This window comes from Solitalea lacus (genome assembly GCF_022014595.1).
GTDB classification, from domain to species: Bacteria; Bacteroidota; Bacteroidia; order Sphingobacteriales; family Sphingobacteriaceae; genus Solitalea; species Solitalea lacus.
This window is the reverse complement of sequence record NZ_CP091740.1, coordinates 4,092,587-4,323,272: the sequence shown is the minus strand read 5'-3', so window position 1 is coordinate 4,323,272 and position 230,686 is coordinate 4,092,587. Positions and strand designations below refer to the sequence as shown.

Here is a 230,686-nt window from a genome sequence, read left to right as displayed (position 1 = left end):
CAGGATGAAGAACCTGTTGACAAGCCTTTGCTTACTGTACTGCCTGAAAACAAAAGCATTGTAATAAAAAATCTTAGCTATAAATATCCGGGATATGATAATGAATATGTGCTGAAGGATATTAACATGTACATACCAGAAGGGAAAACAACGGCTATTGTGGGTATGAGTGGTAGTGGTAAAACCACCCTGTTAAAGCTCTTATTAAAGTTTTATAACCCCGAAAGCGGTGAGATAAAAGTTGGAGAAGCTCGATTAAGCAATATCAGCCACCGTCACTGGCGAAGAAACTGTGGTGTGGTGATGCAGGATGGTTATATTTTTTCAGATACAATAGCCAATAATATTGCGGTTGGAGAGGAGCACCTCAATATGAAACGTTTGATGCATGCAGTTAAAGTTGCCAATATTCAGGAGTTTATCGAAGCACTTCCATTGGGTTACAATACAAAAATAGGAGCTGAAGGAAACGGTATTAGTCAAGGGCAACGACAACGGATATTAATTGCCCGCGCTGTATACAAAGATCCTGAATTCCTCTTTTTTGATGAAGCAACCAATGCTTTGGATGCCAATAATGAAAAAGCAATTATGGAAAATATGGATGAGTTTTTTAAGGGAAGAACAGTTGTTGTGGTTGCCCACCGGCTAAGTACCGTTAAAAATGCCGATCAAATCATTGTGCTCGATAAAGGGATGATTACCGAAATAGGGTCACATGAAGAACTTACTTCTGCAGGTGGTGATTATTATAAATTGGTGAAAAACCAGTTGGAATTGGGAAATTAACAGAGAACAAAGACAAAGGCACAAAGACCAATAACTGGCTCCTCCCTTAATGTACACCTATTTTAAACTAACAACTGACAACGGACAACGGACAACTAGAATATGCCACAAACACTACAACGCGAAGAACTACACGAAATATATAGTGAAGAAATGTGATTCGTATTAATAAATGGGAAAAACTAATTGAGCATGATCCCGCTCAATATAAGCAGTTAGGAGAGTTGCAATCTGCCTACCAAACATTTAGCGCCGCATTTATCCAATTAAAGTCGTATTTGCATAATGGAACTTACGTGCAGAAGAAATTTTTATTGCAAAAAGAATTAAATAGTCTGCATGAACTACGCAAAAGCCTGTTAGCACAACAAAATGTGCTAAACAGCGACTATGAAATCGCTTCAAAGGACTTTTCAGTTAAAGAGCAATTGTTTAATGAAAAAGTAATACCCTTGCTTGAATATAAGCAAGAGCAAAGTAAATATTTAAATAAGCGTTTACCACTTGAAAATCTGCGAACTTCCCTGATTAATAATAATACGAGCATTGTAGCCAAGCAGCAAGAAATTCTAGCACTAGATCAACAATTTACCGATCAAAAAAGCAACTTCCTTCAAGCCCTTAACACCCTGATAAGCAGCACTGATGCCTGGAAGAAACAATACTTATTAATTGCTTCAATAGCCGGCAGCGTAACATTTCCTACTGTACTACATGAAAACCAGGATGTGAAAACAGGACAGGAGATTTTTTATATCACTCCCAAAAATGCCGGGTATTATGGCGAACTGCAACTGGCTCAAGACAACTTTGGGAAGATTCAAATTGGCCAGGATGTATTAATCAGTTTGGCCAGTTATCCTTATGAAGAATATGGAAAATTAAAGGGTCGTATTGCATTCATTTCAAAAACACCCAATAAAGAAGGGCTATATCAGGCCACAGTTAAATTAACTACTGGTTTAAAAACAGGTAATAACATCGACTTAAACTTTAAAAACGGTATGGCAGGTAGTGCTGAAATCATTACTAAGAAAATCAGGCTCATTAATAAATTGCTATTCACCATTAACAAATTATTGAATAAACCGGGCACAAACCCTACAAATCCCAAATAAATAATAAGAAACCGATAACCAAGAAAACAGTAATCTATCCCAATGGCAATCATAAAATATTTTAAAAAACTGCAATCAATTGATTCATTAATTAGAAGAAAGGCAACCGGTAATCAGGAAGAATTTGCTCTGAAGCTAAATATGAGCCGTAGTATGCTTAATGAATACTTACGGGAGATGAAAGAACTGGGGTTTCCAATTTCCTATTGCAAAAGCCGTAACAGCTATTATTATGCAAGGAATGGTAAGCTGGTTAATACCCTGTTTGATAATGAAGTTGAAAAAGAAGAGTTAAGGCACTACAAAGGAGGGCTGGGAACTTTTTTTTTCACTTTTGATTTCAGTCCGAAAATATTGGACTGAGTGATTTTACCTTCGCAACCACATTAAACGAACATTATTACAAAGTATAACATATATGCTTTCAGTCATTAAAAATTTTACCGGATCGAGAGAGAATTGTGTAACCGCTACTGATAGTCTGCTGCAATTATTAAAAGTAAAGGTGACGGGTATAACTTTAGAAAAAACCTTACAGGAACATCCTAACTATCCCAGTCTATTGAGCGTTACCGATGCTTTAACAAGCTGGAAAATTGAAACGCTGGCGATAAAGGTTGCTCCCGAAAAAATGCAGGAACTCCCGCTTCCTTTTATGACCCAAGTAAAAGGAGATCGTCATAATTATTTTGCGGTAGTAAACAAACTGGATGAAGGCAAAATAACTTGGCAAGATCCTGCATCAGCTAAATGGAAAACCATACCTTTTGATGAGTTTAATAAAAAATCGACAGGCATCGTATTATTGGCTGAACCTTTGGAACAGGCAGGCGAAAAAGATTATAAAAGCGCTTATAAAAGCCAATTGGTAAAATCCATTGCTCCAGCTCTCCTCTTAATACTTCTTACTGTTTACAGTTTTGGCTTGGTAATTAATTCCTTTTATACTACCGGAGCCAATGCCCTATTTCCGGCGCTCTTATTCACCACAAAACTTGTTGGAGTATTAATTACTTCACTTTTGCTATGGTATGAATTCGATAAAAACAATCCCTTATTGCAAAAAATATGTACAGGTGGAAGCAAAACAAACTGTAATGCAATTCTGCAATCTAAAGCGGCTAAAGCATGGGGCGAGATTACCTGGAGTGATCTCGGATTTATCTATTTTACAGGAGGAGTTGTTGTATTGGCATTAAGCAATCTTAACAAGAGCATGCTTTCATCTTTAGCATGGTTTAATTTATTGGCACTGCCTTATATAGTTTACTCACTTTATTATCAGGGGAAAATTGCCAAACAATGGTGCAGGTTGTGCCTTGGAGTGCAAGCTTTACTGGCATTGGAATTTATAATTGCATCAGGTGGCAGATTTCTTTTTTTCGAAGCGGCATTGCTTAATTGGTCCAATGTTGCAGCCATTGTTTTTTCGTTTTTAGGTACTGCAGCCGCATGGTTTACCTTGAAGTCATATATAGTAAAGGCAAAAAACTATAAGCGAACTCAGCTCGAATTCAAGCGTTTAAAGTACAATCCTCAACTATTTGAAGCTTTGTTGCACAAACAAAAAGCCATTACTCATGACCCAACTGGATTAGGGATAGTATTAGGCAATCCAAATGCTAAAATGAAAATTATAAAAGTTTGTAATCCTTACTGTGGGCCCTGCGCTAGTGCACATCCAATAATAGATGAACTCATACATTTAAATGAGGATGTTCAAGTGCAGATAATATTTACGGCATCTGAGGATGAAAATGATAGAAGATCTCAACCTGTAAAACATCTGTTGGCATTAAATGAAAAACAGGATGCCCAATTAATTCAGCAAGCAATGGATGATTGGTACAATAACCCCAAAAAGGATTACGAGACTTTTGCTAAAAAGTACCTCATGAATGGCGAATTGCAAAAACAAGGAACAAGATTGCAGGCTATGCATGAATGGAGTAACAAAATGGAAATTGCTTTCACTCCAACTTTTTTCATCAATGGTTATCAACTGCCGGAATTTTACTCCATTCAGGATCTAAAAAATATTTTGGCCCATTAGCCAATAAAGAGCTTTGCGCAAAGAAAAAGGGATGAAGTAGTAGAGTGTGCACCTTTATTACTGAAAACCCAAAGCCAATACTATCTCACGGGCTTTGTACGAGAGCATTTATCTATTAACATTTTAACAAAAACTAAAAAATGAAAAAGTTAACATTGAAAAAATTGAACGTAGAAAGTTCAGAAGTTCTTACCAGAGAGCAATTGAAGGCAGTTATGGGCGGAGGCGGAAGCGGAAGCGGAACCACCGGTAGCGGTAGCAGTTGCGGAGGAACATGTAAAGTTGATGGGAACTGTGCAACGGGTTGTGTGTGTAGCCAAGGTACCTGCGTTTAGCACCCCTTTATAAAGATCGGATCCCAAAACAAATCAGCTTTTGGGTATCCACGAACAAATGACCCAAATTAAATCTTTCTAAATTAAAGGAAAAATTGGCTGTCTCTGAGTCAGGAGATAGCCTTTTTCCACATAGTTTTAACGTTTAAGAATTCTGTTTGTATTTGAACAATGACATTAAATAGTAAATCTATTAAGTTTGATAAAATTTCCGTGTATGCCTTTAATAGTGAGAATGCCGATGGAGAATATGTTGGGCTTGTGGAACGATTTGCTAAATACTCAGTATTTTCTTTAAAACTTGTTAATGCTGAGGGAGGAAGAGGACCAGAGATAGATTTGTTACAAGCTATCAAAAGCGCTGTTCTCTCTGCACAACAGGAAGAACGCCAATTTTTCTTGTTGTGCAATACGTCCCATTATTTTACTAACGACTTTTCATATGACAACTTTCTTTCCATCATTAGCGAGGCCGATAAAAAGAACGCAGATTATTTGTTAGGAGGGTTGACGCGGTTTAGGTCACCGTTTCAAGTATCTGAAAACCTCTATTGGGTTGAAAAATTTTTAGGAATACATTTCATGGTAATCTTTCAGCGGAGCTATGAAAAGATTTTAGGTGCGGAATTAGGTAGAGCTCAATCAGTTCACGAATTGCTATCCTCAATATCTGAAAGTAAATTTATAATTAATCCCCTTATTTCCATACAAGAGGATATTCAATATGATTTCGAAGATGACAATGGGAAGCAAAGCAACATAGTTCAGGCCTATTTAAATTCCAAACAACTATTGAATAACCTGAACAATATCCGTACCTTTTACAGAGAACATCAAAGTATTTGGGATCCAGTCATTCTGGAAGAGCCGGTAGCTATCCCAACCTATATCCTCAATTTACCTGAACGTACAGATCGGTTGGCTCATATCAAAGGACAGTTTGAGGGACGGACTGAATTTGATATAACGTTTGTTGAGGCATGCCGACACGAAATAGGTGCTGTTGGTCTTTGGCAAAGTATCAGGAAAATAGTCAGAATGGCTATCGATAATGATGATGATGTAATTGTTATCTGTGAAGATGATCATCAATTCACACCGTATTACAACAGAGATTATTTCTTGAAAAATGTTTTGGAAGCCCACAGCCAAAGAACCGATTATTTAAACGGAGGTATAGCTATATTTAATAATGCGGTAATGGTTGCTGAAAACAGGTTTTGGGTGGATATTGCAAGATGTACACAGTTTATAATACTATACCGTTCTTTTTTCCAAAAAGTTTTAGACTCACCTTACAACGATGACGTGCTAGCAGACGTTAAACTTTCTGAACTAACAGCAAATAAGTTGGCGCTTCACCCTTTTATTTCTATTCAAAAAGATTTTGGTTATTCCGATGTTACGGCAGTTTTTAATAATAAAGAAGGTTTGTCAACCAAAATGTTTAACGAATGTAGCAAGATGCTCCAAAATATTAGTATGGCCTATTCTTGTTATTGTAAATAATTCTTATTTCTACGCTTGACTTATGAACCTAACCACAAAATGATATGTTTAACAATCTTCTATTCACAGGAAGCAAAAAAGTTGATAAACTGCGAGGACCGATAAACATACCACAAAAAAAGAAAGGATTTATGAATCTGTTTAATCGACAAACAATTTGAATGAAGAAATACCTTTCAAAGCTTCTTGAACCCAAAAATAACGGGCCTAAAGCAACCATTATGTTTCTTTCGCTATTGAATGTAAAGGTGTCAGATACGAAACAATGCAAAAGAAATCAGTGAACACCCGACTATCCCATAATCAACTAACTTAAATTATTTCATGAGCAATCTACTAAAAGTGGTCGTGCTGGCATGCTCGCTGAGCCTTCTTGTGATTGCGGTAAACGCACAATCAAAAATTCAGGGATCATTAAAAGGAAAAATAACAACTGCCCAAACAAATCATGGCCTTGAATCGGCGATGGTAATGGTATATAGCCTAAAAGATTCCACCTTTCACCGCGGTGCACTTACCACTAAAAATGGTTCGTACGAAATCAAATCACTATCACTGGGGAATTACAAGCTTTTTGTGAATTACATTGGCTATAAAGATGCGGTGAAGTACTTTTCCATCACTAAAGAGCTATTAAATCAGCAGCTTGATATTAAACTGGATTCGGCGGCGGCAATTGGCCTCAATGAAGTGGTAATTGTTGGCGAGGCACCTCCTGTCAAACTAAAACAGGATACTGTTGAATTTAATGCCGGTTCCTTTAAAACCAAAGATGGAGCGGTTGTAGAGGACCTGCTGAAAAAATTGCCCGGCGTTGAAGTTGAAAAAGACGGCTCAGTAAATGCCCATGGACAAAAAATATTGAAAGTATTGGTTGACGGGAAACCTTACTTTGGCAATGATCCCAAGATTGCGACAAAGAACCTACCAGCCAATATAATTGATAAGATACAGGTAATTGATAAAAAATCAGACCAGGCACAACTCTCAAAAGTAGATGATGGGGAGCGAGAGAAGGTTATGAACGTTACCATCAAAAAGGATAAAAAGAAGGGCACTTTTGGCAATGCCACGCTGGGCAATGGCAGCGATAATAGTTTTAGCAGCAATAATCGCTACGAAGGCGGTTTAAACGTTAATCACTTTAACAACCAGCAGCAGTTCTCCATTTTGGCAATGACCAATAACACCAACAAAGCAGGATTCTCCTCTAGTGATGTTTTAGACTTTGCCGGTTCAAATCCGAGGGGAGGAGCTACTAGTTTTAAGGTAATGTCAAGAGGACGCAGCGGGGACACGTATGATCTGGACAATATCTTTGGTGGCTTTGGTCGCTCAGGTCTCAGTCGTTCAAATGCAGGAGGTTTAAATTTCATCGACTCCTTTGGCAAAAGGCTGGATATGGCTGGAAGTTATTTCTTTGGAAACGTAAATAATGGCCGCGACGATAAGCTGAGAAGAAACACCATTGTTCAAAATCAATCATTGTATTACGCTGATAATAACACCGGCAACAGTGAATCATTAAATCATACGCTGAACCTTAATCTGGAGTACCGCATTGACTCGATGCATACCATCAAGTTTACACCCAATCTTGGCCTACGGAAAAATAGTTCTTCGGGATTAAGCAACTATGAATCATTAAACGCCAATCAGCAAAAGATCAATGATGGTTCTCAGCGCACCCGTTCAAACTCGCTTTCGCCAAACCTGAACAGCAACTTTTTCTTTGGCAAACGGTTTAAGAAAAAAGGCCGCTCATTTTCGGCAACCATCAGCAATCACTGGAAGGATACAGAAACTCACTCATTAAATAATTCATTGAGCAATTATTATTCGAACGGCTCCCAAAGCATCATTAACCAAAACCTTGAGCAGGACAATAAAAACGGCAATAATTCCATTCTCCTGGCTTATACGGAGCCTCTTATCAAAGATTATTACCTCAATTTAAGTTATGAGTTTAACAACAGCATTGAAAACAGTGATCGAGCTACTTACGACTTTAACTCCGCAAGCAATGATTACGACTTATTGAATCCGGAGTTAAGCATTGCCTATAGAACCCGGACCAATTACAACAAATATGGCCTAAACATCAGCACTACAAAGAAAAAATACGGCTATACCCTGGGGCTTGTCTGGCAACAAAATGATTTAAAAGGACATTCGCTCACTAAGGACAGCGTTTACCGTCAGCGCAGTTTTAGCCTTATGCCGAATGCTAACTTTAAATACACTTTCTCGAAAAACAAACGCTTAGAGGCTAGATATAGGGGCAATGTTTACCAGCCAAGTGTTTATGATTTACAACCAGTAACCGATAATAGTAATCCTTTATATTTACGCTTGGGTAATCCCAACCTAAAGCCCGAGCTATATAATTTCGTTCATATTTATTATAGCTATTACGATGCGGCCTCTTACAGCAGCTTCTGGGCCAGCTTTAACATAAGCAATACCTTCAATAAAATTACCTATAACAGTATTTTAGACCTCGAAAGTGGCAAACAGACCAGCAAGCCTGAAAATGTTTCGGGCAATTATAATATGTTTGGCTACATTATGTATGGCATACCGCTAAAGCGCTTAAAAACTTCGCTCAAGGCCAATCTTTCATCGAGTTATTCTACGGAAATCAAATTTGTAAATGGTGAAAAAGTTTCGCCCAATACTCTTAGCTGCAGCGGAGGATTAAGCTTTAACTATCGTTATAAAGAATTGTTAGAATTTGATATTTCAAGCGGAGCAGATGTTAACAAAACCAGGTATGGCCAATCAACGTTAAAAGATGTTGAATTTGTTAAGCTGAATGCTTCATCGGGCTTTAGCTACTATTTTCCTAAAGGATTTGCACTGAGTACCGATGTAACTTATTTCAACAACAACAGCAATGTCCCCGGTACCAACAGAAACGTTACCATGTTAAATGCAAGCTTTTATAAAGAGTTTCTGAAAGATAAACGCGCCCGCATTACATTACAGGGGCTTGACTTATTGAATCAAAATCAATCGGCCTACCGTAATGTGCTCGAGAACCAGATTGAAGACCGTCAAACCAATGTATTACAACGGTATTTTATGTTAAGCTTTACGTATAAGGTGAGCAAATTTGGAGGTTCGCAATCAAAGCATTAAAATCCAAACTGATAAGTAAATCAAAACATGAATAAATTATTCGTTTTTACAATGGGCTCATCATTACTATTAATGGCCACCCTCAATACGGTTTAAGACAAGAGTTTCAACAATTGATGCTGGAAAATAAATATGCTTCCAATCGCTTAAGTAAAGTTAACTCAAAAGGCCGTCCATTTTTAAGAAGGCCTTTGGTTTTTTATTAGTAGTATGGGTTTAATTGTACTGAAATTAATTCCACTAACAAGGAAATCAATAGCGGTAAACATACAATAGTTCTGCTCTTAAATCGCTTCTTCTTCCTTTGCATCTTATTAATTGCAAATTACACAATCGGTTGCATTTGAAAATAAAGCGGATTTGGTCAAAATGCGTGTTAAGGCAGTTTGATTAGTTTGTGACTTTTTTATTAATTGGACTTTGATTAAAGCAATCAACCCAAATTCACTTCAACCTAATTTTAAAACTGTGAAAACCGAAAAAGACTTATTGCCATCTATCTAGATATGTGGATGAATATCTAAAACAATTCAAGAATAAACATCTAATCCTAACCAAATTATTTAGTGTCATTTCCCTTTTTTAAACAATTGGATGCAATGGACTGTGGTCCTACTTGCATCCGGATCATTGCAAAATATTACGGAAGAAATTATCCCCTGCAGTATTTAAGAGAAAAATGTTGCATAAATCGTGAAGGTGTTTCGTTATTAGGCATCAGTGAAGCATCGGAACAAATAGGTTTTAGAACCATTGCCGTAAAAATCAACTATGAGCAATTACTTGGTGAAGCCACCCTTCCCTGCATTGTGCATTGGAAGCAGAATCATTTCATAGTCGTTTATAAAATCAAAGGAAACAAAGTATTTGTAAGCGATCCGGCTAAAGGGTTAATGCAGTACACCAAGCAGGAGTTTTTGCAAGGATGGCAAGGCACTTCTAAAGATGATTTAGGTATTGTCTTATTAATGGAGCCAACTAACCGTTTTAATGAAGAGCATGAAGAGCTGTCGCAAAGTTTAAATTTTAAAAGTATATCCGGGTACTTTTTAAAATACAGAAAACTGTTTGGGCAATTAATGCTGGGCTTATTGGCAGGCACGATTCTTCAGTTGGTCTTACCTTTTTTAACGCAAGCTGTAGTTGACGTTGGGATTGCCACCAAAGACATGCAGTTCATCTATCTGATTTTGGCAGGGCAGTTAATGATGTTTGTGGGTTCTACATTAGTAGATTTTGTGCGTAGCTGGATATTATTGCATATAAGTACTCGGATAAATCTTGCATTACTATCGGATTTTTTGATCAAACTAATGAGATTGCCGCTTTCTTATTTTGATACCAAAATGATCGGTGATATTATGCAACGATTGGGTGATCATAGCAGGATAGAATCTTTCTTAATAGGATCCACCATCAACATCATTTTTTCAATATTCAATTTTGTCATTTTCACCTTTTTAATGGTTGCCTATGATGTGAATATATTCTTGATTTTCTTGCTTGGTAGTATTTTCTATTTCTCTTGGGGTTTTCTTTTCCTACGGGCCCGAAGGAATTTAGATTTCAAACGCTTTGAAATTTCAGCGAGGAATCAAAGTACGACTATACAATTAGTACAGGGCATGCAGGAAATAAAGATGAACAATTGTGAGACTTTGAAACGTTGGGAGTGGGAGCGGATACAAGCAAAGCTATTTAAATTGAATGTAAGATCATTAAGCATCAATCAGCTTCAACAAGGCGGAGCTTTCTTTATTAATCAATCAAAAAATATACTCATTACATTTTTATCGGCTCAGGCTGTTGTAAATGGTCATTTGACCCTTGGAGGAATGTTGGCGGTACAATATATCATTGGGCAATTAAATGCGCCTGTGCAACAGTTTATTCAGTTTATTCAATCCATGCAAGATGCCAAGATCAGTTTGGAACGGATAAACGAAATACATCAAATGCAGGATGAAGAACCTGTTGACAAGCCTTTGCTTACTGTACTGCCTGAAAACAAAAGCATTGTAATAAAAAATCTTAGCTATAAATATCCGGGATATGATAATGAATATGTGCTGAAGGATATTAACATGTACATACCAGAAGGGAAAACAACGGCTATTGTGGGTATGAGTGGTAGTGGTAAAACCACCCTGTTAAAGCTCTTATTAAAGTTTTATAACCCCGAAAGCGGTGAGATAAAAGTTGGAGAAGCTCGATTAAGCAATATCAGCCACCGTCACTGGCGAAGAAACTGTGGTGTGGTGATGCAGGATGGTTATATTTTTTCAGATACAATAGCCAATAATATTGCGGTTGGAGAGGAGCACCTCAATATGAAACGTTTGATGCATGCAGTTAAAGTTGCCAATATTCAGGAGTTTATCGAAGCACTTCCATTGGGTTACAATACAAAAATAGGAGCTGAAGGAAACGGTATTAGTCAAGGGCAACGACAACGGATATTAATTGCCCGCGCTGTATACAAAGATCCTGAATTCCTCTTTTTTGATGAAGCAACCAATGCTTTGGATGCCAATAATGAAAAAGCAATTATGGAAAATATGGATGAGTTTTTTAAGGGAAGAACAGTTGTTGTGGTTGCCCACCGGCTAAGTACCGTTAAAAATGCCGATCAAATCATTGTGCTCGATAAAGGGATGATTACCGAAATAGGGTCACATGAAGAACTTACTTCTGCAGGTGGTGATTATTATAAATTGGTGAAAAACCAGTTGGAATTGGGAAATTAACAGAGAACAAAGACAAAGGCACAAAGACCAATAACTGGCTCCTCCCTTAATGTACACCTATTTTAAACTAACAACTGACAACGGACAACGGACAACTAGAATATGCCACAAACACTACAACGCGAAGAACTACACGAAATATATAGTGAAGAAATGCAGGAAATTGTCGGACAGGCACCTAAAGGCATTGTTCGCTGGGGTTCAATGGTATTTCTTATTGTTTTGCTATTTATTTTTTCAGTAAGCTGGTTTGTAAAGTACGCCGATGTTATTAATGCAACAGTAACCATCAATGCTAATAATACTCCGAAGTCAGTTTTAGTGAAGACCGATGCTAAACTTATCCGATTATTTACAGTCGAAAATAGACAGGTTAAAAGTGGAGAGATACTAGCCTATATGGAAAGTACAGCAAGCCATCAAGATGTAATAAGACTTTCATCAGAGTTAGAGCATATATGGTTAGCGATTCGTATTAATAAATGGGAAAAACTAATTGAGCATGATCCCGCTCAATATAAACAGTTAGGTGAGTTGCAATCTGCCTATCAAACTTTTAGCGCAGCATTTATCCAATTAAAGTCGTATTTACATAATGGAACTTACGTTCAGAAGAAATTTTTATTGCAAAAAGAATTAAATAGTCTGCATGAACTGCGCAAAAGTCTGTTAACGCAACAAAATGTGCTAAAGAGCGATTATGAGATCGCATCAAAAGACTTTTCAGCTAAAGAGCAATTGTTTAATGAAAAAGTGATGCCCTTGCTGGAATATAAGCAAGAACAAAGCAAATATTTAAATAAGCGTTTGCCACTCGAAAATCTGCGAACCTCCCTGATCAACAGTAATACAAGCATTGCTACCAAACAGCAAGAAATTCTTGCATTAGACCAACAATTTACCGATCAAAAAAGCAACTTCCTTCAAGCCCTTAACACCCTGATAAGCAGCACTGATGCCTGGAAGAAACAATACTTATTAATTGCTTCAATAGCCGGCAGCGTAACATTTCCTACTGTACTACATGAAAACCAGGATGTGAAAACAGGACAGGAGATTTTTTATATCACTCCCAAAAATGCCGGGTATTATGGCGAACTGCAACTGGCTCAAGACAACTTTGGGAAGATTCAAATTGGCCAGGATGTATTAATCAGTTTGGCCAGTTATCCTTATGAAGAATATGGAAAATTAAAGGGTCGTATTGCATTCATTTCAAAAACACCCAATAAAGAAGGGCTATATCAGGCCACAGTTAAATTAAGTACTGGTTTAAAAACAGGTAATAACATCGACTTAAACTTTAAAAACGGTATGGCAGGTAGTGCTGAAATCATTACTAAGAAAATCAGGCTCATTAATAAATTGCTATTCACCATTAACAAATTATTGAATAAACCGGGCACAAACCCTACAAATCCCAAATAAATAATAAGAAACCGATAACCAAGAAAACAGTAATCTATCCCAATGGCAATCATAAAATATTTTAAAAAACTGCAATCAATTGATTCATTAATTAGAAGAAAGGCAACCGGTAATCAGGAAGAATTTGCTCTGAAGCTAAATATGAGCCGTAGTATGCTTAATGAATACTTACGGGAGATGAAAGAACTGGGGTTTCCAATTTCCTATTGCAAAAGCCGTAACAGCTATTATTATGCAAGGAATGGTAAGCTGGTTAATACCCTGTTTGATAATGAAGTTGAAAAAGAAGAGTTAAGGCACTACAAAGGAGGGCTGGGAACTTTTTTTTTCACTTTTGATTTCAGTCCGAAAATATTGGACTGAGCAATTTTACTTTAGCAGTCTAAGATTTAAACATTAACCATACTATTTGAGCGCACAAGTATATGCTTTCAGTTATTAAAAATTTTACCAGTTCAAGAGATAATTGTGTGACAGCCGCCGATAGCTTACTTAAATTATTAAATGTAAAAGTTACAAGTGGCACCTTAGAAAAAACCTTACAGGAGCACCCTGACTATCCCAGTCTGTTGAGCGTTGCTGATGCTTTAACAAGCTGGAAAGTAGAAACACTGGCCATACAAGTTGGTCCTGAAAAAATGCAGGAACTTCCGCTTCCTTTCATCACCCAAGTAAGAGGCGAGCGTCACAATTATTTTGCTGTAGTAAAAAAGCTGGATGCTGCCCACGTAACCTGGCAAGACCCCGAATCGGCTAAATGGAAAACCGTTTCAATTGATGAGTTTAATGAAAAATCAACCAGTATCGTTTTACTGGCTGAACCCTTGGAACAGGCTGGCGAAAAGGATTATAAAAATGCCTACAAAGAACAATTGGTAAAATCCATTGCGCCGACTCTCTTATTAACGCTTTTTTTCGTTGCCAGTTTTGGTCTCGTTATCAATTCCATTTATGCTAATGGAACCAATGCTTTATTTGCAATACTCTTATTCACATCCAAACTTATAGGTGTTATTATTACTTCACTTTTGCTATGGTATGAGTTTGATAAGAATAATCCTTTATTACAAAAAATATGTACAGGTGGAAGAAAGACAAACTGTAATGCAATTCTTCAATCTAAGGCAGCTAAAGCTTGGGGCGATATCACCTGGAGTGATCTTGGCTTTATCTATTTTTACGGGAGGAGCAGTTGTATTAGCTTTAAGTAGCTTTAACCCCTGCATGATTTCGCTTTTAGCTTGGTTGAATGTGTTAGCACTGCCCTACATTGTTTATTCACTATACTATCAAGGGAGGGTCGCCAAACAGTGGTGCAGGTTATGCCTGGGCGTACAGGCTTTATTAGCATTAGGATTTATCATAGCACTAGTAGGCAGGTTTCATATTCTCAATATTTCATCACTCAATTGGATCAATATCATCCTATTTGTTTTTTCATATTTAGGCATTGGGACAGCATGGTTTATTTTGAAGTCATATATAGAAAAGGCCAAAAATTATAAACGTACTAAAATTGAATTACAGCGATTAAAACATAACCCGCTTGTTTTTGAGGCCTTACTGCATAAACAAAAAGCCATTACGCATGATCCAAACAGGCTTGGGTATTGTATTAGGTAACCCAAATGCTAAAAATAAAATTGTAAAGGTTTGCAATCCTTACTGTGGGCCATGTGCAACAGCTCATCCGCTTATTGATGAAATAATTGATCAATACGAGGATGTACAAGTTCAAATGATTTTTATGTTTACGCATGAAGCTATCGTAAAACACCTTGTAGCTATTTATAAAAAGGACAACACCCTAATACGACAAGCATTGGATGATTGGTATAATGCCCCGATAAAGGTCTACGAAACATTTGCCGCAAAGTATCCGCTTAACGGAGAGCTACAGCAACAAAAAGAAGGGATGGAAGCAATGTATAAATGGACAAAAGATATTGAAATTGCTTTTACTCCAACTTTTTTCATTAATGGCCATCAATTGCCTGAACTATATTCTATAAGCGATATAAAAAATATTTTGGCGAATTAGCCACTAAAAATTTTAGCTAAAAACTGGACGGTAAATGATAAGAGTGCACCTTGTTATTGAAACTCCAAAGCCGATACCACCTCACGGGCTAAAACGAGAGTATCTATTTATTAATATTTAAAAACAAAAACAAATGAAAAAATTATCATTAAAAAAACTGAACCTAGAGAATTCGGAAGTACTTACCAGAGAACAATTAAAAACTGTTTTAGGGGGAGATGGCAGCGGCGGCGGCAGCGGCAGCGGCAACACTGATTGTATTTCTTCCTATTTTTATTCAGGGACTGATGGATGCGGGATTACGACATGTACTGGCTGGACATCAGTTCCGGGCCGTTGTTTATGTTCAACAACGATAACTACACCACAACCATGCGGTCATGCATAAATCATAAATAAATAATAAGCAGGTGTCTCAAAAGTTATTTTATAAATTACATTTCGTACGCGGGAGATGATTAAAGAACAAAATTGAATCAAATGTGACTAAGTGTATTTTGAGACAGCCCTTGTACGGGATGATAATAGCGCAAAACCGATTGAAGCGCGAAGACGAATCCCAAGGGAGCTTATGCAAACGACCCGAAAATAAATTTGACTAGCCATTATGAAAACAAATCTTTTTACAATAATATTCTTTTTTATTGGGGTAAATGGATGGGCACAAATTAACCAACCGCCTCAATCCAACATACTGATTAACTTCAAAGTAAATGATACTTCGTATTTGCGAATTTTTAATGGAATAATTATTAAGAATAATTATTCCATTAAAAATTTTGAGAGGATAAAATGCATTACAGATAAAGAAGAAATAGTTCGTTTAGGAATTTATACAGATAAGCCCGTAATGATAATAGAGAGTGACAAATCAAATATGGAATCTAAAATTGATAGTATATTATATTCTCGTCCAGATTTTATTGCTAGTTATAAATACAATTTGGATATACGGCTTCCAATTTCAATCAACGGACAACTATTGACCAATAAGGAGAAAGAGGCAACATTAGCTAAGTTAGAAATGAGTCAAATTAAGAATATTGAATATATAGACAATAAACGGGCTATGAAAAAACATGGAGTTACTCCTTTTGGGGTAATTAATTTAGCATTGAAGTAAGTGTAAAGTTTTTAATTCATTGCATAATTAGCAACCTCTTTCATGAACCCTAACTAAATTCCTCTTTCCAAAAGAATGTAATGAATAAAATATAGAAGGTGCACCTCTGTTGCTGAAACCAAAGCAGTTGCCGCTTCACGGCTAAAACGAGAGCATTAATCTATTTTGAATTTTAACAAGAAATAAAAATGAAAAAGTTAACATTAAAAAAACTGAACTTAGAAACTTCAGAAGTGTTCACCAGAGAGCAATTGAAAAATGTATTGGGCGGGGCAGGAAGCGGGAGTTATGATCCGTATGTATGTTATTCTGGTTGTTATGATAGTAGAATGTCAACATGCATGGCGTTTGGAGGTAGTGGACCAGGTTGTGTGGCTGAGGCAAGTAATTTTTGTGAAAATGCTTGCTTTTCTTGATTAAAAGTGAGCTCTCACTTTTTAGGGACTAGAATCTGGTCTGCTCGGAAGATTAAATTTTCCTGACAATTAAAGACTCAGTTACATAATTAACTTGAAATTCATTTATGGCAAAGCCAAACTTCCCAATATTCGCAATCAATTTAAAACGTCGAGTTGATCGAAGAGTTCATTTGTTAAACGAATTTAAAAAACGAGAAGAATTTGATTTAAATATAGTTGAGGCCTGCGAACATAAAGTGGGAGCTATAGGTTTGTGGAATACAATAAAGCATATTCTACAAAATTTATTGCACGGAGATGAAGAGTATATCATTATTTGCGAAGATGATCACCAGTTTACAAACCATTATACAAAAGAATCCTTGTTCAAAAATATTAAGGAGGCTAAAGACAAAGGTGCTGATATATTATTAGGAGGGGCAAGTTGGTTTAATTCTGCTCTTCAAATTTCTCATGATCTGTTTTGGGTAGAGAAATTTTCAGGTCTGCAGTTTACGGTGATCTACAAGAAGTTTTTTAGCATCATTTTGGAAGTTGAATTTGTGCATGGCGATGCTGCAGATTATAAAATATCGTCTTTAACCACTAACAAGATGTTAATACATCCCTATATTTCTATACAGAAAGAATTTGGTTATTCGGATGTTACCCGCAAAAATGATGAAAATGAAGGCTACGTCACCCAGATATTTAAAGATTCTTCAGAAAAACTTTCACAGCTGAAAGAAGTAGCATTTTTTTATGATTTAAAAATATAGCGAATGAGCCAAATTGATACTTATGATGATATAACTATACCTACTTATATTATAAATCTAAAAGAAAGAGTAGACCGTTTAACCCATATAAAAAAGCAATTTGATGGAAAGAGAGAGTTTGATGTCACGCTAGTGGAAGCCTGTAAACATGAGATAGGAGCAGTGGGGCTTTGGCAGAGCATCGTTAAAATTGTGAAACTGGCCATGGCGAATGACGAGGACGTGATTATTATCTGTGAAGACGATCATGAGTTTACAGCAAGTTATTCCAAACAATTTTTGTTGGAGAATATTATCGATGCTCACGATCAGGGCATTAATATTTTATCAGGAGGTGTAAGCGGCTTTAACCTTGCAGTTCCTATCACAGAAAACAGATATTGGATTAATTCATTCTGGGGAACACAGTTTCTAGTAATTTATAAAAAGTTCTTTCAAACTATTTTAGATGAAAAATTTACCAATGAAGATACCGCCGATGGAAAGTTTTCTGAAATGACTAGTAACAAAATGACTCTGTATCCTTTTATTTCTATCCAAAAAGACTTCGGTTATTCAGATGTAACAAAAAGCAATCAAGCATTTGGCAATGTAGCCAAGCTTTTTGAAGATACAGCAAAACGCTTTGAGATAATCATGACTGTTTATCATAGGTACAGATCTGGATTTTAAAGTTTTCGACATTCTTAAATTTGTAAGTAATGGAGGAGGGTCAAAACTTATGTTTTTGCAGAAAAAATTTACTTGCAAGTATATTCACTTTTGCAATACAAACAATCCTTTCTTGTTTCTGAAATATTTGATAGATTAATTGTAAACAGAATGTTGGGGTGAGAAGTCTGCAATTAAATATGGGGTTTTTGAGATCAGTCCTTCAATTAACGACACTCTTGAAATCACCATTCAAAATTTGCCAATATTGTTTTAAAATATCGGATAAATAACTCTGCTTTACCATTATAATTGAATGCTGAGGGCTTAGATTGGCTTGTAAATAATTTGAGTTGCTTGGAACCCGGTAACAAAATTGATGAGTTGAGATATATAAAAGACAAACCTAAGAAAACTGGGTCGTCAACTTAAAAAACAGCTAGACAAGCCCAAGTTCTGGGATGATTCTTAATTTCATGAATTTCGGAAAAGTGAGAGGTTTTTTAGCGTTAAAGCAGAGAATTAACTGCATGGCTTTAAAGTATCAATATAACCCTTATATAATTCTTTAGTTCTCTTTAAAAATTCTTGTTTCTAATTCTTGAATAACATCGGCATCAAATAAGTGGTCAAATTTTCTTGCAAAGTGACAATTGCTTGATAAAAGTGATTGAATATCGGACATCCCTAATGTTTTTGGATGAGGGCCAGTTCCCCAGTCAATATAACGGAGATTATTGTTTATAACATTCCTTTTAAATTCAGAATTTAAAACAATTGTTGGAATTAATATCTCGTCTGATATTAAAGTATATTGAAAGAAATCAACAACTTCTTCATGATCGGTTAAATAAGTGTAAATATATTGAGCACATGCTTGAGTAATAGTAAACCATTGAGAACCACCATAAGGTTTTAAGTTAAATGGCAGATTTCGTTTTTGATTTTCATTACGTTGAATTTCCACAAAAATTTGACTAGCTTGTATTCCAATTTCATCTACAAGCCAATAATATTCATAACGATCTCTTCCTCCGTTTCCAACCCAGCGAGGATCTGGTATTGCCCAGTGTTCAATAAATTCTTTTCCTGAATTATCTTCTAAAAATTGTAAGATCTCATGGGTTGATTTTAAAGGAAAATCCTGACCACTCAAAAGACTGAAATAATCATATTGACCGTGTTGTAAACTTGCCCATAATAGCTCTAAACATGCATAAGTTAAACTAAATCCACCCCAGGAAACATTAATTCGTTCCTCAATAAAAAAGAAATTTGCATTTTGAGGCATTCTTTGAGAGAGATTATCCACATCGAATTCGATCTTTTTATCTACATGGATAAAAAAAGTAACATTAGGATGAACCAAGCTATTCACGATCCTTATTAAATGATCAAAATCACGATGAACTAAAATTAAATAGGCTGCTTTCATACTATGAATTAATATTTAATAATAAAAGTTAAAAATACTTAATAAATATTATCTTAAGAATTAATAAGGTTTAGATTTTTTTATTAGAGTGTTCACAAGTTACTGGAAAGATGTTCTTGATTCCTTACAACTCAGATTGTCCCTACAAGAATAAATAGACATCCGTCAATCGTCGCCATAATAAGGCTGCGCCAACCAAGTCACACATAAGCTTTATCCACACAACTGGTCTTAAATCGTCCATCTCCCGTCATCTGCATCTAATTAATTGAATATTACACAATCGGTTGCGTGGTTTTAAAAGGTGACTTTTTTGTTAATTGCACAAGAAAGACCACCAAGTACTTTTCAGAAAAATTGTTCAACATTTTATTAGATAAGTTTATCGCATTCATAAAAGGAAAAATGAAAAGATTCTCCATCAGTATTGTCTTATTGATCATTACACAAATTGCATTTTCGCAAACCGAACCAAGAACTGTTCTTAGTTTTAACCATTCTTGGGAAATGTTTCCTATTGAAAAGACAACTGAAATAAAAATTAAAAATGCCAGAGTCGGGACTTCGTTTCAGGCTCAATTTAATCAGGAAGTTGTCGACCTTAAAAATGAGTCACAAGATTCGATTGCACGAAAAGAAATAGGAGATGCGGTTAAAGGTTTTGCCGATGAATATTCAATAATAAAAGCGTTGCCTTGGGAGAAAGTTTCATTACCACATCCTGTGCGGTACGAAAAAAATCTTAATCCTGCAGGAAATCAATTTACAGGCATTTGTTATTACAGAAAGCAATTTACTGTTCCGGTTAATTTCCGGAACTGTAAATTGTCTATTCAATTTGAGGGAGCAATGCAAACGGCTTCGATATGGATAAACGGAAAGTTTGTAATGCAGCACCGAGGAGGGTATACTCCATTTATGATTCCTTTAAATGGATATATCGATCCAAATGCGACAAATGAAATCATCGTTCGATTAGATAATACCGATGATAAAAATACCCCGCCAGGAAAACCGCTGGCTTCTTTAGGATTTTTGTATTGGAGCGGGATTTACCGTGATACCTGGCTAATTGCGACTAATCCGGTTTATATAACCGATCCTGTAGAAGCAAACACCGTTGCCGGTGGTGGTGTTTTTGTGCGTTATGAAAATGTTTCTGTTAATGCTGCTGATATCCTGATTAAAACCCAGGTTAAGAACGACGGAATTAGTGATCATTCATTTGTAATAAAACAAATCATTTCCAATCCTAAAGAAAAGCAGCAATGGCAAGTAAGTTCTGAACGTTTTGACATTGAACAAGGAGTCCAAAAAGAGGTCGAACAGAAAATAACGATTGCTAAACCGAAGTTATGGTCACCTGATGCGCCCAATCGTTATTTGCTCATTACTGAAGTATGGAATAAAGGGCAGTTGGTTGATCGCCTTACGCAGCGTATTGGTATCCGTAAATTATCGTTTAGCAGAAAAGAAGGTTTTAAATTAAATGATCAGCCATTGTGGATTGTTGGCACCAACCGGCATCAGGATCACCCTTTTATAGGCAATGCTTTATCGGATGCTGCTCAATACCGCGACCTGAAGCGAATAAAAGAGGCTGGATTTAATTTTGTTCGCCTGGCGCATTATCCACATGATCCTTCTGTATATGATATCTGCGACTCACTGGGCATAATGGTTGGTAATCCGATTCCGGGTTGGCAATTCTTCAATAAAAACAAGGTGTTTACCGATCGTGTGTTCAGAGACATCAGAGACATGATAAGAAGGGACCGGAATCACCCTTCTGTAATTATGTGGGAAGCCAGTTTAAATGAGAGCTATCCTTATGACGAGTTCAGAATAAAATCGGCTGAAGTGGCGCATGAAGAATACCCAGGTGACAATTTCTTTACCTGTGGGGATACCTACGCTGCGAAAAAAACGAACTGGGATGTGCCCTTTTGTGGATGGGGAGATCCGTTCGGAAGACCTCAAAATGTGCAACCGGAAGCGCCAAGTTTTGTACGTGAATACGGCGATTACGAATTTGGTGGAGCTGAGTCCACCACCCGGGTAAACAGAAGTCATGGTGAAAAAGCACTGTTGCAAAACGCGTGGAACTTTCAATGGGAACATAATTTATTAAGAGGCCCTGAATACCAACCCTGGACGATAGGGGATGCTACTTGGGCATTTTTTGATGGCTTTGAAGTGTTTGATAAAAATACATCAGATTGGGGCGTGATGGATGTGTACCGCTTGCCTAAGTTTGGTTTTTATTTTTTCAGAAGCCAGCTAAGTCCTACTCGTCCTAGTGCTGCTGCAGAAAATACTCCAATGGCCTATATAGCTAACTGGTGGACCTCTGCTAACTCGGCCGACAAAGTGGTTGTGTTCTCAAATTGCGATGAAATCGCTTTATATCTCAATGGAAAACTGATTAGTAAGCAAAAGCCCGACAGCGGAAAAGATACCCCTTATGGCGATTTTTACAAAGGAGGGAACCCTTTTGATGGGGGTAACTGCATTCATTTAGATCATCCGCCATTTACCTTTAACAAGGTTAACTGGCAACCGGGAGAGTTGAAGGCAGTTGGGTACATTAAGGGTAAAAAAGTAACAAGTAGTAAGGTAATTACTCCATCGGCGCCTAATAAACTTTCATTGACTGCAGATACGAAAGGCTTAGGCTTAGTAGCTGATGGGGCTGACGCCATCTTTATTCATGCCGAAATTCAGGATGTTAGTGGTTCAATCGTTCTCTTGGATAATGAAACCGAAGTAGACTTTACAGTTGAAGGCAATGGAGTTATAGTGAGCCCTAAAATTGTTAAGGTACGAGGGGGCATTGCTTCAATTTTAATAAGATCAACGGAACAAACAGGACCAATAGTGATTAAAGCAACAGCTAAAGGTTTAAAGACAGCCGCTCTTACTATTACAAGTAAAACGGATACAAGAAACTATTAGTAGAAGTAAACTCTACTTTCAATGGTCAAGCCTAATATACATTCAGGTAAGATTAAAGAATATAAACGAAAAGACCGTCTTAAAAGGACGGTCTTTTTGGCTTTTATAGTTACTATCGGCATCTATTTTAATTGAAAAATACGCAATCGGTTGGATTTGGTCAAAATGCGTGTTAAGGCAGTTTGATTAGTTTGTGACTTTTTTAGTAATTGGATTTTGATTAAAGCAATCAATCCAAATTCAACCTATTTTTAATAGTTACTATGCATTTAAAGATAAACAAGATAAAATGTATTTGCCTGATCATTGCAATTACATTTTTCTTAAATCGACCGGCTTTTTCCCAATCATCAGACTGGATGTCTCAAGATCAAATTGACGCTTTAACATCCATGAAACTAACTTATAAGAAACCGGATTTATTTAAGGAAGTCCCCGGCTTCGATTGAAAACAACGTGAAGCTTCGAAATATGATTTGGTGTGGCAACAATCAACTCCGGTCAACAGATGGACGTTTTATAGCTTTTATTATGGTTTCTGAATTATTTAATCTGGGTGGTTCCCAACAACTTTACCTTGTCGATCCTCCGGGAACGGATGCCTTTGCGGCCATGGCTAAAAAACATATCCGGCATATACAAAATGATATTAAACAATCATTAGGAGAAGCTGCGGCCTTAAACCGGACAAAGTACGTTACTTATTAACCCTCACATCAGGCAAAAAAGAAATTTAATGCAGATACGACGATTAATTATAACGTTCGCCTTGCCCAGCGCAATTACTATCAGGGGAAATATAACAATCTATGGGTCTTAGTCATTCAGAAAAAAGGAGGAGCTTTTGTCCGGACTTATTGTTTTTATAATGATTTGTCTCAAAAAAAATTGATTAAGTATAAGGCTGCAATAGAAAGCGCATTTCGTTACCAGGACGAATGGCTTTCATGCGTTGAAATGGATCAGTTGATAAATGCTGTCATAAGTTTCATCTAACGGTGAGGTAGAATGGGTTTGAGTCAGTCGTAAGATTTATTTAAAAATTACGCAATCGGTTGCATTGCATAATAAAGCTATTTTAAACACAGCTTAGGTTAATGCCACTTGAAATCTTTGTTACTTTTTTATTATTTGGATTCAGATTCTTCATGAAATTTTGAACATGAAATCAAATCTATCTAAACGATAAAGCTGTGAATACTAACAAAGACTTGATTCTACTGCTTAAGGAAGGTAACGAAAAAGCGTTTAGCGAATTATATAATCGCTATTGGGAGATTGTATACAATATATCCTATAGAAAACTAAGAGATGAAGATAAGGCAAAAGACTTTGTACAAGAAGTATTTGTGGGTATATGGATTAAACGAGAACAGCTAAACGAAGAAAAAGAAATCTTACCTTACCTCTATACCATACTAAAAAATGGTATAATTGATCAAGCTCGAAAAGATGTTTGCAGAAATAACCATATAGAAGATTTGCAACGTAGTCTTTCCGTGTATGAAGAATCTACCCACGATCAGTTAGCGTTCAAAGAACTAAAGTTGCAGATTTCTGCGGAGGTAGAAAATTTGCCTCAAAAGATGAAGGAAGTGTATAGACTTAGCAGAGAAGAAGGACTGACTATCAATGAAATTTCCGAACGGTTATCCTTGTCTGATCAAACCGTTAAGAATCAAATTACCACTGCTTTAAAGCGCATCAGGGCAGCTGTTTATACATTGTTTTTTTAGTTTATACCTGGTTTCTATTCATCTAATTATCCTCGTATAACTTCAAGGCGGCGAACTTTAATTTTGCTTTATCCTTCTTTTTTAAAATTTATTTCTAAAAAAATGAAAATGATCTAGTACTGAAAGCATGCCTGTACGTAATACCATTAAAAGGCGTACAACAAGAATGCAATTAAAGGACTTATATAGATTATTAGGATTAACAGGAAACGAACCTTCTCCATTTAGTAGTGAAGGACATAAAGCGCAAGTAAAAGCAGAGATCTGGTCTAAGATAAATGATGCTCGTCAACAACTTGGAGAATTTCCTTCTCCAAAAGTAGTTTCGATTAATAGAAAACAACTGATTCTTGTTGCGGCTTCTATCACTTTCTTCTCAGTATTGGGCCTGCTGGTCCATCGTAAACTTACCAAGCGAAATGCAATAATTGAATATGTAACCTATAAAACACCAAAAGGGCAGACCCAAATGCTTGAGCTGCCTGATAAATCTGTGATTTGGTTAAATGCAGCAACCGAAGTAAGAATTCCCCAAAAATTTACTCAGCAACGTGATGTATACCTGATAGATGGGGAAGCTTTTTTTGAAGTTACTCCAAATAAAGAAAAACCATTCGTAGTGCATTCAAACGGGATTGAAACGAAGGTATTGGGCACCGGATTTAACGTGAAATCAATGAAAAATCTGGCGGAAATCAAAGTTGCAGTATTGCATGGTCGTGTTGCTGTAGGCAATGCCCAACAAACATTTGATGTAATTACCAAAAATCAGTCGGTGACTTATAACAAACAAACCGGTACAGCTCAAACAAAAGAAGTTAATACCGATGAAGTAGTTGCATGGCGAAATGGTGATGTGGTTTTACGTATGGTTTCGTTTGATGAAATCATAACAGCCATTGAAGATGTGTACAATGTAGATATCGAATATAATGCAACACAATTTACTTATTGTAGAAACTATATCCGCTTTAGTTATAAGCAGCCTTTAGCGCAAGTGCTTGATATGCTAAAGGCTATTCAAGGAATTGATTATTCAGTTAATGGTAAAACGATCAAAATTACAGGAGGGGCTAAATGTAAATAAGAGGAGTATTAATTAAAATCAATCTGTGAGTAATAAAAAAACCGATTGACGCGACAACGCAATCGGTTATAGGCAGCGCCAAGACAGAGTTTAATAATCACGGCAATGATTGTTAACCGTTGACGCTGAATTAAGCAATAAAACTTAAACAAATAAATATATGAAAAAAAAGACTACACTATTAATTATGAGGGTAAGTGTTCTTGTCTTTGGTTCTATAATGACTCTTGGCGGTGCAATATTTGCGAATTCGACCAATGGTCAGGATTTAACCAAAGTGAAAATTTCTTTAGACTTAAAGTCTGAGTCCATGAGTGAATCCGTGGAACGAATCAGTAAAGCCAGCCAGATTGACTTTACCTATAACTATAATGAACTTAAAAAGTATCGTGTTGCAGCGGCAAGCTTTAAGAATACGAGTGTTAGCTCTGTTTTAGATAAAATGTTGGCTAATACCGAATTTGACTATAAAGAAACGGGTAACAGCGTAACTATTTTCCGCAAATCAGAGGAAGAGTTAGTCAAAGAACGCCGTGAAAAGGAAGCTCAAAAGATTATTTCTATTCCGGTTAAAGGAAAAGTAGTTGATGAGAAAGGTCTTCCATTACCAGGTGTTAGTGTATCAGTAAAAGGGTCTACAAATGGAGTAGTTACTGATGTTGAAGGTAATTTTCAAGTTACTGTTTCATCTGAGAAGGATGTTTTAGTATTCAGCATGGTTGGTTTTGAACAACGCGTAATTACAGTTGGAAATAACCAATCGTTTAATATTGTGCTGAAGGAGTCCATTACTTCTCTGAATGAGGTTGCAGTAGTGGGTTACTCTTCTAAAAAGGTAGTGGAATTATCAAGCTCGGTGGTTACAGTATCGGGAGAGAAGTTAAGAGATGTGACATCTAATGATATCGCCAGCCTTTTGCAAGGTAAGGCGCCAGGTGTTGTAGCATCATCAGATTCAGGAGACCCTACTTCAGGTTCCAATATTATGATACGAGGTGCTGGGACTATTACAGCCAGCTCTGCACCATTGGTTGTTGTGGATGGTATGATTGGCGGTACCTATAGTCCTGCTGATGTTGAATCAATTACACTCCTAAAGGATGCCGCGGCTACCGGTTTGTATGGATCAAGAGCTTCAAACGGGGTATTGATTATTACCACTAAAACAGGAAAGGCAGGCAAAACTAAAATAGACTTCAATAGCAGTACCGGATTTGCCGAAGCTACTACCGGTAAGTTTAAATTGATGAATTCGCAGCAATTATTTGATTATCAGAAACTTTATTATACTCCTGATCCTGCAGCGTTAAATGCAAATACCAATTGGTGGAATGAGGCGTTTAGAACAGGTATGGTAAATAATTATACACTTTCCGCTTCAGGTGGAAATGAGAAAACCCTGTTTTATATTTCTGGAAATTACTTTAAGGAAGAAGGTACTTTAATTTCTAATGACAAAACGGCTTATAATTTCCGTACGAATATTTCGCATAAGCTAAATGATAAATTAAAATTGAGCGCTTTATTCAATGGTATTTTTACAAAGGATGACTATAACACAACAGGTGCTTTATATCAGGCTTATAATAATATGCCTTTTGATGCAGCATATAATGCCAACGGTGAGCCAATAGATTCAAGGTATGGAACATGGTTTGGAAGAGATAGAGGTAATTTTACTTATGATCAACAATATAACACTTCTAATGCCAGAAGCCAGAATTTATCTGTAGATCTGAATTTAGATTACGCCATCACTAAGCACTTTAGTTTTGCTACTTACAACAGGGTAAAATTCTTTAATTACCAGGATAGCTGGTTTAATGACAAAAGATCTCAAGCCGGGGGAGCAAGTGGAGGAGCAATGGGTAACTCTGCTTCTTATACAAACAATATGATTACCTCAAACAGGTTGAAATATGAAAACACCTTTGGTAATCATAACCTGGCGTTTTTAGCTGTGGGAGAGGCTGAAAAAGAATATTCCGACAATCTTGGGTTTAGTGGGAAAACTTTACCGGCAGGCAGACCTTTTGCTTCGACAGCTGCAAGCCAGGAAAATCCTATCTATGGTTCAAAGTATGAATTTAGCTTTAGCAAATACCTCGGTCAGGCAGATTATAACTATGCTAATAAATATTTTGCAGTTGCCTCATTGGTACGTGAATATGGTTCACGATTTGGTGAAAATAACCCTTGGGGTACCTTTTATCAATTAGGGTCTTCTTGGATTATCAGTAATGAATCATTCATGCAAGACCTAAAGGCAATTAATTTCTTAAAGCTTCGCGCCAGCCATGGAACTACAGGAAATGCATATGGAATAGACCTTTATGCTTCCAGGGGGTTGTACTCTATATCTGAAGAGGCGAGTTATGCAGGTGTACCGGGTGCGGCGCCTTATCAGCAAGCAAACCCGGATTTAACTTGGGAAAAAGCAAGAACTAATAATATTGGTTTGGATCTTGGTTTGTTTAAAAGAATAGACTTAAGCATTGATGCTTACGACAGATTAACATCCGACCTTTTGTTCAGGATAGATTTACCTGGTACTTCTACATATAAACATGTTTATAAAAACGTAGGGTCAGTAAGAAACCGAGGATTGGAATTTAATCTGACCACCAAAAATTTTGTGAAGAAATTTACCTGGGAGACTAATTTCAATATGGCCTTTAACCGCAATAAAGTACTAGCGTTAAATGAAGGCAGAAATGAAGTATATTCCGGTGCCCGCCAGCCAATTGCTATTGGTCATGATATGGATGAATGGTACATGCCTGTTTGGGCTGGTGTTAATCCAGCAAATGGTGATCCATTATGGGAACAGATCTCTTCTGATGCTGATGGTAAGAACTATCTAAGTTATACCAACAATTATAACCTGGTTGCTACACCCACATCCAGACAGTTTCTTGGAAAATCTTCAGCTCCTAAATTTACCGGTGGTATTACCAATACATTTGGCTATAAAGGCCTAACGCTTTCAGCATTTTTCAATTTTGTTTATGGTAACTATGTATATAATGCCAGCCGTTTCTTGTTCGACAATGATGGTGTTTATGAAAGTTACAATGCCATGGTATTGGCTAATGGCTGGAGCAGGTGGCAAAAACCGGGTGATTTAGCAACTCATCCTAAGCCCATACACGGAGGAAACAGAAATGCTAATTCCTCTTCATCAAGATACCTGGAAGATGGAAGTTATATTCGCTTACGTAACATTACCTTAGGCTACCAATTGCCAGCTTCCCTGATCAATAAGGCGAAGATAGGCAGCGCCCGTATTTTTGTAAGCGGCGATAACTTGTGGACCGGTACTAATTTTTCAGGACCTGATCCGGAAGTTATTTTGCAAGGAGATATAAGAGACGCTTACGGTAATAAACTTACAGGTCAGTCAAATATTAAATACCCTGTCAGCAAGAAAATCATCTTTGGTATTAACGTTGGATTCTAATTTTGAAATAATGAGAGCAAAAAATATAAAATATTTAGTGACTATCGGCGCCATTGTCTTTAGTTTAAGCGCCTGCGAGAAAACTTTTGATCCCTCAACAGCAATAGATGAAAATTCAGCCTTAACAACTGCGGCGGATATTGAAACAGCTACTATTGGCACTTATGCTGTATTAAGAAATCCTCTATATGTACGAAGTTTGCATTTCCTGATGGAATTACCAGGGGATGAGCTTGCTCAGGGACAAAACTCTAGTGATGATTTGAGCCGTTGCTATCGGTATACTCACCTTACTACCGGCAGACATGCTGCTGATTTTTGGGGTCAGGCTTATAAGGTTGCCGCCGCAGCCAATAAAGTCATTGCGGCTATACCTGACAATGCCACTGCTGATCTTAAGCAATTAAAAGGAGAAAATCTTTACCTGAGGGCAATGGTGCATTTTAACTTGGTGCGCGTATTCGGTAGGCCCTATACACAAGGAGAAACGAATCTGGGTGTTCCCATTCTGAAGGATGGGCTAACCGAGGAAGAAACGCTTACCTTGGCAAGAAGTACAGTAAAAGAAGTGTATGATTTTGTAATTGCAGATTTGGAAAAAGCTGCAAACTTTATGAATGGGGGAGAAGCAGGAAAAGCCAATCCTTTTGCCTCTAAAGAAGTAGCGCAAGCCTTATTATCACGTGTTTATTTGTATAAAGGTGATAATCAAAATGCTATAAAATATGCTGATCTGGTAATTAACTCTGGGCGATACGAACTTCTACAGGGCAGTGAGTATCAAAATTATTTCAAAGGCGCTCCTGAGGGTAATAAAGAAACTATTTTCTGTATCAGGCACATGAAAACACAGGATCAGGGTTGGTCTGGTCTTGGATCTATGTACTATAGTGGAGATGCCAATGGAAATGCACAAAACCAGGCATTTAGCGGATGGGGAGAAATCTATGCCTCGAAAAAGTATGTGAATAAACTGGCTGAAAATCCCGGAGACAGGCGAAATAGCTTCATTGTTCCATACACAGTTAATGGAGTTTTGCAAACTAATAAGAAAGTTACTCCTAATGTTCCAATGAACTATATGATCAAGTATAACCTACAAGAAAATTTAGTTAATTTAAGCTCGCCGGTATATTTGCGCCTGGCAGAAATCTACCTGAACCGGGCAGAAGCCAATGCCAAATTAGGAAATGCTCAAGCAGCGCTTGATGACGTTAATATAATTCGCACAAGAGCAGGCATTCCGGGTCATACTCTTGCGAGTGTGGCCACAAGTGGTAAAACTATTTTAGATGTTGTTTTGGATGAACGCTGGTTAGAGCTTGCATTTGAAGGACACCGTCATTATGATTTGTTCAGAAATAATCTTCCAATGATAAGAAATTATCCAGGGACTCACTCATTGGATGCCGGTGGTAATATTAATCAAACGGTTGAACCATCAGCAAACAGAGTAGTCTTCTTTATCCCTCAAACTGAAATAGATAAAAATAAAAAACTTATACAAAATCCTTAAAAAAGGATAAAACAGATGTTTCAAAAACCGGTGGGTTAAACTGCCGGTTAATGAATGTGTTCAAATGTTTTTTTAAAATTACAATAAAATGAAAAAACTCTATATATCAATGCTTGTTGCAGCGATGGCCTTTACTGCTGCATGTGAAAAAGATACAGCCGTGATTTTTCAGGATAAATCAACCGCTGAGCAAGCGAATAAAACAGGGTGGACAGCCACTGCTGATAGTGAAACACCTGAGGGATGGGAAGATACAGGGTTTGCCTCAGCGCTGCTTGACGGTAATGTAAATACCATTTGGCATACCAATTATGATGACGGCGACTATCCTGGGTATCCGCATTGGGTTAATATCGACATGAAAAAGGATTTACATTTAATTTCTGTTAATGTTACTGCCCGCCAAAATAACGGGAGTGGTATGACTAAATTTAAACTTGAAGGTAGTAACGATGGCACAAAATGGTTTGTTTTAGGTGAGAATTTAGTTTTTAACCCAGCAACAAAAACACCTCAGACCTATCCTGTTTCATCTTCTAAAGCTACGAGATATTTAAAACTTACTGCTTTAGAGGGAAAAGCCAAACATACACACCTGGCCGAAATAGATGTGGTTGTAGCAAAATAACCCAAAATCATTTTTTTTTATTGAACAAAGGGGGGATTCTTTTAAGAATCCCCCCTTTGTTCAATAAAAAATTTTTAATGAAAAAGGCACTTTCAAGAGTCATACTTATTTTCCTTGATAGGATTTTCAGCATGTAAAAAGAATGACATTGTTAATCCAAGCAATTCCCCAAATCCACCTACGCCTATTGGCCCTAAGATTACGATTCCATTGGCAGGTAATGCTTACATTACTACAATGGCCTCAGGTAGCCATGAAGTAATTGTAGAAAATGGCTTAGCCGATTGGACTAACGCAGGAAGTATTGCCAGTGCATATTTCAGGCTTGGGCAAATAGGCCAGCTTACATTACAGCTAAAAGTCAAAGTAGCTCCTGTAGGTAATAGCAGTGCCATTAAAGTAAGCGTAAACGGTACGGCCTTTACAGTAAATCTGGCAATTTATGGCTACCTGGAAAAGACCTAATACAAATACCTATTTAAAGGAACTTCATTCATTTCTTGAAAACTTCATCCCAACGCAGGTTATTTAGGTCGAAAAGTAAGTTTTAATAATCAATGGGCCAGAAGTTCAACCGGAACCTGGGCGGAATTAACCAGCGGCAGATTTACCTGTGACGCAACTGCCTCAAATAAACAGCGATTGGATTTTTTCGGCGGGGTTGAGAATGGCCATTTCTTCTTGAAAAACGGTGGTTTCTTTGCTGATTTTGTTAATGCAAATGTAAATTACACCAGAACGGATACAGGGCAGCAACCAATAGTTGATCTTACAACTTTACGTCAATAACTAAAGAGATGTAGCGACCTGATTTAAGTGCTTTTAACCTACACAATAAAGGCTTACATCCACTCCATTGTTTGATTATTCGCTCTAATAATCAAAGACGATTACCCTATTTTATATGCTTACAGTGAAGGCTGTAAAATATTTCAGATTGCAAATTTTCGACTAGAAAATCAGTCAATATAGTTGATTTTCAATCGGTAGTATTGTTTATAATGTAGCCTACAATTAATTTAACAATGCTGCCGTAAGATCCAATTTTTTAAAAGTTTATAACTTCTGCCAAGGGCCATTACAAAAGTGATGGCCTTTAATGTTTGTAGACTAGGCTGCTTAATAATTGGTGAAATTTAGTAATAGGCACTTATTTTACTTTTTGTTAATAAAAAATTAACATTTTTTTCATTTTCATTAGGGGATGCTACCTTTTTTTGGTACATACATATATACGCAATCTTATATTGGCTATATGCCGTTTGGTGAAATAATTGATAAGCCATTTAGGGGAAATAGGAATTATAAATGCTTTTGCTTTCCAAATATTATTCTGCATTTATTTCCTAATTATTAATTATATATTATATACAATGTACAATATTGACAATGTTGGAATATTATTTTATGGCCTTGAACTATTTGCGTCATTTTCAATAAGCGCGTAAGGCTGTTGTGTTATATAATTAAAGGTTAACATTCATTTTAAAATTTATGAACAGAGCAATTCTTAAAAACATCGCACTAAGTATGATGCTGCTGGTGTTACTGTTAACAGGTGGCTGCCAAACACCGAAAGGGCAGCAACGGCTTTCTAAAGAAGAAAAATCAAAATTGAAATTGTACAGAAAAGAGCCGAAGTGGATAGATATGATGAACGATCCGAATGCTAATTATTTTGAAACGATTAAAGCATTTGAGGCTTTCTGGGCTGGCAGAAAGTTGCCAGAAGAGGAGGGTGAAGAAAAAGGTGAAAATGGGGACGAGTCTATTCGACGTGAAAAGGATGCAAAGGAAGGTCAACAGTATGCTTTTGAATATAAGAAATTTAAGAATTGGCGACGTGTTAGTGAGCCTTTTGTGCAGCCAGACGGCAGTATATTAAATGCTGACCAACGTCTCGAAATCTGGAAACAGCAGCAACAGCAAAAGAAGCAGTAATAAATTAACTGCTCACTTATCTTGAATCCTACTAAAAACAATTTATATGAAAAAACTCTACACTTTGCTTGCGGTGGCATTTTGGGCCACCAGTGCAATTGCTCAAACTGCCAATTGGAGCCCAATTGGGCCAATTGCCTTTCCAACCAATATAAGTGGCCAAATTCATGGAATTGGCCGTGCCACCCAACTGAAGTTTCACGCTTCAAATGCCCAAAAAATGTATGCCACAACTGCCTCCGCAGGTTTGTGGACAAGCAGCGATGGCGGAAATAATTGGGTAAAAACAGGTACTGACATTTTTCCCACAGGTACCAATTGTGCATCTGTTTGTATTGATTACACTAATGATCAAATTATTTATCTGGGAACCGGAGACCCGAATTTTTATAGACGAAGCTTCGGGATTTGGAAGAGTACTGATGGTGGGGCTACCTGGGCGCAGTCAAATAATGGAGTGGGTGGCCGCTTAACAGTGGAACTATTGATGAGTCCAACAGATCATAATGTATTAGTAGCTGCAACTGATGATGGTATCTGGAAAACCACAGATGGAGGAGCTACCTGGACTGTTAAGAAAACGGGTGGTGCTTTCTACAATATGTACTTGAAGCCGGAGGCTGGTTCAACAACATTGTATGCAGTCACGAATACGGATTTTTGGCGATCTACCGACTTTGGCGATACCTGGACCCAAACTACCCTTCCGGGCACTACCGGAACTGGAGGGAGAATTGGGGTGACTAAAGCCGATCCCAATGTGGTGTATTTAACGTTTGTTGGTGACTTTAATGCTGGAACCGCAACGCCGGTATACAAATCCACCGATAGCGGTGTTTCATTTACAACGGTAAAAGCTGCAGGTGGTACCAACTTTAACGGATACGATGGAACTTCAAGTGGCCAAGGGGACTATAATTACGGCATGACGGTTGATCCACTAAATGCAAACACAGTTTATATTGTAGGCCATGTGGTATGGAAATCAACAAATGGTGGAACTACATGGACGCAATTGACCAATTGGTGGTCAGAGCTGCACTCGGATATGCATCAGGCTGTCTTTTCTCCATACGATGACAGCAAACAATATAATATTAATGATGGAGGGATTTGGCTTTCAACCAATGGCGGAGTTAATTGGACTCCTAAGAGTGATGGGCTAAATGCTACAGAGTGCTATCATGCCGCGCAAAGCCCCATTAACAAAAATCTGCTTAGTATTGGTACACAAGATAACGGCGAATTGTACTTCTCAAACGGTACCTGGTACACTAACAGGGGAGGTGATTGGATTGAACAAATGGCCTTTGATTACAGACCTACTAATAATGCAGTTTATTATATAAATCAAGACGATAACCGCCGGATTATAGCAACAGGCGCTACGCAAAGCTTTGGATCATTGTTTACGACGGGTGCCGGGGGGTGGAATTATAATGCTCAAATGGCATTTTTCCCGTCAAACACGAGCCTGGGCTTTGGAGCACAAACAGATGTTTATATCTGTTCAAATATTTCTGCTGCATCGCCAATGTGGAAAAAAATTAGTACAATAAATAAAACGATGAAGGCGTTGGCAGTATCTCCAACTGATGCCAATGTAGTTTATGCTATTGCAGATGATGCAACAGTATACCGTTCTGATAATGCCTTGGCCTCCAGGCCTAATTTTACCCTGGTAAGTACTGCTCCCAGTGCAGCCAATGTGAGAGCAAGCATTGCTGTATGTAAAAATAATACCAATATTGTATACCTCACCTGCAATAGTAAAGTTTACCGGTCAGCAGATAAAGGGGTGACATGGGCTAATGTTACAGGTGGACTTCCTGCTGTAAACATCATTAAAATCATCAATGATGAATATACTACAAATGAATCGATGTACCTGGCATCGGCTGTCGGTATTTATTATAAAAACAATGCCATGTCTGACTGGACCCTGTTTAATCAAAACATGGCATCAATACCTCAAATTGTTGACCTGATGACTTTTAACGACGGTACATCCAACAGCGTGCTGCGGGTAGGTACCTATGGACGGGGAGTTTGGGAAACCCCTTTGTGGAATGCCAGTACAAATCCTATTACAGTTACCCTTACTGCGCCGGCTAATGGGACTTCGTTTAACTACCCTAGTACCATCAACCTTACTGCAACAGCCTCTACTACGGCAGGTTCAATTACCAAAGTGGAGTTTTATGATGGGGTAACCTTGTTAGGTACAGATACTTCTGCTCCTTACTCATTTAGTTTGACAAATGCCGGCTTAGGTAATCATGCATTAACAGCCAGAGCCTACAATAGCACTACGTTTAATGCCTCGCCAACAGCATTTGTTAGCGTTAATCTCAATTGTAGTCCTCAAACAGGTACGACATTTGGTACCAGTCCTGCTTATGCAGCCGGATATGAATATGACAAAGCGTTTGATGGTAATACAAGTACATTCTTTGATTATGCTAATGCCAATGGCGGATATACAGGTTTGGACTTAGGTACGGCTACTGTAATTGGTGGAGTTCGCTTCTATCCTAGATCCGGTTCTTACGGCCCCAGCCGTATGGTAGGTGGTGTCTTCCAGGGTTCAAATGTAGCCGATTTCAGCAGCGGAGTGGTGGATTTATATACAATAGTCTCAACTCCCGCAGACGGCTGGAACGACGCCCCGGTTAATAATTCCAATACGTTTAGATACGTACGTTATTTATCGCCTAGTAATGGGTTTTGTAATGTGGCCGAGATCCAGTTCTGTGGTACAGCCGGTTCAAATATGCCGCCAACAACCAGCATTACTTCTCCGGCAAACAATGCAACCTTCGTACAGCCGGCCAACATAACGATTAATGCAAATGCAGCAGATGCAGACGGCACCATTGCCAAAGTGGAATTTTACCAAGGTAGTACTAAATTGGGTGAGGACACAACCGCCCCTTATTCCTATACCTGGTCCAATGTTTCTGTCGGAAACTATGCACTTACTACAAAAGCATTTGACAATTTAGGAGCTTCAACTACTTCTGCTACGATAAATGTAATTGTCAATCTTCCTACTTGTAATACGTTAACAGGAACTACATTCGGTACCAGCCCTGCTTACGCGGCCGGAAGCGAATATGATAAAGCGTTTGATGGCAATATCAGTACGTTCTTTGACTATGCGAATGCGAATGGAGGATACACAGGGTTAAATTTAGGAACTGCAAAAGTGGTAAACACCATCAGGTTCTATCCTCGTGCGGGCTGGACAAGCCGTATGACTGGTGGAAAGTTCCAAGGAAGTAACGTTGCTAACTTTAATACTGGCGTAGTTGATTTATATGTAATTGCAACCGAACCTGCAGTGGGATGGAACGAAGTGTCATCAACGAGTAGCAATTCATTCAAGTATGTACGTTACCTTTCACCTAATAATGGTTTTTGTAACGTTGCCGAGATTGAGTTCTGTGGAGTAAGCACACCATCAAACAATTCATTCCCATCAGTAAATATTACAGCTCCTGAAACAGGCGCAAATTTAGCAGATTCTACTACTTTTGCAATTAAAGCTAATGCGGGTGATAGTGACGGATATGTGACCAAAGTTGAGTTTTTCAATGGCCAAACTAAGTTAGGAGAAGATGTAAGTACTCCTTATACCTATAAATGGGCAAATGCTCCGGCAGGAACTTACGTGCTTACCGCTAAGGCTACTGATGAAAGGGGCGCAACGGTAACTTCTTCTCCGGTAAACGTAACCATTGGTAAGGGAGGAGAAAGTCTAATTTCCAGTGTTTATCCAAATCCATTGTCGGGATCAACCCTAACAGTGAAAGTAAAGGAGCATAAAGGAGAGCGGATTGAACTAGTGTTGTTTGATGCCAATTCAGTTGTTGAATACACTCATAAAACCTTTACTGGTTCTGTAAACGGAATTGGAGAGTATAGGTTGAATGTTGGTAATGTACCTAATGGTACGTTAATCTTAAAGGTTACCACTGAACATGGTACTTCTAGTCAGACTTTAATTAAACAATAGCCTAACCAGCCAATAGTGTTAAGCCGGGGTTTAATAACCCTGGCTTAATTTTAAACCTAAACCTTAATCTTTGAAAAGAATAGTTCCCATATTGCTATTGATCATTCTGCTTTTTCAGTTTGAGGGGGCTTCTCTTTTATTTTTTTTAAGACACCGGCAGATAAAGAGTGAAGTTTATACCCAAATTTCTCAGAACTTAACTTCCGATCTTTCCATTGTAAAAATTTCTAAGCATTCACAACGAGATCTTGATTTTCAGTGGGTGGAAGAGGATGAAGTTCGCTATAAAGGCAAAATGTATGATGTGGTTGCAAAGGAAGAAAAAGGAGATACTATTATACTGAAGTGCATTGCAGATCATAAAGATGATTTGGCCTATTCTTCGTATAAAAAAAGTCAAAAGCGAACCGATTTAGAAGTTGAGCTTAGTCACAAAAAGGCATTTGCTAAATTAATTAAAAGTAATTATTTGGTTGAAGACCATCCATGTCTATGGGTTGAATGTAAAGTATTTCCTCATAAATTCTTTTTACCTGTTCCCGTTTTAAAAAGATCTATTATCCCCCCTTGTCCTCCTCCAGAGGTTTAACTTTTTTTCTTTTTAATTATTAAAGATTAATTCCAGCCGAGAAATCAATGGTAAAGGCCATATAATGCTCGGAAGGGAAGAGAATTGTTATTTAAAATTCAAAAATGAAATTAAGTATGAAATTTAAATTATACCCTTATGCTTTTTTGGCAGGTTGTGTGATGCCTGCATTATTCTCAGGAAATTTATACGCTCAAAAACCTGTTGATACAGTAAAATCAAAAGTTACTCGCCAATTAGATGAAGTTGTAGTTGCCGAATCATTAAAAAAGCCTCAGTCAATCGTTCGCTTAGGTGCAACGGAGATAAACAGAGGACAAGGTGTATTTATGGATGATGCAATTAATACTAACGTACCGGGTGTATTAATGATACGTCGTTCAATGTCTGGGGGACAACAATTTAATATTCGCGGATATGGTAACGGTTTAGGGCCAAGAGGGGCTAATAACAATTTTGACAGCCAGGGCCTAAAAATGTACTTGAATGGAATTCCAGTGACTGACGCAGAAGGGGTGACCATTATGGATGATATTGATTTCGGTTCAATGTCTAGTGTGGAGGTGCTGAAAGGTCCTTCAGGTAGTGCTTATGGTTTTGCCATTGCCGGAGTTGTGAATATGCAAACATTGCAGGCTGAGCGCAACAAGGTATCTATTGGCCAAAATGTAACCATTGGTGATTTTGGTTTGAAGCGCTATTCTACTAGTTTGCATGTTGGTGGTCAGCATTCATCACTTTTAATCAATTATGGCAAACAATTGTCGAATGGATTTATGCCGCATAATGAATCAAAAAAGGATTTCGTTAGCATAGTAGGCGATGTTCAATTGAATGACAAACAAAAGCTTACCTCTTATTTCGGTTATGCAAATAGTTATGATGAGCGTGCCGGAGAGTTAACCATTGATCAGTATAACAATAAGGATTATTCAGGTAATCCAGCTTATATTAAGAACAATGCACACTCTGAATTAATTGGTTACAGATTTGGATTAGGACATACCTATGCCTTCAATAAATTTTTATCGAACAGCACTTCTGTCTTCGGTTCTTCAAATAAAAACACTGCTAGCTCTGCAGGTGGTTGGACAGACAAATCACCGGTGAATGTGGGTGTCCGTTCTGCATTTGACTTTAACTTAAATCTGTTGGGTCGCAATTTAAATGGTACTGCCGGAATTGAAGCACAGCAACAAACCTATGAGAGCATTGGTTATAACATGGTGACTGACAATTTAAATCCAAATGGATACAATATTGTTGGTTCGATGAAGAGCAACATGGCAATCACAAATAAAACGTATAATGTATTTACTCAGTGGAATTTGAAATTGCCAATGATGTTTGACTTTACTGCCGGGTTAAGTTTAGGTACCATGGACGCTAGATTGCAAGACAGGTTCTATAATGCAGCAAATAATACTTCATCACCAGAAACGAATAAACCTACTTCATACGGTGCAAAATATGGTAATTTGTTCTCGCCACGCCTCGCTTTAAATAAAGCATTTGGCAAAAATATGCTGGCTTATGTTTCATATAGTGTAGGATATAGAGCACCTGTAAGCTCGAACCTGTTTATTCCTTACACAGGTAAAGTAAATACTGAACTGAAACCAGAGAAAGGTTCTCAGATTGAAATCGGAACAAAAGGTTTTTTGTTGAATGATCGTTTAAACTATCAGGTAGCTTTGTTTGATGCAGTTTTCTCTAATAAGATGACTTCTGTATCGGTTGCCAATGCAGGTAATACCGCCACGTTATATTCTTACATCATAAATGGTGGAAACCAAAAAAATAAAGGGGCAGAAGTATTAGTGAAATACCTCGCTTATCAATCGGCCACTAGTTTTATCCAAACCATTCGTCCGTTTGCTAATTTAACTTATAACGATTTTAAATACGACGATTATAAGTACCAGTCGAGTTCAACCCGAGTTGTGTCTGATTATTCGGGCTTAGCAGTTGCCGGAGTAGCTCCTTGGACTTTCAATGCTGGCGTTGATATGGTGAGCAATAAAGGTGTTTATGCGAATGTGAGCTATAACTATAGAGATGCAATGCCAATTACTTCTGATGGGGTATACAAGACAAAATCGTTCAATTTATTTAATGCTAAAGTTGGCTATGAGTATACTTTTATAAAGTGTTTAGGAGTAGATGTTTTTGGTGGTGTTAATAACATCTTTGAAAAACAAAACTATAACATGGTGTTTATTAATCAAATGCCTGATGCTTATATCCCTGGTCCAACAAAAGCTAATTTCTATGGCGGTGCCAATTTGAAATACACTTTCTAATGGAGCAGATTTAATGTTTTTATTTCATAAGCTGGTAGTTGTAAAATACTATCAGCTTATGTTCTTTTAACTATAACAGATGAAAAAAGTAACTCTTACTATAGTGACATTCCTGGTAGTTTGCGGATTAAATTCATGTAAAAACTCAGGAACTACGAGTCATAATTACATCCTTAGCTATAGGCTTTCAACATGAGTTTCTAAAGATGGCGAAAGAATTAGCTGGTGAAAATACTGTTGTGGTTGCAATTGTTCATGATTTGAATCTTGCATTGCAGTATGCTGATTATTTGGTGGCATTGAAAGATGGGGAAATGATCGCAGAAGGATTGCCTGATTACGCCTTGACCGAGCAATTGATGCTTGAGCTTTACGGCGTTAAAGCGCGCATTGTACAACTGGAAGATGTCGATTATCCCATTGTGACAATTTAGGTGTCACGATAGTTTTAGTATGAAGAACTTGACTGTGCTTAAGTAACTTAAATTCAACAATCCCACGAGTTCATTCTAAATTCTGCCACGTAAAATAGTATCTTTGGCCGTTTTTAATTTCAATAAACCATGCTTGTATCTAATTTAGCAGAGAACCTTATCGGTTCAGAAATATTAAAAATTGCGGCACAGGTAAACGCTATGAAAGCGGGAGGGGCGCAAGTGAGTAACCTTACTGTTGGGGACTTTGATCCGTCTATTTTTCCAATTCCTGAAGCATTACAAGAAGAAATTGCAATAGCTTATGCTGCAAAACATACCAACTACCCTCCAGCAGATGGTGTAATGGCTTTACGCCAATCAGTTTCAGCGTTTTTAAAAGAGCATTTAGGTTTAAGCTATTCTGCAGATAAGGAAATTATGATTGCCGGAGGTTCTCGTCCGTTAATCTATTCAACTTATTTAGCAATTGTTGATCCGGGAGATAAAATAATTTTCCCAACTCCATCATGGAACAATAATCACTACGCGTACTTAACGCAGGCTAATGCTGTAATGCTTGAAACCAAGCCTGAGCACAATTATATGCCAAGTGCCGCTGATATTGCCCCACATGTAAAGGGTGCTGTGTTATTGGCTCTATGTTCTCCACTAAATCCAACCGGAACAATGTTCTCTAAACAAGATTTAGAGGAAATTTGCGATTTAGTAATTGCTGAAAATAAATCACGTAAAGAAGGTGAAAAGCCACTATACATTATGTTTGACCAAATGTACTGGATGCTAACCTTTGGTGATCACAAACATTATGATCCGGTTTCATTACGCCCGGAGTTGAAAGATTATGTTATTTATATTGATGGAAGTTCGAAAGCTTTTGCTGCTACCGGAGTGCGTGTAGGATGGGGCTTTGGGCCAGAGTCAGTAATCTCAAAAATGAAACCTATTGTTGGTCACATGGGTGCGTGGGCTCCTAAAGCGGAACAGGTGGCTACCTCTGTATTTTTACAACAAAAAGAAGAGGTTGCAACCTATATGTCAAACTTTAAAGAAAAGGTTCAAAAGAGTCTTTCGGCCCTGCATACCGGATTTCAGCATTTAAAGAACGAAGGCTTTGATGTGGATTCCATTGAGCCGATGGGGGCTATTTATCTTACTGTAAAAGTTAACATGAAAGGAAAAACTACTCCTGAGGGTAAAGTGTTAAGTACGGCTTCAGATGTTAACTTCTATTTAATTAAAGAGGCAGGTATGGCTTTTGTTCCATTCTCTGCATTTGGTACTACAGAAGATGAGTTTTGGTTCCGCGCCTCAATCGGTGCAGCATCGTTGGCCGATATTGAAGCAGGAATTCCTCGTTTAAAAGCAGCTTTACAAAAATTATCGTAAGGTAAATTTAAAACCGAATATTAATAAGTCAAAAGCGAGAGGGCTCTTAGTTCTCTCGCTTTAATATTTGAGTGATAAATTATTTCTTTGATAGTCAGATGGTTAGTTTTTTTGTAAATAAAATGCAAGCATAGTATTTTTATAATAAGGAAAAATTTTTCTAACATTACACCATTATTGTAATACAAAATAATGTAGTACAGTCTATGAAGAAAGGAGCGTCCAACTTGATTTTAAGTTGGGCGTTTTTTTTGTGTGAAATGATTTTAGGCTGCAGTACTGATGTACTTTACCAAGCTTCTTTTGGCTATTGGCAACAGCGTCTCTTCCACAGGGAAATTCAATTCGGTTTCAACCGCATAAACCGCCGGAATTGGTAACCAGGTTCTGTTTTTAATCAAATCAACTTTTATGTTTTCAAGTGTGTTGAAAAATGTTTTAGCATACGAAACCAGGTAGGTGGTATTAATGCCTCTCAGACGTTCTTGTGCATTTTCAATTAGGGTAATCCTATATTCATATACTTTAATTTCACTGTAGTTGCCATCACAAATAAATAAATAGCCTTGGTCGTTATGAATTGGCACTAAACCTACCGGCTCAATGTTTATCTGCCGTTCTACAAATTCATAAATTTCTTTTCCTTCTGATAATGTATCGTTCATTTTGTATAATGAATAGGAGATAATGGCTTCTATCTCTTGCATCAATTTATCATCATTAATGATTTTTTCATAGGTAACCTTTAATTCTTCCCAATTGAAATCCTTGAGTCGTTCAGGAAATAATTTGCTGATCGCATTCTTACTTTCTTTGAACTCCACAAGTTTACGATAATGGTAAATAAGATCAGAAAAAGGAGGATATAGCTTATTGTTTCTGAAGTGGCTATTTATTTCCTGCAAATAGGAGAGTAAGGTGTATTTCTTCAACTCAAAATCAATTCTGCCTTCTGCAAACCAATTGTCATTTAACGTTTTCATAAACTTTGATCTTAAACTGAATATGCTCCAATAAAAAAACACAAATTTTAAGGCTGTGTTTAATTGAATTAGGGCGAAAACATTGATTATTTTTGCGCAAACTCAAATTGAACGATCAAACTTCAATTACTAAAATTTACTAAAAATTAAGTAGTTAATCAATTATGCAGAAAGGTACTTTGTTCCTGCTTCCTTGTTCATTAGGTGAAAATGTGATAGAACGGTCGATTGTTCCCGCTTTAAAGGACACAATTAATCGATTGGATGAGTTTATTGTTGAAAATGAAAAGTCGGCACGTAAATTTTTAAAAGAAGTTGGAATCAATAAGCCACAAAGTGAGTTGATTATGCACGACTATGGAAAGCACTCAAGAGATGGAGATCAGAGTCGGTTTTTGAAAGCCTTAGAGCAGGGAAAGGATGTTGGATTATTGTCGGAAGCGGGTTGTCCTGCTATAGCTGATCCGGGTAGCGATATTGTGGCTTTGGCACATCAAAAAGGGATTAAAGTAGTGCCTTTTGTGGGGCCAAGTTCGCTTTTATTAGCTTTAATGGGTTCAGGATTTAATGGGCAAGGATTTGCATTCCAAGGGTACTTGCCTATTGATAAAGGGGAGCGTTTAAGAAAACTGAAGGAACTTGAAAGTCTCTCGCAGCGACTTAAACAAACGCAGCTGTTTATTGAAACCCCATTTCGCAATAACCAATTGCTTGATGATATTTTTAAAAGCTGTCAGCCTAATACAGAGCTATGCATTGCTTGCGATTTAACACTCGATACGGAGTTTTTAAAAACTAAAACCGTTGCCCAATGGAAAGTCGAAAAGCCAGATTTACATAAACGCCCTACAGTGTTTGTTTTGTATAAAAGATAATTGAAAAAGATGAATCCCCCGGCAAATCTCTTTAGAGGAAGGGATTTGATGGGGGATTTGTCAATATTCAAATAAGATTTAGCTACTCAACTTCGTTGTCTTGATCTTCTACATAATCCATGTTATATAGCAAGCCATCATAAGGGTAACGGCTTAAATGAATGGCCTTAGCACGTTCGTAAATTTCTTTACGCAAACTGTCAATGTTGGTTCGCTCTTGCGCTGAAATAAAGATGGCGGGCGAATTGTGTTTGGCCATCCAGGTGCTTTTAAATTCTTCCAGAGACAAAGTCGTGTCACCTTCTCCTTTATAAGCATCAATTTTGTTGAATACCGTTATCATGTCCTTGTCGCGAGCGCCAAGTTCTTTTAAGGTTTCATTAACAGTGATAATGTGATCTTCAAAATTAGGGTGAGAAATATCCACCACATGAATCAGAATATCAGCCTCACGTACTTCTGCCAAAGTTGATTTAAAACACTCAACTAAATGGTGCGGAAGTTTACGAATAAATCCAACCGTATCTGAAAGCAAAAACGGCAGGTTCTGAATCACCATTTTTCGCACCGTAGTGTCGAGCGTAGCAAATAGTTTGTTTTCAGCAAAAACTTCTGATTTACTCATGAGATTCATCAGCGTTGATTTGCCTACGTTGGTATACCCCACTAAAGCAACCCGCACTAATTCGCCACGGTTTTTACGTTGTTGAGCATTTTGTTTGTCAATTTTCTCAAGTTTTTCTTTTAGCAATGAAATTTTATCGAGAATGATCCGGCGGTCAGTTTCAATCTGTGATTCACCTGGTCCGCGCATACCAATACCTCCACGTTGACGCTCCAAGTGGGTCCACATACGAGTCAAACGGGGTAATAGGTATTGATATTGAGCAAGTTCTACCTGTGTTTTTGCCTGTGCCGTTTGTGCTCGATTGGCAAAAATGTCTAAAATCATATTGCTACGGTCCAGGATTTTTACATCCTTAAACTCGCGGCCAAGGTTACGTAGTTGCGAAGGCGATAATTCATCGTCAAAGATGACTATGTCAGCCTCTTCGGCTTGTACGTACTCTACAATTTCCTGCAACTTACCACTGCCCACAAATGTTTTGGTGTCGGGGCGTTGTAATTTTTGCATAAATGACTTAATCGTTTGTGCACCGGCAGTTTCGGCTAAAAACGCTAATTCGTCAAGATATTCTCTTTCCTGCTCTTCGGTTTCATCAGGAGTAACAACTCCCACCAAAACCGCTCGTTCTATTTTCTTTGCAGTGCTATAATTTCCCATCAATCAAATTCAAGGGTGCAAATTTACGGAAAATTTATAGTTGATGGTTCATGATATATAGTTAGCAGAATGAAGCAGTGCGGCTTACCTTCTATAAGCCAAATGATTGAGGCCACAGTATTTAGGATCGTCAACTATTATCTATCTTAATGCTTTTACCGCTTCTACAAAGTTTCTGCAGGTCTCCCCTGGATTCCCTGTTTTCATAAATGTTTCTCCAATTAAAAATCCATTATAACCAACATTCTTTAAGTCAATGATGGTTTGAGGAGATGACAGAGCACTTTCTGATACCTTTAAAAACTCATTTGGAATTAGCTCTGCTAGTTCAAAAGAGGTTTGGATGTCTACGTTAAAAGTAGCCAGGTTACGGTTGTTTACGCCAATGGCATCAATATATGGGCTAATACTGCACAATAACTCGTTTTTATCATGTACTTCCAATAATACGCTCATGCCTAAGCTTTGAGCAAATGCACCCAACGATTTGAGCTCTTCAGGTTGTAGACAAGCTGCAATCAATAGAATCACATCGGATCCAATCGCTTTTGCTTCCAAAATCTGATATTCATCAACGATGAAATCTTTTCTGAGAATGGGAACTTCATTAACTCTACGGGCTTTAATCAGATTTTCGTTTGAACCGTTGAAAAAATCAACGTCGGTTAAAACTGAAAGGACTGATGCGCCAGAATTAACATAGCTTTTAGTTGTTTCAGTTACATCTGCCTCTGCATTTAAAATACCTTTTGATGGGGATTTGCGTTTAAATTCAGCTATTAACCCAATCTTTTCAGGATTGGTTAATGCGTCTTTCATCGAGTAGCAGCTACGTTCAAAAAACTCACTTTGCTCAAGTTGTTTAACAGGATTTTTTGCTTTGTTCTCAAGTATTTCTTCCCGCTTACGGGCAACTATTTTATCTAAAATGGTCATGTTTATTCAAATTACTTTCTTATCCAGTTTTCCAACATTGTTCTGCCATGTTCTGTTAACACAGATTCTGGGTGGAATTGTACCCCGCGGATGTCAAAATGACGATGACGCATGGCCATAATTGTCCCATCATCAGAAACTGCAGTCACAACTAAATCTTGAGGAAGGTTCTCATTGTCAACTGCCCATGAGTGGTAATGGCCGATGTTTACTCCTTGCGGCACATTTTTAAATATAACCTCATCAGTGTCAACAATAGTTATAGGTGATGCAATACCATGCAGTACTCTTGAAAGGTTAAAGAGCTTGGCGCCAAAAGCTTCCCCAATGGCTTGATGGCCTAAGCAAACCCCTAAAATTGGCTTTTTGCCTGCATAAGTTTTGATTAATTGGGGCATAATGCCAGCTTCTTCCGGTAAACCCGGTCCTGGAGAAAGGATGATTTTGTCGTAGTTATCAACGTCTTCCAAAGAAATTTTATCATTCCTATAAACCTCAACCTGCACCCCGCCAATTTCTTCAACCAAATGCACAAGGTTGTAAGTAAACGAATCGTAATTATCTAGAATAAGGATTTTCATACAGTGATTTACTTTGATTTAAAAGTTTAACAGATTTAAAGAGCCATTATTAGATTTCTTCTGCAAGTTCAATGGCTTTTTTCAATGCAGCCAGTTTATTGTTTACTTCCTGGCGTTCGTTAACCAAAATGGAATCAGCAACTAAGCCGGCCCCGGCTTGATAATTCAATGTATTATTCTTGCTTAAAAATGTACGGATCATAATTGCATGGTTGAAGTCGCCGTTAAAGCCTAAAAACCCAATTGCGCCACTATAAAAACCTCTGCGGCCTTTTTCATACTCATCAATTAGTTGCATGGCCCTGTATTTCGGAGCGCCCGATAATGTTCCTGCAGGAAAAGTATCGGCAACAACTTTTAATCCTGGAGTTCCATCTTTTAATTTGCCGGTAACTTCTGATACCATGTGAATTACATGCGAGTAATATTGAATTTCACAGAACTTGTCAACCTTGACATGGTCGCAGTGGCGACTTAAATCATTGCGGGCTAAATCTACCAGCATCACATGTTCTGCATTTTCCTTTGGGTCTTTTTTTAGCTCCTCTGCCAGTTCTGCATCTGCAGTGTCGTTTCCTGTGCGACGGAAAGTGCCGGCAATAGGGTGAATTGTGGCTTTCCCTTTTTTAATGCCAAGCTGTATTTCAGGAGAAGATCCGAATAGCTTGAAATTGCCGTAGTCAAAGTAAAATAAATATGGCGAAGGGTTAATGGAGCGCAAAGCCCTATACACATTAAATTCATCACCCTGAAATTGTTGCGAAAAACAGCGCGAAATAACGATCTGAAACACATCACCCCTAAATATGTTCTTTTGTGCTTTTTCCAGAACTTCCAAAAACTCTTCATCGCTGAAGTTGGATGTTTCATTATTCTTCGAGCTGAATTTATATTGAGGGAAATCCTTGTGGCGAATTAAATATTCAATCCGATCGATGCTGATATTTGTTTCTAGTTCTTTAAAACGATGGTTAAAAATGTATAACTCATTTTTGAAATGGTTAATGGCAATAACCGTTTGATAAACATGGTACAGCAAGTCGGGAGTTTGCTTTTCGTGAGCGTGAGTGTTTTTTAGTTTTATGTCCTCAAAATATTCAACTGCATCGTAATTGAAGTAGCCAAATAAACCATTGGTAATAAAATTGAACTGGCTTTGTTCGTATTCAAAGCAGTTACAAAACTGTGTTATACGTTCAACAATGTTTTCATTAGCAGAAGTAAATTTTCTTGAACTACCATCTGGATAGGTCTCCGAATAGATTCCGTTCTCAATTTTTACTTCTGACACCGGATTACAACAAATAAACGACATACTGTTCTCGCGTGTATGGTAATCGGAACTCTCGAGTAATAAGCTGTTAGGAAACTCGTCACGTAGGCGCAGGTAAATGCTAACTGGTGTAGCCGTATCAGCCAGTAGTTTTTTAAAGGTTGTGTCTGATTTGAATGTTTTCATTGCTCTTTTTCAATAGTTTAACTTTTAAAGCTATGTTCGGGTATTTGCGGATAGAGCATAAAAAAAGCTTGCCGCAGTGCGACAAGCTTAATAAAATCCTTTTTAAATGGTTATATCGTTAACTCAATAGTAAGCCTTGTCGCAATTAATTATTGCAACGCCACCAGGCAAACTTATTTGAGTTGATTTTGTTCATGTGGCCAAAAATGAAAAACGAAGTTGACGATTCCAAATAAAATTTAAAATAACTTGGTGATAATGTTGTAAGGAGCAGCAGCCAAGCTCACTAAAATCAACAATAATCCTAAGCCGTAAAACACTGCAATTTTTTTATGCTTTTCAAAACCAAGTTCAATACGCTTTGCTTTGGAGTAACCAATGGTGATTAAAGCAATGGCAATAATCATCATTAAAACGTGCTCAACCGTGAAATAACGAATAATCGGATTTTTCATGGTATCGGCTCCGAACTCAACTTTTTCACTTACAAAGTATAAAACAATACCGATTACTAATTGAAGGTGAACCGAGATCAAAGTAAATAAATTTAGTTTACGATTGCCTTCGGTGTATGGTTTGCTACTGTTATTCCAAGCGCTAACAGCCTTAACTACCGCGATAACAAGTAATATAAGCGCTATCCAGCGCATAAATGAGTGAAGATGTAATAGTCCGTTATACATAAATGTTGGATTTTTTCAGCCAAATATACGGTTATGGAATGATAGAAGTGTAGAATGATCTAACAATAGAGTTATAGCGTAAGCGAATATGAACGCTTATAGTTTCTTCGTATCTAAAAAGTGACAGATTGAATTTCGAAATTATATTTGGTTATTAATTACTTTAGGTAAAAAAAATACTGTTTTATGAAGAAAAGTTTACTCATTGCATTGTTTATAGCGAGTGTTACCGGGGCTTTGGCTCAGGAAACCTTTCCGGTAAATGGTGTTAACGACAAGCGGCCGGAGTTGTATGCTTTTACCCATGCCACCATTGTTGTAAACTCCGAAACTGTTTTGCAGAATGCAACCCTTATAATCCGTGATAAAAAGATTGAAGCGGTTGGTGCTTCAGTTCAGATACCCAAAGGAGCTGTAGTTGCTGATTTAAAGGGTCGATATATTTACCCTGCATTGGTTGAGGCTTATTCAGGTTATGGTTTGCCCGAAATAAAAGCCGACTCACGTAATTTCAGGTCTGCTCCACAGTTTTTATCCAATAAAAAGGGTGCTTATAACTGGAATGAAGCCATAGTGCCTGAGTATGCAGCTAAGAATAATTTCCAAGTTGATGAAAAAAAGGCTGCCGAATTACGCAAGCTTGGTTTTGGAGCCGCCAATGTTGTAAATCGTGATGGGATTATCCGGGGAACAGCAACATTTGTGAATCTGGCGACAGGTAAAGAAAATGAAGTAATTATAAGTGAACGAACTTCTTCAAACTATTCATTTAATAAAGGAACTTCAACTCAAGATTATCCTAGTTCTTTAATGGGAAGTATCGCCTTACTGCGTCAAACATATTATGATGCCCGATGGTATAAAGCCAACAATGGCAAGGTTGAGTATAATATCTCATTGGACGAATTGAATAAACAGCAAGACCTTACTCAGATTTTTGAAGTTGACAATTACCAGGATATTCTTCGAGCTGATAAAATTGGGGACGAGTTTGGGGTGCAATATATTTTTAAGTCGGCAGGTGATGAGTATAAGCGGATTGACAAAGTAAAGGAAGCCAAGGGAGCGCTGATTGTTCCAGTAAACTTCCCAAAAGCATTTGATGTTGAAGATCCTTTTGATGCACAACAAATTGCTCTTTCGCAATTGAAGCATTGGGAGTTAGCGCCTGGTAATCCGGCACAGCTGGAAAAAGCCGGAGTTAAATTTGCGATTACTGCTGGCGAAGGGAAGGATTTTTGGGAAAACATTCGTCAGGCTATTCAATATGGACTAAGCGAAAAGCAAGCCTTGAGAGCTTTAACTGAAGCTCCTGCTCAGTTGCTAAACGTTGCGGATAAAGTGGGGAGTCTTAAAGTTGGTATGTACGCTAATTTTCTGATCACTACTTCTGACTTATTCAAAAAAGATAACCTTATTCTGGAGAGTTGGGTTCAAGGGCAGCGGTTAATTGTTAATGACGCTTCTTTAGTTGATTTGCGAGGTGTATACGATTTGAAAATACCATCACTGCCAACATTAAAGCTAATTGCTAATGGTTCAAATCAGTTTGCCAATGAATGGACTGTTCAGTTAGATAGTGTCAAAGCTAGATTATCAGTTTCTAGGTTGAATGACATGTTCAGTCTTAATTTCTCCCTAAAAAATGCGGCTAAAGGGAATATTGCATTAACAGGTTATGTTGCACAACAATCCCCATTGCAATTAAAAGGCACTGCGGTTTTACCTAATGGCAATTCGGTTGTTTGGGTAGCTGACTGGAAAGAAGCCGGCAAAGAGTCGGCAAAGAAAGATGAACTGAAACCTGATCTCAATCTTGGGAAAATAACCTATCCGTTATTGGCATTTGGAAATACCGAACAGCCAAAAGCTGAAAAAGTACTGATTAAGAATGTCACTGTTTGGACAAATGAAAAAGAGGGTAAGCTGGAGAATACTGATGTGCTGATTGACGGAGGTAAGATTGTTCAAATTGGGAAAAACTTAAATGTTGCAGGAGTAAAGCAGGTGGATGGTACGGGAAAGCATTTAACGCCAGGTATTATTGATGAACATTCACACATTGCTATTTCACGAGGAGTAAATGAAGGTACTCAAGCCGTAACTTCTGAAGTCCGGATAGGTGATGTATTAAATGCAGATGATATCAATATTTATCGTCAGTTGGCTGGTGGGGTTACCAGTTCTCATTTATTGCATGGATCAGCTAATCCAATTGGTGGTCAAAGTCAATTGATTAAACTCCGCTGGGGTAAATCGGCAGAAGAATTGAAGTTTGAAGGATCTGATAACTTTATAAAGTTTGCATTAGGTGAAAACGTAAAACAGGCTAACTGGGGAGAGAACCAACGTTCCCGTTATCCACAAACCCGTATGGGTGTTGAACAGGTGATGACTGATGCTTTTCAGCGTGCCAAGGAATATCAGAATAAATGGGCCTCATGGAATAAAGCCAAATCTGGATTAATGCCAAGGAAGGACTTGGAATTAGATGCTTTAGTAGAAATTCTGAATCAGAAACGCCATATTACTTGTCACTCATATGTTCAGTCAGAAATTAACATGCTGATGCATGTGGCCGATTCAATGGGCTTTAAGGTAAATACCTTTACCCATATTTTGGAAGGCTACAAAGTGGCTGATAAGATGAAAGCACATGGTGCAGCGGGTTCAACCTTTTCTGATTGGTGGGCTTATAAGATGGAAGTCAGAGATGCTATTCCGTATAATGGAGCTATTATGCACAATATGGGCTTGTTGACCTCTTTCAATTCAGATGATGCAGAGATGGCCCGTCGTTTAAATCAGGAAGCAGCTAAAGCAATTAAATATGGCAATGTTTCGGAAGAAGATGCTTTGAAGTTTGTTACACTAAATCCGGCTAAGATGCTTCATGTTGATGGGAAAGTAGGAAGTATTAAAGCTGGAAAAGATGCAGACTTAGTATTATGGACCGATCATCCGCTTTCTATTTATGCTAAAGCTGAAAAAACTTTTGTTGACGGAATTGTCTATTTCGACTTAGAAAAAGATAAACAGTTGCAAACAGAAGTAAAAGCTGAGCGAGCTCGATTGATTCAAAAAATGTTGGATGCGAAATCTAAAGGCGCTAAAACTCAAAAGCCAATTCAGGAGTTTGCCTTGGAATATCACTGCGATTCAGATTTCCATTTAGGAGGTGGAGAAGGTGACGGAGAATATAATTATCACTATCAATTAGAGCATAAAGAAAACAAGCATTAATTAAAATCAAACCTGATTTTATCATGAAAAGAAAGTATTTATCAATTATATGTTGTTTTGCATCCTTAGTTGCAAATGCGCAAACACCGGCTCCGGCTCCTGTCCAAAGTAAACCAGTGGCCATTGTTGGGGCAACGGTGCATATTGGCAATGGGGAGGTTATCAATAATGCATCAGTTGTGTTTGAAAATGGAAAGATTGTTTCAGTAGGTAACGCTGCTTCTGTGACAAATGAGGCTACAATTATTGATGCTAAAGGCAAGCATGTATACCCTGGATTAATTGCTCCAAATACAACCCTGGGTTTGGTGGAAGTTGAATCTGTAAGAGCAACTATTGACGAAGCTGAAGTTGGCTATATCAATCCCAATGTCAGATCGTTAATTTCATATAATACTGATTCAGATGTACCGGCAACAGTCCGATCTAATGGGGTTTTATTGGCGCAAGTAGTGCCTCAAGGCGGACTGATTACAGGAGCATCATCGGTTGTTCAACTAGATGCGTGGAACTGGGAAGATGCAGCTTATGCTTCTGACAATGCTATTCATTTAAACTGGCCCTCAATGGCTTCAACAGGAGGGCGTCCAAATGGGCCGACCGAAGAACAGCAAAAAGAGCAACGCGAGAAAGGCCTGCAATTACTTGTTGCGTACTTTACACAAGCCAAAGCTTATGCCGAATCGAATGCTTCAAGTGTAAGAAATCCGAAGTTTGAAGCAATGAAAGGTTTGTTTAACGGTACGAAAAAACTGTTCGTTAATGCAAATTCAGCAAAGGAAATCCTGGCGGCAGTCAGTTTTAGTCGTTCCTTCGGTTTTACTCCGGTGATTGTTGGGGCGGCTGATGCATATATGCTTATTCCTTTCTTAAAAGAAAATAATGTACAGGTACTAATTGAACGTGTACATTCATTGCCAGGTCGAGAGGATGTCGATATTGACCAACCCTATAAACTTGCAAAGCAATTGGAAGATGCAGGTGTTCTTTATGGATTAAGTATGGATGGTTTCTGGCAGCAGCGTAATTTGCCATTTATGGCCGGTACCACAGTGGCTTATGGAGTGGAAAAAGAAAAGGCGTTGGCTTCAGTAACACTTAATACTGCAAAAATTTTGGGTATTGATAAAAAAACAGGAAGTATTGAAGTTGGAAAGGATGCTAACTTGTTATTGGTTAATGGTGATTTGCTTGATATGAAGAGCAGTAACATAGAGCAAGCATTTATACAGGGTCGTCAAATTGATTTGAATAACAAACAAAAACAATTAATGCGTAAATTTTCTGATAAGTATAATTTGAAATAATTGCCTATAAGTTTATAATGAGAACGTCGTGTCTAATGGTGCGACGTTATTTTTTTATATCAGTTATTCAGGAAGTGTTAATAGAGGCGCAGTTTTAAGGCCTTTTTTTAAGAAAATGATAATTTTTGTTGCATAAATCAAATAAAAATTGCTACAATAGTAGATTATTTGCAATAAGGCTTATTAAACCAAAAACCCTGTCGGGGAGACAGGGTGTTTTAGTACCAATCAATAAACCTTATGAAGTTTGCTGTAGGGGAAGGAGTCGAACCTTCACGGAGCGGTTAGCCAAGCCAAGGCTTGATTTTCCGGACTCTCCGCCACCGAGACAAGGAGGTGTGTCTGCCAATTTCACCACCCTACATTATGTTTAAGAACCTTCGGCTTAAGTTTGGTTTAAACTTCTTTGCCGTTGTTGTTGATACAAATATAGAGTAAACATTAATTTGTTGCAAATATTTTATAAAAAAACTTTAAAATTTACTATATTTATAAATAAGAATTAGAATCGGTATTAAAATAAAAATTTATGTTTGAAAAGAAGCTCCAAATTTTACAAGTTGATAAACTCGATTTACAGATCTTGTCAATGTTGATGAATGACGCCACAATTCCCTATACCGACATTGCAAAAGAGTTGATCATTTCAGGAGGTACCGTACACGTACGTATGAAAAAGTTGCAGGAAATGGGCATTGTTACAGGCTCTAATTTAATTGTTAATCCGCAGCGTATCGGCTTTGATGTGTGTGCTTTCTTGGGTATTTATCTTGAGAAAGGCTCACAGTATCATGAAGCAGTTAAAATTTTGGAAAGTGTGAAAGAAGTTGTTGAATTGCACTATACAACAGGCTTGTGGAGTATGTTTGCCAAAATCATTTGTCGTGATACGGCTCATTTACGCGAAGTGTTGAATGAAAAAATTCAGGTTATTCCTGGTATTCAACGTACAGAGACATTTATCTCATTGGAAGAGAGCATTAAGCGCCAAATAACTTTACTTGATAACTAGGCGTTCACAACAATTATGAATAGACTTTTTGTATTCGGAGCATTAGCTCTGCTAGTGATTTCATGTACTGCAAATTCGGATGATAAAAAAGACTTTTCATCCATAAAGCAAGGGATGAAAAAGGATGAAGTTGTTAAACTGGTTGGTAAGCCTGAAAAGGAGACCAATTTAGTGATGGTTGAAATGTGGAAATATCCAAATCACGGTAAAATTGTAGTGCTCAATAGTGATACTGTGGTTCAGGTTTTAGCCGACTCTGTAAATGCCAATTCTGCTAAACAATAGGTAGGTAGAAGAAATTTATAATAAGAAAGGAGCCTTTATGAAGGTTCCTTTCCTTTTTATATGAATTTGCTTGAAAATCTTGCCTTTAGGGGCTCCTAATAGCGTTATTTCAATAGTTGTTGATAGAGGTTAAAGTTTTCGTCATCAAAGCAAACAAATAATATTTTGTTCAAATTCGATTCTTCTTTTATGAATGTTTTTACCGTTGAAACTGCAATTTCTGCAGCTTTATCTTTGGGAAAGCCGTAAACTCCGGTGCTGATGCTCGGAAATGCAATACTTGTAAGTTTATTATTTATAGCCAGCAATAAGGAGTTCCGATAACACTCAGCTAACAGTTCCATTTCACTCTTGCTCCCTCCCTGCCAAATCGGGCCAACCGTATGAATAACATAATTGGCAATAAGATTATAGCCGGATGTGATTTTTGCCTGTCCGGTTTTGCACCCGTTCAAAGTTCTGCATTCTTCCAGTAATTGAGGTCCGGCCGCACGATGTATGGCGCCATCAACTCCACCTCCTCCCAACAGTGAGCTGTTGGCAGCGTTTACAATTGCATCAACTTGCAATTTTGTGATGTCTCCTTTAATAAGTTCAATTTCGGTCATAGTGCAGTTACTGGGTTTGATGCCAAATTATTTGACAAACGGAACAACTTATTTAGTGAAATTAATCCTCCAATAAATAACAATAAGGTTGTAAGCTCGATGCTGAAGTATAAGGTATTATTATTAAGTATGCTGTAGAGTGTGTCAAAGTCTTTTAACGATGTAATTTGAAACAATGAAAAACTTAAAGCATTGTTGATAAAGTGCACTAAAATACAAAGACTCAAATCGCCGGTACGGTAATAAATCCAGCCTATAAGTAGGGCTAGTAAAAATGCCTGAATAGATTGAGGAGGATTAAAATGAATGATTCCGAATAATAAAGCTGATATAACAATTGCTTTCACAGGAGAGTTACTTTGCAATAATCCTTTTAAAACTATACCTCTGAAAATGATCTCTTCAAGTACAGGAGCAGCTATGCAGGCTAATAGAAAGCCCCATAGAGGTTTACTAAGCAGCTCTTTGGTTTCTTCACGTCCCCAGTCGTTTAGAGGTAGAAATGCTTGTACGGGATCCAGTAAAACAATGCAACAAAGAGTAACTAAAAGTATCAAGCCAACATTAGCTGCCGAATAATTAATGCTGTTTGAGGCAAATGCACCTGAAAAGGCACTTGAGAATCTGTTCCGAGTGTAATAGAAAATAACAATTAAGTTAGCAGGAATAGAGGCAAGGGCCAACAAAACTATATTGTCGAAGTCAAAAATAAAAGACAACGCAATAATGGGAGCTGCTGTAATAATGGATGCACTGATGTACACCAAAAAAAACAGCCATAAGCTTGCTATTCTTTGAGGGAGTTTTTGATTCATGTTTTTAGTTTGATGTTTAATTGTAAAGATAGAATTTGCCAGTAAAAATCAAACTGGTAATAGGGATGTAAAAAGAAAGCCCCCGAATTGCTCCGGAGGCTTTTTATGATAAAAGATAAATTGGTGCTTATTTGTTGATATATAGCACGTCTTTAACTGCCTTAATGGTTTTTGCTATGTTAGGCAATGCCTCAGCAATTAAAGTAGGAGCATACGGAAGAGGTACATCTGCACTTACAACACGTAAAATAGGAGCATCTAAATAGTCAAAGGCATCTTTCTGGATTTTGAAAGCAATGTCAGTTGAGATAGAGGCTAAAGGCCATGCTTCTTCAACAATTACCATGCGATTGGTTTTCTTAACTGAATTAATTAGGGTTGGGTAATCAATAGGACGAACGGTTCGTAAATCGATAACTTCAACATTGATTCCTTCTCTTGAGTTTGACAGCACTATTTTCTAAAACCTCATTTTTAGGTATGCAGGGCCCATTTTTGGATTGATTTTTCAAAAAAGTGTAGTGTGCCAACTTTTTGTTTTTTCCCTATAGGGACTTTAGATTTGGCCCATGGCCTTTCTAAGGGTAGAAAACAAGAAGTCAGGAAAATATTTACGCATCGTTGAAAGCTATCGCGATGAGAGCGGAATAAGCCGTCATCGTATTTTATATACCCTTGGTAAACTGGAAGACTATACACCAGAAGAGCTAAAACGTATCGGCTCAAAACTTTACGAACTTGGCGGAGGCGACCTGAAAGATCTTCTGGAAATTACCACGGGCGAAAAAGCCCGTTTCAATTATGGTTACTTTCAGGTTTTCTCCAAAGCCCTGTCCCATTATAAACTCCCCCGTTTATTCGGGCAGATCGGCAGCAAGCATAAACTTGGCTTTGACCTGCAGAATGCTGTGCTGTTAATGATTCTTGAGCGCTTGCAGGATCCCTGCAGCAAACGAAGCTCCTATTTCAACCAAAACGAATACCTGGGCATTGAGAAAGTAGAGCTGCAACATCTTTACCGTTCTTTAGATAAGCTGGCCGATTATAACAAAGCGATCCAAAAGCAGATCTATCAAACGGGCCGGGATTTATTCAATCAGCAACTGGATGTTGTTTTCTATGATGTCACCACACTTTATTTTGAAAGTGAACTAGAACAAGAGGGGGCTTTACGACAAAAGGGCTTTAGTAAAGATGGTAAGATTGGTACTACCCAGATCTTGTTTTGCCTGCTGATTGACCGGGATAAACAGCCTATAGGGTATCAGGTATTCAAAGGCGACACGTTCGAAGGTCATACGTTTGAAAAAGCGGTAAAAGACCTGAAGAAAGACTATCAGATCAATCAGGTGATTGTAGTGGCAGACCGGGGGATGCTTTCCAAAAACAATCTTGATGTTACCACCGAAAGCGGGTATGAATTTATTGTAGGCGAAAGGTTAAAGAAGCTTCCCGGTTCCCTCCAGGATTTCCTGCTGGACTTGAAGAACTACCATGGAGAATGGAGCTATAGCGATCATGAAGATCAGCTTGTTATGGTTCGCTATGCAACGATCGAATATCAGGGAAGGGTGATTATTGGGACCTATTCGGCTAAAAGGGCAAAAAAAGATGCCCACGACCGGGCAGAAAAGCTGCAGACAGCCGAAACTTTATTATCCCGCCCCGAACTCCTCAGTAAAAAGGCGGGTCGTTTCTATTTGAAAAAACAAGGTTCACAAACCTATCAGCTGGACCAGGAAAAAATAAAACGCGATGAACGTTTTGACGGCTTTCTGGCTATTGCCACTAACAATAAGAGTCTCTCGGTAAGTGAAACGCTGGAGCAGTATAAACACCTTTACAAAATTGAACATACCTTCCGCACATTTAAATCCCATCTGGAAACCCGTCCAATGTTTCATTGGACAGATAAGCGGATAGAAGGTCATATCTGCCTTTGTTACCTGTCCTATACCTTACTGAACTTCACCTTGCTAAAACTGGAAAAAGCCGGGTTCAAGACGACCGAAGGAAAACTGCGGAAACTTCTCGATAAAATGCAGGTGAGTTTAGTGGAGCAACAGGACAAAAACTATTTCCTACGATCTGCAGCCTCTGAGGAAGAAACTGACTTTCAGCAGAAACTTGGCCTAAAATCGCTCCCTTCAGTATTGAATGTAGCCTCCTTGAATCAATATCTTTAAAATCAACCACTTAGCTATTTCTTGTAGTGTGCCTGATTTTTCGTATCTATTTGGTTATAAATATTTTATGTTATTTTGCTGTCAAACTCAAGAAAAAGAAAGCCCCCGAATTGCTCCGGAGGCTTTTTATGATAAAAGATAAATTGGTGCTTATTTGTTGATATATAGCACGTCTTTAACTGCCTTAATGGTTTTTGCTATGTTAGGCAATGCCTCAGCAATTAAAGTAGGAGCATACGGAAGAGGTACATCTGCACTTACAACACGTAAAATAGGAGCATCTAAATAGTCAAAGGCATCTTTCTGGATTTTGAAAGCAATGTCAGTTGAGATAGAGGCTAAAGGCCATGCTTCTTCAACAATTACCATGCGATTGGTTTTCTTAACTGAATTAATTAGGGTTGGGTAATCAATAGGACGAACGGTTCGTAAATCGATAACTTCAACATTGATTCCTTCTTTTTCAAGCTCTGCTACGGCACCATGAACCACTTTCATCATTTTTCCAAAAGAAACCAGCGTTACATCTGTACCTTCTTTTACAACGTGTGCTTTGCCGATAGGTAAGTAATATTCCTCTTCAGGAACTTCACCTTTATCGCCATACATTACTTCCGACTCCATAAAGATTACTGGGTCAGGATCTATAATTGATGATTTTAATAAACCTTTAGCATCATACGGGTTAGAAGGAACAACCACTTTTAAGCCCGGACAGTTGGCATACCAGTTTTCGAAATTTTGAGAGTGTTGTGCTCCTAATTGACCCGCATTACCGGTAGGGCCACGAAATACCATTGGGATGGAATACTGGCCACCGCTCATTGAGTACATTTTGGCTGCGGCGTTAATTACCTGGTCAATTGCAACCAATGAGAAGTTGAAGGTCATGAACTCAATAATAGGCTTAAGACCGTTCATTGCAGCACCTACACCAATACCGGCAAAGCCAAGTTCAGCAATTGGGGTGTCGATAACGCGTTTAGCACCAAACTCGGCTAACATACCCTGGCTCACTTTATAAGCACCATTGTATTCAGCTACTTCTTCACCCATGATGAATATGTTTTCGTCTTTGCGCATTTCTTCGCTCATGGCTTCACGAAGTGCTTCACGGAATTGAATTTCTCTCATTTGTTTTGTGTTTGTTAAAACTAAACCGGAGGTTATAGTAAAAGCGAGGCAAATATATTAATTGATTGCTAAATTTTGGTATAAGCTGGTGAATTTAACGTAAGCTATTTAATGTTTTATTAATCAGTTTATTGATTCTCCAAAATGGATCAGGTTGCCATTATTGTCAATTATGCTGAATTGCCGCATTTGCCATGGCATATCTCTCGGGTGACTTCGGAATGAATAATGTTGTGAACTTTATACTCTTCATGCAGTTTGTTAATTCCGGATACATTAATAGCGCAACCAGTATTTTCTGCTAATGGCATTAGTAAAGGAGTTGTTTAATTAATACTTAATTAAGAATTAAAAATATTTAAATTTAGGCACTTTAAACAGCTGTTATTTGAGAGGATGGAAGGTAAAAAATGAAAAAAATATTATTATTAATTCCATTTTTATTTTTGTGCATTAATGTATGTGCACAAGATTCGCTTTCAATAAGTGAGGCTAAAGATTGGTATGTAAAATATACAAATAAAGATTTTAGATTTTTAAAAGCAATTAATACAGGTTCCTGGACGCCGGTAATAAAATGGGAGGATTCTCAAATTATTAAATCTGAAAATGTTCCAATTGTAAAGATTCCATTTACTTCCGTTTATCCGGTTTCATCAGTAAATATTCTAAAAGACGAAGAGTTTTTATTAATTATAAAAAACAATGAAATTTTTGATTGTCTTTTTGCAAGCATTCACAAAAATGAAAAGTTTAAGGTTAATACAATTAAGGTTACAGATTTAAGGAAAGGACTTTTCTATTATAAATCATTTCCTGACACTTTGGATTTGCCTAGTTGGAAATGGTATTTCAATCTAAAAAGAGAACGAGGCGCAAATTAATTTAAAGAACCAGAACCTCCTGTTATCATAAAACCAAATGGCGATCGGAAAGGAATCTCTACAATAAAAAGACAATAACCACTATTGATTCAACTGCATAAAGTGTTTTTAGCTTTATGCAGTTGCAAGTAGCTACAGCAATTTGGGTAAATTAAATTTCCTCCTCAATTAAAATATCTTGCTGCTCAAAGTTACTCCGGACAAAATTACACCAATGGCAATCTTCCTTACCGCAACCTTGCGAAAACTCATGGTTCATAATTTTAGCATATGTTGAAATGATCTGCTCGCGTACAATTTCAATATCGTCAGGAGTAATAACCACTTTTTCTTTATGGTACTCATTATCGCTAATAGGTTCGACAAAATCAAACTCTGTACTCACCACTTCCCAATCATTTGTTTTGTCATTGTCAACTAAAATCTTATAAAATACCGCTTGCCTCCAGTAGTCTCCGCCATTAGGGTTTTTCTCATCCGGGCGTTTGAATTTATCCTTGGCATTATTGTATTTTCCTGTTTTGTAATCTACTACGTTGGCCTGTTTTCCATTAAATTCAATTTTATCCAGATTACCCTTAATCGGAACATTGTCAATAGTTACATTTTTAATGCTACGTTCGGTAACTGCCACCTTATTCCAGGAGTTTACATATTTATTATAATACGGCGTAATGATCTTTTGCCCGTATTCCATCCTTAGTTTAAACTGGTCTTTAGTGAATGATTCTCGGTTGCGAAACATAAACCATGAAAATTGATCGAATAGGTAATTTTCATCAGGGAAAGCATCCTGTTCACGCATTTTGAGGTATAACTTGTTCAGGGCCCAGTGTATCGCTAAACCGAAAGTGGCACTAGGACTTTTGCCTGCCGGAACACGAATCAGGTTTTGGAAATAGAAGCGCAGCGGACAATCCAGGTAACTGCTAAGGTGAGTAACGCTGAGCGTGTACTTTTGTAAAAGCAGATCCAGGTAATTCTTATCAATAAGTTCAATATTAGGTTTATCGTCTTCATTAAATTGAGTAACAATAAAATCGAACATTGCTTCGTCAGAAAGCTGTTTTCGTTCAATCTTCAAATTGCTCTCTTGTCGCATTTCATAAAGAAACTGTGAATGCTCTTGTTCCTTTCCTTTTTTATTTTCGGCTGCAAAAGAAACGAATAAGGAGTGTTTAGCACGAGTAAGTGCAACATAAAACAACCTTCTCGACTCCTCCAGCTCTGAACCTTCACCAACTTTTGTAGTTAATGTATCAGGATATTTGTAATTTTTGGTTCCTCCGCCTTTTTTGGTTACGTCCCAAATCTTTTTGGTACAACCCATCACAAACACATACTCAAACTCCAATCCTTTGGAACCATGAGCCGTCATAAAGTTAACTCCCTTTTCAGCAAACAGGGTTTTGTTTAAGTCGATGGAAATACCATTTAGCTTCATCAGATCAATTAGGTCGATGAATTGCTGCAGGGTTAAATCGGTTTTCTTCCGGTTTTCTTCTTTTAGGAAATCAAATAAACTGGTTAGCACTTCCATGAACCAATTTCGTTCTTTTGATTTCATTATATATTTAAGGATACCGGCGCGAAGAATGATTTTTTCAAATAACTCCTGTAGCGTAAGGTTCTGAGATTCTTTAATCCAGAATTCCAGATCGTTACTGAGTTGCTTTATTTCTGCGGATGTATATTGATCAAATAATGTAAGTTTTTTTGGATTAGCCATGTCCGAGATCCACCTGCGAATTGACGTTTTGCCAAAAACAGCATCATTATCGCGGTTATTAACCGAGTAGTTCTTTCTGAAAACTTCAATACTGATTTTGGCGGTTTCAATTGGAGGAATGTTGAAGAAATCATAATGCATTATTTCAAACAACAAATCATCGCCACTGTATGGTGTATTAATTTCCATTGCCAAATAGCGCAAAATATTGATGATATTCTCAACAAACGGAAGGGATAGTAAATCTATTTTGCGTTTAGTGTTAACTGCAATATTCTTTGCTGAAAGATATTTTATTAGTTCATCAACCTGACTATGGTTACGGTAAATAACTGCAATTTCTTCAGGTTCAATACCTTTAGCTAATAAGTCAACTATTTGGGAGGCAATGCCAACAACCTCATGCTCTACATTTGCATATTCAATAAGCTCAGGCACTACCGTAAGTTGATTAAGCTTTTGGTTTGAAGCTTGAAGGTTTTTGTCAAGTTTGAGCGCTTTGGTTAGTCGCTCCTGGTTATTGTTGATCAGTGCTCTGGAGGCATCTAAAATAGCTTGGGTCGAACGGTAATTTTCCGTTAGAACGATGGTTGTAAGGTCGTTTTGATAAGCAAAAGCAAAATCAAGGATATTGCTCATGTTGGCTCCCTGAAAACGGAAAATTGACTGGTCATCGTCTCCAACAACAAAAATGTCGGGCTTTTCACGATCGGCAATAAGCAATTGAATCAATTCATTTTGAGCACCACTCGTATCCTGATATTCATCTACCAGCAAGTATTGAAATTGCTCTTGGTATCTGGCAAGCAGGTTAGGATCATTTTTAAAGGCATTAAGCACCCAAACAATCATGTCGTCAAAATCATACCGATTGCGTGCACGCATTTTAGCCTGATACTTTGGATAATCTGCAACTGCTGCTCTGAAAAGGTGCATTTTCTCAATCTCCTCGGCAATCTTCTCCTCTTTTACATCGCCGGCATTATGATGTTTATGTTTTCGTTTGTACACAAACTCTTCACGGTTCGGCAAATCGTCAATATAATCGTTAATGGCTTTATTAACGAAATCGAGCTTCCAGTCTTCTTTTTTAATCAGACTGAAAAGATTACGCAGGCGATCACGTTCAAAATAAACCTCGCCTGTATAACGCTTCAATGGATTGTCATTGCTGAATTCATCGATCAATTCCTTTAATAATTCAGCTTCTTCCAAATCAGAAATCGGATCGAGGTTGATTTTGCCAAAATACTCCAGGTTTTCCTGAATCACTTCATTACAAAACGAGTGGAAAGTGTAAATATTCACGCGGTAAGCATCAGGCCCGATAAATTCGACCAAACGCTTACGCATGTTGATGGCGCCAGCATCGGTAAACGTTAAGCACAAAATATTATTAGCATCTGTATCGGTATCTTTCAAAATTTTACCAATTCGGGCAGCCAAAATTTGTGTTTTACCAGTTCCCGGCCCTGCAACAACCAGAACTGGTCCGTCTATGGTTTCAACAGCTTCACGCTGCTGGGAGTTCAGTCTTTCAAGGGCTTCTTGAAATTGTAAAGTATATGGAGACGACATTTGTGAATCAAACTTTTTGATCGGTAAATATCAATAATTAAACCGATAAAGTATGATTTGCAGTTAGGTGAACTGTTAACTTAAAATTGAAGAATTGGAAAACAATTGGCACTTTTTAACTTTGTTATGTTATAATTAGAAGAAAAATGAAGAAAAGTTTAGTATTGATAGGTTTTGTATTATTCACCACATTAATTACAAAAGCCCAAGAAACTCCAAAAGTTTACAATCCTAACGCAGATGCAAAAGCTGATATTAAAACAACAGTTGCAAAAGCGGCAAAAGAAGGTAAGCATGTAATGCTTCAAATTGGTGGAAATTGGTGCAGTTGGTGTTTGCGCTTTAATAAAACGGTTACAGAAGATAAGCAGTTGGATTCGGCTTTGAATGCCAATTACGTAATTTATCACCTTAACTATAGCAAGGAGAATAAAAATGAAGCTGTGTTAGCTTGGTTAGGCTATCCTCAACGTTTTGGATTTCCTGTTTTTGTAGTTTTGGATGCTAAAGGAAATCGAATTCACACTCAGAATAGTGCTTACTTAGAGCAAGACAAAGGTTACAACAAAGAAAAAGTGTTGGAATTCTTTAAACAGTGGGGGCCTAAAGCAATTGACCCTGATCAATACAAATCGAAATAGATAGTTTTATAGTCCGATTCCGGCTTTAAAAGTTGTGTTTACTGTAACAGGAAGTTTTCCGGATGTGCTAAGTTCGCCTAAGATAACTTTAGCGGCGGCTTGCTCAGTATATTTAGAGTTTTCATACAGCACCCACAAGCCTTTAGCTTTATCAAGAGTTTTCAAACTAGCCATAGTGTAGGCATTTGCCATTAAGCAAACATAAGCTTTATTGGTTTGAATTAATTCTGAAATAAAATCGATTACACCGGAGTTATAATCAAGAGTGGCACGTGGACGAGCGCGGAAGTCATGTACGCCAATAATAATTTTAGAGTAATTGTTTAATTGTTTTCGAACTGATTCAAGCTTAGTCGCATCAGCATCTTTGGGAATAGTTAAAGTAGCTGCGGATACAGAAGCACTTATTGTTTTCTGGAACAGTGTTGTTTCTCCAGTGCCAATGGATATTATCAATATTTTATCGCTTAGCTTAAGTACACTGTCACCTGGCTTTATTATGGTAGTGGCTGCTGCTTCAGCCAGTTGAGTGTTTAAGAGTGTTGCATCCTCCGGGTTAAGGTCTTGCGTTAGGTTTGGAAGGTAGACAGGTTGATAGTTGTTTAAACCTATCCAGTATTTGGCTGCCAATATTTTTTTACAACGAGCGTCAACTTCTTTCCTGCTAATTTGCTTTTTCCTGATGGCCTTGCGAACAGCTTTGATCGATGCTGGCAAGTTTTCCACCATTTCCAACATATCATTTCCTGCTGTCATTGCTAATACAGCAGCTTCACCTTTAGGATGATATTTAACGACACCCTTCATATTCATGGCATCGGTAAAAACTAAACCTTTAAACTGAAGGTCTTTTTGCAATAAATCACTTACTATAGGTCGTGAAAGAGTTGAAGGTAAGTTCGGAGTGTTATCCAAAGTCGGAATATTCATATGAGCGACCATTACCCCACCAATACCTGCATTGATAATCTGCTTAAAAGGATACATTTCCAATGAATCTAGACGTTCACGGCTGAATTTTAGCTGGGGTAAATCATAATGAGAATCCACATCAGTATCACCATGACCGGGAAAATGCTTTGCAGTTGCCAATAACCCGCCATCCTGCATTCCTTTCATAATAGCGATGCCTTTTTGTGCTACATTGTACTTGTTTTCGCCAAAAGAACGGAAATTTATAACCGGATTATTAATATTGTTATTTACGTCAACTACCGGAGCAAAATTCATTTGTATGCCGGCTCGTTTAAACTGCGCTGCCATCTGTTGACCAACCTTGTAAATAAGGTCGTTGTTTTGAATGGCACCTAAAGTCATTTGAAAGGGATAGGAAACAGTACTGTCAAGGCGCATTGCCAGTCCCCATTCTCCGTCAGTTGCTACTAAAGCAGGCACTTTTAGCTTTTTTTGAATCTCATTCAATAATAAAGCATTTCTAACTGGTCCCCCTTGAAAAGTAATTATACCACCTGCCTGATACCTTTTAATAAGTGCTGTTACAGAATCTCTTTTTTCTTTAGGATGATTAGAATAAACAGGAACCATAAACAATTGGGCAATCCGTTCTTTTCTCTTCATCTTTTTAAAAACGGAGTCTACCCAAGCGTTAGGGTGTTGAATCGAGGAAACTAGATCGCTTTTTGTGGAATTTGTTGCTATCTGGGCTTGCAATGATGGAGCAATGGAGATAAGCGTAAGTATTGAACCGATCAATTTTATCTTCAAATTCATGTTGTAAGTATTTGTAAGTGAGCTAATAGTGTTAGGTCTGTTTGCTCAAAAGGCAAATATACTGCTTAATATGGCATGCTTTTGTCCTTTTAGCTAATTTAATAAATGTATTTTTGAACATGAGGAAATCAATAATAACACTCGTTTTAATTGTAATGGCAGGAATTGCTGCCCACGCGCAAAATGTGAAATTTGGGATTAAAGGTGGGTTGAACATGGCCAAAGTAAGTTCGTTTAAATATTATGGCAGTAATGGAACTTACCAGGAAGAGGTAGCCACTGATTATAAGCCGGGGTTTCATGCCGGCATTTTTGTTGATGTTGGATTCAGCAGATATTTCTCCTTCCAACCTGAGTTAATGTATTCTCAAAAAGGATATAAAAGCAGATATATGGTTATGGGCAATGAAAGAACCACAACGGTTTCTTACAACTATTTAGATCTGCCTTTGCTTGCTAAAATAAAAACCGGAACCGGCCTTAATTTCTATGCTGGTCCATCAGTGTCTTTCCTGCTCAGTAGTAGATACAAAGATTCGGGAAGTAATGTTATAATTGAGTCTGAAAATAATGCTATTGATGAAGATAACTTCCGTAAGGCAGACATTGGAGGATTAATTGGGGTAGGGTATGACTTTGGTAAAGCTAACTTAGGATTGAATTATAATTTTGGCTTGCAGACCCTTGATAAGTATGATTCAGGTGTAAAGGCTCGTAATAACAATATCCAATTATCCATTGGGTTTAACTTTTAGGGCAAAGTGCGAGAAAATTGAATCTTTGTGTTATTGTCAATAATTGTTTACAAAAACTATTAAATAACTGAAATACGTTTTTGTTAGTTTAGCCACTTCAAAATAATATATAATAACAGTATGAAAAAAATGCTTTTGGCTGCTGTTGCAGTATTTATAACTCTTTCTGCTTCAGCGCAAAAACTTAACTTTGGAGTTAAGGGTGGCGTGAATTTCACTAGCGTAAGTGATATTAAATTTACGGGGAATTTAAGTCAATCTTATCAGCAAACTGCTGATGGTGTAACAGGTTATCACCTTGGTGTTTGGACAGAAATTGGTATTCCGGTTATTTCTATTCAACCGGAGTTATTATATTTTCATAAGGGTTTTAAGGCAATAGATGCGCAAGGGGCCAGATCAGAGGTAAAGTTGAATTATCTGGATATACCGGTACTTGCTAAATTTAACCTTTTGCCAGTTTTGCATGTTGTGGCTGGTCCGCAATTGTCGCTAAAACTTTCAGATAAAATCACAGGAGCCTCTACTTTCACTGATGTTTTAAATAAAGAGAGTTTTAAGAGTGGTGACTGGGGTGCAGTATTGGGAGCAGGAGTTACAGTGTCAAAAATTCAACTTCAAGGGCGTTATGTATGGGGATTAAGCAAGGTAACAAGCAATAACGTTGAGTTTAAAAACCAAATGTTCCAACTTTCATTAGCATATAAGCTGTTTTAGTTAAATTGATAAATCTTATGAAATAAAAACATCCGGGAGTTAGACCTTCCGGATGTTTTTGTATTAACCTTTTTTACTAACTGCACCCAAGTGAATTACCACAGTTTAAACACTTGTAGCACGTGCCTGATCGAACTGTAATATGTCCGCACAAATTACAAGCCGGAGCATCAGATTGAACTCCTCCACTTATATCAAATGCTTTAAATTTTACTTCATGATTTTGTTGGGTTGAGTTTGTGACCACTGCCTCCGGAAACATATTGCTACTGTCAGGGTTTACATCCTCATCATGCATTTCAGGGTTGCTCAAATGTGCATTTTGCTGGGTAACCACATGTACTAAATCTGTACGATTGAGATACTCATAGCCAAGTAAACGGAAAATATAGTCAATTATTGAGGTTGCACTTTTGATATTTTCATGTCCACCAACCATTCCTGAAGGCTCAAATCTGGTGAAAGTGAATTTGTCTACAAATTCTTCCAATGGAACACCATATTGAAGACCAATTGAAACTGCAATGGCGAAACAGTTCATTAGCGAACGGAAGGATGCTCCTTCTTTATGCATATCAACGAAGATTTCACCAACAGTTCCATCTTGATATTCTCCTGTACGTACAAATACAGTTTGGCCACCAACATGAGCTTTCTGAGTGAACCCTCTTCTTTTTTGAGGCAAGCGCTTACGCTCAACAATACTAGATAGTTGACGTTTGAAAACTGTATCTTCTGATTTGTTAAGAATATGTATAGCTGCTTCCAATACCTGTTCAGGAGATAGTTCCTGTATTTTTAATTCTGCAGCCTTACCTAAAGCCTCTTCAACGGCTTCTATCTTATCGTCCTCTTTATCAGATTTTGTTGATAGAGGTTGAGATAATTTACAGCCATCACGATACAAGGCATTTGCTTTCAATCCTAATTCCCAGCTTAACTTATAGCAATCTTGAATTTGTTCTACAGTAGCCTCATTAGGAAGGTTAATGGTTTTAGAGATAGCTCCTGATAAGAAAGGCTGTGCTGAAGCCATCATGCGAATATGACCATGAGCATGAATATATCGTTGACCAATAGAACCGCAACGATTAGCACAGTCAAAAATAGGGTAGTGCTCAGATTTAAGATATGGTGCTCCTTCAATGGTCATTGTTCCACACACATGATCATTTGCAAGTGTAATTTGCTGGTTGCTAAAACCTAGGGATTTTAATAAGTTAAAGGAAGGATCACTATACTGTTCAGGTTTGAAACCAAGACGTTGAATACATTCTTCCCCCAATGTCCAAACATTAAAAGCAAAGCTAATTTCAAAAGCCGATAGAATTGCTTTGTCCAGTCGTTCCAAGTCGGATGAAGTAAAGCCTTTGGCTGCCAATGTTTCAAAGTTGATATGTGGAGCTTCTTTTATAGATCCATAGCCTTTTGCATAATTAACTATTGCATCAATTTGATGCGGATGGTACCCAAGATTTTTTAGGGCGGCAGGGATAGCCTGATTAATTATTTTGAAATAGCCACCTCCTGATAATTTTTTAAATTTTACCAAAGCAAAATCTGGTTCAATACCAGTGGTATCGCAATCCATTACCAACCCAATTGTGCCAGTAGGAGCAATAACAGTAGTTTGAGCATTTCTATAACCATAGCTTTCTCCTAACTTGACAGCCTTATCCCAGGCGTTACATGCGGCAGAAAGTAGATAATCAGGGCAGAATTTGGGGTCGATACCTGAAGGGTGAATTTGCAAACCTTCGTAGGCGTCAGCGGCGTTGTATGCAGCATAGCGATGATTACGTATAACACGCATCATGTGCTCTTTATTTTTAGTGTACTCTTTGAACGGGCCCAAATGTTGAGCCATTTCTGCTGAAGTAGCATAGGCAGTGCCCGTCATAATAGCCGTTATTGCTCCTCCAATAGCTCGTGCTTTCTCACTGTCGTAAGGAATGCCTGCTACCATGAGCATTGAGCCCAGGTTAGCATATCCTAGTCCCAATGTGCGATAGTCATAGGATAATTTAGCTACTTCTTTTGATGGAAATTGGGCCATTAAGACTGAAATCTCCAACACAATTGTCCATAAACGACAAATATGTTCAAAGCCTTTCACATCAAAAGTTAAGGTATCTGGATTGAAGAAATGCTGCAGGTTGATAGAGGCCAGATTACAAGCAGTGTTGTCCAAGAACATATATTCTGAACATGGGTTGGAAGCGTTGATTCGTCCTCCTTCAGGGCAGGTATGCCATTCGTTAATAGTTGAGTCATATTGTACTCCAGGATCTGCGCATGCCCATGCTGCAAAACCTATTTTGTTCCAGAGTTTCTCTGCTGAAATAGTGCCAACGGTTTTTCCCGTCGTTCTGGCTTTCATTTCCCAATCTTTGCCTTCTTTTAAATCCTTAAAAAAGGAGTTAGGGATGCGAACTGAGTTATTAGAATTTTGTCCCGAAACGGTTCGATATGCTTCCCCTTCGTAATCAGAGGCGTAACCGGCAGCAATTAACGCCGCAACCTTTTTTTCTTCCTCAACTTTCCAATCAATAAATTGGACAATTTCAGGATGGTCTAAATCTAAGCAAACCATTTTCGCCGCACGGCGTGTGGTACCGCCCGATTTTATCGCTCCTGCAGCACGATCTCCGACTTTAAGAAATGACATTAGTCCGGATGAAGTGCCACCACCTCCTAATTTTTCATTTTCACCACGGATTTTTGAATAATTGGTGCCTACACCCGAGCCATACTTGAAGATGCGCGCTTCGCGTACCCAAAGGTCCATTATACCCCCATCGTTAACAAGGTCGTCGTCAACTGAGAGAATAAAGCAGGCATGCGGCTGCGGACGCTCATAAGCAGAAGTTGATTTTGTCAGCTCTTCGGTTTTGGGATCAACGTAATAGTGCCCTTGCGGGCCGCCTGAGATGCCATAGGAAGAATATAAACCTGTATTAAACCATTGAGGTGAGTTGGGGGCAGCCATTTGCGCTGTAATGGTGTAAACCAATTCTTCATAAAATACTTGTGCGTCAGTGTCTGAGGCAAAGTAGTTATACCGTTTGCCCCAATCCATCCAACAATTGGCCATACGATGTGCTACTTGTTTTATTGAATTTTCTGACCCCAAAGTGCCATCGGGTTGAGGCACTCCTGCGCGTCGAAAATATTTCTGAGCCAAAATATCGGTAGCCACTTGAGACCAATTTTCTGGCACTTCAACATTGTTCATCTCAAAAACTGCATCTCCTGACGGATTTCTGATAACGGAGGCACGTTTTTCATACTTGAACATATCAAACGGATTAACATCTTCTCGGGTGAAGTGTCGTTCTACCTTCATCCCTGTAGTTAGGGTGGCGTTTTTCTTCATAAGAGCAATTTAAAAAGTTAGTAAAGTAGGTTTAAACAGTATCCTGTTTGAATAACAGGCAATCATAAATAAGGAGTAACGATATCAATAAGCTAACATGATTAATATCGAAGAGCTGGAATAAATTTAAGGCAGAAAGAGAAAATTAGGGGGCTACAGTTTTCCACAAGATCAGATTAGTGCTCTGTTTGCTCGCTTGAAAACTGATTGTTTTTGCATTTTATGTTGTGCAGCCTTGTGGAAAACTTACTTAAATTAAAAAAGCACGACTTTAAATGGTCGTGCTTTGATTTAATATGTTAAATATTTTTGATGTTTAGGCAACACTTACTTTAATAGTGTTAGTTCTGCCTTTTTCAGCAATTGGGGTTGAAGCAGTGTTGATAATTACGTCACCCTCAGTTACATATCCGTTAGCTTTTAAAATGTTGTTAACCTCTTTAATGGTGTTGTCAGTGGTTTCAAACCTATCATAATAGAAAGCTTTAACACCCCAAATCAAACTCAAACTGTTCATCAAGTCACGGTTGCCCGTAAAAACATATGTATGCGCTTTTGGGCGTTGGCTGGCAATCTGATAAGCTGAATAACCCGACCAAGTCATCGAAATAATTGCTTTAGCATTGGTTTTTTCGGCAAGATAAACTGCAGAGTTGCAAATCGACTCAGCTAGGAATGTTTCAGGGTGTTCCTCGATGTTAGAATCATTGTAGTAAGGATACATGCCTTCCTCTACATTTCGGATGATTTTGCTCATCGACTCAATTACCACGACAGGATAAGCACCTACTGAAGTTTCGTTACTTAACATTACAGCATCGGCTCCATCTAATACAGAGTTGGCTACGTCATTTGCCTCTGCACGAGTAGGACGAGGACTGGTAACCATTGAATCCATCATCTGTGTAGCAATAATTACCGGTTTAGCTAATGCATTACACTTCTGAACAATTTGTTTTTGTAAAATAGGAACAACTTCCATAGGCATTTCAACGCCTAAGTCACCACGAGCAACCATTACACCGTCGGTTACATCAATGATAGAGTCGATATTGTCAATGGCTTCAGGCTTTTCAATCTTGGCAATTACTTTTGCAATGCTGCCGTTTTTGGCAATAATTTTTTTCAAATCGATAATATCTTGAGCTTCACGAACAAAAGATAAACCAATCCATTCAATATTGTTCTTCAGCGCAAAATCTAAATCTTCGCGATCTTTATCTGTTAAGCTTGGGGTACTGGTTTTAGTATAGGGTAGATTTACTCCCTTTTTTGATGAAAGAACACCACTATATAACACTTCTGCCTTTACAGTGTCAATCTTATTGGTTTCTAAAACGCGCATCTGCATTTTTCCATCATCCAATAAAAATACTTCCCCAGGGTTAACATCTTTTGGGAAAGGTGTATAAGTAATATAGATGGAATTTTTGTCACCGGTTTTAGGTGTGGTAACAATATTAACCACATCACCCGTTTCAAATGCAACGCCGTTATTTTCCATATCTCCGATACGAATTTTTGGACCCTGCAAATCGGCTAGAATGCCTACATTATAATTAAACTCTTTATTGATTTCTCTGATTAGGTTGATGGTTTGCTGATGTTCTTCGTGTTTACCGTGAGAGAAGTTAATTCGGCAAACATTGAGGCCTACTTGAATCATCTGCAGCAATACTTCCTTTTGGGAGGAAGCAGGCCCAAGTGTAGCCACAATCTTTGTTCTGTTGTGTAATTCGTTCATATACGTTTCGAGTTTGCGGTGGCAAAAATACAATTTGTTTCCAATACTGCACGTCTTTGCGTTAAGTAGCGCTAACATGCCAATTGGTAGCCAAATAACTGAAAATGATCAGAACAAGAAGTTCTCTTTAGATTTTAGTTTATTGGCATCAATAAAAAAAGCCGTTTGGGTAATGCTCATTTTGTTGATCTGCTGAAGCAAAGCATCCCTTTCCGATTGGTAGTTAAGGTTATGTATCAATAGGAAAAAATCGATTTCTTTGCGCTCGGGTATGAGGTAGCCACTTATTCCTTTATTGCCAATTAAAAAGTAATCTTGTTCGCTTTCTTCAAAAAACTGATGATACCTTGAAAAATAAATTTCTTCATTTGCTTTGTTCAATAGTATAATGTCATCAGTTTTTATTAAATTAAACGACAGTTCCTTATTGAGAAACCAGCAAAAACGATAATCGCGGGTTGGTGCCGAAATACCAATCAGCGTAAAATCATAGTCAAATGATATCTTTAATACTTTTTTATTCAAGAGGAGCTAAACTTGGTGCAAAACTATACAAATGACTGGTTACATGCCACAACGAAAAAAAGTTTGAATAGTTCCTGTAATTTACTTTTATTTGCAGAAAATTTTAAAAAAATAACCTTTTAAACACAAAAAACTATGTCAGATATTGCATCAAGAGTAAAAGCGATTATCGTTGAGAAATTAGGTGTTGACGAGAACGAAGTAACACCTGAAGCTAGCTTTACTAACGATTTAGGTGCCGATTCGCTTGATACAGTTGAGCTTATCATGGAATTCGAGAAAGAATTTAACGTGGCTATTCCTGACGAGCAAGCTGAGCAAATTGCTACAGTAGGTCAGGCGATTGCTTACCTTGAAAAAAACGTTAAATAAGAAAATTCATCTTAAAAGTATTTAATGCAACTTAAACGTGTTGTTGTAACAGGGCTCGGGGCACTTACACCATTGGGTAATACAGTTCCAGAATATTGGAACGGATTGATCAATGGTGTGAGTGGCGCAGCCATGATTACTAAATTCGATACCGAAAAGTTTAAGACGAAGTTCGCCTGCGAGGTAAAGAATTTCAACCCGGAAGATTTTATGGATAAAAAGGAAGCCCGTAAAGTGGATCCTTTTGTTCAATACGCCATTGCTTCTACTCATGAGGCAGTAATTGATGCTGGTGTTAACTTTGAAGAGCTTGATACTAACCGTATCGGGGTTATTTGGGGTGCTGGTATCGGTGGTTTAAAAACCTTCCTTGATGAAATTTCAGCTTTTGCAAAAGGTGATGGAACTCCGCGTTACAATCCATTCTTCATCCCTAAAATGATTGTGGATATCGCTGCGGGTCATATTTCAATTAAGTATGGCTTAAGAGGTCCAAACTTCGCAACTGTTTCGGCTTGTGCTTCATCAAACAATGCTATTATTGATGCCTTTAACTATATTCGTTTAGGCAAAGCAAATATGTTCATCACTGGTGGTTCTGAAGCGATTATTAATGAAGCCGGTATAGGTGGATTTAACGCTATGCATGCACTTTCAACCAGGAATGATTCGCCTGAAACGGCATCTCGTCCGTTTGACCTTGACCGCGATGGTTTCGTTGCTGGTGAAGGAGCAGGGACAATTATTCTGGAAGAATTAGAGCATGCAAAGAAACGCGGTGCTAAAATTTATGCTGAAATTGTAGGAGGCGGAATGAGTGCTGATGCCAATCACATTACAGCTCCACACCCAGAAGGTTTGGGCGCGCGTAACGTAATGATTGCTGCACTGGAAGATGCTGGAATGACTGTTGATGATATTGATTATATCAACGTTCACGGAACTTCAACTCCACTAGGTGATATCAGTGAAACCACGGCTATTGTAAATTTATTTGGAGAGAATGCTTATAAATTGAACATCAGTTCAACTAAGTCAATGACCGGTCACTTATTGGGAGCTGCTGGAGCTATTGAAGCTATTGCTTCTATCTTAGCAGTTGTTAATGATACTGTTCCTCCAACTATTAATCACTTTACCGATGATCCGGCAATTGACTCTAAGTTAAATCTTACGTTTAACAAGCCTCAAAAGCGGGTTATTCGTGCTGCCTTGTCGAATACCTTCGGATTTGGCGGACACAACACCTCGGTAATTTTCAAAAAATTTGAAGAATAATACCCATAATAAGTTACAGGTTCATCTGCAAGAAATTACTTTGCTTGCTCCTGTAACTTATTTCTTTTTTCCCTTATATTCATTTAACAATTAGTACAAGGAATGCCCGCATTGCGTTTATACAGGCTTTATTTTTCGCGTGAAAAAAATTATGTAAAAGCTTTAAATAATATGCTTGGGTTTGTTCCGCGAAATTTAACCGTGTACAAACTGGCCTTCCGCCACAAGTCTGTTGCTCCGCAATTAAAAGAAGGGTTGAAGAACAGCAATGAGCGGTTAGAGTTTTTAGGTGATGCTGTCCTTGGCGCTGTTGTAGGTGAAATGCTCTTCAAAAAATACCCTTTCAGGGATGAAGGCTTTCTGACCGAAATGCGTTCGAAAATTGTAAACCGAAATCACTTAAATCAATTGGCAAAAAAAATTGGAATAGGTGATATGATGGATTACGATACCCGTATGATTAACAACCCTGCAAAACAGGGCTCTTTAATGGGTGATGCCTTTGAAGCGCTTATCGGGGCCATTTATTTAGATAAGGGTTACACATTTACCAAGGCCTTCATTTTAAATCGCATTCTAAAAGCACATGTTGATGTTGATGCACTAGAGCAAACAGAAACCAACTTCAAAAGTAAACTGATTGAATGGTGTCAGCGCCACGGAAAAGAAGTGCTGTTTGAGTTAATGCCTAACGAAGAAGGTGCAAAATCAAAGTTATTTACTGTAAAAGTATTTGTGGATAACGAAGAATGTGGCATTGGGCAGGATTTTACCAAGAAAAATGCTGAAAAGGTAGCCGCTGAACGCGCTTGTGGTTTATTAGGCATTTAATTCTTACGATTCGGTTTTAAGTTATAAATCGATTAAAATCATTCCTGATATAACTCTATTTTACAAATGTCTTTGTAAATCTAAAATCAATTTATATTCTTGCAACTCTGCGCTCTGCTGTGTTAGAACTATTTTAGATTGTATGCGTAAGGTTTTTGCTGTTGTCCAGTTGGTGGTAGGTTTGATAGCATTTATTGCTGCAATGCTGCTTGTTTTACCTTTCATTATAGTCGCATTTTTACTTTTCCCTGGCAAAACTGGAAGTGATATTTCTTTTATTTTTTTGCGTATCTGGTCCACAATTATATCCATCTTCACCTTAATATTTTATAAATCATATCATAAAGAGAAGGCTCCAACTGGCCGTTCCTATGTTTATGTTGTAAACCATGGGTCATATCTCGACTCAATAGCTGTGGTTTTAGGAATTCATCAATCGTTTAAACCGCTAGGGAAGGTGGAAATGACTAAGATTCCAATTTTTGGAATAATTTATAAACGCTTGGTAGTATTGATAGACAGAAGCAGTCATGAAAGTCGAAGGAAATGTGTGGAAGATTTGAAGGTGGAACTTGCCAAAGGAATGTCTGTGCTGATCTTTCCGGAAGGAACTATGAATAAGACTGAAAAACCACTTTCTGATTTTTATGACGGAGCCTTTCGTATTGCTATTGAAACACAAACGCCTATAGCCCCAATTGTACTGCTTAATTCTAAAGAGTTATTACCCCGCACCAACCCATTGGCAATTAAACCAGGACTTGTTAAAGTCGTATATGCTGATGTGATTGAAACTGCCGGAATGACTATAGATGATCTTCCCCAGCTTAAAGAACGGGCTTATCAATCGATGGAACGTCTGATTATGGATGAACGCCGGTATTTTGAAAGAAAGGCATCGGGTAACTTTTGTTAATCCGTTTTTTGAGTTTATAAACTATAAAACTATACTTAAGTTTTTGCATTAAACTTTCCAGGTTTGTCCGCAAGACTCCTTTAACGTACACCTGGAAAGTTTCTGAAAGGTTTACCTTCCCATCCAGCCTCCATCCACTGTTAAAATGGTTCCGTGAATATAATTGGCAGCACCTGAACATAAAAACACGACAGGTCCTTTAAAATCTTCTGGTTCACCCCATCGATTAGCAGGAATACGCTCAAGAATTGAGCGACTGCGCTTCTCGTCGGCACGCAAAGCTGTAGTGTTATCGGTTGAAATGTAGCCTGGCGCAATTGCATTTACATTTACTCCTTTGCTTGCCCATTCGTTGGCAAAAGCTTTCACCAACGAGCCAACTGCGCCTTTACTCGCCGCATATCCCGGCACATTGATTCCTCCCTGAAAGGTTAAAAGGGAAGCTGTAAAGATGATTTTTCCACTCCCTTTTGCAATCATTTCTTTCCCGATCTCACGAGTTAATATAAACTGAGCCGTTTGGTTGATGGCAACAATCTCATCCCAATACTCATCCGGATGTTCGGCTATCGGTTTGCGCAGAATATTTCCTGCATTATTTATCAAAATATCGATTGAAGGAAAATCATTTTTCACCTGAGCGATAAATGCATATAATTGATCACGATTAGAAAAATCACATTGGTAAGTATAGAACTTTCTTCCCAAAGCCTCTACTGATCTTTGCACTTCACTGTTTGGCTCAAGAGAAGCTGACACGCCAATTATATCAGCTCCTGCTTCGGCCAGGCCTTCTGCCATAGCTTTTCCTATCCCTCGTTTACAGCCTGTTACAAGCGCTATTTTTCCCTTAAGGCTAAATTGATTAAATACGTTCATTTTAGTTTTTGGGTGTTTTTGGTTAAAGCAACACTGCTTATTTCTAAAGGGTGCTCCAGCTTGGTGGCAAAATCTTGCAAATATTGAAACCAGTCATTGCTGGTGGTAATTTTTCCCGCTTTATTCCAAGCCGCACCTGTATAGTAGATATAAGGTTGATTGGCACTTGCTTTACCAATGGAAAGTAATTGCTGCTTATCTACCTTCATAACCTGAACAGAGGCAGGGATCACACTTCCAACGCCTATTATACCATCGTTTCCATGCTGTGGCTCCCAGTAGCCCATAATGGCCTTCTTTTCATCAAGTAAGATAGTTCCTGGTTCCGGGCGTTTAATGATGCCAACAGCCACAGGCAAATTATCACCATTAAAATCATAGCTGATTTCCATTCGGTTTAATTGCGAGCCCGCATCAAGACTGATGGTTTTAATAACTTTTACAGGTTTTCCTGCTACAGACCATTCATCGTAATACAAACGAAATGTACTACGCAACGGACCATTATCCAATATTTCAAAACGACGGTAATTTTTTGAATACCATAGTGTGTCGTTCACAAAAGGAACAATATTGCCGGCGCCTAAAGAAAAACCAACATGATAATAATCCAAACCGTCGCCATGGTCAGTGTGATAGGTTCCGTTTTTATAACGCTCATTAAGTACAAGTCGGTCAGTGCTCTTGGTCCAAACGTCTAAACCATAGGCATTTTCCTTGGTGTCCTCCAGTGCTTTCCCATACATTCGGAATGCCCCACGATCGTTTTCCCAAGCAAAATCATCTTTTCTTTCGGGAACATACCTCGCATAAGTGAGATAATTAATCTTTTCAGCCTTTCCTTTTTGCAAAGAGATAAGAAGATTGCTATTGGCAGGAATACTGACCCTGACCAATAATTTTTTGATTTGTTTTTCCCCTCTATGCTCAAGTTGAAACGGAAGTTCTTTCTTCTGATTAACGGCAATAACTTTAAAATTTGAAGTATCTATTTTGGGCCATTTTTGTACTATCAATCCCCAAGGGATTTCAACAATAGCTTCCTCAAAAGCAAGATTACTTTTGTTGCTGATCTTTATTTCATTTAATGTGTTAACCTGAGCATTCACTTTTTGTATTGTCAACAGGCCGACTATCAACAGTAATGGTTTAACTAATTTTATCATAGCTTATCTTAAATCAGTGATTGAACAGTGATCCATATCCCCATAATCTAAATTTTCGCCGGCCATACCCCAAATGAAAGTATAATTAGAAGTGCCTGCGCCTGAATGAATTGACCAATTCGGAGAAATTACAGCTTGTTCATTTTGCATCCAAATGTGTCTGGTTTCATCAGTCTGTCCCATAAAGTGACATACGGACTGATTTTCAGGAACTTCAAAATAAAAATACACCTCCATACGACGATCGTGTACATGTGCAGGCATGGTGTTCCACACGCTACCCGATTTTAACTCCGTCATGCCCATTTGCAACTGACAGGTAGGTAATACACTGTTAACAATCAGCTTGTTAATAACACGATGATTAGAAGTTGCCGTACTTCCTAATTCAACTACTTCTGCATCCTTTCGCGAAACTTTTTTAGTTGGAAAGGTTTGGTGCGCCGGAGCTGAATTGATATAAAACTTTGCAGGTTGTTGAGGGTTGGACGACGAGAAAATAACTTCTTTAGTGCCTTGTCCGATGTACAAAGCCTCTTTATATTCTAATTCATAGGCTACACCATCAGCCACAACAGTACCTTTTCCTCCAACGTTAATAATTCCCAACTCTCTCCTTTCAAGAAAATACCCTGCTTTTAAACTATCCGGATTAGATAGAGTTACCGATTGATTAACTGGCATTACGCCACCGGCAATGTAACGATCGTAATGTGAGAGCGTCATTCGTATGCTGTCAATTTCAAAAATATTTTCAATCAAAAACTTATCGCGCAACTGCGTTGTGTTCATTTCTTTTACTTCTTCCGGCCCCAGCGCATAGCGACTTTCAAAATAATTCTGCATCTTTTCTTTTTAGTTAATATTCTACTTTATAATCTTTCTTCAAATTTTGTCCACTCCAGACCTTTTTACTTGTCCAATCTTCTGGTTGTGCAGACCAAAAGGTGTTGTCTGCGGGTAAGCCCAGCGTCAGAAAACTTTTATGGATGATCTTTTCATTTTAATTTTTAGTAGTTAATGTATCTGCCAGATACCATTTTTTATAACGAAGCAGCGCTTCAATGAAATAATAGTCTGCATAGGTTAAAGGAACATCCACTTCACTTTTAAATGGAAGAGCCCCAGTGCTGTGCATTAATATGAATCCACCATTTGTACCAGGTTTTGCTCTGTAAGTATCACTAGAAAGGGATAGCAGCATTTTCTCAGCAGCGCCAACAAACTGTTTTCTTTCTTTATTACTTACATATTGACCTAATTCTAATAAGGCAGAAGCTATAAGTGCACCTGCTGAGGCATCTCTGTAGGTATTAGGTATACCAGGTGCATTAAAATCCCAGTAAGGAATCATATCGGCCGGAAGATTTGGATGCTTCAGGATAAATTGTGCAATGCGTCTTGCCTGATTAAGATAAGCTTGATCTTTGGTGAAGCGATACATCAAGGTATATCCGTATAATCCCCATCCTTGTCCGCGGCTCCATGGAGATGAATCTGCAGCGCCTTGCCAGGTCACTTTCTTTAGCACTTTGCCGGTATTTAAATCATAATCCAACACATGGTAAGAACTGTAATCAGGTCTAAAGTGATTCTTCAGCGTGGTATTGGCATGTGTTATGGCTATATTTTTATACTTCGGATCTCCGCCGTTATCACTTACCCAGCACAATAATTCGAGGTTCATCATATTGTCAATGATAACCGGACAGTTAAAGTTTTTGCTTTTATCCCATGATTGAATGGCTGAAATAGAAGGACGGAAACGTGTAGAGAGTGAAGCAGCTGAAGTATCAAGAATAGTTTTATATTCCGGAACACCAAACAATCGATAAGCATTGCCGAAACTGCAAAACATCATAAAACCCAGGTCATGATTGCCCGTAAAATGCTTTTCTTTTTCCAGAATTGCTAAACGTTGTTTAGCTTCCTGCAGAATAGAAGGATCTTTTGTGTATTCATAAATATAAAGAAGTGTTCCAGGGTAAAAACCACTGCACCACCATTGAGTATCACTAGTAATCACTTTATTATCTTTCGCATTATACGTTTTAGGCATCACACTTGCCGGAACGTTTTGTGCCAAGACTTTATATTGCTGAGCTGCAAAGGTTAAGTTCGCATCAATTAATTTCTTCATTTGCTCTTTTGGAGCATTTTGTGCGTTCGCTGTGCCACTTAAAATTAAGCCTGCACACACTAAGCCTTTGAATAGTTGTTTGGATAGTTTCATGAGTTATAATAGTGTCATTAAAGCTGCGTGAAAATTATACTATGGTTACCTGATCTATTTTGATGTTTAACTTCGAGTGTAATTCGTTTCAATTGTGAACCCCAAACTTTGCTCAAGCGCGGATCGTCGAGCTCTTTTGAATCTTCTTTCAGATTGAACACTCCTGGATTATATTTCAATTTTAATTTGGCTTTTCCATTACTATCAACTAATATCAGCTCTCCATTTTTTGATGAAGAAGTTGCTAAACAGGTCATGAAATGCAGTTGCAACGGAGCTTTAACCGTTTTCATTGAATAAACTTCTTTTAACTCCAGTTTGTGTTTAGAAGGTTCGAAAATAAAACTGCGTTGATATTTATTCACCTCCGCATCCGAAGGATATGCTGAAGCGATGTCCATGCTCAATGTTTTTTGGAAGGAGGTTGATTGAAAATGAACTTCCGTGGCTTTGAACATTTTTCCTTCTTTCTGCATTACACCATTTATAGTTGGGCAGTTATGCCATTGTGACTGCATGTTCCAAAGTGTATACCGTTCGTCGCTGAAGGTTTTGGCGGTATAGGTTCCAACCCCGGCATCTACAATAGCGGGCTTTCCATCAACGTATAAAACGAAGTTTCCAACGTCGTTGTGGTTATGGCTCTCATTATTGTGTCCTCCTTGAGCAGCAAAAAATAATCCTTTGGAAGCCCCCTTTTTACTACGCAGGGCAAGTACCTGAAGGTTTGGCAGCCAGCTTTCTTGCGGAAAAGGAGCTTTTGGAGTAGTGGATAAGAGTTCCTGCCTGTATTCCAATTCATTCACAAATTCACTGAAAAATTCGTGTGTGTGTCTTTCTCCATCCGCATTTTGTAGTCGATATAGCCAGGCTCCAAACTGCATCAATGTTGAGTCGTTAAATAATTTCCCATAAGCATATACATTGTCTGGATGAGGAATATTGTAGGCTTTTGCATCAGCAAAATTCACCATCCGGTTACTATCGATATGCATTTTATAAATGTAAGATCCAATGTTATGGATCAATGACTTATCTGAAAAATTTATTTTTCCATAAGAAGCATCGGAAAGTAAGGTGATAAACTCAATGAGTTTCCCTCCAGCGTGTCCCCAATAAGTAGGTCCTTCATCGCAACCGCCATCATTAGGATAACCATTGATGAATTTATCGGCGCTTAGCAATAATTTTTCAAGCATTTTACTACGGTCTGAACTATCATCCACCATAAGCAAAGTTGTAAGCAAGAGATTCCTGTTGATCCAAATGTTCCAGTTGTTTACCATGCGTTTACCAAACCCCATCCACCAGAAATCATTATGTTGTAAATAAGGTTGAACGATCCGTCGATCCAACTCAAAGCGAATACGTTTGCACAGTTCAGGGGAAATTTGATTAAGTTGTGGCTGCAAGAGCAAATGGACCCAACTCACTAAAGCAGATGTTTCACCAGCTGTAAGATCTACAATGGGTTCTTGCGGATCGGCCAAGCCAACACCTGCCTTTTGCAGACTCATATGCGCCGGAAGCACCCAGGTGCTTTCTTCCAGTAACAGCCATAAGCCATTCGTTATTTGTGGTAAATATTTTCCTTTCCCTTCTACCAATTCAGCAGCTATTAACGTGCTTAGTTTATTTCTACGTTCAGAAAGAGAGGCCTCATAGTTTGATCGATTACCGATTGTTTTATATTCCAAAAACTGAATCGCTTTAAGAGAAGGCCAGTTATATTCCATCAATTTATCCGCAGCAGAAATAATCTGCTGCTTTTCAGAGTTTGATAATGATTGGAAAGCTGCAATAACTTCCTGTTTCTTTTGGGAACGCCATTTTCCCAAATCCTGAAAATAATATACTGCCGGTTGCCCTCGCAGAGCATTTGCCAGGTAATTCCTTTGCGGTATTTCTTGCCCTATGACAGGTTGCGTAGTGCAGGTAACAGCAATACAGCTACAAATACCCAAATAAAATGAGTTGATTAGCTTTTTCATTTATTTAACTATTTCTGTAGGGGTTAAGTCCTCATTAAATCTTACAGGTTGTAGCTTTGCTACAAGAAAGTGCATAATAATCCAAGCCAGCAAGTAGGCGCTACCGCAAATTGAGAAGATTATGTTGTATCCTGCCATTACATTCCCGATTGCTTTATAATGATCTAAAAGAAAACCGATAAATAAAGGAAAGAGGATGCCTCCTACTGCACCTGCCATCCCGCCAATACCTACTACAGAGCTTATAGCCTGTTTAGGGAACATATCGGATGCTGTGGTAAAAATATTTGCCGACCAAGCCTGGTGTGCTGCCGCAGCAAGGCTGATTAATCCAACTGCAATCCAAAGATTGTTTACGTATTGAATAAAGAAAATTGGCACAACCATAAAAGCAAAGCTTAACATTGCTGTTTTCCTGGCTTTAAAAACAGGCCACCCTTTTTTAATAAGGTGTCCCGATAACCAACCTCCTCCAATACTCCCTATGCATGCAGCTGTGTAGACCGCAATGCCTGGTAATCCGAGACTTTTTAAATTAAGGCTGAATTTGCTAACAAAGAAAGATGGAAGCCAGAAAAGGAAAAACCACCAAATTGGATCTGTTAAAAATTTACCGGTCACAAACGCCCAGGTTTGTCTTACTTTAAGCAATTGAAACCAAGATATCGAGGCGGATGAATCATGTTTAGTTTCAGAGACAAGATCTGCATCGCAATGGATGTAATCATATTCTGTTTGAGAGATCTTTTTATGTCGAGTAGGAATTTCGTAATATTTCCACCAAAGAATCAACCAAATAATACCAGTTGCTCCTGTCCAGACGAAGGCTTGCTGCCAACCGTAATGGAAAGTTATCAGAGGAACAAATGCTTGAGCCACGATTACGCCAATATTAGCTCCTGAATTGAAAATACCAGTTGCAAGTGCCCGTTCCTTTTTCGGGAACCATTCGGTAACGGATTTAATGGCGGCTGGAAAATTACCGGCCTCGGCCAAACCCAATGCAGCTCTGAAAAAACCGAAACCAAACGTTGTCTTTACAAATGCATGCCCAATAGCGGCTATGCTCCAAGCAGCAACTGAAATGAAGTAACCCAGCTTACTGCCGATTTTATCAACAAGCCTACCAAATCCAAGCAAGCCAATAGCATACATAGCAGTAAATGCCATTACAATATTTGCATAATTGGTTTCTGTCCACTGGAACTCCTTTTCCAATACAGGTTTCAATAGGCCAATTACCTGCCTATCCAGATAATTTATAGTTGTTGCAAAAAACAGTAAACCTGCAATTCGCCAACGATATTGATTAACAATTGATTGATTCATTAGCTATTTGGGTTAGGTGGTTGACTTTATAACATTATCATCTATTCGGTTATTGTTTCAATATTTCCAGTGCTTCTTTTACAGAATTGGTTATGTTAATGAATTGCTTATTATCAACCCATTCTGTTGCCATTAATTTTGAACCCATTCCAACAGCTTTCGCTCCGGCATTTATCCATCCACGTAAATTCTCTTTTTCTGTAGTTACTCCGCCAGTAACTATAAAAGAAAGGTCAGGAAATAATGGACGAATCGATATTATAAACTGATTACCCAAAAGCTCTCCAGGGAAAAGTTTTACAACCTTTGCGCCCAACTTTTCGGCTCTGGCAATTTCTGTTGGCGTCATACAGCCCGGAATCCAAAGGAGCTCATGTTCCGAACAAACGGATGAAGTATCCTCATCAACGATTGGACAAACGATAAAATCGGCGTCTGCATTTGCGTAAAATCTGGCCGTATCCGCGTTTTTCACTGTTCCAACTCCTAATAATAGTTCCGGCATTACCTCTCGAGTCCATAAACGCAAAGCAGCAAAATGTTCTTTAGCATTTACACCTCTATGTGTGAACTCAAACAACCGTGCTCCACCCTCATAACAGGCTTTAATTACTGATTTGCACACCTCTAAATCATCATGATAAAACAGAGGAAGCATGCCATCTTCAACCAGTAAACGAAGAATTTTATCTTGAGTATGTTTCATGAAATTTAGCTGAAGTATCCATAATCTGCTTTACGCTTGCAGTGGTATGGTCGCCCAAAATATGCCATTTGCAATAAGCTGAAGCCACTGCGAATTCCAAGATTTGTTGTTCCTCCCACTTATTTGAGAAGCCGTAAATTAGTCCAGCCATAAAAGCATCTCCACTACCAACCCGATCGATAACGTTGTGACTTATATAGGTGTTGGATAAATAATGATTCGTTTTTGTATTCAACGTTGCAAACAAACTTGTATGCTCAGCAGCATCAGAGAAGCGGAACGTAAAGGCCGTTTGGGTACAATTTGGAAAACATTTGAACACCTTATCTGCTGCTTCAACAGCAGCCTTATTGTACTCCATCTTGTTAGCGTTATTAAACTCTTCATTTATCAACGGAGTTCCTAGCATGGTATTAGCGGCCCAAATATTTCCCATGATTAAGTCGCAAAACTGAACGAGTTGGGGCATTACGTCGATAGGCTTTTTGCCATATTGCCATAATTTTGATCGATAATTAAGATCTACTGAAATAAATAAACCTAATTCTTTTGCTGCTTTTAATGCTTCATGGCATACCTGAGCCAATTCTGGATTTAATGCCGGTGTAATTGCACTCCAATGAAACCACGTACTCCCTTTCAATATTGTCAACCAATCGGTTTCTCCAGGCTTCCATTGACTAAAGGCCGAATGGTTTCGATCATAAATAACCGAAGAATGTTGTAAATCGGCCCCTTGCATCAAGAAGTAAATGCCAACCCTTTCACCTTCCTGATAAACATGATCAGTATTTACATTGTTATGAATTAAATAATCATGTATTGAATGTCCTAATTCATTACTGGGTAGTTTGCTGATGTACCCCACCTGATTTCCCCAAGTTCCCAAGGCAATGCAAACATTTGCCTCGCTACCTCCAACATATATTCCTGCCTCACCTTTTGAGATATGAGGAGACAGTCTGAGCAAAGGTTCACCAAAAGTTGTAATCATATTTTCTTATTGTAACTCAAGTCTAAATAGTCATTCAATTATTTACGAGCAGGAGCGTTCGATAACGTGAAGCACTCCTGTCGCTTCATGGGGCTAATCTAAATTTTTGTGCAAACATTTGCATAAAAAATTTTAAAAAAGTTTGTATTTAGTTAAAAATCTAAAAAATAAAGATTTTGATTTAATTTATTTGTGCAAACATTTGCATTTTTGATTTCTGCCCTATATTATTGTGTTCCAATAGACCTGTTAATATGTAATCAATCGAAATTATCCTTCCAATTCTATGAAAGTAAAAAAGTTTACACTATTAGGGCTTTTATGCCTGCTGCTCTTCGCCCCTCATCATAGTTGGGCACAACTCAAAAAAATCAAGGGCACGGTTAGTGACCCATCAGGTCTGCCACTGGCGGGTGTAACGGTAAGTATTAAAAACCAGACAAAAGCTACGGCTACTGATGGTTCAGGAGCTTATCAGTTAGAGGCCCAAGTAGGAGATCTACTTGAGTTTAGCATGTTAGGTTTTAATAACAAGGAAGTAACTGTTGGCCAAGCCGTAATGATCAATGTAATACTTACTGAAAGTGCGAAAGCACTTGAGGAGGTAATAGTAGTGGGTTATGGCGCCCAAAAGAAAGTTAATCTTACCGGATCCGTAGCAACTGTTTCCGCAAAACAAATTCAAAACAGACCATTGACTAACCTGGCTTCGGCACTTTCAGGAACTGCATCTGGCGTGTATGTAAACCAGTCTTCTGGTCAGCCGGGCAATGAAAGTGTATCCATACGGATTATGGGAACGGGTACCCTCAATAGTGCCTCTCCTTTAGTGTTGGTGGACGGAATTGAAGCGCCGATTAATAATATCAATCCTAACGATGTGGAAAACATAAGTGTTTTAAAAGACGCAGCGGCAGCTTCCATATATGGTTCAAGGGCGGCCAATGGGGTTATTTTGGTTACTACTAAGAAAGGGAAAACCGGAAAACCACGTCTGAGCTATAGTGTTTACAGCGGGATTCAGAAAATGCCCAATTCATTAAACATGATTACTGATTTTCCTACAGTAATGGGGTTGATTAATGAGTCACGAATTAATATGGGAGATGCTATTGTGTATAAACCTGAATTCATCCAAAGTTGGAGAGATAGCTCAGCAATTGATCCTATTCGATGGCCTAATACTGATTGGTTTAGTTTTCTTTTCAAGAATGGTTCTATGCAAGAACATAATCTTTCAGTAAACGGGGGTACAGAGAATATTACTTATAATGTTTCCCTCAATTACCTGCAAAACCAGGGGATGATAAGTAGTACTTCATACAAAAGGTACGGGCTGCGCATGAACATAGATGGAAAAATAAGCGATCGGATTAAAACAGGTACCAACTTTGCAATAAATACAGGCTTACAGAAAGGACCTGCTGATATCAGTAGCTTATTTACTTTTATGAGTAGTCCGGACATTTATCCTAAACATCCGGATGGTCGCTACGGAGCGGTTCAGGATGGGGCTAACGCACAAACCAATAATGCGCTTGCTCGCTTGGAACTGGAAAAAAGTCAGAATCAGAAACTCGATTTAACAGGTATCGGGTATGTTCAAGTTGAATTGTTAAAAGACCTCTTCTTGAAAGGTAATGCAGGTATTCGGTATGGACAAAACAATAGCTCAACCTTTCAAATGCAAGCCGATTTATGGAATTTCAGAACCGGTAAAAATATACAACCTGTTACTACCCCTGGAAATTCATTATTCAACAGTTTTGATAAAAACTACACATTAACCTTATTTCCAACGCTTAATTACAGTGTTACTCTGAAAAACGCACATGCTTTGAGTGCGTTAGCGGGATATAGTCAGGAGTTTTATAAAAGAGATTATTTTGGAGGTTCAGGGAGTAAGATTTTTAGCCCTGAAACACCGGTATTAGCTACTGCTCTGGATAATATTAAAACTGAGGGAGCTGCTACAGAATGGGCGATGAAATCATTTTTTGGAAGATTAAACTACGATTATAAAGGAAGATACCTGTTAGAAGCTAACCTTCGGGCCGATGGCTCTTCCCGCTTTGCACCTGGTAATCGTTGGGGATATTTCCCTTCTTTTTCTGCCGCTTGGAGAATTACAGAAGAAAAATTTGCTGCGGGTTTACGCAATTATGTGGATAATATAAAACTCAGAGGATCATGGGGTAAGCTGGGGAATAATAATACCAACCCAAATAATTATACAAACGGTAATGATTATGCTTATCAGTCATTATACAATGCTTCAGGGGTTAACTACAATTTTGGAGGTTCAGTAGCTGGCGGTATTGCTCCTACGGCCCTTGTAAATCAGGGTATCAGTTGGGAATCCACAACCATTAAAAACGTAGGAATGGATATGGACTTCTTTAAATCTAAACTACATGTTGAAGCAAACTATTTTAACAAAATAACAAATGGTATCCTTTATACTTTAGATGTTCCGGATTACATAGGTGGCTTAGGCGGGCCGGTAGTAAACCTGGCTGAAGTTACCAACAAAGGATGGGAATTGTCAACGCAATATTCGGATAAGATTGGCAAGGTGGAGCTTTCGATTGGTGGTAATATTACTCATGTTGATAATGAGGTTTCTAAGTTCCGTGGCGAGAATATCCGCGCAGGTAGTTTATTTATCATTCAGGAAGGATACCCAATCAGCTCTATTTTTGGGTATCAGGCGGCAGGTATTTTCAGATCAGCTGATGAAGTGATGGCTGCCCCTGTGCAAAAGGTGATCAGTGGTAACTCTAAAGTAAGTACTTCTCCCGGAGATATTCGCTATACGGATGTGAATGGGGATAATAAAATTACAAGTGATGACAGAAAGGTAATTGGAAACGTTCTTCCTAAATATACCTTTGGGTTAAATTTAAGTGTAAAAGCATACGGTTTTGAACTTTCTACAATCTTTAACGGAGTATATAAGCAGGATGCTTACCTGAATTCTAACTTCTACACCTGGCAGGCCGAAGGATCTACTGCCCGTCGTATAAATGCAAAATGGATGGATCGTTGGACTCCGGATAATGCCAACGCTGAATTACCTCGACTTACGACCAGTAAATTCACTGATAATAACATGAATTCAAGTTTTTGGGTCCAAGATGCATCCTTCCTGCGATTAAAGAATGTACAGTTGACTTATAATATACCTTCTAAATTCGTTCAAAAAATAAAACTGAGCGATTTAAAAGTATATATAAATGCACAAAATCTGTTTACCATTACCAATTTTGATGGATTTGACCCTGAACGTACTTCTACTAATACCAATATCGAACATCCGAATGTTAAAGTGTTTAGCATGGGAATTAATACCAGTTTTTAACGCAAACGAATTTTTTGATTATGAGATTATTCAATAAAATATCGACATATATATTCATTTCTTCAGTACTCGGACTGAGCGCCTGTAATAAGGATTTCTTAGATACCACGTCCTATTCGCAGGTGCAGGAAAGCAATTTCTGGAAAAATGGGGCGGATGCTACAGCCGGGGTAAATGCGGTTTATGATGCTTTACAAGGAGAAGATTCATTTGGACTTTATAACATGACAGATATCATCTCTCCAATAGCGGCTCCTTGTGACAATCCGGGGGGGATGGCAGAGTTTTGTATCCCGGGAACGAATGCTACCTCTGGCTTTGCGGCTATGCGTTGGAGAGGATTGTATCGAGGGGTATATCGCGCCAACTTGTGTCTTGAAAAAATTCCGGGTATTAATATGGATGAAGTCTCGAAAAAGCGCTTACTGGCTGAAGCCAAATTCCTTAGGGCATTCAATTATTTTTATCTGATAAATTTCTTTGGTGATGTTCCGTTGATCACTAAAACATTGGGACTGGAAGAAGCAACTACTCCAACGGTAGAACGAACTCCTGTTGCAGATGTTCGAGCACAGATATACAAAGACCTCGATGAAGCTTATGCCGATTTGCCGGTTTCCTATACAAAAAGCGATCTTGGTCGCGCTACCAAGTATGCTGCTCGTACTCTTAAAGGAAAGGTTCAGTTATATGAGGGTAATTTCGCTGCTGCTGCCGCAACTTTCAAAGAGGTTATCGATTCAAAAAACTACAAGTTATACGACCACTATTTTAACCTTTTTGATTATAAGTATGAGAATAACTCGGAAGTAATATTTGATATCCAGTTCAATAATGTAGTAGGAACCGGTGAGGGTAATAGATTTGAGAAATACTTGGGTAATAGGGAAAGTTCGAGCAATGGTTGGACGAATATTCAACCTACCGTTTATCTGGTAGATAATTATGAAATGAAAGATGGCCTTCCAGCAGCGCAATCACCTTTATTTAATGCTGCAAAGCCGTATGATAACCGAGATCCGCGCATGGATTTTACAATCATCCGGCCGGGTGCAAGTTACAGGAATATTCTTTTTAAAGATATTAGGTACGATTTCAAAACCAATAATATCCGCACGGGCTATTTGGTAAGAAAAGCTGTTACAGATGAGAATGTTGGACTTGCATATGACACTCCAACCAACCTTATTCTTATGCGTTATGGAGATGTTTTATTGATGTATGCAGAAGCCCAAAATGAAGTTGTGGGGGCTGATCAAACAGTATATGATGCCGTTAATGCCGTTCGTCAGCGACCAAGTGTTGCAATGCCTCCGATACTTCAAGGTAAAACTCAAGCAGAAATGAGAGCCATTATTCGCCATGAAAGAATGATTGAAATGGCTCTAGAAGGGCATTATTATTTTGATATTAAGCGTTGGCGTATTGCAGAAACTGCGCAGTGGGCTGTTTATCGTCCGAAGGATGACAACTTTTTGGACAGGGTAGCCGCCCAGCCTAATCGTGTTTTTTTGAATCAATATTACTTGTTGCCAATTCCACAAGGCGAAAGGGATAAAAATCCTAAGCTAGTTCAGAATCCGGGATATAACTAGGATATAACTAATAAAAATTATTAGAAAACATTACTTTCGATCATACTTGACTTTAAAGTAAGCTTCCCTGCCGTACAGGCAATTTGTTAGTTCGGCAGGGGTTCTTTTAAAGATATATAATAAATAATAGATACAATGAGTAGAAACAGAACCATAATTGATATAGCCACTTCACTGGGAATTTCCCCCTCTACTGTTTCGAGGGCGTTAAATGACAACCCTCGCATTAGCAATAAAACGAAGGAGAAGGTGAGGAAACTGGCTCTTGAGCTTGATTTTACGCTTAATCCGATGGCTTCTAATCTCAGAAGCAATCGAAGCCAAACCGTGGGGATCATTGTTCCCCGGATTTCGATGTACTTTCATGCGGCGGTATTAACGGTCGTGCAAAACTTGCTGCATAAAGAGGGATATAACCTTATTATCTGCCAATCGAATGATTCTCCTGAACTAGAAAAAGAATTGGTAAATACGCTGTATGCCTCAAGGGTAGATGGCGTAATTGTAGCCTCGACCTTGCAATCTACTGATTTCTCTCACTTTGATGTTCTAACTCGTAAACAAATCCCACTGGTGTTTTACGACCGTGTTCCGGTTGATTATTATCCTGCCCAAATTATAAAAGGAGATGATTACCGGGGAGGTTTTGAAGCAACTGAGCATCTTATAAATTCCGGTTGTAAATCAATTGCGCATATTTCAGGCCCGTTAACCTGCAATCTCTATAAAGATCGTTATGCGGGCTACATTGATGCGCTGCGTAAATATAAAATTCCTTATAAGCAGGAGTGGGTCTTTTTTCATGAGTTAACGTTAGAAAACGCTGTTGAATCTGTGCATAAACTCTTCAAGATGGAATCAATACCTGATGGGTTGTTTACTGCTAATGATACATCGGCTATCGCCGCTTTGCAGGTTGCCAGAGAATTTGGTATTAGTGTTCCAAATGATTTTAAAATTGTGGGGTATTCAAATGACCCGAGGTCAGGTATCGTATCTCCTGCAATAACTACAGTTGAACAACATCCCGATTTGGTAGGTGAAAAAATAGTTGAGGTAATTTTACAGCTAATGACTAAAAAAGGAGAAACGGTAGAGTATGTTACAGAGCCTATTATTACGCCTATTTCTTTAATGATCAGAGATTCGTCTCATTTATAAGAAAACTACCAACCTGAAAGTGTTCATAAAAAGCTATTATATAATTCGTCTCATAACCGGAAGATAATGATTAGTTGGGCTTAATCTTTTTATTGAAACCCAAAAAATCAACGCTTCAGTTTTCTCTCATAAATTCGGATATTCGGGCCCCAAACCGGCAGTATCCTTATGAGCAAAAACATACAAGTTCATTCAGCGCTTTTTCTGGTTTCCCTGATTTATGGGGCAACGTTTACCATTGCTAAAGAAGTAATGCCCGTGTACATTGCTCCTTACGGTTTAATCGTACTGAGGGTTTGGGGAGCTGCCTTGCTGTTTGTGTTGATGGGTAAAATTTCCGCAGGCTCAGCTACTCCCATCGAAAAAAAAGATTACCGACTGCTATTTCTATCGGCTCTAACTGGTACAGGGGCCAATATGCTGTTGTTCTTTCAGGGACTATCGCTTACAACACCCATTAAAGCGGCTGTTGAAATGGTTTGCACTCCATTGTTTGTGGCCTTGTTAGCGTTTTGGGTGCTAAAGGAAAAAGCTACAGTTTTAAAAATAGTTGGTTTAATTCTTGGACTTTCGGGTGCTGTTTTAATGATTTTGTGGCCCGGCTTTTCATTAATCGGAGGAACGGTTTTGGGTGATATTTGCGTGATCTTGAATGCCATTATCTATGCCTATTATCTCATTATTGCCAAGCCACTGATTCAAAAATACCAGGCTATCACAATCGTAAAATGGACGTTCATCATAGGGGCCATATTAGTGTTCCCTTTTGGATTTAAAGACCTTGTGCGTGTTGATTGGGTTCATATTCCGGTTATGATTTGGGGTGCCATCGTTTTTATTGTAGTGTGTACAACGTTTCTTACTTATTTACTAAATGGCTGGGCTTTGAAATTTGTAAATTCGTCTGTGGTAGGAGCGTATATTTATTTGCAACCTGTATTAGCTTCGGTAATTGCTGTGAGTTTAGGGAAAGACACACTTACTTTTCAGAAACTTATTTTTACCGCAATGATATTTGCAGGGGTTTACCTGGTTAGTTACAAGCCCAAAGCAATTTCTTAGTAAATTGACCGACAACCTTATTTATTTTCATAAGGGAGTTGATGCTCGTTTTTCTATCTTTACGCATCATTTTGTAAATTCAGTTTAAGGCATTTGAAATTGCCTATTATAAACATTAATTATGTTGAAATCCATGACCGGTTTTGGTATTGCCAGCCAAGAGACTGACAAGGCAAAAATTACCGTTGAAATAAAATCATTAAATAGTAAATTTTTAGAGCTTACCCTCAAACTTCCTAAATCACATTCGGATAAAGAATTGTTGATCAGGAACGATTGTAATAAGTTAATCGAGCGGGGGAAAGTGAATTTAGCTATCGCTATTGAATACAATGCAGGTGCTGAGCGCAAACCTGTTACTATTAATCAACAATTACTGAGAGCTTATTATGAGCAATTGGCAGAAGGTGCAACAATGTTAGATGCTCAAACTAACGACCTGTTTGCACTTGCATTGCAAATGCCTGAGGTGATTAAACAAGATGAGCAAGGGGCGGATGAAGAGGAATGGAAAGCAGTGTATACAACTTTTGCCTCTGCTGTAAAAGGATTTAATGATTTCAGGGTTACGGAAGGCAATGAGCTGGAAAAAGACCTTGTTCAACGCATTAAAAATATTCTTGATTGTTTGTCGAAGGTTGAAGCTATTGAGCCCAATAGAATGCCGGTAGTGCGTGATCGCATCAATAAATATTTAGAAGATGCGGTTGGGGTTGAGAACATTGATCAAAATAGGTTGGAACAAGAGCTTGTTTATTATATCGAGAAATTTGATATAACTGAAGAAAAGGTTCGCTTACGCAGCCATTGTGACTATTTTATCACCACACTTGCTGATAAAGATGCCGGAGGTAAAAAACTAGGGTTTATTAGTCAGGAAATTGGTCGTGAAATTAATACAATGGGTTCTAAGGCCAATGATGCCAATATTCAGAAGATTGTGGTGGAGATGAAAGATGAGCTGGAAAAAATAAAAGAACAGCTTCTAAATGTGCTGTAATAATTTCTGAATAGAATACAGGTAGTAATCTTCCTTAGTAATTTTTTATAAATAAAAATGTCAGGTAAACTTATCATATTTTCTGCTCCCTCAGGGGCAGGCAAAACAACTATTGTAAAGCATTTACTTACTAAATATCCCGATTTACAGTTTTCTATCTCGGCAACAACCCGAGCACCTCGTGGAGAAGAAAAAGATGGTAAAGATTATTACTTTATTTCTAAAGATGATTTTTTGCATCGAGTGGCTAAACACGAGTTTGTTGAATTTGAAGAAGTTTATAATGGGACTATATACGGAACACTGCGCTCAGAAATTGAACGTATTTGGGCCGAAGGCAAGCATGTGATTTTTGATGTTGATGTAGTCGGTGGGTTGCGTTTGAAGAGAAAGTATCCTGATCAGGCAATGGCCATTTTTGTACAGCCTCCTTCTTTAGAAATTCTTAAAGAGCGCTTGGCAGGGCGTGGGACAGATGGTGCTGAAAAGCTGGCAGAACGCTTTGCTAAGGCTGAAAAAGAGTTATCCTATGCTTCTCAGTTTGATGTTATCCTTGAGAACTATGAGCTTGAAACAGCTTGTGACGAAGCAGAGGTATTTGTTAAATACTTTCTGAAGGATAAAATGAAATTTGGGAAAAGGGAGGCTAAATAGCCGGTCCCTGATCTTGTAAAAAAAATGAAAATCGGTTTATTTTTCGGATCTTTTAATCCAATGCATATTGGTCATTTGGTAATAGCCAGTTACATGGCAAATTATACCGAATTAGACAAGGTGTGGATTGTTGTGTCACCACATAATCCATTAAAAGAACAGGCTGATTTAATTCATGCTCATGATAGATTAGAAATGGCCAAATTGGCTACAGAAGACTCTGAAAAAATTGAAGTTTCAGATGTTGAGCTAAAGCTGCCTAAACCTTCATACACTATTGATACATTGACTTATTTATCAGAGAAATATCCTCATCACGAATTTTGCTTGATAATGGGGGCCGATAATTTAAAGTCAATCAAAAAGTGGAAGAATTACGAAACGTTGCTGAAATATTATAAAATTTTTGTTTACCCCCGTCCCGGAGTGGATTTGAGTGAGTGGATAGAGCATCCATCTGTTTTTATAACTAACACTCCTCAAATGGAGATTTCGGCAACATTTGTGCGTAAATCAATTTCTGAGCAAAAAAGTATTCAATACTTTGTGCCTGAAAAGGTAATTGATTTTATTGAGAAAAAAGGCTTGTATAGAAAGTCAAATTAACAACTAAAAGCTAAATGAATTTGTGGAGTTATACAGGGCAGCGACTCCTGCATCAGTTAGTGAAAGCTCAAAAATCCATCCCTTTTGCTGTAAGTTGTTTAAATAATTGATGATCTGCAGGTCGCCAAGCCCATAAATGCTTTCATTTTCCCAGAAACGATGTAAGAGATCTATCTCTGAACTAACTCCGTTTTGTATTGCTTCCAGTAATCTTTTTTCAATTCTATTGGCTGTAAAATCATCCGTATTACGTTGAAGATGGGCTTCAAAGACTTCTTTAAAGAATCTGAAAACAGAGGGTGCTTTATCGATAAGTTGTGACAGGGTTTGATCGTCGTTAGCTGAGTATGCTTCCCATACTTGCACTGCAAACATTAAGTCAGAAACTTTTAACGGCACTTTTTGAGCATAAAAATCTTTAAGCTGTTGATTATTGATGTTTCCGAATCCTCCAAAGAATTCTTTCACAGAATTTTGCTCAGGCTGTACCCAATAAACAGTTGTATTTGAAAGGTTCGACTTTGCTAAACGATGAAGGATATAGAACATATTAGCCTGGCAAAATAAGTCAAATTCAAACCAAAGGTTTATTTCAGCATATTTTGCAGGGTTTTCAATTTTATATAGTTTTTCAACTACCTGATGTTGATATTCCGCACGCGGTACCTGGTAGGTATTGCTGATATATGCACAACGTTGCTGCCAAAACTCGACTTCAGTTTGTGCCATAAGCGGCCCTTCAATAAGACATTCTCTCCAAATCATTACGTCGCCGATGAAACTACAACGTTTAAAGTTAGGAAGCAATGCGTCGCCGTTAAGAACATGAAGAATCATAGTTGGATAGCTTTAATGTCGGTCTTGTTTTTAGGTTGTTTATTTCGAAACCTTTAATACTTGGCCAACTTCAATTGAATACGATTCCAGGTTATTCCAGGTTACAATATTTTCAACCTTGGTGTTAAATTTTTTTGCAATACCATAAAGAGTATCTCCGGCTTTTACCCTATACTGGCCAGCCGGTAATATTTCTTCCGCTGAAGCAAACACTGTTTGCTGTTTATCTCCTTCATTCGTTTGCTTCTGTTCAAAATATAAGCTTCCACGGTTCCCGGTTGTTGCAATTGCATCTTTAGCTCCATGCTTATCGAAACGATAAAGTTCATATCGTTCAATCAGTTCAATAAGTTTGGGGCCATATTGAGGATTGGTTGCATAGCCGGCAGTTTTTAATCCATTAGCCCATGAGGTGTAATCCGTTGGCTCGAGTTTAAATAAAGCAGCATAACGAGGACGTTTTAAAAACTCAGAATGGTCGTGAAAAGAGCCTTCGGCATGAGGGTACTTCCGAAAACATTCATTGGGTTTATCATCGTCTTTTTGATATCCCTCGCCTTGCCAATCACTGGTACATTTTATGCCAAAATGGTTATTAGCATTTATTGCCAAGTCGCTATTGCCGCTTGATGACTCAAAAATGCCTTGTGCTAGTGTAATACTGGCTGGAATGCCTGTCCTTCGCATCTCTTTAACAGCAATGTCTTTATACTTATTGATGTATTGTTGAGTGCTGTTTGACTTTGGATAATTTTTATCACCTGTAGGCCTAGTATTTCCTTTAGTTGTTTCAGGGCTAGTGCCCCCCAAAGATTTGGTAGTACTCGTCTTTTTATTAACAGAGCAGGCGGTAAAAAATAAAGTAAAAAAGCAAAGAGTAAAGGTTTTCCAACTATTCATTATTTAATACGTAAACTTTGTCCGGGTTTTATTTTATGTGAATGCAACGAATTTAATGATTTCAGTTTACTTACACTAGTTTTATGCTTTTTAGCAATGCCCGATAATGAGTCGCCTTTCTTTACCCGATAATAAACAGGATTTTTAACTGCAACTACAGGTTCTGTTACTTCAGTAATCCAATTTTCATTTGATGGCTCTGCCTGGGCCTTAAAGCTTGAATCTATGGTTTTATTGGCACAAACTTCTTGGTCCCATTTGTTTAAATCATTGCGTTCAATGCAACGAATCAGATCGGAAGCGTAATGCTTACTGGTGGCATATCCAGAGCGTTGCAATCCTCTGGCCCATGCCTTATAATCGCATTGTTCTAACTTAAATAAAAAAGCATAGTTTTTTTTGCTTGTCAGGAAGTTGGACCTGTCATTATAAGCTTCTTCTACGTTTTCGTACTTGCGAAAACTGCCATGACGCTCACCTTTCCAGGTTCTCCCGGCTTTTACGCCAAAATGATTGTTGGCTTTGCGGGCAAGTTTGGTAGATCCTGCGCCCGATTCAATTATGGCTTGAGCTAAAGTTATACTTGCTGGAATTCCGGTCCTTCTCATTTCTGCCACAGCCAGGTCGCCATATTTTTCAGCATAGGTCCTTGCTGTATTACTTTGTGCTATGGCACAATAGTTTAATAACAGCAAAAGCTGTAATATGAATAATTTACGCATCAGTTTGGTTAATTTGTTTGGTTTTAATTCGATTTAATTAATTATAAAGAACTATTTTTTACTTATAAAAAACAACTCTATTTTAAATCGTTACATTTAAACCAAATATTAAACAGATATAACGAATAAATTGACTTAATCTTATCTTTTACCATTGTTAATTGATTGATTATTAGATTTGAACAAAGTCATCCTTTATTTTTTTCTTATTAACAAAACCCCATCTCTGATTGGTAGTAATACATTTTCTACCCGAGAATCTTGTTGAACCTTTTCGTTAAAGGCTAAAATTACCTTTGTATCCTTATCAGGATTTTCATCAATAACTTTGCCACTCCAAAGCACGTTATCAACCAAAATGAAACCTCCAGGTTTTACTTTGTCGAATATTAGATCATAATATGTTCCATTGTTCTTCTTATCAGCATCAATGAATACCAGATCAAATTCGTCGGTTAAAGTTGGAATAATTTCAGTCCCATTGCCGATTAAGTACTCAATTTTATCGGTTACTCCTGCTTTGTCAAAGAATGAGCGTACAAACGGTTCTAATTCCTCGTTAATATCGATAGTGGTAAGTTTGCCATCAGGTTCAAGTCCTTCAGCAAGACAAATTGCGGAATAGCCCGTATAGGTGCCTAACTCAAGGATGCGCTTAGGTTGGATCATTTTGCTCAACATGCTAAGCGTTCTGCCCTGAAAATTCCCCGAAAGCATACGGGGTAATAAAACCTTTAAGTGCGTTTCTCTATTTAATAGTGCTAAAATTTCAGGTTCTATGTCGGTATGTGCTTCTATGTAAGCGTTTATTTTTTTATTTATGATATCCATATCTTAATTTCCTTCAAACTTAAACTTGGAATCGTTAGAAACTATTCAGTAGGAACAAAAGTCAGCATACTCAACTGCTGGGGAGAAAAATTCTCATTTGCAATTTCTAGCAAGTCTGCAGCGGAAACATTATCTATCTTGGCAAATAGCTCAGGCAGGCTATCTACACGGCCATAATCCAACAAACTTTTGGTCATGGCTATAATTACTGAGATCCGAGATTCTTCTGCCAAAGCAATTTGTCCTTTAAAACGTTGTTTAGCTTGTTGTAACAGAAGTGGAGTTAGAGCATGATCTCGTAGCTTCTTTAATTCTTTATGTATCAGCTTCACACAACGTTCTGCCTTTTCTTCATCTGTGCCGAAATAAATTGAAAACATACCTGTGTCGGTCATAGGCACAAAACTCGATTCAATGGTGTAACAAGCTCCAATGCGTTCACGAATCTCAAGGTTGAGACGGGAGCTCATGCCCGGGCCACCTAGTAAATTGTTTAATAGCAGCATTCCGTGTTTTTTATCATTGGTTAAATTATAGGAACGTCCCCCAATTATGCAATGCGTTTGGTTACAGCTTTTTTCTTTCTGTACAGTTTTTGCGGTATACCCATTGGCGGCAGTCCTTTCTTTAGACTGATTGTTTTCAAGTATTGGACTTAAATATTTATCAGCCAGTTTTTGAAGTTTCTTTTCCGAAATATTACCATAAACACCCAAAGCTATTTCGTGAGTGTTGTAGTTTTTTTGGATGAAATCAAAGATATTCTGCTGAGTGAAGGCCTTGATAGACTCAGGAGTACCTAAAATGTTATTTCCCAATAGGTGATCTGTAAAAATCAGCTCATCAAATTCATCCTGAATATGCTCTTCCGGGGTGTCTTTATATGAGTCAAGTTCATCTAAAACAACGCCTTTTTCCTTTTCAAGTTCATTTTGAGGAAATATAGAATGAAAGGTAATATCTGTAAGCAAGTCAAGTGCACGTTCTAAGTGTTCATTTAAAAACGACGCATGTATGCAAGTTTGTTCTTTAGTGGTATAGGCATTCAGATCACCGCCAACAACCTCTAATCTATTTAAAATTTGATAAGTATTGCGTTTTTGAGTTCCCTTAAACAGTAAATGTTCGATAAAATGGGCTAGACCAACGGTGCTGTTTGTTTCGTCACGAGAGCCGGTATTTATTATCAAGCACATATGAGTAATACCTGATTCTTGAGCCGGTTTATGTAAAATACGAATTCCGTTTTTTAGAGTTAATAAGTTGTATTCCATTTGAACCCGCAAAGATACTGATTTAGTTGGTTTTAACTGTAAAAGGGCTCCAGCTTGCGTTCTTGGAGTTTTTTTAAGTTGAACTTTATTATTTGAGAGTGGTACTCGTGCAGTTTTTTGTAATATATTGTTTATCTTAATAAATCATCTTATCAACTATGCAGATTACTCTACATGATAAAGTTTTTGAGCCCTATATTAAGGAGGGTGCAATCCAAAATCGAATAACTACCCTTGCTGAGCAATTGAGTGATGATTACAAAGGAAGATTGCCTGTTTTTATATCAATGCTCAATGGTGCATTTTGGTTTACTGCCGATCTTTTAAAGAGTTATACTGGTACCTGTGAAATAAGCTTTGTGAAATTTAAATCCTATCATGGGCTTCAAAGCAGTGGTGAGGTTGCTCAGCATATCGGGCTTGATGTTGACCTGAATGGCAGGGATATTATTATTGTGGAGGATATCATAGACACCGGCAAAACGTTGCATGTGTTTTTGGAGCTGATTGAAAAGCAAAGGCCAGCTTCAGTAAAGATTGTTACATTATTATTTAAGCCTTCGGCTGTAAAATATCCAATAAAGCCTGATTATCTTGGGTTTGAAATTCCTAATGATTTTATTGTAGGATATGGATTGGATTACAATGGTTTAGGTCGAAACTTGAATGACATCTATGTAATAAAACCTGAATAAGTAAAGTTCCCCAAACGAATTTTTTACATCGTTACAAAAAAAAATAGTTCCGACAGTTAAGCTGAAAAACTGTCGGAACTCCCCATATTAACAAGTCCATCCAAGAACAATCCAAAAGGTAAATAGTTTTAAGGTGTTTTGTGTAAAACAACCGTAACCTCAATTTTTATGTTGGCATCTTTGACCGCTTCTTTCCATTTTAACTTGCCATTTTCAAATTCAACTTGCACCTCACTCATATCAGTGCCAAAACCGTACCTAAATGAATTTGAACTGTCATAACTAACTATGTAATCATCCGACTCACCTTGCGAAGTGAAAATTAAAGCTTTTTCGGTAAATTCAATAACTAAAAAATTTTCATCATAGGCTTGGGTTCCACTATTATCCGGATCTAATACATTGTCAACATAGTACTTGTATTCAACAGTTTCAACTGACCATTTTCCATTGAGCTTAGCGAGTAAGTCTTTCCCTGTTTGTGGCACAGTGTCTTCGTCGTTTTTAGAACAGGAGTTAAGAAGTAGAGTGGGGGTAGAAATAAGAATAAAAAGCAGTATACGTACTGACTTTAATGTAGTAGCGTGAGTAACCATAGTAGAGAGCGTTTAATATTTACTATAAGTTAATCAAAAAAACGCTGAATATTAATCTTTTGTGAAAAATTTTACAGTTTCTTATGCTGCCTTAATTTGTGGTTTTAAAAAGTTAATAATTAACAGAATTAAAAAAGGAGATCTTCTTAATGAAAATCTCCTTTTATCAGAATAACCTTTTGAGCTTATTTCTTAGCTATTTTTTGAGCTTCCAAAACGGCGTTATATAAATTAACTACACCACCGGTAATTGAAAGGTCTCCAAAACTCACTGTTTTCTTATCGTCCGGTTCAGCGCCCGGAGGGATTACTGCTAACTTAGGGAATTTCTCTGTTGAATTAATAATTATATTCTTAACCTGAACAGCACTTAACTTAGGGAAGTATGAACGCAACACAGCAGCAATACCTGCTACTACTGGAGCCGCCATGCTGGTGCCACTGTTTACTTTATATTTAGAAAAAGGGACAGTTGAGTTGATATCTACTCCCGGTGCAAATACATCAACCGTGTTTTTGCCATAATTTGAAAAATCAGCAACTGACTCTTCGCCACCTTTCCAAGATAAGGCTCCCACCTCAATCCAGTTTGGAGCACTTCCTTCATTTAAAAATTTACGGGTAGGGAAGTTTTCTGTTGTATCATTGTTTTTTGCATCATTGCCTGCAGCATGGATAAGCAATACATCCTTTTCAGCTGCATATTTTACAGCTTCATCAACAGCTTTCTTGTCATAATCATATGATTTACCAAAACTCATATTAATAACTTTTGCGCCATTATCAACTGCATATCGGATAGCGTTGGCCACATCTTTGTCTCGCTCGTCTCCATTTGGAACAGCTCTGACAGCCATAATTTGAACATGATCAGCAACACCGTTAATACCGATGTTGTTATTTCTTGCTGCCGCAATAATTCCGGCAACATGCGAACCATGACCTGCATCTGGTCCTGTTACGTCATTGTTGCCATAATAACGTTCAGAAGAGTTTGTCGGATCATCGCCTACAATAGTACGTTCATTAATATTGGTGTTTAAGCCGTAATCCAGTCTGCCTTTCAGGTCTTCCACTGCTTCTCCCAGCTTTACTATTTGGTCATCTAAATCAGTACTTCCGTTTGCAACCAACATGATTTTGATATTGCCTGCAAGCTTATTAATATTTTCATCACTTGTATTAACTTTTTCAAGTGTTGGAACATCAACTTTAGTAACTTTTAACTGGGTTTTAAGAACTTCGTTTATTTTTTTTAGTTGGCTTAAAAATCCAGTATAGGTGTCGTAACGTTGTTTGGTTTCGTTGAACTCTTTATCGTAAGCCTTTTTCAACTTCAAATATTTCTCATATTCTGCGTTTTTAGCTACATCAGAAGTAGGCACAGCATCTTTGTATTTGGTCTCTAGCGGAGCATATAGGCGTGTAAGCTCCATCGTTTCGTGATTAATATTTCGGCCATCTTTTCCTCCAATAAAATTCCAGCCGTAAACATCATCTACATATCCGTTTTTATCATCATCAACACCATTGCCGGCAATTTCCTTTTTGTTCTTCCAAAGTACGGACTTTAAGTCTTCGTGAGTAGTGTCAACCCCTCCATCAATTACTGCAACTAAGGTTGTTTGGTATTTTTTTCCTTTTAATAATTCTTTGTAAGTTTTTTCTGTACTTACTCCTTGTACTTTATCCTTTTTAGGATCAAGGTTGAACCAGTTTTCAGGTGCTTGGGGAAGTGTTTGTGCAAATGCTGCCGAAGAACTCAGCAACAACAATAATGAATATGAAAGTTTCTTGTTCATAATAGCGAAGAAATATCTTTTTAAAATACGAATAATTATAATCTAGTTAAATAAAGGAACAAATAAGTTACCCTTAATGCAGGAGATCATGCAATAAGATGCAAGAATAAAGTTTTAGGTTGAATAAAGCGCAGTCTTTTTGTAGCAATAAAACGAGACTTGTGTAAAAAGATTGTATCTCCAATTGGTCTACGAGGTTATTTCGATACCAGCCAACCTATTTAATATTTCAATCGCTTGTTCAATGTTGAGAACATTATCGACGGTTAACGATAAGGTGTTTTTACCCTCTTTCAATCTACTATTGCGTTGATTCGCTTGAACATAATTGAGAACCATAGTGAAACGATCCGACTCAAAATAAGGAGATTGCTGGTTGGAGATAAAGAAACCTCTAAGCGATTTATTCTTTATCATTAGTTTTTCGAATCCAATTTCTTTAGCCAGCCATTGCAAGCGCATTGTGTTAAGTAGTTCTTTTACCTGACGAGGAAGTGCCCCAAACCGATCGTGAAGTTGAGTTGCAAAAGTTTTAAGTTGTGACTCATCTTCAACCCTGCTTAACTCATTATAGAGGTTATAACGCTCTTGAACACTGCTCACATATTCATCAGGGATTAGTAATTCAAGGTCTGTATCAATAGTGGTGAAATTTACAAAAGGGCGAGGCTTTTCATCCTTAAACAAGTCGCTGAATTCTTCTTCTTTTAATTCCTGAATGGCTTCATCGAGAATTTTATGATACATTTCGTACCCAATTTCGGCAATGAAACCGCTTTGTTCAGAACCTAGAAGATTACCTGCGCCACGGATATCCAAATCTCGCATGGCTACATTGAAACCACTACCCAAATCTGAAAATTCTTCAATGGCACTTAGCCGCTTGCGTGCCTCAGCCGTTAAAACTGATAATGGAGGACTTAATAAATAACAAAATGCTTTTTTGTTAGAACGACCTACCCGCCCCCGCATTTGGTGCAAATCGCTTAGTCCGAAATTATGAGCCTGGTTAATAAAAATGGTGTTAGCGTTAGAAATATCTAAGCCGGCTTCTATAATGGTCGTAGCAACCAAAACATCAAACTTGCCTTCAATAAAATCCGACATAACATCTTCCAGTTCATCTCCTTCCATTTGGCCATGACCCACACAGACTTTTACCCCAGGACAAAGCCTTTTGATTAAACCTGCAACATCATGTATATCACTTACGCGATTATGTACAAAGAAAATTTGACCACCTCTGTCAACTTCAAATTCAACTGCATCTTTAATGATTTTTTCGTTGAATACATGCAGTTCAGTTATTACCGGTTGGCGGTTTGGAGGGGGGGTGCTGATAATTGACAAATCTCGTGCTCCCATTAAGGAGAAATGCAACGTGCGCGGAATTGGTGTTGCTGTTAGCGTTAGTGTGTCAACATTTACACGAAATGATTTTAGTTTTTCCTTTACTGTAACCCCAAATTTTTGTTCTTCATCAATGATAAGCAGTCCTAAGTCTTTAAACTTAACATCTTTGCTTACCAAACGATGAGTTCCGATAATGATATCAACTGTGCCTTCTTCAAGTTTTTTAAGAGTTTCTTTAATCTGTTTACTTGATTTAAATCGATTAATATAATCGATAGTACATGGAAAATCTTTTAACCGTTCGCGGAATGTTCGGAAGTGCTGCGAGGCTAAAATGGTGGTTGGCACTAATACTGCAACTTGCTTGCTATCGGTAACGGCTTTAAATGCAGCGCGTATGGCAACTTCGGTTTTACCAAACCCAACATCTCCACAAATTAAGCGGTCCATGGGATGAGGTGCTTCCATGTCCTTTTTCAGGTCGGCAGTTGCCTTTTCCTGATCCGGGGTGTCTTCATAAATAAATGAGGCCTCCAGTTCGTTTTGCAAATAAGTGTCCGGCATAAAGGCATATCCCTCTTTTGCTTTACGTTGAGCATAAAGCTTAATAAGATCACGGGCTATGTCTTTAACTTTTTTTTTAGTGTTTTTTTTTAGTTTGTCCCAGGCATCGGTACCCAACTTGTTAAGTTTGGGAATTGTTCCGTCTTTGCCGGTGTATTTTGAAATACGGTTTAACGAGTTGATGTTTACATATAACAAATCATTGTCAGCATAAACCAACCGGATCGATTCCTGAACTTGACCATTTACCTCAATTTTCTGTAATCCTGCATACTTACCGATTCCATGATCAATATGAGTTACAAAATCACCTGGTTTAAGTTCGCGCAGTTCCTTTAGCGTAATTGACTGTGATTGCGTGTAGGTTTTGCGAGCCTTGTATTTATAATACCGGTCAAAAATCTGATGATCAGTATAGCAGGCAACTTTCAATTCGCGATCGATAAATCCTTCATGAATTGAAAGGTGAATTGGAGTAAAAGGCGTTTCATCATTTACCGGTTTTGCTGTTTTTTCTTTAGGAATATCAGCAAAGATGGCATAAAGGCGTTCTATTTGTTTGGAACTATCGGCAAAAATGAAATTCCGTATGTTATCAGCAAGATTCTCATTTAAATTGTGCTGAAGTAGCGTAAAATCTTTATTGAATGACGGCTGGGGACGAAGATCGAAATGGAATGTTTCAGTGGATTGATAACTGAATTGTTTGCCAAATTCAATTACAGAATGGCGATCCACATTACGTTTTGTGTCTTTGCTTTCTTCAAACAGATATTTCGGGTCCATCCACTCGGTATGTATAGCCTTTTCCTCATCAGGAAGGGCTTTGTACAAATCCTTAGCTTTTTTTACCCCTTTTTCAATGATTTCGTAGGTAAAAGTTACATCCTTAAACCATAAAACCGAATTTTCCTCAATATAATCAAGGAATGAAGTGTTATTATCTGTTAATAGCTTTGACTGAACATTTGGAACGATGGTGATACGTTCCATCTTGGAAACTGAAAGCTGATCTTCAGGACTAAAGGTTCTGATCGACTCTATTTCATCTCCGAAGAATTCTACACGATAAGGCAGGTCGTGAGAAAAAGAGAAGATGTCAACAATACCTCCCCTTATAGAATATTGACCTGCTTCGTACACAAAATCAACCCTTTCAAAGGCATATTCATGTAAAAATTCATTGATGAAATCGATGCTAAGCTTATCGCCTTTAACAATATCAAGTGTGTTTTTTTCAAGTGTTTCTCTACTGATAACCTTTTCCGCTAGAGCTTCCGGATAGGTGACAATCAGTTTTGATGCTCGTGTTTTGGACTTGATTTCGTTTAAAACTTCTGCCCGCAATAATACATTGCCAGAATCAGCTTGTATGAATTCAAATGCTTTGCGATACGATGCAGGAAATAGCAAACCCTTGTGCTCACTTAAATTCTCTAGATCGTTTAAAAAGTAAACAGCCTCTTCGTAGGTTGGCAATACAAAAACAAAAGGCTGCTCAGTTAAGGCCCTTGCTGCAATAGCGATCATTGCATCAGCCGAACCAACAAGCCCCTTGATATGTAGCCGTTGGTTACTTAACTGTAGGCTAGAAACCAACTGTTGAAGACGTTGGTCGTTCTGGTATAAAGAAATTATTTCCTGGATAGTTTGCATCACAATGAATGCAAAGATAATAGATTGAATTTTGTTTTAGGTGTCACCTTTTACTATGACAATTTCATCATTATATTATTTTTCAGTTTTAGTTTGAAATTCTTTCCACAATGATGCATAAGCTTTAGCTGCTTTTGATTTGGGGGCGAATGCTGGTAAAGGAGCTCGAAAGATCCCCATTTTTTCTACTTCAGATGAGTAGTTGATACTGGTATTCAGTATTTGCTTATTGTTCTGAAATTCATCGATAATGTCTTTGTGCATGTTTTTTCGCAGATCGACCATCGAAAAAAACGGGATGATCTTTTTAGTCTCTATTTCATTATCCTTAAAGTATTCAGAGACGGTTTCAAAAGCCCTAATGGAAAGTGTAGTGGGAATCATGGGCAATAGCAAATAATTAACCGCATGGAAAATGTTTTCGGATAAGATGGAAAACCCGGGAGGAGCATCGATAAACACGTAATCATATTCTCCGTTAAGCTCATGTAAGATGTTTTTCAGCCGCTTTTTGGAGGATTTCATGTCATCTAGAATGATATCGAGATTTCGCGTAGTGATATCAGCGGGTAGCAAATCAAGGTGATTGTAATGGGTTGATTTTATAGCTTCTTCAATTTCAGATTTATTGCCCATCAATTTTTTAATTCCACCCTTTACTTTCGCTTTAATCTGATAATAAAATGTAGTGGAGGCTTGTGGGTCAAGATCCCATAATAGTGTTTTGTAACCTTGTGTTGAAGCAAGGTAAGCAAGGTTCACGGCAGTAGCAGTTTTACCAACTCCTCCTTTTAAGTTATAGATAGCAATTGTTTTCATGGGAATGACACGAATAATGCTAATTAAAGCAAATTGCACGAATAAAGAGATAAGTTATCTCAATTCGTGCAATTTGCTTTTAAATCTTCAGAACAGGATAATTAACACTCCGGTAAATTCACCGGAATATTAAGTGCAAGCCCACCTTCTGCAGTTTCTTTGTATTTTTCACTCATGTCTTTTGCTGTATCCCACATCGACTTAATTACAGCATCTAAGCTCACCTTAGCTGATTTAGGATCGCTTTCCATGGCAATGTTTGAGGCTGTAATAGCTTTTATTGCACCCATTGAGTTACGTTCAATACAAGGAATTTGTACTAAACCTCCAATTGGGTCACAGGTTAGCCCTAAATGATGCTCCATAGCAATTTCTGCTGCCATTAATACCTGTTCAGGAGTGCCTCCCAAACATTCGGCTAAACCAGCAGCTGCCATTGCAGAAGAAACACCAATTTCTGCCTGACAACCTCCCATGGCAGCCGAAATAGTTGCATTCTTTTTAAAGATAGTGCCAATTTCTCCGGCAGTTAAGATAAAGCGGACCACTTTATCTTCGTCGAACCCATCAACGAAGCACCAAGCGTACATTAATACTGCTGGAATTACACCAGAAGCACCATTGGTTGGCGCTGTAATAATCCGGCCAAAGGAAGCATTTTCTTCATTAACAGCCAGAGCAAAGCAACTAATCCATTTGTTAATAGAAGTAAAGCTCTTGTCCGATGCTTTTACCGCCCGGATCCATTCATTTACATCGTTACAATGGCGACCTGCCAATAGTTTTTCATTTAATTCGGCAGCACGACGTTTAACATTCAAGCCTCCTGGCAAAATGCCGGATTTATTTACTCCTCTGAAAATGCAATCTTTAATTTCATCCCAGATGTACAAAGCGTGATTTTTGATCTCCTCTTCGGTTCGCCAGGCTTGCTCGTTCAGCATTACCAAGTCAGAAATACGCAAATTTAGTTTGGCGCAATTTTCAGCAATAGTAACAGCATGATGGCAAGGATAGGGGGTAACAATAGCATTCTGGTTGATGGTGTTGTCATGCTCTGTTGCAACAAACCCACCTCCAACTGAATAATATTTCCTGCTCATCAACTGCCCGTTGTTAAATACAGCAATAAACTCCATTCCATTTGCATGGAATGGTAAGCTTTTATCATATTCAAAAATCAGGTCTTTGTCATAATCAAAAGCAATAAGCTGCTGACCGCCCAACAAAATGGTTTTTGATGTTTTTATTGCAGTAACCTTCTCTGGAATGGTATCAGTATTGATTTGAGTATAGTCTTCGCCTGCTAAACCCATTAAAACGGCAACGTCAGTACCGTGGCCATGACCGGTTTTGGCTAATGAACCATACAAGCGTACAATTACTTGGCTGATATTTTTTAAGGGTTGAAGCTCTTGAATTTCGTTCAAAAACAATTCGGCCGCTTTCCACGGGCCCATTGTATGCGAGCTGGATGGGCCTATGCCCACTTTAATGATTTCGAATGCACTTATCGACTCCATCAGGATAATAATGTTGATTTAGAATTGGAGGGCGAAAGATAGGATTTCTATTTTTCTTTTCCCTTAAACTTAAATCTTAATTCCGTCTATTTAATAAACAGTTTATAGGCATGCCTAGTTTTAAAAATGTAATGGAGGATTGGAGGTAAGGGGTAGAAGGAATAAACACAGGAGGAAGAAAATAAATTTCCTCCTCCTAAAAAACTTAACAGCACCTAGGAATCTGAGGGCAAGGACAAGTGCCCGGTTGAGTTGGAGGTTCAGTCATTATACTAACATCTGGATTAATACCTTCACCACTGGCAATGATATTCAAAAACTCTCTATTATCATCCAATACTCCAATGCTGAACGAGAAGAAGATATCTGGCCCAGTGGTTTCACTTAGTAGTTTTTCTAAATCAGCTCGACTAATCTTTACTGAGTTTGGGAGCTCAAATTCATTAAGTTTTCGGCTGCTTGGTCCAAATTGTTTACGATACTTTTCAATTGCGGCTTTTGTGTTATCGCTCATAACGTTTTAAAATTTAAAGGTTTGCTAAAAATATATGATTAATGAAATGGAATTTGTTTTTATTAGGCACCTTATAACACGCAATGGTGATTAAGGCTGTTACAAAAAAATATTGATTATTTGGTAGAAGAAGTAAATTGAAGAAAGGAAATTGGCATGAAAATTAAACCGTTCATTTAAAAAGATTGAAATATAGATCAAAAATGCTGATTCAATTATCAATGCTACAGAGAAGTATAGTTTGGAATTGTTTTGAAGAGCATTGTCACTAAACATTGATTTGTTAATGACGTTTAAACTGAAAACAGCAATTAAAAGGTTGGCTGATGCTTTGGAATAGTTTAGTGCAAAAGCCCAAAGGTTTTTATTGTAAATAATTTCAAGCAAGAAAAATAATAACTGTATTCCGAGGATAATTTTAAAAATTGAAACTTTTGATTTAAATAATCCCCATTGTTTGAATACGATCATCAAGATAATAAACCCACAGATGGGTCTTAAATTGTAAGCTAAATTATTATTATGGATGCCGATTCTTAAGCCATTTTCGATTAGTTTAAAGAAAACAAGGTATAATACAAACCATAGCATTGGCTTGTACTCGGCAGTACATTTTCTGTATTTTAAAATGACAATTAGAAAACAGGGAATTAAATGAAGTCCCCATTTATCTATGAAAGTAATGGTTTCCATAAAAATGTAGCTGTTAGGCTAATTTGATGAAAATTATCTTATAATCAATAGAAGGAGGTATTTTTTTTAATTATATAACTAGAGATTATTTTTGCGTTAAAAAAATGTTCATGCAGCTTCATCAAATTACTTCATATTTAGAAAATCTGGCTCCGTTGGCTTATCAGGAGGATTATGATAATTCAGGCTTAATTGTTGGGAGTCAAAATCAGGAAATAAAAAAAGCCTTAATCAGCTTGGACTGTACAGAAGCGGTTGTTGATGAAGCAATTGAAAAGGGCGCGAATCTTATCATTTCTCACCATCCTATAGTCTTTAAAGGGATGAAACGCTTTAACGGGAGCTCATATGTTGAACGTGTGGTGATGAAAGCGATTAAACACGACATAGCCTTGTATGCCATTCATACTAATTTAGATAGTGTTTTAGGAGGGGTGAATGCTAAGATTTGTAATAAACTAGGCTTGGTAAACCGTTCAATTTTAGCTCCTAAGCTAAATAAATTGAAAAAACTTGTAACGTTTTGCCCAGTTGAACAAGCCGATGAAGTTCGGCAAGCCTTGTTTTTAGCAGGAGCGGGAGATATAGGAAATTATAGTGATTGTAGTTTTAATGTTGCCGGTACAGGTACATTTAAAGGAAATGAACAAACCAATCCATTTGTCGGGGAAAAAGGTGTAATGCAATTGGAACCAGAGGTGCGTATTGAAACCGTTTTTCCTGCTTTTTTGGAAGGAAAGGTGGTATCGGCTTTATTGAAATCTCATCCATATGAAGAAGTAGCCTATGATATTTATGCTCTATCCAATTCTTTTATGACAGTTGGTTCAGGAATGATAGGTGAATTGGAAGAGGAAATGAATACGATTGATTTCTTAAAGATGCTCAAGCAAACCATGTTGGCCGGAGTAGTTAAATATACTGATGAAGTGAAGCCAAAGGTGAAGAAAATTGCCGTTTGTGGTGGTGCAGGAGGCTTTTTGTTGAAAGATGCAATTCGAGAAGGAGCAGATGTGTTTGTAACTTCGGACTATAAATATCATGAGTTTTTTGACGCTGAAGGTAAAATTGTAATTGCAGATATCGGGCATTTTGAAAGTGAGCAATTTACATCAGAATTAATACTTGAAAAATTGTCGGAAAAATTCCCTACCTTTGCGGTTCTGTTAAGCGGGGTAAAAACAAACCCGGTTAACTATCTGTAACAAATCCAAATTTTGTTTCGCATACATGGAAGCAACAGTAGAACAAAAACTTCAGGCCCTTTGGGATTTACAAACCATCCATTCTAAAATTGATAAAATTCGTACGTTACGTGGCGAACTTCCAATGGAGGTTAACGACTTGGAAGATGAGGTGGCCGGTTTAGAAACCCGTATCAATAAATTAAAACACGAGTTAGACGATTTAGAGGATACAATCGTTAATCGCAAAAACAATATTAAAGAGTCGCAGGCACTTATTAAGAAATACGAAGGCCAGCAGAATAATGTTAAGAATAACCGTGAGTTTGAAGCATTGAGTAAAGAGGTTGAGCTGCAATCTTTAGATATTCAAGTAAACGAAAAACGAATTCGTGAGCATCAGGCTGAAATTCAAAACAAAAAAGTAGCTCTTGATAATGCTTCTATTGTTTTGGATGAGCGTAATAAAGATCTATCGCTTAAAAGAGAAGAGCTTCAAAGTATTACAGGTGAAACGCAGAAAGAAGAAGATGTTTTGTTAGATAAAGCTTCTCAGCAAGAAACTAAAATTGAAGACCGTTTATTAACAGCATATAAAAAATTAAGGTCAAATGCAAAGAACGGTTTAGCGGTGGTAACCATTTCACGTGACTCTTGCTCAGGCTGTTTCAATAAAATTCCTCCTCAACGCCAGGCGGATATCCGTCAACGTAAGAAAATTATCGTTTGCGAACACTGTGGTAGAATCATTGTTGATGAAGGCTTCACTTTAGAAGAAGTAACGATTTAAGTATCGTTTTTGAATAAAATAAAATGCCTCCGGTTAAACCGAAGGCATTTTTTCATTTTGGCAACTATTAAACCTGTCATTAAAATAAATTCTACCTTTGTTCCCTAATGAAGAAAATAGTTCTTGTTTTAGGTTTCTTTCTGTTCGTTAGTTTTTCTGCTAAAGCAAATTTTGATTTTAATTCAAACTGTATTGAAGCTTATAAGGCAATTTTGGCGCTGAAGCTTGATCTTGGCAAATCACTTATTGAAAAGGAAAAACGCACTCACCCTGACAATGCGATTGTGGTATTACTTGAGAATTATCATGACTTTTACACCATTTTCACTTCTGAAAGTCAGGCAGATTTTAATAGGCTAAAAGGAAATAAATCTGCACGGTTGCGTCGTTTAGAAAAGGAAAGTGAAAATTCTCCGTATTATTTGTTTTGCCAGGCTGAAGTAAATATGCAATGGGCAATTACTCGTGCAAGGTTTGGAGAATATTATACTGCAGCTTTGGAAATCAATCGGGCGTTTAGTTATTTGAAAGAGAATAAGAACAATTTTGCACAGTTTTGGCCCAATTATAAAGATTTAGGGATTTTAAATATCGTCTTGGGGAATGTTCCAGCGAGTTTAAAAACGATTTTGAACACTTTTGGTGTAAATGCAGATATTAAAATCGGAGTATCATTAATGGAACAGGCTCTAGTGCAGCTTCCTAAATCTGAATATTCCTTTTTTTATGACGAAACTGCGATGTGTTTAAGTTATGTGTTGCACGATGTAGTGGGTGATGAAAATGCTTATGTTAAGGCTACTCGATATTTGAAACCTGTGAGCGACAGTAGTTTGCTTAAATCATTTGTGCAAGGGTATGTAAGTATGAAAACAGCGCATAACAGTGAGGCTATTGCCGTTTTTAATAATCGTCCAGTTGGGAGCACATACTCGTCTTTTAAGCATATTGATTACTTGCTGGCAGTTGCCAAATTGAATCGTTTGGATGATGATGCTGCCACGTTCTTTTTTAAATACCTGGGTAATTATAAAGGTGTATTTAATATTAAGGATTCGTATTTGCGCATAGCTTGGAGCTTTTTATTAAAAGGAGATTTAAAACGCTATAATGAATACGTTGCACTTGTAAAAGCCAAAGGATATGAGTTAAACGAAAAAGATAAGCATGCACTAAAAGAAGTTGAAGCCGGAACCCCTGATTTATACCTGTTAGGTGCACGTTTATTATATGATGGGGGCTATTACGAAAAGGCATTAAGTGTATTGAAATCCAAAAAGATCACAGAAGGAACTCCGGAGTATGAAAAGCTTGAATGTAACTATCGTTTTGGACGTATTTATGATGCACTTGATGAAGATGAAAAAGCTATCCAATGTTATAATCAAACCATAAATGCTGGCAAGGGTAAGCAGTGGTATTTTGCAGCTAATTCATCGCTAAGTTTAGGTAAGATTTATGAAAATCTAAAAAATTATGGTAAGGCAAGGCTGTATTATCAGTTATGTTTGGATATGAAAGGCCATGAGTATAAAAGCGGTATAGATGCAAAAGCCAAAGCTGGGTTGAAACGTATAGGGAGGTAACATTTTGACAGGAAATCTTCCCATTCTAATATTTTAAGGTTCTCAAAAATTATCTTTGCACCATGACTACAGATCAGATTAAAGATTTAAGGGATAGAATTGCTTCCCTGAGGAGGCATCTTTGACATCGACAACAAACTAGCAGAAATTGCCAATGAACAGGAGCTAACGCTCAAACCCGATTTCTGGGATAATGCCAAGGATGCAGAAAAAATACTTCACAACATAAAAAGCAAAAAAATATGGACTGATGCCTTTGCTGAAGTTAATACTTCAGCGGAAGATACTTATGTGCTTTTTGATTTTTACAAGGAAGGAGATGTTTCTGAAAAGGAAATGGAGCAGCAGTTTGAAGGCAGTGTCAAGGTTGTTGAGGAGCTTGAGTTCAAGAATATGCTGAGTGGTGAAGAAGACCAGATGAACGCAGTATTGAAGATCAATGCCGGCGCCGGAGGAACTGAAAGCTGTGACTGGGCAGAAATGTTGATGCGTATGTACATTATGTGGGGGGAGAAGCATGGTTATAAAATTCGTGAAATTGATTATCAGCCCGGTGATGTTGCTGGTATAACTTCTTGTACATTAGAGTTTGAAGGTGAGTTTACATACGGTTATTTAAAGGGAGAAAACGGTGTACATCGTTTAGTGCGCATTTCTCCATTTGATGCTAATGCCAAGCGTCATACTTCCTTTGCATCGGTTTATGTTTACCCATTGGTTGACGACTCGATTAATATTGAAATAAATCCGGCTGATGTTTCTTGGGATACGTTTAGGGCTGGGGGTAAAGGTGGACAGAACGTAAACAAGGTAGAAACTGCTGTTCGCTTGAAACATGCTCCTTCTGGAATCATTATTGAATGTCAGCAAGAACGTTCGCAATTGCAGAATAAAGAAAAGGCATTAAAAATGCTGAAGTCACAACTGTATGAACTCGAATTGCGGAAGCGTAATGAGGCAAAGGCTGCAGTTGAAGGTTCGAAAAAGAAAATTGAATGGGGCTCACAGATTCGTAACTATGTATTTCATCCCTACAAGCTTGTGAAAGATTTGAGAACAGGTACGGAAACGTCCAATGTTCAGGCAGTGATGGATGGGGAGTTGGATGAATTCATTAAGGCCTACTTAATGGAGTTTTAATTAAACTTATAACGAGTTACGGACCTTAAATAGGTTATCCGTAACTCGTAAATTATCTATTCGGAGTGACTTTCTGTAATTTGAAGCAACTCTTCTAATTCTTCTACCTTATCTAAATAACCAAGTTTGTTGTAAGAGCTTATCAGGTTGCGCAAAATTCGCTTAACAATATCAATATTGCTGCAAGGCTGATAGTATTCAACTCTCTGGTTGAGTTTTAATTGCTTGAGAAAGAAGTCAACATCCTTTCTGCCAAAAATAAATCCTTTATTAAAAGGGTTAATGTAAAAAATAACTCCATCTATTATTTCAAAACCAGGTAATACTTTTTCTTTTTCATCAACATAAGCCAAAATAAAGTGTTGAGGTAGATTTACACCATAAATCGGGATATCTAATTTTTGGGCTACCAGTGAATAAATTATAGCAAGAGAAATCTGATTGCCTTTCTTGCTCTCAAGTACCAGATTAATGTATGAGTTTTGTGGATCCTGGTGGCTAACAGTGTTGCCACTAAATCCGTGGACATGAAAAAAAACGTGGTTAAGTGCTTTTACTTTTTCCAAAGGACTCATGTCGTAGCCCAACTGTAGCCATGCATCCCGTTTAATATCATCAAGTTGATTAAGGATCTTTTGATCGTCTAAGTCAGGGTATTGGTATTTGTTTATTACTAGAACTCCGGTAAGCAGATCAAAGGCTCCTCCTAATATCCATAGGTTAAGCTCTTTTTTTACCTCATCAAACTGAATTTTATGTACAATATCTTCGATTCTTTCTTGCAACATGACATCTAACGATTGTTGCCAAACCTCCTCCAAGTAAACAATAATCTCAGGGCCAAAAGAAACTAATTTGTTTTTAATATGTTCAAATACTTCTTTGTCAGGATCATCTAATAGTTTTACTAAAGAAATTAATTCATTTCTGTCAATCATATAATCATCTCCCCTCTATATCCATAATGGAATAATCCATTACGCTATTCAACGCAATTAAGTCAATTTTGTTTATAATTGTATTTTTGCGCATGTTTAATCAAACCTTATTCACTTCTTATATAAAACACCAACTAACAGCCAAAACACGACACGGAACCCACTCTCCGTTTGTGTATAGCTTGGTTGATAATGTTGTATACGATCAATCGATCAAAGAGGTTTACTATGATATTGAAAATCAGCGAAAGTCATTGTTGGTGGATGAGCGCATAATTACAATTACTGACTTAGGTGCTGGTTCGCATTATAGCAATAATAAGAAAAAAAAGATAAAAACTATTGCTGCAAAGGCGCTTAAGTCTCCAAAGTGGGCGCAATTGATTTATCGTTTAGCCTTGTGGCATAAACCTCAATCGATAGTAGAGTTAGGAACCTGCCTTGGAATTACTACATCTTATTTAGCTAAGGCTAATCCTGAAGTGTCTGTTGTTTCAATTGAAGGGTGTCCTCAAATAGCCGATGCCGCAAAAGGGGTGCTAAAATCTCAAGGTATCAGTAACGTAAATATAGAGGTTGGAAATTTTGATGATTTATTGCCTTACATTGTTGATAAAGCTGAAAAGTTAGATTTTGTTTATTTTGATGGTAATCATCGCAAAGAGGCTACCTTGAATTACTTTCATCAATGCCTGGAAAAAGCAACCGAAAACAGTTTGTTTATTTTTGATGATATCCACTGGTCTGAAGGGATGGAAGAGGCTTGGGAAGAAATTAAGAATCATCCGCGAGTGACAGTAACTATTGATTTGTTTGCAATTGGTTTAGTTTTCTTTAAAACAGGGCGGGTTAAAGAACATTTTAAGATTAAATACTAATTAAAGCCAAAGAAGGGCTGGTTACAAATATTAGCCTTGATACAATATTAAGTATTCAAGGCTATTTTTTGTCAATTTATCAAATTAGTTAAAACGCTTCGTTTAGAGATATATAAAAGCCGCTACTGCGTTTTTCTCCTGGATTTTTATCGCCAATACCGTAATCAATTCGTAAAGTAAGGCGATTACGCGTATCAAAAATATAGCGCCCTCCTAAGCCATAAGTTGGTTTTAATGTACTTCCACTAAAGCCTCCATTGCTAAATACACCTCCACCTCCTGCAAATGCAGCAATTACTCCTCTTGATAAAGAAAATAGGCCAGCATCTGGTCGTTTGGCAAATGGTCTAAAGCGAATTTCGCCTTGTGCTGCAATATAATTCTGGTCACGGTATCGTCCGGTATAATACCCTCTCATAAGCTGATCGCCTCCCATTTGAGGAAGCAGGAAAAAAGGTTTGTCGCTTCCTTGCAATGATTGCATATACCCTTGTACTGCAAGTACCATTGTTGGATTAATTTTCCAGTATTTGCGCGCATCGGCAGTAAGTAATATAAAATTGAAGTCACTGGCGAGAGCTTTAAAAGAGTTTTGGATGTAAAATCTTAAGTGTGCGCCTCTGTGAGGGTAGTTCACCACATCTCGATTGTCGTACGTTGCAGAAAATGCCAGATAAGTGGTATTACCTCCGGATTTGCTTTCAAGGTCTGATGATGCATAGATTCCAGCATCCTCTTTGTCACTAATTTGTTCGTGTAAAAACCACAAGCCAGCACCCAAGTAGAAGCTGTTGGTTACCTGTTTTTCTGCATCTAAGTTAATTCTAAACTTATTGTCGTTGATTAAATCTTTGTCAGCTTCTTTCGTGTCGCTCCCCAAGCCGTAAAAATAATTAGGAAAGTTGTGGGGTTTAAGGTCTCCTACTATGTGCCAGTCATTATTTCTGGTCCATAGGTTTCCATTTATGTTGAATTTCGACTGGTTCTTAGTGGTTAATGTGCCTAATATTCCTATTGTAGAATTTCTCTGATCAATTGCTGCTTTGCTAAGATAAAAGGAATAAACTGCAGCTAAGCCAAATTCAAATCCTTTTTCTTGTGAAGAACCAATTACTGGAACCGGAAGAATGCTGTTTTTAAAGTTATTTATCGTATCTGTTTTGTTACTTAATGATTGGGAAAATGAAGTTTTTGTAACAAAAAGGGATAATAAGATAATGAAAAAGCTTTTTTTTCTGGCTAATAATGAATGCATGAGTGAAGATAGAAAATACTTCAAAAACAATAACAATTTGAGCCAAATTGGGAACGAAAATGCAATTTTTTAGCACCAAAAAAGACCAATTTTTTGATAGTAATTAACAAATATTTGGTTTGGTTTTTACGTGTGGGGATTGATTTAAAGACGATATTTTCTTTAGTTTTCAGAATAAAATTCCGACAATGTGGTTTTGTTAAGATTTTAATTGGGGATTTTTTGATTTTGTCAGTTTGGTGGTCTTTTAATAAATAATAACTTATTGTTAAAATAATATGTATTTCTGCTGGAATGATTGATAAAATTTCAATTGTGCTACGCTATAAATGAAATGCAACTAAAAAAATACAAACTATTTCTTCTGTATAACTAAACTGTTACTTTGCCGACTTAAATCATAAAATTGTAAAGACTATGAAGAAGAAGTTTACAAAATTTTTAGTGCTCCTTTTTTCGCTGCTTACGCTCACCACGTATGCCCAGCAAAAAAAGATTACGGGTACTGTATTATCAAAAGATGACGGATTGCCGCTGCCCGGTGTAAGTGTTGTGGTAAAAGGTTCGTCATTAGGAACACAAACAAATGTTGATGGAAAGTATTCCATAGCAGTTCCTGAAAAAGCAACCTTGATTTTTAACTACATTGGTTTTAAAACAAAGGAGGTTGCTGTAGGTTCATCGGTAACTATTAACATCAGCCTTGACTCTGACACAAAACAATTGGGTGAAGTTGTGGTGACTGGGGCTTACGGAATTCAAAGTTCATCTCGTACCAGTGCAAGTAATGCTCAAGTAGTTACTTCGAAACAGCTGAACACCATTCGTACTCCTAGTATGGACAATGCCTTAGCAGGTAAAGTTGCTGGTTTACAGGTACGTAGCCAGTCAGCCGCAGCACTTGGTAGACAAACTGATATTCGTTTACGCGGTGCTACAGGTTTTGGCACCGGAAACGGAGCCTTATATGTTGTTGATGGAACAATTCTTCCTACAGTAGACGATATTAACATGGACGATGTTGATAACGTTTCAGTTTTGCAAGGTCCTGCTGCTTCAGCTTTATTTGGTTCTCAAGGAGCCAATGGAGCTATTGTAATTACCATGAAAAAAGGTAAGACTACGGATGGCTTTGGTGTTACTTTAAACACCGGAGTTATGATTGAAAACGTAAACAGAATGCCTAACTACCAAAACTCTTATGCAGGTGGTTCTTCAAGTGATTTGATGAAATATACTTGGAAAGATGGTGATCCAGCTGAGTGGAAAGCCTTGGATGGTAAATATTATCATGACTATAGTGATGACGCCAGCTGGGGACCTCGCATGGTTGGACAAGAATATATTCCATGGTACGCTTGGTACGGCGGTCATAGCAGATCATTTCAAACAGCAAAATTGACGGCTCAGCCTAACAATGCCAGAGAATTTTTTAATACCGGTGTTGGATATAACAGTTCAATAAGCTTTAGCAAGGCAACTGAAAACCTTAATTTTAAATTTACTTATGGTAACCAGAATACAAATGGTTTATTGCCTTCCTCAGGATTAAAGAAAAATTCAATCAATTTAATTTCTTCATATAAAATTTCTAAGGATTTAGATATCTCTGCTAATATCACTTATGTAAACAGAGGTTTAAATGGTGAGATTGTGGATGATTATTCTAACCAAAGTTCTGGATCATTTAACCAATGGTTCCATCGTGACTTGGATATGGGTATCATGAAGGAGCTTCGCAATTTAAGAACTCCTGAGGGAATTTACGCAAGCTGGAACCACTCTAACCCTTCAGGTTTTGATCCAACCAACACCAGAAACTTTTATGCCGGTAACTACTGGTATAACTTCTACACTTGGTTTGATTTAATTAATATTAATAACCAACGCGATCGTTTATTTGGTAATGTGGCATTAACTTACAACATCACTAAAGATTTAAAAGTAAGTGCTACTTATCGTAAACAGCAAAACACCACCTTCCTTGAGCAAAAATATAGTTCAAGATTGAATGAAAGTGGTTTACAAACAACAGGTAACTCTCCTGAGGCAAAAGGTTATTATGAAACATTTAACTCTTACTCTAACAGAAGAAACATTGAGTTTTTAGCTTCATATACTAAAGAAGTTGTTAAGGATATTAAAGTTGATGCCAATGTTGGTACGGACTTCTTTAGATTAGTAAGTAAAAGTAATGGTGCTTCAACCAACAATGGATTAAGTTTGCCGGATTTATTTACTGTACAAAACTCTGTAGACCCTGCAACCATGACTAATGGTCGTGTTGAGGAGAAATACAGAGCTGTGTTCGGTAGAGCAAATATTGGCTATAAGAACTTTTTGAGTGCTGAAGTAACTTTACGCAATGACTGGTATTCTACCTTGCCAACTTCTAATAACTCTGTATTATCTAAAGGTTTTGGAGGTTCATTCATTTTTAGCGAGTTGTTGCCTCAAAAAACATTCTCTTGGTTAAGCTTTGGTAAATTAAGGGCATCATGGGGTGAAATTCCTAAAGCTTTAGGTACTGACAATGACAACTTTGGAGCGTACCGTTACCCTGGTATGACTTACGGTGTGGGTCAATTCAAATGGGGTAGCAATATGTTGATGGGAACACCTGATGTTTTGGTTGATCCAAATATTCATGGGTCAGTGGTAACTCAGCGCGAAATCGGTCTTGATTTGCGATTTATGAATGACCGTTTTGGAGTTTCAGCTACTTATTGGGATGGTAACGAGCGTGATTTCCCTTACGAACTTTCAGTTAATGGTGCAAGTGGATATACCAAATTGTTAACCAATATCGGTAAAATAAGTAAGCAAGGTATGGAGTTCCAGCTATCTGCAACTCCTATTAGGTCAGATAAATTCAAATGGGATTTAACTGCAGCTTGGTCACCATTGATTAAAAATGATGTGGATGAGCTGAGTAAAGAATACCAGGTTTCTCAAACTGCATCTGTAGGTCAGGTATATGGCAGCACAACTGGTATGCCTTATATGATTCATGAGGAAGGCAAGCGTTGGGGCCAACTTTTTGGTAATGGTATTAAAAGAAATGCTAATGGTGTTCCAATCTTAAATGATGAAGGAATGTATTTAAATGATCCTAAGGTTTATTTCGGTAGTGTGTTGCCAACAAGTACTGGAGGTCTTCAAAATAGCTTTACCATTCTTAGAGATTTCACTGTTAGAGCAAATATCGATTATCAAATCGGAGGTAAATTCGTGTCCTTGTCAAACATGTGGGGTTCATATAGTGGTTTAACTGCTCGTACTGCCACTGTAAACGATAAAGGTAATCCAATTCGTGATGCAGTTGCTGATGGCGGTGGTGTGCACGTGTTTGGTGTTGATGCTACCGATAAACCTGTTGATTATTATGTGGAAGCACAAGACTATTTCCACCAATCATGGGGAACCAAAGTATTTGATGAATATGTGTATGATTTAACCTTTGTTAAACTACGCGAAGTTTCAGTCGGATACGAAATTCCAGTTAGAAAATTAAAATTAGGAAGTTATATCAAAAACGCGAATTTCTCGGTAGTTGCCAAAAACCCTGTATTGATTTATTCAAAAAATCGTGACTTCGATCCATCTGAAATTGATGCAGTATATGGCGAAACCGGACAGTTACCGGGTACTCGTGGTTTCGGTTTTAACTTGAGAATTGGATTCTAATTTTTTATTGAAAGAGAGATTTAATTATGAAAAAAATATTTAAATATACATTCCTCAGTCTTCTTGTTCTCGGATCTACTACCGGGTGTTCAAAGCTGGAAGATTTTGGAGATACAAATGTTAATCCGGCTGGAGCTAAGGATCCGATTGTTGGCGCATTATTAACCAACGTAATGGCTGGTACAACAGCACTTACTGGGTCTAACCCAGGACTAGGGGGCTTTGCAACGCAAACCCGTCCAGGATTATATGGTCAATATTTTTCAGAGACGCAATACACCGATGTGTCATTGTATAGTGCTCCACAAATTGATTTTAATAATCTTTATTCGGGTGCTTTATTTGACCTTCAGAATATTATTGATCAAAATAAAAGCAAGAATATGAATACTATTGCTAAGATATTGCAGCAATATATATTCTGGACAATTACTGATCGTTGGGGTGATGTTCCATATAGCGCGGCTTTAAAAGGTGCTACTTCGCTTACTCCTAAATACGATAAACAGGAAGATATCTACAAAGCAATGATGGCTGCCCTTGCAAGTTCAGTAAATGAATTCGACAATTCTATCATAACTGGTGATATTATATTTAATGGCGATGTAGCTGCATGGAAACGTTTTGCTAACTCTTTACGTATGATGATGGCTATCCAGCTTTCAAAAAAAGTAGGTGGTCCGGATGGTTTTGCTGCTGCAGAGTTTAAAGCTGCTTTGAATAATCCTGCTGGTTATATTTCTACTAATGCACAAAACGTTAAGGTGAGCTATCCTGGAGGTAACTTCAAAAACAGTTGGTGGGGAGTTTACGATGGTCGTAAGGACTATGCCGAGAGTAAAACAATGACTGACTTAATGGCTTCTTTGGGAGATTCTCGCCAAAATGCTTTTGGAGGTATTACTCAAGATCAAGGTAAACCAAATTCATTCACTACTTCAAGTGTTGGTATGCCATATGGTCTTAAACGTGCATCAGCAGAAGCATTTACAGCAGCAAATCCTGGATGGGCTCGTATTCTAAGAGGTGACTTTAGGAAAGAAGATGCCACTGTAGTGATCATTAGTGCTGCACAGGTTGCTTTAGCAAGGGCAGAGGCTGCTCAGTTAGGGTGGACCACTGAAAGCGCGCAAGCGGCCTATAATCAAGGTATAGCGTTGTCATTTGAGCAGTGGGGAATTGCTGTTCCTGCGGGTTATTTAACTCAGGCATCTGTAGTTTTGGATGGCACTGAAAATGTTAAAAAGATTTCGACCCAACGTTATATTGCATCCTATCCAGACGGTTTACAGTCTTGGAACATTTGGAGAAAGTCGGGATATCCTGTTTTAACACCAGCTCCTGACGCTACCAATTCAAGTAAACAAATTCCTAGACGCTACATGTATTCTGCTGGCGAGCGTGGCTCTAATAAAGTTAATGTAGAAGAGGCAATTGCTCGTATTCCTAATGGTGATACTCAGGATTCAAAAGTTTGGTGGGATCAATAACCTTATGGCTATTTACAATTAGATTAAGAAATTATGAAAAAAAAGATATTAAGTTTCCTTTTATGTGCGGGGATCGTAAGTCCAGCTTTATTTACCTCCTGTGTAAAAGATGAAATAACTGAATTGACTGATCAAGGTCAAAGCATGGTAAAAGTTTCGGAGTCTCCGGCCAATAAGCTTTTCTTTTCTCCGTTTACCACTGTAAAAAAAGTTGATCTATTCAATATCATGCGTGATGTAAATTCAAATGCTACGCTAAATACTTCAGGTACAATTAAATTGACCTTGGCTCCTGATATGATTGCCAATTACAATAAAAAATATAAGGAAACCTTTGTTGCATTGCCTGAATCAATGTTTACGTTAGCGAATTCTTCAGTAGTGAAGGTTGATGGTGGATATACTGTAACCTTTAATCCTGGTGATTTTGCACAAGCTATATCAATAAATGTTGATGGAGGCAAGTGGGGGGCCTTAACAAATAAGTATGCAGTTGGCTTTAGAATTACTAATTCTGCAGGCATGCGTATTCCTGAAGGTAGAGACTCAGTTGTTGCCCTTTTAAGTATTAAAAATCAATATGATGGAGTTTATAAAGTTAATGGAAAAGCTTTAAGAGAGGGTGACCCTGTTTTATCAGGAGCATTCCCAGAGCAATCTTATTCATTGATTACAACAGGTCCTAATTCGGTTAAAATGGATCGTGTAGCTTGTTGGGCAAGTGGAGCAAATATTGGAGGTATTGGGCCATGGGAGCTGACTCTTGATCCTGCAACCAATAACGTAACAGTTAAAGATGCTGCAAATGCTGCTGTTGTAAACAATCCTGCTGGTGTTAATAAATATGACCCTGCAACTAAAACATTTAGTATTTCGGTTTATTGGGGTACAGGGCCAGCAAATAGGGCATGGGAAGCTACCTTTAAATATGATAAATCAAGATAATTATTGTGTTAACATCAAATTGAATAAAGCTACTTAACGGTACTTTACATAACTAAATTTTAAACCGGGAACTCAATTCCCGGTTTTTTTGTGTCCATTCTATCGGTTAGAAGGACTTTGATAATGATTTCTATTCCCTACCTTTGCCCAAAATTTTTACAGCATGGAAAAGAAACGTAATACTATTTCATCATTCATGGAAAAGTACTACCTGCATTTCAACGCTGCGGCGATGGTAGATGCGGCTAAGGGGTACGAAAAACATCTTGAAGAAGGTGGTAAAATGATGATTACCCTTGCCGGTGCCATGAGTACGGCTGAAATGGGCAAGATTCTGGCCGAAATGATTCGTCAAGGAAAGGTTGACATCATTTCTTGTACCGGAGCTAACCTTGAAGAGGATATTATGAATCTTGTGGCGCACAAAAGTTATAAGCGTGTTCCTAATTACCGAGATTTGAGCCCTCAAGAAGAATGGGATTTATTGGAAAATGGTTTTAACCGCGTAACTGATACTTGTATTCCTGAGGAAGAAGCTTTTCGTCGTTTGCAGAAACATATTTTCCATCAATGGAAAACTGCACAAGATAATGGGGAGCGTTATCTTCCACATGAATTCATGTACAAAATGTTGCTTTCTGGCGATTTGGAGCAATATTATGAAATTGACCCTAAGGATAGCTGGATGTTGGCTGCTGCAGAACGCAATTTGCCTATTATCTGTCCGGGATGGGAAGACTCAACCATGGGGAATATCTTCGCTTCGTACTGCATTAAGGGTGAGTTGAACCCATCAACTATGAAGTCGGGGATTGAATACATGACCTATTTGTCTGATTGGTACATTAAAAACTCAGGTGGTAAGGGAGTAGGTTTCTTCCAAATCGGTGGAGGTATTGCAGGAGATTTCCCAATCTGTGTAGTTCCTATGCTGTACCAGGATATGGAAATGGAGACAATTCCATTCTGGAGTTATTTCTGCCAGATCTCGGATTCAACAACCAGTTACGGTTCGTATTCAGGTGCAGTTCCGAATGAGAAAATTACGTGGGGAAAACTGGACATTGATACCCCAAAATTTATTATTGAGTCCGATGCCACAATTGTAGCTCCGCTTATTTTTGCATGGCTACTTGATATGTAATTTCAACTTAATAAATGATTATAAATAGCTGCTAAGTGCAGCTATTTTGTTGATAACTAAGTGGTTGGATATATTTTCAGTCCACTTATTTAGAATAATTATAAATTGATAAAATGTGTCATATCATTGTCATAGACACAGTTTTATGCCTATTTTTGTGCGCTAAATGTTAATCAGTTGTGGAAAATTCTTTCGTTTGTTAACATTTTGATTATTAGTACGTAATATTTAGTAGAATTACATAGAGCATGAGTACGAACTCGAACGTTTTTTTGAAAACCTGTCTGAAAAAAGGTGCATTAATTCTCACAATCGCCTTTTTATGCGTAGCGCAAGCCTTTGCTGCAGACCCTAAAGAAGGGGAAACGCTCTTTAAAGCCAATTGTGCAGCTTGTCACGCCGTTGGAAAACGTGTTACCGGTCCAGCATTGAAAGATGTGGACAAACGTCATGATGAAGCATGGTTGCTTAAATGGGTGCATGACTCGCAAGCAATGGTTAAATCGGGCGATCCAGCTGCTGTTAAGATTTTTGAAGAGTATAACAAGCAGGTGATGAACTCTTTCCCAAGTCTTACAGATGACAACATTAAATCTATCTTAGCTTATATTAAGCAAGAAGGCGATGCTATTGAAAAAGCCGCTGCCGCTGGTCCTGCCGGAGGTGCTGCTACTGCCGAAAAAGGTACCAGTAACTTCACTATTTTAGGTTTATTGGGCTTAGTTGTTGTATTGTTTGTGGTAATTGTGGTGTTAAACCGTGTTATTAAAACATTAGAACAATTAGTATCGACCAAAAAGGCGGATGGTACTTTGGTTGAGGCTGAAGAAGAGGAAGAAGCTCCTTCTAAATTGGCTGAAACGTTCAAAAGACTAGCCTCTAATAAAAAAGTAATTGCATTAACAATCTTAGCTGTTTTAATTGTTGGTTCTGCATGGTCATGGAAAGAAATGTGGGATGTAGGTGTTACCCAGAATTATCAACCAGCACAACCTATTAAGTTCTCTCACAAAGTACACGCTGGCGTAAATCAAATTAATTGTCAATACTGTCACTCAGGTGCGTGGAAGAGTAAAAATGCAAGCATTCCTTCTGCAAATGTTTGTATGAACTGTCATAACCAAATTAATGAATACAAAGGCGAGCCATTATTAGATGCCGAAGGCGAGAAAATTGATGGTACAGCTGAAATCAAAAAAATCTACCAAGCTTTAGACTACGATCCAAGTACTCAAAAATACGGACCAAATCAACGTCCAATTGAGTGGGTTCGCATTCATAATCTTCCAGACTTTGCTTATTTCAATCACTCACAACACGTAAAAGTTGCTGAAGAGTCGATTCGTGCTGCTAAAGGTCTGAAAGCTGATGAGCCGGTATGTTATGCTTGTCATGGCGAAGTTGCCAAAATGGATGAAGTATATCAGGCTTCTCAGTTAACCATGAAATGGTGTGTTGACTGTCACCGTAGTACCGAATTGAAGCATGCTCCTAAAAACCACTACTATGATGGTATGGTTGAACTTCATGAGAAAATCAAGAAGGGTGAGAAGGTTACCGTTGCTCAAATGGGCGGCCTTGAGTGTGCAAAATGTCATTATTAATTTTTAAAAGACTCTGACGATTATAAATGGAAAGCAATAACAAAACATACTGGAAAGGTTTAGAGGAGTTGAATTCAACTTCCGAGTTTGAAGCTTTACAGAAAAGAGAATTTGCTGAAGACTTACCAATTGAAGAGATCCTGTCAGGCAAGGCAATTGACAGCACTGTTATGCCTCGCCGCGATTTCTTAAAATCACTTGGTTTTGGAGTAGGTGCTGTTGCCCTAGCTGCATGTAACCAAGCGCCTGTTACCAAAGCGGTTCCTTACCTGATCAAGCCTGAAGAAATTACTCCGGGTATTCCTAATTACTATACCGGCATCTCTAAAGATGGTTATGGTATATTGGTGAAGACCCGTGAAGGTCGCCCTATTAAAATTGAGGGTAATACTAACTGTCCAATCGGGCAGGGTGGTGTTGACTCAGCAGGCCACGCTTCAGTAATTGATTTATATGATTCTACTAAATTACATGCTCCAGTACTAAAAGGTAGCGAGTCTAATTGGGAAGATGTAGACGCCTTTGTAAAAGAGCAATTAGCTAAAGTAAACACTAGCGGTAAAAAAATCGTGTTATTGACTGATTCAATTAACAGTCCGTCAACTAACGCTGTTATCGCAGACTTTATTAAAGCATATCCTACTGCAAAACAAGTTACTTATGATGCAGTATCTTATTCTGGAATTATCAATGCTAATAAAAACAGCTTTGAGAAAGCAGTTATTCCTTCTTACAAGTTTGATAATGCCAATTTAATTGTGAGTTTCGGTGCCGATTTCTTAGGTACTTGGATTTCTCCGGTTGAGTTTACCCGTCAGTATGTTTCAAAACGTAATGCGAAACATTTGAAAGAAGCAAAAGCAATGTCACGTCACATTCAGTTTGAAACTGAAATGTCGTTGACTGGTTCAAATGCTGATGTTCGTATTCCGGTTCGTCCTTCGCAATCAGGTTTAGCTCTTATTGGTTTATATAACAATGTTGCAAAACTTGCAGGAGCTCAAACTTTCAGTGTTGAAACTCCTGAATTTGCAGGTAACATCATCGCTAAAACAGCTAAAGAACTTTGGGAAAACAAAGGAAAATCATTAGTTGTAGCAGGTTCAAATGATGTTTCTACTCAAGTATTAGTAAATGCAATTAATGCCTTATTAGGTAACTACGGTTCTACTATTGATTTAGATACCCCTAGTCAACAATTTAAGGGTAATGATGCCGAAGTTGTTGAATTGGTAAATGAAATGAATCGTGGTGAAGTTGGTGCTTTATTCGTTTATGGTGTAAACCCTGTTTACTCATATCCTAAAGCGTCAGACTTTGCAGCTGCCTTGAAAAAGGTTGCCTTAAAAGTTTCTTTCGCAGAGCGTGAAGATGAAACAGCTAAAGGTTTTGATGTAATTGCTCCTGATCATCATTCATTGGAAGCTTGGACCGATGCAGAACCTCGTAAAGGAGTGTTCTTAATTGGTCAGCCAACTATCAACCCAATTTATGATACACGTCCAGCACAGAAAAGCTTGTTAGTATGGGCTAATAATCCTGTTGAATATTTAGACTACGTTAAGAATGTTTGGAGTACCATCATCTTCCCTCAGGTAGGTGCAGGGATTTTCCAAGATCAGTGGGATACCTTATTGCGTACTGGTTTTGTTAAAACAGCTGGTGCTGTAGCACAACCTTATACATTTGCTAAAGACTTATCAACTGTAGTTTCTACCATTACTAATAACAGTAAAGCTGCTTCAGGTAAAGTAGAGTTAACAGTATTCAAACATACCAATGTTGGCGACGGTCGCGGTGCAAATAATCCATTATTGCAAGAATGTCCAGATCCAGTGTCAAAAGTTACTTGGGACAACTACGTAGCTCTTTCAGAGAAGTTTGCCAAAGAACAAGGTATTGAAGAGTTTGATGTTGTTAAAGTAGAAACTAATGGTTATTCGATTGAATTGCCAGTTATCTTACAACCAGGTCAGGCTTATGGTACTGCTTCAATTGCATTAGGTTATGGTCGTACTGATGCTGGTAAAGCTGGTAACGAAGTAGGTAAAAATGCATTCCCATTCGTAAGCATCGTTAATGGTAGCTTGCAAAACTTTAATTCGGTTTCAATTACCAAAACTGGTGATTCTTACGAATTAGCTAGAACTCAAACTCACCATTCTTTCGAAGGTCGCGATATTATCAGAGAAACTACGATCTCTGCGTACGCTAAAGACCCTGCGTCAGGAAGTCATGGTCACCATGATTTAGCTGAAATCTCTGAGCAGAATGAAAAAGGTGAAGCTAAACGTGATAAATATGGTAACCTTAAGTTGTTGAACCTTTGGGAAGACAAAGAAAAAAGAGGTCACCACTGGGGTATGGCAATCGACTTGAACGCTTGTACAGGTTGTGGTTCTTGTATCATCAGCTGTAATATCGAGAATAACGTTGCTGTAGTAGGTCGTGATGAGGTTCGTCGTCGTCGTGAAATGCACTGGTTACGTATCGATCGTTACTATTCGAAAGTTGAAGAGGGTACTGAAGGTTACATGGGTAAAGACAGTAAAGAAGAAGCTGTTGAAGTTGTTCACCAACCAATGCTTTGTCAGCACTGTGATCATGCACCTTGTGAAACTGTTTGTCCGGTATTGGCAACTATGCACTCTTCAGAAGGTTTGAACCAAATGGCTTACAACCGTTGTTTCGGTACTCGTTACTGTGCTAACAACTGTCCATACAAAGTTCGTCGTTTCAACTGGTTCAACTACACTGATAACGATAAGTTTGACTACTACATGAACAACCCAATGGGTAAATTAGTATTGAACCCGGATGTTGTAGTTCGTTCACGTGGTGTGATGGAGAAATGTTCGATGTGTGTTCAACGTATTCAGGCTGGTAAACTACAAGCGAAAATGGAAAACCGTCCGTTGAAAGATGGTGATATCAAAACTGCTTGTCAGCAATCATGTCCTTCAAATGCAATTGTATTCGGTGATATTAATGATCCTGAAAGCGAAGTGTCGAAATTGCTTCATAACGAGCGTACATATTATGTGTTAGAGTCAATTGGTGTTCAGCCAGGTATTGGATACATGACACAAGTTCGTAACAAAGAGAAAGCAGTAGCAGAGCACGGACATGGTGGTCATGGTCACGAGGCTAAAGAAGAGAGTCATTCATAATTAAGTTTCTAAACTCAAGATATTATGCACGAGTCAATTATTAGAAAACCTTTGGTAACCGGTACGCCTGATATGCATACTGTTACCGAAGATATTTGCCGCCCGGTTGAGAGTACTCCAAGCAAGGCGTGGTGGATAGGATTCTCCCTTGCATTTGCAGGGTTTATCCTTTGGTTGGTAAGTTTTGGTTACACTGCCTGGGTTGGACTAGGCGCATGGGGATTAAACAAAACAGTAGGATGGGCATGGGACATCACCAACTTCGTTTGGTGGGTAGGTATCGGTCACGCCGGAACGCTTATTTCGGCAGTATTGTTACTATTCCGTCAAAGCTGGCGTAACTCAATTAACCGTTCTGCTGAGGCGATGACGATCTTTGCCGTAATTTGTGCAGCTACGTACATTTTGGCGCACATGGGTCGTCCTTGGTTAGCTTACTGGGCTTTCCCATTACCGAACCAGTTTGGTTCTTTGTGGGTAAACTTTAACTCTCCACTAATTTGGGACGTATTTGCGATCTCGACCTATTTCTCGGTATCATGTTTATTCTGGTATGTAGGTTTATTACCTGACATTGCCACTGTACGTGACCGCGCTACCGGTGTCCGCAAGCAAGTTTACTCTGTATTAAGCTTCGGATGGACTTCATCTGCACGCAGCTGGATCCGTTTCGAATCAATTTCGTTGATCCTTTCTGGTATTTCAACTCCTCTGGTACTTTCGGTACACACCATCGTATCCTTCGACTTTGCAACTTCTGTAATTCCGGGATGGCACACCACCATTTTCCCTCCTTACTTCGTTGCGGGAGCGATTTTCTCTGGTTTCGCAATGGTGCAAACCTTATTGTTGGTAGCACGTGTTGTATTGAAACTTGAAAACTATATCACCCTTTATCACATCGAATTGATGAACATCATCATTTTGGTAACTGGTTCGATTGTAGGTGTTGCTTACTTGACTGAGTTGTTCATTGCTTGGTATTCAGGTGTTGAGTATGAACAATATGCATTCTTAAACCGTGTTTCTGGTCCTTATTGGTGGGCATACTGGTTAATGATGACTTGTAACGTAATTTCTCCTCAGTTAATGTGGTTCAAAAAATTGCGTACCAGTTTGGTATTTACCTTCATCATTTCAATTGTTGTAAACATCGGTATGTGGTTCGAGCGTTTCGTAATTATCGTGACCTCACTACACCGTGATTACCTGCCTTCTTCTTGGGCAATGTTTACTCCTACAATTGTTGACGTAGGATTGTACGTTGGTTCAATCGGTTTATTCTTCACCCTGTTCTTATTGTTTATCCGCTTCCTGCCTTCAGTGGCAATGGCTGAGGTAAAATTATTATTGAAGCATTCAAGTGAAGAAGCTAAGAATAAAGCTAAAAAGCATGCACATCCAACTCACCAACCTGTAGAAGGTAATGTGGTTATTGCTACTACAGCGACAATTAAGAAAGGAGAGTCAAATGAAGAATAAGAAATTTGCCATCGGTTTATATGATGATGAGGATGTTCTGAAAGCAGGCATCACTTCTATACAAAATAAAGGACAAGAGATATTTGATGTTTATACTCCATATCCAGTTCACGGATTAGAGAATGTATTTTTTGTTCCGCGTTCTCGACTGCCAATTGCAGCTTTCTGTTTTGGTTGTTTGGGACTATCATTGGCTTTCTTAATGATTTGGTACATGATTACCTACGATTGGCCAATGGATATCGGTGGTAAACCAAACTTCCCAATTGTGAGTTTCATTCCGATTTGTTTCGAGTGGACCGTATTGTTCGCTTCATTCGGTATGGGCTTCACATTCTTTATGGCTAACCGCTTAATTCCGTTCTCTACACCAAGAATTATGGATGAGCGTGCAACTGACGACCGTTTCGTTGTAGCCATTGAAGTTACTGATAATAATGAGTCGAGTGTAGCTGATCTAATCAGACAATCAGGTGCAGTAGAGGTTAAATACAAAACTTTTTAATTGCCAATGAGTATGTTAGAAAATAAATTTAAAGGCGTTTTATTAATGGGTTTAGCCACTGCAGTTGTATTTACATCTTGTTCGAAGGTTAAACGCGATCCGGGATTGGAATATTCACCTCAGATGTATCGTTCTGTTCCTTACAATCCTGATCAACCTAATTCAGTTTTTGCTGATGGAAAATCGGCTCAAACTCCGGTTGCTGGTACTGTTCCAACCAATTATGAAGTATTTCATTATCCGCAAACTCCGGAAGGGTATGAGGCTGCCGGTGCAGAATTAAAAAGTCCGCTTGCTCAAACAAAAGAGAACTTTGAGGAAGGTAAGAGATTGTTTACCAACATGTGTTCGCATTGTCATGGTAAAACCGGTATGGCTGACGGAAACGTTGTAGCTAAAGCTGGATTCCCAGCTCCTCCTGCTTACAATTCCGCACAGCTTAAGGATTTACCTGAAGGCAAAATGTTCTTCTCAATTACATACGGTAAAGGTGCTATGGGTGCTCATGCCTCACAGTTATCAAAAGAAGAGCGTTGGAAAATCATTCAATATGTTCAATACCTTCAGAAACAATAATTTTTGGACTTTAAATTAAAATTCAATGCAACTAGATATTTCAAAACAATTTGAGTTTTCAGGTAAAGCCAAAACATATAGCATTATTGCCATTATTATTGGTGTGTTGTGTATTGCTTTGGGTTTTGTGACAAACCCTGAGCGTACTTGGGCTAACCTTTTAGTATGTGCATACTACATGACTTGTTTGAGCTTTTCAGGGGTGATGTTTATCGCTATTAAGTATGTAACGAATGCTGGTTGGGCAACGAGCATTTTACGTGTTCCAAGTGCATTTACAACCGTTATTCCTGTTGCCGGCGTGATTTTGTTCGCCGTAATCTGGGGTGGTTTATATACACATAATCTTTACCATCATTGGCATGCTGATGGAATTACTGATCCAAATAGCCCTCATTATGATGCGCTAATTGCAGGTAAATCAGCCTGGTTAAATATGAAATTCTTTGTTACTCGTATTGCTCTTTATGTAAGCATTTGGGGTTTCTTTGCTTATATGTTAAGGAAGTTAACCTTAAAAGAAGACATCGAAGGTGGTATGGATAACTTTAATAAGAGCATTAAATTCAGTGCTATCTTCTGTGTAATTTTTGGTTTTACATTCCCATTATTCGCTTTCGATACCATGATGTCGGTAGAGGCGCACTGGTTCTCAACTATGTTTGGTTGGTGGAACTTAGCTGCTCTTTGGGTAACCGGTCTTTCTGCAATCGCATTAGTTTCAATTATCTTAAAAGAGAACGGATACTTACCGTGGTTTAACACCAGTCAATTACACGATTTAGGTAAATTGATGTTTGGTTTCACCATCTTCTGGACCTACACTTGGGTTGGTCAGTTCCTTTTGATTTGGTACGCTAATATTCCGGAAGAGTTAACATATTTCGTTAACCGTTGGACCCCAGAGTACAAATTCTTGTTCTGGCTTGATATCGTAATCTGTTTCTTGGTGCCATTCTTATTATTAATGACAAGTGATAACAAACGTAATTTCAAAGTAATGAAAATTGCAGCTATTATCATTTTGCTTGGTCACTGGTTAGATTATTACATTATGGTGATGCCAGGAACTTTAGGAGTTCACCGTGGTTTCAGCTACTACGAGTTCGGTACTTTAATTGGATTTGCAGGCCTGTTCGTATTCTTTATGTTAAGAGGATTGAGCAAAGCGCCAATGGCTCCTAAAAATCACCCATATTTAGAAGAGAGTACTCACCACCATATTCCAAATATCTAATCGTTATAAATTGACTATGTCGATACTTAAAAAAATATCATTTTTTGCTTCTGCAGCCGTTGCTACATTGTATACCAATGTGGCAATGGCCCAGGCTGCAACTGCTGATGCAGGTGCCGAGGCTGCAAAAGCTGCTGCACGTACCGAAATGTGGTTAACCGTAGCACTTTACATACTAATATTTATTGCTGCCGGTTTCATTTTGAGCGTTGTTGGTAAAGCCTTAAAAGTTTATGAATTAACAGCTTCCGCTACCGGAAAGAAAAAAGGAATTAACTGGAACTCTATACATGCCACTTTATTCCTTGTTATCGGTTTCTTAGGTTTATACGGTGCATTTTGGGAGATAGTTCATCATGGTAAAATGCTTTTGCCTGAACCAGCTTCTGCCCATGGCGTTAAAACCGATAATTTATTACACGTAACATTCTATATTACTTTTACGGTATTTTTATTAACACACATTGTATTGTTTACTTATGTGTATTTATACAGAGCCCGTAAAAACAGAACTGCTTACTACTATCCTCACAACGACAACTTAGAGAAAGTTTGGACCTTGGTTCCGGCTATCGTACTGAGTATTTTGGTGTTCTTTGGATGGAAAACGTGGACTGGCATTATGTATCCTTCGAATTTGAAAGACGCCATTAAAGTTGAAGCAGTAGCAGAGCAATTTAAATGGACTGTTCGTTATGCAGGTAAAGATAATGAGTTAGGTCCTCGTAACTACCGTTTAATTGGCGGAGATAACGTGTTGGGTGTTAAGTTTGATGACCAAAAATCTCATGATGACTTTTTCCCTCAAGAAATTGTATTGCCAGTAAATAAAACAGTTCAATTCCAATTTGGAGCTAAGGATGTGATTCACTCTGCATATATGCCTCACTTCCGTGTTCAAATGAACTGTGTACCAGGTATGAATACTTACTTTACTTTTACTCCAACCATCACTACCAATGAGATGCGTTCGAAAGTAAATGACCCTAATTTTGATTACTTGTTGTACTGTAACAAAATTTGTGGAGCGTCACACTTCAATATGAAGTTTGTGATTAAAGTAGTAAGTGATAAAGAATACAGAGCATGGTTAAAAACTCAAACACCTTTCTGGGTGAAAAAGAATGAGAAACCAGCTCCAGCTGCACCAGCAGAAACACCTGCAGCTCCTGCTGATTCATCAAAAACTGATACAGCAGCTGCAAGCAAAACATTGGCAATTAATATTAAGTAATTAGAGCGAATAATAATATAATCATGGCTTCTCAAGTTATTTCTCCTGAGGCAGTTCATCATCACGATGTTCATGGCCACGATGCTCACGGGCATCACCATGAAACATTTTGGTCTAAATATGTTTTTAGTATGGACCATAAGATGATTGCCAAACAATTCCTTATCACCGGTATCATTATGGGTGTTATTGGAATGATATTTTCAATCATCTTCCGTATTCAATTGGCATGGCCAGATAAAGAATTTCCATTATTTGAAGTTATTTTAGGTAAATGGGGTGAAGGTGGTCGCCTAAATCCATCATTTTACCTGTCGTTGGTAACCATTCACGGTACCATCATGGTATTCTTTGTATTAACGGCCGGCTTAAGCGGTACTTTCTCTAACCTGCTAATTCCTTATCAGGTAGGTGCCCGTGATATGGCCTCTCCGTTTATGAACATGCTTTCATACTGGTTCTTCTTCATGGCCAGTGTTGTTATGGTGTCATCGTTCTTCGTAGAAACCGGTCCTGCAGGTCCAGGATGGACGATTTATCCTCCATTATCGGCATTACCGAAAGCTATGCCTGGTTCAGGTACAGGTATGACTTTGTGGTTAATCTCAATGGCAATGTTCGTTGCTTCATCATTGATGGGTGGGATTAACTATATCAGTACCATATTGAATATGCGTACTAAAGGTATGTCAATGACTCGCATGCCGTTAACTATTTGGGCATTCTTGTTAACTGCAGTATTAGGTTTATTATCTTTCCCTGTATTATTCGCTGCTGTTATTTTGTTGATTTTTGACCGTAGCTTTGGTACCAGTTTCTACCTTTCAGATATTTATATCGGTGGTGAGGCGTTGCCAAATACCGGAGGTAGCCCAATTTTGTTCCAGCACTTGTTCTGGTTCTTGGGTCACCCTGAGGTTTATATCATCATCATGCCTGCATTGGGTCTTACTTCTGAAATTATTGCAACTAATGCGCGTAAACCAATTTTCGGTTACCGTGCAATGATTGGTTCATTATTAGGTATCTCGTTCCTTTCATTTATCGTATGGGGTCACCACATGTTCGTAACGGGTATGAATCCTTTCTTAGGATCGGTGTTCATGTTCACTACCTTGATCATTGCGGTACCATCTGCAGTAAAGACTTTTAACTACCTGGCAACCTTGTGGAAAGGTAACATCCGTTTCACTCCAGCTATGTTGTTCGCTATTGGTTTGGTATCATTCTTTATCTCTGGTGGTGTTACCGGTTTGTGGTTAGGTAACCCTTCAATGGATATCAACTTACATGATACTTATTTCGTAGTTGCCCACTTCCATATTGTAATGGGTTGTTCTGCGATCTTTGGTATGCTTGCAGGTGTTTACCACTGGTATCCTAAATTGTTTGGTAAGATGATGGATGCCAAATTAGGTTATTTACACTTCTGGTTAACCTTTATTTCGGCTTACCTGGTATTCTTCCCAATGCACTTTATGGGCTTAGATGGCGTTCCTCGTCGTTATTATACCTTTACTGAGTTTGAAATGTTTACTAAGTGGTTATCATTGAACAAATTCATTACAATTGCAGCTATCTTAGGTGCTATTGCTCAAGTATTGTTCTTATACAACTTCTTTGTAAATATTTTCAAAGGTAAACGTGCTCCTCAAAATCCTTGGGAATCAAATACGCTAGAGTGGACTACTCCTGTTGAGCACTTCCACGGCAACTGGCCAGGTGAAATTCCTGCAGTTTACCGTTGGCCATATGATTACAGTAAACCAGGTGCTGAAAAAGATTTCATCCCTCAAACTGTGTCATTATCAGAAACAATTAGCTCTAATACTCCGCATGATTTTGGTTATCATGGTGATGAATCACAATTTGTGCACGAGTTTTATCAGCCGAAAATTTTAACAGTCTCACAAGAGCAAAAAGCTTCTGAGACTAACTAATAATGAAAATTTAGGTAGTGGCCAAGTTTGAGTCGCTACCTAAACTTTTATCCAAACAATGCAGAATCGTTCCGAAAGAAAGTTCTTATCCGTTTGTTTAGTAACACTTATCCTTACTTATCTGGTTATTATTGCTGGTGGAGTGGTAAGAAGTACGGGTTCAGGTATGGGGTGTCCCGATTGGCCTAAATGTTTTGGTCATTTCGTTCCGCCAACTACAGTTGATGAATTAACCTTTTCAGAAGGTAAATTCTTTAAAAAAGGGTACATCGTAATTTGGAACGAGGCACTGTATAAAGCAAAGCAAGATTTTACAACCGGAAAAGAGTTTAATCCCAGCGATTGGGAGAAATACACTAAGCATGATTATGCAAAATTTAATGTGTATCATACCTGGACCGAGTATGTAAATCGACTTACTGGCGTTCTTTTAGGTTTGGGAGCTATTGTTACCGTTTTCTTTGCCCGTACCTTTTTAAGAGGTAATAAACGCAGCGTTTTTTGGTGGAGTCTGTTTAACCTTTTTTTAATTGGTTTTCAGGGTTGGCTGGGTGCAAAAGTGGTTGAAAGTAACCTTAAAACATACATGGTTACTATACATATGTTTGTTGCAATGGTGATTTTGGCTTTATACATATTTATCTATGAGGAAGCCAGAGCTCGCAAATTTGCCTCTGATGATTTCATTGGAGTAAACCTCAAGCGTGTGAAGTGGTTAATCGGGGTGCTTCTAGCATTAACAATAGTTCAAATGTTAATAGGAACTCAGGTTCGTGAGACTATTGATGAGATTGCAGCTGTGTTAAACTATGCTGGAAGAGAGCAATGGGTAAACCGTGTAGGTTTTTTGTTTTACTCACATCGGGAGTTAGCTATTCTTGTTGTGGTAATAACAGGTCTTCTGTTTTATCAAATAAGAAAGAATACTGATAATGCGGTTGCAAAGTTGATCAAATACAATCTGTTTTTAGTTTTTGCACAGATTTTAACGGGTGTTGTTTTGGCTTGGATGGCTTTACCGCCAGCTTTTCAAACAATGCATCTTGTTTTTGGTTCTTTGATGTTTGGAGTGCAGTTTTGGGCTGTTTTATGTTTGTTAAGAATTAAGGCAACAGCAAGTGTTGCCACTAAAGTATAGAAACGTGTTGTTAGAAAAATCAGTTAAAGCCGATATTTCAACCGTAATTGCAGCCAAATATGCTGATTATGCAGCTTTGGTGAAAATGCGTTTGAGCTCTCTTGTCGTGTTTACGGCTGCTATTTCTTATCTCTATGCCGATAAGGGTGTTGAGGTAATGGATTGGTCGAAGTTTATTTCATTAATTGTTGGGGGATTTTTAGTTACAGGTTCAGCAAATGGATTTAATCAGTTGTTGGAGCGTAATCTTGATAAGTTTATGCGTCGTACGCACGATCGTCCTCTTCCATCAGGCCGTATGTCGGTTGGAGAGGCGCTTATTGCCAGTTTATTAATGGGCATTGGAGGCGTATTGATTTTAGGCTATCATGTAAATTACCTTACAGCGTTCTTTGGCTTATTTTCATTATTGTCGTATGCATTTATTTATACGCCATTAAAGCAAGTGTCTCGCCTGGCTGTTTTCGTTGGTGCGATTCCAGGAGCAATGCCACCTTTATTAGGCTATGTAGCAAGTGCTAACCATTTTGGCATGGAGCCAGGTTTGTTATTCGCCGTTCAGTTTATATGGCAGTTTACCCACTTTTGGGCCATTGCCTGGTTGTTGAATGAGGATTATAACAAAGCAGGATTCTATTTATTGCCTTCGCTTTCAGGAACGACTAAAGCTAGTGCTTATTGGATTATGGCTTCATCCATTATTCAAATTCCGGTGAGTGTGTTATTGTACAGTTATAATTTTGTTGGACAGATTTACCTTGTAGCAGCTATTATTATGGGTGTATGGGCCTTAGTGCCGGCATATAGACTGGTAAAGAATTGTGATACGCCGTCTGCAAAGAAAGTGATGCTTACAGGTTTTCTGTATATCATGGTAATACAAGTAATGATGTTAGTAGATAAGATTTAGTATGCAAACTAGTGTGATGAATACGGAAGAAACTAAACTTAATGTAAGACCAATCAAGTTCGTATTGTGGTTGATTATTGTAGCCAGTATAATGCTGTTTGCTGCATTTACATCAGGTTTTATTGTGCGTAAAGCTGAAGGAAACTGGACAGAATATAATTTACCTAGTTTGTTCATTCTTTCAACTGTAATTATTGTTGCCAGCAGTGGAACAATGCAATGGGCTTACTTATCAGGTAAAAAGTTAAATTTTGAAAAACAAAAATTGGCTTTATGGTTAACAATCGCCTTAGGAGTGGCCTTTTTGGTTTGTCAGTGGCTATCTTGGCAGCAAATGATTGCTAATAAAGTATACTTTGTTGGAAATCCTTCAGGGTCGTTCTTATACGTTATTTCAGGGATGCACGGAGCACACATACTTGTAGGTATAGCCGTTTTAGCGGCTCCTTTGATTGGTGTGTATCGTAATATTGCCCAAGTTAAGAATATGCTTAGATTAGAACTTGCTTCTATCTTCTGGCATTTTCTGGATATTTTATGGATTTATTTATACGTTTTTTTACTTTTGAACCACTAAAATTTAATCGATGAGTACTGTTGCAAAATTAGAAGAAGTTAAAGCGGGACCATGGAGTGGCGGAAAATCTCCTTTCTCTGTGGAATATGGCAAGCTGATGATGTGGTTTTTCCTCTTGTCAGACGTGTTTACTTTTTCTGCATTATTGATTTTTTATGGCGCAATGCGCTTCAAAAGCCATAGCTGGCCTGATCCTGATGTAGTTTTTAAATCAGTACCAGGTGTTCATGCTGACTATCCGCTAGTATTTGTGGGTATCATGACCTTCATCCTTATCTTTAGTTCTGTAACCATGGTATTGGCTGTTGAAGCCGGTCATCGCAACTCTAAAAGTGAGGTAACTAAATGGCTGTTCTTAACGGTATTAGGAGGTTTGACTTTCTTAGGCTGTCAGGCTTGGGAGTGGAGTCACCTTATTCACGAAGGAATGACCTTACACCACAATCCATTTATGAATGCTGATGGAAGTACCGGAGCAGTACAATTTGGTCAGTTGTTCTTTGTAATTACTGGATTTCACGGATTTCACGTATTTACTGGTGTGATAATCAACATTATCATCTTAGTGAATGTGCTAGTTGGAACTTACGAGCGTCGCGGACACTATTTAATGGTTGAAAAGGTTGGTTTATACTGGCACTTTGTAGACTTAGTTTGGGTATTCGTATTTACCTTGTTTTATCTTGTTTAATTTGTTAACTCTGAATTCTATATAAAATGTCGGCACACGAATCTACTGTAGCTCACGAACATCATGATGAGCATGAATCAATGTCAAAAGCATTGATCTGGAAAGTGTTTTTCATCTTATTGAGTGTAACCATTATAGAGTTTATCATTGCTTTATACTGCATTCCTCACGGTTTGATTTCTCAAGAAATCGGGAACTTTCTTTATATCGCTTTAACGATTGTAAAAGCTGCTTACATTGTGGCTTATTTCATGCACCTTAAATTCGAAAAAATCGGGTTAATCATTAGCGTAGTATTACCAATGGTGTTCCTGATTTATTTTGTAACCCTGATGATTATTGAGGGGAATTATTTATTGCCCATATTGAAATAAATATGACAACTCGGATAAGTCTTTTAAAAAAAGCCGCTATCCTGTTTTTTGTCTTTCTTTTGCCGGTTATAACTTATTTTTTGTTAAAGTCGGGTCAGAATATGTACAAGCCACTTCCGGTCTTCGGACCTAAAGAAGTGGCTTCTACATTTCATTTAAAGAAAGGGCGTAAAATACAGGATACGATATACCATACTGTACAATTTTTTCCTTTGTCTGATACTGGAAAAATCATCATGGCCAATTTTCTTGTAACCGATGACAGTTTTGGTAATAAGGCCATGAACGAGCAAACCTGGCGGCTGGTACAGTATTTTAAGAAAAACCCTAAAGTGTTGTTTGTAACTTTTGCCGGTAATCAACAATGGCTGGCTGATAGTAACAAGAACGATAACTGGAAAGTGGTTTATGCTCCAATTGACTCTTTGGCAACAATTGCCAATCAGCAATATCTTTTAACTGAAGTAAAGAAGGATACTGTTTTGCAAAAGTACACTGCGACTCGTAGATATGTAATGCTCGACAGACGGCATCGTATCAGAGGGATGTACAAAATGGAAAATCGATTCAATATTGACACCTTAATGGATGAGGTTAAAGTGTTAACTGTTGAATTGATTAGAGATGAAGACGATATACTTCTTAAGTAGATTTTATTGTTCTAATCCCTAGCTTCTTTACTCTATTATCTGTTTTAATTATGTCTGAAAAAATACTATTTCGAATTGTTGCCGGAGTTTCGGTTTTTGTATTTGTGGTGGTAGTATTATTGAACCGAAAGGTCCTTCCCGCTCCTATGGTTGATCCTTCATCAATTCTTATTCTACCTAAATTAAATGCTTTCATTAACGGAACGTGTAGTGTGCTTTTAATGCTATCGCTGTATTTCATTAAACAGAAGAGAATAGCTGTGCATAAGAGGTTAAATTTAACCGCATTCTTCCTGTCAAGTTTGTTTCTGGTGTCTTATATTGCTTATCACTGGTTGGCGCCGCAGGAAGCAAAATTTGGGGATTTAAATGGGGATGGATTGCTTGATGCTTCTGAAATTGCACAAGTTGGTTCTATGCGAGCAATTTATCTGGTAATATTAATTTCGCACATTATCTTGGCAGCGTTGGTATTACCAATGGTGTTGTTATCTTTTTATTGGGGACTGAAAATGGAAGTTGCCAAACATCGTAAAATTACGCGCTGGAGCTACCCAATTTGGTTGTATGTTACAGTTACAGGTGTGGTTGTTTACCTTATGATTTCTCCGTATTATATAAAATAGACCGTTTTAAGTAGATAATTCCTTATTTTTGAAGTTGATATAAGTTTGTTATGATGAAGAAGTTAATCCTTGCGTTGATGTTATCGGGAGTTCTTTTTGTGGTAATGCCTTTTTCAGCAAACGCACAATGCCCGATGTGTAAATCATCTGTAGAGTCATCAATAAACGAGGGTGGTAATAAAGGTCGTGGACTGAATAATGGCATTCTGTATTTGTTAGCTGCACCATATGTTGCTGTTGCAGGTGTTGGCCTTATGTGGTATCGTAATTATCGTAGAAAGAATATTAACATCAATATTCCTGATCAGAAATTAAATCTTAACTAACAGAAGAATCCGGGAACGGATTCTTCTGTTTATATTCTCTGCAAAATCCTGTCTGTGTAGTGCTGTTGATTTTTGTGATTGGATAAGGATTTGCAAAACCAATCAATAAAATGGCGATTTCTAAATTTCAAGCTATAGTAGAACAAAAGTGCCCGCGTTGTAGGCAGGGTAAAATATTCTCACATTCAACGTATAATTTACTCGAGTATCAAAAAATGCATCAAAACTGCCCGGTTTGTGGGTTACGTTTCGAAATTGAGCCTGGCTTTTTTTGGGGTGGAATGTATGTAAGTTATGCATTAAACGTTGCACAAAGTGTAACGCTTGGGGTGGCAACATACGTTTTGTTAAATGATCCGTCTCCTTGGGTCTACTTGAGCATTATTATCGGCGCTATTATTTTCTTTATGCCGTTTAATTTTAGGTATGGCCGGGTGTTAATGCTGCACTTTTTCTCTCCGGTACGCTTTGACGAATCTTATTCTAAATAAAGTATGCTTAAGCAAACTACCTTTGATTTTTTAAAAGAGCTAGCCGATAATAATAATCGTGAATGGTTTATGGCCAATAAAAGGCGATACGAGGAGGCCAAATCGAATGTTGAGGATTTTGTTGATGCCGTATTGCTTAAAATGGCTGAAATAGATCCTGCAGTTACAGGGATCAGAGCAAAGCAATGCATAATGAGGATTTATCGCGATGTTCGTTTCAGTAAGGATAAATCACCTTATAAAAAGAATTTCGGTATTGTAGTAAGTACATTCGGAAAAGGTGTAAATGGACCCTGTTATTATTTGCATATTGAACCAATGCAATGTTTTGCTGCAGGTGGCTATTGGATGCCTGAGGCTGAACATGTAAAAGCAATTAGACAAGAAATTGATTATAACGCCAATGACTTTAAATCGATTTTAAAAGAAGAAGCTTTTCAGAAGTTTTTTAAAGGATTGGATGAAGAAGAGAAATTAAAAACTGCTCCGAAAGGTTATCCTGCAGATCATCCTGAAATTGAGTTACTAAAATTGAAAAGCTATACTGTTTCTTCCCAATTAAATGAAAAGGAACTTCTAAGTCCTTCAGGTCTTGAAGCTGTAGTAAATGTTTGGGCAGCTGCATATCCGCTGAATCAATTTCTAACTAATGCTATTTCGAGCTAAAATATCTGTTTAAAAGATACGTTATTTGAGCAGCGGCAGACCAGTGGTTTGTCGCTGTTTTTTTGCATCGAATAGGTGTATCAGTTTAAAGGTTTAATTATTTTAGTCGGCAAATTTTATAGTATGAAAAGAACATTTATCGTTCCGGTAATGATGGTTAGTTCAGTTATCGGACTAACATCATGTGTTGCATTAAGTAAAAAAGATTACAGAAAGCTGATTGCTGAACGTGATTCTCTTCAAAATACATTAGCTGATTGTGGTTCAAAAGGAGATAGTTTGCAAGCTTTGAATCATAAGCTGAAAGGTGATACTTCAAATTTAGGTGATCAATTACGTTTAGCTCAGGAGCAAAATGAACTGCTTTTTAAAGATTATACCGCATTACGAAATAACAGTTCAGGCGAAATAAAGAAGCTTTCAGCTGATTTAGCTGCCCGTGAACGTAATTTAAGAGAAGTTGAGGCTATTTTGAAGAGCAGAGATGAGGCTACCAATGCCTTGCAAAAGAAATTGTCAAAAGCCTTATTAGGTTTTTCTGAGAGTGGGTTAACAGTTTCTGTAAAAGATGGAAAGGTATTTGTTTCCTTAACAGATAAATTGCTTTTTGATACAGGAAGTATAATTATCGACACTAAAGGTAAAGAAGCGCTTGATGAGCTAGCAAAAGTGCTAAAAACTCAGCCTGATATTAATATCCTGGTTGAGGGGCATACAGATAACGCTAAAGTTCGAAACCTAGGGCAAATAAAAGATAACTGGGACTTAAGTGTACTTCGTGCTACTTCAGTTGTTCGCTATTTAACTGAAGTACAAAAACTAGAGCCCATAAAACTTGAAGCGGCAGGAAGAGGGGAGTTTATTCCTGTCACAATGGAAAATACTACTGAAGCAAAAAGTAAAAATCGTCGAATAGAAATCATTCTTTCGCCAAAGTTGGATGAGATTTATAAATTACTGCAAGTCAAAAATTAATCCAGATGAAACGTTTTTATTTTTCCTTACTGTTTTTAATTTCATTCTCAGCATTTGCTCAGTCAAAGGAAGATAAATTGGATAAAGTTTTGAAGGGCTTATATGCTTCGATTTCAGGCCCTGCAGCACAACAGAGGGATACTGCTTTGATTAAATCTTTTTTTGTGCCTGAAGCCAGGTTAATACCTGTTTTTGTCAATAAAGAGAATAAGACTGCCAGGAGGACTTTGTCAGTGGCCCAGTACTTAGAAGGACTGGGCAAGTTAACTAAAGACCAAGGCTTTTTCGAAAAGGAAGTTTCGAGAAAAACAGACATCTTCGGAAATATGGCACAGGTATTTTCAACGTATGAATCTTTCCATAAGCTAGATGAAGAGAAGCCTTTTCAAAGAGGTATTAATAGCTTGCAGTTGATGTTTGACGGTCAGCAATGGAAGATATTAAATATAACATGGAATGCAGAAACGCCCGAAAATCCTATTCCCGGGCGTTATCTTAACAATTAAATATTTTTAGTCTAAAACGGACTGGTAAAGTCTTTTAATTGGGGAAGGATCTGATCTTTTTCAGAAACAAGTATATCGGAGCTTCCCCAGTTAATATTTAAATCTGGGTCATTCCAAATAATACCACCTTCAGATTGCTTGTTGTAAAAGTTGGTGCATTTATAGCTAAAAATGGTGTCCTCTTCCAATGTTACAAAGCCATGTGCAAATCCTTCAGGTATCCAAAATTGCAACTGATTTTCGCCACTGAGTTCAATGCTGAAAGACTGACCAAAGGTGGATGAATCTTTACGAATGTCCACTGCAACATCCAACACCCTTCCTTGAATAACTCTTACTAATTTTCCTTGGGCGAAAGGAGGGGCTTGAAAATGCAAACCTCTTAATGCGCCTTTTTGCGATTTCGACTGATTGTCTTGCACAAACTCAGCAGTAATTCCGGCTTCAATAAAACTGTTTTTGTTATAGCTCTCGTAAAAGTAGCCACGATTATCGTTGAAAATTCGAGGTTCGATAATTAAAAGGCCCTCAATAGGCGTAGTTGTAATTTTCATTTAAGTTGTTAGAGAAGCAGATTATTTTAAAAGCTGCTCAGTATAGTTGAGATTTAGTTTTCTTCTAAAATTTCCATTATTGAACGGAACGATACTATTTTGTTGCCGTATTTTTCAGTCACGTCTGCTCTTAATGCAGGGGCAAACTCTTTTTCATAACGGAAATAGTCGTTCATATCATCACAAAAATATTGGAAAGTGAATACAGTGCCTTCTTGCTCCGGATCAACAGGGGCAATTAACTGAGCAATTTTATATGACTTGAATATCCCCGTTTTCATTACATCGGGAACGTGTTTGTCCTTCATCCAAATTAAAAACTCTTCAACGAAATCAGGATCAATATTAATAGTAACGTTATACTGTACCATTGTGTTAAATTTTGTTACAAAGGTTGCAAAAAACAACGGAAGAACCGAATAGAATAATAGTTCTGAGTTTTGATAAAAAGCATTAATAAGTTGATAGTCAGTTATAAAATATTGAATAGAATTTATTAAATTTATAATAACCTCCTCAATTTATACCCTTATGTTACGGTTTGCTTTTTATATCGCCCTCAGAATCGGACTTGCTTTTGCATTGGTTTTAACAGTAACAGGTTCAACTCATGCTCAAAAAACTTATGCTGAACGACTTGGCTGGAATAAAGGCGATCGAGTAATAATATTACATGTTGATGATGTTGGCATGTCGTATGATTCAAATCAGGGTGCGATTGAATCAATTGAAAATGGAGTGGCTAATTCATTAAGTGTTATGATGCCCTGTCCATGGGTATCCCCAATTGTGAAATACATCAAAGAGCATCCCGAAGTTGATGCCGGTCTCCACATTACTTTAACCTCTGAATGGAATACCTATCGTTGGGGGCCGTTGGCCGGTAGAGAAGCAGTTCCTGGTTTAGTTGATAACGAAGGATGTATGTGGAAAGATGTTAATCTTGTGCGAAAAAGTGCTTCAGCTAATGAGGTTGAACGTGAAATTAAAGCCCAAATTAAACGTGCTAAAATGATGGGTTTTAAGCCGACTCACCTCGACTCGCATATGGGGACTGTATTTTCAAAGCCCGGCTATCTAATTAAATACATTAAAATTGGTAAAAAGGAACATATTCCAATTATGTTTCCCGGAGGCCACAACACCATGCTGCTTGAACAAGTTAAAATGCATGATTTGTCGGGATTAAAAAATGTTAAGGTAAACTTGCAGGATGATTTGTATGCTGAAAAGTTAACCCAGATGATGCGTCTTGCTCGAACTTTGGGAAAAAAAGTTTGGAACGCAGGCTTGCCTGTGCTGGATGATTTACATGGCATGAGTCAAGAGTGGGATTTTCCAGTGGATTTGGAAAATACTGATGCGAATTTAAGAGCTTGGTTTTCTGCTAAATATCAGGAGAGCTTAAGCCAAATAAAGCCTGGCATTACTATGGTGATTATGCATTGTTCAAAAACAACAGAAGTGTTTAAAGAATTTTCAGGTTCGGGCAATAGAAGGAAAGGAGATATGTTAACCATGACAGATCCTGCCTTTAGGCAATTTTTAAAAGATCAAGGCTTTATTTTAACCACGTGGAAAGAACTGATGGAACGGAGGGCTAAAGTGGGAAAGCAGCGATTTAAAAAGGTGAATGAAGATTTAATTGGGGATTTTCTATTTAGTTTATGACGTCTCCTCTTAATGTTCTGAATCGCTTACGAGCTTCCAAAACATATAAACTACCAGGATATTGGGTCAACAATTTTTCGTAAAGCTCCTGGGCTTTGGTTTTGTTACCTAATTGATTTTCATTTAAGTCAGCAAGCATGAAAAGGGCATCATCGCCCCAAATGTCATAACTGAAACGTTCAGCGATTTCGTTAAGTTTCTTTTCGGCAGCCTGGATTTCACCTTTTTTTAAACAAATTTTTGCTTCAGCCATTAAAATATCATCTTCAAGGGGATGTCCGGGGAAAAGTGACTTTAAACTATCCAATTTGTTTTTGGCACTTGTTAGTTGATTTTTGAAGAGTGCCAAATCTGCTTGAGCATATATTCTTAAAGGCTTGTTGGTACTATCAGGCCCCATATTAGAACCAATTAACAATGATAAGTTAAGGGCATCATTGGCAAAAAGTTGGGAAGTAGAAGCTTTGAGAACATCAAGCTGTGCTTTGGCCCATTCAAAATCGCCGTTCCAAAAAGAGAGCCGTGCGCTACGAAAGCGAGCTTCTTGGCCTAAAGGATTGTCACGAAGAGCTTTGTCAACTTGGCCATATAGCAGAGTTGCTTCCCAAACATCACCGGCTAAAATATACGTATCTCCTAAATCCAGCTTTAACTCCGATTGTAAAGAAGTAGAGATTCTTGGCGTTTTAAGAGCCTCTTCCAATAACTTTATCGCTTCATTGATTTTGTTTAAATAATAAGCTTTTAATTGAGCCAGTTCCTTAATTATATATAAGGTTTCATTGCTCTTTCCAAACTCCAGAATTGCCTGTTGGTAATCATTCTCTAGTGAAATCAGGTCCTCTTGTGTATAATTACCGCTCGTGATTTTTTTATTTTTGGCACTGATTAAAGCCAGTTTAGCCTCTTCATACAATGGGCTCCTTGGTGTTGCCGAGGCAATAGCAGCGAAGGCACGTGTCGCTATTTCATATTTTTCGGCATGAGCAGCAGCATTGCCTACGGTTAACAACCGCTCGCCATCTTCATTGAAGTTTTTGTTATAAGCAATGGCTTTATCAAGTGCTGTTTGAAAATCATTTCGTTGTAAGAGGAGCCAAATCATTAGCTCCGCTAATTCAGGATTTTTGCTGTCTTTGTTTATTTTCTTTTGAAGAACGGATTTTAATTCGTCAAAGTCCTTTTCTTCTTGCAATGAACTTAATAAGATGCTTTTTGATTGACTAATGAAAGTTGGGTTGCCTGCAATTTGAGTTAAGGCTTCTTCAATTACAGCAGCCTTGTCCTGCTTTAGATTGTATAGGCGGGTTAGGTCATAAGTAAACAGCGTTTCATTTCCCATTACTTGCCGGCCTTTTTTAAAGGTGGCAATTGCATAGTCGAATTCTGCTAAAGAATAAAATTTCTGCCCGATATCAGTAATGGTAAACATATCGGCATTGATCTCATTAATAACTTTGTTAAACTGTTCTTTAGCTTTAGCAGAGTTTCCACTTTGTTTATATATGGTGCCTAAGTCAACCTGGTAGCGTAATACTCCTGGGTTGCGTTTTACCTGTTTGTGGGCGCTTTTTTCAGCTTTATCAAATTGTTTAAGTTTTAAAAGACAGCTAATTAAAGAGTTGAAGCTGGGCTCTGAACCTGTTTTATTATAAATTTCTTCATATAAATCTGCTGCTTTTTGAAATTCTCCATTACGGAAAAAATCCATCGCCAATGCTTCGTCTGTACTTTTTTGAGCAATCGAAGCTATTGGGATGAGCAGAAATAAGAAATAAATAACAAGTTGACGCATATCTGTAAAAATATTAAACAATCTTGTTATTACATGTAAATGAAAAAAAATTAATTACCTATAAAAGGAATAATTTCTACTTGGGAACCTTTAACAATAGTTGAGTTAGGTAATATTCGCACGTAGCAGTTCGCACTGGCAAAATCAGTAAGTATTATTTCACCTACTTTTTGCTGAAAATTAACAATTACGTCTTTGTCGAATATAGAATAACGGCCTATAGAAAAATGTGTATAGGATGTTGTGTTTTCATAATGGCTCGCCGAAGTTGCTTTTATGGGTTGAAATGATTTTCCTAATGCTTTTAAAATTGCGGCCCTTCCGTAAATTTCAGCACAAACTAAAGCTCCGGTCTGTTCCTCAGGCAAAAACAGCACTACTTTGTGCTCATCAAAACCTATTATGGTTTTCTCTCCGGGTGTTTGTTGTATTTTGTTAATGGTGAAGTTAATACCAAACTGCTCAAATTTAGGAACCAGTTGATGGTGGTCATAACCGGTAATCATAAGTATGTCATATCGATCAATTAATGATTTAATCTGAAGGTCAACATCAGGACTTTCCATTATGAGCATTGGCTCCATTGCAGTGTTTACTCCATTAAAATCTTTAATTAAGCTTTTAATAATTGGCGAAATAATAGGTTTTATGGGGTATAAGTGTGTGTACACTGGTTGTATACAAGTTTCAATTGCTTTGTACACATTTACCTGATCAATGTCTAGTTTATGTAAGATGCCGAGTTCGTAGGCTCTTAATAAAGTGCCCCGCTTCAATGTTGTTTCATACGTGGCATAATTACTGTGATTGTAAGCACTTTGTTTTTCAGGCAGCAATAAATCTTCAGCTAAAAACATATTTAATGAATCAGCCAGATCAACTCTAACAATTCGCTTTGAAGGGGCAAATTGCTGATTAATGGAGAATAAAACTTCTTCTACTGTTATCAAGGTTAGAATGAATTTAAATGATTATGCGAGTTTATGTCGTTTCCTTGTTACAAGCATTAAAACGGCGTAATAATGTTGTTTTTGAGGGGTAAAATTGTTGTTACAGCCCCGTTTAAGGCATTCTATTTTAACTATTTTTAACACGATTTAACAAAAGAATAACCAAAAGGGGATATTGACTTTATGAAGGTATTTTTGAGAAGCGTTTTGTTTTTATTTGTGATGACGTTGTGTGCGTGTGATAAAAAAACAACCGTACGCGAAATACCTATTGCCGATTTTTTCAGAAACCCCGAACGCACTTTCTTTAGGTTATCTCCTGATGGTAATTATGTAGCCTTTCTTCAACCTTATAATAACCGCCTTAATTTATTTGTTCAGAAATTACATACAAGCGAAATTACGCAAGTAACTTCAGAAAGTGAAAACTCTATTACAAAATATTGGTGGGGAGGTAACAATCAGCTTATTTATTTAAAAGATAATAACGGTGATGAGCGCTATCATCTTTTTGCCGTGGGTAAAGATGGAATAGGAAATAGGGATATTACCCCGTATTCAGAAGTAACCGTACGTCTTATCGATGTTATGCAAGATGGAAACATTTTGTTACTGATGAATAAGCGCGATGAAAAGAAGTTTGATGCATACCGAATGAACCTTGAAACCGGTGAGCTGAAAATTATTGCGGAAAATCCGGGAAACATTAACAATTGGATGGCTGATCACAATGGGAAACTGTTGGTTGCCATTGAAACCGATGGAGTGTCAGAGCGCTTGCTTTACCGGACAGCCGAGGATAAGCCATTTAAGGTGGTAAAGGAAGTGGGCTTTACCGAAAGTTTGGATCCACAAGCATTTACCTTTGATAATAATAAACATATTTATGCTTTATCAAACATAGGTAGAGATAAAACGGCCTTAGTTGAGCTCGATCTTGAAAGCGGCAACGAAGTCAGGACTATTTACGAGAACAAAGATGTGGACGTGAATGAGATCGGACTTTCCAAAATTCTGAAAAAAATTGTGTGGGTTGGCTTTACTACCTGGAAGTATGAAGTACATTTCATTGATGAGCCTTATGCATGCTTTTATGATAAAATAGCAAAAAAACTTCCGGGTAAAGATCTTTGGATTACTGGCGTGGATCAAAACGAAGAAAAGTTCTTGATCAGAACATACAGTGATAAAAATCCGGGAACATATTACCTGTATGAAAATAACTCTGATAAATTAAGCAAGTTAAGTGATATTGCGCCATGGATTAAGGAAACTGAGATGGCCGAGATGAAACCTATTCAGTATCAAACTCGAGATGGTTTAACGATACACGGATATTTAACTTTGCCAAAGGGGAAAGCTTCTACGAATTTGCCGGTAATCATTATGCCTCATGGTGGAGCCACACCTTGGGCCCGCAATAAATGGGGCTACAATGCAGAAGTTCAGTTTCTGGCTAACAGGGGTTATGCAGTTTTGCAAATGAACTACAGAGGGTCGTTAGGCTATGGAAAATCTTTTTATCAGGCCTCGTTTAAAGAATGGGGTGGTAAAATACAAAATGATATCACGGATGGGGCCAAATGGTTGATTAAAGAGGGTATTGCTGATACTTCTCGGATAGCGATTTTCGGCAATGGATTTGGCGGCTACAGTGCGTTGGTGGGTTGCATTCAAAATCCTGATTTGTACAGGTGTGGGGTTTCATACTGCGGGATTATAAACCTGTTTACGTATTTAAAAGATATTCCTCCTTACTATAAGTCAATGCAAGGCATGTATTATGCGCAAGTAGGAAATCCGGAAACCGAAGCAGATATTTTACGTGAAACTTCTCCGATTTTTCATGCCGAAGATATAGAAGTACCTTTTCTAATTGCCCAAGGAGCTAAAGATCCACGTGTAAACACACAAGAAACCAGTCAATTGGTTAAAAATTTGCAAAAAAGAGGTGTTGATGTTAGCTACATTTTAAAGCAAAATGAAGGTACTTACTTTTTGAAGCAGGAAAACAGGCTGGAGTTTTATAAAGCGATGGAAGAATTTTTTAACGAAAATTTAAAGAAATAACTTATTCTCAGTTTTGGAAAGTAAGTCTCAACAAAGAAGTAAATACCGCCAAAACCTGGTTTTAATTACCAGTTTCTTCATACTAATCTCACTGTCATTTGTACTGGCTCTATTTTTAGCATATAAATTCACGCAAAAATTTGTTGAAGGTCAATTTGATAGTGATAAGGCCAAAGTGCTTGATAAATCTATTGAACCCTATAATGAACTTCTTAATAATGAAGTTCCAAAGTTTTCATTGTATCAGGGCTTTCTCGAATCAGAATCAGTTGGCAAAATCTCAAAGAACCTGTTTGCCAACTACCCGTTTATAAGTTCACTTGTGTTTTATGATCTGGAAATTAGTAATCATAAAATTACTACCGGATTAACAAAGGATCATTTTTCGGCAGAGTTTAAATCAATTCATAAGTATCAGCGTAATAGTCAGCCTGAGTTACTATATAGCCGCAAAAAAGAGGTTTATAACTATCCCCCTTCTGTGGAGACTGATTTTAGTAGTGCCATGTTGAAATTTATTTCATATGTGGAGCAGGTTGATACCAATCGAATTCCTGATAACAGTCAGATCTTTAATAATTTTTATACAATAAACGATAGCAAGGTCAGTTTTCTAAATGTTCCTCGCAGGCAGGAATTAAGTGTTTACAAAGATTTTTTTAAGCCAGGTTCGCAACCGCCATCGCCAACTTATGAACAAGATCTTGTTGTGTTTCACCTTGATCCAACGAAACTTAAAATTGAAAATGTAAATCCGCAATTGTATCAAAACATACTCATTAAGTCGTTTATGTTTGATTCATTGAGTACAGATACGAAGCATTTTTACACAACGGGTATATCACTTCCAGGCGCATTCTCCGACTACCAGCTTTATTTCATTTCAACCAAAGAGCATTTAAATAAAGAGATTTACCGCATTTTTACCCCATTAGCAATTGGATTTATTGTAGTGTATCTATTGGTATTGTTTATTGCATATTTAATTTTCCGAAATTTGAACATTAACCAAAAGTTATTTAAACTTCAATATGATTTTATAAATAACTTAACCCATGAATTTAAAACGCCGGTTAGTGTTATTAAGATAGCTGGGGATAATATTAGGAGCAGTGATGGACTTACGGATCGTGAACGTTTAAATTATGGCCGAATATTAAATGAAGAAGCAGATAAGCTAAACGATTTGATGACCAAGCTTTTGTCGTTTACTCAGTTAGAGAACAAATCGATAAAGCTGAAATTTACTAATATAAATCTGGAGGTGTTTTGTCAGAATCTGGTAGATGCCTATCATATAAAGTACCCTGATTTTAACGTTGAATACCAAATTGAAGATATTGCACAATTTGAAACGGACGCCGTATTGCTCAATAGTGTATTTACCAATATGATGGATAATGCCTATAAATATTCGGCTCCTGGAAATAAATATTTGAATATCAATGTGAAAAGACAGCGCAAAGCTGTGGTTTTTAAATTTGTTGATCAGGGCATAGGCATTGAAAAAGGAGAACTCGAAAATATTTTTAAGAAGTTTTATAAAGTTGAGAACGAGTTTAATCGTCATGGCAGTGTTGGTATTGGATTGGCATTCTGCAAAGAGATTGTCAATTTCATGAATGGTGATATTAGCGTAAAAAGTAAACTTGGACAGGGTTCAGAATTTAAAATTATTTTACCTTTAAGAAAGATTAATTCACGATAAAAACTGATGACTCTATGGAAAGGAAGAGAATCAAGATTGCAGTTATAGAAGATGATGAAAATCTCCGCTTTTTGGTTGCCAGCCGATTGGAGAAAGAGGGATATACTGTTTTTGAAGCCGCCAACGGTCCCGATGGCGAAGTTTTAGTTTTAAAGGAAGAACCCGAAGTAGTATTGCTCGACTGGATGTTGCCAGGAAAGCAAGGCTCAGCGGTTTGTTCTTCATTGCGTCAGCAAAATTTTGAGAATCTTATTATCATGATGACAGCTAAAGCGCAAGATGTGGACAAAATTGATGCATATAACTTTGGGGTTTCAGACTACATTACCAAACCATTTAATATGGATGTTTTGGTAGCTCTGTTGGAAAATAAAGTGAAGTTTATGCTTACTCAGGATAAATCGGAAATTCACAAATTCCATAACATGGAGCATCACCCAAGTATCCACTCTCTAATTACTACTGATGGTAAGAAAATTGAGCTGACTATTTTGGAAAACCGAATCCTGCTTTATTTTCTTAAAAACCCAAATAAGGTAATTAACAGAGATGAACTGATGCAGGTAGTTTGGGGATATAATTCGGATGTAAATACCCGAACTTTAGACATGCATATTGTTCGCTTGAGGAAGAAAATTGAAGATAATCCTGAAAATCCACAGCTGTTACAAACAGTAAGAGGAATAGGATATAAATTCAATATAGATTAACAAAAACCGGCATTTGCCGGTTTTTGCATTTACCAATATTCCCACGAGAAGCTGCTTTCTCATCTACCGCCATTATATTGTTTTATGAATAAATGTTATAAATAACTGCTGAGTTTATAGGTGTTTTTACTCACGTTGTATAAAACATAATTTCCTACATTAGGCCCGTTACGAGTTATCTCACTAAACGTTATTATTGATTAAACAAAAACATAAACACAAATGCCAAATCTTTACTTAACCAAACCATTTATAAAAAGTGCATACTTTTTATACCTTTTATTGTTAATGTCATTCGTCTCATATGCTCAGAAAGCTCCTGTCAAGTATGGGAAAGTGAGCATGGAAGAAATGACAATGCCAGTTTACACTCCTGACTCAAGTGCTAATGCCGTTGTATTGTCAGATATAGGCAATACACATTTTGAATTTGGACAAGATGATTTTGAAATTGTTCACGAACGTCATTGCCGGATTAAAATTTTTAATAAAGGAGCCTTTGATGCAGCAACTGTGGTTATCCCTTATTATGATGGTCTCAATACGAAGGAAAAGATTTCCCAGCTTAAAGGTGTTACTTATTTATTGGAGAATGGAAAAATTGCGGAATATAAGCTTGATAGCAAAGGTATCTTCGATGAACAGATAACTGACAGCTATAAGCAACGAAAATTTACACTGCCTAATGTAAAGGAAGGTGCTGTTATTGAGTTTGCTTATTCAATACGCTCAAACTATGTTTTGTTTTTCAAAGAGTGGGAGTTTCAGAGTAAATACCCGGTTTTGTGGAGTGAATATAATGCTAGAATTCCAGAGTATTTTTATTATAAGTTAGAAAGTCAGGGATATAACTCTTTCTTCATCAATGAGAAAAAGGAGGCCGGTGATCAATTTACTATCAGATGGTCTTCTTCAATTAGCCCAGGATTAGGAGGAGGCAGAACTTCTGGAGGATCTGAAACTATTCAGGCAAGAGCTACTGATTATCGCTGGGTGATGAAAGATGTACCAGCATTTGGAGATGATGAATTTATCACTACACGCGAGGATTATGTTTCAAAAATTAAATTTCAGCTTCAGGGTACCAAATATCCAGAATCAAACTATAGAGAAGTATTGAATACCTGGGAAAAGGTAACGGAAGCTATTTACAAAACCGACGGCTTTGCTAGTTCAATTAACCGTACAGGCTTTTTAAAAGATCAAATCAAACAGATTGCGGATCAAAATGCTGATCCGACAACCCGTTCAATTGCTATTGCTAACTTTTTAAAGAGAAATGTAAAATGGAATGGCGATGTAAACATGTGGGCATCTCAAACTCCAAGAACAGTATTTGAGAAAAAAAATGGTAGCTCTGCTGATATTAATCTGTTGCTGGTTGGTATGCTGCGTGAAGCAGGTTTAAAAGCCAACCCTGTTTTGTTAAGCACCCGAAGGCATGGTCGAGTGAATGAGTACTATCCAATGATTAATAATTTTAATAATGTGATAGCTGCTGTTGAGGTAGATACAATTGATATTTTATTAGATGCGACTGATGCTAACCGTCCCGCTTACCTTCTTCCGGAATATTGCCTAAACGGACGTGGGCGATTAATTGACGAAAAGGGTGTAGGAAGATGGGTTGATTTAGAAAACGATCAAGTACGGGCAAGAAAGTCGACAAACATAAACTTTGGGGTTAAAGATGGTAAACTTACTGGAACTATAGTAATTTATGCTAAGGACTATGCAGCGGCTAATTTAAGAACAGCACTAACTGCTGCAACATCTGAAGACGAATTTGTGAAAAATGCTTTTAAAACAAATGGGGTAACTATAACAAAGCATAGTTTCGAAAATGTAAAACAGGTTGATACAACATTCGTTGGCCATTTGTCATTTGAATCTGATGGGGAGCCTTCTGCTAATATTTTGTACATCAGTCCAATTTTATTTTCAGGAAATAAGGTAAGCAAGTTTAAAGCTAAGGAACGTAAATTCCCGGTAAGCTATCCGACCTTGAGTGATGAGACCAATTTGGTAACTATTGAAGTTCCCCAAGGCTATGCGGTGGAAGAATTACCTAAGTCGGCACTTTTGAACTTATCAGAAGGCGGAGCTAAGTTTACATACATAGTTGGGCAGGTTGAAAATAAAATTCAGATTCGCTCAACTCTCAGTTTTAATAAAAAAATGTTCATAGCCGACGAATATGAAGGGTTAAAGTCCTTTTATTCAGCAATTTTAAATAAGTTTTCTGAGCAAATTGTATTAAAAAAGATTAGCCAGTAATAATGAAAAAAGCATTACTTCTACTTTCTTTAGGCCTGTTAAATACATTGAGTAGTTTAGCTGGTGATGATAAAAAGTATCCGGTTAAGGATATTCCGGCTGAGTTGCGCAAAGGTGCTGATGCCGTAAAACGTTCAGAGGAATACATCCTCACCATTGATGGTATAGGATCTGCTCGATTAGTTCATCGTTATGCCATTACTATTTTAAACAAACATGCAAATGAGTTTACCGAATGCGTTGTTCAATATGATAAGTTAACTCCGTTTAAAGGCTTAAAAGGACAAGTTTATGATTCTACAGGAGTTCAAGTTGCCAAACTTAAAAGTTCCGATATATTGGATGTTAAAACAGGCGGCGGGGATGCATTTTATGATGATAACCGTGTTAAAGCTGCAACGATAAAACATCATACTTACCCTTTTACAGTTGAGTTTGAAGAAGAATCGGCATTTAACGGAATATTGTGGTTGCCTCCATGGCAGCCTGTTGATCACTTCAATCTTTCAGTGCAGCAGAGCACTTTTAAGATAATTTATCCTTCTACAATGAATATAAGGTTTAAAGAAATGCGTGTTTCTACTCCTTTAAAACAATCAACTGAAAATGATAAAATAGTTTTGGAATGGAACTTAACAGATTATCCTGCTGTAAAGTCTGAAGTTTTCGCTCCTAAATTAAATGAACGAACACCATTGGTATTATTAGCCCCTTCGCAGTTTGAAATAGAAGGTTATAAAGGTGATATGTCTACTTGGCAATCTTTTGGATTATGGAATTACCAGTTAAATGCCGATCGTAATGTTTTACCTGAAGCAATGAAAGCCAAAGTAAAAGAACTTATTGCCAATATTGGCGACAAGCGGGAACAAGTGAAAGTGCTTTATGAGTATCTTCAAAAAAATACCCGCTATGTAGGTGTTCAATTAGGTATTGGAGGATGGCAAACTTTCGATGCCAATTATGTCGCTTCACGCGGTTACGGCGATTGTAAGGCTTTAACTAATTATATGCATTCTTTACTAAAGGAAGCGGGTATACCATCCAATCCTACGCTTGTTTATGCAGGCGATGGAGGAGCCAATATGCACATAGGTTTTCCCTCCAATCAGTTTAACCACGTAATTTTAAACGTGCCTATGGAAAAAGACAGTATTTGGTTGGAATGCACAAGCCAATATAATGCATTCAATTACCTAGGTCAATTTACAGCTGATCGCTGGGTGTTGTCGTTTAATAAAGAAGGGGGTAAGTTGATCAAAACACCGGTGCTTGCACTTGCAGAGAATAAAGAAAAGAGAGAAGCGAAAGTTATTTTTGATATGGATGGTAATGGTAAGGTGGACCTTAAATCAACTTATTGTGGGGCCATGCAAGATGACTTGAGCGCAGATATAGCCATGGAAAGTAAAGGCGAATTGGAAAAAAAATTATACAAAGAAATAAACCTTTCTGGTGTAGTAATTAATAGTTTTTCGCATGAGGTTGATAAAGGCAAGTTGCCAACGGTTATCGAAAATGTAAAATTTGATTTCAATAATTATATAAACATTAGTGGTAAACGTTTATTTCTGCAGCCTAATTTGTTAAATCAGTTTACTTGGGTGCCGGATAAATCGGAGAAAAGGACCTGTGAAATAGTAATGAAATTTCCGTACGTAGACGAAGATAAAATAGAATATGTTATGCCCGATGGGTTTTCAGGTGTTGAGTCAAAACCTGTTGATGTTAATTTAAAGTCGCGATTTGGCGAGTTTACAACCACCACCAAAGTAGAAAAGAATACAGTAACTTATTACCGTAAGCTGGTAATGAATAGTGGCAGGTTTGACGCTTCAACTTATAATGAATTGGCCGATTTCTTCGCTGCCATTGCTAAAGCCGATAAATCCAAAGTGGTGCTGTTAAATAATGGAGGAGGGTTGGCAACCAATTAATTAAGAATAGATTATAATATACAGGGAGGGGGCAATTGCTTCCTCTTTTTGTTTAAATTAATGTTAGTGGTAATACCAATAAATATTGCAAGACAAACATTCCATCAACCCAAAATAAATAAAAATAGTCACTTTTAACTGGGTAGCTTTTGTAAATCAGATAGGCTACAATGCTTAAAAATGCCAAAAGTGACAGGAAAATATTTATGCCGACAGGTAAGTCATACATCGTTATTAATCCAATATGAATGATAAGTAATAAGTAGCATAATCGTTTTGCTTTTATTGGTCCTAATTGGTTAGCAATGGTTTTAAGGTGGCTGTATCTGTCGGTCTCAATGTCCCTTATGTCGAAAATTATAGCAAGGCAAAATACCAGAAGGAATCGCTTAATGAATAACACACTAATGTTGAATATTGGGAGGTGAATATTTGAATCGAGTATAGGAACTAATACCGTACTGGATGCCCAGATTAAACTAATGATTACTGTTTTGGCTCCAGGGATCTGGCGTAAACCACCATGCCTGTTTTTTAAAACAGGTAAGGAGTAAACAAATGCAAGCATTGCGGCAATGCTCAAAGCCAAAATGGATTTGTTATTTATAAAGATCGCAAATGGAATAATTAAGATTGCGGAGAGGTATGTGAGCAATCGGATTGTGTTAACATGGGAGGATACACATTTCATCCGGTTAGAAGTATAGGCGTTCTTGTTTTTTACAATCTTATGATAGCTTAAAACAATACGAATGTTGTAAATAAAAAATGTGGAGAGAAACAGGATTGCAATAATTGCCAGTGAAGGGTCTCTGTCAATGAATAAATACGTTAACAAGCCTTGTGCCACCGCACAAAGAGCCACCCAAAAATTGCCAAAGACAAAGAGATCGAAAACTTTTTTCAATTTATAAGATCCGAAACTTAAGGATAAGTTACCCTCTGGTAAGTTCAAAAATGGTGATTTCAGGGTAAATACCCACACGGCCAGGATATCCCAAGAAACCGTAGCCAACATTTACATACAATTGCTGATTGCCTTCTGTGTATAAGCCTGCCCACTCAGGATACATGTATTGTATCGGACTCCACTGGAAATCCCCCATTTGAATGCCAAATTGCATCCCGTGGGTGTGACCTGCGAACATAGCATCAATGTTTTTATACTCAGGGATCACCTGCATACGCCAATGACTAGGGTCATGAGATAAAAGTAGTTTTACCGCAGCATCATCGGTGTTTTTAGTAGCTAAATCCATGCGGCCATATTTTGGAAAGCGCCCCTTTCCCCAGTTTTCGATACCAATAATGGCAATCTTTTCTCCTCCTTGTTCAATTATCCGGTTTTCGTTCATCAATAGGTCCCATCCCAATGATTTACGATGGACAGTTTTTAAATCTTCCAGGTTTTGCTGTTTAGCTTTTGCTGACGACCATTGTTTATAGTCTCCATAGTCATGGTTGCCTAAGGTTGAATAAACGCCTAAAGGAGCTTTTACCTTGTTGAAAATATCAATATAATCTTTTACTTCTGATGTTTCATCGTTTACCAAATCGCCAGTAAAAAAGATCATATCTGGTTTTTCGGCTAATAACAGATCAACTCCTCCCTGAACTGCTCGTTTGTTGTAAAAGCTGCCAGAGTGAATGTCGGAAATTTGTGCCAAACGAAGTCCCTCAAAGGATTTAGGAAGATTAGGCAGTTTAAGCTTTACACGTTTTATTTTATAATCATACACTCCTTCTACAATACCGAACGTCATTGTAGAGAATGGAATAGCGGCTGCAATAATTCCAGCTTTGCTTAGAAACTCTGACCGAGAAATTTTATGCTCATTTGAAGCCAGGAGAGGCTCTTCATGTTTAATCTCTGGGAAGTGTTGTTTAGGATATCTGATCTTGGCATATAGCCACCAAGAACCTCTTCTTATATCATCAATTAAAATGAATGGCAACGCAAACAATTTTGAAAAATTGATTAGCATGAAGCCAACAAGTGACAAGGTTCTGAACCATCGAGCTACACTAAAAAACACGCTGCAAGCGGCCATCAGTAAAAAGGCAATGCTTATAAACCAGTAAATACGATTATACCATTTACGCCTTTCTGGAGATTGGTTTTTATGTATAGCCTTGAACGCCTGAAAAACATACAGATCGGCGCAAAAAAGCAAGAGGTTAAAAACAACAAGAAATATTATTCTACCCGAGTTCATATTAAATTGTAAGCTGCATATAACTCTAAAGAGTTGATACAGCCTGATTTGGTTTCAAAAATACAATTGTACAAGATAAAAAGTTTTATCGAAGCCATAATATGACATTTATCGGATGTTAGGCTTCTTTCAACATTGTTACAGCTGAAACAAAATGATTGTACCTATTTTTAACAATCATTTTTTTAATACTACTATGGAGATAAGAACACTAGAGACCACCCCTGTTGACACCATTTTAAATGCCTTTAACTATGCCTTTTCAGATTACTTAGTGCCTTTTCAGCTTACTTTGCAGCAATTGGAAGATAAAATGGAATCGGAAGGAACGATGCTGAAATATTCAGTTGGAATGTTTGATGGAGAGGAGTTGGTAGGGTTTATTTTGCATTCTCAAGGTGAATGGAATGGCAAAAATGCTGTGTATAATGGAGGTACTGGAGTAGTTCCTACTCACCGGGGAAAAGGCATCACCCAGCAACTGTATCAATACATAATTGCTAAATTAAAAGAAGAAGGTGTTCATAATCACTTGCTTGAATATTTACATGGTAATGGATTTGCTCAACGAATTTATGAAGCCGTTGGTTTTAAACCAGTAAGAGATTTGGATTGCTTGCGAGGCAAAATCGAGGTTGAACAGATAGCCATACCCGGCTTATCATTTAAAGAAATTGACAATCCAGACTGGGGATTTTTACAGACCTTTTTCACAACTTCTCCATCATGGCAAAATAATATAGCTTCAATTATCCGTGCGGGAGGCAAGCGGAGAACTATCGGAGTATACTTTGAAGAGAATTTAGTAGGTTTTGCAACGTTTAATCCAGGTAACGGCCGAATTGCCCTTATTGCAATAGCGCCTGCTCATCGTAAAAAAGGGTATGGCACTGCGCTCTTAAATTATTTACAACAACAGATAGCAGTAGAAGCTTCTATCTTTAATATTGATACGTCTGATGAAAGCCTGATAGCTTTCTTTAAAAAACGTGGGTTAAAGTCAGTTGTCGGTCAGGTTGAAATGGAGATGACCTTTAGTGTTTAATTGAAAAGAATACTTAACAACCCTCATAGGGCTAAATACAAACAGTCCGGGAAGAACCTGGACTGTTTGTGTAATGGACGTATAAAGAAAATGTCTTTCAGATTAATATTGATCATCACGTCTGTAGCCACGTTCATCATCCTCTTCGTCATCAATGGATGCATTGAATAAACTGCTGAACATATCTTTGAATTCAAAGCCGTTGGTAAGGTAATGCTTGCTAAGAAGCGAATATTCGGATAGGGCATGTAATGCTAATTCCATAAGTAACAGCCGGTGGCTCTCGCTTTCTTTGGGGTACAGGCCATTGATAAGTTCTTCTAACCCGGGAACTATTTTTAAGGCACCAGCATAGGCTTTATTACTTAGACCATCTCCAAGAGTAAGATTATTTCCTTTGCCAAACCAGTCAATAATATCAGAATACTGATTGTTAGTTTTGCTTTTTTTGGCTTTCTCAGGATCGGGAAGATATTGAGAAGTAAGGGCTTTAATAGCCTTGCCTATTAATATGTGGGTTACTTTAGCCGGACCTTCTTGTTCGCCTTCGTAAACCAATTCAATTTTACCGGTAATTGCTGGAATTACCCCTATAAAATCAGTTAAACGGACGGTTGTTTTTGATTCATTGTTGATCAGTAAACGACGTTCAGCAGTACTCAATAGGTTTTCAAATGCTGTAATAGTTAAACGGGCAGAAACACCACTTTTCTTATCTACATATTCGCTATTACGCGCCTCAAACGCAATCTGTTCAATCAGGTCTTTTGCCAGCTCGGGGACTTCAATTTGATTTTGCTGAGACTCTGACAGGCGGGCTTCCTGATGAGTAATTAGTTTAGATACTTCAGTTGTTTTAGGGTAGTGGGTTAAAATCTGACTTTCAATACGGTCTTTCAGCGGAGTTACAATAGAACCCCGATTAGTATAGTCTTCTGGGTTGGCTGTAAAAACAAACTGAATATCCAAAGGCAGCCTCAACTTAAATCCTCTTATTTGAATGTCTTTTTCTTGCAAAATATTAAACAAAGACACCTGAATGCGAGCTTGTAAATCGGGGAGCTCATTAATCACAAAAATCTGACGATGCGTACGTGGAATCAATCCATAATGAATTACCCGCTCGTCTGAATAAGGGAGTTTTAAAGCGGCAGCTTTAATAGGGTCAACATCGCCAATTAAATCGGCTACGGTAACATCGGGTGTTGCCAGTTTTTCTGTGTAACGTTCTGTTCTGTGCAGCCAGGCTATAGGGGTATCATTACCAAGTTCTTTAATTTGATTACGAGCAAACCAGCTAATTGGGTTTAATGGATCATCATAAAGTTCAGCTCCTTCAATATATGGGATCCATTCATCCAATAAATCAATCAATTGACGGGCTATCCTTGTTTTAGCCTGTCCGCGTAAGCCTAATAACAATATATTATGGCGAGAAAGGATGGAAGTGTATAAATCCGGAATAACGGTTTCGTCATAACCAATGATGCCCTTAAAAGATTTCTCTCCAGATTTCAACCGTTTTATTAGGTTATCTCGTAGTTCATCTTTTATAGTTTTGGATTGATAGCCAGAAACCTTTAATTCACCGAGCGTTTTTATGTTATTTGTCATATAAATTACCAATTGTGAGTTAGGTGTGTATGAGTCCTAATTCAAAATCATCTCAAAGTTTTTCTTCTATTTCTGATATAATCTTCAAAAATGTACTCGCCAAGGCCCGAAAGCGTACTATAAAAAGCTTTGCCACTATTTACCTGTGTAAATTGTCTTACAAACGCTTGCAAGTAAGGATCGCGGGCAATCATGAATGTGGTAATTGGTATTTTCAGTTTTTTACATTGTGCCGCCATTGTCAGGGTTTTGTTTACCACCTTCCTGTCAAGGCCAAAGCTATTTTTATAATACTTCGAACCTTCTTTTAAGCAAGTTGGTTTGCCGTCTGTAATCATAAATATTTGCTTATTGTGGGTTTTCCGACGACGTAATATATCCACTGCAAGTTCCAGGCCAGCATAAGTATTTGTATGGTATGGGCCAACTTGCAGATAGGGCAAGTCTTTAATTGAAATTGGCCAGGCATCGTTACCGAATACCACTATGTCTAAGGTGTCTTTAGGATATTTAGTTGATATTAATTCAGCCAGTGCCATTGCCACTTTTTTTGCAGGCGTTATTCGGTCTTCTCCATATAAAATCATAGAGTGTGAAATATCAATCATTAATACAGTAGAAGTTAGGGTTTTGAAGTCCATTTCTTCTACCTCTAAATCGCGTTCGGTTAAATGGAAGTCGCCTAAGCCATGGTTTACCTGGGCATTGTGAATAGACTGCGTCATATCGATTTGCTCCAGGTTATCTCCAAACTGATACTCGCGACGCTCGGCATTGGGTTCATCGCCTTGCCCTGAATAATTGGTTTGATGCGTTCCTTTACCTGATTTTTTAAGCTTGCCAAAGATCTCTTCTAAAGCCGAACGTCGAATGGTTTGTTCTGATTTGGCGGTAATTATATAACCTCCATTCTCATTGTCTTCTGTCAGATAACCACGTTTTTTCAAGTCTTCTATAAAATCACCCATTCCGTATTCATCATTGGTAAGCCCGTGTTGCTTATCTAACTCATTCATCCAGGCTAAAGCTTCATTGGCATCACCGGCAGTATAGTTCAGCAGGTGCATGAAAAGTTTCAGCAAATCATCAAAGCCACCTTTAGGCAAATCTTGCGGAATGTATTGTGTGAAAGCGTATCCTCGCATTGTTTTTGATTGAAAGAGGGAATGATAGAATAACGTTCTATCTAATTTAATGTTTTATTGTCGAATGATATTGAACTATGGGAAATAATCTGATATTTATAAGTATGAAAAAGATTCTTTTATTATTGGTTCTTGTGCTGCCATTAACTGTTTGGGCACAGTCGAAAGATGAAAATGCTATTCGCAATTTATTAAATAATCAGGCTAAGGCATGGTCGGCTGGTGATTTGGAAGGTTTTATGGCTGGGTATTGGAAATCCGATTCATTAATGTTTATTGGAAGAAAAGGTCCTCAATATGGTTGGCAAAACACATTGGATAATTACAAGCGAGGCTATCCGGATAAAAAAGCAATGGGCGTTCTAAATTTCAATATAATAAAAGTTGAAATACTCAGTACAAACAGCGCCTTTGTAATTGGTAAATGGGAATTGCAACGGGAAAGTGATAAGCCTTCAGGCCACTATACACTATTGTTTAAGAAAATTAATGGGGAATGGAAAATTGTTGTCGACCATACCAGCTAACAGGAGGAAAGACTTAATAATGTAGCAAAAAAGATAATTTTGGTATTTGTATATAAAAACAAATGGTAAATAATTGAATTGTATGTAAAATATCTGATTGTTAATTGATTGTGTTTTAAAGTTGAGTTATTTTTTTTTAACTTAATGTAATTCATTAACCAATTAATTTTTATGAGGATAAGACTTTTACAAAGAAAGCTATTTACCCTATTTAGTTTGGTGTTCATAGCACCCCTGGTAACATTTGCACAAGTAAATGTGAAAGGGAAAGTCACCGATGCCACGAATGTACCTTTGGCCGGCGTCAACGTGATAGTAAAAGGCTCCACGGTTGGAGCCATAACTGATCCAGAAGGAAACTACAGCATTACCGCCCCATCATCATCTTCCCAACTTCAATTCTCCCTTCTAGGTTTCTTAAGTCAAACAGTAACAGCAAGTTCATCAACAATCAATATTAAGTTAGTCGAGGATGTTGCCAAGCTGGAGGAGGTAGTTATTACCGGTTTAGCTACTAATGTAAAGCGGAGTAACTTGGCAAACTCGGTAGCTACAATTTCTGCAAAAGAAATTTCAGGTGTTGCCACGCCGCAAACATTGGATGGGGCATTGAACGGTAAATTGGTAGGTGCCAATATTGTTTCGCAATCAGGAGCTCCTGGCGGAGGTATGTCGGTACGTTTAAGAGGCTTAACTTCAGTTAACAGTAATACGCAGCCTCTCTATGTTATTGACGGCGTAATAATGGATAATTCTTCCATTTCGGCGGGTTTAAATACGGTTACCCAAGCTTCTCGGGGAGGGGTGGCGTCCTCAAATCAGGATAACCCGTCTAATCGTATTGCTGATATCAATCCTGAAGATATTGAAAGTGTTGAAGTTTTAAAAGGGCCTTCGGCAGCTGCAATTTATGGTTCTCAGGCATCTTCAGGTGTAATTATCATTACCACTAAAAGAGGGAATGAGGGGCAAACCAAAATTTCCTTTTCTCAAAATCTCGGCATGGGACAGGCCATTAAATTGTTAGGTGTACGACAATGGAATGAAGATAAAATACAGCTGTTTTATGGCTCCAATCAGGCCAACGCTAATACTCAAAAGCAGCTTTACCGTGATGCCGTTGCTGCAAATGCTATTCATGATTATGAGGATGAGATGTACGGTGTGCAGGGTTTTCTGACCAGCAGCTCCTTAAGTTTAACCGGCGGAACTGAAAAAACCAAATTTTACCTTTCAGGTCTGTATATGGATGAAAACGGAATAGTAAAAAACTCAGGTTATCAAAAAAACTCAATACGGGCAAATATCGACCACAAAATTTCTAAACGATTTAATCTGTCATTAACGACTACCTACATTAACTCAAAAACCGACAGAGGCTTAACTAATAACGATAATGCCGGTGTAACATACGGACAAGCCCTTTCATCAACTCCCGATTATGCTCAACTATTTCCGGATAATGCAGGACGATACCCTCGAAATCCTTATGCCGCTTCCAATCCGATTGAAACAAGGGACCTGATTACTAACCGCGAAAAAATAAACAGGTTTGTGGGTGGTTTGGTGTTTAATGCATATGTTCAGCAAAGTGAACGGTCAGTAACAAAGTTGATTTTTAAAGGAGGTCTGGATTATTATACCCTGAATACAAAGGCTATTTTCCCTAATACCTTGCAGTTCGAGTCCGGCGGAAATGGAACCAATGGTGCCAATGTTGAAGGAAATACAAACAACTTAAACACTAACTTATCAGCTTATGGTGTTAATACGTATAATTCGGCTAACAGACAATACACTTTCACTACATCGGCCGGCGCTGATATGTTTGATTATGACCAAAATCAACTGCTTACTACAGCTACTCAGATTATAGGCTCACAAACCAGTCAGGATCAAGCATCGGCATCACGGCTTGACCAGCAGATTATTCCTCGTAAAATCAGGGGGATGTTTTTCCAAGAAGAGGTAAATTATGATGATAAGGTAATTTTAACTGGAGCATTGCGCTTTGATAAATCTTCAGACAATGCTGATGTGAACAAGTTTGAGGCCTATCCCAAAGGATCGATAGCTGTAAATGTGGCTAATTTCGACTTCTGGAAATCTCAAACCGTAAATCATTTCAAAGTTAGGGCGGCTTATGGGGAGTCGGCAAATTTTCCACCTTTCGGTTCAAAATATACTGCGTTTTCACCGTTTAATATTGGTGGTATAGGGGGTACCCTAATAGGAGTATTAAACCCTCAAGGATTTGTGCAAAAAGGTAATGATGAAGTGAAACAGGAACGTCAATCCGAATTTGAAACCGGCTTTGACCTTGGACTTTGGGACGGAAAATTGTCATTTGAGGCTACTTATTATTCAAGAAAAGGTAAAGACTTGATTTTTGCAGCTAATATTCCTTCATCCGGTGGTTTTGTTCAGGAAATTATTAACGGTGGAACCTTGCGAAACAGAGGACTTGAATTTGGTTTAACCATACTGCCTTATAATTCAACTAACTTCAGGTGGTCATCCAGAAACAGTTTTTGGTTGAATAGATCAAAAATGTTAACATTAGATATTCCTCCTTTCAGAACCGGAGCGTTCAGTAATGCCTTAGCCAATTATCAGATTGAGGCTGGTAAATCTCCCACCGAAATTGTTGGTCCGGATGATCTTGACGGAAATGGCGTTGCAGACGGTGTATTTGTGTTAGGTAACTCAGAGCCTCAGTTTCAAATGAGCTTTGCCAATGATTTTACTATATATAAGAATCTAACGTTCAGTTTTGTATTACACTGGAAATATAAATGCGATAACATCAATTTAACTGAGTTATTAAATGATCTTGGAGGAACCAGTCCGGATTTTGATGAGGATGATGACGGAAACGGAGTAATAAATGGTGTGCAACGCGCCAATTCATTAGGTGTTTCAGCTCGGCCATTAGTGCAAGATGCCAGTTATTTGCGTCTTCGCGACATAGGCTTATATTATTCGTTTCCATCAGAGATGATGAAAAATGCATTTAAAGGAGTGGTTTCAAACATCAAAGTAGGAGTTTCCGCCACCAATTTATTTACCATTACACCTTATAAAAGCTACGACCCGGAAGTGTCTAACTTCGGATCAGGAGGTTTCTCAACGGCTGTAGAGGTTACTCCTTTCCCATCAGCCAAGCGGATGTTTTTTCATTTAACCGTTGATTTTTAAACATTAATCTGCTCAAAATGAATCTTTATAAAATAATTAAATATGGCACATTAAGCATTTTAGCATGTTTTATAATGTTGTCATTTAAGGGGTGCAAGCTTGAGAGTGAAATTGACCCCAATAACCCTAGTTTGGAGGGGGTGTTACAAGGCGCAACAATACCAGAATTAAACAATATTGTAATAGGAACAGAAGCAGGTATGCGGGATGAGTTACAGTATTATCTTGATGATGTTGGTGCGGTAGGACGGGAGATGTACCGATTTTCAGGATCAGACCCTCGATATACCGCTGATTTATTAGGAAAGGGGAATACGCCGCTGGATAATAACGCTTTTTATACAACTCGGCCTTGGAACTCGTTTTATCGGGTAGTGAAAAACTGTAATATACTTTTACAGTCAGTTGAGAATACAGGTGCTCCGACTGATCAACAGAAACAAGCATATCGGGGTTATGCTAATACTCTTAAAGCCTATTCGCTGTTGCTTGCCCTTAATTTATGTAATGATAATGGAATAAGGATAGATGTTGCCGATATTGAAAATTTAGGGCCTATAGTAAGTAAAACTGATGCACTTACAGCTATTGCTAATTTATTGAATGATGGATTTACACAAATGAACGCGGTAGGTACAACTTTACCATTTAGCTCAACTTTGGCAACTAATCCTCAAAATCCATTTGCTCCTCCATCAACAAATGCACAAAACTTTGCACGATTTAACAGGGCTTTAGCCGCCCGAGTGGCAGTATACAGAGGTTTGTATACAGATGCGTTAAATTATTTGAATCAATCGTTTTTTAATTTGAATGGCGATTTTCTAGCCGGAGTATATCATGTCTATTCTACCGCTTCAGGCGATTTGTTGAATCTATTTTTCACGGCCCCGAATTCTACCGGTGAAGTTCGCCCGGCTCATCCTAGTTTTCTTTCTGATGCTCAGGCGGCAGGAGAGGGGAATGACGGTCGTTTAAGTAAAATCTTATTACGAACCTCACCCGTTTCATCGGATGGATTAACAGCCACTCATGATGTTGCGGTATATAAGAACAATACTAGTCCGATTCCCATTATTCGAAATGAAGAGTTAATACTGATTTATATTGAAGCAAATATCCAAACCAATGCATTCCCTAACGCGATTTTAGCGTTAAACCGAATTAGGACAAGTTATAATTTATTGCCCTATGCCGGAGCTGTGACGCAGGGTGCGTTATTGACAGAAATGTTAAAACAACGGCGTTATTCATTGTTCATAGAAGGGCATCGTTGGGTAGATATGCGTAGATACAATCGCTTGGGAGAATTGCCATTGGATAGGACCGGAGATAACGTTTGGAATTGTTTCCCTATTCCATTCCCAGAAAATGAACCAAGTCCTTGTCAGTAGAATGATAATTTGAAGTATAAATGGCCGGAGAGTAATACTCATCCGGCCATTATTTTATAATTGGGTGATTTTATATTCTTGGTAAACCAGATTCAAGGGCTTTATTGGCACGTTTAATAGCCAACTCTTCTTTCCAGTTCATGTACCGAGCCTTGAAGTTAGTTTTCATAAAATCATCAAACTTACGTTGTACCGTTAAGTTGTACAGGCTGCGTGCCTTTATTACTGGTGATTTATCCCAAGCACGTAAGCTAATAGCGAAACCGCCGTCAAGATATTTCATCCAATGCCACCAACCTGTCGGCATAAAAAGTGTTTCTCCATGCTCTAAGAAGGCCTCTACTCCTTCAATTCCATCTAATGCCGGAAACTTATCCGTGTCGGGATTTAGTACATCATAATCTTCCAGTGCATACGTTGCAAAAGGGATGCAATACAGGCGCTCTTTCCATTTGTAGTCAAATAAGATAATATGTTTGCGTCCATGGAAGTGTGTGTGGAAGATATGTGCAAGGTCAATATCATAGTGAAGAAACGTTACTGAGCCTTTGCCACCAAAGAACATATTGGGGTATCGGTCTAAAAAGCCTCCCATTAAAGCTTTCGGGCTTTTATAGTCGTCCAATAATTTTGGAGCATGTTTGAAAATATCGAACAAAAAGATGCGCAGCTCGGTAGGTCGTTGCTGTATTAGGTCGATATAATCAGAAAAGGCCATCTCAGTGGCGGCAGCATTAATAGGTTTTGACGGATCGGCTTTAGCACTGTCATACAAAGGAACTACCTTGTTGCCCACCACCTGTTTTAAGTAATCGAAAGTCCATTTTTCGTAAGCTGGCCAGTTTTGGGCCATATCTGTAATAATAACAGGTTTACGTGGTTTTAGGTATTTATCTTCAAATTCTTCTCTGCTGACATTTGAGATCCGTTCAATAGGTTTTAGTAAAAATCCCATATTAAGAATCAGTTAGGAAAATAAAAGATACGAATGTTCTATGTTAAGTGTGATGTATATAATGCAAAAGTAATGGATGTTGTTTTAAGTTGTTTTAGATTTTTACCCAAAGAATAATTCTGCAGCAATCAAATCTGCATAAAGTTTACCTTCTTTAGTTAAAACCAAATGATTATTGTTCATTGTTATCCATTGTTTGTCAATAAATTGATCGCTGTTATGGAGTAATTCTTCCAGGTATTCCTGGCCAAAGTCAATTTTAACTTTTTGTAAATCTAAGCCCCACATAGTACGTAAAGAGGTCATTAAGTATTCATTTAGACGCTGAATAGGGGATAAAAGCTCCAGCTCAAATGGTATTTTTTTATTGCTGATTGATTCGATGTAACGGTAGTTATTGGCTATATTCCATTGACGTGATTCTCCATTAAAGGAATGGGCCGAAGGGCCAATGCCTAAATACTTTTTCCCGAACCAATAATTTGAATTATGCTTTGACATCCAGCCTTCTTTGCCAAAATTTGAAATTTCATAATGTAAAAAATCATTTTTTTCTAACTCTGCAATTAAGGTTTGAAACTGTGCTGCACTTTGTTCATCATTCATTGCGGGTTGTTGTTTTTTTCGGATAAATGAAGCTAAAGCAGTTTGTGGCTCAATCGTCATTGAATAGGAAGAAATGTGTGGAATATTAAGATCAATAAGTGTCTGTATGTTTTCCTTCCATTTTTTATCTGTTAGTAGCGGATAGCCATAAATTAAATCACAGGTGATGTTTTCAAATCCGGCATCCTGAGCACGCATAATACTAGACTGTGCCTCGCTGGCATTATGAGCTCTGTTCATCCACCTTAAATCCTCATCAAAAAATGATTGAATACCTATACTAAACCGGTTGACAGCCGTTTGTCGTAGTTCCTTGATTTTTGCTGCATCCAAGTCATCAGGATTGGCCTCCAGTGTAATTTCAGCCCTCATGGCTACGTGATGGATAGAGTTTATTTTATCCAATAAGCGGTTTACTTCAACTCCGCTTAAAACAGAAGGTGTGCCGCCGCCGAAATAAATGGTCTCAATGGTTTCTCCGTTTAAATAACCCCTTTGTAGCTCAAGTTCTTTTTCAAGTGCTACGATTAATTCATCTTTTACCTTCCAATTGGTTGAAAAATGAAAATCACAGTAATAGCATGCTTTTTTGCAGAAAGGAATGTGGATATAAATGCCAGCCATGAATTGAATCGTTATAAAGTGATATGGAATGTGATAATACTACAGAGTTAATATACTGTTTTTTAATATATTAACTCTGTTTTATCTTTCTTGTTCATTAACATTTTATTTAAAACTTTGTTACTTTTGTTACTCCTATGATTCTTTTTAAACATGTCGAGTAACAAAGTAACATGGTAACAGTACGATATAAGAAACTGAAATCTGGTAAGTTTAGCGCTTACTTAGATATCTATACCAAAAATGGTAGTGGCAAAGGTAAGCGCAATTACGAGTTTTTAAGTATCCAGGTAGATAAGGATTATTCAGAGAAAGGAACCCGGATTACTGAAGCGGACAAAGATAAGTTGAAGCTTATTCAATCCATCAGGAATAAAAGAGAAGACCAGCTAAATTTTTCACAGCATGGCTACAAAGCTCCTGAAAGCATCAATTACAAATTGCTCGACTATCTGGATGAATGTCTGGAGCATAAATATAATTACAAGCTGGAGTGCCTGACTATTCATCTAAACAAGTTCTTGACTAATAAAAACGTGGTCTTTAACGATGTTGATGAAGTTCTCTTACAACGTTTCCAAAATTATCTTTTAAAGGAGGTTAGTCAGAATACCGCGTGTGCATATATGTCTGTGTTCCGACAGTATTTCAATAAGCTCAAAATAAGGGGGATTGTCCAGAAGTCACCATTCGAAACTTTTAAGATTGTCGAAGAGGAATATATGGAGCGGACTACATTAACAATGGAAGAGGTGCGATCGCTTGCAAAGTGTATTCCGGCAAATGGAAATTCGCAAGTAAGGCAAGCTTTTTTATTCGCGTGTTTTACAGGTTTGAGATTTTCTGATATAAAGAAGTTGAGTTATGATGAAATATCAGGAGGAGAAATTGTTTTTAGACCAGCAAAGACGCCTCGTAAAATTGTTAGGATTCCGTTGGTTAAAGATGCGTTGCAAATTATAGACGAAGTCGAAAAACATGAAATCAATAGAAAGGTGTTTTGGGATTTACCATCAAGCCAGGTGGTTAACTTTTATCTAAAGTTCTGGGCACTGGAGGTCGGCTTAAAGAAAAACCTTCACTTTCACGCAGCCAGACACACATTTGCAACCATTGGCTTGACTTTCGGTATCGATATTTATACCATGAAAGAATTGCTTGGGCATAGCAAATTAGAAATGACTCAGATCTATGCTAAAATTGTCGATGAGAAGAAAAAAGCTGAAATGTTAAAGTTTCCGCAGTTAGTTCATGAAACCATTGTCAATTCCCCTGAAGGTGAGGCTGGTGAAAAGGAATAATCTTTTCTCTCGGCAATTGAAAAATATACAATCTAACCTATGAAAAGAATCTTTACCGAAATCGGTGCGGTTGCGTTATTCGTTTTGCTGTACCTTTTATTTCCGACTTTTAGAACTACAATTCTATCTGTATTTGTTGTGCTGGCAATCTGGGTTGTTCCCGTTCAACTCATATTATCTATTAACTACCGCAATTGGCTAAGTGAAATGTCCGGTCGGTACAGTCATTTAAGTTATGATGAAAGATTGCGCCAAATCAGAAATACCTTCGAAGGTTTGAAGGAAGCAGAAACAATTAAGTTGAGGTGGTTTTATATTCATGTTCATGTATTCCATTACCTGCTTTTCACAGTGTTTTCTTTAACTATCACTGCGTTGGTTATTATGTTTACGTACCTCGGTTTAAATAAGTCTAATCCACTGGATGTAGCGCTACATCTAGCTGCTTCTATATTCATTGGTTTTGGAGGCTACATTATTACAAGCTTAATTTACCCGATTAAGGAACGCAAGGAAAGAGACGAGATATTCAATTTATTCTTAAGCCGAGACTGGAGAAGAAAAATTGAAAAGTCATCTGATTCAGAAGTAAATGCGATTTCTCAACCTATGTCTTTTTATGACTTTTGGATGGAAGGCAAAACAATAGAGCAGAAGGAACAGGCTTTTAAAAGATTTTTAGAAAATTTAAATAAGGGGAGCAGGAATGGTCAGCTCTTTAGAATTACTGATCAAGGCAAGGTAGAACTTGTAATGATCATTGATGCCAGAGCATTAAACAAAACCATAGCTGGATTTTTAAAATTTTGTATCGAAGATCGAAAGGTACTTTCAGATCGAATTTTAAAGTACTCCCACAGAAGCTTTGTTCGCGATGTTTTTATGCTCGGAGAAACACAGAGCTTAACCTTTCTTGAAACCGAAAGGGTTAAAAATACTCCAGTTGAATATTCGGAGGTTTACAAATCTGCGTATGAAAATGCCGCTAGAATAAACGTGAATAGTGCAGTATAATCTATTTAACGTACTTTCGTACGATAACTATTAATCGTTCGTTTAGCTCTATTTTGATCTATTCCTTTGCTTCCAAACCAGTAGGAAAGCAAATGAGTATTAACGAAAACACTCGCTTGATAGACCTGAAAGTGTCAGATCTATTAGCAATTTTAAAAGAATCAACTCCTCCAATACCAGCACAGGTTTCAGCTGACGATGACGAGATCGGGGGCTATGAAGTTGCGGAAAGAATAACGGGTTACGCAAGACAAACCCTTTATCAATTAAAATCAGCAGGGGAAATTCCTTACATCGCATTACCAAACGGTGGTGTAAGGTTTTCCAAGAAAGCACTCTTATCCTGGTTGCTATCCCATAAGAAAATGACCAGTGGGGAGATTGCCGATAAAGCAGAGAGTTTTGTTAGAAAGCGTCATTTAAGGAGGAGATAAGCCTATGGAAACTGTATCTCAATACATTCGAATAGGCACTATTTACTATAAAACAGTTAAGAAGCCACTAGCTTCCGGTGATTTTATGGTAATGCTCATATCCTGGTCGGTAGAATGCATTAAGCAGGATCATGGTAAATCCTTTTTGTCAGAGATACCCAGGTATGATGGCTTCTGCTTTGTGCCTAGCCACCTGCAATACCAACGTATTATTGGCAATTTCTACAACAAGTACTACCCTTTTATTCATGTGTCGAAAGCAGGACAGCCCATGCGAACGCTGGAGTATCTGCAACACATATTTGGCGATCAGCTGGAATATGGCCTGGATTACCTGAAAATCCTGCTCGAAATGCCGATGCAGATCCTCCCCATCCTTTGCCTGGTGAGTACGGAGCGCAATACAGGGAAGACAACTTTTCTGAATCTACTGAAAGCCATCTTCGGTGATAACATGACCATTAACACTAATGAAGATTTCCGTTCGAACTTCAATGCCGAATGGGCACATAAAGTACTTATCGGAGTAGATGAGACCTTTCTCGAACGACGAGAAGATTCAGAGCGGCTCAAGAACCTAAGTACGGCTGCGTTCTATAAAGCAGAAGCCAAAGGCCAGGATAGACAGGAAATTGAGTTTTTTGGAAAGTTTGTTTTGTGCAGCAACAACGAGGATAGTTTCGTACTGATTGATCCTGGGGAAACAAGATATTGGATACGAAAGATTCCGGCACTTCAAAAAGATGATCAGCGATTATTGGCTGATATGAAAAGTGAAATCCCCTTTTTAATTCATTATCTGATAAATCGAAAGTTTTCAACTTCCAAGCAATCGCGGATGTGGTTTACTGCGCAGCAGATTTCCACTCCTGCATTAAAAAAGGTAATCCGTCAGAACCGGCACAAGTTAGAGGTGGAGATTGCTCAATTGATGTTGGCTATTTCGGACGAAAAAGAAATACAGGAGATCAAGTTCTGCGTGGGAGATGTTCAAGATTGGCTTAACCGAAAAGGATTCCGTAATCACGACACCGGATCAATTCGCAGGATCTTACAAAATGTCTGGAACTTAAAGCCTTCTCCTAATTCCAATGCTTACACGCAATATCGCATGGCAAGTGATGGAAGCATTTATGAGACCACTCAGAAAGGTCGCTACTTTTCTCTGACCATCGAAACGATTTTAAAGCTGAATGATTCTTGATGATTTGATGACAAAAGATATAACTATTTGTAAATCAATAAAATACTGTCATCAAAACGTCATCAAAACGTCATCAAATGAAAAAGGCTGATGAAAAGAAAGGTTGAAAAAATGATGCGATGACGCATTTGATGACACTTTGATGACGGGTTAATTGCTTGAAAATCAAATAATTAAAGATGTATTTCATCAAATCATCAAAAAAATGACCCTTACGCCTATGAAAACTTTGAGCTGTAATGAAGCAAAGAAAATTCCTATAAATGAATACCTGGTACGAATGGGTATTAAGCCTGTCTACTCCAAGGGTAATGACCTTTGGTACCTATCTCCCTTGCGGGATGAAAAGCATCCTTCCTTCAAAGTAAACACAAAGTTAAATGCCTGGTATGATCATGGTACAGGTGAAGGTGGATCAATAATAGATTTGGGAATACGCCTGCACAATTGCTCGATCTCTGACCTATTGCAAAAAATGAGTGCGGACGTTCACCTTTCTTTTCAACAGCCACCTTCGAACACAGTACAAAATAACATTGTGGAGCCAAAAATCATTATTAAAGACGTATCTCCTATCCATAACTTCGCCTTGAAAAGCTATCTGCGAGAAAGAGGTGTCAGCCTGCAAACAGCAAAACAATATTGTAAGCAGGTGGGCTTTAGTATTGCCGATAAAAATTATTCTGCAATTGGTTTCCCAAATCGTTCGGGAGGTTATGAGCTTCGTAATCGCTGGTTTAAAGGATCGTCTTCACCTAAGGATATAACCTTTCTGGATAATGGTTCTAAATCTGTTTTCCTGTTTGAGGGCTTTATCGATTTTCTCTCCATTTTGGAACTTCGGGTGTACCGGCAGCTACATGCCAATTTCCTGGTTTTAAATTCCGTTAGCTTGCTTCACAGAAGTGTTGATGTGTTACGGAGTCATCAAGATGTATTCCTGTTTTTAAATAATGATTTGGCAGGAAAGAACGCTGCAATCAAACTGAAGGAGTCAGGTATCGACGGGATATATTCAGGTGAGTTCTACAAGGAATTTAAAGACATCAATGAATATTTACAAGCAACTTCGGAAAATCAAAACCGAGGATCAATCTAATAAAGCTGTGTTTGGCAGCATAATTAAGCGTGTGATTTTTTGCGCGTCCTGTAAGGAGCAAGTTTGTGTTTTTGTTCCACAAAAACTTTTCCGGCTCTAGTCGGAACCAACTTGCCTTTTTCTCCCGTTGGTCGCAAAAGGAGGTAAACTGAAAATTAAGATGGAAGAGATTCGAAGAGATACTATTCAGAAACCCAAGGGCGGAGCGCCAAGGAAGAAGGTAAAGCGGGAAATGGACATCAGGATCAGGCTGACTGCTACCGAAAAATTCCTGATCGAAAATAAGGCGAAAGCAGCCGGAATGCGAGCCAGTAACTGGGTCAGAGCAGCTGCCAAAACAGCAAAAGTTATCCCCAGGCTAACCGTTGAAGAACTTAGCATTTTGCGCATGCTGGCCGGTTTAGCAAATAATCTGAATCAATTAACGAAGCTGGCTCATCAGCAGGGGATCTTATCGGTAGCCTTGCGGTGCCGGGATCTTCTGGTCGAAATCGATACTACTTTAAAACACCTGAACAACGATGATCGGGAAAGTAATCACAGGTAAAAGTTTTGCTGGATGCGTGCGATACGTCCTGCAAAAACAGGACGCCGAAATCCTGTATGCTGAAGGCGTGCGGACGGAGCAGCTCAATCAAACCATTGATGATTTTAATCTGCAGCGCAAAGCCAATCCCGATCTGGGAAAAGCAGTAGGACATATCGCTTTGAGCTGGAGTATGAATGATCGGTTGAAGCTAAACGATGAATTGATGGTCGATGTAGCCAGGCAGTATCTTGAGAAAATGAAGATCCTGGACACTCAATTTCTGATTGTCAAACATCAGGATCGAAATCATCCGCACCTGCACATTATTTACAATCGGGTTAACAATGCAGGGAAAACAATACCCGATGCTTTCCAGCACAAACGGAATACAACTATTTGCAAGGATCTGACAAAAAAGTACGGCTTTTTCATCGCTCAGGATAAAACCCACGTGAACCGGCAGCAGTTGAAAGGTGAGGCTAAAGTGAAATATGAATTGTTCGATACGATCAACTATGCAAGTCAGCAGGTTCATAACCTAAAAGAGCTGAAAACGGCGCTTGAAAAACAAGATATCGAAATGATTTACAAATACAAAAGCAACTCGAATGAGATCCAGGGAATCAGTTTCAAAAAAGACGGGTATACTTTTAAAGGGTCAGAAATTGACAGGAGCCTGAGTTATGCAAGCCTGGTGAAAACGCTGGGGCAGGTAAATCGGCAACAAGACTTAGCCGAGCAATTAAGTCAAACCCGACTAGGAGATACTTCTTCCCTTGCGACTCAAGAGCATGCAATACGGTCAGACGCAGGGGTTGTTACCAGCTTTAAGGAGACAATATCATTTGGCGCCTCAGTATTCCAGGATCTGCTTAGTAATCCTTCTCAGAAGCCAGAACCGGAAATGTCAGGCAAGAAGAAAAAGAAACGCCGCAATCAGACACATGGCTATGGGAATGGACGATAACAAAATTTTTTAATCTATTAATGAACGAGACAAATGGAAAACTTAACATCCTCTGAAAAAAATACCAATGATGAAATCTTAGAACAATTGATAAAAAAAGTAAATGAGCTGGATAAGAGAAAAACAGACTTCCCTGATTATGCTTCAGAGTTTGAAGCATTGAAAAATTCGATTCAGGAGCAGGCTCAGCCAATAAAGGAGTTAGAAAGAATAGTTACGCATCATAATTTTAATTATCCGGCCATACAAATTCAACACCAGATTGAAGAAGTTAAAACTATGGTCAGTAAAATGCCTAAAATCATACCGGTTAAGCACTTGCATTCTTTTGATCCCAGATCTAAGGGTTGGATACTTTCAGGGGTGTTTATTTTGATTGTTGTAGCAATTTCAACAGGTCTTTGCGCTCATTTATTCATAGAAAACGGTCGATTATCCGCTAATGATATTAAATTTAGAATGCTCAGGCAGATCCAACCGGAATATGCAAATTCAGTAGAAGAAAGTTATTACAAGAATCCAGAAGCTATGGAAGTTAAAGTAATACAACTTGAAAATGAGGCAAAGCGACGCGCAGAGGTACAGGCCAGGATTAATCGAGCGGAAACAGAATTGAATGAAGCAAGGAAGCAGCTTTTCAAAGGAAGGTAATTGAATTATTGGACTTGGGAATTTATGCAACTGGCTAGTAATAGAATCCCCTCTTTCTAATCATCTGATCACGCTGCTAAAAGGGGGGCGGGTTGTGGCGTAATTTCATTTTTTTAAATTTACAGATATTTAAAAAAATATCAGAGCAAGTGATAGGCATTCAGTTAGGAGAGGATTATATTTATACAAATGCATCCGGTATCAGACAGTTACTGAAGTTTTATGAGGAATGTAAAAAGCATATGGGAATTACCATACATGTTCAACTTGATAATCTAAATTGGGTAGATGGAAATCTGTGTGCTTTCCTTGGTGCCTTATTGTATAGGTTGAATAAAGAGAACGGTCTTACATTTTCGATTAATTCCGAGCAGGTCGCAAAAAAATGCGGTATTTTTTTTCACAACAACTTTATTCCTCTTGATCAGAACCTTAACGCTTATCAAAAAAGCTCATGTATTCCTTATAAAGGTTTTTTTCCTAAGCAGAAAGACGAGTTTTGTGATTACCTTGAAAGTGAGTTGCTTGTTCATCCCGCGATGCCTAAGTTTAGTGAGGAAATTAAAGAAAAGCTGATTGATGACCTGACTGAGGTTTACGCAAATATTGATAAGCATGCCGAATCAAATGATCCTTTTTTTGTTTGTGGGCAGTATTATCCAAAGCAGGGGGTAATCCATTTTTCAATCTCCGACTTAGGCGTCGGATTTTATAAAAAGATTAAAGAGAGGCAACCTGAGAAAATAAATAGTTGTGGCGATGCAATTTTATGGGCTCTTGCTGGCAACAGTACAAAACCAGATGCTCCAGGTGGTAGTGGACTGAAAAATTTAAATCAGTATTTAGTTGATCATAATGGTGGGCTTCAAGTCTACACGGGAAATGCTGGCTGGTGTAGTAAAACAATGAGAATGAGTCTGCTTTACCCTGATGGGATTACGGATTTACGAAATAACTACTTGGGAGCTATGATAAATTTGGAATTTAATAAAAAAACACTAATTTAATAAATGTTTAAGTGGTCAAATTTTTTATACCTTTGTCGTCCTGAAACAATTCTTATATAATTTTCGTTTTAACATTGAAACAAACCGTTTTGACAATGAAAATTAACGTTTTAGATATTCTGAGCAGTTCAAATGCTTCCTTGCACGATGACGGCATCAAAGTTTATCGTGAAATCAAAAAGCATTTCAATGATTCTAAAAAAGAAGAAATTGAAGTAGATTTCTCAGATATCAAGCGTTGTTCGACTTTATTCCTTAATGCGTCCTTTGGCAAGTTATTGGCTGACTATGGAGAGGAGGATGTAAAAAAATATATCCATCCAAGCAGTTATTCGCAGATTTTAAACTTCATGAATAAGTACTCTGATATGTGGGATAACTTTGTTAATAAAGACAATTATCAAGCTTATCGTGAGGAAGCTCTAGCCTAGGCAGTTTGAACATTATCAATTTACATAATAATAGCAGTCCAAAAGAGCGCTATTATCTTTTAGACAGTAATGTTTGGCTACCTATATTGGGTATTGATGATGAACCTACTAGCGAGCATTACAAAATCTTCTTTGATAAAATCTTAAAACACGATATAGCTAAAATCTTACTTTGCCCCCTTCAGTTAAGTGAGCTACTTAATCGTTTATTGCGATTTCATGGAAATAAGGCATTTGGTAAGAAATATAAGGGGAAAACAGGAGTAATTCCGTCGTTCTCTGAATTCTATAAAGCCGAGTATCGGGGCAGTAATGATTATAAAATAAGATATGAAAGTATAATAGACGATCTAGATGGATATTCTTCTCATATAGTTTTTACTGACGTTCATCAAAAAACCTTCCTCCAGTTAACTTCCTTTGATGCCAGCAAGTTAGACTTTAACGATCATTACCTATACGTTTTAGCTAAAGAACAATCAGCAATGATTGTTACTCATGATGCAGATTTTTTTGGCTTAGATGTCTCAGTTGGAACTTTTAACTTAAAACTTTATAAGGCTTACACTAGTAGTATTCAGCCAAAGAAATAGGTTTTCCTTACTGTTGTGATTGCTCGTGCATTTGTCTGCCGTGTTAGAACTTATGATGGGAGGCGCTTGTTTGTTCATAAAATATCTGTGTTCATGAACCGTGAACGATTGCGAGGAGAAATTTACCTAGAACGAGGCTTTTGCAACGATATTGGATGACTTGATTTTAAGATACTACATCTCTATTACCATCTCTATTACCATCTCTATTACCATCCCTATTACCATCCTTATTACTGAACTTATTACTTGCCACTTCCTTTTTGGGGGGCATCTAGTGGCATGTTGTAAAAATAAGCAGGAATGTTATAGTATCGAATTAAAATTTGATTCTCCATTTTTAAGCCAGCGCGATAAATCTTCTATTGTAGTGTTACTTATTTGTTTCTTTTTGGATGTAACTAATTGTTATACAGATATAAATTCCATTCCAGCCATGCTGCAAAATTATGGAAAGAATAGCAGTATTTGATAGTTACAAAAAATGCGGTGAATAGATCTGCCCCTCACCGCACTTAATTTTGGTTAACTATAATGATGTTATTCGATTTCTTTGAGTTCTTCTCTAATGTTTTCTAGTTCTTTTAAATGCTTGCCATACAGACAGTTTATATACCATTTAACGTAGATGAAGAATAATGTCATAAGTGTACTGAATGATACAATCAATATAGTTATAAGGATTATTCCATCGTGTTGTGTTATGGTTGCATCTGCAATCTTATCCAGCACTTTACCGGTTTTATGCCCTAAGCCCATGATCAGGCCTAATAAGAGGCAGGTTGGAGAAATAAAATGCTGCATCACTTTATAAATCTCAATAAAATGCTTCAGCTCAAAGTAAACTTCATTCAGACTGTCTTTGGTATTAATGCTCAAATGATTAATTCGGCCGTAGAACTTATAGAAATTTACCAAATAATAACTCATTGGCATTAGCATAGTGAGTAACAGCGTATAGTACAATACAGTTGACATTGGTGTTAATCGATTATAAAAGAACGGTAACGCAATGAAAATAACTAGAAATACTATGTTTAACCAAAACTCCATGCGAAGGTTCTTCTTAACTTTATCAACAGGAGATTGTGCTTCTTTTAAGCTTTCCAAATTTTGTGGAATATTAATATTGTTGTCGGACTCATTGTTCCAGGCTGCTTTCAAATCATCAAAATTCATAACCTTGTTCCTTAATAAGTTCTTTTAAACGGTTTTTTGCTCTGCTTAATTTTACCCTGGCATTTCCTTCGGAAATACCTAAGTTTTCGCCAATTTCTTTGTGTGAGTAGTTTTCCAGGTGATAGAAAATTAATGCTTTTTCAATTTTATCTAATTTTTGCAAGGCTCTGTAAAAATGAGCCAATTGTAACTCTTTCTCTTCTGAATCGTCATCTCCTAGGGCAATTGTTTCAGGGATTGCTTCATACACGGTTTCGGGCTTTCGTTTATCTTTTTTATAATACAGAATGGCAGTATTGAGGGCTACCCTGTACATCCAGGTTGAAAATTGGCTTTGGCGATTAAAGGAATCATAAGATTTCCAAAGTTGCAATATGATCTCCTGAAACAAATCATTTTGATCATCAGTATTATCCATATACATTTTGGAAATCTTATGGATAATTCCTTTATGTTTTTCAACAAGAGCAAGAAATTCTTTTTCTTTAGCTGTAGACATTTAATTTAATACAGGTTTTACCGTGTAACCTTTCTTTTTTAATAATTCAATTACACCATCTTTTCCCCCCAAATGAGCCGTACCTACAGCAAATAGTACACTGTTTTTCTGCATCATCTCTGGCATAATTTTCACCCAGTTAGCATTTCTTTCGGTCAGCATCCATTTATAAGATTCATCAGTTAAGAATCGCTTATCGCTCATTTTTGAGTATAAACTACTGATATCTTCGTTTTTATAATCTTCAATCATTTTAGCGAAATATTCACCATACTCATTGGAAAGCATCATTTGTGAAAGCAGGAAGTCTTTTGGGAATGCTTTGTTGTATGAGTTTACCTGATCTTTTACTGTTTCTAATGCCCTGATGGGTAAATTTCTTTTACGAGCAAGGTCTATTAATTCGATTTCATAAACTTTAGGTGTTTTGCAGGGTAAAGTTGAACTAAGGAGTATGCTATTAAGGAAAAGCAAGCTGGCATTTTCTAACTGTTTCAATGACAATGACATCCTATGACTAATAACAGAGTCGATATAATGATATTGTATTGAAGTAAGTTGCTTGCTTAACGGAACCGAAGATATCATACTTTGTTGTAAATCCTTCAATTCAGTAGTGTCTGCTAAATTTATTTCTAAGACTAGCTGATCAGCGTGGTTTATAGCTTTGGTTAACTTTTCGGAGATAAAGAAATCATTCTCACAAATCATATGAATTGTTCCGAAAAGGTAGGATGGTTTTTGTAAGCCATTACCGGTAATTTCCCACAATAGAGAATTTTTCGTTTGTTCAATTTTTTGGGCCTTACTCATATTGGATAGAGTAATAGTTGTTAAGATCAGTAGAGTTAAAATAATCTTCTTCATATTAAGTTGTTAATTTATTTAGTTAGTGTTAATGTTTATTGATTCGTTACAGAAATCTTTTAAATTTTAAGTGAGAAGTTAAAAAATGCTCTTTAAGTGCGGTGCAAGGACTGGTATTGTCAAAAAGTTTCTCATATACATTTCATAGTTGTGTGTTTTCTATTTTGATCTGTACAGTAAGTTGAGAATTGAAGCAATTCGTTACAGAAAAAATCAAATATCTTTTGATAAAGATGGACTATTATATGGATTTACAGGTTTATGGTAGAAATCAAACAAATAGTACCACAAACTTAGCTTAAGGTCTTTTGAAATAGAATGAAATCAGGTAGTTTTGCGGCGATATCATTTTAATATTTTGAGAGCGGTTGTCAGAATTTTATTGATTACAATATGTTTATCGGTTTGTTATATCGGGGGATATGCGCAGGACTCTGTATCTTTTACCCCGACGATAATGCAAGTTGATTCTACAGCTATAAAAGACAGTATAGCTCTTGCAAATTTGCGCAAGGTTCCGGTGTTAATTGATAAAAGCAAACAAAACACTTCCATCGATTCATTTATCGTTGCCTATAACAAAGATTTTAAGGAGTACATCACGCTCAAGAAGAAAATGTCTTTGCATGCTACCGCTTCTGATGTAGAACCTTTGGATAGGAAATTTAAAGCTCCTGATCAGATTTACATTCTATTTGCTCTATTCTTGTTGCTCGTTTTAGTGAGCTATTTCTTTTCAAGAGATTTGAGTGTAATGGCGCAGGGGTTTATTAACAATAGAATTTTGAATCAGCTTGTAAGGGATAATAACCTGCTCAATTCCGAGTCATTTATTTTTATGGCTATTTTGATAGGTTTGACGTTTGGTTATTTACTTCAAATACTCTTCGGAATAAATGAATTGCTGGGCATAAGTGGGGTAGGAACTTATTTACTGTTGTCGTTGTTTGTCATGTTGTTTTTTATGGCAAAAACGATAGTGTTACGATTAGCAGGTGCATTGTTTGGAATCAAGAATATGGTGAATAACTATATTTCCATTATTTATATTTCATTCGGAACATTTACCTTGTTGTTGATACCATTATTAATATTATATACACTTGGACCACTAGTGTTTAAGCATAATATGATAATTGTGTTTAGTTCGATATTGGTACTGAGTTTTACTTACCAATATCTTAGAGGAGCAATATTCATTTCGTCAAATTTTCAGTTTTCGAAATTTTATTTTATTATTTATCTTTGCGCCTTCGAAATTTGTCCATTAATTATATTGTATAAAGTACTTTTGAATTAAAATTTCAGCTGAAGTAAGGGGATAAAAAATCATGACAGAGAGGAAAATAAAGGTTAAAAGTATTTTAATCACACAGCCTAAGCCAGAGAGCGACAAGAATCCGTACACTGAACTAGCTAAAAAATACAATTTGAAGCTGGACTTCAGGCCATTTATTCATGTTGAGGGTGTTCCGGCAAAAGAATTCAGGAAAGGTAAAATTAATTTACCTGATTACACGGCAATTATTTTTACAAGTCGTCACGGAATTGATCAGTATTTTCGTTTATGCGAAGAAATGCGTTTTGAAGTGCCTGCCGAGATGAAGTATTTCTGTAATACGGAGTCGACAGCACTTTATCTTCAGAAGTACATTCAGTACAGAAAACGCAAAATTTTCTTTGGGAAACAGACAACTGCTGATTTGATGGAACAGTTTAAAAAACACCAGAGTGAGAAATACCTGTTTCCATGTTCAGATGTGAGCAAAGAAGAAGTTCCGATTAAAATGCGGGATGCCGGGTATGACATTACTGAGGCAGTTATGTATCGTACTGTTTGTAGTGATCTTTCAGATCTAGCGGAAGTAAAGTATGATATGATTGCATTTTTTAGTCCATCAGGTATCAAGTCACTGTATCAAAATTTTCCCGATTTTGTCCAGAATAATACACGCATTGCAGCATTTGGGTCTACCACTCATAAGGCAGTTTTAGATGCTGGTTTATTCCTTGATGTACAGGCACCTACACCACAATCGCCATCAATGACAATGGCTATCGAAGAGTATATAAAATCTGCTAATAAATAAAATATCTTAATCTATAGTAATTTTTACACGATTTTTTAAGGGTCGTTAAAGCGAAAGGAAAGTTTTTTTCCAGACGTTTTAACGATTTTTTTTTGAGAATAATTTTCGTAAGTTGCGTAACAATTAAAAATATATCTCGTTTAAACGAATTAAGGAATAGTTTTTTCTGTGTAGAAAAGAGAATAACTATATTAGAAAAGAGAATTACAATATTTACTAATACTATTTGCCAAACCTTTACAACTTAAATTTTATGAAATATTTGTGGCTGCTTTGTACATCGGCACTTCTGTTTTCACTCAGCGGATGTGGTTCTTCGGGAGCTAAAGGTGAGTTGGTTGGCGTTCAGGGGCGCAAACCATATAAACAGGATGTTCCATACGGTATGGTTTACATACCTGCAGGAACATTTATCATGGGTCAAGCCGACCAAGATGTAACCGCTTCAAGGGTTGCACAAAATCGTCAACAAACAATTTCTCCATTTTATATGGACGAAACTGAGATTACCAACAACGAGTACCGTCAATTTGTTTTATGGGTCCGCGATTCAATTGCTGCAAAAACAATGGGAGGTAACTTTGTTGTAAAAGGTGAAGACGGTACAGAGTATATCAACCCTAAACAAAAAGTTAACTACTCAGCTAAAAATAATCCTAATGCTGACCAATTAAAAGGTATGTACTACCAGGGAGATGATAAGATTACGGGTAGAAATGATTGGGATGTAACCAAATTAGTTTATCAATACACCTGGTTTGATTTACGTGCAGCGGCATTAAAGCAGAACCGTACAAAACCTCGTTCATCGTTTATCAAACGTGAAAAAGTAACTATTTACCCTGATACATTAGTATGGTTGGCCGACTTTAGTTATGCACAAAATGAACCAATGGTTCAGCAGTATTTCTCACACCCTGCTTTTGATGATTATCCGGTTGTAGGAGTGACTTGGAAACAAGCAAATGCATTTTGTGCTTGGAGAACAGAGTTTAACAATAACTACCGCGATAAAAACAAGAAACCTCGCAGAGGTGAAGTTAGCCTTCCAACTGAGGCCCAGTTTGAATATGCTGCTCGTGGCGGAAGAATTGGTACTGATTTCCCTTGGGGAGGTCCTTATATTCGCAACAGCAAAGGCTGTTTGTTAGCGAACTTTAAGCCAGGTCGTGGTAATTATGCTGATGACGGAGGATTCTATACAGTTCACGCAAAATCTTATTTCCCTAACGATTACGGATTGTATAATATGGCGGGTAATGTTTCAGAATGGACCAGTGAAACGTATGATGAGTCTTCATATACGTTCACTCATGACATGAACCCTACTTATAGAACACAAGAAGATGATATGTCATCATTAGCGCAGCGTCGTAAAGTGGTAAGAGGCGGATCATGGAAAGATATTGGATTCTTCTTACAAAACGGTTCTCGTTCTTATGAGTATCAAGACAGCGCTAAGTCTTATATCGGCTTCCGTTGTGTTGCTCAACACATGGGAAAACAATTAGGTGCTAAAAACTAACCAGAGATAAACATTAACAATTACAACTAAACTGATCGAATTATTATGAACGGTAAAATCAAGTTTAACTTAAACTTCTTCGCGTCTTTGTTCGCTGCACCAGTAATTTTAGGTGCCTTATTTAAAATTCTTCACTGGGATGGTGCCAGGGAAATGCTGATGGTAGGTATGGGTTGTGAGGCAATCATTTTCATCGCCATGGCTTTTCAAAAACAGACTGATGAACCAGACTGGTCAAGAGTTTACCCTGAGTTATTGCCAGAGAACGAGCCTGTTCCTGCCGGAGCAAGCATGTCACGCGGCTCAATAGGTGGCGGTACTACAAATGCATTAGACAGAATGTTAGGCGAGGCAAACATTACTCCTGAAATGGTAAATAATTTAGGAGTGGGTTTAAGAACATTTGGTGATAAAGTAAATGCGATTTCAAATATTGCTAATGTGTCAATTGACACTACTGCATTATCTGACAGCTTGAAGCGCGGTACTGATTCAGTAAATCAATTAGTAGTTTCTTACCAAAGAGCTTCTCAGTCATTAGTTGAAATGGCGGGCACCAATGTTGATACTAAAGCTTACAACGAGCAAATCAACTTAATGGTTAAGAACTTAGCAGCATTAAACGCGGTTTACGAAATGGAATTACAGGAGTCTAACAACCACCTGAAATCTATGGGTAAATACTATGCTAATATCAACGAAACTATGCAAGGTTTCAACGAGACCCTTAACTACTCTAAGGTATACAAAGAAGAAGTTGCTAAATTGGCTAAAAACCTTACTTCACTTAACTCAGTGTACGGTAATATGCTATCGGCAATGAATGTTCAAAGAGCGTAAGCTTCTTGTACTTTTATTTGATTAACTGTTTTTATTAATTAAATCAAAACCTTAAGATTAGACTATGGCCGGTGGTAAACAAACGGCACGTCAGCAGATGATCAACCTGATGTATCTGGTACTCACTGCGATGTTGGCGTTGAACGTAAGTGCGGAAGTGTTGAACGCATTCAAAACTGTAAGAGATGGTTTGGATGAATCAACCACAAACCTAGATCAAACTGTAAATAAAACCATGGAAGCTTTCCAGAACAGTATGAAAACTGACCCTGGAAAGACTGGACCTTGGTTCACTAAAGCTCAAGAAGCCGTTAAAGTTAGTAATGAGTTAGGCTCTTATATTAAAGGCATCAAAGACCAGATTGTTAAAGAAGCCGATGGTATTAACCAAGAGACCGGTGACATTGCTAAAAACGATGACCTTGATATTTCAACCAGAATCATGTTGAATGAGGAAAAACCTTCAGAAGCAAAAGGTCCTGAGTTAAAAGCAAAAATTAATGAAACTCGCGAGAAATTATTAAGCTTAATTGATCCTGCTGATAAAGACAGAGTATCGATTAACTTAAAAGCAGAGGATCGCAAAGATAAAAAATGGGAAAATGCACAGTTTCAGGAAGTGCCTGTTACTGCTTCTGTTACCATTTTATCAAAATTAGAAGGTGATGTTAAAAACTCGGAAGTTGAAATTTTGAAATATCTTCAAAGCAAGATTTATGCTGAAGACTTCAAATTTGACAAACTTGATGCTGTAATTGTAGCACCTTCAAGCTACGTTTTAGCAGGTCAGCAATATTCTGCTGAAGTATTTTTAACGGCTTCTAGCTCAACCATGGCTCCTGATGTTTATGTAGGCGGCTCTAAATTGCCTATTGATGCAAACGGTAAAGCTAAATATACTGTTACTGCATCAGGTGTTGGAGAAAGAAGTTTCGAAGCTAAAATTTCAGTTAAGAAAGGTGACGGAACAGTTGAAACCTATTCTAAAACTGCTAAGTACGAAGTTGCGGCTCCTTCTGCTAACGTAAGTGCTGATAAAATGAACGTACTTTACATTGGTGTTGAAAACCCTGTTTCTATTTCTGCAGCTGGTGTTCCAAATAGCAAAGTACGTGCAAGTTTAAGCGGGGCTGGTTCTTTAAGAGGTAGTAATGGTAAATATATTGCCGAGGTTACTACCCCTGGACAAGTTACCGTAAACGTAAGTGCTGAGATTAATGGTAAAATGACCAACATGGGATCTCAGGTTTATCGTGTTAAACAAGTACCTCCACCTACACCTAAATTTGCCGGTCTTTCTTCTGGTCGTGTAAGTTCTGCAGCTGTTAAAGCTCAGCCTGGTGTATTTGCAGTTCTTGAAAACTTTGATTTTGACATGAAGTTTAACGTAACAGGTTATACAATGTATGTTGTTAAAAAACGTACCGACCCAATCTATGAGTCAGTTAACGGACCTGCATTAAGTGCCCGTTTACGTCAAGCCTTGTCAAGTGTAACTACTGGTGATAAGATCACAATTGAAGATATTACCGTTCGCGATCCTAAAGGTAACTCACGCAGGTTATCAACTGGGGTATCGCTCACTGTTCAATAATTTTACTGATGAAGAGATTTTATTTAGTCGCCTTAGCAATGCTTGTTTGCTGTTCTGTAGCTCTTGGCCAGGCCAAGAAAAAATCTACCGGAACGAAACCAAAAGCAACAAGTAGCAAATCTGTGGCCGCAAAAAAAGGCACAAAAAAAACTGTTGCCAAAGCGAAAACAAAAACGGCTGCTCCAGCAACAACAACTATGGCTGCTGTGCCTCCAGCACCAGCTCCTAAACCAGTTGACACAACTAAAAAGCGTCCGTCTGCTACAGGTTCATTATTTGGCGACGTGATAGATGGTGTTTACAAGAAGGAAAATAATGTGAATGTGAAGGTTATTCCTTATCCTTATATTCGTCAGGCTGACGTTATGTTTGCAAAGCGTATTTGGAGAGAGATCGACATTCACGAGAAAATGAACAGACCGTTAAATCACCCTAATTCTCGTTTAATCAATGTCTTGATGAAAGCGATTAATGCGGGAGAATTAACTGCGTATAGCAATCCTGAAGATGGAAGTGACAGTACGTTCCGTGATATGATGTCTGTTGAGCAAGTTGCGAAGATGGCTGGAGGTCGTGTTGATACGATTCAAATTCCAGATATCAACGATCCGAGTATTATGCGTGATACGGTAGTACGTGAAAACTTTAACCCTGATCAAATTGTTAAATACCGTATCAAAGAAGACTGGATTTTCGACAAGCAGCGTTCTATTTTCGAACCACGCATTATTGCAATTGCACCTTGTAAACTAAATATCAGTAAAACCTCTGGTGATACTATTGGTGTTACTCCTATCTTCTGGGTTTATTATCCTGAAGCTCGTCAGGTGTTAGCCAATGCTGAAGTATTTAACCGTTTTAATGACGCTTCTAACTTAAGCTTTGATGACTACTTCATTAAGCGTTTGTTTACAAGCTATATTATTAAAGAATCTAACTCAGATGATTTACGTATTCAGGACTATGCTAACGGAATAGACCGTTTATATGAAGCTGAACGTATCAAGAAAAAGCTCATGGATTACGAACAAGATCTGTGGGAATATTAAAAATTTTAAGAGTATTAGTAAAAATGGGCATCAGTTATGATGCCCATTTTTACTTTTACATTTCTTGATTAATATTCAGATGGTCGGTGCTGGTTATTATTCTTCAGTGCCAAAATAAGTTAAAATTGCTAGTGCCTGTTTAAGGGTTACCACTTCCAATAACTCATCCTTTTTTGCTTCTCGGATTTTTTTAACTGATCTAAAGTGCTTCAGCAGATTCTCTGCTGTTTTGCTGCCTATGCCTTCAATTTGCTCCAATTCTGTAGCCAAAGTGCCTTTATCTCTTCTTTTCCTATGATGTGTAATGCCGAATCGGTGAGCTTCATCCCGCAATTGTTGAATTAACTTTAAGCTTTCCGATTTCTTATCAATATATAAGGGAAGAGGGTCATTTGGAAAATAGATTTCTTCCAGTCGTTTAGCTATGCCGATGATTGGGACTTTATGATAAATCTTTAGTTTTTTTAAAACCTCAACGGCTGAAGAAAGCTGGCCTTTCCCTCCATCAACAATTATAAGGTCAGGTAAATTTTGCTGCTCATTAATTACCCTGCTATATCTTCTATCAATAACCTCCTTCATGGTAGCAAAGTCATTGGGCCCCTCAACAGTTCGAACATTAAAGTGACGGTAATCTTTCTTGGATGGTTTGGCATCTTTAAATACCACCATGGCCGAAACGGGATACTTGCCTTGAAAGTTAGAGTTATCAAAACATTCGATTTGCCGAGGTAGTGTTGAAAGATGCAAATCATTCATTAGCTGAGTAAGCACTCTTTCTGTCCTTAATTCAGGGTTTAGTTTCTCATATTGCTCCAATTTCGCCTTTTTAAAGAACAGAACATTTTTTTCGGAAAGTTCGAGTAGTTTCTTTTTATCCCCGGCTTTAGGAACAGTAAATTTTATTTTAGGATCATTTATTTCTAATTCAAAGGGAATAACAATTTCTTTGGATGTGCTTTCAAAGCGATTCCTAAACTCGGCAATTGCCAATTCAATTAGCTCGCGGTCACTTTCATCAAGTTTCTTCTTCAGTTCAATGGTTTGAGTTTGAACAATACTTCCATTTAAAACTTTAAGGTAATTTACAAATGCGTATTTGCCCTCAGAGGCTATGGAAACAACATCAATGTCATTCAATACAGCGCTTACCACTGTTGATTTACTTTGGTAGGTTTCCAAAATGTCCAGTTTTTCTTTTAAGTGGTGCGCTTGTTCAAAGTCTAGGTTAGCAGCTGCTTCATTAATCTGATCATTCAGGTGTTTTAAAACACCCGTCGTATTTCCTTTAAGAATATCTTTTATATCGGCTATGTTAGCATCATAGTCATTAAAACTTTGGAGGTTTTCACAGGGGCCTTTGCAGTTACCTATTTGGTATTCAAGACAAACTCTGAATTTTCCGGCTTTTATGTTAGCTTCTGTTAAGGCTAAGTTGCAATTGCGCAACGGATAAAGGCTTTTAATCATCTCAAGCATGGTCCGCATCATGGCTACCGATGCATAAGGGCCATAATACTTAGATCCGTCTCTGATGATTTTGCGTGTACCATAAACCCGTGGGAAGGGCTCGTTTTTAATAATAATTGAAGGATAAGTCTTATCATCCTTCAACATAACGTTGTAACGAGGCTGATGTTCCTTTATGAGATTGTTTTCAAGTAATAGGGCCTCAATCTCACTATCAACGATCGTGAATTTAATATCCCTTATTTTACTTACCAAAACACGGGTTTTGGCGTTAACCTGTTTGTCGGTTATAAAATAAGAGGCCACACGGTTGCGTAGATCCTTAGCCTTGCCAACATAAATCAGCTTACTGGCCGAATCAAAGTATTGATAAATACCAGGTTTGTGAGGTATTTTGGCTAAATACTTCTTGTAATCAAACTCATCTTGCATATGAAACGAAGTTAAAGAGCTCGCGATCAGTATGCAAATTAAAGCTTAGAGCTTTTTTGCCAAGCAACATGTGATATGCTCGATTACCACCTGCCCCATGTTTTGGCAGGATAAAAAAGTATCCCGCTTATGATGATCAGCAAGTTCTTTTTTAAGCATTTCGGTTTTTTGCGGAGTAGATATTTCATCTGTTTCCAATACAGAAAACAATTCGTTCACTCTTCTGGAAGACGACTTAATACGGTTCGACATTAAGGTTCGTTCTTCTTCCTGATATTGGCTCATGGTTTTATGATTCATGTGTTTCATTCCCATAAAAACCAGTTTATTATTCTCTTTAAAGTAATGAGGTAAATAAAAGCTCTTACGCCCTTCATATGATTGCTGATCGAAGTCAATAGCGCGGATACGGTACTGTAATCCCTCTATGTCAGGGGTTATGTCCATCACAAAATTATATGCCCGCATATCGCCTAAAAGACGCACAAAACAACGCTCGTTAAATTTTACAAATTCCTTACTGATGCGAATTTGGTTGAATGGGATGTCATCAAGATGATGTTCAATAAACACATCGCCAGGCAGGCCAATTATATGTTCTTCAATTAAAGTATCCTTATCTGTAAGGTAAGTAATCCTATTAGGGGATAAAATATGTTCCAGTTCAAGACCATAAACCCGAGATGAATCTGCAACTTTTACATAGAAGTGGTCGTAATTATCATTTAAGCGATTGATAATGCGCACCCGGAAAGGTTTTGAATTCCCAAAAGCACAAAAATCAATGCGTGCAACGGAAAGGTTGTCCATTAGTGCTATATCACCATCGGTGGTAAGTAAAGCATAAATGTAGGTAAGAGCTGGAAAAAGCTCACGCATATTGCTTTCGTCGTAATAAACCGTTTTCCAAAGCGTATCCTTGCCATTCTTATCGATTAGTGGTACCTCAAGGTTAAAACGCAGCATATCGGTATACTGAATAGGAAGTTTAATCTCTCTTCCATATTTCACCAAATACTCCCTTAATTTAAGTTGAATAGGGTAATATAGTTTCTTTTTTGATGGTACGTTTGATTTTAAAGTTTCATTGTTAACCATATACGAATATAAAAAACCAGGACGAGAAGAGGTTAATAACCAATCAGGAATACACAAAAAAGATGCCTTTTAAATTTAAACTCAGTGAATACTTTGTTTGCTTGTTCATAAAAATGCCCCCAATAAGTGTCTAACTTTTTGGAGGCATTCTAACTAACCCTTTTGTTTTAAGGTTTATTTTCTACTTGATATTAAATATCAGGCGTACATCTGATTTCAATTTAATCGATTTAAAATCAATTTCAGGCATTGAACCTGATTCGGCTCCCATGGCATCAGCCGATTTATACATGGCCATCATAGGACGTGGATAATAAGAAGGTTGCGATTCATTATCATAAATTTCCAATACCCCGCCTAATTGTTCACCAATTGCACCAACAAGGTATCCAGCCTTTTCTTTTGCATCTTTCATTGCTTTAATCTTCAACTCTTTCTTGAAATCGTCCATTTTGCTGTGAGTGTACTCGGCAACGTTTACAGACTCAATTCCTTTTGGGTCAACAGCAGATAGGATATCATTTACCTTGTCCAATTTGGTTAATTTTAAGCGATATTGTTTACGGGCCAGGAAATTAGGGTCACGTTTTTTATCTCGCATGTTCCAATCATAGTTATAGCCGTAAACATTATCAAGCATGAAGTTCTCTTTTGGGATTCCTGCGTTGATTACTGCTTGCTGCAACTGTTTCTCTACCGTTTCAATAGCAACTTTGGTTTTATTGTTATTGTCTTTATAATATTCCTTAAGAGAGATATTTAAGTAGATAATATCAGGAACGATTTCCATCTCTGCATTTCCGGTAACTTCAATTTTCTTTACAGGATTTAAAACAGCAGTTTGAGCCATGGCACTAAATCCGGCAGCAATAAGAGCAATACTTGCAATTAATCTTTTCATAATCTTTATTGTTTAAAATTTAGATGCAAAAGGTTCAATGATTCCATACGGAAATTTTAAAAATGTTCAATCATGACAGCATCTCTGTTTATACCCTACGCAAAAAATGCGCAATTTGCTACATGAAGGAAGCTTTATATCTCCGATTTTAATGAGAGTTTAATCTACCCTTATTCATTTTCATACAGTGATAGAGCATATTTAGCCACAACACCAAAGTTGAAACCTTGGGTTTGGTCATAACCGGCAAAATTTACAGCAATCAGCCTTCCACAATCATTAAACACAGGAGATCCACTTGCTCCATGCGTTGAGGTGATATTATATTGAACGGCAAATCCGTCGGATTCCTTATTGACCTCACCTTCATAAACCTGCACTTTAATCCCTTTCTGTGTTCCTGCAAGTTGCATTCCCATAGGGTAACCAATCATAATAGCCTTAGTGCCGGGTTTAATTGCTGAATCATCATTTGCTGCTAATGATAAGTCAACAACATTTTTAACCTTGGAAGGTAAGTTATGACTAATTGTTTGGATTACTGCGACATCAACATTAGGATCGTCTGATTGACTGATGAACTCGCAGGGGATGAAATCCTCAATTTGTTTCACCTTGTTATTGTGTAAAGCAATACCTAAACGAACAATTTTGCCAGTGACTTCTATTTCTGCTATATCAACCGGATTTTTTGACTTCTGCTCAGGCATATTAATGCTAATGTCGCCAGCGGCAGAATCAACAGCAGCAACTGCAGTGTCGGTGTGAAGTTTAACCTCTGCCCATTCTTCATCAATTTCTTTAATTTCTTCACTCCAATGTTGCTTAATATAGTCGGCAATTTGTGATGCTTCAATGTCATCCGGTATCTTATAACTCACAACCTCTTTAATGGAAGTTATATCATCAGCTGAGTTTACAGTCCAAGGAGATGCAACATGTCGATTTGTAATTAGTTTTCCATCCTTACTAACAAAGAAACCCGTGCCGGTGATCGTTATAGGGTTGTTTTGATGCTCATCATAAGGAGTTAATTCGCCTGATTCGGTAACAGTAAATTGAACAGGGGCCGATCCTTTCACTTTTACTTCATATACATAGCTGTTGGCAACTAAAACAACACTGTTTTTGTATTTTTCATAAATAGCGGTTTGTGTCATGCCACATTTTAGGCTGTCAGCAGATGAGTTTGACCAAAGTTTTTTTAGTTCTCCGGCTTTAAAAAAGAGTATGGTACTACAAATACCTAACACAGCAAATACGGTTGGTAATAGCCATTTTTTCTTGCCAGGAATTTCAGTGCTTGACGAGTGTTCTTCAAAGTTAGATTGAGATGTTTCGTTGTTAAAGTTTTCGTTGTTCATTTTGATGTGTAAGAAATTCCGATTGATTAATAAATGATAGTAGTAGTTAATGTGGTTCGAATTTGAGGAAAAAATAGCTAAGCTGAAAATAATTTTTAAGGCAGAAAGTAGGGGGGTAAAAGAAAACGGAAAGCATTTTACATGCTTTCCGTTTTCTTTATGTTATTCTCTTATTTTAAATCTTAAGCCTCTACCACTTCTGATTGAGTGTCGTCTTCTTCAATAGGCGGTTTTTCCATTACCCTGAAGTATTTCTTTTGGAATACCAATACCATGGCAACTCCAGTTGAAATAGCTGCGTCTGCAATGTTAAACACCGGACGGAAGAACACAAACTCATCTCCACCCCAAATAGGGAACCATTGCGGGAAATGGCCCTGAAGGATCGGGAAGTAAAACATATCAACCACACGTCCATGAAACAGCGTTGAATAATTGTAAATCACGCCATATAAAACACTGTCGATTATATTTCCTAATGCACCTGCAAAAATCAAGCTTGCAGCAATAACTAATCCAAAAGGATAGCGGTATTTTATTACGTAATGAATTCCGTAGCCTATGCCGGCAACGGCTGCAATACGGAATAAGGTAAGGAAGAGCTTGCCATATTCTCCGGCAAATTCCATCCCGAAAGCCATTCCGTTATTTTCAGTAAAATGTATAATGAACCAATTACCAATAATATTGAACTCCTGGCCAATAAACATATTGTTTTTGATCCAAGTTTTCAGTACCTGATCAGCTATAACTACAAGAGCTATAATCAGAAATGCTTTTAATGATTTTTTCAATGCCAACTATTTAACAATATAATTACAGCCGTTATGACTGTTTTAATTTTGCTTCCATGCTTAACGTTGTGTGTGGTACCGCACGTAAACGTTCTTTAGGGATCAATTTGCCAGTTTCACGGCAAATACCATATGTTTTATTTTCAATTCGAACCAACGCTGCCTCCAAGTTCTCAATAAACTTCTTCTGACGCGCAGCGAGTTGATTTACATGTTCTTTTTCTAAAGTTGCTGAACCATCTTCTAACGCTTTAAATGTTCCGGCAGTATCATCCGTTCCGTTTTCGTTAGGGTTACTCAAACTGGTCGCAAGAATATGCAACTCAGCTTTGGCTTTGTTTAGTTTGTCCAGAATTAAATCTTTAAACTCTTGTAATTCTGAGTCCGAATATCTGGTTTTTTCAGTTACCTGAGCTCCGTTGTTGTCCATGGTATTTTTCCTATCCTTTAATTAATATTAAATGCGCTCAATCTCAATTTTAAGGTTTGTTTCCTCGATTTCAATCAAATCAGCATCGTTAAAACCCACATCTGTCAAATCAAAATTAGTGCCTAAAATCTCCGCGTTGATGTATGGTAAAAAGTTCTTTACAGCATTATCAACCAACTCATTTGATTGCAGCCTAACGTTAATTTTATCAGTTACTTCAAACCCTTTGTCTTTTCTGAGATTTTGAATCCTGTTAACTAACTCACGAGCAATACCTTCCTGCTTTAATTCTTCTGTTATAGTAACGTCTAAGGCAACTGTTAGTTTACCTAAGTTTGTTACCAGCCAACCCGGAATATCTTCTGATAAAATTTCTACATCGGTTAGTTCCAATTTAAAGGATTCTCCGTTTAACTGTAGAGAATAAAAGCCGTCGCGCTCAATTGCGTTAATATCCTCTTGAGAGAAGTTATTAACTGCGGCGCTGACTTCTTTCATCATTTTACCAACTTTTGGCCCTAAGGTTTTAAAGTTAGGCTTGATCTTTTTAATCAGAATACCGGCTGTGTCATGTATATACTGTATTTCTTTAATATTTGTTTCAGAGAGGATTAAGTCTTTTACTTTTTCCACTTTAGGTTGAAACTCATTATCCAATACAGGAAGTAAAATTTTATTCAAAGGTTGTCGAACCTTGATGTCAACTTTCTTACGTAATGAAAGCACCATTGACGAAATATCCTGAGCCATTGCCATGCGCTCTTCCAGTTCTTTGTCAACTTCTGCCTCGTTTACAACAGGGAAATCAGTTAAATGCACTGATTCTGCTTTGAGTCGTTGAGTAATCGAATTCAGGTCGCAGTACAAACGTTCACTGTAGAACGGAGCAATTGGCGACATTAACTGTGCAATTGTTTCTAAACAGCGATACAGTGTTTGGTATGCTGAAATTTTATCCAGCGTGTAATCACCTTTCCAGAAGCGGCGACGGCATAAACGAACGTACCAGTTACTTAAGTGCTCATCAACAAATGTTTGAATTGCACGAGCAGCTTTGGTTGGCTCATAATCAGCATAGCATTCATCCACTTCTTTAATTAATGAATTCAATAATGAAATGATCCAACGATCAATTTCAGGACGTTCAGCAAGCGGAACTTCTGCTTCCTGGTACTTAAATCCGTCAATATTAGCGTAAAGAGTAAAGAATGAATAGGTATTATATAAGGTTCCGAAGAATTTACGACGCACCTCATCCAATCCTTCAATATTAAACTTAAGGTTATCCCAAGGCGATGCATTTGAAATCATATACCAGCGTGTAGCGTCAGCGCCGTATTTACTAATGGTCTCAAATGGATCAACGGCATTACCTAAACGTTTTGACATTTTGTTGCCGTTTTTGTCTAGAACCAATCCGTTGGATACAACATTTTTGAATGCCACCGAATCAAACAACATTACTGCAATAGCATGCAATGTGAAGAACCAACCGCGAGTTTGGTCAACTCCTTCGGCAATAAAATCTGCCGGGTAGCACTGATTGAATACTTCTTTGTTTTCAAACGGATAATGCCATTGAGCATAAGGCATTGCTCCAGAATCAAACCAAACGTCAATTAAATCAGGTTCGCGATAAAGTTTTTTGCCGTTTTTTACAAAAGCAATGTCGTCAACATACGGGCGGTGAAGATCGTACGAATCATTCTGTATTTTTTCCAAATAGATTGTATTCGCTTTTGTTTCTTCCTCCGATAATAGTCCTGAAGCAACAGCTTCTTCCAGGTGTTTTTTCAGTTCAGCAAGTGAACCAATGCAAATCTCTTCCGAAGTATCTTCGCTTCTCCAAATTGGAAGTGGTGTGCCCCAGTAACGTGATCGAGAAAGGTTCCAGTCTACAAGGTTTTCCAACCAGTTGCCAAATCTTCCTGTTCCTGTTGATTCAGGTTTCCAGTTGATGGTTTTATTCAGCTCAACCATGCGGTCTTTAAGAGCTGTAGTTTTAATAAACCATGAGTCTAATGGATAGTATAAAACCGGTTTATCGGTACGCCAGCAGTGTGGGTAGCTGTGCTCGTATTTTTCAACTTTAAAAGCACGGTTTTCTTCTTTTAATTTGATAGCGATCAGAACGTCAGTCGGTTTGAAGTCCTCTTTATTACGTTCTTCATCAGAGTAATATTCTTCTTTTACATAACGACCGGCAAATTCGCCAACTCCTGCAATGAATCGTCCCTGACGGTCAACCAGCGTTAATGAACCTATGCCATTTTGTTTAGCTACCCTGAAGTCATCAGCACCAAATGAAGGAGCAATATGCACAATACCGGTACCATCTTCGGTGGTGACAAAATCACCAACCACCACCTTAAAGGCATCACCATTATCAGGCTGAATGAAAGGCAAGAGTTGTTCGTAACGAATTCCATTTAAATCGCTGCCTTTTACTGTTCCAATAACTTTAAATGGAATTGCTTTGTCGCCTTCTTTGTAGCCTTCTAGAGGAAGATCTTCATTTTTTTCAGAGAAATATTTTCTGAAAAGATCTTTTGCTAAAACAACAGTTACCGGTTTAAAAGTATATTGGTTAAAAGTGTTTATGATTAAGTAATCAATATCTTTTCCTACAGCCAAAGCTGTGTTTGAAGGTAAGGTCCAGGGAGTGGTAGTCCAGGCAAGGAAAAAGCTTTCTGAGTTTGGAGACTCCCCATTGGTAAAGGTTTTAAGTTTTAATGTCCCTTCTTCTTTAATTTTAAACTGCGCAACAATGGTAGTGTCTTTCACCATTTTATAAGTTCCAGGCTGATTTAACTCATGTGAGCTAAGACCTGTGCCTGCAGCAGGAGAAAAAGGTTGAATGGTATAACCTTTATAAAGCAAACCTTTTTTATAAAGTTCGCTTAGTAAGAACCAAAGCGTTTCAATATAGTTGTTCTCGTAAGTGATGTACGGGTTTTCGATATCAACCCAGTAGCCCATACTTACTGTCAGGTCGTTCCATACGTCGGTATATTTCATTACCTCTTTACGACATGCCTGATTATAGTCATCGACTGAGATTTTCTTACCGATATCTTCTTTGGTGATACCTAAGGCTTTTTCAACAGCAAGCTCAATTGGTAAGCCGTGAGTATCCCACCCCGCCTTACGTTTTACCTGATAACCTTTTAAGGTTTTATATCTACAGAAAATATCTTTAATAGCACGCGACATTACGTGGTGAATTCCAGGCATTCCGTTGGCAGAAGGTGGACCTTCGTAAAAGTTATACGCTTTTGAAGCCGGGCGTGAGCTTACACTTTTTTCAAAAATGTTATTATCCTTCCAAAACGAGAGTACTTCACTTCCGATGGTCGATAAATCTAACTGTTTATATTCTCTGTATTTCAAAGCCTTAAAAACTAATCTGATGTGTGTTTAAAATTGGACGCAAAGTTACGGTTTTCCGTCTAAATATCTGATTTCTTTTCAGTGATGGTAAATGATTTTAATTTAAATTATAAATTTTGGCAAGAAGGTTGTTATATAATTGGAAAAAATGTTTAAAAGTTGTGTAACATAAATAATATGAATGACAGTAAACTTTTGGTTAGTCTTAAACGTTATTTTTGTATACAATTAACTTTTATTTTATAGACATTATTTTTTTAGCTGGAAATTAATTAACTTAATACAAGGTTTTTTAGTTACTAAGTTATGGGCGCATGACTTAATGAGCTATCAACCAATACTTTTGTTTTTTAAGTTATATCTAAAACTGTTTTTTTGTTAGACGCTCTAATTCTGCCTAAATGAACGCAATAGGTAAAAATATTAAATCGCTCCGTCAGTCGAGAAACTGGTCTCAAGAACAAGTTGCCACTAAGTTGGGAATAACCGCTCCGGCATTCTCAAAAATTGAAAGTGGATTTACTGACATTAACTTTTCAAGGCTTGATCAAATAGCTCAACTGTTTGGACTTTCTGCAGTAGAACTGATTACATACCATAATCAAGAGGAGCAGAAAAAATACAATAGCGAGCTACAGCAGCTTAAAGATAAGCTGGCTTTGCGTGAAGCTGAAATTATTGAACTTCAGAAAAAAGTAATTTCGCTGCTTGAGAAAAGTTAGACGCTCCGATTATTTTCTTCGTCTGTCAATTCCATGTCCATTGGAAACAATGGCTTAGCAACTTTTTTGCGGTTAATGCGCTGCTCAAGACTTAGCAGCAGCGCAGGAACCAAAATCAGGTTTGATAATAAAGCTACCAATAGGGTAATTGAAACTAAAATGCCCAGCCACATGGTGCCTTCGAAATTCGATGCAGCAAAAATTCCAAAGCCGAAGAATAAAATTCCAGCAGCATAAATCATGCTTACTCCTGTTTCACTTAAAGCTAGTGATACAGCTTTGGATATGCTATTGGCTGGATTTTCAAGTTCCTGACGATATTTGGTTAGAAAATAGATTGTTTGATCATTTGCTAAACCGAACGCTACACTAAATATTAAAATGGTTGAAGGTTTAAGATTGATGCCAGCATAGCCCATAATTCCTGCGGTTACAATTAATGAGATAATATTTGGAATCAATGCAATTCCATTCATTCGTAGTGATCGGAATAAAATGAAAATAATCACTGAAATCAGGCCAATTGCTAACAATAAACTCTCTTTAAGGTTTTCCACCAAATAATCAGTTCCTTTAACAAAAATGCGGCTTGAACCTGTAAACACAACATTGTACTTTTCTTTTGGGAAAATTGAATCGGTGCGGACTTCAAGTTCTTTTAATAATACATTCATCTTTTCAGAACCTATATCAGCCATTTGAAAGCTAATGCGGGTTTCACTTTTATCCTTGTTCAAAAAGGCTTTAAGTAAACTCCCTGCATCTTTTCCACCTGATTTACCGGCATAGGAAAGAATGAAAGATTGTTCCATGGTATTTGGTAATCGATATTGGGATGGATTGCCATTGTAAAAGCCTTGGGTTGCCATTTTTAATACTTCATCAAGCGAAAGGGCTCTCGAAATTTCAGGGTAGGCTGAAACCATGTCCTGAAATTTATCAATTCGTTTAATAAAGGAGGCATTCATGACTCCATTTCTCTTTTTAGTGTCAATACTTACTTCTAGCGGCAATACTCCGTCAAAATTCTTCTCAAAAAACTTTAAGTCTTTATAAATTGGATCCTTTTTTGGTAAATCGTCAACTACATAGCCGTTAGCGTGCATTTTGGTCACTCCATAAAGCGCAACTAATACGAGCGCCGCCGAGATTAAGTAAATCGGATTTCTGTAATTGAATACCAAGTGATCGATACGCTTTAAGAAACCAGTAAGCTTTTTACTATCAAGGTGACGGGTGTGACGAATTGAAGGGGCAGGCAGAAAGCTGAAAATAATCGGCACCAGAATCATGGAACTGATATACGTTGCAATGATATTGATAGAGGCAATATGGCCGAACTCTTCAAGAATTGCACTGTTGGTAAACGAAAATACACCGAATCCGATTGCTGCGGAAACATTTGCCAAAAGGGCAGTGGGGCCAATTTTTTGAATGGCTACTTCCAAAGAATGTCGTTTGTCGCCCGTCTTCCTGAATTCATTGTGATATTTGTTAAGAATTAATACGCTATTAGGTATGCCAATGATTACGATTAATGCGGGGATAATACCCAATAGCAGTGAAATTTGATACCCGAACAGTGATATAATTCCCAATGCCCATATTACTCCATTAATTACTACCAGCAGTGGGAAGAAAACAGCGTGAAATTGTTTGAAGAAAATAGCCAGCACTAAACCAGTAGTTACGAGTGCTAATACCAGGAATAAAACGAATTCTTTGGCAATTTTATCTGAAAGTTTACTTCTTACCCAAGGAAGCCCTGAATAATGGAGTTCAATTTTATGTTTTTCGGCAAAGCTTGCTGCTAATTGGTTAATGTTGTTGACAATTTTGCCGCGATATTTTGAATTTAAAACTTGCTTATTAAAAGTAATGGCCATTAAAGTAGCGCCATTCTTGGAGTTAAACAGTAGGCCATCGTAGAATTTCAAGCTTTCAATTTTTTGCTTTATTGAGTCTACCTCAGCTTGAGTAGCTAGTGGCGCTTTTGTTACTGCCGCTAAATTAAATTTACGTTCAGTTGTATCCTTTTTAAGTTCAAATATCCTTCCAAGAGAAAGAACTTCTTGTATACCTTTAATATTTTTAATGTCGGCACTAAGTTTTGCCCAATCATTAAAAGCGTCTTTTTCCCAAATTCGCTTATCATTTAAACCGATTACTAAAACGGCACCATCTTCTCCGAACTTGCTCTTGAATTCATTGTATTCTACATAGGCCGGGTCATTAAGTGGTAAAACTTTGCTTCCGGCATATGCCAACTGCAAATTCTTACTGTGATAAGCCATAAATGCGGTAATGCTTAAAACAATAACAAGTAAGATATAGCGGTTGTTAAGAATGAATTTTGAGATTGGCTTCCACATATGAAATAAAAAATAAGCGCTGCGAAAGTACGGATTTAGTTTGATTTACGATTTTTGAATTATGTTTGAAAACTAAATAAAACTGTCTTGTCAACCCTGCAAAAAACCACAGGAATAGTATTAAGAACCACAAATTATGCCGAAAGTAGCGTTGTGGTTTTAATGTTTACTGAACAATATGGCTTACAATCCTTTATAGTGAATGGGGTGCGAAAGTCCAAAGCAAAGTTTGCCGCCAGTTTGTTTCAACCTTTGAACCTGCTTGAAATGGTAATTTATCACAAGCCATCCGGAGGTTTACAACGAATTGCTGAAGTAAGAAATTCGCCTGCTTATACATCTGTCTCATTTGATTTTTATAAAACGACAATTGTTTTGTTTTTAAATGAAGTTTTACTGAAATGCTTAAAGCAGGAATCTCCGGAGCCGCCATTGTATTCGTTTATTTACAACGGGTTACAATTGTTGGATGTCTACCAGGGTGTGCCCTCCAACTTCCATCTGGTTTTTCTGGTTCATTTTGCAAAGTTTCTGGGCTTCTTTCCTGATAATTCTTTTTCCGCCTCTGTAGAGTATTTTGACTTACAGGATGGGGTGTTTACGCCATTAAGGCCAAAACATGTTCAAACTGTTGTGCAGCCCTATAGCGGTTATATAGCCCAATTAATGCAGTTGAATTTTGAGACTATGGAGCAGCTGAAAATATCTTCAGCAGAACGAAAAGTTTTGCTTCATACTCTGGTGGAGTATTACGAACTCCATGTAGATAACTTTGGAAAATTGAAATCCCTAGAGGTGTTGGAAGAAGTATTAGCCTAGTAGGCAGAGGGCTTATTCAAATAAATTAATGCAACTTATGATTGTAATAATATGTATTTGAGATAATAGATTTATTGTTATATTTAAAATGAGAGCTATCTGAAAACTAACAGTCTATGTTTTAACTTTTCGTTTCCTCTAACCTAAGGATAGTAATAAAAATCTAACTTCTGAATTTATAGTACTAGGCTTGTGTCTGTGTTCATTGTTTGAATAACAATTATTGATTAATTCAACTTACAAAATACAATTTAAACTATGAGTTTATGAGAAACAACACTTCAATCCTTCAATCCTTTTTAACTGCTTTGGGACTAGTAACACTAAGTTTGTGCTTGACTGACTGCGCAAACCAGGCAAAGCCAGACGGAGAGATGGCCAAGGAACAAATGGTTGACCGAGGCCAATACTTGGTTACAATTGCTTCCTGTAACGATTGCCATTCTCCAAAGATTATGACTCCACAAGGGCCAATATTAGATTCTACCCGGTTAATGTCAGGGCATCGTGCCGGCAGTATGCTTCCTAAACTTGATACGAGTATGGTAAACCCTAATGGATGGATTAGCATGAGTCCTGAGATTACAGCTTTCGTAGGACCTTGGGGGATTTCTTATGCAGCCAATCTTACTCCTGATGAAACCTCTGGTATTGGAGCCTGGACAGAGGATACCTTTATCAAAACATTACGAACAGGGAAGCATTTAGGGCAAGTAGGCGGCCGTCAAATATTGCCTCCAATGCCTTGGTTTTTTATTAATAAGATGACTGATGAGGATTTGAAATCTGTTTTTGCCTATTTAAAATCCCTTCCTCCAATTAATAACCAAGTTCCGGCTCCTGTCCCTCCAAACGAACTCAATTCTGTAAATGTGACTGGAAAGTGATTGGATAGTTAAAAGGAATTCCGTTTAAATGAAAAAAGCGACTCGTTGAAGTCGCTTTTTGTTTAGTGGAAGATACTGGGTTCGAACCAGTGACCCCCTGCTTGTAAGGCAGGTGCTCTGAACCAGCTGAGCTAATCTTCCAAAAGAAGTTTTTTGGTGGGAGATACTGGGTTCGAACCAGTGACCCCCTGCTTGTAAGGCAGGTGCTCTGAACCAGCTGAGCTAATCTCCCTTGCTTTTGGGACTGCAAATATGAGGTCTTTTTTATTAACTGCAAAATGTTTTTTCAAAAAATCTGATCATCTGTTGAAATTGACTGATTATCAGTGAGAATGTTTTTTAAAAAAAACTCAAGTGAAAATCTGAAACAGGTAATAATTTTATTTTAATCTGTTTTTTAGAAAAGCAATGCTTGTTGCATATGCATCTTCGCTTGCCGCTTTATTATATTTGGGATTGCTAGGATTGGCAAAGGCGTGATCTGCATCGTACATTTTTATGGTAACTTTTTTTCCTGCCTTTTTAAGGTTTTGCTCAAACTCTTCGACAATTTGAGGGGTGATCCATTTATCCTGTTTTGCAAAAATTCCTAAAACATCCGGGTTAAGTGCTTTAAGTTTTTCAACGTTTCTTTCGGGCATGCCATAGTACATAATGCAAGCAACGGCTTGCTTCTCTAAAATAAGTGAAGTTTTTAACGACCATCCTCCGCCGAAACACCAGCCAATGGTGGCAATTTTAGCCTTTGTTCCAACATGTTTTTTTACAGCTTCAATAATTGTTTGCGAACGCTCTTCTGTAACGCCTTGCATAAACTTTGCCGCATCTTCACTGCTTGTAGCAATTTGTTTGTCATATAAATCGATAGCAATCACATTTACATTGCCCACATCTTTATACAATTTTTCAGATTCCCGTTTAATGTAGTCATTTAATCCCCACCATTCGTGTATGACAAAAATGTAGTTGTTAGTGGGTTTTGCAGCTTTCAACTCATAAACATGGGCATCTTTCCCGTCTGCTGTCGGTAGCATTAGGTCTTTGCCAATTTTACTAGTGTAACTAAATTTTAAGGGTTCAATATGTGAGCTTATAAATTCTTTATCAGAAGAAAATTGTGCAAACTCTTTGGTATTTGTAGTAGAATCTAACTGACAGCAATGAAGTCCTGTTTGCCCAAAGCCTAGCAATGGAATACAAATTAACTGTAGTAATAAACCAACTATATTTTTCATAATGATAAACTAAACCTATAAAGATAATTATTGTAGCCTATTTAAAATAGTAGGGCTGAAATGTTGAAAATTAGTCAATGTGCTTTGACTTGATTAGTAAGTTAATATTAAAATATACGAGTATTTTTGCGTAGTTATTAACATTTAATTTCTTAAAATAGAAAACCGATTAAGATGTCAATCAATATTCCTTGTTTAGATTTGAATGATTACATAAATGGTTCAGATGAGCAGCGTAAACAGTTTTCTGATGCAATTGGTAAAGCATTTAATGAAACCGGTTTTGTTACCATTAAAAATCACGGATTAAGTGACCAATTAATAGAAGATTTATATTCTCAGGTTAAAGATTTATTTGCTTTGCCGGAAGAGGTTAAGAAAAGTTATGAAAAGGTTGAACTTGCTGGGCAAAGGGGGTATACTAGCAAAGGTAGAGAGCAGGCAAAAGGGGCTAAAACACCTGATTTGAAAGAGTTTTGGCAAATTGGCCAATACGTTGAAGGGGAAGATCTGAGTAAAGAGGTTTATCCTGATAATTTGGAGGTTGAGGAACTATCGGTATTTAATAATATTACCAAAGAAGTGTACAAAAAGCTTGAAGCTGCCGGTAAACTATTATTAAAAGCGATTGCCGTTTATTTAGGCCTGGAGGAAACTTACTTTGATGAAAAGGTTAGAAATGGAAACAGCATTTTACGCTGCATTCATTATTTTCCGATTGAAGATCCGGATGCTATTCCAACAGAGGCCGTTAGAGCGGGTGCACATGAAGATATTAATCTAATTACTTTATTGATAGGAGCCAGTGCCGATGGTTTAGAAGTATTGACAAGAAACAATGAGTGGTATCCGATTAAAGCAGGACAGCAGGATATTGTAGTAAATGTAGGCGATATGTTACAACGCCTTACAAATGGCAAATTAGTATCAACAACACATCGTGTAGTTAACCCTCCCCGCGAACTGATGAAAACTTCACGTTTTTCAGTTCCTTTCTTTTTGCATCCAAAAGCTGACATGGATTTACGAAGTCTTGAATCATGCATTGATGCTGAGCATCCTAAGCAATTCTCTGACATGACTGCTGGTGAATATCTTAATGAGCGTTTAAGAGAAATAGGGTTGAAGAACTAATTTACCAAGCAGATTTTAGCTTATCATATAAAAAGAGCAAAGACATTTGAAGCCTTTGCTCTTTCTTTTTTTCTTAGAATCCTAAGCGATCTTTGTCAGAGTTAACAGTATCTTCATGGCCTGAGGGCTCTTCAAACTTATATTTAGAACAATCCAGCTCAACTTGAACAGAGTCTGGTCGGGTGAAGTCTCCTTTACTGATTTTTAAACCTGCATTGGCATAAACTTTTTTCATGAAGAAGGCCCAAGCCGGTACCGCTGTTCTGGATGCATCTCCTGAGAGATAAACTGTAGGATCCTCAAAACCTGACCATACTCCGGTAACCAAATCAGGAGTTATACCCATAAACCAACCGTCGGCACGACTATTAGTTGTACCGGTTTTTCCTGCAATGGGGTTTGTAAGGCCAAATTTCCAGCGTAAGCGATAGGCCGTTCCGTATTGCTTATCAACGGTGTTTTGCATCATTCTCAACATTACATAAGCTGTTTGCTCGCTTAATACTTGCCTGATTTCTTGAGCACCGCTGTTGTTCTCAAATATCACATTTCCGTTTTTATCTTCTATACGCAGAAGGTAAACGGGTTTGTGCCAAATTCCTTTATTGTCAAAAGTACTATAAGCGCCAACCATGTCAAATAATGAAACGTCAGCACTTCCTAAAGCAATGGAAGGATATTCAGGAATTTCTGAAGTGATACCCATTTCACGGGCAAGTTTTGCTACCGGTTTGGGGCCGACTTCTTGCATTAAGCGCGCTGTAACCAGGTTGATTGAACGAGCAAGGGCTTCAGTCAAAGTATACATTTGTCCGTCAGACTTTCCATCTGCATTTTTAGGAGACCACCCATCAATATCAATTGGCGAGTTGGGCAAACGTTGGCATGGCGAAAATCCGTTTTCAATTGCTGTAGCATATAAAAACGGCTTAAATGTTGAACCTACCTGGCGAAGACCAACTTTCACTTGGTCATATTTGAAAAACTTAAAATCGTTTCCTCCAACCCAGGCTTTTACTTGTCCTGAATGTGGATCCATCGACATTAATGAACCTCTTACAATTCGTTTATAATATTTAATGGAATCCAGCGGAGACATAACCGTGTCAATCGGGCCCTTCCAGGAGAAGACGGTCATTTTTATTTTATTATTGAAATCTCGCTTTATACTATCTGGTGATGCCCCCGATTCTTTCAACTCCCGGTAGCGGTCACTACGTTTCATTGCGATATCAATTACTTCGGGAACTTTTGCCCAAGGTGATTGATTTTTGATAGTAGATTGCAATTCCATTAAATGCTGCTTAATAGCATCCTCGGCATATTCTTGCATGCGAGAATCAATCGTAGTATAAATCTTTAATCCGTCACGGTATAAGTCATACGGAGTACCGTCTGCTTTTGATTTGATAGTGCCATTTTCTAACAGCTTAGAGATTTCTGTCCGGAGATACTCTCTAAAGTAGGCGGCTAACCCTTCATTATGGCTTTCAGGGTTATAATCAAGTTTAAGAGGTCGGGATTTTGCTAAAGAGGCATCTTCTTTACTTAGTACATCGCTTTTACGCATCTGCTCTAAAACGGTATTCCGGCGAGACAATGCACGCTCCGGGTAGCGGATAGGAGAGTAGTAAGAAGGGCCTTTTAGGATTCCGATAAGCAATGCGGCTTGTTCTACCGAAAGTTTATCAGGGGTGGTATTGAAAAAGGTACGCGAAGCGGTTTTTATACCGTAGGCATTACTGCCGAAATCAACAGTGTTTAGGTACATTGCTAAGATCTCTTGCTTGGTATAATTGCGCTCAAGTTTAACTGCCGTAACCCATTCTTTAACCTTGGTTATTATGATATTAGTTTTTTGACGACCAAATAATTTTTTAGCCAGCTGTTGGGTAATAGTACTTGCACCTTGGCGTTTTCCTATCAAATTATAAAAAACGATGGTAAATGTGCGACTGAAATCAATACCTGAATGCTCATAAAAACGGGTATCTTCAGTAGCGACAAGTGCATTTACGATATTGGGTGAGAGTTCACTGTATTTTACAAATGAGCGATTTTCAAGGTAATAGGTGCCAATTGTTTTACCATCTCCAGAAATTACTTCTGAGGCAATGTTGCTTTTAGGATTTTCAAGGTCTCTGAATGAGGGTAGCCTGCCGAACAAACCAAGTGCAATGGATAAGATAAAAAGTGCTAATAAACCGACGCCGCCCAAAACAAGCAGCCAAAAATTTTTAATATACCTGCGTAAGTCGTCTTTGCTTAACTGAGATTTGGTCATTATAAATATTAAAAGTTAATTCTAAAGTAGTTTCTGTAATCTTCTACAGTTTGTTGATTAATCAGTCTTGCAAAGTTATCAGTTGTTATGATGAAAACGTTGTATTTGTCATCTGGTAGACCTACTACATCTGATCTATAGTCCATAAATTTTCGAAAATAACCTTTCGCTGTTTCAAGATCATTAAATTGACTCACCGAAATTAACTGTGTTTCATTATTTATGGTTTTACTACTGTGCAAATAGTTTTTATCGGCAAAAAGTGAACGGTTAAACTGCCCAATTCCTAAACGGATACGGTTTAGGTTGGCATTGGCATTGTTCACTGATACAACCAATACATATTTAGCCTCAGGAGTAGCTTTCTTGAAATAACTTTTTGCCTCGGCCAATTCTTCTTCACGCTTGCGTTGTTCCTCTTCATTGCGCTTCTCTTCTTCAAAACGTTTTGAAATAATTGCTGCATTTGTTGTAGTTGCATAAGAAGTGCCTTCTAAGGCGAGTGTTCTGGTCTCAAATTCAGTACGGTTTTTCTCAATTGAAGCAATGAACATACCTGCTTGCTTTCCTGCATTTTCATTGGGGAATGCTGCTTCAACCTTTCGTAATTCAGCTTCAAATTGTTGAGGTTTTTGTGTGTGACCAACAGCCATAGTAGCTAACAAGGCAAATTGGGATTTTAATGAACTGTTGGCCTCTGCTCCTTGAAATTTCTTATGCGCCTCAATAACCTTTTCGTATTCATGGTTTTGAAAATCGGTATAAGCTGTTTCATAAAGTTCCTCAGCTTGCTTCTGGGTGGCGGTATGGGCTAAAGTTGCTCCCGGATTTCGCAAGGCTGCGGTATATGATGAGGCCGGATATTCATTTATCAAGCGATTTTTAATCGCGTCAGCTTTTATATTATTTCCATTTAAACCATACAAGCGATGCAAGTTATAAAGCACTTCATCAGTGTTTCTTAACTCCATAGGATTATTAACTGCCAATTCGTAATATTTGATGGCATTGTTATACTCCTCTAGGTCGTTATCGTAAATGGCTGCAAGTTTTAAGGCCGCCTGTTGTTTCAATAAGTTTGAAGAGTCTAGTTTGGCAGGGGTAAGTGGCAGGGTTCCAAGCAGCCTGGATTTGATTTTTTCAGGTTGAGCCGGATCCATTTTCTCTAAATCGAAAGCAGGGTCGTTATCGAACAGCTTATTGTTGGCAAAGGTCTGGGAACTGCTAATGCGCCAATTATCTTCCAATTGCCTGTTACCCCATCTTCTTATAAATTCATTGTAACCGGCAGCAATGGCGTTGTGGTTATAAAAATACCAAGTAGAACCTGTTCCTTCAGTGTTATCAAAGCGATTAATGGCTTGTGTATTATAATAAGTTGAGAATTGATTTTCTTGTAACTTGCTTTCACGAATTCGATTTTGAATTTTAGTAACCTGCTGATCAATTATTTTATTACGCTCGGCTTCAGGCATAGACGCCACTCGCTGTAAGCTGTCCTCACGATCTATAGTTCTTATATCTGCAATCAGTTCATTCAATTTGGTACTGCGCTGGATGATTTTGTCATAATCAGGTAAGTCACGCTGAACAAAGGTTCGGGTACTGTCGTAGTACAAACGAGCTTTATCATAATCTTTTTTATTAAAATAGATATTGGCTATTTGTGAATAGGACAGTGCTTTTTGATTCAAATTTTTATCGCTATTGGTTGCTGATTTACTGAACAAGGTAACCGCAGAATCTATCTGATTTTTACGTTGCGCAATTGCTCCTAAAACGAAGTAGATTTGATCTTTGTAATCAGCATTCTTGTCATCCTTAAGTAAATCGTTCAGCTTTCTAACTAAATCATCAGTGTTGCCGCCTTCAGAGAGGTTGGTTAATTTGAAAGCATTAATCTTAGCGGCAAGTTCAAGCTCATAAGTAATACCCAATCCTTGTACCTGTTTAAAGGCATTGGTAGCCTCAGCGTATTTTTCATTTTTTTCAAGAACTTGACCAAGTACATAATAAAAATAGGCCCTAGCTGGCTTTTCATTTTTTAATGATCTGACAGTCCGCTCAAGTATGTTTGCTGCCTTCTCATAGTTTTTTTGGTTGATATTAAATTGTGCAATTGCCGAAAGAACAAATTTTTCAGATTTTTTAGCATCAGCAAGATTTGCCTCTGCCATTTCAAAAGCGGTAACAGCATCTGCAGTAAGCTTGTCTTGCATTTTTGATAAACCAACCCACGCCAGTGCTTCAACCTTTAAATCCCTGTTTGGGAAGGTGTTGTAGATATATTGAAAGGTTTGTGCTGCATTAAAAAAATCGCCTTTGTAGAAATAAGACTTTCCAACCATTAGGTATGCGTCATCAGTCCACTTACTAGCTTTGTGATTGGCAATTACCTTTGAGCATTTTTCGATCACTTGATCCATATTGGTTGCCATTGAAGCTGCTGCACTTTCATCAGGAAGCTTTAATAAAGGCAAAATGTTAGAATACGAAAACGAATAACTGTTCTCAAAATTGGTTACATCTTTCCTGAAAATTTCTTTGGCATTAAAATAGGCATTAAACTTAGCTGTTGTATTATGATAGGTGCCTTTCACAACCCCTATACGGTTGCCCAAAGGATCTCTCATTTTACAGGCTCCGGCTGCTAATAACATGATGCAGCATAATGCTCCAAATAGATTGGTTCTGAACGGCTTTTGCAATGGTTTGTACCTTTTGATATTGACAAATATAAATGATTGCAATTAAGTATATGAATGATGTGAACTACCCATTTGCTAAAGACAAATGAGCTTCGGACTTCAACGCCTTGTGCTTCTTTTCAGAAGTCTTATTTAAGGCTCTGCCCGTGTTATCGGAGAGTTCCGCCCCGATTATTCTTAATCCTTCTTCAAGGATATTTTTACTTGCATTTATGTCCCTGTCTAAAGTATGCCCATTTGGACAAGTCCATATTCTTTCAGAAAGAGTTAAGTCCTGATGGATATATCCACATTCGTTGCAAGTCTTTGACGATGGATAGAAGCGATTGATTTTAACGATTCGCTTATCATTCCAGCTTGCTTTATATGCTAAAAGCTTGACGAATGTTCCCCAACTTGCATCAGCTATATGCTTTGCAAGTTTATGGTTTGTCATCATTCCCTTTACGTTCAAATCTTCCAAACATATAATATCGTACTCATTGGTTATCTGTGTAGATACTTTATGCAACAAGTCAAGTCTTGCATTTGCAATCTTTTCATGTATTGCAGCTACTTTTAGTCTTTGCCTGTTTCGACTGTTTGAACCTTTTACCTTTCTTGAAAGATGTTTTTGTGCTTTTGCTAATTGCCTTTCATATCTTTTTAAATGATAGTTATTTTTAAACCTTGTACCATCGGAAGTAACCGCAACATCTTTAATTCCTAAGTCAATACCAACTTGTTTTTTCGTTGGTTGAATTTGCGTATGCTGCACTTCACAAAGAATAGAAGCAAAATAGTTACCTGTCGGTGTTTTTGAAACTGTGCAATGTTTCACTTGGCCTCTTAATTCCCTGTGTTCAATTATTTGGATACCCTCTTTGAATTTAGGGAAAACCAATTTGCCATGTTCAACCTCAACAAATTGCGGAACAGTGAAACTATTCTTTTTGCGTTTGCTTTTAAAGCGTGGAAATTTAGCATTGCCCCTGAAAAAGTTTACAAAGGCGGTATCTAAACTTCGTAATGCAGTTTGCAAGGTTTGGCTATTGACCGCTTTTAACCACTCCGTTTCTTCTTGCTTCTTTAGCAATGTCAATGAGCCTGCTTGTTTATGGTAATTGTCGGATTTTTTACGTTCCTTATATTGTTCAATTCGTTCATTAAAAAAATGATTGAATACAAAGCGGACACACCCAAAATGCTTATTCAAAAGAACTTCCTGTTCCTTTGTCGGTAACAACGCAAAACGATAGGTCTTATGTATTGTTTTCATTTTCGGTGTAATGATATACTTTTTTTACAAAATCCGCTACGTTTTTTGTAAAACAAACCGATAAGGGTAAAAGATTGTTTCACCAAAACTTCGCTACCATGTCTAAAAAAGTAATCACGTTTCCACAAATCGTTCAAAGCGTTATCTTAAATGCCATCTCATTTTTGTTTGCAAATACCGTAAAAAGCTGCTTGTAGGTGATTGGGATAATGACATGAAGTCTATCTTGCTTTCAATTACTTCTACATCTGATTTTGAACTTGAAGTATTTGAATCTGACATAGACCATAATTTCCTTATTCGCTACATTCCACCTCTTTCGGTTACTTCCATTGTTCGTAAATTGAAGCAGAAAAGCACCCTTGCAATTTGGCAAAAGAACAAAAACATATTGTCAAAGAACTTTTGGAAAGAACACACCTTTTGGAGCGATGGATATTTTGTTTGCTCTATCGGTGAGGCTTCTCCTGAAACAGTTCGTCAGTACATCCTTTCACAAGGTTAGCGTTTGTCGCTTACATCCCATCGGCTAAAGACTGATGGGTTTTACGCTCCTTTTATAAAATTAATTTGAATAGAAAATATAACTTTGCTAACCACCAAACCAAAATCATGCAAAAAAGAAGAAAACTGCTTGAACAATTAAAAATCAAGTATAAACTGGTTGTTCTTAATGATGATACTTTTGAAGAGCAAATCTCTTTAACACTAAACCTCTTAAATGTCTTTGTGGCAGTTGGTTTAAGCGCTATTCTGCTTATCATTCTGTCAACCTTATTGGTTGTATTTACACCTTTAAAAGAATACATACCGGGGTATGCAGATGTTTCTTTAAAGAAAAACGTTACAGAAGCAGCTATTAGGGCTGATTCATTGGAACATTTATTTAGAGCCAACGAGGTTTATTTGAGTAATATTAAGAATGTGATTAATGGAAAAGTGGACAATCGCGTTGCTGATTCTGTTACTCACTTGTCTAAATCGATTGTGGATTTGGATAAAAAATACCCCGCTGAAGTGGAAGAGCTTCGTAATCAATTTGAGGAAGAAGAAAAAAAGTATTCAGTTGCTAAAAATAAACGTTCACTTGCTGATTTAGATTTAACAGCGCCTGTTCAAGGTGAAATTGCGATAAAATATGACTTATTGGCCAATAAACCGTTTCAGGTAATCGAAACTGCTGATAAAGCACCTGTAAAGTCGATATGTGATGGCTTGGTATTGTTTAGCGGATTGACTGTTGATGCAGGTTATGTAATTGTTGTTCAGCATGATGCAAATGTGGTCTCGGTATATAAGCAATGCTCGGGGACAACAAAAAAGTCCGGCAATTATGTAAAAACAGGAGAGACAATTGCAGTTACTGGGAAAAAGGATAAAAGTGCAAATGGTTCGTTACTTGCTTTTGAGCTATGGAGTAATGGGGTTTCGGTGGATCCAAATGAGTATTTTAAGTTTTAAGTTGAAATTTATCCATAATCAAGTTGAATAATTAATTTTACGCAGTTAGCAAACCAAACAATTAAACTATATCAAACCAAACCATGTTTAAAAAAGACAAAACACAACAAGCCGAAGAGGCTGTGTACGGCTCAATAAATCTTATTGGAGCAGGAACAACTATAGTGGGTGACGTAGTAAGCAAGGGTGATATTCGCATTGACGGTACTGTGAAAGGTAACATAAACTCAACTGCCAAAGTGGTTATAGGAAATTCTGGACTGGTGGATGGCAGTATAGTTTGTGCAAATGCTGATATTTCAGGAACTTTACAGGGTGATATTAAAGTGAGTGAATTATTGTTTTTGAAATCTACCAGTAAGTTGATGGGTGACATTAACACGAACAAAATGGTGATTGAATCAGGAGCAATTTTTACCGGTAAATGTAATATGGGCTCCGAAGTTAAATTAACAACCAATAAAGATGACAATGGAAAACTCAACGAACGAAAAGCGGAAAGCGTTGTTGCGTAGTTATGCCCGTTACTCGGGCATGGGTTTTCAAATGATAGCCGTTATAGGCGTATTTGCGTTTGCAGGGGTAAAACTCGACGAGCGAATTGCAAGCCAAACTCCATGGTTTACCATTTTGGGCTGCCTGATGGGTATAGGGTTATCATTTTATTTTGTCATAAAACAACTTAAAGAATAAATTAAAAAGCGGTATGAGTGAGAAACTTTTACCGCTTTTTTGAATTTATTATGCAGCCTTTTTTGACCTTGCTTATCTGGAGTGGATTACTTTGGAAACTACCACTTAATGACAGCCCGTTTTATGCTTACGGCTCTAAAAATACCGATTGCTTGGTTTGTGATATTGCCCTTAGGTGTTGATGGAGCAGGGGAGTAGGCCTGTCCATTGTTATTGATCTGTTTAATAGCTTGTTGATAAAATTCATATACGCTCTTGTCGATACACATGAAGGTAACCGATAAGGAATCAAAGCCATATGAACTTGGATAAAATGTAAGACCATCTGGAGATTCCCCGTCATCCATCTCAAAGCCATTAACATCATTCTTTAATAATTTATCATCAAGAATTGATATCGGCCAAACTCTTCCCAGTTCGCCAAAATAGGCGAACATATCAGGCGTTAGTGATGAAAATAAATAGTAATTTTTTTCTTGAGAATCTTTAAAATAAACAATTGGAATAATTTGCTCGGGTTTTCCTGTGTCCCCTTCTTTATGTTTTAACGCTAAAGAGTCAATTTTTGGGGTCGGAGTCATGTAGGATTCAGCTGTATATTTTCTTCCATCTACTGAAATTTCAAGATAATATGTATGGTTGGGCTTGGCTTTAATTTTATTGCCTTCATAAAATCCTTTTTTATCCATGCCAACATAATTTAGCAGTTTTAATGTGTCCTTTAATCCCTCATCATTTGAAATAACAACTAACGCATTGTTTACCCCTTTGGCTTTTTCTCCTTTTTTAAAAGTATAGGTTAATCGAACGTAATAAGAACCGGGCTCATCAGTAATTAAACCATCAACTACAAGCTTTTGCTGATTGGTTGAATTCGTTAGGTCAATTTCTTCGGCACAGCTTGCTAAATGTATTAGCCCAAGAAACAGTATACTTTTGGAAAGTACCTTCTTTATCATATTTCTAAAATGAAAACTTATAATTAACGGTGGGAACTATGGTATTTAAATATACTTTATAAGCCTTTATATCTGTAAGGTTATAGGGGTCTTGTTTCATATACAAGCTAAACAAGTTTCTTTTGGCATAGACATTGTAAATTTCGAATACCCATTTGCTTTGCCATTTTCTATTTAGATTTTTCGCAGGCTCAAATTGAAGAGATAAGTCTAAGCGATGATAGTTTGGCAGTTTGAAACTGTTTCTCTGCCCATAATCATTAAAAACAACACCTTCATAAAAGAAATTCCCTTGAGGTAAATTTGCCATACCTCCTGAATTGAAAGTAAACAAAGCATTCAGACTCCATTTTTTTGAGAGTTTTCTATTTGCCGATATAGTTAAATTATGGCGCTTGTCGTGTAATTGAGGATAATATTTCCCCTCATTTATACCCGGGATTTTTCTTTCAGATTTTGATAAAGTGTAACTGAACCATCCTGTAAACTTTCCTTTGGTTTTGTTTAAAAAGTATTCCACACCGTAAGAACGGCCATGACCCTGTATGATTTGATTCTCAACATTATTGTTTAGGAAAAGGTCCGCGTTATCAACGTAATCTAAAATGTTATTGCTCTTTTTAAAATAGACTTCAATATTGCTGGTATAATTATTTTCGTTCTCTGAAAAGTTTGCTCCCAAACTAATTTGATCTGTTCTTTGTGGATGTATGTTTTTATTTGAGAGCATCCAAATGTCGGTTGGCCATCCTACTTGTGAATTGCTCAATAAATGCTCATATTGAGTAGTTCTTATGTAAGAACCATAAATTGTTTTTTCAGAAGTGAGTGAATAACTTAATTGTGTCCTGGGTTCAAGTGTCCAGTAAGTGCTATTTATCTGGTTGCTATTGTAAAATGTAGAATCGATTATGTTATGGTTTGAAGAATAAATGTAACTCCATCCTTTGGTCAGATTAAATACATTTGATGCCCTTAAACCTAAATCAAGTTTTAGTTTTGAAGTTAAATCAATATTGCTTTCTACATATATTGCATTTTGAACTCCTTTTTGATTGTTTAGCTTAAAATTCTTGATAACAGAATTAACATAAAGCGGAAAAACCGAACCTGGTTGAATGTTTAATAGCTCAGATTGGAATCCCGATTTTAACGTAACATTGCCTGTTAATGTTTGTTGAAAATCCCCTTTTATACTAAAATTGTTAATGGAAGATTTCCAACGGAAATTTCTGTTCGAATTTTGGTCCAAATCATAGTTGTAGTGGTACTTACTCCAGATAATTGAATAATTCGCAAATAACCGGGGGGTGATAACTTGGTTCCAACGAAAAGTACCATTTGTATTTCCCCAGTTTAACATTCCATTGTCATTGTCAAATAAATAATAGTAGAACTTATCGTTACCATTATATATTGAAAAATAAAATCGATTCTTCTCGTTAAGCTTGTAATTAATTTTAGCATTTATATCGTAAAAATTAATGCGGTTTTTCGTGCTAAAATTTTGTAAACCAGTAATATTGAATTGCTGCAACACATGTCCTAAACCATTAACTACCTGCCCTGCATAAGAATAACGACCTGAAATCATGTAAGAAAGGGAGTCTGGAAGTATTGGGCCTTCTATCATTAAACCGGACGCTAACAAACCAATAGATCCATGGACATTAGTTTGTTTTTCATTGCCTTCCTTCATTTTTATGTCTAAAACAGAAGATGTTCGGCCTCCGTATCTTGCAGGGATATATGATTTATAAAAACTTACATTTTTTACTGCCTCAGTATTAAATACCGAAAGGAAGCCGATGGAATGCGATAGATTATAAACAGTACTTTCATCTAATAAAATGAGGTTTTGGTCATGAGTGCCTCCTCTAACAGATAGATTATTAGTACCCTCATTGCTAACCTGAATTCCTGGAAGAGTTTGAATGCTTTTTAAAACATCAGGTTCGCCGGCCATTGACGGTAATTGTTTAATATCATTTGCATTTAATGAAAAAACACTAATATTGTTCTTGTCGACAATGTTTTTTCTATAATTAATTTGGATTTCCTTTAGATTGATTATTTTAGGTTCTAATGATAGATTTAACCGCTGGGAATAATTAACGGGTAACAACAGTTTTTGATAACCTAAAAAATCAACTACTAAAGTATCGGCCTTATCCAAATTTATACTGTAAAAACCATATGCATTTGTAAACACTCTTAATGATCGTGTATTCAAAGCAACGTTTTCTAAAAGTTCACCGGTATGCTTATCCTTTACTATGCCCTGAACAATAATGCTTTGACTTAAAACCTTTGTGGAAAATAATAGGTTAGAAAAGACGACTAAAATCGAAGCGCTTCTAATTATGCTTTTGTAACTCCTGTTTGATGACTTCATTTATAGCCTCATTTGAGAAAGGATTTGATACTAAATTATTATTAACTACGATAGCCGTTTAATCTGCCCAGTAATGTTGTTATCATAAATGGTTTCCCCTTTGTTACAGGAAATTAAAGCAGTAGCTGTTAAGCCAATAAGAATAAATTTTTTCATTAAAAATGTAATGTAAGATGTAAGGTAAGGTAAGATGTAGGTAATGTAAGATGTAACTTTATAAATTCTGATTTATTAAAATAGAATACCTCCTTTAGTTTTGGTTTGTAATATTCTTAAATATCAATCTGTTTAACGATGTATTAAAAGTTTTGGTTACATGAATTTTTAGCAAGAAGGCATTCAATGAGGATGTTTGCAAAAAAATACATAAGTATAATATAAAAGCCATTTGTTTTTTGAATATAAATGAATTTCGATAATTCAGAATCCTAATGAAGTAGAATCAATTTATCTGCAAATCATATACTTATCTAAACTAAATTTTGCATCTTTGCGGCCATATTTCAAGCACCTTGATACAGATATTACGACCGTTTCTAGCCAAGTTTGTTTTCTTTTCGTTGATTATAGCATTATTCATTGGTGGTATTCAATATTTTTTTCCTGAAAGAAACTGGTTTATGGGCGAAATATGGGTTCTTTATCTTTTTTATACCCTTGTAACCTTGTTCACATTTGTTTTAGCAGGCTATGGATTAAAAAAAGGAGGAGAGTTTTCTGTATTAACAGTATTAGTAACTATTGTTGTAAAGATGTTATTGTGTATGAGTTTAGCTCTGGTGCTAATCTATACGGATCGGATTACAGATAAATGGATATTCATCAGTAACTTCTTTCTTTTATATTTATTGTACACAGTGTTTGAAGTTTATAATTTAATATATAACTTGCGCGACCAAAAAAAAATTGAAAATCGTTAAATAAATGCGCTTAAACACACTTTTTCTTAAAAAACTTTTCGTTTTATCGCTGATTTTTGCATTTGTGGCAGGAATTAATAAAACTGCGCAAGCAAATTCGGAGCATAATGAAACCGGATTAAAAGACAGTGCTCACGTAACTGAAGCGCATGTTGAGGATGAAGCTCATGGCGCAGGTCATGAGGAGAAAAAACCTTTTGAGCCGACTAAGGTAATTATGGAACACATTGGTGATTCTCACGATTGGCACTTATGGGGGCATACCTCAATCGGTTTACCTGTAATTTTAAAAACAGATGCCGGTCTTGTAATTTTCAATTCTTCAGAATTTCACCATGACCAAGAAGGTAAACATGTAGTAGAAAAAGACGGACAAAAATTTGTTCGCTTTGAAAACAAAATCTACTATGCGAGTGAATCTGCAACTGAAGAAGGACAGTATGTAACATTGGAAGGTGAGCATGCAACAAATGCCAAGCCACTTGATTTTTCAATTACGAAAAATGTAGCCTCAATGTTCCTATCGGCTATTATTCTTTGCCTTATTTTCTTTAGCGTTGCCGGTGCGTACAAAAAACGTGAAGGTAAAGCTCCTAAAGGTTTCCAAAGCCTAATTGAGCCAATCATCGTGTTTGTTCGTGATGAAATTGCCCGTCCGAACATTGGTCATAAGTATGTTGCTTATATGCCGTTCCTGTTAACAGTATTCTTCTTTATCTGGATTAATAACTTAATCGGGTTAATTCCAATTTTCCCAGGAGGAGCTAACTTAACCGGAAATATTGCTGTTACTTTAGTATTAGGTACAATTACTTTCCTTGTAACAAACTTCAGCGGAAATAAATATTATTGGAAACACGTATTGGCTCCTGATGTGCCATGGTGGTTATATCCAATTATGTTGGTAGTTGAGATTATCGGTTTATTGTCGAAGCCATTTGCACTTATCATTCGTTTGTTTGCAAACATTACTGCAGGTCACATTATCGTTCTGAGTTTGATCTCATTGATCTTTATATTCCAGACCTTGTATATAGCACCAGTATCAGTAGCATTCGTATTATTTATGGATGTGTTGGAATTGTTGGTTGCATTCCTGCAGGCATTTATCTTCACCATGCTTACCGCACTATTTATCGGTACTGCTGTTGAAGAGCATCATCATTAATAGTTGACCATTGGTCAGAAATTTTTAATAAGTAATTATTTTTTAACTAAATAAATCTATAACAAAATGATCGGAAGTATAGCTGCAATTGGTGCTGGTTTAGCTGTAATTGGTGCTGGTTTAGGTATCGGACGTATTGGTGGTTCTGCAATGGAAGGTATTGCTCGCCAGCCAGAAGCTGCCTCAAAAATTCAAACTGCAATGATCATCGCTGCAGCCCTTGTAGAAGGTGTTGCATTATTCGGTGTGGTAGTTGCTTTGTTAGGCACTCGTTAATTATTGCATTAAAATTAAGCCTGCGGCGATTGGCAACAGGCTTAGTTTTAAAATATCAAAATCATTTTTGACGGATTTATTAAAAAGAACTTTTATAACCAGCTAATATAATGGAATTAGTTACCCCAAGCATCGGATTGGTTTTTTGGACCACTATAACTTTCGTTTTTCTTATTCTTCTTTTAGGCAAGTTTGCCTGGAAACCTATTGTTTCAGCATTAAATGAGCGTGAGCGTTCAATTGAAGACGCTTTAAGTGCAGCTGATAATGCAAAAGAAGAGTTAACGCGTTTAAATCAGGAAAGCGATAGATTGTTGAAGGAAGCTCGTTTGGAGCGCGACAAAATTCTTAAAGAAGCTAAAACTCTAGGCGATAATTTAATCACTGAGGCTAAACACAATGCACAGTCTGAAGGTGCTAAAATGATCGCTAAAGCACATGACGAAATTAACGCACAAAAAAATGCTGCTTTGGCCGATATGAAAAGCCTAGTAGCTTCTCTTTCAATTGAAATTGCCGAGAAAGTGCTTCGCAAGAAATTTGATAATGCCAATGAGCAAGAAGCTTTAGTTGCAGATTTGTTAAAAGACGTAAAACTAAATTAAGCAGTTACGAGTTGAGCGTTGCTGGTGACTGATTTCCGAATCTTTAACCCTTAATGCGAAACCGAGCCCGTAATTAAAAGATATATGTCAGAAATTAAAATTTCTTTACGTTACGCAAAATCATTGCTTGATATTGCAAAAGAGCAGAATAAAGTAGAGCAAATTAACAACGATGTTAAATTGCTTTCGCAAACTCTAAGAGTTAATCATCAACTGCAAGCCATTTTGGGTAACCCTATAATTTCAATTGACAATAAGAAAAAGATCTTGCAAAGCATTTTTAACGGTAAAGTTGATAATGTATTGCTAAGTTTTTTTGATTTGATAATTGGAAAAGGCCGAGGAGCCTACTTATATTCAAGCGCTAACCAATTTAGCGAGCTTTACAATCAGTTAAAAGGTATTGTAAAGGCTGAAATTGTTTCAGCAACTGCACTTTCTGAAGTAAATAAAAATGCTATTCAGGCGAGTCTTGAGAAAGAGTTGGGTAAGCAAGTAGTGCTAAATACTAAAGTAGATGCTGCTTTAATTGGAGGGTTTGTTTTAACCGTAGGTGATAAACAATTTGATGCTAGTATTTCTAAGCAGTTGAAAAGCCTTAAGACTAAATTAACTAATAATAATTTAGTAGCATAATTAATTTAAATAGTAAAAATTAGAACTAAAATATCATGGCAGAAGTAAGACCCGACGAAGTTTCGGCAATTCTACGTCAGCAATTGGCGGGCTTCAAATCAGAAGCTGAATTAGAAGAGATTGGAACGGTGTTGCAAGTGGGCGACGGTATCGCTCGTGTTTACGGCTTAACCAAAGTTAAATCAGGTGAGCTTGTTGAGTTTAGTAACGGTTTGCAAGGTGTTGTATTAAACCTTGAAGAGGATAACGTAGGGGTTGTATTGTTGGGCCCTTCAGAAGGTATTAAAGAAGGTGATACCTTGAAACGTACAAGCCGCATTGCCTCTATCAATGTTGGTGAAGGTATGTTAGGTCGTGTTGTAAACACCCTAGGTCAGCCAATTGATGGTAAAGGTCCTATTGCCGGTGAAACTTTTGAAATGCCTTTAGAGCGTAAAGCTCCAGGTGTAATTTACCGTCAGCCGGTAAACGAGCCATTACAAACTGGTATTAAAGCGATTGATGCAATGATTCCTATCGGTCGTGGTCAGCGTGAGTTGATCATTGGTGACCGTCAGACAGGTAAAACTGCTGTTGCTATTGATACCATTATTAACCAAAAAGAATTTTACGAAGCCGGAAACCCTGTTTATTGTATCTATGTTGCTTGTGGTCAGAAAAACTCTACCGTTGCTAACATTGTTAAGACATTAACAGAGAACGGCGCAATGCCATATACTGTAATTGTTGCTGCTTCGGCTGCAGACCCTGCTCCTATGCAGTTCTACGCTCCGTTTGCAGGTGCAGCTATCGGTGAATATTTCCGTGATACAGGTCGTCCTGCGTTGATCGTTTATGATGATTTGTCTAAACAAGCTGTTGCTTACCGTGAGGTGTCGTTGTTATTACGTCGTCCACCTGGTCGTGAGGCTTATCCTGGTGACGTATTCTACTTACACTCACGTTTGTTAGAACGTGCTGCCAAAATCAATGCTACTGATGAGATCGCTCAGCAAATGAACGACCTTCCAGAGTCATTGAGAAGTAAGGTAAAAGGTGGCGGTTCATTAACTGCACTTCCAATTATCGAAACTCAAGCAGGTGACGTATCTGCGTATATCCCAACCAACGTAATTTCAATTACTGATGGTCAGATCTTCTTGGAATCGAACTTGTTTAACGCTGGTGTTCGTCCGGCTATCAACGTAGGTATTTCGGTATCACGTGTAGGTGGTAACGCTCAGATCAAGTCGATGAAGAAAGTTTCTGGTACCTTAAAGCTTGACCAGGCACAATACCGTGAGTTAGAGGCCTTCTCTAAATTCGGTTCGGACTTGGATGCTTCAACTAAGGCAGTGTTAGATAAAGGTGCACGTAACGTAGAAATCCTTAAACAAGGACAATACTCTCCACTTTCAGTTGAGAAACAAACTGCGATTATCTACTTAGGTACTAAAGGTTTATTACGTAACGTGCCAGTAGCTAAAGTAAGAGAATTTGAAGCAGAGTTCCTTCAAACATTAGAAACTAGTCATAAAGATGTTCTTGGTCAATTGAAAAAAGGACAATTAACTGACGAAGTTACTAAGGTTCTTGAAGCAGTAGGAAAAGAAGTTTCATCAAAATACTAAAATCAACATTAATTCCGAGTTAAAGGTTACGAGTTAATGGGTGTTTACTCTTAACTCGTAACTCGAAACCCGAAATCAATAAAAAATGGCCAACTTAAAAGAAGTACGTCTTAGAATTGCATCTGTAAAATCAACGCAACAGATCACCAAAGCCATGAAAATGGTTTCGGCAGCTAAATTTCGTAGAGCAACCGACGCTATTGTTCAAATGCGTCCGTATGCCAATAAGCTGAAAGGTATGCTCGCCAACTTAAGTGAATCAGTTGCCGATATGGATAATGTTTTCACACAGGATCGCGAAGTTAACAACGTGTTGCTTGTAGTGGTTACATCTAACCGTGGTTTGGCCGGTGCTTTCAATAACAACGTAATTAAAGCCACAAATGCGTTAATTGCTGAAAAATATGCAGAGCAACATAAAAAAGGTAATCTGTACATTGTTGCTGTTGGTAAAAAAGCTCAGGATTTCTACACTCGCAATAATTTTCAAGTAATTGGTAATAACAATGAATTATTCAGCAAGTTAAATTTTGCCAACGCTTCTGCCATTGTTGAAGCCATTATGGAAGGTTTCGCCGGGGGCAAGTTTGATCATGTTGAAATGATTTATAACCAGTACAAAAATGCTGCTGTACAGATCCTTACGCATGAGCAACTATTACCATTGCCAAAAGCTGTTGCTGATGCTCATGGTAGCAAAACTGACTATTTGTTTGAGCCTACAAAAGAAGAAATTGTTGAAGAGTTGATTCCTAAATCAATTCGTTTACAATTTTACAAGGCCATTCTTGATTCTCACGCTGCAGAACACGGTGCTCGTATGACAGCGATGGATAAAGCAACTGATAATGCTGGTGAATTGTTAAGAACCTTAACATTACAATATAACCAGGCTCGTCAGGCTGCAATTACTAACGAAATTTTAGAAATCGTTTCTGGTGCAAACGCTTTGGCGGAAGCATAAGATAAATGTAAAGCATATACGAAAAACCCTGATCAGATTGCTGGTCAGGGTTTTTTGTTTTATTTAGGATTCAATTAACTTTTTCATAATACGCTGATAGGTATTGATTATAGAGAATTAAGTATCCATTTGTTTCACGCTACCTTATATGCGGAGGTCAAGCTTTTTAAAAAAGATAAATTGTGGATATAAAAAGAGAATCACAAATCATATACTGAAATTTGGATTTCCTTAAAAAAAGGAGATATGGATGCTTTCTCGCTGATTTATGAGCTTAACTTTCATAAACTATTTGAATATGGTACGCGATTTATTAAGGATGAGGAAATTGTCAAGGACAGTATCCAAGACTTAACCAATGTGGTGGGTTAAGAATAACATTTAATTATCATAAGCATAAAGAACCCGATATAATATTGTCGGGTTTTTTATTGATAATTGGACAGAAAAGAATTTAATTGAAAACTGTTTTCTTTTAATAAATGGAAATTGAAGGAAACTCTACTTTAAAAATGGATACTAGAAGAGAATTTATTAAAAAGGCGGCAATGCTTTCTGGTGCGGCCGGGATATTTAGTGTATTGCCTCCATCCATTCAAAAAGCACTTGCAATTGATCCCAAGGCAGGTAGTACATTTATGGATGCCGAACATGTGGTGTTGTTGATGCAGGAGAATCGCTCTTTCGACCATTGTTTTGGTTCGTTAAAAGGCGTTCGTGGGTTTAATGACCCCCGGGCAATTACCTTACCTGATAAGAACCTGGTATGGTTTCAAAAGGATCAAAAAGGAAGAACGTATGTTCCCTTCCGAATGGATATAAAAGCTTCTAAAGCTACCTGGATGAGTTCGCTTCCGCACTCTTGGGGCGACCAGGTGGATGCACGTAATGATGGTAAATATGATCAATGGCTTGTAGCAAAGCAATCCGGTAATTATCCCGACATTCCAATGACTCTTGGCTACTATAACAGGGAAGATATTCCTTTTTATTATGCTTTAGCCGATGCTTTTACCGTTTGCGATCAGCATTTTTGTTCATCGTTAACAGGAACTACTCCTAACCGGCTCTATTTCTGGACAGGTACAATTCGTGATAAACAAAACACAGGCGCCAAAGCCAATGTGTGGAATTCTGATGTTGATTACGATAAAGAAGCCAATTGGACAACTTTTCCCGAGCGATTGGAAGAACATGGTGTTTCCTGGAAAGTATATCAGAATGAAATAAGTGTAGGTGCTGGTTTTGATGACGATGAAGATGTCTGGCTGGCCAACTTTACCGACAATCCAATTGAATGGTTTTCGCAATATAATGTCCGTTTTTCAGCAGTACATATTAACTATCTAAAAAAGAGAATTATACAGCTTCCTGGAGAAATAGAGGTAATGGAAGCGAAAATTTCTTCCCTGTTGGGAAAAGAGGCAGAGGCGGCCAAAAAGAAACTGGAACAAAAGAAAGTGTCTTTGATAAAAGCGAAAGAAACAATAACTAAATACAATTCAGATGAGTTTGAAAAGCTTTCGCAAAAACAGAAAAATTTGCATGAAAAGGCTTTTGTGACCAATTCGGGAGACCCTGATTATCATCAACTTTTAACCTTAAATTATGATGAGGCTGGTACGAAAAGGCAAATGAAAGTGCCCAAGGGTGATGTGTTACACCAGTTTAGAGAAGATGTAAAAAACGGAAAACTGCCTACTGTTTCGTGGTTGGTGGCTCCGCAACATTTTTCAGATCATCCGAGTTCGCCATGGTTTGGAGCTTGGTATCTTTCTGAGGTAATGGATATTCTTGCTCAAAATCCTGAAGTGTGGAAGAAAACCATTTTTATTCTTACTTACGACGAAAACGATGGATCCTTCGACCACATTCCTCCATTTGTTGCTCCTGATCCTGCCAGGCCCGAAAGCGGAGCAACCTCAAAGGGAATTGATGCAAGTGTAGATTATGTAACTAAGGACCAGGAGCTTCGTGATGGTCGATCGGAAAAGTATGCCCGTCAAAGTCCGATAGGGCTAGGATATCGAATTCCATTTATTGTAGCTTCACCTTGGACGCGTGGTGGCTGGGTAAATTCAGAAGTTTTTGATCATACCTCAACGCTTCAATTCCTTGAGGAATTCTTAAGCAATAAAACCGGTAAAAAAATTGAAGAGACTAATATTAGCTCATGGCGTAGAGCAGTTTGCGGAGATTTAACTTCCGTTTTTAGACCGTATAACGGAGAAAAAATAGATCTTCCGGCTTCTGTCGAAAAAGAACCTTTTCTTGAAAGTATCAATAACTCCCAGTTTAAAGACGTTCCAAAGGGATTCAAACAGCTTACTGCGGTAGAAATTGCGCAAGGTAATAAGAATCCTTTGTCAACGGATTTTATGCCGAGACAGGAAAAGGGCGTAAAAGCTTCATGTTCGTTGCCTTATCAATTGTATGCGGGAGGCAAACTTAGTAAGGATAAAAAAAGTTTTGAGTTGCAATTTGCTGCCAAAACGGATGTGTTTGGGCCTAAATCAGCAGGAGCGCCATTTAATGTATACGCTCCAGGCAAATATCGTTCATTAAAAAATCAAGGATTTGATACTGTTCAAACGTGGGCCTTTGCTGCCAAGGCAGGAGAATTCTTGAACTACTCCTGGTTGTTAAATAATTTCGAAAACGAAAATTATTTCCTTCGTGTTTATGGGCCTAACGGATTTTTCCGGGAGTTTAAGGGTAATAGCTCCGATCCGGAAATTGAGATTATAGCCGATTATAATCCAAACAGGTTCAATACTAAAAAGCTTACCGGAAATATCGATCTTAAGATTAGCAATTTAGATAACAAACGTAAATACAAAGTATTCATAATTGATAATGCTTACAAGCAGAAGGAGAAAGTACAGGTGGTTGATGCTGCCGGATCATTTAAAGGGAAAGCCCTAATTACGATTGATTTGAGTAATAGTCATGGCTGGTATGATTTCAGTGTCAAAATTGAAGGGTTTGATACGTTTGAACAACGCTATGCCGGACGGGTTGAAACCGGACAAGGGAGTTATAGTGATCCTGCAATGGGTATGCTAGTGTAAATTTAAAACATATTAACGGCAGCCGCGATAAAGTTTGTTCTTATCGTGGCTGTTTTATTTTGTGCCATGCTTCAAAATGATTGAAGATAATAAAATGGACAGCTTATTGTAATTCAGCGATAAAGTCTTATTTTAAAGTGTTAATCGATCAGACCTATGGGTACAAAAAACGGCTTGCAAAAAACGTTGAGTCCTTTTATGCTATGGGGATTAGGCGTTGGTTATGTTATTTCGGGTATGTATTTTGGCTGGAACCTAGGCCTGGAGAAAGGAGGTACATTGGGCATGGCTCTGGCCACCATAGTCATTATGGTCATGTACCTTACTTTTACATTCAGCTATACCGAGTTAACCTGTGCCATTCCAAAAGCTGGTGGAGCTTTTGATTATGCAAATAAAGCGCTTGGTACAAATGTTGGGTTTATTGCAGGGATTGCCCAAATAGTTGAATTCACTTTTGCACCTCCTGCCATTGCCTTTGCCATTGGAGCCTATTTCAATGCTATTTATCCTCAAATACCTATTTTAGCCAATGCCTTTGTTATCTACCTTGTATTTACTGCACTAAATATTTACGGAATTAAGGCTGCAGCATCATTTGAAACCATTATAACCATATTGGCTGTTGGTGAATTGCTATTATTTACCGGAATTACCGCACCAAGGTTTCAAACAGATAACTTGCTTCACAATGCGTTTCCTAACGGGGCATCAGGAGCCTTTGCAGCTATTCCTTTTGCTATCTGGTTCTTTTTAGGTATTGAAGGAGTGGCAAATGTGGCTGAAGAAACGCAAAATCCTCAGCGTGACATCGTAAAAGGTTTTGGATGGGCAATATTTACACTTGTTGTTCTGTGTGTGCTCGTATTTGTTTCTTCCATAGGGGTTGCCGGATGGGAAACCATTGTTTTCAAAAATGGCAGCAGCAGTGAGACCTCCGATTCTCCATTGCCTTTGGCCTTAGCGAAAATTACAGGCAATAATCATCCAATGTTTCATTTACTGATAGCCATAGGATTGTTTGGGCTCATCGCTTCATTTCATGGGTTAATTCTTGCTGCCGGACGTTCTACCTATGAAATGGGTAGGGTGAGGAACTTACCTCCGTTTTTAGGTGCAATTTCTGAACGCTTCCATACTCCTGCTAATGCCCTTCTGGGCAATATGATTATTGGAATGTTGGCGCTTTTATCAGGTAAAACCGGAGAGATTATTATCATTTCTGTTTTTGGAGCCTTAACCCTTTATATCATTTCCATGATTTCATTGATAGTTTTAAGGAAAAAGCAGCCGGAACTAAATCGACCTTTTAAGGTGCCTTTTTATCCTTTTTTTCCCCTCATGGCTTTGATTATTGCTCTTGTTTCGCTTGTTGCCATGTTCATTTTCAACCTTAAGTTGGGCACGGTATATTTTAGCATACTAGCCTTCGCCTTCCTGTTATTTAAGATTTTTAAGACCCGTAACACTCTTGCTTATGACAAAACAGCAAATACTGGAATACGTTAGCCAACATTCGTCAGGAAAAGTAAAATTAGCAGTTACCGATATAGATGGAGTTTTAAGAGGGAAATACGTTGCTACGGATAAATTTTTATCATTGGTAGAAGGTCGTCTGGGTTTTTGTGATGTTACTTTTGGCTGGGATATGAATGATGCAGCCTATGACAATGTAAAGTTTACAGGCTGGCACACAGGCTATCCGGATGCAGCCGTAAAACTCGACCTTAAAACCTTTAGAAAGATCCCCTGGGAAAATGATGTGCCTTTTTTTTTGGGTGATTTTATCGATGAAAAGGATGCCCCCTCTATTGCGTGCCCTCGGCAATTATTACGAAAAGTGATGGAGCAATGTGAACAGGAAGGGTTTAAACCCTACTTTTCTCAGGAATTTGAGTGGTTCAATTTTGAGGAAACTCCGTCAAGTTTGCATGAGAAAGGCTTCAGAAATCTTAAATCACTTAGTCCTGGGATGTTTGGTTATTCGATTCTTCGAAGCTCATTGAAGAATGCATTTATGACCGACTTGTTTGAACTGCTAAAATGCTTTGATGTGCCTATTGAGGGTCTGCATACCGAAACAGGACCTGGAGTGTATGAAGCAGCTATTCTGTACACCGATATTTTAGAGGCTGCAGACCGGGCTGCATTATTTAAAACGGCAGTTAAGGAAATTGGGTATAAGCATGGGATCATCGCCACTTTCATTGCCAAATTGAATGAAAATTTGCCTGGTTGTAGTGGTCATGTTCATCAGAGTTTATGGGACAAAGAGTCACAACAGAATCTTTTTTATGATGAACATGATCCGCAGAAAATGAGCCCTCTATTTAGAAGCTATATTGCCGGACAACTATACTGTCTACCCCAGATTTTACCTATGGTAGCACCCACTATAAATAGTTATAAACGTTTGGTGGAGGGAGCCTGGGCTCCAACCACGGTAACCTGGTCGGTT

General features: G+C 37.7%; 193 protein-coding genes, 3 tRNA genes and 3 pseudogenes (2 of these 199 cut by a window edge). 130 read left to right on the top strand and 69 right to left on the bottom strand.

What is annotated here, in order from left to right:
* The 18 genes from L2B55_RS18575 to L2B55_RS18490 all read left to right on the top strand — a co-directional run.
* On the top strand, positions 1-789 hold the final stretch of the coding sequence (locus L2B55_RS18575; RefSeq protein WP_237847919.1) for a peptidase domain-containing ABC transporter. 1,359 nt of this gene lie to the left of the window's left edge; the window shows 789 of its 2,148 coding nt (coding positions 1,360-2,148); its start codon lies off the left edge, out of view; the stop codon is at positions 787-789.
* A gap of 155 nt (positions 790-944) precedes the next feature.
* Positions 945-1,907, top strand: a complete 963-nt coding sequence (locus L2B55_RS18570) for a beta-barrel domain-containing protein (protein ID WP_237847917.1) — start codon at positions 945-947, stop codon at positions 1,905-1,907.
* A gap of 42 nt (positions 1,908-1,949) precedes the next feature.
* Entirely contained in the window at positions 1,950-2,270 is a 321-nt protein-coding gene (locus tag L2B55_RS18565) for a hypothetical protein (protein WP_237847904.1), read from the top strand.
* A gap of 55 nt (positions 2,271-2,325) precedes the next feature.
* Positions 2,326-3,960 carry a vitamin K epoxide reductase family protein gene (locus L2B55_RS18560; RefSeq protein WP_237847915.1) on the top strand — a complete coding sequence of 545 codons (1,635 nt, stop codon included), beginning with the start codon at positions 2,326-2,328 and terminating at the stop codon, positions 3,958-3,960.
* Positions 3,961-4,100: 140 nt separating this feature from the next.
* Positions 4,101-4,295, top strand: a complete 195-nt coding sequence (locus L2B55_RS18555) for a hypothetical protein (RefSeq protein WP_237847913.1) — start codon at positions 4,101-4,103, stop codon at positions 4,293-4,295.
* A gap of 171 nt (positions 4,296-4,466) precedes the next feature.
* Complete coding sequence (locus tag L2B55_RS18550) at positions 4,467-5,804, top strand: glycosyltransferase family 25 protein (RefSeq protein WP_237847911.1); 1,338 nt, start codon at positions 4,467-4,469, stop codon at positions 5,802-5,804.
* Positions 5,805-6,128: 324 nt separating this feature from the next.
* Positions 6,129-8,945, top strand: coding sequence for an outer membrane beta-barrel protein (locus L2B55_RS18545; RefSeq protein WP_237847908.1), 2,817 nt, complete (start codon positions 6,129-6,131; stop codon positions 8,943-8,945).
* A gap of 566 nt (positions 8,946-9,511) precedes the next feature.
* Positions 9,512-11,692 (top strand): peptidase domain-containing ABC transporter, encoded by a 2,181-nt coding sequence (locus L2B55_RS18540; RefSeq protein WP_255696524.1) that lies wholly within the window; start codon positions 9,512-9,514, stop codon positions 11,690-11,692.
* A gap of 102 nt (positions 11,693-11,794) precedes the next feature.
* Positions 11,795-13,120, top strand: a complete 1,326-nt coding sequence (locus L2B55_RS18535) for a beta-barrel domain-containing protein (RefSeq protein WP_237847906.1) — start codon at positions 11,795-11,797, stop codon at positions 13,118-13,120.
* Between the two features lie 42 nt (positions 13,121-13,162).
* Positions 13,163-13,483 (top strand): hypothetical protein, encoded by a 321-nt coding sequence (locus L2B55_RS18530; protein WP_237847904.1) that lies wholly within the window; start codon positions 13,163-13,165, stop codon positions 13,481-13,483.
* 62 nt (positions 13,484-13,545) lie between these two features.
* The gene (locus tag L2B55_RS18525; protein ID WP_237847902.1) at positions 13,546-14,331 is read left to right on the top strand and encodes a cysteine peptidase family C39 domain-containing protein; all 786 of its coding nucleotides are present in this window, start codon (positions 13,546-13,548) and stop codon (positions 14,329-14,331) included.
* 13 nt (positions 14,332-14,344) lie between these two features.
* Positions 14,345-14,743 (top strand): vitamin K epoxide reductase family protein, encoded by a 399-nt coding sequence (locus L2B55_RS18520; protein ID WP_237847900.1) that lies wholly within the window; start codon positions 14,345-14,347, stop codon positions 14,741-14,743.
* Positions 14,709-15,161 (top strand): DsbA family protein, encoded by a 453-nt coding sequence (locus tag L2B55_RS18515; protein ID WP_237847898.1) that lies wholly within the window; start codon positions 14,709-14,711, stop codon positions 15,159-15,161. The genes L2B55_RS18520 and L2B55_RS18515 overlap by 35 nt, the downstream gene beginning before the upstream one ends.
* Positions 15,162-15,294: 133 nt before the next feature.
* Positions 15,295-15,549: a hypothetical protein gene (locus L2B55_RS18510; protein WP_237847896.1), complete on the top strand. Its 255-nt coding sequence runs from the start codon at positions 15,295-15,297 to the stop codon at positions 15,547-15,549.
* A gap of 219 nt (positions 15,550-15,768) precedes the next feature.
* Positions 15,769-16,284 carry a hypothetical protein gene (locus tag L2B55_RS18505; RefSeq protein ID WP_237847894.1) on the top strand — a complete coding sequence of 172 codons (516 nt, stop codon included), beginning with the start codon at positions 15,769-15,771 and terminating at the stop codon, positions 16,282-16,284.
* 188 nt (positions 16,285-16,472) lie between these two features.
* On the top strand, positions 16,473-16,700 hold the full coding sequence (locus L2B55_RS18500; RefSeq protein ID WP_237847892.1) for a hypothetical protein: 228 nt from the start codon (positions 16,473-16,475) through the stop codon (positions 16,698-16,700).
* A 173-nt stretch (positions 16,701-16,873) separates the two neighbouring features.
* Entirely contained in the window at positions 16,874-17,461 is a 588-nt protein-coding gene (locus tag L2B55_RS18495) for a hypothetical protein (RefSeq protein ID WP_237847890.1), read from the top strand.
* Between the two features lie 3 nt (positions 17,462-17,464).
* On the top strand, positions 17,465-18,133 hold the full coding sequence (locus tag L2B55_RS18490) for a glycosyltransferase family 25 protein (RefSeq protein WP_237847888.1): 669 nt from the start codon (positions 17,465-17,467) through the stop codon (positions 18,131-18,133).
* Between the two features lie 547 nt (positions 18,134-18,680).
* Here L2B55_RS18490 and L2B55_RS18485 read toward each other — a convergent pair.
* A complete protein-coding gene (locus tag L2B55_RS18485) occupies positions 18,681-19,547 on the bottom strand; it encodes a beta-1,6-N-acetylglucosaminyltransferase (protein WP_237847886.1) in 867 nt (288 codons plus the stop codon).
* Positions 19,548-19,952: 405 nt separating this feature from the next.
* Between L2B55_RS18485 and L2B55_RS18480 the strand changes: the two genes are divergently transcribed.
* The 15 genes and pseudogenes from L2B55_RS18480 (at position 19,953) to L2B55_RS18410 (ending at position 41,603) form a co-directional block, all read left to right on the top strand.
* Entirely contained in the window at positions 19,953-22,502 is a 2,550-nt protein-coding gene (locus L2B55_RS18480; protein WP_237847884.1) for a glycoside hydrolase family 2 protein, read from the top strand.
* Positions 22,503-22,958: 456 nt separating this feature from the next.
* Entirely contained in the window at positions 22,959-23,210 is a 252-nt protein-coding gene (locus tag L2B55_RS18475; RefSeq protein WP_237847882.1) for a hypothetical protein, read from the top strand.
* 485 nt (positions 23,211-23,695) lie between these two features.
* Complete coding sequence (locus tag L2B55_RS18470; RefSeq protein ID WP_237847880.1) at positions 23,696-24,238, top strand: RNA polymerase sigma factor; 543 nt, start codon at positions 23,696-23,698, stop codon at positions 24,236-24,238.
* Positions 24,239-24,404: 166 nt separating this feature from the next.
* The gene (locus tag L2B55_RS18465; protein WP_237847878.1) at positions 24,405-25,325 is read left to right on the top strand and encodes a FecR family protein; all 921 of its coding nucleotides are present in this window, start codon (positions 24,405-24,407) and stop codon (positions 25,323-25,325) included.
* A 160-nt stretch (positions 25,326-25,485) separates the two neighbouring features.
* The gene (locus tag L2B55_RS18460) at positions 25,486-28,785 is read left to right on the top strand and encodes a TonB-dependent receptor (RefSeq protein ID WP_237847877.1); all 3,300 of its coding nucleotides are present in this window, start codon (positions 25,486-25,488) and stop codon (positions 28,783-28,785) included.
* A gap of 10 nt (positions 28,786-28,795) precedes the next feature.
* Entirely contained in the window at positions 28,796-30,301 is a 1,506-nt protein-coding gene (locus tag L2B55_RS18455; protein WP_237847875.1) for a RagB/SusD family nutrient uptake outer membrane protein, read from the top strand.
* Positions 30,302-30,389: 88 nt separating this feature from the next.
* Complete coding sequence (locus L2B55_RS18450) at positions 30,390-30,929, top strand: discoidin domain-containing protein (RefSeq protein ID WP_237847872.1); 540 nt, start codon at positions 30,390-30,392, stop codon at positions 30,927-30,929.
* A 114-nt stretch (positions 30,930-31,043) separates the two neighbouring features.
* On the top strand, positions 31,044-31,394 hold the full coding sequence (locus tag L2B55_RS18445) for a DUF5077 domain-containing protein (protein WP_237847870.1): 351 nt from the start codon (positions 31,044-31,046) through the stop codon (positions 31,392-31,394).
* Positions 31,372-31,718 (top strand): annotated as a pseudogene (locus tag L2B55_RS18960) (DUF3472 domain-containing protein). Before L2B55_RS18445 ends, L2B55_RS18960 begins: the two are co-directional and overlap by 23 nt.
* A gap of 705 nt (positions 31,719-32,423) precedes the next feature.
* Complete coding sequence (locus L2B55_RS18435) at positions 32,424-32,870, top strand: hypothetical protein (protein ID WP_237847866.1); 447 nt, start codon at positions 32,424-32,426, stop codon at positions 32,868-32,870.
* Between the two features lie 46 nt (positions 32,871-32,916).
* On the top strand, positions 32,917-36,888 hold the full coding sequence (locus L2B55_RS18430; RefSeq protein ID WP_237847864.1) for an Ig-like domain-containing protein: 3,972 nt from the start codon (positions 32,917-32,919) through the stop codon (positions 36,886-36,888).
* A gap of 70 nt (positions 36,889-36,958) precedes the next feature.
* Positions 36,959-37,477, top strand: coding sequence for a hypothetical protein (locus L2B55_RS18425; RefSeq protein WP_237847862.1), 519 nt, complete (start codon positions 36,959-36,961; stop codon positions 37,475-37,477).
* Positions 37,478-37,593: 116 nt separating this feature from the next.
* Positions 37,594-39,780, top strand: coding sequence for a TonB-dependent receptor (locus tag L2B55_RS18420; protein ID WP_237847860.1), 2,187 nt, complete (start codon positions 37,594-37,596; stop codon positions 39,778-39,780).
* A 206-nt stretch (positions 39,781-39,986) separates the two neighbouring features.
* Complete coding sequence (locus L2B55_RS18415) at positions 39,987-40,214, top strand: ATP-binding cassette domain-containing protein (RefSeq protein ID WP_237847858.1); 228 nt, start codon at positions 39,987-39,989, stop codon at positions 40,212-40,214.
* 129 nt (positions 40,215-40,343) lie between these two features.
* Entirely contained in the window at positions 40,344-41,603 is a 1,260-nt protein-coding gene (locus tag L2B55_RS18410) for a pyridoxal phosphate-dependent aminotransferase (RefSeq protein WP_237847855.1), read from the top strand.
* A 266-nt stretch (positions 41,604-41,869) separates the two neighbouring features.
* Here the strand turns inward: L2B55_RS18410 and L2B55_RS18405 are convergent, their stop codons facing one another.
* On the bottom strand, positions 41,870-42,586 hold the full coding sequence (locus L2B55_RS18405; RefSeq protein WP_237847853.1) for a hypothetical protein: 717 nt from the start codon (positions 42,584-42,586) through the stop codon (positions 41,870-41,872).
* A gap of 164 nt (positions 42,587-42,750) precedes the next feature.
* Here L2B55_RS18405 and L2B55_RS18400 point away from each other — a divergent pair, with 164 nt between their 5' ends.
* A complete protein-coding gene (locus L2B55_RS18400; RefSeq protein WP_237847851.1) occupies positions 42,751-43,461 on the top strand; it encodes an SAM-dependent methyltransferase in 711 nt (236 codons plus the stop codon).
* An 82-nt stretch (positions 43,462-43,543) separates the two neighbouring features.
* Here the strand turns inward: L2B55_RS18400 and hflX are convergent, their stop codons facing one another.
* The 5 genes from hflX to L2B55_RS18375 form a co-directional block, all read right to left on the bottom strand.
* Positions 43,544-44,746: a GTPase HflX gene (gene hflX, locus L2B55_RS18395; protein WP_237847849.1), complete on the bottom strand. Its 1,203-nt coding sequence runs from the start codon at positions 44,744-44,746 to the stop codon at positions 43,544-43,546.
* A gap of 141 nt (positions 44,747-44,887) precedes the next feature.
* Complete coding sequence (gene trpC, locus L2B55_RS18390) at positions 44,888-45,682, bottom strand: indole-3-glycerol phosphate synthase TrpC (RefSeq protein WP_237847847.1); 795 nt, start codon at positions 45,680-45,682, stop codon at positions 44,888-44,890.
* An 11-nt stretch (positions 45,683-45,693) separates the two neighbouring features.
* Complete coding sequence (locus tag L2B55_RS18385) at positions 45,694-46,263, bottom strand: anthranilate synthase component II (protein ID WP_237847845.1); 570 nt, start codon at positions 46,261-46,263, stop codon at positions 45,694-45,696.
* A gap of 49 nt (positions 46,264-46,312) precedes the next feature.
* The gene (locus L2B55_RS18380) at positions 46,313-47,722 is read right to left on the bottom strand and encodes an anthranilate synthase component I family protein (RefSeq protein WP_237847842.1); all 1,410 of its coding nucleotides are present in this window, start codon (positions 47,720-47,722) and stop codon (positions 46,313-46,315) included.
* A gap of 239 nt (positions 47,723-47,961) precedes the next feature.
* On the bottom strand, positions 47,962-48,405 hold the full coding sequence (locus tag L2B55_RS18375) for a cytochrome B (protein WP_237847840.1): 444 nt from the start codon (positions 48,403-48,405) through the stop codon (positions 47,962-47,964).
* Positions 48,406-48,591: 186 nt separating this feature from the next.
* On the opposite strand from L2B55_RS18375, the gene L2B55_RS18370 reads away from it, so the two are divergent.
* Both L2B55_RS18370 and L2B55_RS18365 read left to right on the top strand, forming a co-directional pair.
* Complete coding sequence (locus L2B55_RS18370) at positions 48,592-51,648, top strand: amidohydrolase family protein (protein ID WP_237847837.1); 3,057 nt, start codon at positions 48,592-48,594, stop codon at positions 51,646-51,648.
* A gap of 23 nt (positions 51,649-51,671) precedes the next feature.
* Positions 51,672-52,955, top strand: a complete 1,284-nt coding sequence (locus tag L2B55_RS18365) for an amidohydrolase family protein (RefSeq protein ID WP_237847835.1) — start codon at positions 51,672-51,674, stop codon at positions 52,953-52,955.
* 250 nt (positions 52,956-53,205) lie between these two features.
* Here L2B55_RS18365 and L2B55_RS18360 read toward each other — a convergent pair.
* Positions 53,206-53,319: transfer RNA gene (locus L2B55_RS18360), tRNA-Asp, on the bottom strand.
* Between the two features lie 165 nt (positions 53,320-53,484).
* Between L2B55_RS18360 and L2B55_RS18355 the strand changes: the two genes are divergently transcribed.
* Both L2B55_RS18355 and L2B55_RS18350 read left to right on the top strand, forming a co-directional pair.
* The gene (locus L2B55_RS18355) at positions 53,485-53,967 is read left to right on the top strand and encodes an Lrp/AsnC ligand binding domain-containing protein (protein ID WP_237847833.1); all 483 of its coding nucleotides are present in this window, start codon (positions 53,485-53,487) and stop codon (positions 53,965-53,967) included.
* Between the two features lie 15 nt (positions 53,968-53,982).
* A complete protein-coding gene (locus L2B55_RS18350; RefSeq protein WP_237847830.1) occupies positions 53,983-54,252 on the top strand; it encodes a hypothetical protein in 270 nt (89 codons plus the stop codon).
* A gap of 104 nt (positions 54,253-54,356) precedes the next feature.
* Here L2B55_RS18350 and L2B55_RS18345 read toward each other — a convergent pair whose 3' ends face one another.
* From L2B55_RS18345 to L2B55_RS18335, 3 genes and pseudogenes are all read right to left on the bottom strand, one after another.
* Positions 54,357-54,860, bottom strand: coding sequence for an O-acetyl-ADP-ribose deacetylase (locus L2B55_RS18345; protein ID WP_237847829.1), 504 nt, complete (start codon positions 54,858-54,860; stop codon positions 54,357-54,359).
* Positions 54,857-55,675: a CPBP family intramembrane glutamic endopeptidase gene (locus L2B55_RS18340; protein WP_237847827.1), complete on the bottom strand. Its 819-nt coding sequence runs from the start codon at positions 55,673-55,675 to the stop codon at positions 54,857-54,859. Before L2B55_RS18340 ends, L2B55_RS18345 begins: the two co-directional genes overlap by 4 nt.
* Before the next feature lie 127 nt (positions 55,676-55,802).
* Positions 55,803-56,117: pseudogene (locus L2B55_RS18335) on the bottom strand (transketolase C-terminal domain-containing protein); the annotation flags it as partial.
* 127 nt (positions 56,118-56,244) lie between these two features.
* On the opposite strand from L2B55_RS18335, the gene L2B55_RS18330 reads away from it, so the two are divergent.
* Complete coding sequence (locus L2B55_RS18330; RefSeq protein ID WP_237847296.1) at positions 56,245-57,861, top strand: IS1634 family transposase; 1,617 nt, start codon at positions 56,245-56,247, stop codon at positions 57,859-57,861.
* Between the two features lie 150 nt (positions 57,862-58,011).
* On the opposite strand, the gene L2B55_RS18325 is transcribed toward L2B55_RS18330, so the two are convergent.
* Together L2B55_RS18325 and L2B55_RS18320 are read right to left on the bottom strand one after the other, a co-directional pair.
* A complete protein-coding gene (locus tag L2B55_RS18325) occupies positions 58,012-58,995 on the bottom strand; it encodes a pyruvate dehydrogenase complex E1 component subunit beta (RefSeq protein WP_237847825.1) in 984 nt (327 codons plus the stop codon).
* 170 nt (positions 58,996-59,165) lie between these two features.
* On the bottom strand, positions 59,166-59,306 hold the full coding sequence (locus tag L2B55_RS18320) for a hypothetical protein (protein ID WP_237847823.1): 141 nt from the start codon (positions 59,304-59,306) through the stop codon (positions 59,166-59,168).
* Positions 59,307-59,405: 99 nt separating this feature from the next.
* Here L2B55_RS18320 and L2B55_RS18315 point away from each other — a divergent pair, with 99 nt between their 5' ends.
* Entirely contained in the window at positions 59,406-59,879 is a 474-nt protein-coding gene (locus L2B55_RS18315) for a hypothetical protein (RefSeq protein WP_237847820.1), read from the top strand.
* Positions 59,880-60,030: 151 nt separating this feature from the next.
* On the opposite strand, the gene L2B55_RS18310 is transcribed toward L2B55_RS18315, so the two are convergent.
* Positions 60,031-63,186, bottom strand: a complete 3,156-nt coding sequence (locus L2B55_RS18310; RefSeq protein ID WP_237847818.1) for an ATP-dependent DNA helicase — start codon at positions 63,184-63,186, stop codon at positions 60,031-60,033.
* Between the two features lie 146 nt (positions 63,187-63,332).
* Here L2B55_RS18310 and L2B55_RS18305 point away from each other — a divergent pair, with 146 nt between their 5' ends.
* Positions 63,333-63,827 carry a thioredoxin family protein gene (locus L2B55_RS18305; protein ID WP_237847816.1) on the top strand — a complete coding sequence of 165 codons (495 nt, stop codon included), beginning with the start codon at positions 63,333-63,335 and terminating at the stop codon, positions 63,825-63,827.
* Positions 63,828-63,833: 6 nt separating this feature from the next.
* Here L2B55_RS18305 and L2B55_RS18300 read toward each other — a convergent pair whose 3' ends face one another.
* Positions 63,834-65,558 (bottom strand): glycoside hydrolase family 3 protein, encoded by a 1,725-nt coding sequence (locus L2B55_RS18300; RefSeq protein WP_237847815.1) that lies wholly within the window; start codon positions 65,556-65,558, stop codon positions 63,834-63,836.
* Between the two features lie 119 nt (positions 65,559-65,677).
* Here L2B55_RS18300 and L2B55_RS18295 point away from each other — a divergent pair, with 119 nt between their 5' ends.
* Both L2B55_RS18295 and L2B55_RS18290 read left to right on the top strand, forming a co-directional pair.
* A complete protein-coding gene (locus L2B55_RS18295; protein ID WP_237847813.1) occupies positions 65,678-66,313 on the top strand; it encodes a porin family protein in 636 nt (211 codons plus the stop codon).
* A 120-nt stretch (positions 66,314-66,433) separates the two neighbouring features.
* On the top strand, positions 66,434-67,030 hold the full coding sequence (locus tag L2B55_RS18290) for a porin family protein (protein ID WP_237847811.1): 597 nt from the start codon (positions 66,434-66,436) through the stop codon (positions 67,028-67,030).
* A gap of 76 nt (positions 67,031-67,106) precedes the next feature.
* Here the strand turns inward: L2B55_RS18290 and L2B55_RS18285 are convergent, their stop codons facing one another.
* From L2B55_RS18285 to L2B55_RS18275, 3 genes are all read right to left on the bottom strand, one after another.
* A complete protein-coding gene (locus tag L2B55_RS18285; protein WP_237847808.1) occupies positions 67,107-70,406 on the bottom strand; it encodes a vitamin B12-dependent ribonucleotide reductase in 3,300 nt (1,099 codons plus the stop codon).
* A 316-nt stretch (positions 70,407-70,722) separates the two neighbouring features.
* Positions 70,723-72,150, bottom strand: a complete 1,428-nt coding sequence (gene pyk, locus L2B55_RS18280; protein WP_237847806.1) for a pyruvate kinase — start codon at positions 72,148-72,150, stop codon at positions 70,723-70,725.
* A gap of 108 nt (positions 72,151-72,258) precedes the next feature.
* Positions 72,259-72,675: an IPExxxVDY family protein gene (locus L2B55_RS18275; protein WP_237847804.1), complete on the bottom strand. Its 417-nt coding sequence runs from the start codon at positions 72,673-72,675 to the stop codon at positions 72,259-72,261.
* 135 nt (positions 72,676-72,810) lie between these two features.
* Here L2B55_RS18275 and L2B55_RS18270 point away from each other — a divergent pair, with 135 nt between their 5' ends.
* The 4 genes from L2B55_RS18270 (at position 72,811) to L2B55_RS18255 (ending at position 76,072) form a co-directional block, all read left to right on the top strand.
* Entirely contained in the window at positions 72,811-73,047 is a 237-nt protein-coding gene (locus L2B55_RS18270) for an acyl carrier protein (RefSeq protein WP_014681634.1), read from the top strand.
* A gap of 24 nt (positions 73,048-73,071) precedes the next feature.
* Positions 73,072-74,325 carry a beta-ketoacyl-ACP synthase II gene (fabF, locus tag L2B55_RS18265; RefSeq protein ID WP_237847803.1) on the top strand — a complete coding sequence of 418 codons (1,254 nt, stop codon included), beginning with the start codon at positions 73,072-73,074 and terminating at the stop codon, positions 74,323-74,325.
* Positions 74,326-74,427: 102 nt separating this feature from the next.
* On the top strand, positions 74,428-75,156 hold the full coding sequence (gene rnc, locus L2B55_RS18260) for a ribonuclease III (protein ID WP_237847801.1): 729 nt from the start codon (positions 74,428-74,430) through the stop codon (positions 75,154-75,156).
* A gap of 142 nt (positions 75,157-75,298) precedes the next feature.
* Positions 75,299-76,072: a lysophospholipid acyltransferase family protein gene (locus L2B55_RS18255; RefSeq protein WP_237847798.1), complete on the top strand. Its 774-nt coding sequence runs from the start codon at positions 75,299-75,301 to the stop codon at positions 76,070-76,072.
* 111 nt (positions 76,073-76,183) lie between these two features.
* Here L2B55_RS18255 and L2B55_RS18250 read toward each other — a convergent pair whose 3' ends face one another.
* The 8 genes from L2B55_RS18250 to L2B55_RS18215 all read right to left on the bottom strand — a co-directional run bounded on the left by L2B55_RS18250 (position 76,184) and on the right by L2B55_RS18215 (position 85,370).
* A complete protein-coding gene (locus L2B55_RS18250; RefSeq protein ID WP_237847796.1) occupies positions 76,184-76,951 on the bottom strand; it encodes an SDR family NAD(P)-dependent oxidoreductase in 768 nt (255 codons plus the stop codon).
* Complete coding sequence (locus L2B55_RS18245) at positions 76,948-78,117, bottom strand: DUF4861 family protein (RefSeq protein WP_237847794.1); 1,170 nt, start codon at positions 78,115-78,117, stop codon at positions 76,948-76,950. The genes L2B55_RS18250 and L2B55_RS18245 overlap by 4 nt, the downstream gene beginning before the upstream one ends.
* Positions 78,118-78,120: 3 nt before the next feature.
* A complete protein-coding gene (kduI, locus tag L2B55_RS18240; RefSeq protein WP_237847792.1) occupies positions 78,121-78,963 on the bottom strand; it encodes a 5-dehydro-4-deoxy-D-glucuronate isomerase in 843 nt (280 codons plus the stop codon).
* Positions 78,964-79,120: 157 nt separating this feature from the next.
* Positions 79,121-80,350, bottom strand: a complete 1,230-nt coding sequence (locus L2B55_RS18235; RefSeq protein WP_237847790.1) for a glycoside hydrolase family 88 protein — start codon at positions 80,348-80,350, stop codon at positions 79,121-79,123.
* Positions 80,351-80,367: 17 nt separating this feature from the next.
* Entirely contained in the window at positions 80,368-82,341 is a 1,974-nt protein-coding gene (locus L2B55_RS18230) for a heparinase II/III domain-containing protein (protein ID WP_237847788.1), read from the bottom strand.
* Positions 82,342-83,670 carry an MFS transporter gene (locus L2B55_RS18225; RefSeq protein ID WP_237847786.1) on the bottom strand — a complete coding sequence of 443 codons (1,329 nt, stop codon included), beginning with the start codon at positions 83,668-83,670 and terminating at the stop codon, positions 82,342-82,344.
* A gap of 49 nt (positions 83,671-83,719) precedes the next feature.
* Positions 83,720-84,376 carry a beta/alpha barrel domain-containing protein gene (locus L2B55_RS18220; RefSeq protein WP_237847784.1) on the bottom strand — a complete coding sequence of 219 codons (657 nt, stop codon included), beginning with the start codon at positions 84,374-84,376 and terminating at the stop codon, positions 83,720-83,722.
* Complete coding sequence (locus tag L2B55_RS18215) at positions 84,357-85,370, bottom strand: sugar kinase (RefSeq protein WP_237847782.1); 1,014 nt, start codon at positions 85,368-85,370, stop codon at positions 84,357-84,359. Before L2B55_RS18215 ends, L2B55_RS18220 begins: the two co-directional genes overlap by 20 nt.
* 286 nt (positions 85,371-85,656) lie before the next feature.
* On the opposite strand from L2B55_RS18215, the gene L2B55_RS18210 reads away from it, so the two are divergent.
* The 7 genes from L2B55_RS18210 to nadD all read left to right on the top strand — a co-directional run bounded on the left by L2B55_RS18210 (position 85,657) and on the right by nadD (position 94,809).
* Positions 85,657-88,731, top strand: a complete 3,075-nt coding sequence (locus tag L2B55_RS18210) for a SusC/RagA family TonB-linked outer membrane protein (protein ID WP_237847780.1) — start codon at positions 85,657-85,659, stop codon at positions 88,729-88,731.
* Positions 88,732-88,751: 20 nt separating this feature from the next.
* On the top strand, positions 88,752-90,326 hold the full coding sequence (locus L2B55_RS18205; RefSeq protein ID WP_237847778.1) for a RagB/SusD family nutrient uptake outer membrane protein: 1,575 nt from the start codon (positions 88,752-88,754) through the stop codon (positions 90,324-90,326).
* Between the two features lie 135 nt (positions 90,327-90,461).
* Positions 90,462-91,487, top strand: a complete 1,026-nt coding sequence (locus L2B55_RS18200; protein WP_237847776.1) for a LacI family DNA-binding transcriptional regulator — start codon at positions 90,462-90,464, stop codon at positions 91,485-91,487.
* Between the two features lie 168 nt (positions 91,488-91,655).
* A complete protein-coding gene (locus L2B55_RS18195) occupies positions 91,656-92,549 on the top strand; it encodes a DMT family transporter (protein ID WP_237847774.1) in 894 nt (297 codons plus the stop codon).
* Between the two features lie 121 nt (positions 92,550-92,670).
* The gene (locus L2B55_RS18190; RefSeq protein ID WP_237847772.1) at positions 92,671-93,549 is read left to right on the top strand and encodes a YicC/YloC family endoribonuclease; all 879 of its coding nucleotides are present in this window, start codon (positions 92,671-92,673) and stop codon (positions 93,547-93,549) included.
* A 57-nt stretch (positions 93,550-93,606) separates the two neighbouring features.
* A complete protein-coding gene (gene gmk / locus L2B55_RS18185; RefSeq protein WP_237847770.1) occupies positions 93,607-94,203 on the top strand; it encodes a guanylate kinase in 597 nt (198 codons plus the stop codon).
* A gap of 24 nt (positions 94,204-94,227) precedes the next feature.
* Positions 94,228-94,809: a nicotinate (nicotinamide) nucleotide adenylyltransferase gene (nadD, locus tag L2B55_RS18180; protein WP_237847768.1), complete on the top strand. Its 582-nt coding sequence runs from the start codon at positions 94,228-94,230 to the stop codon at positions 94,807-94,809.
* 3 nt (positions 94,810-94,812) lie between these two features.
* On the opposite strand, the gene L2B55_RS18175 is transcribed toward nadD, so the two are convergent.
* The 5 genes from L2B55_RS18175 to L2B55_RS18150 all read right to left on the bottom strand — a co-directional run bounded on the left by L2B55_RS18175 (position 94,813) and on the right by L2B55_RS18150 (position 99,373).
* Positions 94,813-95,646: a hypothetical protein gene (locus L2B55_RS18175; protein WP_237847766.1), complete on the bottom strand. Its 834-nt coding sequence runs from the start codon at positions 95,644-95,646 to the stop codon at positions 94,813-94,815.
* Positions 95,647-95,685: 39 nt separating this feature from the next.
* Positions 95,686-96,546: a glucosaminidase domain-containing protein gene (locus tag L2B55_RS18170; protein ID WP_237847764.1), complete on the bottom strand. Its 861-nt coding sequence runs from the start codon at positions 96,544-96,546 to the stop codon at positions 95,686-95,688.
* On the bottom strand, positions 96,546-97,268 hold the full coding sequence (locus tag L2B55_RS19125) for a glucosaminidase domain-containing protein (RefSeq protein ID WP_276573979.1): 723 nt from the start codon (positions 97,266-97,268) through the stop codon (positions 96,546-96,548). Before L2B55_RS19125 ends, L2B55_RS18170 begins: the two co-directional genes overlap by 1 nt.
* A gap of 195 nt (positions 97,269-97,463) precedes the next feature.
* Positions 97,464-98,099: an O-methyltransferase gene (locus tag L2B55_RS18155; protein WP_237847762.1), complete on the bottom strand. Its 636-nt coding sequence runs from the start codon at positions 98,097-98,099 to the stop codon at positions 97,464-97,466.
* Between the two features lie 41 nt (positions 98,100-98,140).
* Complete coding sequence (locus L2B55_RS18150; protein WP_237847760.1) at positions 98,141-99,373, bottom strand: M16 family metallopeptidase; 1,233 nt, start codon at positions 99,371-99,373, stop codon at positions 98,141-98,143.
* 158 nt (positions 99,374-99,531) lie between these two features.
* Here L2B55_RS18150 and hpt point away from each other — a divergent pair, with 158 nt between their 5' ends.
* Positions 99,532-100,068 (top strand): hypoxanthine phosphoribosyltransferase, encoded by a 537-nt coding sequence (gene hpt, locus L2B55_RS18145; RefSeq protein ID WP_237847758.1) that lies wholly within the window; start codon positions 99,532-99,534, stop codon positions 100,066-100,068.
* A 128-nt stretch (positions 100,069-100,196) separates the two neighbouring features.
* On the opposite strand, the gene L2B55_RS18140 is transcribed toward hpt, so the two are convergent.
* The 7 genes from L2B55_RS18140 to L2B55_RS18110 form a co-directional block, all read right to left on the bottom strand.
* Positions 100,197-100,664, bottom strand: a complete 468-nt coding sequence (locus L2B55_RS18140; protein WP_237847756.1) for a hypothetical protein — start codon at positions 100,662-100,664, stop codon at positions 100,197-100,199.
* Between the two features lie 185 nt (positions 100,665-100,849).
* The gene (locus L2B55_RS18135; protein ID WP_237847754.1) at positions 100,850-102,466 is read right to left on the bottom strand and encodes a S8 family peptidase; all 1,617 of its coding nucleotides are present in this window, start codon (positions 102,464-102,466) and stop codon (positions 100,850-100,852) included.
* A gap of 189 nt (positions 102,467-102,655) precedes the next feature.
* On the bottom strand, positions 102,656-106,039 hold the full coding sequence (mfd, locus tag L2B55_RS18130; protein ID WP_237850308.1) for a transcription-repair coupling factor: 3,384 nt from the start codon (positions 106,037-106,039) through the stop codon (positions 102,656-102,658).
* A 75-nt stretch (positions 106,040-106,114) separates the two neighbouring features.
* Entirely contained in the window at positions 106,115-106,858 is a 744-nt protein-coding gene (locus tag L2B55_RS18125) for a ParA family protein (protein WP_237847752.1), read from the bottom strand.
* A 101-nt stretch (positions 106,859-106,959) separates the two neighbouring features.
* A complete protein-coding gene (locus L2B55_RS18120) occupies positions 106,960-108,381 on the bottom strand; it encodes an L-serine ammonia-lyase (RefSeq protein ID WP_237847750.1) in 1,422 nt (473 codons plus the stop codon).
* 205 nt (positions 108,382-108,586) lie between these two features.
* Positions 108,587-108,895, bottom strand: a complete 309-nt coding sequence (locus L2B55_RS18115; protein ID WP_237847748.1) for a hypothetical protein — start codon at positions 108,893-108,895, stop codon at positions 108,587-108,589.
* 99 nt (positions 108,896-108,994) lie between these two features.
* Complete coding sequence (locus L2B55_RS18110; RefSeq protein WP_237847746.1) at positions 108,995-109,588, bottom strand: hypothetical protein; 594 nt, start codon at positions 109,586-109,588, stop codon at positions 108,995-108,997.
* 110 nt (positions 109,589-109,698) lie between these two features.
* Here L2B55_RS18110 and L2B55_RS18105 point away from each other — a divergent pair, with 110 nt between their 5' ends.
* The 4 genes from L2B55_RS18105 to prfB all read left to right on the top strand — a co-directional run bounded on the left by L2B55_RS18105 (position 109,699) and on the right by prfB (position 114,288).
* Complete coding sequence (locus L2B55_RS18105) at positions 109,699-110,793, top strand: Nif3-like dinuclear metal center hexameric protein (protein ID WP_237847744.1); 1,095 nt, start codon at positions 109,699-109,701, stop codon at positions 110,791-110,793.
* A gap of 25 nt (positions 110,794-110,818) precedes the next feature.
* Positions 110,819-111,562 (top strand): zinc ribbon domain-containing protein, encoded by a 744-nt coding sequence (locus tag L2B55_RS18100; protein ID WP_237847742.1) that lies wholly within the window; start codon positions 110,819-110,821, stop codon positions 111,560-111,562.
* Positions 111,563-111,669: 107 nt separating this feature from the next.
* Positions 111,670-113,148 carry a tetratricopeptide repeat protein gene (locus L2B55_RS18095; RefSeq protein WP_237847740.1) on the top strand — a complete coding sequence of 493 codons (1,479 nt, stop codon included), beginning with the start codon at positions 111,670-111,672 and terminating at the stop codon, positions 113,146-113,148.
* A gap of 62 nt (positions 113,149-113,210) precedes the next feature.
* Positions 113,211-114,288, top strand: a protein-coding gene (gene prfB / locus L2B55_RS18090; protein ID WP_237847738.1) for a peptide chain release factor 2 whose coding sequence is annotated in 2 segments (ribosomal slippage) — positions 113,211-113,270 and positions 113,272-114,288 — 1,077 coding nt in all. Because the reading frame shifts where the segments join, the coding sequence is not laid out codon by codon here.
* A gap of 56 nt (positions 114,289-114,344) precedes the next feature.
* On the opposite strand, the gene L2B55_RS18085 is transcribed toward prfB, so the two are convergent.
* Positions 114,345-115,226 carry a transglutaminase-like domain-containing protein gene (locus tag L2B55_RS18085; RefSeq protein WP_237847736.1) on the bottom strand — a complete coding sequence of 294 codons (882 nt, stop codon included), beginning with the start codon at positions 115,224-115,226 and terminating at the stop codon, positions 114,345-114,347.
* A gap of 92 nt (positions 115,227-115,318) precedes the next feature.
* Between L2B55_RS18085 and L2B55_RS18080 the strand changes: the two genes are divergently transcribed.
* Complete coding sequence (locus L2B55_RS18080) at positions 115,319-116,104, top strand: O-methyltransferase (protein ID WP_237847734.1); 786 nt, start codon at positions 115,319-115,321, stop codon at positions 116,102-116,104.
* Positions 116,105-116,192: 88 nt separating this feature from the next.
* Here the strand turns inward: L2B55_RS18080 and L2B55_RS18075 are convergent, their stop codons facing one another.
* Positions 116,193-117,359, bottom strand: coding sequence for a BamA/TamA family outer membrane protein (locus L2B55_RS18075; RefSeq protein WP_237847732.1), 1,167 nt, complete (start codon positions 117,357-117,359; stop codon positions 116,193-116,195).
* Positions 117,360-117,776: 417 nt separating this feature from the next.
* Between L2B55_RS18075 and L2B55_RS18070 the strand changes: the two genes are divergently transcribed.
* From L2B55_RS18070 to L2B55_RS17955, 24 genes are all read left to right on the top strand, one after another.
* Complete coding sequence (locus L2B55_RS18070) at positions 117,777-121,046, top strand: SusC/RagA family TonB-linked outer membrane protein (RefSeq protein ID WP_237847730.1); 3,270 nt, start codon at positions 117,777-117,779, stop codon at positions 121,044-121,046.
* 26 nt (positions 121,047-121,072) lie between these two features.
* Complete coding sequence (locus tag L2B55_RS18065) at positions 121,073-122,536, top strand: SusD/RagB family nutrient-binding outer membrane lipoprotein (RefSeq protein WP_237847728.1); 1,464 nt, start codon at positions 121,073-121,075, stop codon at positions 122,534-122,536.
* A 33-nt stretch (positions 122,537-122,569) separates the two neighbouring features.
* The gene (locus L2B55_RS18060) at positions 122,570-123,481 is read left to right on the top strand and encodes a DUF1735 domain-containing protein (protein ID WP_237847726.1); all 912 of its coding nucleotides are present in this window, start codon (positions 122,570-122,572) and stop codon (positions 123,479-123,481) included.
* A gap of 163 nt (positions 123,482-123,644) precedes the next feature.
* Positions 123,645-124,625, top strand: a complete 981-nt coding sequence (locus L2B55_RS18055) for a deoxyhypusine synthase family protein (RefSeq protein ID WP_237847724.1) — start codon at positions 123,645-123,647, stop codon at positions 124,623-124,625.
* A 248-nt stretch (positions 124,626-124,873) separates the two neighbouring features.
* Entirely contained in the window at positions 124,874-126,229 is a 1,356-nt protein-coding gene (locus tag L2B55_RS18050) for a c-type cytochrome (protein ID WP_237847722.1), read from the top strand.
* Between the two features lie 26 nt (positions 126,230-126,255).
* Complete coding sequence (locus L2B55_RS18045) at positions 126,256-129,399, top strand: TAT-variant-translocated molybdopterin oxidoreductase (protein WP_237847720.1); 3,144 nt, start codon at positions 126,256-126,258, stop codon at positions 129,397-129,399.
* 24 nt (positions 129,400-129,423) lie between these two features.
* On the top strand, positions 129,424-130,881 hold the full coding sequence (gene nrfD, locus L2B55_RS18040; protein ID WP_237847718.1) for an NrfD/PsrC family molybdoenzyme membrane anchor subunit: 1,458 nt from the start codon (positions 129,424-129,426) through the stop codon (positions 130,879-130,881).
* Positions 130,871-131,386, top strand: a complete 516-nt coding sequence (locus L2B55_RS18035; protein ID WP_237847716.1) for a DUF3341 domain-containing protein — start codon at positions 130,871-130,873, stop codon at positions 131,384-131,386. Before nrfD ends, L2B55_RS18035 begins: the two co-directional genes overlap by 11 nt.
* A 6-nt stretch (positions 131,387-131,392) precedes the next feature.
* Positions 131,393-131,962 (top strand): c-type cytochrome, encoded by a 570-nt coding sequence (locus tag L2B55_RS18030; RefSeq protein ID WP_338092189.1) that lies wholly within the window; start codon positions 131,393-131,395, stop codon positions 131,960-131,962.
* A gap of 25 nt (positions 131,963-131,987) precedes the next feature.
* Complete coding sequence (locus L2B55_RS18025) at positions 131,988-133,199, top strand: quinol:cytochrome C oxidoreductase (protein ID WP_237847714.1); 1,212 nt, start codon at positions 131,988-131,990, stop codon at positions 133,197-133,199.
* Between the two features lie 16 nt (positions 133,200-133,215).
* Positions 133,216-134,433 carry a cytochrome c oxidase subunit II gene (locus L2B55_RS18020; RefSeq protein WP_237847712.1) on the top strand — a complete coding sequence of 406 codons (1,218 nt, stop codon included), beginning with the start codon at positions 133,216-133,218 and terminating at the stop codon, positions 134,431-134,433.
* A gap of 23 nt (positions 134,434-134,456) precedes the next feature.
* On the top strand, positions 134,457-136,373 hold the full coding sequence (locus L2B55_RS18015; protein WP_237847710.1) for a cytochrome c oxidase subunit I: 1,917 nt from the start codon (positions 134,457-134,459) through the stop codon (positions 136,371-136,373).
* 58 nt (positions 136,374-136,431) lie between these two features.
* Complete coding sequence (locus tag L2B55_RS18010) at positions 136,432-137,511, top strand: COX15/CtaA family protein (RefSeq protein WP_237847708.1); 1,080 nt, start codon at positions 136,432-136,434, stop codon at positions 137,509-137,511.
* 4 nt (positions 137,512-137,515) lie between these two features.
* Complete coding sequence (cyoE, locus tag L2B55_RS18005; RefSeq protein ID WP_237847706.1) at positions 137,516-138,421, top strand: heme o synthase; 906 nt, start codon at positions 137,516-137,518, stop codon at positions 138,419-138,421.
* A 1-nt stretch (position 138,422) separates the two neighbouring features.
* Complete coding sequence (locus L2B55_RS18000; RefSeq protein WP_237847704.1) at positions 138,423-138,998, top strand: cytochrome c oxidase subunit 3; 576 nt, start codon at positions 138,423-138,425, stop codon at positions 138,996-138,998.
* Positions 138,999-139,008: 10 nt separating this feature from the next.
* A complete protein-coding gene (locus L2B55_RS17995; RefSeq protein ID WP_237847702.1) occupies positions 139,009-139,689 on the top strand; it encodes a cytochrome c oxidase subunit 3 in 681 nt (226 codons plus the stop codon).
* A gap of 26 nt (positions 139,690-139,715) precedes the next feature.
* Entirely contained in the window at positions 139,716-140,063 is a 348-nt protein-coding gene (locus L2B55_RS17990; protein WP_237847699.1) for a cytochrome C oxidase subunit IV family protein, read from the top strand.
* Positions 140,064-140,065: 2 nt separating this feature from the next.
* Positions 140,066-140,713 carry a hypothetical protein gene (locus L2B55_RS17985; protein ID WP_237847697.1) on the top strand — a complete coding sequence of 216 codons (648 nt, stop codon included), beginning with the start codon at positions 140,066-140,068 and terminating at the stop codon, positions 140,711-140,713.
* A gap of 50 nt (positions 140,714-140,763) precedes the next feature.
* Positions 140,764-141,339, top strand: coding sequence for a DUF420 domain-containing protein (locus tag L2B55_RS17980; protein WP_237847695.1), 576 nt, complete (start codon positions 140,764-140,766; stop codon positions 141,337-141,339).
* A 50-nt stretch (positions 141,340-141,389) separates the two neighbouring features.
* Complete coding sequence (locus L2B55_RS17975) at positions 141,390-141,665, top strand: hypothetical protein (RefSeq protein ID WP_237847693.1); 276 nt, start codon at positions 141,390-141,392, stop codon at positions 141,663-141,665.
* 215 nt (positions 141,666-141,880) lie between these two features.
* Complete coding sequence (locus L2B55_RS17970; protein WP_338092188.1) at positions 141,881-142,156, top strand: DUF983 domain-containing protein; 276 nt, start codon at positions 141,881-141,883, stop codon at positions 142,154-142,156.
* Between the two features lie 3 nt (positions 142,157-142,159).
* Positions 142,160-142,822, top strand: a complete 663-nt coding sequence (locus tag L2B55_RS17965; RefSeq protein ID WP_237847690.1) for a DUF2461 domain-containing protein — start codon at positions 142,160-142,162, stop codon at positions 142,820-142,822.
* 123 nt (positions 142,823-142,945) lie between these two features.
* On the top strand, positions 142,946-143,797 hold the full coding sequence (locus tag L2B55_RS17960; RefSeq protein ID WP_237847688.1) for an OmpA/MotB family protein: 852 nt from the start codon (positions 142,946-142,948) through the stop codon (positions 143,795-143,797).
* 5 nt (positions 143,798-143,802) lie between these two features.
* A complete protein-coding gene (locus L2B55_RS17955) occupies positions 143,803-144,303 on the top strand; it encodes a nuclear transport factor 2 family protein (protein WP_237847687.1) in 501 nt (166 codons plus the stop codon).
* A gap of 11 nt (positions 144,304-144,314) precedes the next feature.
* On the opposite strand, the gene rfbC is transcribed toward L2B55_RS17955, so the two are convergent.
* Both rfbC and L2B55_RS17945 read right to left on the bottom strand, forming a co-directional pair.
* Positions 144,315-144,857 (bottom strand): dTDP-4-dehydrorhamnose 3,5-epimerase, encoded by a 543-nt coding sequence (gene rfbC, locus L2B55_RS17950; protein ID WP_237847685.1) that lies wholly within the window; start codon positions 144,855-144,857, stop codon positions 144,315-144,317.
* A 53-nt stretch (positions 144,858-144,910) separates the two neighbouring features.
* Positions 144,911-145,228, bottom strand: a complete 318-nt coding sequence (locus tag L2B55_RS17945; RefSeq protein ID WP_237847683.1) for a DUF4286 family protein — start codon at positions 145,226-145,228, stop codon at positions 144,911-144,913.
* Between the two features lie 160 nt (positions 145,229-145,388).
* Here L2B55_RS17945 and L2B55_RS17940 point away from each other — a divergent pair, with 160 nt between their 5' ends.
* Positions 145,389-146,528, top strand: coding sequence for a polysaccharide deacetylase family protein (locus tag L2B55_RS17940; RefSeq protein WP_237847681.1), 1,140 nt, complete (start codon positions 145,389-145,391; stop codon positions 146,526-146,528).
* Here L2B55_RS17940 and L2B55_RS17935 read toward each other — a convergent pair.
* Positions 146,518-148,323: a tetratricopeptide repeat protein gene (locus L2B55_RS17935; RefSeq protein ID WP_237847678.1), complete on the bottom strand. Its 1,806-nt coding sequence runs from the start codon at positions 148,321-148,323 to the stop codon at positions 146,518-146,520. The two genes, L2B55_RS17940 and L2B55_RS17935, sit on opposite strands and share 11 nt — an antisense overlap.
* A 50-nt stretch (positions 148,324-148,373) precedes the next feature.
* Positions 148,374-149,273: a molybdopterin-binding domain-containing protein gene (locus L2B55_RS17930; RefSeq protein ID WP_237847676.1), complete on the bottom strand. Its 900-nt coding sequence runs from the start codon at positions 149,271-149,273 to the stop codon at positions 148,374-148,376.
* A gap of 183 nt (positions 149,274-149,456) precedes the next feature.
* Between L2B55_RS17930 and L2B55_RS17925 the strand changes: the two genes are divergently transcribed.
* The 5 genes from L2B55_RS17925 (at position 149,457) to L2B55_RS17905 (ending at position 157,975) form a co-directional block, all read left to right on the top strand.
* Positions 149,457-151,343, top strand: coding sequence for a S9 family peptidase (locus L2B55_RS17925; protein ID WP_237847674.1), 1,887 nt, complete (start codon positions 149,457-149,459; stop codon positions 151,341-151,343).
* Between the two features lie 13 nt (positions 151,344-151,356).
* Entirely contained in the window at positions 151,357-153,051 is a 1,695-nt protein-coding gene (locus tag L2B55_RS17920; protein ID WP_237847673.1) for a sensor histidine kinase, read from the top strand.
* Positions 153,052-153,065: 14 nt separating this feature from the next.
* Positions 153,066-153,761: a response regulator transcription factor gene (locus L2B55_RS17915; protein ID WP_237847671.1), complete on the top strand. Its 696-nt coding sequence runs from the start codon at positions 153,066-153,068 to the stop codon at positions 153,759-153,761.
* A 288-nt stretch (positions 153,762-154,049) separates the two neighbouring features.
* The gene (locus L2B55_RS17910; protein ID WP_237847670.1) at positions 154,050-156,038 is read left to right on the top strand and encodes a DUF3857 domain-containing protein; all 1,989 of its coding nucleotides are present in this window, start codon (positions 154,050-154,052) and stop codon (positions 156,036-156,038) included.
* 2 nt (positions 156,039-156,040) lie between these two features.
* Positions 156,041-157,975 (top strand): DUF3857 domain-containing transglutaminase family protein, encoded by a 1,935-nt coding sequence (locus tag L2B55_RS17905; protein WP_237847668.1) that lies wholly within the window; start codon positions 156,041-156,043, stop codon positions 157,973-157,975.
* A 52-nt stretch (positions 157,976-158,027) separates the two neighbouring features.
* Here the strand turns inward: L2B55_RS17905 and L2B55_RS17900 are convergent, their stop codons facing one another.
* Positions 158,028-158,882 carry a UbiA prenyltransferase family protein gene (locus L2B55_RS17900; RefSeq protein WP_237847666.1) on the bottom strand — a complete coding sequence of 285 codons (855 nt, stop codon included), beginning with the start codon at positions 158,880-158,882 and terminating at the stop codon, positions 158,028-158,030.
* A gap of 28 nt (positions 158,883-158,910) precedes the next feature.
* Positions 158,911-160,191: a metallophosphoesterase gene (locus L2B55_RS17895; RefSeq protein ID WP_237847665.1), complete on the bottom strand. Its 1,281-nt coding sequence runs from the start codon at positions 160,189-160,191 to the stop codon at positions 158,911-158,913.
* Between the two features lie 196 nt (positions 160,192-160,387).
* Here L2B55_RS17895 and L2B55_RS17890 point away from each other — a divergent pair, with 196 nt between their 5' ends.
* A complete protein-coding gene (locus tag L2B55_RS17890) occupies positions 160,388-161,236 on the top strand; it encodes a GNAT family N-acetyltransferase (protein WP_237847663.1) in 849 nt (282 codons plus the stop codon).
* A gap of 102 nt (positions 161,237-161,338) precedes the next feature.
* Here L2B55_RS17890 and L2B55_RS17885 read toward each other — a convergent pair whose 3' ends face one another.
* A complete protein-coding gene (locus L2B55_RS17885; protein WP_237847661.1) occupies positions 161,339-162,850 on the bottom strand; it encodes a MoxR family ATPase in 1,512 nt (503 codons plus the stop codon).
* 47 nt (positions 162,851-162,897) lie between these two features.
* Positions 162,898-163,995 (bottom strand): vWA domain-containing protein, encoded by a 1,098-nt coding sequence (locus L2B55_RS17880; protein ID WP_237847659.1) that lies wholly within the window; start codon positions 163,993-163,995, stop codon positions 162,898-162,900.
* A 104-nt stretch (positions 163,996-164,099) separates the two neighbouring features.
* Between L2B55_RS17880 and L2B55_RS17875 the strand changes: the two genes are divergently transcribed.
* The 3 genes from L2B55_RS17875 to L2B55_RS17865 all read left to right on the top strand — a co-directional run bounded on the left by L2B55_RS17875 (position 164,100) and on the right by L2B55_RS17865 (position 169,114).
* Positions 164,100-164,522, top strand: a complete 423-nt coding sequence (locus tag L2B55_RS17875) for a YybH family protein (protein WP_237847657.1) — start codon at positions 164,100-164,102, stop codon at positions 164,520-164,522.
* Between the two features lie 171 nt (positions 164,523-164,693).
* Positions 164,694-167,720, top strand: coding sequence for a SusC/RagA family TonB-linked outer membrane protein (locus L2B55_RS17870; protein ID WP_237847655.1), 3,027 nt, complete (start codon positions 164,694-164,696; stop codon positions 167,718-167,720).
* A 17-nt stretch (positions 167,721-167,737) separates the two neighbouring features.
* Positions 167,738-169,114: a RagB/SusD family nutrient uptake outer membrane protein gene (locus L2B55_RS17865; RefSeq protein ID WP_237847653.1), complete on the top strand. Its 1,377-nt coding sequence runs from the start codon at positions 167,738-167,740 to the stop codon at positions 169,112-169,114.
* A 70-nt stretch (positions 169,115-169,184) separates the two neighbouring features.
* On the opposite strand, the gene L2B55_RS17860 is transcribed toward L2B55_RS17865, so the two are convergent.
* Together L2B55_RS17860 and hemW are read right to left on the bottom strand one after the other, a co-directional pair.
* The gene (locus tag L2B55_RS17860) at positions 169,185-170,069 is read right to left on the bottom strand and encodes a cupin-like domain-containing protein (protein WP_237847651.1); all 885 of its coding nucleotides are present in this window, start codon (positions 170,067-170,069) and stop codon (positions 169,185-169,187) included.
* Positions 170,070-170,171: 102 nt separating this feature from the next.
* Positions 170,172-171,299, bottom strand: a complete 1,128-nt coding sequence (gene hemW, locus L2B55_RS17855; RefSeq protein WP_237847649.1) for a radical SAM family heme chaperone HemW — start codon at positions 171,297-171,299, stop codon at positions 170,172-170,174.
* 173 nt (positions 171,300-171,472) lie between these two features.
* Here hemW and L2B55_RS17850 point away from each other — a divergent pair, with 173 nt between their 5' ends.
* The 11 genes from L2B55_RS17850 to L2B55_RS17800 all read left to right on the top strand — a co-directional run bounded on the left by L2B55_RS17850 (position 171,473) and on the right by L2B55_RS17800 (position 180,529).
* Positions 171,473-172,600: a site-specific integrase gene (locus tag L2B55_RS17850; protein ID WP_237847647.1), complete on the top strand. Its 1,128-nt coding sequence runs from the start codon at positions 171,473-171,475 to the stop codon at positions 172,598-172,600.
* 39 nt (positions 172,601-172,639) lie between these two features.
* Entirely contained in the window at positions 172,640-173,614 is a 975-nt protein-coding gene (locus L2B55_RS17845; RefSeq protein WP_237847645.1) for a hypothetical protein, read from the top strand.
* A 92-nt stretch (positions 173,615-173,706) separates the two neighbouring features.
* Complete coding sequence (locus tag L2B55_RS17840) at positions 173,707-174,048, top strand: helix-turn-helix transcriptional regulator (RefSeq protein WP_237847643.1); 342 nt, start codon at positions 173,707-173,709, stop codon at positions 174,046-174,048.
* A 4-nt stretch (positions 174,049-174,052) separates the two neighbouring features.
* The gene (locus L2B55_RS17835; RefSeq protein WP_237847641.1) at positions 174,053-175,252 is read left to right on the top strand and encodes a primase-helicase family protein; all 1,200 of its coding nucleotides are present in this window, start codon (positions 174,053-174,055) and stop codon (positions 175,250-175,252) included.
* 205 nt (positions 175,253-175,457) lie between these two features.
* Entirely contained in the window at positions 175,458-176,351 is an 894-nt protein-coding gene (locus tag L2B55_RS17830; RefSeq protein ID WP_237847639.1) for a toprim domain-containing protein, read from the top strand.
* Between the two features lie 160 nt (positions 176,352-176,511).
* On the top strand, positions 176,512-176,898 hold the full coding sequence (locus L2B55_RS17825) for a plasmid mobilization protein (RefSeq protein WP_237847637.1): 387 nt from the start codon (positions 176,512-176,514) through the stop codon (positions 176,896-176,898).
* Positions 176,873-177,847, top strand: coding sequence for a relaxase/mobilization nuclease domain-containing protein (locus L2B55_RS17820; protein ID WP_237847635.1), 975 nt, complete (start codon positions 176,873-176,875; stop codon positions 177,845-177,847). The genes L2B55_RS17825 and L2B55_RS17820 overlap by 26 nt, the downstream gene beginning before the upstream one ends.
* Before the next feature lie 33 nt (positions 177,848-177,880).
* Positions 177,881-178,498, top strand: a complete 618-nt coding sequence (locus L2B55_RS17815) for a hypothetical protein (RefSeq protein ID WP_237847633.1) — start codon at positions 177,881-177,883, stop codon at positions 178,496-178,498.
* A 329-nt stretch (positions 178,499-178,827) separates the two neighbouring features.
* Entirely contained in the window at positions 178,828-179,505 is a 678-nt protein-coding gene (locus tag L2B55_RS17810; protein WP_237847631.1) for a hypothetical protein, read from the top strand.
* Positions 179,506-179,600: 95 nt separating this feature from the next.
* Positions 179,601-179,936: an STAS-like domain-containing protein gene (locus L2B55_RS17805; RefSeq protein WP_237847629.1), complete on the top strand. Its 336-nt coding sequence runs from the start codon at positions 179,601-179,603 to the stop codon at positions 179,934-179,936.
* A 5-nt stretch (positions 179,937-179,941) separates the two neighbouring features.
* The gene (locus L2B55_RS17800; protein ID WP_237847627.1) at positions 179,942-180,529 is read left to right on the top strand and encodes a PIN domain-containing protein; all 588 of its coding nucleotides are present in this window, start codon (positions 179,942-179,944) and stop codon (positions 180,527-180,529) included.
* A gap of 540 nt (positions 180,530-181,069) precedes the next feature.
* On the opposite strand, the gene L2B55_RS17795 is transcribed toward L2B55_RS17800, so the two are convergent.
* From L2B55_RS17795 to L2B55_RS17785, 3 genes are read right to left on the bottom strand one after another with little or no spacing between them, the layout of a single operon-like run.
* Positions 181,070-181,708: a hypothetical protein gene (locus L2B55_RS17795; protein ID WP_237847625.1), complete on the bottom strand. Its 639-nt coding sequence runs from the start codon at positions 181,706-181,708 to the stop codon at positions 181,070-181,072.
* Positions 181,698-182,207 (bottom strand): RNA polymerase sigma factor, encoded by a 510-nt coding sequence (locus L2B55_RS17790; RefSeq protein WP_237847623.1) that lies wholly within the window; start codon positions 182,205-182,207, stop codon positions 181,698-181,700. The genes L2B55_RS17795 and L2B55_RS17790 overlap by 11 nt, the downstream gene beginning before the upstream one ends.
* The gene (locus L2B55_RS17785; protein WP_237847621.1) at positions 182,208-183,074 is read right to left on the bottom strand and encodes a TraB/GumN family protein; all 867 of its coding nucleotides are present in this window, start codon (positions 183,072-183,074) and stop codon (positions 182,208-182,210) included.
* A 457-nt stretch (positions 183,075-183,531) separates the two neighbouring features.
* Here L2B55_RS17785 and L2B55_RS17780 point away from each other — a divergent pair, with 457 nt between their 5' ends.
* From L2B55_RS17780 to porN, 6 genes are all read left to right on the top strand, one after another.
* Positions 183,532-184,374 (top strand): DUF4271 domain-containing protein, encoded by an 843-nt coding sequence (locus L2B55_RS17780; RefSeq protein ID WP_237847619.1) that lies wholly within the window; start codon positions 183,532-183,534, stop codon positions 184,372-184,374.
* Between the two features lie 31 nt (positions 184,375-184,405).
* Positions 184,406-185,164, top strand: coding sequence for a uroporphyrinogen-III synthase (locus tag L2B55_RS17775; protein WP_237847617.1), 759 nt, complete (start codon positions 184,406-184,408; stop codon positions 185,162-185,164).
* Between the two features lie 253 nt (positions 185,165-185,417).
* On the top strand, positions 185,418-186,689 hold the full coding sequence (gene porK / locus L2B55_RS17770) for a T9SS ring complex lipoprotein PorK/GldK (RefSeq protein WP_237847615.1): 1,272 nt from the start codon (positions 185,418-185,420) through the stop codon (positions 186,687-186,689).
* A gap of 45 nt (positions 186,690-186,734) precedes the next feature.
* Positions 186,735-187,529 (top strand): type IX secretion system motor protein PorL/GldL, encoded by a 795-nt coding sequence (gene porL / locus L2B55_RS17765; protein WP_237847613.1) that lies wholly within the window; start codon positions 186,735-186,737, stop codon positions 187,527-187,529.
* Positions 187,530-187,593: 64 nt separating this feature from the next.
* The gene (gene porM, locus L2B55_RS17760) at positions 187,594-189,123 is read left to right on the top strand and encodes a type IX secretion system motor protein PorM/GldM (protein ID WP_237847611.1); all 1,530 of its coding nucleotides are present in this window, start codon (positions 187,594-187,596) and stop codon (positions 189,121-189,123) included.
* Between the two features lie 38 nt (positions 189,124-189,161).
* The gene (porN, locus tag L2B55_RS17755) at positions 189,162-190,172 is read left to right on the top strand and encodes a type IX secretion system ring subunit PorN/GldN (protein WP_237847609.1); all 1,011 of its coding nucleotides are present in this window, start codon (positions 189,162-189,164) and stop codon (positions 190,170-190,172) included.
* 96 nt (positions 190,173-190,268) lie between these two features.
* Here porN and uvrC read toward each other — a convergent pair whose 3' ends face one another.
* From uvrC to ileS, 7 genes are all read right to left on the bottom strand, one after another.
* A complete protein-coding gene (uvrC, locus tag L2B55_RS17750) occupies positions 190,269-192,074 on the bottom strand; it encodes an excinuclease ABC subunit UvrC (RefSeq protein ID WP_237847607.1) in 1,806 nt (601 codons plus the stop codon).
* Positions 192,075-192,119: 45 nt separating this feature from the next.
* The gene (locus L2B55_RS17745; protein ID WP_237847605.1) at positions 192,120-193,172 is read right to left on the bottom strand and encodes a hypothetical protein; all 1,053 of its coding nucleotides are present in this window, start codon (positions 193,170-193,172) and stop codon (positions 192,120-192,122) included.
* A gap of 181 nt (positions 193,173-193,353) precedes the next feature.
* Positions 193,354-194,073: an SIMPL domain-containing protein gene (locus tag L2B55_RS17740; RefSeq protein WP_237847603.1), complete on the bottom strand. Its 720-nt coding sequence runs from the start codon at positions 194,071-194,073 to the stop codon at positions 193,354-193,356.
* A gap of 170 nt (positions 194,074-194,243) precedes the next feature.
* The gene (locus L2B55_RS17735; protein WP_237847601.1) at positions 194,244-195,437 is read right to left on the bottom strand and encodes a S1 family peptidase; all 1,194 of its coding nucleotides are present in this window, start codon (positions 195,435-195,437) and stop codon (positions 194,244-194,246) included.
* 182 nt (positions 195,438-195,619) lie between these two features.
* Positions 195,620-196,231, bottom strand: a complete 612-nt coding sequence (locus tag L2B55_RS17730) for a lipoprotein signal peptidase (protein ID WP_237847599.1) — start codon at positions 196,229-196,231, stop codon at positions 195,620-195,622.
* Positions 196,232-196,262: 31 nt separating this feature from the next.
* Positions 196,263-196,661, bottom strand: coding sequence for a TraR/DksA family transcriptional regulator (locus tag L2B55_RS17725; RefSeq protein WP_237847597.1), 399 nt, complete (start codon positions 196,659-196,661; stop codon positions 196,263-196,265).
* 27 nt (positions 196,662-196,688) lie between these two features.
* The gene (ileS, locus tag L2B55_RS17720; protein ID WP_237847595.1) at positions 196,689-200,051 is read right to left on the bottom strand and encodes an isoleucine--tRNA ligase; all 3,363 of its coding nucleotides are present in this window, start codon (positions 200,049-200,051) and stop codon (positions 196,689-196,691) included.
* Positions 200,052-200,452: 401 nt separating this feature from the next.
* On the opposite strand from ileS, the gene L2B55_RS17715 reads away from it, so the two are divergent.
* On the top strand, positions 200,453-200,773 hold the full coding sequence (locus tag L2B55_RS17715) for a helix-turn-helix domain-containing protein (RefSeq protein ID WP_237847593.1): 321 nt from the start codon (positions 200,453-200,455) through the stop codon (positions 200,771-200,773).
* Here the strand turns inward: L2B55_RS17715 and L2B55_RS17710 are convergent.
* On the bottom strand, positions 200,770-203,145 hold the full coding sequence (locus L2B55_RS17710) for an efflux RND transporter permease subunit (RefSeq protein WP_237847591.1): 2,376 nt from the start codon (positions 203,143-203,145) through the stop codon (positions 200,770-200,772). The genes L2B55_RS17715 and L2B55_RS17710 overlap by 4 nt on opposite strands.
* 87 nt (positions 203,146-203,232) lie before the next feature.
* Between L2B55_RS17710 and recO the strand changes: the two genes are divergently transcribed.
* Together recO and L2B55_RS17700 are read left to right on the top strand one after the other, a co-directional pair.
* Entirely contained in the window at positions 203,233-203,964 is a 732-nt protein-coding gene (gene recO / locus L2B55_RS17705; protein ID WP_237847589.1) for a DNA repair protein RecO, read from the top strand.
* Positions 203,965-204,230: 266 nt separating this feature from the next.
* Positions 204,231-204,851: a c-type cytochrome gene (locus L2B55_RS17700; RefSeq protein WP_237847588.1), complete on the top strand. Its 621-nt coding sequence runs from the start codon at positions 204,231-204,233 to the stop codon at positions 204,849-204,851.
* Between the two features lie 66 nt (positions 204,852-204,917).
* Here L2B55_RS17700 and L2B55_RS17695 read toward each other — a convergent pair.
* The 3 genes from L2B55_RS17695 to L2B55_RS17685 form a co-directional block, all read right to left on the bottom strand.
* Positions 204,918-204,992: transfer RNA gene (locus tag L2B55_RS17695), tRNA-Val, on the bottom strand.
* 13 nt (positions 204,993-205,005) lie between these two features.
* Positions 205,006-205,083, bottom strand: a tRNA-Val gene (locus L2B55_RS17690).
* A gap of 148 nt (positions 205,084-205,231) precedes the next feature.
* On the bottom strand, positions 205,232-206,086 hold the full coding sequence (locus tag L2B55_RS17685; protein WP_237847586.1) for a dienelactone hydrolase family protein: 855 nt from the start codon (positions 206,084-206,086) through the stop codon (positions 205,232-205,234).
* A 174-nt stretch (positions 206,087-206,260) separates the two neighbouring features.
* On the opposite strand from L2B55_RS17685, the gene L2B55_RS17680 reads away from it, so the two are divergent.
* A complete protein-coding gene (locus tag L2B55_RS17680; RefSeq protein WP_237847584.1) occupies positions 206,261-207,220 on the top strand; it encodes an isopenicillin N synthase family dioxygenase in 960 nt (319 codons plus the stop codon).
* Between the two features lie 73 nt (positions 207,221-207,293).
* Here the strand turns inward: L2B55_RS17680 and L2B55_RS17675 are convergent, their stop codons facing one another.
* From L2B55_RS17675 to L2B55_RS17665, 3 genes are all read right to left on the bottom strand, one after another.
* Positions 207,294-209,504: a penicillin-binding protein 1A gene (locus L2B55_RS17675; protein WP_237847582.1), complete on the bottom strand. Its 2,211-nt coding sequence runs from the start codon at positions 209,502-209,504 to the stop codon at positions 207,294-207,296.
* An 8-nt stretch (positions 209,505-209,512) separates the two neighbouring features.
* Positions 209,513-212,164 (bottom strand): type IX secretion system periplasmic lipoprotein PorW/SprE, encoded by a 2,652-nt coding sequence (porW, locus tag L2B55_RS17670; RefSeq protein ID WP_237847580.1) that lies wholly within the window; start codon positions 212,162-212,164, stop codon positions 209,513-209,515.
* Positions 212,165-212,276: 112 nt separating this feature from the next.
* On the bottom strand, positions 212,277-213,470 hold the full coding sequence (locus L2B55_RS17665; RefSeq protein WP_237847578.1) for an RNA-guided endonuclease TnpB family protein: 1,194 nt from the start codon (positions 213,468-213,470) through the stop codon (positions 212,277-212,279).
* Positions 213,471-213,603: 133 nt separating this feature from the next.
* On the opposite strand from L2B55_RS17665, the pseudogene tnpA reads away from it, so the two are divergent.
* From tnpA to L2B55_RS17645, 4 genes and pseudogenes are all read left to right on the top strand, one after another.
* Positions 213,604-213,975: pseudogene (gene tnpA, locus L2B55_RS17660) on the top strand (IS200/IS605 family transposase); the annotation flags it as partial.
* A 107-nt stretch (positions 213,976-214,082) separates the two neighbouring features.
* Entirely contained in the window at positions 214,083-214,931 is an 849-nt protein-coding gene (locus L2B55_RS17655; protein ID WP_237847576.1) for a murein hydrolase activator EnvC family protein, read from the top strand.
* Between the two features lie 83 nt (positions 214,932-215,014).
* A complete protein-coding gene (locus L2B55_RS17650; RefSeq protein WP_237847574.1) occupies positions 215,015-215,446 on the top strand; it encodes a bactofilin family protein in 432 nt (143 codons plus the stop codon).
* Entirely contained in the window at positions 215,403-215,624 is a 222-nt protein-coding gene (locus L2B55_RS17645) for an AtpZ/AtpI family protein (protein ID WP_237847572.1), read from the top strand. Before L2B55_RS17650 ends, L2B55_RS17645 begins: the two co-directional genes overlap by 44 nt.
* A 98-nt stretch (positions 215,625-215,722) precedes the next feature.
* Here L2B55_RS17645 and L2B55_RS17640 read toward each other — a convergent pair whose 3' ends face one another.
* Entirely contained in the window at positions 215,723-216,583 is an 861-nt protein-coding gene (locus L2B55_RS17640) for a DUF4249 family protein (protein WP_237847570.1), read from the bottom strand.
* 4 nt (positions 216,584-216,587) lie between these two features.
* Complete coding sequence (locus L2B55_RS17635; RefSeq protein WP_237847568.1) at positions 216,588-218,978, bottom strand: TonB-dependent receptor; 2,391 nt, start codon at positions 218,976-218,978, stop codon at positions 216,588-216,590.
* Positions 218,979-219,490: 512 nt separating this feature from the next.
* On the opposite strand from L2B55_RS17635, the gene L2B55_RS17630 reads away from it, so the two are divergent.
* The 11 genes from L2B55_RS17630 to L2B55_RS17585 all read left to right on the top strand — a co-directional run.
* Complete coding sequence (locus L2B55_RS17630; RefSeq protein WP_237847566.1) at positions 219,491-219,898, top strand: hypothetical protein; 408 nt, start codon at positions 219,491-219,493, stop codon at positions 219,896-219,898.
* Positions 219,899-219,902: 4 nt separating this feature from the next.
* Positions 219,903-221,066 carry a F0F1 ATP synthase subunit A gene (atpB, locus tag L2B55_RS17625; RefSeq protein ID WP_237847564.1) on the top strand — a complete coding sequence of 388 codons (1,164 nt, stop codon included), beginning with the start codon at positions 219,903-219,905 and terminating at the stop codon, positions 221,064-221,066.
* Positions 221,067-221,132: 66 nt separating this feature from the next.
* Positions 221,133-221,342 carry an ATP synthase F0 subunit C gene (gene atpE / locus L2B55_RS17620; protein WP_103790345.1) on the top strand — a complete coding sequence of 70 codons (210 nt, stop codon included), beginning with the start codon at positions 221,133-221,135 and terminating at the stop codon, positions 221,340-221,342.
* Positions 221,343-221,452: 110 nt separating this feature from the next.
* A complete protein-coding gene (locus L2B55_RS17615) occupies positions 221,453-221,947 on the top strand; it encodes a F0F1 ATP synthase subunit B (RefSeq protein WP_237847562.1) in 495 nt (164 codons plus the stop codon).
* Between the two features lie 84 nt (positions 221,948-222,031).
* Positions 222,032-222,583: an ATP synthase F1 subunit delta gene (gene atpH, locus L2B55_RS17610; protein ID WP_237847561.1), complete on the top strand. Its 552-nt coding sequence runs from the start codon at positions 222,032-222,034 to the stop codon at positions 222,581-222,583.
* A gap of 35 nt (positions 222,584-222,618) precedes the next feature.
* Positions 222,619-224,193, top strand: a complete 1,575-nt coding sequence (atpA, locus tag L2B55_RS17605) for a F0F1 ATP synthase subunit alpha (RefSeq protein ID WP_237847559.1) — start codon at positions 222,619-222,621, stop codon at positions 224,191-224,193.
* An 85-nt stretch (positions 224,194-224,278) separates the two neighbouring features.
* Positions 224,279-225,157 carry an ATP synthase F1 subunit gamma gene (gene atpG, locus L2B55_RS17600; RefSeq protein ID WP_237847557.1) on the top strand — a complete coding sequence of 293 codons (879 nt, stop codon included), beginning with the start codon at positions 224,279-224,281 and terminating at the stop codon, positions 225,155-225,157.
* A 246-nt stretch (positions 225,158-225,403) separates the two neighbouring features.
* Positions 225,404-225,529 carry a hypothetical protein gene (locus tag L2B55_RS18950; protein WP_255696513.1) on the top strand — a complete coding sequence of 42 codons (126 nt, stop codon included), beginning with the start codon at positions 225,404-225,406 and terminating at the stop codon, positions 225,527-225,529.
* A 140-nt stretch (positions 225,530-225,669) separates the two neighbouring features.
* The gene (locus L2B55_RS17595; RefSeq protein WP_237847555.1) at positions 225,670-228,228 is read left to right on the top strand and encodes a phosphocholine-specific phospholipase C; all 2,559 of its coding nucleotides are present in this window, start codon (positions 225,670-225,672) and stop codon (positions 228,226-228,228) included.
* 156 nt (positions 228,229-228,384) lie between these two features.
* Positions 228,385-229,737 carry an ethanolamine permease gene (gene eat, locus L2B55_RS17590; RefSeq protein WP_237847553.1) on the top strand — a complete coding sequence of 451 codons (1,353 nt, stop codon included), beginning with the start codon at positions 228,385-228,387 and terminating at the stop codon, positions 229,735-229,737.
* Positions 229,706-230,686 carry the 5' portion of a glutamine synthetase family protein gene (locus L2B55_RS17585; protein ID WP_237847551.1) on the top strand. The gene runs 378 nt beyond the window's last position, so only the first 981 of its 1,359 coding nucleotides appear in the window; its start codon is at positions 229,706-229,708; its stop codon lies beyond the right edge, outside the window. Before eat ends, L2B55_RS17585 begins: the two co-directional genes overlap by 32 nt.

What these genes read in the sequence shown, in the direction of transcription:
- L2B55_RS17875 (WP_237847657.1), top strand. Translation starts at nt 164,100, where the DNA reads ATGAAAAAGATTCTTTTATTATTGGTTCTTGTGCTGCCATTAACTGTT.
- L2B55_RS18150 (WP_237847760.1), bottom strand. Translation starts at nt 99,373, where the DNA reads ATGGAATACAACTTATTAACTCTAAAAAACGGAATTCGTATTTTACAT.
- L2B55_RS18400 (WP_237847851.1), top strand. Translation starts at nt 42,751, where the DNA reads ATGCAGAAAGGTACTTTGTTCCTGCTTCCTTGTTCATTAGGTGAAAAT.
- L2B55_RS17910 (WP_237847670.1), top strand. Translation starts at nt 154,050, where the DNA reads ATGTCATTCGTCTCATATGCTCAGAAAGCTCCTGTCAAGTATGGGAAA.
- L2B55_RS17935 (WP_237847678.1), bottom strand. Translation starts at nt 148,323, where the DNA reads ATGCGTCAACTTGTTATTTATTTCTTATTTCTGCTCATCCCAATAGCT.
- nrfD (WP_237847718.1), top strand. Translation starts at nt 129,424, where the DNA reads ATGCACGAGTCAATTATTAGAAAACCTTTGGTAACCGGTACGCCTGAT.
- L2B55_RS17790 (WP_237847623.1), bottom strand. Translation starts at nt 182,207, where the DNA reads ATGTCTACAGCTAAAGAAAAAGAATTTCTTGCTCTTGTTGAAAAACAT.
- L2B55_RS18065 (WP_237847728.1), top strand. Translation starts at nt 121,073, where the DNA reads ATGAAAAAAATATTTAAATATACATTCCTCAGTCTTCTTGTTCTCGGA.
- L2B55_RS18295 (WP_237847813.1), top strand. Translation starts at nt 65,678, where the DNA reads ATGAGGAAATCAATAATAACACTCGTTTTAATTGTAATGGCAGGAATT.
- L2B55_RS17595 (WP_237847555.1), top strand. Translation starts at nt 225,670, where the DNA reads ATGGATACTAGAAGAGAATTTATTAAAAAGGCGGCAATGCTTTCTGGT.
- L2B55_RS17830 (WP_237847639.1), top strand. Translation starts at nt 175,458, where the DNA reads ATGACCCTTACGCCTATGAAAACTTTGAGCTGTAATGAAGCAAAGAAA.
- L2B55_RS17890 (WP_237847663.1), top strand. Translation starts at nt 160,388, where the DNA reads ATGGAGATAAGAACACTAGAGACCACCCCTGTTGACACCATTTTAAAT.
- L2B55_RS17980 (WP_237847695.1), top strand. Translation starts at nt 140,764, where the DNA reads ATGTCTGAAAAAATACTATTTCGAATTGTTGCCGGAGTTTCGGTTTTT.
- L2B55_RS18110 (WP_237847746.1), bottom strand. Translation starts at nt 109,588, where the DNA reads ATGGAAACCATTACTTTCATAGATAAATGGGGACTTCATTTAATTCCC.
- L2B55_RS17795 (WP_237847625.1), bottom strand. Translation starts at nt 181,708, where the DNA reads ATGAATTTTGATGATTTGAAAGCAGCCTGGAACAATGAGTCCGACAAC.
- L2B55_RS18075 (WP_237847732.1), bottom strand. Translation starts at nt 117,359, where the DNA reads ATGCATTCATTATTAGCCAGAAAAAAAAGCTTTTTCATTATCTTATTA.
- L2B55_RS17880 (WP_237847659.1), bottom strand. Translation starts at nt 163,995, where the DNA reads ATGCGAGGATACGCTTTCACACAATACATTCCGCAAGATTTGCCTAAA.
- L2B55_RS17785 (WP_237847621.1), bottom strand. Translation starts at nt 183,074, where the DNA reads ATGAAGAAGATTATTTTAACTCTACTGATCTTAACAACTATTACTCTA.
- L2B55_RS18480 (WP_237847884.1), top strand. Translation starts at nt 19,953, where the DNA reads ATGAAAAGATTCTCCATCAGTATTGTCTTATTGATCATTACACAAATT.
- L2B55_RS17925 (WP_237847674.1), top strand. Translation starts at nt 149,457, where the DNA reads ATGAAGGTATTTTTGAGAAGCGTTTTGTTTTTATTTGTGATGACGTTG.
- L2B55_RS18255 (WP_237847798.1), top strand. Translation starts at nt 75,299, where the DNA reads ATGCGTAAGGTTTTTGCTGTTGTCCAGTTGGTGGTAGGTTTGATAGCA.
- L2B55_RS17975 (WP_237847693.1), top strand. Translation starts at nt 141,390, where the DNA reads ATGATGAAGAAGTTAATCCTTGCGTTGATGTTATCGGGAGTTCTTTTT.
- L2B55_RS18520 (WP_237847900.1), top strand. Translation starts at nt 14,345, where the DNA reads ATGATTTCGCTTTTAGCTTGGTTGAATGTGTTAGCACTGCCCTACATT.
- L2B55_RS18305 (WP_237847816.1), top strand. Translation starts at nt 63,333, where the DNA reads ATGAAGAAAAGTTTAGTATTGATAGGTTTTGTATTATTCACCACATTA.
- L2B55_RS18355 (WP_237847833.1), top strand. Translation starts at nt 53,485, where the DNA reads ATGTTTGAAAAGAAGCTCCAAATTTTACAAGTTGATAAACTCGATTTA.
- L2B55_RS18030 (WP_338092189.1), top strand. Translation starts at nt 131,393, where the DNA reads ATGAGTATGTTAGAAAATAAATTTAAAGGCGTTTTATTAATGGGTTTA.
- L2B55_RS17700 (WP_237847588.1), top strand. Translation starts at nt 204,231, where the DNA reads ATGAGAAACAACACTTCAATCCTTCAATCCTTTTTAACTGCTTTGGGA.
- L2B55_RS17905 (WP_237847668.1), top strand. Translation starts at nt 156,041, where the DNA reads ATGAAAAAAGCATTACTTCTACTTTCTTTAGGCCTGTTAAATACATTG.
- L2B55_RS17725 (WP_237847597.1), bottom strand. Translation starts at nt 196,661, where the DNA reads ATGGACAACAACGGAGCTCAGGTAACTGAAAAAACCAGATATTCGGAC.
- L2B55_RS18115 (WP_237847748.1), bottom strand. Translation starts at nt 108,895, where the DNA reads ATGAGCGATAACACAAAAGCCGCAATTGAAAAGTATCGTAAACAATTT.
- L2B55_RS18055 (WP_237847724.1), top strand. Translation starts at nt 123,645, where the DNA reads ATGGAAAAGAAACGTAATACTATTTCATCATTCATGGAAAAGTACTAC.
- L2B55_RS18455 (WP_237847875.1), top strand. Translation starts at nt 28,796, where the DNA reads ATGAGAGCAAAAAATATAAAATATTTAGTGACTATCGGCGCCATTGTC.
- L2B55_RS18035 (WP_237847716.1), top strand. Translation starts at nt 130,871, where the DNA reads ATGAAGAATAAGAAATTTGCCATCGGTTTATATGATGATGAGGATGTT.
- L2B55_RS18485 (WP_237847886.1), bottom strand. Translation starts at nt 19,547, where the DNA reads ATGAAAGCAGCCTATTTAATTTTAGTTCATCGTGATTTTGATCATTTA.
- atpB (WP_237847564.1), top strand. Translation starts at nt 219,903, where the DNA reads ATGCGCTTAAACACACTTTTTCTTAAAAAACTTTTCGTTTTATCGCTG.
- L2B55_RS18950 (WP_255696513.1), top strand. Translation starts at nt 225,404, where the DNA reads ATGGATGCTTTCTCGCTGATTTATGAGCTTAACTTTCATAAACTATTT.
- L2B55_RS17825 (WP_237847637.1), top strand. Translation starts at nt 176,512, where the DNA reads ATGGAAGAGATTCGAAGAGATACTATTCAGAAACCCAAGGGCGGAGCG.
- L2B55_RS18170 (WP_237847764.1), bottom strand. Translation starts at nt 96,546, where the DNA reads ATGAATAGTTGGAAAACCTTTACTCTTTGCTTTTTTACTTTATTTTTT.
- L2B55_RS17775 (WP_237847617.1), top strand. Translation starts at nt 184,406, where the DNA reads ATGACAGAGAGGAAAATAAAGGTTAAAAGTATTTTAATCACACAGCCT.
- L2B55_RS18515 (WP_237847898.1), top strand. Translation starts at nt 14,709, where the DNA reads ATGATCCAAACAGGCTTGGGTATTGTATTAGGTAACCCAAATGCTAAA.
- L2B55_RS18415 (WP_237847858.1), top strand. Translation starts at nt 39,987, where the DNA reads ATGGCGAAAGAATTAGCTGGTGAAAATACTGTTGTGGTTGCAATTGTT.
- L2B55_RS17735 (WP_237847601.1), bottom strand. Translation starts at nt 195,437, where the DNA reads ATGAACAACGAAAACTTTAACAACGAAACATCTCAATCTAACTTTGAA.
- L2B55_RS18500 (WP_237847892.1), top strand. Translation starts at nt 16,473, where the DNA reads ATGAAAAAGTTAACATTAAAAAAACTGAACTTAGAAACTTCAGAAGTG.
- porL (WP_237847613.1), top strand. Translation starts at nt 186,735, where the DNA reads ATGAACGGTAAAATCAAGTTTAACTTAAACTTCTTCGCGTCTTTGTTC.
- L2B55_RS18140 (WP_237847756.1), bottom strand. Translation starts at nt 100,664, where the DNA reads ATGGTTACTCACGCTACTACATTAAAGTCAGTACGTATACTGCTTTTT.
- L2B55_RS18125 (WP_237847752.1), bottom strand. Translation starts at nt 106,858, where the DNA reads ATGAAAACAATTGCTATCTATAACTTAAAAGGAGGAGTTGGTAAAACT.
- fabF (WP_237847803.1), top strand. Translation starts at nt 73,072, where the DNA reads ATGCAACTTAAACGTGTTGTTGTAACAGGGCTCGGGGCACTTACACCA.
- kduI (WP_237847792.1), bottom strand. Translation starts at nt 78,963, where the DNA reads ATGCAGAATTATTTTGAAAGTCGCTATGCGCTGGGGCCGGAAGAAGTA.
- L2B55_RS17990 (WP_237847699.1), top strand. Translation starts at nt 139,716, where the DNA reads ATGTCGGCACACGAATCTACTGTAGCTCACGAACATCATGATGAGCAT.
- L2B55_RS18235 (WP_237847790.1), bottom strand. Translation starts at nt 80,350, where the DNA reads ATGAAACTATCCAAACAACTATTCAAAGGCTTAGTGTGTGCAGGCTTA.
- L2B55_RS17845 (WP_237847645.1), top strand. Translation starts at nt 172,640, where the DNA reads ATGAAAAGAATCTTTACCGAAATCGGTGCGGTTGCGTTATTCGTTTTG.
- L2B55_RS18405 (WP_237847853.1), bottom strand. Translation starts at nt 42,586, where the DNA reads ATGAAAACGTTAAATGACAATTGGTTTGCAGAAGGCAGAATTGATTTT.
- L2B55_RS18200 (WP_237847776.1), top strand. Translation starts at nt 90,462, where the DNA reads ATGAGTAGAAACAGAACCATAATTGATATAGCCACTTCACTGGGAATT.
- atpA (WP_237847559.1), top strand. Translation starts at nt 222,619, where the DNA reads ATGGCAGAAGTAAGACCCGACGAAGTTTCGGCAATTCTACGTCAGCAA.
- L2B55_RS18270 (WP_014681634.1), top strand. Translation starts at nt 72,811, where the DNA reads ATGTCAGATATTGCATCAAGAGTAAAAGCGATTATCGTTGAGAAATTA.
- L2B55_RS17780 (WP_237847619.1), top strand. Translation starts at nt 183,532, where the DNA reads ATGCAAGTTGATTCTACAGCTATAAAAGACAGTATAGCTCTTGCAAAT.
- eat (WP_237847553.1), top strand. Translation starts at nt 228,385, where the DNA reads ATGGGTACAAAAAACGGCTTGCAAAAAACGTTGAGTCCTTTTATGCTA.
- L2B55_RS17835 (WP_237847641.1), top strand. Translation starts at nt 174,053, where the DNA reads ATGGAAACTGTATCTCAATACATTCGAATAGGCACTATTTACTATAAA.
- L2B55_RS18085 (WP_237847736.1), bottom strand. Translation starts at nt 115,226, where the DNA reads ATGATTGACAGAAATGAATTAATTTCTTTAGTAAAACTATTAGATGAT.
- L2B55_RS17685 (WP_237847586.1), bottom strand. Translation starts at nt 206,086, where the DNA reads ATGAAAAATATAGTTGGTTTATTACTACAGTTAATTTGTATTCCATTG.
- L2B55_RS18060 (WP_237847726.1), top strand. Translation starts at nt 122,570, where the DNA reads ATGAAAAAAAAGATATTAAGTTTCCTTTTATGTGCGGGGATCGTAAGT.
- L2B55_RS18230 (WP_237847788.1), bottom strand. Translation starts at nt 82,341, where the DNA reads ATGAAAAAGCTAATCAACTCATTTTATTTGGGTATTTGTAGCTGTATT.
- L2B55_RS18080 (WP_237847734.1), top strand. Translation starts at nt 115,319, where the DNA reads ATGTTTAATCAAACCTTATTCACTTCTTATATAAAACACCAACTAACA.
- L2B55_RS18000 (WP_237847704.1), top strand. Translation starts at nt 138,423, where the DNA reads ATGCAAACTAGTGTGATGAATACGGAAGAAACTAAACTTAATGTAAGA.
- L2B55_RS17860 (WP_237847651.1), bottom strand. Translation starts at nt 170,069, where the DNA reads ATGGGATTTTTACTAAAACCTATTGAACGGATCTCAAATGTCAGCAGA.
- L2B55_RS18220 (WP_237847784.1), bottom strand. Translation starts at nt 84,376, where the DNA reads ATGAAACATACTCAAGATAAAATTCTTCGTTTACTGGTTGAAGATGGC.
- L2B55_RS18310 (WP_237847818.1), bottom strand. Translation starts at nt 63,186, where the DNA reads ATGTCGTCTCCATATACTTTACAATTTCAAGAAGCCCTTGAAAGACTG.
- L2B55_RS17675 (WP_237847582.1), bottom strand. Translation starts at nt 209,504, where the DNA reads ATGACCAAATCTCAGTTAAGCAAAGACGACTTACGCAGGTATATTAAA.
- L2B55_RS18565 (WP_237847904.1), top strand. Translation starts at nt 1,950, where the DNA reads ATGGCAATCATAAAATATTTTAAAAAACTGCAATCAATTGATTCATTA.
- pyk (WP_237847806.1), bottom strand. Translation starts at nt 72,150, where the DNA reads ATGAACGAATTACACAACAGAACAAAGATTGTGGCTACACTTGGGCCT.
- porW (WP_237847580.1), bottom strand. Translation starts at nt 212,164, where the DNA reads ATGTTATTAGCAGCCGGAGCCTGTAAAATGAGAGATCCTTTGGGCAAC.
- L2B55_RS18070 (WP_237847730.1), top strand. Translation starts at nt 117,777, where the DNA reads ATGAAGAAGAAGTTTACAAAATTTTTAGTGCTCCTTTTTTCGCTGCTT.
- L2B55_RS18450 (WP_237847872.1), top strand. Translation starts at nt 30,390, where the DNA reads ATGAAAAAACTCTATATATCAATGCTTGTTGCAGCGATGGCCTTTACT.
- L2B55_RS18430 (WP_237847864.1), top strand. Translation starts at nt 32,917, where the DNA reads ATGAAAAAACTCTACACTTTGCTTGCGGTGGCATTTTGGGCCACCAGT.
- L2B55_RS18320 (WP_237847823.1), bottom strand. Translation starts at nt 59,306, where the DNA reads ATGCCATTAGCAGAAAATACTGGTTGCGCTATTAATGTATCCGGAATT.
- nadD (WP_237847768.1), top strand. Translation starts at nt 94,228, where the DNA reads ATGAAAATCGGTTTATTTTTCGGATCTTTTAATCCAATGCATATTGGT.
- uvrC (WP_237847607.1), bottom strand. Translation starts at nt 192,074, where the DNA reads ATGCAAGATGAGTTTGATTACAAGAAGTATTTAGCCAAAATACCTCAC.
- L2B55_RS17955 (WP_237847687.1), top strand. Translation starts at nt 143,803, where the DNA reads ATGAAACGTTTTTATTTTTCCTTACTGTTTTTAATTTCATTCTCAGCA.
- L2B55_RS18380 (WP_237847842.1), bottom strand. Translation starts at nt 47,722, where the DNA reads ATGAAAACATTCAAATCAGACACAACCTTTAAAAAACTACTGGCTGAT.
- L2B55_RS18205 (WP_237847778.1), top strand. Translation starts at nt 88,752, where the DNA reads ATGAGATTATTCAATAAAATATCGACATATATATTCATTTCTTCAGTA.
- hflX (WP_237847849.1), bottom strand. Translation starts at nt 44,746, where the DNA reads ATGGGAAATTATAGCACTGCAAAGAAAATAGAACGAGCGGTTTTGGTG.
- L2B55_RS18020 (WP_237847712.1), top strand. Translation starts at nt 133,216, where the DNA reads ATGTCGATACTTAAAAAAATATCATTTTTTGCTTCTGCAGCCGTTGCT.
- L2B55_RS17815 (WP_237847633.1), top strand. Translation starts at nt 177,881, where the DNA reads ATGGAAAACTTAACATCCTCTGAAAAAAATACCAATGATGAAATCTTA.
- L2B55_RS18095 (WP_237847740.1), top strand. Translation starts at nt 111,670, where the DNA reads ATGAAGAAAATAGTTCTTGTTTTAGGTTTCTTTCTGTTCGTTAGTTTT.
- L2B55_RS18300 (WP_237847815.1), bottom strand. Translation starts at nt 65,558, where the DNA reads ATGAATTTGAAGATAAAATTGATCGGTTCAATACTTACGCTTATCTCC.
- L2B55_RS18365 (WP_237847835.1), top strand. Translation starts at nt 51,672, where the DNA reads ATGAAAAGAAAGTATTTATCAATTATATGTTGTTTTGCATCCTTAGTT.
- L2B55_RS18460 (WP_237847877.1), top strand. Translation starts at nt 25,486, where the DNA reads ATGAAAAAAAAGACTACACTATTAATTATGAGGGTAAGTGTTCTTGTC.
- L2B55_RS18325 (WP_237847825.1), bottom strand. Translation starts at nt 58,995, where the DNA reads ATGAGAGAAATTCAATTCCGTGAAGCACTTCGTGAAGCCATGAGCGAA.
- L2B55_RS18050 (WP_237847722.1), top strand. Translation starts at nt 124,874, where the DNA reads ATGAGTACGAACTCGAACGTTTTTTTGAAAACCTGTCTGAAAAAAGGT.
- L2B55_RS18120 (WP_237847750.1), bottom strand. Translation starts at nt 108,381, where the DNA reads ATGGAGTCGATAAGTGCATTCGAAATCATTAAAGTGGGCATAGGCCCA.
- L2B55_RS17870 (WP_237847655.1), top strand. Translation starts at nt 164,694, where the DNA reads ATGAGGATAAGACTTTTACAAAGAAAGCTATTTACCCTATTTAGTTTG.
- porN (WP_237847609.1), top strand. Translation starts at nt 189,162, where the DNA reads ATGCTTGTTTGCTGTTCTGTAGCTCTTGGCCAGGCCAAGAAAAAATCT.
- L2B55_RS17995 (WP_237847702.1), top strand. Translation starts at nt 139,009, where the DNA reads ATGAGTACTGTTGCAAAATTAGAAGAAGTTAAAGCGGGACCATGGAGT.
- L2B55_RS18490 (WP_237847888.1), top strand. Translation starts at nt 17,465, where the DNA reads ATGAGCCAAATTGATACTTATGATGATATAACTATACCTACTTATATT.
- L2B55_RS18545 (WP_237847908.1), top strand. Translation starts at nt 6,129, where the DNA reads ATGAGCAATCTACTAAAAGTGGTCGTGCTGGCATGCTCGCTGAGCCTT.
- L2B55_RS18535 (WP_237847906.1), top strand. Translation starts at nt 11,795, where the DNA reads ATGCCACAAACACTACAACGCGAAGAACTACACGAAATATATAGTGAA.
- L2B55_RS18250 (WP_237847796.1), bottom strand. Translation starts at nt 76,951, where the DNA reads ATGAACGTATTTAATCAATTTAGCCTTAAGGGAAAAATAGCGCTTGTA.
- L2B55_RS18100 (WP_237847742.1), top strand. Translation starts at nt 110,819, where the DNA reads ATGGAAGCAACAGTAGAACAAAAACTTCAGGCCCTTTGGGATTTACAA.
- L2B55_RS18555 (WP_237847913.1), top strand. Translation starts at nt 4,101, where the DNA reads ATGAAAAAGTTAACATTGAAAAAATTGAACGTAGAAAGTTCAGAAGTT.
- L2B55_RS17655 (WP_237847576.1), top strand. Translation starts at nt 214,083, where the DNA reads ATGCAAAAAAGAAGAAAACTGCTTGAACAATTAAAAATCAAGTATAAA.
- mfd (WP_237850308.1), bottom strand. Translation starts at nt 106,039, where the DNA reads ATGCAAACTATCCAGGAAATAATTTCTTTATACCAGAACGACCAACGT.
- L2B55_RS17745 (WP_237847605.1), bottom strand. Translation starts at nt 193,172, where the DNA reads ATGGTTAACAATGAAACTTTAAAATCAAACGTACCATCAAAAAAGAAA.
- L2B55_RS17820 (WP_237847635.1), top strand. Translation starts at nt 176,873, where the DNA reads ATGATCGGGAAAGTAATCACAGGTAAAAGTTTTGCTGGATGCGTGCGA.
- L2B55_RS17885 (WP_237847661.1), bottom strand. Translation starts at nt 162,850, where the DNA reads ATGACAAATAACATAAAAACGCTCGGTGAATTAAAGGTTTCTGGCTAT.
- L2B55_RS18370 (WP_237847837.1), top strand. Translation starts at nt 48,592, where the DNA reads ATGAAGAAAAGTTTACTCATTGCATTGTTTATAGCGAGTGTTACCGGG.
- L2B55_RS18525 (WP_237847902.1), top strand. Translation starts at nt 13,546, where the DNA reads ATGCTTTCAGTTATTAAAAATTTTACCAGTTCAAGAGATAATTGTGTG.
- L2B55_RS18530 (WP_237847904.1), top strand. Translation starts at nt 13,163, where the DNA reads ATGGCAATCATAAAATATTTTAAAAAACTGCAATCAATTGATTCATTA.
- L2B55_RS18550 (WP_237847911.1), top strand. Translation starts at nt 4,467, where the DNA reads ATGACATTAAATAGTAAATCTATTAAGTTTGATAAAATTTCCGTGTAT.
- L2B55_RS18010 (WP_237847708.1), top strand. Translation starts at nt 136,432, where the DNA reads ATGCAGAATCGTTCCGAAAGAAAGTTCTTATCCGTTTGTTTAGTAACA.
- hemW (WP_237847649.1), bottom strand. Translation starts at nt 171,299, where the DNA reads ATGGCTGGCATTTATATCCACATTCCTTTCTGCAAAAAAGCATGCTAT.
- L2B55_RS18510 (WP_237847896.1), top strand. Translation starts at nt 15,295, where the DNA reads ATGAAAAAATTATCATTAAAAAAACTGAACCTAGAGAATTCGGAAGTA.
- L2B55_RS18025 (WP_237847714.1), top strand. Translation starts at nt 131,988, where the DNA reads ATGCAACTAGATATTTCAAAACAATTTGAGTTTTCAGGTAAAGCCAAA.
- L2B55_RS18330 (WP_237847296.1), top strand. Translation starts at nt 56,245, where the DNA reads ATGGCCTTTCTAAGGGTAGAAAACAAGAAGTCAGGAAAATATTTACGC.
- porM (WP_237847611.1), top strand. Translation starts at nt 187,594, where the DNA reads ATGGCCGGTGGTAAACAAACGGCACGTCAGCAGATGATCAACCTGATG.
- L2B55_RS17985 (WP_237847697.1), top strand. Translation starts at nt 140,066, where the DNA reads ATGACAACTCGGATAAGTCTTTTAAAAAAAGCCGCTATCCTGTTTTTT.
- L2B55_RS18385 (WP_237847845.1), bottom strand. Translation starts at nt 46,263, where the DNA reads ATGAAAATCCTTATTCTAGATAATTACGATTCGTTTACTTACAACCTT.
- L2B55_RS18175 (WP_237847766.1), bottom strand. Translation starts at nt 95,646, where the DNA reads ATGATTCTTCATGTTCTTAACGGCGACGCATTGCTTCCTAACTTTAAA.
- atpE (WP_103790345.1), top strand. Translation starts at nt 221,133, where the DNA reads ATGATCGGAAGTATAGCTGCAATTGGTGCTGGTTTAGCTGTAATTGGT.
- L2B55_RS17740 (WP_237847603.1), bottom strand. Translation starts at nt 194,073, where the DNA reads ATGAAAAGATTAATTGCAAGTATTGCTCTTATTGCTGCCGGATTTAGT.
- hpt (WP_237847758.1), top strand. Translation starts at nt 99,532, where the DNA reads ATGCAGATTACTCTACATGATAAAGTTTTTGAGCCCTATATTAAGGAG.
- L2B55_RS18435 (WP_237847866.1), top strand. Translation starts at nt 32,424, where the DNA reads ATGAACAGAGCAATTCTTAAAAACATCGCACTAAGTATGATGCTGCTG.
- L2B55_RS17715 (WP_237847593.1), top strand. Translation starts at nt 200,453, where the DNA reads ATGAACGCAATAGGTAAAAATATTAAATCGCTCCGTCAGTCGAGAAAC.
- L2B55_RS17680 (WP_237847584.1), top strand. Translation starts at nt 206,261, where the DNA reads ATGTCAATCAATATTCCTTGTTTAGATTTGAATGATTACATAAATGGT.
- L2B55_RS17805 (WP_237847629.1), top strand. Translation starts at nt 179,601, where the DNA reads ATGAAAATTAACGTTTTAGATATTCTGAGCAGTTCAAATGCTTCCTTG.
- L2B55_RS17965 (WP_237847690.1), top strand. Translation starts at nt 142,160, where the DNA reads ATGCTTAAGCAAACTACCTTTGATTTTTTAAAAGAGCTAGCCGATAAT.
- L2B55_RS18410 (WP_237847855.1), top strand. Translation starts at nt 40,344, where the DNA reads ATGCTTGTATCTAATTTAGCAGAGAACCTTATCGGTTCAGAAATATTA.
- L2B55_RS18340 (WP_237847827.1), bottom strand. Translation starts at nt 55,675, where the DNA reads ATGAATCAAAAACTCCCTCAAAGAATAGCAAGCTTATGGCTGTTTTTT.
- L2B55_RS17640 (WP_237847570.1), bottom strand. Translation starts at nt 216,583, where the DNA reads ATGATAAAGAAGGTACTTTCCAAAAGTATACTGTTTCTTGGGCTAATA.
- L2B55_RS17915 (WP_237847671.1), top strand. Translation starts at nt 153,066, where the DNA reads ATGGAAAGGAAGAGAATCAAGATTGCAGTTATAGAAGATGATGAAAAT.
- L2B55_RS17850 (WP_237847647.1), top strand. Translation starts at nt 171,473, where the DNA reads ATGGTAACAGTACGATATAAGAAACTGAAATCTGGTAAGTTTAGCGCT.
- rnc (WP_237847801.1), top strand. Translation starts at nt 74,428, where the DNA reads ATGCCCGCATTGCGTTTATACAGGCTTTATTTTTCGCGTGAAAAAAAT.
- L2B55_RS18190 (WP_237847772.1), top strand. Translation starts at nt 92,671, where the DNA reads ATGTTGAAATCCATGACCGGTTTTGGTATTGCCAGCCAAGAGACTGAC.
- L2B55_RS18245 (WP_237847794.1), bottom strand. Translation starts at nt 78,117, where the DNA reads ATGATAAAATTAGTTAAACCATTACTGTTGATAGTCGGCCTGTTGACA.
- L2B55_RS18225 (WP_237847786.1), bottom strand. Translation starts at nt 83,670, where the DNA reads ATGAATCAATCAATTGTTAATCAATATCGTTGGCGAATTGCAGGTTTA.
- L2B55_RS17895 (WP_237847665.1), bottom strand. Translation starts at nt 160,191, where the DNA reads ATGAACTCGGGTAGAATAATATTTCTTGTTGTTTTTAACCTCTTGCTT.
- L2B55_RS17635 (WP_237847568.1), bottom strand. Translation starts at nt 218,978, where the DNA reads ATGAAGTCATCAAACAGGAGTTACAAAAGCATAATTAGAAGCGCTTCG.
- L2B55_RS18195 (WP_237847774.1), top strand. Translation starts at nt 91,656, where the DNA reads ATGAGCAAAAACATACAAGTTCATTCAGCGCTTTTTCTGGTTTCCCTG.
- L2B55_RS18045 (WP_237847720.1), top strand. Translation starts at nt 126,256, where the DNA reads ATGGAAAGCAATAACAAAACATACTGGAAAGGTTTAGAGGAGTTGAAT.
- rfbC (WP_237847685.1), bottom strand. Translation starts at nt 144,857, where the DNA reads ATGAAAATTACAACTACGCCTATTGAGGGCCTTTTAATTATCGAACCT.
- L2B55_RS17865 (WP_237847653.1), top strand. Translation starts at nt 167,738, where the DNA reads ATGAATCTTTATAAAATAATTAAATATGGCACATTAAGCATTTTAGCA.
- L2B55_RS19125 (WP_276573979.1), bottom strand. Translation starts at nt 97,268, where the DNA reads ATGCGTAAATTATTCATATTACAGCTTTTGCTGTTATTAAACTATTGT.
- L2B55_RS17960 (WP_237847688.1), top strand. Translation starts at nt 142,946, where the DNA reads ATGAAAAGAACATTTATCGTTCCGGTAATGATGGTTAGTTCAGTTATC.
- atpH (WP_237847561.1), top strand. Translation starts at nt 222,032, where the DNA reads ATGTCAGAAATTAAAATTTCTTTACGTTACGCAAAATCATTGCTTGAT.
- L2B55_RS17940 (WP_237847681.1), top strand. Translation starts at nt 145,389, where the DNA reads ATGTTACGGTTTGCTTTTTATATCGCCCTCAGAATCGGACTTGCTTTT.
- L2B55_RS18285 (WP_237847808.1), bottom strand. Translation starts at nt 70,406, where the DNA reads ATGAAGAAAAACGCCACCCTAACTACAGGGATGAAGGTAGAACGACAC.
- L2B55_RS18215 (WP_237847782.1), bottom strand. Translation starts at nt 85,370, where the DNA reads ATGATTACAACTTTTGGTGAACCTTTGCTCAGACTGTCTCCTCATATC.
- L2B55_RS18315 (WP_237847820.1), top strand. Translation starts at nt 59,406, where the DNA reads ATGAAAAAAATATTATTATTAATTCCATTTTTATTTTTGTGCATTAAT.
- L2B55_RS18105 (WP_237847744.1), top strand. Translation starts at nt 109,699, where the DNA reads ATGCAGCTTCATCAAATTACTTCATATTTAGAAAATCTGGCTCCGTTG.
- atpG (WP_237847557.1), top strand. Translation starts at nt 224,279, where the DNA reads ATGGCCAACTTAAAAGAAGTACGTCTTAGAATTGCATCTGTAAAATCA.
- L2B55_RS17710 (WP_237847591.1), bottom strand. Translation starts at nt 203,145, where the DNA reads ATGTGGAAGCCAATCTCAAAATTCATTCTTAACAACCGCTATATCTTA.
- L2B55_RS18015 (WP_237847710.1), top strand. Translation starts at nt 134,457, where the DNA reads ATGGCTTCTCAAGTTATTTCTCCTGAGGCAGTTCATCATCACGATGTT.
- L2B55_RS17665 (WP_237847578.1), bottom strand. Translation starts at nt 213,470, where the DNA reads ATGAAAACAATACATAAGACCTATCGTTTTGCGTTGTTACCGACAAAG.
- gmk (WP_237847770.1), top strand. Translation starts at nt 93,607, where the DNA reads ATGTCAGGTAAACTTATCATATTTTCTGCTCCCTCAGGGGCAGGCAAA.
- L2B55_RS18505 (WP_237847894.1), top strand. Translation starts at nt 15,769, where the DNA reads ATGAAAACAAATCTTTTTACAATAATATTCTTTTTTATTGGGGTAAAT.
- L2B55_RS18345 (WP_237847829.1), bottom strand. Translation starts at nt 54,860, where the DNA reads ATGACCGAAATTGAACTTATTAAAGGAGACATCACAAAATTGCAAGTT.
- L2B55_RS18350 (WP_237847830.1), top strand. Translation starts at nt 53,983, where the DNA reads ATGAATAGACTTTTTGTATTCGGAGCATTAGCTCTGCTAGTGATTTCA.
- porK (WP_237847615.1), top strand. Translation starts at nt 185,418, where the DNA reads ATGAAATATTTGTGGCTGCTTTGTACATCGGCACTTCTGTTTTCACTC.
- L2B55_RS18465 (WP_237847878.1), top strand. Translation starts at nt 24,405, where the DNA reads ATGCAATTAAAGGACTTATATAGATTATTAGGATTAACAGGAAACGAA.
- L2B55_RS18375 (WP_237847840.1), bottom strand. Translation starts at nt 48,405, where the DNA reads ATGTATAACGGACTATTACATCTTCACTCATTTATGCGCTGGATAGCG.
- L2B55_RS17840 (WP_237847643.1), top strand. Translation starts at nt 173,707, where the DNA reads ATGAGTATTAACGAAAACACTCGCTTGATAGACCTGAAAGTGTCAGAT.
- L2B55_RS17970 (WP_338092188.1), top strand. Translation starts at nt 141,881, where the DNA reads ATGCATCAAAACTGCCCGGTTTGTGGGTTACGTTTCGAAATTGAGCCT.
- trpC (WP_237847847.1), bottom strand. Translation starts at nt 45,682, where the DNA reads ATGACCATTTTAGATAAAATAGTTGCCCGTAAGCGGGAAGAAATACTT.
- L2B55_RS17945 (WP_237847683.1), bottom strand. Translation starts at nt 145,228, where the DNA reads ATGGTACAGTATAACGTTACTATTAATATTGATCCTGATTTCGTTGAA.
- L2B55_RS18560 (WP_237847915.1), top strand. Translation starts at nt 2,326, where the DNA reads ATGCTTTCAGTCATTAAAAATTTTACCGGATCGAGAGAGAATTGTGTA.
- L2B55_RS17650 (WP_237847574.1), top strand. Translation starts at nt 215,015, where the DNA reads ATGTTTAAAAAAGACAAAACACAACAAGCCGAAGAGGCTGTGTACGGC.
- L2B55_RS18135 (WP_237847754.1), bottom strand. Translation starts at nt 102,466, where the DNA reads ATGAACAAGAAACTTTCATATTCATTATTGTTGTTGCTGAGTTCTTCG.
- L2B55_RS18290 (WP_237847811.1), top strand. Translation starts at nt 66,434, where the DNA reads ATGAAAAAAATGCTTTTGGCTGCTGTTGCAGTATTTATAACTCTTTCT.
- L2B55_RS17615 (WP_237847562.1), top strand. Translation starts at nt 221,453, where the DNA reads ATGGAATTAGTTACCCCAAGCATCGGATTGGTTTTTTGGACCACTATA.
- L2B55_RS17645 (WP_237847572.1), top strand. Translation starts at nt 215,403, where the DNA reads ATGGAAAACTCAACGAACGAAAAGCGGAAAGCGTTGTTGCGTAGTTAT.
- L2B55_RS18210 (WP_237847780.1), top strand. Translation starts at nt 85,657, where the DNA reads ATGAAAGTAAAAAAGTTTACACTATTAGGGCTTTTATGCCTGCTGCTC.
- L2B55_RS18420 (WP_237847860.1), top strand. Translation starts at nt 37,594, where the DNA reads ATGAAATTTAAATTATACCCTTATGCTTTTTTGGCAGGTTGTGTGATG.
- L2B55_RS18155 (WP_237847762.1), bottom strand. Translation starts at nt 98,099, where the DNA reads ATGGATATCATAAATAAAAAAATAAACGCTTACATAGAAGCACATACC.